This is a genomic window from Achromobacter sp. KK8 (assembly GCF_054188005.1).
In genome coordinates this window covers 4,883,608-5,108,427 of record NZ_CM135178.1, presented here as the reverse complement: position 1 = coordinate 5,108,427, position 224,820 = coordinate 4,883,608, and the positions used below count along the sequence as shown (strand labels likewise).

General features: G+C 67.9%; 197 protein-coding genes and 3 pseudogenes (2 of these 200 cut by a window edge). 95 read left to right on the top strand and 105 right to left on the bottom strand.

Translation table 11 applies throughout. The features are described from left to right. Together ACVN9Z_RS23615 and ACVN9Z_RS23610 are read left to right on the top strand one after the other, a co-directional pair. Positions 1-1,949, top strand: the 3' portion of a protein-coding gene (locus ACVN9Z_RS23615; protein ID WP_458212710.1) for a c-type cytochrome. The gene continues 991 nt to the left of window position 1, outside the view; the window shows 1,949 of its 2,940 coding nt (coding positions 992-2,940); its start codon lies off the left edge, out of view; it ends in the stop codon at positions 1,947-1,949. A 212-nt stretch (positions 1,950-2,161) separates the two neighbouring features. Continuing rightward, a complete protein-coding gene (locus ACVN9Z_RS23610) occupies positions 2,162-3,478 on the top strand; it encodes an MFS transporter (protein ID WP_006385090.1) in 1,317 nt (438 codons plus the stop codon). A gap of 96 nt (positions 3,479-3,574) precedes the next feature. Here ACVN9Z_RS23610 and ACVN9Z_RS23605 read toward each other — a convergent pair whose 3' ends face one another. Both ACVN9Z_RS23605 and ACVN9Z_RS23600 read right to left on the bottom strand, forming a co-directional pair. Then, positions 3,575-4,042: a MarR family winged helix-turn-helix transcriptional regulator gene (locus ACVN9Z_RS23605; RefSeq protein WP_026384857.1), complete on the bottom strand. Its 468-nt coding sequence runs from the start codon at positions 4,040-4,042 to the stop codon at positions 3,575-3,577. A 130-nt stretch (positions 4,043-4,172) separates the two neighbouring features. Further along, a complete protein-coding gene (locus ACVN9Z_RS23600; protein WP_458212709.1) occupies positions 4,173-5,702 on the bottom strand; it encodes an MFS transporter in 1,530 nt (509 codons plus the stop codon). Positions 5,703-5,856: 154 nt separating this feature from the next. Here ACVN9Z_RS23600 and ACVN9Z_RS23595 point away from each other — a divergent pair, with 154 nt between their 5' ends. Next, a complete protein-coding gene (locus ACVN9Z_RS23595) occupies positions 5,857-6,732 on the top strand; it encodes a LysR family transcriptional regulator (protein ID WP_006385087.1) in 876 nt (291 codons plus the stop codon). Between the two features lie 77 nt (positions 6,733-6,809). Here the strand turns inward: ACVN9Z_RS23595 and ACVN9Z_RS23590 are convergent, their stop codons facing one another. After that, the gene (locus ACVN9Z_RS23590; RefSeq protein ID WP_006385086.1) at positions 6,810-7,256 is read right to left on the bottom strand and encodes a universal stress protein; all 447 of its coding nucleotides are present in this window, start codon (positions 7,254-7,256) and stop codon (positions 6,810-6,812) included. 133 nt (positions 7,257-7,389) lie between these two features. After that, on the bottom strand, positions 7,390-8,076 hold the full coding sequence (locus ACVN9Z_RS23585) for a GntR family transcriptional regulator (protein ID WP_458212708.1): 687 nt from the start codon (positions 8,074-8,076) through the stop codon (positions 7,390-7,392). A gap of 277 nt (positions 8,077-8,353) precedes the next feature. Here ACVN9Z_RS23585 and ACVN9Z_RS23580 point away from each other — a divergent pair, with 277 nt between their 5' ends. After that, the gene (locus ACVN9Z_RS23580; protein WP_458212707.1) at positions 8,354-9,415 is read left to right on the top strand and encodes a D-cysteine desulfhydrase family protein; all 1,062 of its coding nucleotides are present in this window, start codon (positions 8,354-8,356) and stop codon (positions 9,413-9,415) included. Between the two features lie 55 nt (positions 9,416-9,470). Here the strand turns inward: ACVN9Z_RS23580 and ACVN9Z_RS23575 are convergent, their stop codons facing one another. The 6 genes from ACVN9Z_RS23575 to ACVN9Z_RS23550 all read right to left on the bottom strand — a co-directional run bounded on the left by ACVN9Z_RS23575 (position 9,471) and on the right by ACVN9Z_RS23550 (position 18,172). Next, positions 9,471-10,457 carry a tripartite tricarboxylate transporter substrate binding protein gene (locus tag ACVN9Z_RS23575; protein ID WP_006385083.1) on the bottom strand — a complete coding sequence of 329 codons (987 nt, stop codon included), beginning with the start codon at positions 10,455-10,457 and terminating at the stop codon, positions 9,471-9,473. Positions 10,458-10,544: 87 nt separating this feature from the next. Then, positions 10,545-12,476, bottom strand: a complete 1,932-nt coding sequence (locus ACVN9Z_RS23570; RefSeq protein WP_458212706.1) for an acyl-CoA synthetase — start codon at positions 12,474-12,476, stop codon at positions 10,545-10,547. A gap of 17 nt (positions 12,477-12,493) precedes the next feature. Further along, positions 12,494-13,627, bottom strand: coding sequence for an acyl-CoA dehydrogenase family protein (locus tag ACVN9Z_RS23565; protein WP_054473537.1), 1,134 nt, complete (start codon positions 13,625-13,627; stop codon positions 12,494-12,496). A 9-nt stretch (positions 13,628-13,636) separates the two neighbouring features. Beyond that, entirely contained in the window at positions 13,637-14,833 is a 1,197-nt protein-coding gene (locus ACVN9Z_RS23560) for an acyl-CoA dehydrogenase family protein (RefSeq protein WP_006385144.1), read from the bottom strand. Between the two features lie 11 nt (positions 14,834-14,844). Next, entirely contained in the window at positions 14,845-16,026 is a 1,182-nt protein-coding gene (locus ACVN9Z_RS23555) for an acetyl-CoA C-acyltransferase (RefSeq protein ID WP_458212705.1), read from the bottom strand. Between the two features lie 25 nt (positions 16,027-16,051). Next, the gene (locus ACVN9Z_RS23550; protein WP_458212704.1) at positions 16,052-18,172 is read right to left on the bottom strand and encodes a 3-hydroxyacyl-CoA dehydrogenase NAD-binding domain-containing protein; all 2,121 of its coding nucleotides are present in this window, start codon (positions 18,170-18,172) and stop codon (positions 16,052-16,054) included. A 283-nt stretch (positions 18,173-18,455) separates the two neighbouring features. Here ACVN9Z_RS23550 and ACVN9Z_RS23545 point away from each other — a divergent pair, with 283 nt between their 5' ends. From ACVN9Z_RS23545 to ACVN9Z_RS23530, 4 genes are all read left to right on the top strand, one after another. Continuing rightward, the gene (locus ACVN9Z_RS23545; RefSeq protein WP_049055425.1) at positions 18,456-19,382 is read left to right on the top strand and encodes a LysR family transcriptional regulator; all 927 of its coding nucleotides are present in this window, start codon (positions 18,456-18,458) and stop codon (positions 19,380-19,382) included. Between the two features lie 278 nt (positions 19,383-19,660). Then, positions 19,661-20,959 (top strand): hypothetical protein, encoded by a 1,299-nt coding sequence (locus ACVN9Z_RS23540; protein WP_020928058.1) that lies wholly within the window; start codon positions 19,661-19,663, stop codon positions 20,957-20,959. Positions 20,960-20,985: 26 nt separating this feature from the next. After that, on the top strand, positions 20,986-21,549 hold the full coding sequence (locus tag ACVN9Z_RS23535) for a hypothetical protein (RefSeq protein WP_054447873.1): 564 nt from the start codon (positions 20,986-20,988) through the stop codon (positions 21,547-21,549). Between the two features lie 85 nt (positions 21,550-21,634). Beyond that, the gene (locus ACVN9Z_RS23530; protein WP_006385154.1) at positions 21,635-22,387 is read left to right on the top strand and encodes a hypothetical protein; all 753 of its coding nucleotides are present in this window, start codon (positions 21,635-21,637) and stop codon (positions 22,385-22,387) included. Positions 22,388-22,415: 28 nt separating this feature from the next. On the opposite strand, the gene ACVN9Z_RS23525 is transcribed toward ACVN9Z_RS23530, so the two are convergent. Both ACVN9Z_RS23525 and eno read right to left on the bottom strand, forming a co-directional pair. After that, positions 22,416-22,862 carry a DUF2000 family protein gene (locus tag ACVN9Z_RS23525; protein ID WP_054481673.1) on the bottom strand — a complete coding sequence of 149 codons (447 nt, stop codon included), beginning with the start codon at positions 22,860-22,862 and terminating at the stop codon, positions 22,416-22,418. An 85-nt stretch (positions 22,863-22,947) separates the two neighbouring features. Further along, positions 22,948-24,228, bottom strand: a complete 1,281-nt coding sequence (gene eno / locus ACVN9Z_RS23520; RefSeq protein WP_437263116.1) for a phosphopyruvate hydratase — start codon at positions 24,226-24,228, stop codon at positions 22,948-22,950. 219 nt (positions 24,229-24,447) lie between these two features. On the opposite strand from eno, the gene ACVN9Z_RS23515 reads away from it, so the two are divergent. The 3 genes from ACVN9Z_RS23515 to sodC all read left to right on the top strand — a co-directional run bounded on the left by ACVN9Z_RS23515 (position 24,448) and on the right by sodC (position 27,431). Continuing rightward, positions 24,448-25,317, top strand: coding sequence for a LysR substrate-binding domain-containing protein (locus ACVN9Z_RS23515; protein WP_047991631.1), 870 nt, complete (start codon positions 24,448-24,450; stop codon positions 25,315-25,317). A 150-nt stretch (positions 25,318-25,467) separates the two neighbouring features. After that, positions 25,468-26,712, top strand: coding sequence for a DUF445 domain-containing protein (locus ACVN9Z_RS23510; RefSeq protein ID WP_448685528.1), 1,245 nt, complete (start codon positions 25,468-25,470; stop codon positions 26,710-26,712). Between the two features lie 191 nt (positions 26,713-26,903). Then, the gene (sodC, locus tag ACVN9Z_RS23505) at positions 26,904-27,431 is read left to right on the top strand and encodes a superoxide dismutase family protein (protein ID WP_006385159.1); all 528 of its coding nucleotides are present in this window, start codon (positions 26,904-26,906) and stop codon (positions 27,429-27,431) included. A gap of 50 nt (positions 27,432-27,481) precedes the next feature. Here the strand turns inward: sodC and ACVN9Z_RS23500 are convergent, their stop codons facing one another. From ACVN9Z_RS23500 to ACVN9Z_RS23475, 6 genes are all read right to left on the bottom strand, one after another. Next, the gene (locus tag ACVN9Z_RS23500; protein WP_020928051.1) at positions 27,482-28,123 is read right to left on the bottom strand and encodes a glutathione S-transferase family protein; all 642 of its coding nucleotides are present in this window, start codon (positions 28,121-28,123) and stop codon (positions 27,482-27,484) included. A gap of 173 nt (positions 28,124-28,296) precedes the next feature. Beyond that, on the bottom strand, positions 28,297-29,517 hold the full coding sequence (locus ACVN9Z_RS23495) for an MFS transporter (RefSeq protein ID WP_054473543.1): 1,221 nt from the start codon (positions 29,515-29,517) through the stop codon (positions 28,297-28,299). 100 nt (positions 29,518-29,617) lie between these two features. Further along, positions 29,618-30,409 (bottom strand): type I methionyl aminopeptidase, encoded by a 792-nt coding sequence (map, locus tag ACVN9Z_RS23490; protein WP_020928049.1) that lies wholly within the window; start codon positions 30,407-30,409, stop codon positions 29,618-29,620. Then, positions 30,410-30,655, bottom strand: coding sequence for a ParD-like family protein (locus tag ACVN9Z_RS23485; protein WP_006385163.1), 246 nt, complete (start codon positions 30,653-30,655; stop codon positions 30,410-30,412). 87 nt (positions 30,656-30,742) lie between these two features. Further along, positions 30,743-31,903 (bottom strand): PAAR domain-containing protein, encoded by a 1,161-nt coding sequence (locus ACVN9Z_RS23480; RefSeq protein WP_235442300.1) that lies wholly within the window; start codon positions 31,901-31,903, stop codon positions 30,743-30,745. Positions 31,904-31,939: 36 nt separating this feature from the next. Next, the gene (locus ACVN9Z_RS23475) at positions 31,940-32,191 is read right to left on the bottom strand and encodes a hypothetical protein (protein WP_020928047.1); all 252 of its coding nucleotides are present in this window, start codon (positions 32,189-32,191) and stop codon (positions 31,940-31,942) included. A gap of 175 nt (positions 32,192-32,366) precedes the next feature. Between ACVN9Z_RS23475 and tssA the strand changes: the two genes are divergently transcribed. Then, the gene (gene tssA, locus ACVN9Z_RS23470; protein WP_054438234.1) at positions 32,367-33,479 is read left to right on the top strand and encodes a type VI secretion system protein TssA; all 1,113 of its coding nucleotides are present in this window, start codon (positions 32,367-32,369) and stop codon (positions 33,477-33,479) included. A 77-nt stretch (positions 33,480-33,556) separates the two neighbouring features. On the opposite strand, the gene ACVN9Z_RS23465 is transcribed toward tssA, so the two are convergent. From ACVN9Z_RS23465 to ACVN9Z_RS23445, 5 genes are all read right to left on the bottom strand, one after another. Beyond that, on the bottom strand, positions 33,557-34,351 hold the full coding sequence (locus tag ACVN9Z_RS23465; RefSeq protein WP_020928045.1) for an OmpA family protein: 795 nt from the start codon (positions 34,349-34,351) through the stop codon (positions 33,557-33,559). A gap of 2 nt (positions 34,352-34,353) precedes the next feature. Next, positions 34,354-35,337: a type VI secretion system-associated protein TagF gene (tagF, locus tag ACVN9Z_RS23460; RefSeq protein ID WP_006385166.1), complete on the bottom strand. Its 984-nt coding sequence runs from the start codon at positions 35,335-35,337 to the stop codon at positions 34,354-34,356. After that, positions 35,334-39,044: a type VI secretion system membrane subunit TssM gene (gene tssM, locus ACVN9Z_RS23455; protein WP_045953190.1), complete on the bottom strand. Its 3,711-nt coding sequence runs from the start codon at positions 39,042-39,044 to the stop codon at positions 35,334-35,336. Before tssM ends, tagF begins: the two co-directional genes overlap by 4 nt. 119 nt (positions 39,045-39,163) lie before the next feature. Beyond that, complete coding sequence (locus ACVN9Z_RS23450) at positions 39,164-40,561, bottom strand: hypothetical protein (RefSeq protein WP_458212703.1); 1,398 nt, start codon at positions 40,559-40,561, stop codon at positions 39,164-39,166. Positions 40,562-40,631: 70 nt separating this feature from the next. Beyond that, on the bottom strand, positions 40,632-41,483 hold the full coding sequence (locus tag ACVN9Z_RS23445) for a M15 family metallopeptidase (RefSeq protein ID WP_026382340.1): 852 nt from the start codon (positions 41,481-41,483) through the stop codon (positions 40,632-40,634). A gap of 191 nt (positions 41,484-41,674) precedes the next feature. Between ACVN9Z_RS23445 and ACVN9Z_RS23440 the strand changes: the two genes are divergently transcribed. The 5 genes from ACVN9Z_RS23440 to ACVN9Z_RS23420 are packed head-to-tail and all read left to right on the top strand — an operon-like array spanning position 41,675 to position 49,551. Next, complete coding sequence (locus ACVN9Z_RS23440; protein ID WP_070781454.1) at positions 41,675-42,601, top strand: hypothetical protein; 927 nt, start codon at positions 41,675-41,677, stop codon at positions 42,599-42,601. A gap of 26 nt (positions 42,602-42,627) precedes the next feature. Continuing rightward, entirely contained in the window at positions 42,628-45,498 is a 2,871-nt protein-coding gene (locus ACVN9Z_RS23435) for a type VI secretion system Vgr family protein (RefSeq protein ID WP_458212702.1), read from the top strand. A 10-nt stretch (positions 45,499-45,508) separates the two neighbouring features. Next, positions 45,509-46,486 (top strand): DUF4123 domain-containing protein, encoded by a 978-nt coding sequence (locus ACVN9Z_RS23430; RefSeq protein ID WP_026382004.1) that lies wholly within the window; start codon positions 45,509-45,511, stop codon positions 46,484-46,486. Next, on the top strand, positions 46,479-47,258 hold the full coding sequence (locus ACVN9Z_RS23425; protein ID WP_006384062.1) for a DUF3304 domain-containing protein: 780 nt from the start codon (positions 46,479-46,481) through the stop codon (positions 47,256-47,258). The genes ACVN9Z_RS23430 and ACVN9Z_RS23425 overlap by 8 nt, the downstream gene beginning before the upstream one ends. Then, positions 47,251-49,551 (top strand): DUF2235 domain-containing protein, encoded by a 2,301-nt coding sequence (locus tag ACVN9Z_RS23420; RefSeq protein WP_006384063.1) that lies wholly within the window; start codon positions 47,251-47,253, stop codon positions 49,549-49,551. The genes ACVN9Z_RS23425 and ACVN9Z_RS23420 overlap by 8 nt, the downstream gene beginning before the upstream one ends. Positions 49,552-49,592: 41 nt before the next feature. Here ACVN9Z_RS23420 and ACVN9Z_RS23415 read toward each other — a convergent pair whose 3' ends face one another. From ACVN9Z_RS23415 to tssJ, 5 genes are all read right to left on the bottom strand, one after another. Further along, positions 49,593-50,234 (bottom strand): hypothetical protein, encoded by a 642-nt coding sequence (locus ACVN9Z_RS23415; protein WP_241059339.1) that lies wholly within the window; start codon positions 50,232-50,234, stop codon positions 49,593-49,595. Further along, a complete protein-coding gene (locus ACVN9Z_RS23410) occupies positions 50,215-55,410 on the bottom strand; it encodes a type VI secretion system Vgr family protein (protein ID WP_448685096.1) in 5,196 nt (1,731 codons plus the stop codon). The genes ACVN9Z_RS23415 and ACVN9Z_RS23410 overlap by 20 nt, the downstream gene beginning before the upstream one ends. Positions 55,411-55,435: 25 nt before the next feature. Further along, positions 55,436-56,215 (bottom strand): type IVB secretion system protein IcmH/DotU, encoded by a 780-nt coding sequence (gene icmH, locus ACVN9Z_RS23405; RefSeq protein ID WP_024069116.1) that lies wholly within the window; start codon positions 56,213-56,215, stop codon positions 55,436-55,438. Between the two features lie 58 nt (positions 56,216-56,273). Further along, on the bottom strand, positions 56,274-57,620 hold the full coding sequence (gene tssK / locus ACVN9Z_RS23400) for a type VI secretion system baseplate subunit TssK (protein WP_047991000.1): 1,347 nt from the start codon (positions 57,618-57,620) through the stop codon (positions 56,274-56,276). A 77-nt stretch (positions 57,621-57,697) separates the two neighbouring features. Continuing rightward, positions 57,698-58,315 carry a type VI secretion system lipoprotein TssJ gene (gene tssJ, locus ACVN9Z_RS23395; protein ID WP_223308493.1) on the bottom strand — a complete coding sequence of 206 codons (618 nt, stop codon included), beginning with the start codon at positions 58,313-58,315 and terminating at the stop codon, positions 57,698-57,700. A gap of 156 nt (positions 58,316-58,471) precedes the next feature. Here tssJ and ACVN9Z_RS23390 point away from each other — a divergent pair, with 156 nt between their 5' ends. From ACVN9Z_RS23390 to ACVN9Z_RS23310, 17 genes are all read left to right on the top strand, one after another. Beyond that, positions 58,472-59,188, top strand: coding sequence for an outer membrane protein assembly factor BamD (locus ACVN9Z_RS23390; RefSeq protein WP_232254223.1), 717 nt, complete (start codon positions 58,472-58,474; stop codon positions 59,186-59,188). 67 nt (positions 59,189-59,255) lie between these two features. Next, positions 59,256-59,780, top strand: coding sequence for a type VI secretion system contractile sheath small subunit (gene tssB, locus ACVN9Z_RS23385; protein WP_006384072.1), 525 nt, complete (start codon positions 59,256-59,258; stop codon positions 59,778-59,780). Then, a complete protein-coding gene (gene tssC / locus ACVN9Z_RS23380) occupies positions 59,773-61,263 on the top strand; it encodes a type VI secretion system contractile sheath large subunit (protein ID WP_006384073.1) in 1,491 nt (496 codons plus the stop codon). The genes tssB and tssC overlap by 8 nt, the downstream gene beginning before the upstream one ends. Positions 61,264-61,303: 40 nt before the next feature. Next, positions 61,304-61,807, top strand: a complete 504-nt coding sequence (locus tag ACVN9Z_RS23375) for an Hcp family type VI secretion system effector (RefSeq protein WP_006384074.1) — start codon at positions 61,304-61,306, stop codon at positions 61,805-61,807. Positions 61,808-61,877: 70 nt separating this feature from the next. After that, positions 61,878-62,363 (top strand): type VI secretion system baseplate subunit TssE, encoded by a 486-nt coding sequence (gene tssE / locus ACVN9Z_RS23370; RefSeq protein ID WP_006384075.1) that lies wholly within the window; start codon positions 61,878-61,880, stop codon positions 62,361-62,363. Positions 62,364-62,416: 53 nt separating this feature from the next. Beyond that, entirely contained in the window at positions 62,417-64,255 is a 1,839-nt protein-coding gene (gene tssF, locus ACVN9Z_RS23365) for a type VI secretion system baseplate subunit TssF (RefSeq protein ID WP_024069111.1), read from the top strand. After that, the gene (gene tssG, locus ACVN9Z_RS23360; RefSeq protein ID WP_427200358.1) at positions 64,219-65,319 is read left to right on the top strand and encodes a type VI secretion system baseplate subunit TssG; all 1,101 of its coding nucleotides are present in this window, start codon (positions 64,219-64,221) and stop codon (positions 65,317-65,319) included. The genes tssF and tssG overlap by 37 nt, the downstream gene beginning before the upstream one ends. Before the next feature lie 19 nt (positions 65,320-65,338). After that, positions 65,339-68,023, top strand: a complete 2,685-nt coding sequence (gene tssH, locus ACVN9Z_RS23355) for a type VI secretion system ATPase TssH (RefSeq protein WP_458212701.1) — start codon at positions 65,339-65,341, stop codon at positions 68,021-68,023. Between the two features lie 16 nt (positions 68,024-68,039). Further along, positions 68,040-70,733, top strand: coding sequence for a type VI secretion system Vgr family protein (locus tag ACVN9Z_RS23350; RefSeq protein ID WP_458212700.1), 2,694 nt, complete (start codon positions 68,040-68,042; stop codon positions 70,731-70,733). Continuing rightward, the gene (locus tag ACVN9Z_RS23345; RefSeq protein ID WP_458212699.1) at positions 70,726-71,712 is read left to right on the top strand and encodes a DUF4123 domain-containing protein; all 987 of its coding nucleotides are present in this window, start codon (positions 70,726-70,728) and stop codon (positions 71,710-71,712) included. The genes ACVN9Z_RS23350 and ACVN9Z_RS23345 overlap by 8 nt, the downstream gene beginning before the upstream one ends. Continuing rightward, entirely contained in the window at positions 71,696-74,869 is a 3,174-nt protein-coding gene (locus tag ACVN9Z_RS23340) for a toxin VasX (protein WP_458212698.1), read from the top strand. The genes ACVN9Z_RS23345 and ACVN9Z_RS23340 overlap by 17 nt, the downstream gene beginning before the upstream one ends. Continuing rightward, the gene (locus ACVN9Z_RS23335) at positions 74,869-75,936 is read left to right on the top strand and encodes a hypothetical protein (protein WP_223308491.1); all 1,068 of its coding nucleotides are present in this window, start codon (positions 74,869-74,871) and stop codon (positions 75,934-75,936) included. Before ACVN9Z_RS23340 ends, ACVN9Z_RS23335 begins: the two co-directional genes overlap by 1 nt. 7 nt (positions 75,937-75,943) lie before the next feature. Beyond that, the gene (locus tag ACVN9Z_RS23330) at positions 75,944-76,981 is read left to right on the top strand and encodes a hypothetical protein (RefSeq protein ID WP_458212697.1); all 1,038 of its coding nucleotides are present in this window, start codon (positions 75,944-75,946) and stop codon (positions 76,979-76,981) included. A 32-nt stretch (positions 76,982-77,013) separates the two neighbouring features. Continuing rightward, entirely contained in the window at positions 77,014-78,084 is a 1,071-nt protein-coding gene (locus ACVN9Z_RS23325) for a hypothetical protein (RefSeq protein WP_233436927.1), read from the top strand. Positions 78,085-78,106: 22 nt separating this feature from the next. After that, positions 78,107-79,273 carry a hypothetical protein gene (locus ACVN9Z_RS23320; RefSeq protein WP_232066890.1) on the top strand — a complete coding sequence of 389 codons (1,167 nt, stop codon included), beginning with the start codon at positions 78,107-78,109 and terminating at the stop codon, positions 79,271-79,273. 123 nt (positions 79,274-79,396) lie between these two features. Continuing rightward, on the top strand, positions 79,397-80,308 hold the full coding sequence (locus ACVN9Z_RS23315; RefSeq protein WP_458212696.1) for a DUF6708 domain-containing protein: 912 nt from the start codon (positions 79,397-79,399) through the stop codon (positions 80,306-80,308). A gap of 77 nt (positions 80,309-80,385) precedes the next feature. After that, complete coding sequence (locus ACVN9Z_RS23310) at positions 80,386-81,720, top strand: carotenoid oxygenase family protein (RefSeq protein ID WP_458212695.1); 1,335 nt, start codon at positions 80,386-80,388, stop codon at positions 81,718-81,720. Positions 81,721-81,836: 116 nt separating this feature from the next. Here the strand turns inward: ACVN9Z_RS23310 and ACVN9Z_RS23305 are convergent, their stop codons facing one another. Genes ACVN9Z_RS23305 through ACVN9Z_RS23290 form a run of 4 tightly spaced genes read right to left on the bottom strand, consistent with a single transcriptional unit; the run spans position 81,837 to position 87,438 of the window. Beyond that, a complete protein-coding gene (locus ACVN9Z_RS23305; protein WP_411469439.1) occupies positions 81,837-82,583 on the bottom strand; it encodes a DUF2894 domain-containing protein in 747 nt (248 codons plus the stop codon). Continuing rightward, on the bottom strand, positions 82,573-83,229 hold the full coding sequence (locus ACVN9Z_RS23300; RefSeq protein ID WP_024069100.1) for an OmpA family protein: 657 nt from the start codon (positions 83,227-83,229) through the stop codon (positions 82,573-82,575). Before ACVN9Z_RS23300 ends, ACVN9Z_RS23305 begins: the two co-directional genes overlap by 11 nt. Then, a complete protein-coding gene (locus ACVN9Z_RS23295; protein ID WP_110135115.1) occupies positions 83,226-86,525 on the bottom strand; it encodes a DUF802 domain-containing protein in 3,300 nt (1,099 codons plus the stop codon). Before ACVN9Z_RS23295 ends, ACVN9Z_RS23300 begins: the two co-directional genes overlap by 4 nt. A 10-nt stretch (positions 86,526-86,535) precedes the next feature. After that, positions 86,536-87,438, bottom strand: coding sequence for a DUF3348 domain-containing protein (locus ACVN9Z_RS23290; RefSeq protein ID WP_054508307.1), 903 nt, complete (start codon positions 87,436-87,438; stop codon positions 86,536-86,538). A gap of 289 nt (positions 87,439-87,727) precedes the next feature. Here ACVN9Z_RS23290 and ACVN9Z_RS23285 point away from each other — a divergent pair, with 289 nt between their 5' ends. Beyond that, positions 87,728-89,059: a PDDEXK-like family protein gene (locus ACVN9Z_RS23285; RefSeq protein ID WP_241071560.1), complete on the top strand. Its 1,332-nt coding sequence runs from the start codon at positions 87,728-87,730 to the stop codon at positions 89,057-89,059. 23 nt (positions 89,060-89,082) lie between these two features. On the opposite strand, the gene ACVN9Z_RS23280 is transcribed toward ACVN9Z_RS23285, so the two are convergent. Both ACVN9Z_RS23280 and ACVN9Z_RS23275 read right to left on the bottom strand, forming a co-directional pair. Further along, complete coding sequence (locus ACVN9Z_RS23280) at positions 89,083-89,772, bottom strand: Vgb family protein (RefSeq protein ID WP_241071559.1); 690 nt, start codon at positions 89,770-89,772, stop codon at positions 89,083-89,085. 37 nt (positions 89,773-89,809) lie between these two features. Further along, positions 89,810-91,027 (bottom strand): hypothetical protein, encoded by a 1,218-nt coding sequence (locus ACVN9Z_RS23275; protein ID WP_054499067.1) that lies wholly within the window; start codon positions 91,025-91,027, stop codon positions 89,810-89,812. Between the two features lie 302 nt (positions 91,028-91,329). Between ACVN9Z_RS23275 and ACVN9Z_RS23270 the strand changes: the two genes are divergently transcribed. Together ACVN9Z_RS23270 and ACVN9Z_RS23265 are read left to right on the top strand one after the other, a co-directional pair. Further along, on the top strand, positions 91,330-91,551 hold the full coding sequence (locus ACVN9Z_RS23270) for a hypothetical protein (protein WP_053498435.1): 222 nt from the start codon (positions 91,330-91,332) through the stop codon (positions 91,549-91,551). A 100-nt stretch (positions 91,552-91,651) separates the two neighbouring features. Then, positions 91,652-92,878 carry an SMI1/KNR4 family protein gene (locus ACVN9Z_RS23265; RefSeq protein ID WP_458212694.1) on the top strand — a complete coding sequence of 409 codons (1,227 nt, stop codon included), beginning with the start codon at positions 91,652-91,654 and terminating at the stop codon, positions 92,876-92,878. A 63-nt stretch (positions 92,879-92,941) separates the two neighbouring features. Here ACVN9Z_RS23265 and ACVN9Z_RS23260 read toward each other — a convergent pair whose 3' ends face one another. Then, a complete protein-coding gene (locus tag ACVN9Z_RS23260; RefSeq protein ID WP_458212693.1) occupies positions 92,942-94,381 on the bottom strand; it encodes a CoA transferase in 1,440 nt (479 codons plus the stop codon). 185 nt (positions 94,382-94,566) lie between these two features. Here ACVN9Z_RS23260 and ACVN9Z_RS23255 point away from each other — a divergent pair, with 185 nt between their 5' ends. Further along, positions 94,567-95,778, top strand: a complete 1,212-nt coding sequence (locus ACVN9Z_RS23255; RefSeq protein ID WP_054438191.1) for a citrate synthase family protein — start codon at positions 94,567-94,569, stop codon at positions 95,776-95,778. A 72-nt stretch (positions 95,779-95,850) separates the two neighbouring features. Here ACVN9Z_RS23255 and ACVN9Z_RS23250 read toward each other — a convergent pair whose 3' ends face one another. The 7 genes from ACVN9Z_RS23250 to ACVN9Z_RS23220 form a co-directional block, all read right to left on the bottom strand. Next, positions 95,851-96,330 (bottom strand): DUF6882 domain-containing protein, encoded by a 480-nt coding sequence (locus tag ACVN9Z_RS23250; RefSeq protein ID WP_020928004.1) that lies wholly within the window; start codon positions 96,328-96,330, stop codon positions 95,851-95,853. A gap of 144 nt (positions 96,331-96,474) precedes the next feature. Then, positions 96,475-97,251: an aldolase/citrate lyase family protein gene (locus ACVN9Z_RS23245; RefSeq protein WP_047990984.1), complete on the bottom strand. Its 777-nt coding sequence runs from the start codon at positions 97,249-97,251 to the stop codon at positions 96,475-96,477. Between the two features lie 11 nt (positions 97,252-97,262). Beyond that, positions 97,263-98,045 carry a 2-oxo-hept-4-ene-1,7-dioate hydratase gene (gene hpaH, locus ACVN9Z_RS23240; RefSeq protein WP_047990983.1) on the bottom strand — a complete coding sequence of 261 codons (783 nt, stop codon included), beginning with the start codon at positions 98,043-98,045 and terminating at the stop codon, positions 97,263-97,265. A gap of 9 nt (positions 98,046-98,054) precedes the next feature. After that, a complete protein-coding gene (locus ACVN9Z_RS23235; protein WP_054438185.1) occupies positions 98,055-98,918 on the bottom strand; it encodes a fumarylacetoacetate hydrolase family protein in 864 nt (287 codons plus the stop codon). Beyond that, positions 98,915-99,787, bottom strand: a complete 873-nt coding sequence (locus ACVN9Z_RS23230; RefSeq protein ID WP_054438182.1) for an amidohydrolase family protein — start codon at positions 99,785-99,787, stop codon at positions 98,915-98,917. Before ACVN9Z_RS23230 ends, ACVN9Z_RS23235 begins: the two co-directional genes overlap by 4 nt. A 9-nt stretch (positions 99,788-99,796) precedes the next feature. Further along, positions 99,797-100,201 (bottom strand): RidA family protein, encoded by a 405-nt coding sequence (locus ACVN9Z_RS23225; RefSeq protein ID WP_054449358.1) that lies wholly within the window; start codon positions 100,199-100,201, stop codon positions 99,797-99,799. Positions 100,202-100,209: 8 nt separating this feature from the next. Continuing rightward, positions 100,210-101,172 (bottom strand): Bug family tripartite tricarboxylate transporter substrate binding protein, encoded by a 963-nt coding sequence (locus tag ACVN9Z_RS23220; RefSeq protein WP_054438178.1) that lies wholly within the window; start codon positions 101,170-101,172, stop codon positions 100,210-100,212. A 230-nt stretch (positions 101,173-101,402) separates the two neighbouring features. On the opposite strand from ACVN9Z_RS23220, the gene ACVN9Z_RS23215 reads away from it, so the two are divergent. After that, positions 101,403-102,035: a flavin reductase family protein gene (locus ACVN9Z_RS23215; RefSeq protein ID WP_053498443.1), complete on the top strand. Its 633-nt coding sequence runs from the start codon at positions 101,403-101,405 to the stop codon at positions 102,033-102,035. Then, positions 102,032-102,832: an IclR family transcriptional regulator gene (locus tag ACVN9Z_RS23210; RefSeq protein ID WP_458212692.1), complete on the top strand. Its 801-nt coding sequence runs from the start codon at positions 102,032-102,034 to the stop codon at positions 102,830-102,832. Before ACVN9Z_RS23215 ends, ACVN9Z_RS23210 begins: the two co-directional genes overlap by 4 nt. A 51-nt stretch (positions 102,833-102,883) precedes the next feature. Here the strand turns inward: ACVN9Z_RS23210 and ACVN9Z_RS23205 are convergent, their stop codons facing one another. Both ACVN9Z_RS23205 and ACVN9Z_RS23200 read right to left on the bottom strand, forming a co-directional pair. Beyond that, positions 102,884-103,378, bottom strand: coding sequence for a GNAT family N-acetyltransferase (locus ACVN9Z_RS23205; protein WP_053498418.1), 495 nt, complete (start codon positions 103,376-103,378; stop codon positions 102,884-102,886). An 11-nt stretch (positions 103,379-103,389) separates the two neighbouring features. Beyond that, positions 103,390-104,199, bottom strand: a complete 810-nt coding sequence (locus tag ACVN9Z_RS23200) for a nucleotidyltransferase domain-containing protein (RefSeq protein ID WP_006384534.1) — start codon at positions 104,197-104,199, stop codon at positions 103,390-103,392. A gap of 135 nt (positions 104,200-104,334) precedes the next feature. Between ACVN9Z_RS23200 and ACVN9Z_RS23195 the strand changes: the two genes are divergently transcribed. Both ACVN9Z_RS23195 and ACVN9Z_RS23190 read left to right on the top strand, forming a co-directional pair. Beyond that, the gene (locus ACVN9Z_RS23195) at positions 104,335-104,868 is read left to right on the top strand and encodes a MarR family winged helix-turn-helix transcriptional regulator (protein WP_082391092.1); all 534 of its coding nucleotides are present in this window, start codon (positions 104,335-104,337) and stop codon (positions 104,866-104,868) included. Then, on the top strand, positions 104,865-105,635 hold the full coding sequence (locus ACVN9Z_RS23190) for a hypothetical protein (protein WP_020928001.1): 771 nt from the start codon (positions 104,865-104,867) through the stop codon (positions 105,633-105,635). Before ACVN9Z_RS23195 ends, ACVN9Z_RS23190 begins: the two co-directional genes overlap by 4 nt. A 63-nt stretch (positions 105,636-105,698) precedes the next feature. On the opposite strand, the gene gstA is transcribed toward ACVN9Z_RS23190, so the two are convergent. Further along, a complete protein-coding gene (gene gstA / locus ACVN9Z_RS23185) occupies positions 105,699-106,304 on the bottom strand; it encodes a glutathione transferase GstA (protein WP_024069089.1) in 606 nt (201 codons plus the stop codon). 96 nt (positions 106,305-106,400) lie between these two features. Here gstA and ACVN9Z_RS23180 point away from each other — a divergent pair, with 96 nt between their 5' ends. The 3 genes from ACVN9Z_RS23180 to ACVN9Z_RS23170 all read left to right on the top strand — a co-directional run bounded on the left by ACVN9Z_RS23180 (position 106,401) and on the right by ACVN9Z_RS23170 (position 108,689). Beyond that, complete coding sequence (locus ACVN9Z_RS23180) at positions 106,401-107,276, top strand: LysR family transcriptional regulator (protein WP_024069088.1); 876 nt, start codon at positions 106,401-106,403, stop codon at positions 107,274-107,276. Positions 107,277-107,356: 80 nt separating this feature from the next. Then, positions 107,357-107,785: a GNAT family N-acetyltransferase gene (locus ACVN9Z_RS23175; protein ID WP_047990972.1), complete on the top strand. Its 429-nt coding sequence runs from the start codon at positions 107,357-107,359 to the stop codon at positions 107,783-107,785. An 85-nt stretch (positions 107,786-107,870) separates the two neighbouring features. Beyond that, the gene (locus ACVN9Z_RS23170) at positions 107,871-108,689 is read left to right on the top strand and encodes a DUF169 domain-containing protein (protein WP_020927997.1); all 819 of its coding nucleotides are present in this window, start codon (positions 107,871-107,873) and stop codon (positions 108,687-108,689) included. A gap of 70 nt (positions 108,690-108,759) precedes the next feature. Here the strand turns inward: ACVN9Z_RS23170 and ACVN9Z_RS23165 are convergent, their stop codons facing one another. Next, positions 108,760-109,662: a LysR family transcriptional regulator gene (locus tag ACVN9Z_RS23165; RefSeq protein ID WP_458212691.1), complete on the bottom strand. Its 903-nt coding sequence runs from the start codon at positions 109,660-109,662 to the stop codon at positions 108,760-108,762. A 107-nt stretch (positions 109,663-109,769) separates the two neighbouring features. On the opposite strand from ACVN9Z_RS23165, the gene ACVN9Z_RS23160 reads away from it, so the two are divergent. After that, positions 109,770-110,978: an MFS transporter gene (locus ACVN9Z_RS23160; protein WP_076469640.1), complete on the top strand. Its 1,209-nt coding sequence runs from the start codon at positions 109,770-109,772 to the stop codon at positions 110,976-110,978. Between the two features lie 73 nt (positions 110,979-111,051). Further along, positions 111,052-111,720 (top strand): HAD family hydrolase, encoded by a 669-nt coding sequence (locus ACVN9Z_RS23155; protein ID WP_024069085.1) that lies wholly within the window; start codon positions 111,052-111,054, stop codon positions 111,718-111,720. A gap of 51 nt (positions 111,721-111,771) precedes the next feature. Here the strand turns inward: ACVN9Z_RS23155 and ACVN9Z_RS23150 are convergent, their stop codons facing one another. The 12 genes from ACVN9Z_RS23150 to ACVN9Z_RS23095 form a co-directional block, all read right to left on the bottom strand. Next, the gene (locus tag ACVN9Z_RS23150) at positions 111,772-112,155 is read right to left on the bottom strand and encodes a c-type cytochrome (protein ID WP_458212690.1); all 384 of its coding nucleotides are present in this window, start codon (positions 112,153-112,155) and stop codon (positions 111,772-111,774) included. Positions 112,156-112,237: 82 nt separating this feature from the next. Next, a complete protein-coding gene (locus ACVN9Z_RS23145) occupies positions 112,238-113,191 on the bottom strand; it encodes a DMT family transporter (protein WP_269863381.1) in 954 nt (317 codons plus the stop codon). A gap of 110 nt (positions 113,192-113,301) precedes the next feature. Next, a complete protein-coding gene (locus ACVN9Z_RS23140) occupies positions 113,302-114,192 on the bottom strand; it encodes an AraC family transcriptional regulator (protein ID WP_080684540.1) in 891 nt (296 codons plus the stop codon). A 93-nt stretch (positions 114,193-114,285) separates the two neighbouring features. Further along, complete coding sequence (locus ACVN9Z_RS23135; RefSeq protein WP_458212689.1) at positions 114,286-115,575, bottom strand: RNA polymerase sigma factor; 1,290 nt, start codon at positions 115,573-115,575, stop codon at positions 114,286-114,288. After that, positions 115,572-115,979 (bottom strand): VOC family protein, encoded by a 408-nt coding sequence (locus tag ACVN9Z_RS23130; protein ID WP_006384318.1) that lies wholly within the window; start codon positions 115,977-115,979, stop codon positions 115,572-115,574. Before ACVN9Z_RS23130 ends, ACVN9Z_RS23135 begins: the two co-directional genes overlap by 4 nt. 41 nt (positions 115,980-116,020) lie before the next feature. Beyond that, positions 116,021-116,434, bottom strand: a complete 414-nt coding sequence (locus tag ACVN9Z_RS23125) for a YciI family protein (RefSeq protein ID WP_020927989.1) — start codon at positions 116,432-116,434, stop codon at positions 116,021-116,023. 157 nt (positions 116,435-116,591) lie between these two features. Beyond that, on the bottom strand, positions 116,592-116,945 hold the full coding sequence (locus ACVN9Z_RS23120; RefSeq protein ID WP_006384316.1) for a YciI family protein: 354 nt from the start codon (positions 116,943-116,945) through the stop codon (positions 116,592-116,594). A gap of 109 nt (positions 116,946-117,054) precedes the next feature. Next, positions 117,055-117,246, bottom strand: coding sequence for a helix-turn-helix transcriptional regulator (locus ACVN9Z_RS23115; RefSeq protein WP_006384315.1), 192 nt, complete (start codon positions 117,244-117,246; stop codon positions 117,055-117,057). Beyond that, positions 117,243-117,629 carry a hypothetical protein gene (locus ACVN9Z_RS23110; RefSeq protein WP_006384314.1) on the bottom strand — a complete coding sequence of 129 codons (387 nt, stop codon included), beginning with the start codon at positions 117,627-117,629 and terminating at the stop codon, positions 117,243-117,245. The genes ACVN9Z_RS23115 and ACVN9Z_RS23110 overlap by 4 nt, the downstream gene beginning before the upstream one ends. Positions 117,630-117,758: 129 nt before the next feature. Continuing rightward, positions 117,759-118,757 carry an OmpA family protein gene (locus ACVN9Z_RS23105; RefSeq protein WP_054449365.1) on the bottom strand — a complete coding sequence of 333 codons (999 nt, stop codon included), beginning with the start codon at positions 118,755-118,757 and terminating at the stop codon, positions 117,759-117,761. Continuing rightward, on the bottom strand, positions 118,754-119,620 hold the full coding sequence (locus ACVN9Z_RS23100; protein ID WP_006384312.1) for a motility protein A: 867 nt from the start codon (positions 119,618-119,620) through the stop codon (positions 118,754-118,756). The genes ACVN9Z_RS23105 and ACVN9Z_RS23100 overlap by 4 nt, the downstream gene beginning before the upstream one ends. 176 nt (positions 119,621-119,796) lie before the next feature. Continuing rightward, positions 119,797-120,366, bottom strand: coding sequence for a GNAT family N-acetyltransferase (locus ACVN9Z_RS23095; protein ID WP_054449366.1), 570 nt, complete (start codon positions 120,364-120,366; stop codon positions 119,797-119,799). Between the two features lie 123 nt (positions 120,367-120,489). Here ACVN9Z_RS23095 and ACVN9Z_RS23090 point away from each other — a divergent pair, with 123 nt between their 5' ends. Next, a complete protein-coding gene (locus ACVN9Z_RS23090; protein ID WP_458212688.1) occupies positions 120,490-122,028 on the top strand; it encodes an NYN domain-containing protein in 1,539 nt (512 codons plus the stop codon). A 144-nt stretch (positions 122,029-122,172) separates the two neighbouring features. On the opposite strand, the gene ACVN9Z_RS23085 is transcribed toward ACVN9Z_RS23090, so the two are convergent. Continuing rightward, positions 122,173-122,979: an AraC family transcriptional regulator gene (locus ACVN9Z_RS23085; RefSeq protein ID WP_458212687.1), complete on the bottom strand. Its 807-nt coding sequence runs from the start codon at positions 122,977-122,979 to the stop codon at positions 122,173-122,175. 130 nt (positions 122,980-123,109) lie between these two features. Between ACVN9Z_RS23085 and ACVN9Z_RS23080 the strand changes: the two genes are divergently transcribed. The 3 genes from ACVN9Z_RS23080 to ACVN9Z_RS23070 all read left to right on the top strand — a co-directional run bounded on the left by ACVN9Z_RS23080 (position 123,110) and on the right by ACVN9Z_RS23070 (position 124,310). Next, complete coding sequence (locus tag ACVN9Z_RS23080) at positions 123,110-123,367, top strand: hypothetical protein (RefSeq protein ID WP_006384621.1); 258 nt, start codon at positions 123,110-123,112, stop codon at positions 123,365-123,367. A 120-nt stretch (positions 123,368-123,487) separates the two neighbouring features. Further along, positions 123,488-123,994 (top strand): 2-thiouracil desulfurase family protein, encoded by a 507-nt coding sequence (locus ACVN9Z_RS23075; RefSeq protein ID WP_026385208.1) that lies wholly within the window; start codon positions 123,488-123,490, stop codon positions 123,992-123,994. Then, on the top strand, positions 123,984-124,310 hold the full coding sequence (locus ACVN9Z_RS23070; RefSeq protein ID WP_020927981.1) for a hypothetical protein: 327 nt from the start codon (positions 123,984-123,986) through the stop codon (positions 124,308-124,310). The genes ACVN9Z_RS23075 and ACVN9Z_RS23070 overlap by 11 nt, the downstream gene beginning before the upstream one ends. Before the next feature lie 110 nt (positions 124,311-124,420). On the opposite strand, the gene ACVN9Z_RS23065 is transcribed toward ACVN9Z_RS23070, so the two are convergent. Both ACVN9Z_RS23065 and ACVN9Z_RS23060 read right to left on the bottom strand, forming a co-directional pair. Beyond that, positions 124,421-124,954 (bottom strand): hypothetical protein, encoded by a 534-nt coding sequence (locus tag ACVN9Z_RS23065; RefSeq protein ID WP_049055420.1) that lies wholly within the window; start codon positions 124,952-124,954, stop codon positions 124,421-124,423. Between the two features lie 114 nt (positions 124,955-125,068). Beyond that, positions 125,069-125,605: a carboxypeptidase-like regulatory domain-containing protein gene (locus tag ACVN9Z_RS23060; protein WP_006384564.1), complete on the bottom strand. Its 537-nt coding sequence runs from the start codon at positions 125,603-125,605 to the stop codon at positions 125,069-125,071. Positions 125,606-125,709: 104 nt separating this feature from the next. Between ACVN9Z_RS23060 and ACVN9Z_RS23055 the strand changes: the two genes are divergently transcribed. After that, on the top strand, positions 125,710-126,273 hold the full coding sequence (locus ACVN9Z_RS23055; protein ID WP_232254224.1) for a TetR/AcrR family transcriptional regulator: 564 nt from the start codon (positions 125,710-125,712) through the stop codon (positions 126,271-126,273). A gap of 84 nt (positions 126,274-126,357) precedes the next feature. Here the strand turns inward: ACVN9Z_RS23055 and ACVN9Z_RS23050 are convergent, their stop codons facing one another. Continuing rightward, a complete protein-coding gene (locus ACVN9Z_RS23050) occupies positions 126,358-127,332 on the bottom strand; it encodes a tripartite tricarboxylate transporter substrate-binding protein (RefSeq protein WP_110134689.1) in 975 nt (324 codons plus the stop codon). A gap of 166 nt (positions 127,333-127,498) precedes the next feature. Between ACVN9Z_RS23050 and ACVN9Z_RS23045 the strand changes: the two genes are divergently transcribed. Both ACVN9Z_RS23045 and ACVN9Z_RS23040 read left to right on the top strand, forming a co-directional pair. Beyond that, positions 127,499-128,557 (top strand): serine hydrolase domain-containing protein, encoded by a 1,059-nt coding sequence (locus ACVN9Z_RS23045; protein WP_026385205.1) that lies wholly within the window; start codon positions 127,499-127,501, stop codon positions 128,555-128,557. A 145-nt stretch (positions 128,558-128,702) separates the two neighbouring features. Further along, entirely contained in the window at positions 128,703-129,713 is a 1,011-nt protein-coding gene (locus tag ACVN9Z_RS23040) for an aldo/keto reductase (protein WP_006385067.1), read from the top strand. 41 nt (positions 129,714-129,754) lie between these two features. Here the strand turns inward: ACVN9Z_RS23040 and ACVN9Z_RS23035 are convergent, their stop codons facing one another. Continuing rightward, entirely contained in the window at positions 129,755-131,089 is a 1,335-nt protein-coding gene (locus ACVN9Z_RS23035) for an MFS transporter (protein WP_020927975.1), read from the bottom strand. Between the two features lie 67 nt (positions 131,090-131,156). Further along, positions 131,157-132,809 (bottom strand): GMC family oxidoreductase, encoded by a 1,653-nt coding sequence (locus ACVN9Z_RS23030; RefSeq protein WP_024069067.1) that lies wholly within the window; start codon positions 132,807-132,809, stop codon positions 131,157-131,159. Between the two features lie 205 nt (positions 132,810-133,014). Between ACVN9Z_RS23030 and ACVN9Z_RS23025 the strand changes: the two genes are divergently transcribed. Then, the gene (locus ACVN9Z_RS23025) at positions 133,015-133,854 is read left to right on the top strand and encodes an IclR family transcriptional regulator (RefSeq protein WP_024069066.1); all 840 of its coding nucleotides are present in this window, start codon (positions 133,015-133,017) and stop codon (positions 133,852-133,854) included. A gap of 20 nt (positions 133,855-133,874) precedes the next feature. Here ACVN9Z_RS23025 and ACVN9Z_RS23020 read toward each other — a convergent pair whose 3' ends face one another. Genes ACVN9Z_RS23020 through ACVN9Z_RS23010 form a run of 3 tightly spaced genes read right to left on the bottom strand, consistent with a single transcriptional unit; the run spans position 133,875 to position 138,320 of the window. Further along, on the bottom strand, positions 133,875-135,176 hold the full coding sequence (locus ACVN9Z_RS23020) for an MFS transporter (protein ID WP_458212686.1): 1,302 nt from the start codon (positions 135,174-135,176) through the stop codon (positions 133,875-133,877). Then, entirely contained in the window at positions 135,173-136,207 is a 1,035-nt protein-coding gene (locus tag ACVN9Z_RS23015; protein WP_458212685.1) for a class I SAM-dependent methyltransferase, read from the bottom strand. Before ACVN9Z_RS23015 ends, ACVN9Z_RS23020 begins: the two co-directional genes overlap by 4 nt. A 22-nt stretch (positions 136,208-136,229) precedes the next feature. Continuing rightward, complete coding sequence (locus tag ACVN9Z_RS23010) at positions 136,230-138,320, bottom strand: TonB-dependent receptor (protein ID WP_458212684.1); 2,091 nt, start codon at positions 138,318-138,320, stop codon at positions 136,230-136,232. A 211-nt stretch (positions 138,321-138,531) separates the two neighbouring features. Here ACVN9Z_RS23010 and ACVN9Z_RS23005 point away from each other — a divergent pair, with 211 nt between their 5' ends. Further along, complete coding sequence (locus ACVN9Z_RS23005; RefSeq protein WP_458212683.1) at positions 138,532-139,452, top strand: helix-turn-helix transcriptional regulator; 921 nt, start codon at positions 138,532-138,534, stop codon at positions 139,450-139,452. 36 nt (positions 139,453-139,488) lie between these two features. Here ACVN9Z_RS23005 and ACVN9Z_RS23000 read toward each other — a convergent pair whose 3' ends face one another. The 3 genes from ACVN9Z_RS23000 to ACVN9Z_RS22990 all read right to left on the bottom strand — a co-directional run bounded on the left by ACVN9Z_RS23000 (position 139,489) and on the right by ACVN9Z_RS22990 (position 142,687). Next, on the bottom strand, positions 139,489-140,664 hold the full coding sequence (locus ACVN9Z_RS23000; RefSeq protein WP_458212682.1) for a low temperature requirement protein A: 1,176 nt from the start codon (positions 140,662-140,664) through the stop codon (positions 139,489-139,491). A 98-nt stretch (positions 140,665-140,762) separates the two neighbouring features. Then, entirely contained in the window at positions 140,763-142,208 is a 1,446-nt protein-coding gene (locus ACVN9Z_RS22995; protein WP_458212681.1) for an MFS transporter, read from the bottom strand. Positions 142,209-142,258: 50 nt separating this feature from the next. After that, on the bottom strand, positions 142,259-142,687 hold the full coding sequence (locus tag ACVN9Z_RS22990; RefSeq protein ID WP_006386255.1) for a VOC family protein: 429 nt from the start codon (positions 142,685-142,687) through the stop codon (positions 142,259-142,261). A 262-nt stretch (positions 142,688-142,949) separates the two neighbouring features. On the opposite strand from ACVN9Z_RS22990, the gene ACVN9Z_RS22985 reads away from it, so the two are divergent. The 11 genes from ACVN9Z_RS22985 to ACVN9Z_RS22935 all read left to right on the top strand — a co-directional run bounded on the left by ACVN9Z_RS22985 (position 142,950) and on the right by ACVN9Z_RS22935 (position 154,038). Beyond that, entirely contained in the window at positions 142,950-143,840 is an 891-nt protein-coding gene (locus ACVN9Z_RS22985) for a nitrilase family protein (RefSeq protein ID WP_024069059.1), read from the top strand. A gap of 39 nt (positions 143,841-143,879) precedes the next feature. After that, positions 143,880-145,046, top strand: coding sequence for a substrate-binding protein (locus ACVN9Z_RS22980; protein ID WP_006386257.1), 1,167 nt, complete (start codon positions 143,880-143,882; stop codon positions 145,044-145,046). Between the two features lie 55 nt (positions 145,047-145,101). Further along, positions 145,102-145,935 (top strand): branched-chain amino acid ABC transporter permease, encoded by an 834-nt coding sequence (locus ACVN9Z_RS22975; protein ID WP_006386258.1) that lies wholly within the window; start codon positions 145,102-145,104, stop codon positions 145,933-145,935. Further along, complete coding sequence (locus ACVN9Z_RS22970) at positions 145,928-147,877, top strand: branched-chain amino acid ABC transporter ATP-binding protein/permease (RefSeq protein ID WP_458212680.1); 1,950 nt, start codon at positions 145,928-145,930, stop codon at positions 147,875-147,877. The genes ACVN9Z_RS22975 and ACVN9Z_RS22970 overlap by 8 nt, the downstream gene beginning before the upstream one ends. Next, a complete protein-coding gene (locus tag ACVN9Z_RS22965) occupies positions 147,874-148,584 on the top strand; it encodes an ABC transporter ATP-binding protein (protein WP_020927963.1) in 711 nt (236 codons plus the stop codon). The genes ACVN9Z_RS22970 and ACVN9Z_RS22965 overlap by 4 nt, the downstream gene beginning before the upstream one ends. A 26-nt stretch (positions 148,585-148,610) precedes the next feature. Continuing rightward, positions 148,611-149,771: a transporter substrate-binding domain-containing protein gene (locus ACVN9Z_RS22960; RefSeq protein ID WP_458212679.1), complete on the top strand. Its 1,161-nt coding sequence runs from the start codon at positions 148,611-148,613 to the stop codon at positions 149,769-149,771. A 2-nt stretch (positions 149,772-149,773) separates the two neighbouring features. Further along, positions 149,774-150,427, top strand: a complete 654-nt coding sequence (locus tag ACVN9Z_RS22955; RefSeq protein WP_006386262.1) for an ANTAR domain-containing response regulator — start codon at positions 149,774-149,776, stop codon at positions 150,425-150,427. Further along, on the top strand, positions 150,424-151,917 hold the full coding sequence (locus ACVN9Z_RS22950) for a M81 family metallopeptidase (RefSeq protein WP_458212678.1): 1,494 nt from the start codon (positions 150,424-150,426) through the stop codon (positions 151,915-151,917). Before ACVN9Z_RS22955 ends, ACVN9Z_RS22950 begins: the two co-directional genes overlap by 4 nt. 201 nt (positions 151,918-152,118) lie before the next feature. Further along, on the top strand, positions 152,119-152,526 hold the full coding sequence (locus tag ACVN9Z_RS22945) for a carboxymuconolactone decarboxylase family protein (RefSeq protein ID WP_054438142.1): 408 nt from the start codon (positions 152,119-152,121) through the stop codon (positions 152,524-152,526). A gap of 9 nt (positions 152,527-152,535) precedes the next feature. Further along, the gene (locus ACVN9Z_RS22940; protein WP_047990950.1) at positions 152,536-153,144 is read left to right on the top strand and encodes an LON peptidase substrate-binding domain-containing protein; all 609 of its coding nucleotides are present in this window, start codon (positions 152,536-152,538) and stop codon (positions 153,142-153,144) included. 69 nt (positions 153,145-153,213) lie between these two features. After that, the gene (locus tag ACVN9Z_RS22935) at positions 153,214-154,038 is read left to right on the top strand and encodes a ParB N-terminal domain-containing protein (protein WP_054472387.1); all 825 of its coding nucleotides are present in this window, start codon (positions 153,214-153,216) and stop codon (positions 154,036-154,038) included. Between the two features lie 107 nt (positions 154,039-154,145). Here the strand turns inward: ACVN9Z_RS22935 and ACVN9Z_RS22930 are convergent, their stop codons facing one another. Next, positions 154,146-154,436 carry a hypothetical protein gene (locus ACVN9Z_RS22930; RefSeq protein ID WP_020927956.1) on the bottom strand — a complete coding sequence of 97 codons (291 nt, stop codon included), beginning with the start codon at positions 154,434-154,436 and terminating at the stop codon, positions 154,146-154,148. A gap of 298 nt (positions 154,437-154,734) precedes the next feature. On the opposite strand from ACVN9Z_RS22930, the gene ACVN9Z_RS22925 reads away from it, so the two are divergent. Continuing rightward, positions 154,735-156,369 (top strand): methyl-accepting chemotaxis protein, encoded by a 1,635-nt coding sequence (locus ACVN9Z_RS22925; protein WP_458212677.1) that lies wholly within the window; start codon positions 154,735-154,737, stop codon positions 156,367-156,369. A gap of 140 nt (positions 156,370-156,509) precedes the next feature. Then, positions 156,510-156,791 (top strand): annotated as a pseudogene (locus ACVN9Z_RS22920) (cation diffusion facilitator family transporter); the annotation flags it as partial. A 29-nt stretch (positions 156,792-156,820) separates the two neighbouring features. Here ACVN9Z_RS22920 and ACVN9Z_RS22915 read toward each other — a convergent pair. Further along, positions 156,821-157,585 carry a hypothetical protein gene (locus ACVN9Z_RS22915; protein WP_458212676.1) on the bottom strand — a complete coding sequence of 255 codons (765 nt, stop codon included), beginning with the start codon at positions 157,583-157,585 and terminating at the stop codon, positions 156,821-156,823. Between the two features lie 222 nt (positions 157,586-157,807). Between ACVN9Z_RS22915 and ACVN9Z_RS22910 the strand changes: the two genes are divergently transcribed. From ACVN9Z_RS22910 to ACVN9Z_RS22890, 5 genes are all read left to right on the top strand, one after another. Further along, the gene (locus tag ACVN9Z_RS22910; RefSeq protein ID WP_232066885.1) at positions 157,808-158,470 is read left to right on the top strand and encodes a hypothetical protein; all 663 of its coding nucleotides are present in this window, start codon (positions 157,808-157,810) and stop codon (positions 158,468-158,470) included. Positions 158,471-158,607: 137 nt separating this feature from the next. Continuing rightward, a complete protein-coding gene (locus ACVN9Z_RS22905) occupies positions 158,608-158,973 on the top strand; it encodes a hypothetical protein (RefSeq protein WP_026384357.1) in 366 nt (121 codons plus the stop codon). Positions 158,974-159,286: 313 nt separating this feature from the next. Further along, on the top strand, positions 159,287-159,856 hold the full coding sequence (locus tag ACVN9Z_RS22900) for a cysteine hydrolase family protein (protein ID WP_458212675.1): 570 nt from the start codon (positions 159,287-159,289) through the stop codon (positions 159,854-159,856). 256 nt (positions 159,857-160,112) lie between these two features. Further along, positions 160,113-161,090 (top strand): cation diffusion facilitator family transporter, encoded by a 978-nt coding sequence (locus ACVN9Z_RS22895; RefSeq protein ID WP_112957641.1) that lies wholly within the window; start codon positions 160,113-160,115, stop codon positions 161,088-161,090. A gap of 25 nt (positions 161,091-161,115) precedes the next feature. Continuing rightward, positions 161,116-161,667, top strand: a complete 552-nt coding sequence (locus ACVN9Z_RS22890) for a cytochrome b (protein WP_458212674.1) — start codon at positions 161,116-161,118, stop codon at positions 161,665-161,667. A 156-nt stretch (positions 161,668-161,823) separates the two neighbouring features. On the opposite strand, the gene ACVN9Z_RS22885 is transcribed toward ACVN9Z_RS22890, so the two are convergent. The 3 genes from ACVN9Z_RS22885 to ACVN9Z_RS22875 are packed head-to-tail and all read right to left on the bottom strand — an operon-like array spanning position 161,824 to position 167,200. Next, complete coding sequence (locus ACVN9Z_RS22885; protein WP_458212673.1) at positions 161,824-165,861, bottom strand: hypothetical protein; 4,038 nt, start codon at positions 165,859-165,861, stop codon at positions 161,824-161,826. A 14-nt stretch (positions 165,862-165,875) separates the two neighbouring features. Next, entirely contained in the window at positions 165,876-166,286 is a 411-nt protein-coding gene (locus ACVN9Z_RS22880) for a DUF6375 family protein (RefSeq protein WP_053500923.1), read from the bottom strand. Beyond that, positions 166,283-167,200, bottom strand: a complete 918-nt coding sequence (locus ACVN9Z_RS22875) for a radical SAM protein (RefSeq protein ID WP_054484057.1) — start codon at positions 167,198-167,200, stop codon at positions 166,283-166,285. Before ACVN9Z_RS22875 ends, ACVN9Z_RS22880 begins: the two co-directional genes overlap by 4 nt. Before the next feature lie 681 nt (positions 167,201-167,881). Between ACVN9Z_RS22875 and ACVN9Z_RS22870 the strand changes: the two genes are divergently transcribed. The 3 genes from ACVN9Z_RS22870 to ACVN9Z_RS22860 all read left to right on the top strand — a co-directional run bounded on the left by ACVN9Z_RS22870 (position 167,882) and on the right by ACVN9Z_RS22860 (position 170,426). Further along, positions 167,882-168,706: a hypothetical protein gene (locus tag ACVN9Z_RS22870; protein ID WP_053501346.1), complete on the top strand. Its 825-nt coding sequence runs from the start codon at positions 167,882-167,884 to the stop codon at positions 168,704-168,706. A 55-nt stretch (positions 168,707-168,761) separates the two neighbouring features. Then, positions 168,762-169,175: a hypothetical protein gene (locus ACVN9Z_RS22865; RefSeq protein WP_053514831.1), complete on the top strand. Its 414-nt coding sequence runs from the start codon at positions 168,762-168,764 to the stop codon at positions 169,173-169,175. 240 nt (positions 169,176-169,415) lie between these two features. Beyond that, positions 169,416-170,426, top strand: a complete 1,011-nt coding sequence (locus ACVN9Z_RS22860) for a hypothetical protein (protein WP_053501347.1) — start codon at positions 169,416-169,418, stop codon at positions 170,424-170,426. Positions 170,427-170,573: 147 nt separating this feature from the next. Here the strand turns inward: ACVN9Z_RS22860 and ACVN9Z_RS22855 are convergent. Next, positions 170,574-171,844, bottom strand: a pseudogene (locus ACVN9Z_RS22855) (IS256 family transposase). A gap of 192 nt (positions 171,845-172,036) precedes the next feature. Between ACVN9Z_RS22855 and ACVN9Z_RS22850 the strand changes: the two are divergent. After that, positions 172,037-172,780, top strand: coding sequence for a DUF6602 domain-containing protein (locus tag ACVN9Z_RS22850; RefSeq protein ID WP_131726997.1), 744 nt, complete (start codon positions 172,037-172,039; stop codon positions 172,778-172,780). Positions 172,781-173,229: 449 nt separating this feature from the next. Here ACVN9Z_RS22850 and ACVN9Z_RS22845 read toward each other — a convergent pair whose 3' ends face one another. From ACVN9Z_RS22845 to ACVN9Z_RS22835, 3 genes are all read right to left on the bottom strand, one after another. Beyond that, complete coding sequence (locus tag ACVN9Z_RS22845) at positions 173,230-174,966, bottom strand: hypothetical protein (protein WP_081005757.1); 1,737 nt, start codon at positions 174,964-174,966, stop codon at positions 173,230-173,232. Continuing rightward, positions 174,963-176,657: a hypothetical protein gene (locus ACVN9Z_RS22840; protein WP_199234250.1), complete on the bottom strand. Its 1,695-nt coding sequence runs from the start codon at positions 176,655-176,657 to the stop codon at positions 174,963-174,965. Before ACVN9Z_RS22840 ends, ACVN9Z_RS22845 begins: the two co-directional genes overlap by 4 nt. A gap of 421 nt (positions 176,658-177,078) precedes the next feature. Next, positions 177,079-178,824, bottom strand: a complete 1,746-nt coding sequence (locus tag ACVN9Z_RS22835) for a hypothetical protein (protein WP_053500809.1) — start codon at positions 178,822-178,824, stop codon at positions 177,079-177,081. A gap of 585 nt (positions 178,825-179,409) precedes the next feature. Between ACVN9Z_RS22835 and ACVN9Z_RS22830 the strand changes: the two genes are divergently transcribed. The 8 genes and pseudogenes from ACVN9Z_RS22830 to ACVN9Z_RS22795 all read left to right on the top strand — a co-directional run bounded on the left by ACVN9Z_RS22830 (position 179,410) and on the right by ACVN9Z_RS22795 (position 185,918). Then, the gene (locus ACVN9Z_RS22830) at positions 179,410-179,739 is read left to right on the top strand and encodes a hypothetical protein (protein WP_053501426.1); all 330 of its coding nucleotides are present in this window, start codon (positions 179,410-179,412) and stop codon (positions 179,737-179,739) included. A gap of 118 nt (positions 179,740-179,857) precedes the next feature. Beyond that, entirely contained in the window at positions 179,858-180,538 is a 681-nt protein-coding gene (locus ACVN9Z_RS22825; protein ID WP_053501427.1) for an RraA family protein, read from the top strand. 119 nt (positions 180,539-180,657) lie between these two features. Beyond that, positions 180,658-181,854 carry an aminotransferase class I/II-fold pyridoxal phosphate-dependent enzyme gene (locus ACVN9Z_RS22820; protein WP_053501136.1) on the top strand — a complete coding sequence of 399 codons (1,197 nt, stop codon included), beginning with the start codon at positions 180,658-180,660 and terminating at the stop codon, positions 181,852-181,854. A 73-nt stretch (positions 181,855-181,927) separates the two neighbouring features. Further along, a complete protein-coding gene (locus ACVN9Z_RS22815) occupies positions 181,928-182,749 on the top strand; it encodes an ABC transporter substrate-binding protein (protein WP_053501133.1) in 822 nt (273 codons plus the stop codon). A 16-nt stretch (positions 182,750-182,765) separates the two neighbouring features. Next, the gene (locus ACVN9Z_RS22810; RefSeq protein ID WP_006386293.1) at positions 182,766-183,455 is read left to right on the top strand and encodes an amino acid ABC transporter permease; all 690 of its coding nucleotides are present in this window, start codon (positions 182,766-182,768) and stop codon (positions 183,453-183,455) included. Continuing rightward, positions 183,448-184,139 (top strand): annotated as a pseudogene (locus ACVN9Z_RS22805) (amino acid ABC transporter permease). Before ACVN9Z_RS22810 ends, ACVN9Z_RS22805 begins: the two are co-directional and overlap by 8 nt. A gap of 25 nt (positions 184,140-184,164) precedes the next feature. Continuing rightward, positions 184,165-184,899, top strand: coding sequence for an amino acid ABC transporter ATP-binding protein (locus ACVN9Z_RS22800; RefSeq protein ID WP_054479247.1), 735 nt, complete (start codon positions 184,165-184,167; stop codon positions 184,897-184,899). Positions 184,900-184,952: 53 nt separating this feature from the next. Continuing rightward, positions 184,953-185,918 (top strand): LysR family transcriptional regulator, encoded by a 966-nt coding sequence (locus ACVN9Z_RS22795; RefSeq protein ID WP_428980804.1) that lies wholly within the window; start codon positions 184,953-184,955, stop codon positions 185,916-185,918. Between the two features lie 109 nt (positions 185,919-186,027). Here the strand turns inward: ACVN9Z_RS22795 and ACVN9Z_RS22790 are convergent, their stop codons facing one another. From ACVN9Z_RS22790 to ACVN9Z_RS22760, 7 genes are all read right to left on the bottom strand, one after another. Further along, positions 186,028-186,753, bottom strand: a complete 726-nt coding sequence (locus tag ACVN9Z_RS22790; protein ID WP_054502759.1) for an RES family NAD+ phosphorylase — start codon at positions 186,751-186,753, stop codon at positions 186,028-186,030. Between the two features lie 13 nt (positions 186,754-186,766). Then, complete coding sequence (locus ACVN9Z_RS22785; protein WP_065423317.1) at positions 186,767-187,423, bottom strand: hypothetical protein; 657 nt, start codon at positions 187,421-187,423, stop codon at positions 186,767-186,769. A 10-nt stretch (positions 187,424-187,433) separates the two neighbouring features. Then, positions 187,434-187,844, bottom strand: a complete 411-nt coding sequence (locus ACVN9Z_RS22780) for a hypothetical protein (RefSeq protein ID WP_162876711.1) — start codon at positions 187,842-187,844, stop codon at positions 187,434-187,436. 265 nt (positions 187,845-188,109) lie between these two features. Continuing rightward, entirely contained in the window at positions 188,110-189,801 is a 1,692-nt protein-coding gene (locus tag ACVN9Z_RS22775; RefSeq protein WP_458212672.1) for a nicotinate phosphoribosyltransferase, read from the bottom strand. A gap of 20 nt (positions 189,802-189,821) precedes the next feature. Then, the gene (gene prs / locus ACVN9Z_RS22770; RefSeq protein ID WP_458212671.1) at positions 189,822-190,664 is read right to left on the bottom strand and encodes a ribose-phosphate diphosphokinase; all 843 of its coding nucleotides are present in this window, start codon (positions 190,662-190,664) and stop codon (positions 189,822-189,824) included. 91 nt (positions 190,665-190,755) lie between these two features. Further along, a complete protein-coding gene (locus tag ACVN9Z_RS22765) occupies positions 190,756-191,406 on the bottom strand; it encodes an NUDIX hydrolase (protein ID WP_054438118.1) in 651 nt (216 codons plus the stop codon). A 73-nt stretch (positions 191,407-191,479) separates the two neighbouring features. Beyond that, entirely contained in the window at positions 191,480-192,352 is an 873-nt protein-coding gene (locus ACVN9Z_RS22760; protein ID WP_458212670.1) for an aldo/keto reductase family oxidoreductase, read from the bottom strand. A 110-nt stretch (positions 192,353-192,462) separates the two neighbouring features. Between ACVN9Z_RS22760 and ACVN9Z_RS22755 the strand changes: the two genes are divergently transcribed. Then, a complete protein-coding gene (locus tag ACVN9Z_RS22755) occupies positions 192,463-193,362 on the top strand; it encodes a LysR family transcriptional regulator (protein WP_054481551.1) in 900 nt (299 codons plus the stop codon). A gap of 78 nt (positions 193,363-193,440) precedes the next feature. Here ACVN9Z_RS22755 and ACVN9Z_RS22750 read toward each other — a convergent pair whose 3' ends face one another. The 5 genes from ACVN9Z_RS22750 to imuA form a co-directional block, all read right to left on the bottom strand. After that, entirely contained in the window at positions 193,441-194,469 is a 1,029-nt protein-coding gene (locus tag ACVN9Z_RS22750) for a MerR family transcriptional regulator (protein WP_458212669.1), read from the bottom strand. A gap of 302 nt (positions 194,470-194,771) precedes the next feature. Beyond that, positions 194,772-195,152, bottom strand: a complete 381-nt coding sequence (locus ACVN9Z_RS22745; RefSeq protein ID WP_458212668.1) for an I78 family peptidase inhibitor — start codon at positions 195,150-195,152, stop codon at positions 194,772-194,774. Between the two features lie 154 nt (positions 195,153-195,306). Further along, positions 195,307-198,534, bottom strand: coding sequence for an error-prone DNA polymerase (locus ACVN9Z_RS22740; RefSeq protein WP_346507754.1), 3,228 nt, complete (start codon positions 198,532-198,534; stop codon positions 195,307-195,309). A 7-nt stretch (positions 198,535-198,541) separates the two neighbouring features. After that, entirely contained in the window at positions 198,542-200,011 is a 1,470-nt protein-coding gene (locus ACVN9Z_RS22735; RefSeq protein WP_458212667.1) for a Y-family DNA polymerase, read from the bottom strand. Continuing rightward, on the bottom strand, positions 199,941-200,639 hold the full coding sequence (gene imuA / locus ACVN9Z_RS22730) for a translesion DNA synthesis-associated protein ImuA (protein WP_047990928.1): 699 nt from the start codon (positions 200,637-200,639) through the stop codon (positions 199,941-199,943). The genes ACVN9Z_RS22735 and imuA overlap by 71 nt, the downstream gene beginning before the upstream one ends. Before the next feature lie 324 nt (positions 200,640-200,963). On the opposite strand from imuA, the gene ACVN9Z_RS22725 reads away from it, so the two are divergent. After that, a complete protein-coding gene (locus ACVN9Z_RS22725) occupies positions 200,964-202,016 on the top strand; it encodes a methyl-accepting chemotaxis protein (RefSeq protein ID WP_054496951.1) in 1,053 nt (350 codons plus the stop codon). A gap of 65 nt (positions 202,017-202,081) precedes the next feature. Here the strand turns inward: ACVN9Z_RS22725 and ACVN9Z_RS22720 are convergent, their stop codons facing one another. Further along, positions 202,082-203,623 carry an amino acid permease gene (locus ACVN9Z_RS22720; RefSeq protein ID WP_054472303.1) on the bottom strand — a complete coding sequence of 514 codons (1,542 nt, stop codon included), beginning with the start codon at positions 203,621-203,623 and terminating at the stop codon, positions 202,082-202,084. A 161-nt stretch (positions 203,624-203,784) separates the two neighbouring features. Between ACVN9Z_RS22720 and ypfH the strand changes: the two genes are divergently transcribed. Next, positions 203,785-204,504, top strand: coding sequence for an esterase (gene ypfH, locus ACVN9Z_RS22715; RefSeq protein WP_006385000.1), 720 nt, complete (start codon positions 203,785-203,787; stop codon positions 204,502-204,504). 10 nt (positions 204,505-204,514) lie between these two features. Continuing rightward, on the top strand, positions 204,515-205,321 hold the full coding sequence (locus tag ACVN9Z_RS22710; protein ID WP_020927921.1) for an IclR family transcriptional regulator: 807 nt from the start codon (positions 204,515-204,517) through the stop codon (positions 205,319-205,321). Between the two features lie 30 nt (positions 205,322-205,351). On the opposite strand, the gene ACVN9Z_RS22705 is transcribed toward ACVN9Z_RS22710, so the two are convergent. The 13 genes from ACVN9Z_RS22705 to ACVN9Z_RS22645 form a co-directional block, all read right to left on the bottom strand. Further along, positions 205,352-206,146, bottom strand: coding sequence for an SDR family NAD(P)-dependent oxidoreductase (locus tag ACVN9Z_RS22705; protein WP_458212666.1), 795 nt, complete (start codon positions 206,144-206,146; stop codon positions 205,352-205,354). Position 206,147: 1 nt separating this feature from the next. After that, on the bottom strand, positions 206,148-207,125 hold the full coding sequence (locus ACVN9Z_RS22700) for a Bug family tripartite tricarboxylate transporter substrate binding protein (RefSeq protein ID WP_458212665.1): 978 nt from the start codon (positions 207,123-207,125) through the stop codon (positions 206,148-206,150). 43 nt (positions 207,126-207,168) lie between these two features. Further along, positions 207,169-208,902 (bottom strand): thiamine pyrophosphate-binding protein, encoded by a 1,734-nt coding sequence (locus ACVN9Z_RS22695; RefSeq protein ID WP_458212664.1) that lies wholly within the window; start codon positions 208,900-208,902, stop codon positions 207,169-207,171. Continuing rightward, positions 208,886-209,749, bottom strand: a complete 864-nt coding sequence (locus tag ACVN9Z_RS22690; RefSeq protein WP_458212663.1) for a hypothetical protein — start codon at positions 209,747-209,749, stop codon at positions 208,886-208,888. The genes ACVN9Z_RS22695 and ACVN9Z_RS22690 overlap by 17 nt, the downstream gene beginning before the upstream one ends. 389 nt (positions 209,750-210,138) lie before the next feature. Next, positions 210,139-211,560, bottom strand: a complete 1,422-nt coding sequence (locus ACVN9Z_RS22685; RefSeq protein ID WP_458212662.1) for an efflux transporter outer membrane subunit — start codon at positions 211,558-211,560, stop codon at positions 210,139-210,141. Positions 211,561-211,615: 55 nt separating this feature from the next. Further along, complete coding sequence (locus tag ACVN9Z_RS22680) at positions 211,616-212,536, bottom strand: efflux RND transporter periplasmic adaptor subunit (RefSeq protein ID WP_024069026.1); 921 nt, start codon at positions 212,534-212,536, stop codon at positions 211,616-211,618. A 2-nt stretch (positions 212,537-212,538) separates the two neighbouring features. Next, entirely contained in the window at positions 212,539-212,751 is a 213-nt protein-coding gene (locus ACVN9Z_RS22675; protein WP_020927916.1) for a DUF1656 domain-containing protein, read from the bottom strand. Continuing rightward, a complete protein-coding gene (locus ACVN9Z_RS22670; RefSeq protein ID WP_458212661.1) occupies positions 212,748-214,799 on the bottom strand; it encodes an FUSC family protein in 2,052 nt (683 codons plus the stop codon). The genes ACVN9Z_RS22675 and ACVN9Z_RS22670 overlap by 4 nt, the downstream gene beginning before the upstream one ends. Beyond that, positions 214,796-215,269, bottom strand: a complete 474-nt coding sequence (locus tag ACVN9Z_RS22665; protein WP_006387237.1) for a MarR family winged helix-turn-helix transcriptional regulator — start codon at positions 215,267-215,269, stop codon at positions 214,796-214,798. Before ACVN9Z_RS22665 ends, ACVN9Z_RS22670 begins: the two co-directional genes overlap by 4 nt. A gap of 315 nt (positions 215,270-215,584) precedes the next feature. Beyond that, positions 215,585-216,028 (bottom strand): 6-carboxytetrahydropterin synthase QueD, encoded by a 444-nt coding sequence (gene queD, locus ACVN9Z_RS22660; RefSeq protein WP_006387236.1) that lies wholly within the window; start codon positions 216,026-216,028, stop codon positions 215,585-215,587. Beyond that, positions 216,025-216,657, bottom strand: coding sequence for a 7-carboxy-7-deazaguanine synthase (queE, locus tag ACVN9Z_RS22655; protein WP_026383779.1), 633 nt, complete (start codon positions 216,655-216,657; stop codon positions 216,025-216,027). The genes queD and queE overlap by 4 nt, the downstream gene beginning before the upstream one ends. Positions 216,658-216,715: 58 nt before the next feature. Then, positions 216,716-218,104 carry an ATP-dependent RNA helicase DbpA gene (gene dbpA, locus ACVN9Z_RS22650; RefSeq protein WP_006387234.1) on the bottom strand — a complete coding sequence of 463 codons (1,389 nt, stop codon included), beginning with the start codon at positions 218,102-218,104 and terminating at the stop codon, positions 216,716-216,718. A 119-nt stretch (positions 218,105-218,223) separates the two neighbouring features. Then, the gene (locus tag ACVN9Z_RS22645) at positions 218,224-218,982 is read right to left on the bottom strand and encodes an IclR family transcriptional regulator (RefSeq protein WP_024069024.1); all 759 of its coding nucleotides are present in this window, start codon (positions 218,980-218,982) and stop codon (positions 218,224-218,226) included. Between the two features lie 160 nt (positions 218,983-219,142). Here ACVN9Z_RS22645 and xsc point away from each other — a divergent pair, with 160 nt between their 5' ends. From xsc to ACVN9Z_RS22620, 5 genes are all read left to right on the top strand, one after another. Next, the gene (gene xsc, locus ACVN9Z_RS22640; RefSeq protein WP_035182904.1) at positions 219,143-220,954 is read left to right on the top strand and encodes a sulfoacetaldehyde acetyltransferase; all 1,812 of its coding nucleotides are present in this window, start codon (positions 219,143-219,145) and stop codon (positions 220,952-220,954) included. Positions 220,955-220,958: 4 nt separating this feature from the next. Beyond that, a complete protein-coding gene (locus tag ACVN9Z_RS22635; protein ID WP_458212660.1) occupies positions 220,959-221,888 on the top strand; it encodes a bifunctional enoyl-CoA hydratase/phosphate acetyltransferase in 930 nt (309 codons plus the stop codon). Positions 221,889-221,986: 98 nt separating this feature from the next. Next, complete coding sequence (locus ACVN9Z_RS22630) at positions 221,987-223,606, top strand: ABC transporter substrate-binding protein (RefSeq protein ID WP_416232626.1); 1,620 nt, start codon at positions 221,987-221,989, stop codon at positions 223,604-223,606. Positions 223,607-223,618: 12 nt separating this feature from the next. Then, positions 223,619-224,587, top strand: coding sequence for an ABC transporter permease (locus ACVN9Z_RS22625; RefSeq protein ID WP_054438092.1), 969 nt, complete (start codon positions 223,619-223,621; stop codon positions 224,585-224,587). Continuing rightward, positions 224,584-224,820, top strand: the 5' portion of a protein-coding gene (locus ACVN9Z_RS22620) for an ABC transporter permease (protein ID WP_458212659.1). It continues 666 nt past the right edge of the window; only the first 237 of its 903 coding nucleotides appear in the window; its start codon is at positions 224,584-224,586; its stop codon lies beyond the right edge, outside the window. The genes ACVN9Z_RS22625 and ACVN9Z_RS22620 overlap by 4 nt, the downstream gene beginning before the upstream one ends.

Here is a 224,820-nt window from a genome sequence, read left to right as displayed (position 1 = left end):
ATGACGCCGCCGCGCCGCGCGACGGCCTGCTGCGCGGCAGCGGCTTTGCCACGGCCCAGGTGCGTTGCGAGGCCGAGGATGGTTCGGAACGCATGGTCTGGAGCGCCTGGGTTGCCGAGGTGGCGATCCAGCCCGCCACCGGCGCGATCGAGGTGACGCGGGTAGTCGCCGGCCATGACAGCCAGGACCTGCGGCCGGCGCAGGGCGCGACGACACGCCTGGCCATTACCCGCCAGCAACCCGAACGGCTGGCCGAGGCCCGCCGCCTGATCGGCGCGCCGGCGGCGTTCGACGATTGGCGCGCCGCCACGCCGGCGGCCGCGAACGGGGCGACGGATGCGCTGGCCATGGCGGCGCCGACGCCGCCCGACGTGGTGCGCGCCGGCCGCCTCGACCTGGACGGCGTGGCGACGCTGCCGGCCGCCGCCGCCATCGCCAACGCCATCGCGGACGCCACCGGGGTGCGGCTGCGGCAGGCGCCGTTCGATGCCGGCCAATTGCGCCTGGCCCTGGCGGACCGGCGCGCGGCGCGGCGCGGCGCGCTGCGCCGAGGCTGGGGCTGGCTGGCGGCGGGCGCGGCCAGCGTGGCCACGCTGGCCACCGCGCTGTGGCCGCTCAAGCCGGCGCTGCCGCTGACCGCCGGTCCCGACCCGTCCTTGTATTCGGCCCAGGCAATCGAGCGCGGCCGGCTGGTGGCCGCGGCCGGCGATTGCGTCGCCTGCCACACGGCGCCGGGCGGCGCCCGCAACGCCGGCGGCCTGGCCCTGGAGACGCCGTTCGGCACGATCTATTCCACCAACATCACGCCCGATCCGCAGACCGGCATCGGCCGCTGGTCCTTCGCGGCCTTCGAACGCGCCATGCGCCAGGGCGTGCACCAGGATGGCCGCCAGCTGTATCCCGCTTTTCCGTACACCGCCTATGCCAAGCTCAGCGACGCGGACATGCAGGCCTTGTATGGCTACCTCATGTCGCAGCCGGCGGTCGCCGCCACGCCGCCGCGCACCGAGCTGGGTTTTCCGTTCAACCTGCGGCCGCTGCTGGCCGGCTGGAATCTGCTGTTCCATGATCCCAAGCCCTTCACGCCGGATCCCTCGCAGGACGCCGAATGGAATCGCGGCGCGTATCTGGTGGAAGGCGTGGGCCATTGCGCCGCCTGCCATTCGCCGCGCAACGCGCTGGGCGCGGAGAAGGGCGGCCTGGCCTACCTGGCCGGCGGCCAGGCCGAGGGCTGGAACGCGCCGGCGCTGAACCAGCTCGCCACGGGCGAGCGGGCTTGGTCGGACGAGGAACTGTTCCAGTACCTGCGCACCGGCTATTCGCCGCGCCATGGCGTGGCCGCGGGCCCCATGGCGCCCGTGATCCATGGGCTGGCCGAACTGCCGGCCAGCGACCTGAAGGCCATCGTCACCTACCTGATGGCGGTGCCGGGGCGGACGCCGTCGGCGGCGCGCGCGACGGCCACGGCTACTGCCACGGCCACGACCACGGCAAGCGCCGCCGCGTCGGCCAGCGTCGTGTCCGCCCCGGCGGCCACGACCGCTACCGCCGCCGCCGCCACCATCACCGCGGTCCCCGCGCCCGCGGCCGTCAGCGAGGCCATCACGCTGCGCCGCGCCAGCGGCGAACGCATCTACCAGAACGCCTGCGCCGTCTGTCATGAAGCCGGCAGCGGGCCGACCCTGTTCGGGGTCAAGCCCCTGCTGGGCCAGAACACCAATCTGCACGCCGCATCGCCGGACAACCTGATCCAGGTGATCCTCCATGGCATCCAGGCCCCGGCCGACGATGCCCTGGGCTACATGCCGGCGTTCGGCAACAGCCTGGACGACAGGCAGATCGGCGATTTGATCGACTATTTGCGCGCGCGATTCGCGCCGGAGGAAGAGGCTTGGCCAGTTGACACGACGACCATAGGCAAGCTGCGCCAGCACGCGCAGCCGCAGTAAGGGGAAGACGGGGCGGCGGTTCTCGATCCATGGCGGATCCGGCCGCGCCTCGCGACACAACATCGCGCGCATCGGTTGTCCATCGACGCCTGCCCGGCGCCGAGGGGCGTTGCTGCATCCCGCATCCGTGGGGGGCGGCCACATACCGGACCGGGGCCGACGCCCGTATCGGGCACGGACCCCGCGCGCGACACACAAAGGGAATCACGCATATGTCAGCTTCATTCATCACGGTGGAACAAGGCATCAAGACCGCCGGTGTCGGCAAGTTCCAGTACCGGCTGTTCATGATCTTCGGCCTGGTCTGGCTCGCCGACGCGATGCAGGTGCTGTCGATCGGCTTCAGCGCGCCGTCCATCGCCCGCACCTTCGGCATCCCGGTGCCCGAAGCCCTGCAGACCGGCACCGCGTTCTTCGTCGGCATGCTGATCGGCGCCTTCGCCTTCGGCCGGCTGGCCGACCGCATCGGCCGCCGGCCGGTGCTGATGATGGCGGTGGTCATCGACGCCTGCGCCGGCGTGGCCTCGGCCTTCGCGCCGGACTTCGCGTGGTTGTTGCTGCTGCGCTTCGTCACCGGCATCGGTGTCGGCGGCACGCTGCCGGTGGACTACACCATGATGGCCGAGTTCCTGCCCAGCGAGCGCCGCGGCCGCTGGCTGGTGCTGCTGGAATCGTTCTGGGCCCTGGGCACCATCTGCCTGGCGCTGCTGGCCCTGGCCGCGCTGTCGTGGGGCGACGATGCCTGGCGCGTGATCTTCTTCGTCACCGGCCTGCCGGCGCTGATCGGCGTGGTGCTGCGCTTCTACATCCCCGAGTCGCCGATGTACCTGAACCGCAACGGCAAGTCGGGGCAGGCGCGCAAGGTGCTCGAACGCGTGGCCCGCGTCAATGGCCGTCCGACCGACATCCCCGAGCTTAAGCCGGAACTGCATGAGCGCAAGCCGCTGTCGGCGCTGTTCTCGAACGCGCTGCGCCGCCGCAGCATCGCGCTGTGCCTGGCCTGGGCACTGATCTCCATTGCCTACTACGGCGTGTTCGTCTACCTGCCGATCAAGCTCAGCAGCCAGGGCTTCGCCTTCATGCGCGGCCAGGAATTCCTGGTGCTGCTGGCGCTGGTGCAGTTGCCCGGCTTCGCGCTGTCGGCCTACGGGGTGGAACGCTGGGGCCGCAAGCCCACGCTGGTCGGCTTCCTGATCCTGAGCGCGGTGGGTTGCATGCTGTACAGCCTGGGCACCTCCAGCTTCCTGGTGGTCGGCTCGACGCTGCTCATGAGCTTCGCGCTGCTGGGCACCTGGGGCGCGCTGTATGCGTTCACGCCCGAGGTCTATCCGACCGACCTGCGCGCCAGCGGCATGGGGCTGGCGGGCGCGGTGGCGCGTTTCGGCGGGCTGTTCGCGCCGGCCATCATCGCACCCATCATGGCCACCCACTTCACATTGGCGCTGGCGGTGCTGGCGGCCATGCTGCTGGCCGCGGCGCTGTCGATCCGGGCGGTCGACGTCGAGTCGCGCAACCGCGCGCTGGACTGATCCGTCAGAAGGGCGGCGCGCATCCGGGAGGACGCGTGCCGCTCGCACGCCTGAAGCCCGGACGCCGGAAGCCCGGACGCCGGACGCCCGGACGCCTCATTCCCCGGCGTCGCCCTCGATCATCTTGCGCAGCAGGAATTCCAGCGCCACGCGCTCGGCGGGATTGAGCGTGCCATAGGTGCTTTCGGTGATCTGCAGGGCGAAGGGTTCCATTTTTCGCACCAGCTCCTGGCCCACCGGGGTCAGGTTGATCACCACCTTGCGGCGGTCGTGCGGGTCGTGGTCGACCCGCACCAGCTCGCGCTGCTTGAGCCGGTCCACCACGCCGCGCACCGTGGCTTGGTCGATGACCGTGGCCTTGACGATATCCGCCAGCGAACTGCCCTGGTTGTCACGCACCGAGCACAGCACGACGAACTGCGCCGCGGTCAACTGCGAGTCGGGGATGTACTGCTGGAACAGGGCGGTATGCCGTTGGTACACCCGCCGCAGCAGGTGTCCAATCTGGTCGGAGAACAAATAGCTGTCCTTGTCGGGGGCGGACTTGTTTTTCACATTTCGCATAAGCCTATCCGAAGCCATACCCTGGGTACGATGATCTATCTCAATGGGAATGTCCGGAAGTTTACGGGGCTTGCCGCCTTTGTGCCGACAGGGGGCAGGTTTTTCGCGGCGCCGCGAAGCCGGCGCCCGATCAACGGGGCGTGGCCTCGCCCGCGCCGCCACGTAGCCGGTTCACCAGCACCAGCGCCGCGGTGCCCAGCAGCATCAGGGCGGCCGTGGCGATGACCGCCGCGTAGCCCGCGTCGAAGGCGCCGCGCGCCAGGCGCGCCAGCGACGCGCCCAATTCGCCGGACAGGCCCTCGGCCAGCGCCAGCGCCTCGTCCAGGCTGTCGCGGGCGACGGCCGCGGAGACGCCCGCCGGCACTTCCAGCGTGTGCGCGTACACGCCCGACAGGATCGAGCCCATCAGCGTCACGCCCAGCGCGCCGCCCAGTTCGTACGACACTTCCTCGATCGAGGCGGCCATGCCGGCGCGTTCCGGCGTGGCGCTCTGCATGATGGTGCTGGACGCGGCTGTCATGGTGGCGCCGATGCCCACGCCCAGCACGCACAGGCTGGCCATCTGCGCCGCCAGCGCGCCGTCGTAGCTGAACAGGTAGCCGCCCATGCCCAGGCCGGACGTCAGCAGCGCCACGAACAGCAGGCGCGCGCTGCCCACCTTCGGCAGCAGCCAGCCGGCCAGCGGCCCGGCGATGAACGCGGCCAGCGGCAAAGGCAGGATGTAGAGCGCCGCCTCGATCGGCGACATGCCCAGCACCAGCTGCAGGCGCTGGCTGAACACCAGCTCCATGCCCAGCAGCGCCGCCGCCGCGAACAGCGCCGCGGCCACGGCCGAGCTGAAGCTGCGGTTGCGGAAGATGGCGAAATCGATCAGCGGATGCGGCCGCGCGCGTTGGCGCCGGGCGAAGGCGAACAGCATGGCCGCGCCGCCGGCGCAGGCCAGCGCGGCGTCCAGCCACGACGGCTGGGCGCGGCCCAGCTCCTTGAGCGCATAGGCGGTCAGGATCAGGCCGACCATCACCTGCAGCGAACCGATCAGGTCCCAGGGGCGCTGGCGATCCGGCTGGCCGGCGGGGATGTAGCGGCGCGCCAGCGGCAGCGCCAGCAGCACGATCGGCAGGTTGATCAGGAACACCGAGCCCCACCAGAAGTGCTCCAGCAGGATGCCGCCGATGACCGGTCCGAGCGCCGCGCCGCCCGAGGCCACCGAGGCCCAGACGCCGATGGCGATGGCGCGCTCGCGCTCGTCGGCGAAGGTCAGGCGCAGGATCGACAGGGTCGCCGGCATCATCATGGCCGCGCCCACGGCCAGCACCGCGCGCGCCGCGATCAGCGCCGCGGGGTTGGGCGAATAGGCCGCCGCCAGCGAGGCCGCGCCGAACACGGCCAGGCCCATCATGAACAGGCGCTTGTGGCCCAGTCGGTCGCCCAGCGTGCCCATGCCCAGCAGCAGGCCGGACACCACCAGCGCGTAGATGTTGACGATCCAGAGCTTGGACGAGGCCGTCACGCCCAGCTCGTGCGTGAGCCGGGGCAGGGCGGTGTACAGCACGGTCATGTCGACCACGATCAGCAACAGGGCGCTGGAAACGATGGCCAGCACCAGCCAGCGACCCGGCGCGGGCGCGGCGACAGCGGGGAAGGGATTGCGCTGCGTCATGCATTTACTCCTGTAACGCCGGACATTTTCAATCTATGAAGCATGGATAAGAAGTTGGAATCCATCTATAAAATAGATGTATCGGTGGCGGCTCCGTCGCCCCGCGCGGGCGACGGCCTTTTGAAGGCTTGCTTGGCCACGACTGGAGGCAACCATGCACTGGACCCTGGAACAACTGCGGCATTTCGTGGCGGCGGCGGACGCCGGCTCGTTTTCGGCGGCGGCGCGCCAGGTGGGCCGGGCGCAATCGGCCGTCAGCACCTCGCTGGGATTGCTGGAAGCGGACCTGGGGGTGGAATTGTTCGACCGCTCGCGCCGCAATGCCACGCTGACGCGGGCCGGTGAAGTGCTGTTGCAGGAGGCGCGCGAACTGTTGCGCCAGGCCGCGGGACTGGAGCAGCGGGCGCTGTCATTCGCGGCCGGGCAGGACGCGCACCTCAGCCTGGCGCTGGACGAGGCCTTGCCCGATCGGGTGCTGGGCGCGTTGGTGAAGGAGGTCTCGGCGCGCTTTCCCGCGCTGGAGCTGACCCAGTTGAACGGCACGGCCACCGAAGTGGCGGACTATGTCTCGCAGGGGCGCGCCAGCGTGGCGTTCCACTACGATCGCGGCGATCCGGGCGCGGCCTTCGCCCATCGCTACCTGGGCGACGTGGGGCAGGGCATCTTCGTGGCGCGCGACCATCCGCTGGCCGCGTTGCCCGAAGTCACGCGCAACGACCTGGCGCGCCATCGTCAACTGGTGATGCGGATGGAGGGGGTGGAGGATGTGGTGATGAGTCCGTCGGCCTGGCGTTCAGACAGTTTCTACAGTATCGCCGCCATGGCCGTGGATGGCTTGGGCTGGGCCATTCTGCCGCTGAACATCGCCGAGTACGAGGGCTACCGCGAGGACCTGGCCAATGTGCCGTGCGTCGGCCTGTCGCTGCCGCCGTTGTCGGTGCGCACGCTCTGGCTGCAAGGCCGGACGCCGACGGCCACCGAGCGCTGGATCCAGGATCGCATGGAGCAACTGCTGCATCCGGCGGCCTGAGCAGGGCGGGGCGGCCGGGCGGCCGGCGCCGGCCGCTTCCGGAAGGCGACCGCGGCGGCTGCCCGAGTCCGGGCGCGTCAGGCCTTCTTGCGGTACACCAGCACCGGCGTGGTGGAATGCGCCAGCACCTTCTGCGTCTGGCTGCCCAGCACCACGGCGGCCATGCCGCGGCGGCCGTGCGAAGCCATGGCGATCAGGTCGCAGTGGCGCTCGCGGGCCGCGTCGATGATGGCCTGGTACGGATCTTCGTGGGTGGCGCGCAGCGTTTCGCAAGGCACGCCGGCTTCGCGCGCCTGGGTGGCGGCCGCGCTCAAGAGGCGTTCGGCCTGGGCGCGGATCTGGTCCTGGTACTCGCCCAGGCTGTGGGCCACCTGCGCCGCGCCCATGGCGAAGACGTGGAAGGGTTCCTCGACCGTGAGGATGGTGGCCTTGGCGCCCAGCGACCTGGCCAGCTCGAGGCTTTCGACCAGGGCTTCCGAGGACAATTGCGAGCCGTCCGTGGGAATGAGAATGTGCTTGTACATGGTGTCTCCCGTGTTTGTGCGGCGGCCGCCGCGACTTGCGGCGGCTACGTAACACTGTATCGGGCGGGAGACGGACGCCGTTTGCGCGTAATCAAGGGTTGCGCGCGGTCAAACCGCCACGCGTGGCGCCGCGTCAGCTCAACAGCGCCGCGACCAGGTCGCCGCCGGCGCGGTCGCCCTCGCTGAAGTCGAGCGCGGTTTGCACGTGTTCCAGGTGCTCGTCCATCAGCGCGCAGGCGCGGTCGACGTCGCCGGCGCGAGCGGCTTCGATGAAGGCGTGGTGCTCGCGCGAGGAACAACTGGCGTCGTGCGAGCTCTGGTACAGCACGGTGATCACGGCGCTGCGCGCCGACAGCTCGCGCAGCATGCCGGTCAGCACCGAGTTGCCGACGGCCTCGGCCAGCAGGATGTGGAAGTCGCCCAGAAGGCGGTTGCGCACCTGCACGTCGCCGCTTTCCACGGCCGCGCGTTCCTCGGCCAGGTGGGCGTCGATGCGGCGGTAGTCGGCCGCCGTGGCGCGGGTGACGAACTCCCGCGCCAGCGCGGCTTCGAGGATGCGGCGCACCGCGTAGACCTCGCGCGCCTCGTTGGCGTCGGGCTTGCTGACGAAGGCGCCCTTGTCGGGCACGATGTTGATCAGCTTGTCCTTGGACAGCATCAGCAGGGCGGCGCGGATCTTGGTCCGGCTGACCTTGTAGACGCGCGCCAGGGCCTCTTCGCGCAAGCGGGTGCCGGGCGGCAGGCGGTGCGCCACGATGGCGGCGGCGACTTCCTTGGCGATGTCGTCGGCGCTGGGGTCGGGAGGTACTGCCTGGGTCATGAAGCGCGGGAGCGGGAAGACGGTATGGGCAGCCAGTCTATCAAAAACCCGCGCACGCAACATTTATTGCATACGAAAATTGTTGGCGAACCGGCCTTCTGCGCGCCCGGTGGAGCCGGTCTGGGTCGATTCATGCCGGATTCCGCACAATCGCCCCGCCAAGCGTGATCAATCCCCCGGGGGACCTGGCGTATCCTGCTGGCCATCCCCGTTTCGCGCCCGGACCGGCGCGGCATCCGGTTGCCGGCCGGCTGTCAACGTATCCAGGAATCCGCCCATGTCCATAGATTTGTCGTCCGCCCTGCAACGCTTTCCCCGTTACGCCCTGCTCGATGGCCCGACGCCGATCCAGCACCTGGCCCGGCTGGAGGCGGCGCTGGGCGCGGCGGCCAACGGCGTGCGCCTGTACGCCAAGCGTGATGACCACATGGCGCTGGGCGGGGGCGGCAACAAGCTGCGCAAGCTGGAGTTCCTGCTGGGCGAGGCGCGCGGGCAGGGGGCCGACACGGTGGTGACCGTGGGCGGCCTGCAATCGAACCATGCGCGCCTGACCGCCGCGGCCGCGGCCCGCGCCGGCATGGCCTGCGAGCTGGTGCTGGGGCGGGTGGTGCCGCGCGCCGACGCCGATTACGAAGAAAACGGCAACATGCTGCTCAACCGGCTGCTCGGCGCCACCGTGCACGCATTGCCGGTCGGTGCCGACGCCATGGCGGCGGCCCTGGAACGGGTGCGCGCGCTGGAGCTGGCGGGACGCCGCGTCTACCTGGCGCCGCTGGGCGGCTCCACGGCGGTCGGCGCGCTGGGCTATGCGGCCTGCGCGCAGGAGATCCTGGAGCAGGAGCGCGCCCTGGGCGTGACGTTCGCGCGGGTGGTGGTGGCCAATGGCAGCGCCGGCACCCACGCCGGGCTGGCCGCCGGCATGGTTGCGGCGGGCCTGCCGGCAACCCGCGTGCAGTCGTTCACCACCCTGGCCGACACCGAGGTTGCGCACGCGAAGACGCGCGACCTGACGGCCGCCACCCTGGCGCTGCTGGGCCGGGCGGATGGCGAACACGGCGCCGCCACGGGCGAGGCGGCCGCGCCGGCGCCCAACGACATCCTGGTGGACGGCAGCCAGCGTGGTCCGGCCTACGGCGTGCCCACGCCCGCCATGCTCGAGGCCGTCGGCCTGCTGGCGCACAGCGAAGGGCTGCTGCTCGACCCGGTGTATTCGGGCAAGGCCTTCGCCGGCCTGCTGGCCGACGTGCGCGCCGGCCGCCATGCACCCGGCAGCGACGTGCTGTTCGTGATGACGGGCGGCGCGCCGGGGCTGTACGCCTACAAGCCGGCGTTCCAATGAAAAGCGGGCCGGTCGCCGCAAGGCGTCCGGCCCGCCCGGGGCGAGGCAGGGGGCGTCAATCCTTGGCCATCAGCCCCAGGTATTCGATCAGCCCCTTTTCCTTGACGTAGGTGGCCTGGGCCCAGGCCTTGTAGTCGGCGCTGTCGCGGTAGGCCGGCTCCTGGTTCAGCTGCTTCATGACCTCCATGCTGGCCGGGTCGAACAAGGCTTTCTTGAAGGCGTCGTGCAGCGTCTTGACCACCGCCGGGTCCATGCCCTTGGGGCCGGCCAGGCCATAGGGCGAGGTCGATACGACCTTGTAGCCCAGCTCCTGCGCGGTCGGCACGTCGGGCCAGCGGGTGGTGCGCTTTTCGCCGAACGTCACCAGCAGCCGCATCTTGCCCGAGTCCACGAACTGGTCCCAGCCCGTGGCGTCGCTCTGCGCCATGACGTGGCCGCCGAGCAGCGCCTGCTGCATGTCGGCGTTGCCCTTGTAGGGCACGTGGTTCAGCTTGACCTTGGCGTTGATGGCGATTTCCTCGATCAGCAGGTGCGGCGACGAGCCCACGCCGGTCGAGCCGTAGTCGACGCTGCCGGGGTTCTTGCGCGCCGCTTCGATGTACTCGTTGAAGGTCTTGTAGGGCGAGTCGGCGCGTACCGTGAAGCCGAAGGTGTAGCCCGACAGGCCGATGATGAAGGTGAAATCGTTGATCGGATCCCACGAGGTCTTCTGCATGTACGGCATGCGCAGCATGGCCAGCGTGTACAGCGCGACGGTGTAGCCGTCGGGCTTGGCGGTGCGCGACATGGTCGCGGTGCCGAGGGTGCCGCCGGCGCCCGGACGGTTCTCGACGATGACGGGCTGGCCCAGGTACTTGGATGCGTCCTGCGCCACGATGCGCATGTGACGATCGGTGGAGCCCCCGGCCGGGAACGGCACGATCAGGGTGATGGGTTTGTTGGGAAAGGCGTTTTGCGCCGACGCCGCGGGCGCCAGCGCGCCGCCGGCCAGCGCCAGCAGCAGGGCGCCCAGGCAGGCGCGGCGCAGGGGTTGGTGGGCCATGGGGCTTGTCTCCAATGTGATTATGGTTTTGTGGTCTTGTCGCTTCGGGGGCTGCTTTACGGCTGTGTTGCTTTGCAATGGCGCCGGTCAGTCGCGTAGCGCGACCTTGACCGGCAATCGTTGCAACGCCTCGCGCAGCTGCTCCTTCAGCGGCGCGGGGGCGGTGGCGTCGACCTCGATGGCGACGTCGGGCTGCGCGTCGGACAGCACGCGCAGCAGGGAACTGTCAGGCGGCAGGCCGGCCTGTGCGAGCACGCGCTCCACCACGGCGCGCGCGGACACCGCCGTGGCCAGGCGCCGCAGATCGGGCTTGTAGATCTTGCCGACATTGGTCATGGGCATCTGCTCGAGCACGATCACGCGCTTGGGCCGAGCCGGCGCTTCATCGACGCGGGCAGCCGCATACGCGACCAGCTCGGCCTCGGAGACCTCGGCATCGTCGGCCAGGGTCACGAAGGCGATCGGCAGTTCGCCCGCGTACGGATCGGGCGCGCCGACCGCGGCGCAGATGCGCACCGCCGGGTGCGAGGCCAGCGCATCCTCGATGGTCTTGGGATCGATGTTGTGGCCGCCGCGGATGATCAAATCCTTGGCGCGGCCTTGCAGATGCAGGCGGCCCTCGGCGTCCAGGAAGCCGACGTCGCCGCTGATGAGCCAGCCGTCCGCGGTGAAGGCACGGGCCGTATCCTCGGGGTCGAGAAAGCCGGGGATGACGTTGGGCGACTTGAACAGCAGCATGCCGGCCTGGCCGGGCGGCAGGTCGCGCGCCGGCTGGCCGGCGGGCGCGTCCAGGCCGACCACGCGCACCTGCACGTAGGGCAGCGGAAAGCCCACGCAGTTGACCGGAAAGCGCGAGCCGGGCGGCGTGATCGAGGTGATGCCGGCCATCTCCGTCATGCCCAGGCTTTCGTTCACGTGCAGGCCGAACAGGCGTTCGAAGCGCGCCGCCAGCTCCGCCGGCAACGGCGCGGCGCCGGTGCGGCAGTAGCGCAGCGACGAGATGTCGGCGCCGTCCAGCGGTATCTCGGCCAGCGCCGCCAGGATGGTCGGCACGCCCTGTAGCGAGGTGGCGCGGTGGCGCTCCACCAGCCGCCAATAATTGCGCAGCACCTCGCGGTTGCGCAGCAGCTGCGTGGTCGGGATCACAGTCTGCACGCCGGCCGACAGCGCCGCCAGCGAGGCCGGCAGCACGCCGGCCACGTGGAACAGCGGATAGCCGTTGATGACCACGTCGCCGGGCCCGGCGCCCTGCAACTGCACCGCCGCCCAGGCCGTGAAGACCTGGTTGGCGTGGGTATGGATGGCCAGCTTGGGCGCGCCGGTGGTGCCGCCGGTATGGAAGTAGGCGGCCACGTCGTCGGCGCGGATCACGCGGCCGCTGACCAGCCGGTCCGAGGGCTGGGCGGCGCGCGCGCTGTTGAAGTCGAGCGCGAAGCCGGGCAGCGCCGGGCGTTGCGACAGCGGCTCGTCATGCGGCGCGACGCGCAGCAGCGTGCGCAGCGTCGGCACCCGCTCGCGCAGGCGCAGGGCCTTGGACCAGGATTCGCATTCGGTGTCCGAGCCGTAGGCGATCAGCACCTTGGCGCCAGCGGTGGTCAGCAGCGAGGCCAGCTTGTCCTCGGTCAGCAGCGGATTGAGCGGCTGCACGATGCCGGCCGCCTCGCCGCCCCACAGCGCCAGGTGGTATTCGAGGCAGCCCGGCAGCAGCACGCCGACCGCGTCCGAAGGGCCGAGCCCCAGGCTGTGCAGCAGGTTGGCGGTCTGGTGGATGCCGGCCAGCAGCTCGTCGTAGCGCCAGCTGATGGCCGGCTCGTCGGGATCGGCGCTGCGCAGGAAGGTCAGCGCGGTGCGGTCGCCGAAGGCGGCGGCCGAGTTGCGGAAGATCTCGTAGGTGCTTTGCACCGTCAGCGTCTCGGCCAGCGGCCGGGCCGCCAGTCGGCGCACGTCGTCGATGGAACGCACCGGGAATGGCGCGGCGAAGGGCGGGGCGGTGGGGGAGGCTATGGGGGCCTGCGTCATGATGCCGTCCTCGCCGCTCACGCCCGCCCCAGCGCGATGTAGCGCCGCAGGTGGTGGTCCTCGTCGCCGAGCTGGTGGTCGATCATGACCAGCCGCTTGGCGTAGTGCGCCAGGGGCAGTTCCCAGGTCATGCCGATGCCGCCGTGCAGCTGGATGCTTTCTTCGGCCACCAGCGTGCCGATGCGGCCGATGGTGTACTTGGCGGCCGACAGCGCCCGCTCGCGCGTGGCGCGGTCGGGATGGTCGAGCGCGGCGGCGGCGTTGATGACCGCCGAGCGCGCCTGCTCGATCTCCAGCAACACGTCGGCCATGCGGTGCTGCAGCGCCTGGAAGCTGCCGATCGGCACGCCGAACTGGCGCCGGGTGCGCAGGTATTCCAGCGTGGCGTCGCGGGCGCAGTCCATCGCGCCCACGGCCTCGGCGCACAGCGCCAGGATGCCGCGGCCGGTGGCGTGTTCCAGCAGCGCATGGCCGGCGCCGGCCTCGCCCAGCAGGCTGTCGGCGCCCAGCGCCACGTTCTCGAACGCGAGTTCCGCGGCGCGGCCGCCGTCGATCAGGTCGTAGCCGCGCGCCGTCACGCCCGGCGTGCCGGCGCTGACCAGGAACAGGCTGATGCCGGACTCGTCGTCGTCGGCGCCGGCGGTGCGCGCCGACACCAGGAACAGGTCGGCGTGCTCGCCGCCCGTCACGACCGCCTTGGCGCCGTTCAGCACCCAGCCGTCGCCGCTGCGCTCGGCGCGGGTGCGCACGTCGTTCAGGGCATAGCCGGAGGTGGGCTCGGCCGCGGCCAGCGCGGCGGTGATGCCGCCCGCGATCAGGCCGTCCAGCGCCTCGCGTTGCGCCGGGCTGCCGGCGCGCGCGATGGCGCTCCCGACCATCAGCGCGTCCAAAAAGGGTTCCAGCACCAGGCCGCGGCCCAGCGCCTCGAACACCACGCTGATGTCGAAGCCCGCGCCGCCCAGCCCGCCGTGTTCCTCGGCGAACAGCGCGCCGATGGCGCCCAGTTCGGCATAGCGGCGCCAGAACTCGGGGTTGTAGCCCTGCGCCATCCTGGCGTGGCGTTCGCGCGTGGCGAAGTCGTATTGTTCGGCGACAAAGCGGCGCAGCATGTCGGACAGCATGCGCCGGTCTTCGGTGTGTTCAAAGTTCATGGCCGGCCTTTACAGTCCCAGGATCATCTTGGAGATGATGTTCTTCTGGATTTCGTTGGAGCCGCCGAAGATCGACAGCTTGCGGTTGTTGAAGTACTGCGCCGCGGCGCTGTCGGCGCCTTCCGGGCCGATGGGCGCGGCGTCGTAGCCGTCGTGCAGGGCCTCGGCCACGAACGGGCGGGCGTAGGGCCCCATGGCGCGGCGGTTCAGCGCGGTGATCTCCTGGCGAATCTGGGTGCCGCGGATCTTCAGCATCGAGCTTTCGGCGCCGGGCGCGCCGCCGCCGGCCACCGCCGCCACCACGCGCAGGTTGGTGGTGCGCATGTTGGCCAGCTCGATTTCGACCCGCGCCAGGCGCGCGGCGAAGTCGGGATCCTCGGCCAGCGGGCGGCCGTTCTTCTTCTGGCTGGCGGCCACCGCCTTCAGGCGTTCCAGTGCCGCGGTCGACTGGCCGACGCCCGCGATGTTGGTGCGCTCATAGGTCAGCAGGTACTTGGCGCAGGTCCAGCCGCGGTTTTCCTCGCCCACCAGGTTCTCGACCGGCACCCGCACGTCCGAGAAGAACACTTCGTTGACTTCGTGCTCGCCGTCCAGCGTGATGATGGGGCGCACCTGCACGCCCGGGCTGGCCATGTCGATCAGCAGGAAGCTGATGCCTTCCTGGCGCCGACCCTCGTTCGAGGTGCGCACCAGGCAGAAGATCATGTTGGCGTACTGGCCCAGCGTGGTCCAGGTCTTCTGGCCGTTGACGACGTAGTGGTCGCCGTCGCGCACCGCGGTGGTCTTGACCGAGGCCAGGTCCGAGCCGGCGCCGGGCTCGGAATAGCCCTGGCACCACCAGTCCGAACCATCCAGGATGCGCGGCAGCCAGTGGCGCTTCTGCGCCTCGTTGCCGTACTTGATCAGCACCGGGCCCAGCATGCTCAGGCCGAACGGCACGATGCGCGGCGCGCCGGCCAGCGCGCACTCGTTGTCGAAGATGTACTTCTGCGTAGTGCTCCAACCGGTGCCGCCGTACTCCACCGGCCAGTGGCTGGCCAGCCAGCCCTGGCGGTTGAGGATGGCGTGCCACTCGACCATGTCGGCACGCGCCAGCAGCTTGCCCTGCGTGACCTTGGCCGACAGCCGCGCCGGCAGGTTGGCGGCCAGGAAGGCGCGGACCTCGTCGCGGAAGGCGTTTTCTTCGGGGGTGAATTCCAGATCCATCGGGCGATTCCTCAGTAGATTTCGAACAGGCCGGCCGCGCCCATGCCGCCGCCCACGCACATGGTGACGACGGCGTAGCGCGCGCCGCGGCGGCGGCCTTCCAGCAGCACGTGGCCGGCCAGGCGGGCGCCGGTGACGCCGAACGGGTGGCCCAGCGCGATCGAACCGCCGTTCACGTTCAGCCGCTCCATCGGGATGCCCAGGCGTTCCTGGCAGTACAGCGCCTGCGAGGCGAAGGCTTCGTTCAGTTCCCACAGGTCGATGTCCGCGACCTTCAGGCCGTGGCGCGCCAACAGCTTGGGCACGGCGTAGACCGGGCCGATGCCCATTTCGTCGGGCTCGCAGCCGGCGATCGCCAGGCCGCGGAACGCGCCCAGCGGGCGGATGCCGGCGCGCTGCGCCTCGGCCGCTTCCATCAGTACGCAGGCGGCGGCGCCGTCGGACAGCTGCGAGGCGTTGCCGGCGGTCACGAACTGGTCCGGGCCGCGCACCGGCGCCAGCTTGGCCAGCGCCTCGTAGGTGGTGCCGGGCCGGTTGCAGGTGTCCTTGTCGACCGTGACCTCGCGTTCCGACACGGCGCCGGTGGCGCGGTCGGTGACGGCCATGGTGGTGGTGACGGCGATGATCTCTTCGCGGTAGCGGCCGGCGGCCTGGGCGGCCTCGGTGCGCGCCTGGCTCTGCGCGGCGAAGCGGTCCTGCGCCTCGCGGCTGATGCCGTAGCGCGCGGCGACGATGTCGGCGGTCTCGATCATGGGCAGGTACAGCTCGGGCTTGTTGGCCACGATCCACGGGTCCATGCCGCTGACGCCGTCGTCGCGGGTGCGGATCTGCGACACTAGCTCGACGCCGCCGGCGATGACGGCGGGCGCGCCGTCCATGACGATGCGCGCCGCGGCCGAGGCGATGGCCTGCAGGCCCGAGGCGCAATAGCGGTTGACGGTGGCGCCGCCGACGCTGACTGGCAGGCCGGCGCGGATCACCGCCTGGCGGCCGATGTTGCGGCCGGTGGCGCCTTCGGGGTAGCCGCAGCCGATGAAGGCGTCCTCGATCAGGGCGGGGTCGATGCCGCTGCGCTCGACCGCGGCGCGCACCGCGTGGGCGGCCAGGGTCGGCCCGGCGATCAGGTTGAATTCGCCGCGCTGCGCCTTGGTGATGGGCGTGCGGGCGGTGGAGACGATGACGGCTTCTCGCATGTCGGTTTCCGTTGGGTGAATGGGGTCAGGCGGCCTGGTTCAGGCTGGCGAAATCGCGGCCGGATTCGGCCAGTTCCACCAGCAGTGGCGACGGCTTCCAGAACGCGGGGTCTTCCTTGGCAAAGGCGCGGATGTCGGCCAGCACGTTGGCCAGCCCGACGCGGTCGGCGTAATGCATCGGCCCGCCGCGATAACGCGGAAAGCCGTAGCCCGACAGGAACACCATGTCGATGTCCGACGGCCGTAGCGCGATGCCCTGGTGCAGCACGTTGGCGGCCTCGTTGATCATGGCCGCCAGGTAGCGGCGCTGAATGTCCTCGGCGCTGAACGGACGGGGCGTCACGCCGGCGCGCTGGCGCTCGGCGTCGATGATCGCCAGCACTTCCGGGTCGGGCGTGCCGTGGCGCGCGCCATCCGGATACAGGTAGAAGCCGCGGCCGGTCTTCTGGCCGAACCAGCCGCGCTCGCACAGACGGTCGGGAATCTGCACGTAGCGCAGCGCCGGGTCGCGGGTGGCGGCGCGGCGCTTGCGCGTGGCCCAGCCGATGTCGCCGCCGGCCAGGTCGGCCATCTGGTACGGCCCCATCGGGTAACCGAAGTCGCGCACCGCCGCGTCGATCTCGTAGGGCGAGGCGCCGTCCTCCATCATCATGTCGGCCGCCTGGCGGTGCACCGCCAGGATGCGGTTGCCGATGAAGCCGTCGCAGACGCCGGCGCGCACCGGGATCTTGCGCAGGCGGCGCGCCAGCTCGAAGCCGGTGGCGACGGTGTCGGCGGCGGTCTGGCGGCCCACCACCACCTCCAGCAGCTTCATGATGTTGGCCGGCGAGAAGAAGTGCAGCCCCAGCACGTCGGCGGGGCCGCGCGTGGCCTGGGCGATGCGGTCCACGTCCAGGTACGAGGTGTTGGTGGCCAGCACCGCGCCCGGCTTGGCGACGCGGTCAAGCTGCGCGAACACCGCCAGCTTGACGTCCATGTCCTCGAACACGGCCTCGATGATCAGGTCGGCCTCGCCCAGCGCGGCATAGTCGGTGGCGCCGGTGAAGCGCGCCAGTCGGGCGGCGCGTTCGTCGGCCGTCATGCGGCCCTTGCCGACCAGCAGGTCGTAGACGTGTTCGACCCGCTGGCGGCCACGCGCCAGCGCGGCGTCGTCCTGTTCCACCATGACCACCGGCAGGCCAGCGTCCAGCACCGCCACGGCAATGCCCGCGCCCATGGTACCGCCGCCGATCACGCCGACGCTGTCGAGCCGGCGCGGCTTGGCCTGCTTCAATTCAGGGATCTTGGCGGTCTCGCGTTCGGCGAAAAAGGCGTGGATCAGGCCGGCGCGCTGCGGGCTGTCCAGGCATTGCAGGAACAGCGCGCGCTCGGTGCGCAGGCCCTCGTCGAAAGGCTGTTCGACCGCGGCGCGCACCGCCTCCAGGATTTTCGCGGGCGAGAACAGGCCGCGCGTGCTGGCGGCGATGCGCTGGCCGGCGGCATCGATCGCGGCCCGGGACGCGGCCTTGTCCGCCAGCGCCTGGCCGTCGCGGCTGCGGCGCGGCGCGGCATTTTGCGCCAGCAGGCGGCGAGCGTAGTCCAGGCCGGCGGCCAGCGGATCCGTGCCGGCCGCCAGTTCATCGGCCAGCCCGGCCGCGACGGCGGCCTGCGCCGTCATCGGCTTGCCCGACAGCATCAGGTCCAGTGCCGCGGCGGCGCCGATCAGGCGCGGCGTGCGCTGCGTGCCGCCGGCGCCGGGCAGCAGGCCCAGCGTCACTTCGGGCAGGCCCAGCTTGGCGCCGGGCAGCGCCACGCGGTAATGCGCCGCCAGCGCCACTTCCAGGCCGCCGCCCAGCGCGGCGCCATGCAGCGCGGCCACCACCGGCTTGGCGCAGGCTTCGATCTGGTTGCAGACGTCGGGCAGGGCGGGCGGACGCGGCGGCTTGCCGAATTCGCGGATGTCGGCGCCGGCGATGAAGTTGTTGCCGGCGCCGGTCAGCAGCACGGCGCGCACCTGCGGGTCGCCCTGGGCCTGGTCGATGGCGCGGGCCAGGCCGGCGCGCACATCGGCGCTCAGGGCATTGACGGGGGGATGATCGATGGTGACGACGAGTACGTCGCCGTCGCGGCGCGCGTGGACGGCGCTGGCGGGTGCGCTGGCTGTCATGGGACAGTGTCTCCGGTAGGGTCGCCGCCCGCGCCGGCCAGGCCGGCACGGCGGCATCGCAGAGCGGGGCTCTGGCGAGGCCGGCGCGTCCCGGGGCGGACGCGGCGCAGTCGCGGCGCCTGGCGGGCCAGGAACGGCCCGTCTTGTAGCCGTCTATTCTTTCCCAGCAAAGAAGTCTTGACAATGCCATCAAGAATTGACATTGACGATAAAAAAAATTGACAATCGCCTGCGGGGCGCCGGGTTGCAATGAAGGAATGCCGGCCGTCCCTGGAGACTCGACATGGACACGAAAGCGCTGACCCTGCTGGTGGAGATCCTGGACGCCGGCAACCTGAGCGAAGCCGCGCGCCGCCTGAAGATGACGCGGGCCAACGTCAGCTATCACCTGACCCAGCTGGAGCGCGCCGTCGGCATGCAACTGCTGCGGCGCACCACGCGCCACGTCGAGCCCACCGAAATCGGACTCAAGCTGTACCAGCATGGCCGCAGCATCCAGGACGAGCTGGCGGCCGCGCGCGAAGCGGTCGAGACCCTGGGCAAGACGCCGCAGGGCAAGGTGCGGCTCAGCGTGCCCAGCGGCTATGGCCAGTTCGTGATGACGCCGTGGCTGCTGGAATTCAAGCGCGCCTATCCCGACATCGTGCTGGACGTGCTGTTCGAGAACAGCGTCGACGACCTGCTGCGCGACGAGGTCGACATCGCCGTGCGCATCATGTCCGAGCCGCCGCACAATCTGGTGGCGCGCGAACTGGGCCAGGTGCGTTACGTGGCCTGCGCCTCGCCCGCCTTCGTGCGCGACCGCGGCCTGCCGGACAAGCCGGCCGAGCTGGCGCGGCTGCCCGTCATCAGCGCCGCCGTCATCGGCCGGCCGCTGCGGTTGTCGGCGTACTACGGCGGCCAGCCGCGCCAGCACGTGGTGCTGGAACCCACCATCATCTCGCGCAACTACGCCTTCCTGCGCGACGCCATGCTGGCCGGGCTGGGCATCGGCGTGGTGCCGGACTACGTGGTGCACGACGACGTCGCGCGCGGCGATTTGATCGCCGCCTTGCCGCAATGGCGGCTCAGCATCTTCGGCCGTGCGATGTACATGCTGTATATGCCCAACCGCCACCATCCGCGCGCCATCGCGATGATGATCGAGTTCATCCAGCAGCGTGCCCAGGCCGCGCATGAAGGGCGGCCCGGACTGCTGGGCGCGGCATAGGTCCGGCCCGCCGGCTATCATCGGCGTCCCCGTTTGTGGATGCCGCCATGTCGAACGCCGATTGGAGTTTTCTCGCGCCCGCCCGGCGCCACGGGGTATCACCCTCCGCGCGAAAGTTTGACAGAAAGAAACATAATGATAAAAATGCCGACCATTCCCGCGCGCCGTCCTGGCGGGAAGCCTCGGACCAGGGACGGGCGGCGTTGACCGTCGCCTGATCGCCACGCCGGGGCAGGCGTTGTTCCGATCCATTGCGGGCCTTTTCTTGCGGAGCAAGTATGGCTTTCGTGTTCATGCGCCGGCGTGGGGCCGGCCTGCGGCGGCGGCAACGCGCCGCCTTGCGGTGGGGCATGTTGGGACTGGCGGGCCTGTTGGCGGGATGCGCCGGCGGCGAGCCGCGCATCGGCGATGCCTACACCGTGCATACCCCGATCTACGCGGACAACCGCATCTTCTATCTCAAGCCCGGCAGCAACGAGCGCGCCCGCGTGCTGGAGCAGACCGGCGCGCCGGCCACCACGCAGGACGAGCGCCAGCTGGCGGTGCCGGCCAACGCGCCGCTGTCGATCATGATGCGCTCGGTCGAGATTCCGGCGCTCAAGGACGCCGCAGGCAGGAAAACCGCCGGCATCGACGGCCCGGCCGACTACGTGGTGATCCTGGACGTCGCGGCCCGCGACGACGGCAGCAACCAGTCCATCGTGGTCTGGTACCAGCGCGGCGTGCAGCCGGACCAGTCCCTGAACTTCTCGAACCTGCTGGTCTACTACGTGCAGCGCTGGGACGAGCGCGTGGCGCCGTCGTTCCGCCTGCGCGTGATGGACGTCACCACCGAGCGCAACGCCGAGACGCTGCGCGCCCTGCAACGCGCGCAGGGCGTGGCCAACGGCGCCGCCAGCCTGGCCAACAATCCGCTGGTATCGCCGTTGGTGGGCGTGGCCTTCACCGCCGCCGAACTGGTGCTGGCGAACCAGCGCAACCGCATGGTGCTGGACTACAGCGTGCAGCTCTATTCGCAGTCGGCGGTGAGCCAGGCGGCCGGATCCAACCTGGGGCTGCTCAAGCAGGGCACCTACGTGGTGGTGGGACGGCCCGAGGGCGACTCCCGCGCATTCTGGGACAAATCGCTGGTCTACAACACGCGCACCAACCAGGTGTTCGATGGGGCGACGCCGCTGAACGTGCCGACGGCGCTGGTGTCGGTCGGCACCTTCGAAAGCATCGTGCCCAAGTCGGTGCTGGAAAAGTCGGTGGCCCTGACCTCGCTACTGGGCAAGGTCGGCACCAGCGCTTCGATCGAGCAGGTCAGCGACGCGCAAGAGCGGCTGCAGGCGGCGTTGACGGCGTACACGCTGGGCGAGCGGCTGGCGCGCTATCGGGATGAACAGACGCTGACCGAGATTTCCGAGAAACTGAATGACGAGGAGTTTCCCAAGGCGCTTGGCAGCGAGGAAGCGTTTCTGTTGCTGCGCGGCCTGAATGCCTGCTACCGGCTGCAACCGCCGCTGGCGGACCTGGATGCGTTCCTGACCCACTACGCCACCCCGGGGGGCAAGAAATGCGCCGCGCGATCCTAGCATTGCGACACACGGAGGGCGGCGGCATGCTGCGCTTGCTGCCTCGCTGGCTGTTGCCGGCGCTGGCCGCGGTGCTGTTCGGGGGCTGTGCGTCCTCTCCCGGTCCGGCCCGCAACCCGGCGGCGGCGCCCGCCGGCGGCAATGATGTCATGTCGATGCCGGCCCCGCCCCCCGCCGATCTGGCGGCGCCGTGGTCCTTTCCCGTCGCGTCCCTGCCGCGGCTGTTTTCGCACCGCGTGATGGTGCCGCCGCTGCAATTGACGCAGATCGACCTGGGCGCGAAGACGCCGACACTGCAGGCGGCCATGCGCCGTTTCGCCGAAGCCGCGCCGGCCGCGCTGGCGCAACGCGGCCTGTTCGATGCGCACAGCTACCTGGAACCGAACGAAGGCTGGCTGACCTTGATCGCCAGTTCGCAGGGCGTCGACTGGGTGTTCGGGGTGCAGTTCACGGTGGACGGCGGCGGCCGCACCCTGACGCTGCGCCTGCGCACCGCGGGCGCCGCCAATATCGGCAATCCGCAGGCGAAGAAAATGGACCAACACATCGGCACACTGGTGACCCTGGTGCCAGCCCTGTTCGCCGATTGACAGGCGCCACGCCGGGGCCTCTGGTATAAGGTCGAGGGTCCCGCCATCATGGCGGGACCCTCGACCCATCGAAAGGGAATCGCCCGTGCCGCATCCGCTGACCGCCCGACGCCTGCTTGCCCTGGCCGCGACGCAATTCACCCGGCAGGTTCCCGGCCTGCTCGCCGCCGCGCCGCTGGCTTTCGTGCTGTTCGCGCTGTCGCTGCCGGGGGCGCTGCTGCTGGGCCAGCTCGACGGCCGTCTCGATGGCTGGTTCATGCTGGCCGGCGCCATCAACCTGCTGGCGCTGGCCCGCCTGGCGCTGGCCTGGCAGCGCCGGCTGGCCCGGGCCTCCGACATCAAGCCGGCCGCCGCGTTGGGGCGCATCGATGGCGCGTATGTGCGGGTGCTGGCGCTGCTGGTGCTGGCCTGCTGCGCCATCGCGGCCCTGAAAGCGGTGAGCCTGACACTGGGGCTGGCCCTTTACTTCAAGCTGCCGGGTGTCTCCAGCACCGTGTTCCTTGCCATCGCGCTGCTGGCATGGCTGGCGCTGTGGCTGCCGGTGATGTATTGGCTGGGGGCGTGGTCCCTGAGCCTGCCGCGGGCCGCGCTGACCGATCGGTATGGCCTGGCCCGCTCGCGCCAGGCGCTGCGTGGCCGGGTCTGGCCGTTCGCGGGGCTCCTGCTGTTGCTGACCGGCATCACCGAGGTGACGGGCGTGGCGCTGCGCAAATCGGTGCTGCTGCGTTGGCCGCAGGCGATTGCGACGGCGGGCGGCGGCCTGGTGATCACGCTGGTTCTGGTCCTGTTCTTCGCCATCCTGTGCGGCACGGCATATCGCGAGCGCGCCGAGGCCTGAGCGGGCGCCAGGGCGCCGCCCGACAGGATCAACGCAACATCGGCAGGCTGCCCGTCAGGGCATTGATCCAGCGCCGCGGGCCGGCCAGGCCCACGCCCAGCAGGGGCTGGTCGCGATGCGAAGTCTGACGATGCCGGGCCCAGTATTCGGCGGCCTCGTGGATCTCGCGCGCATAGGCCGGAAACAGCGTCATGCCGGCGTCGCCCGGCATGGGCAGGGACAGCCGCTCGCGCAGTTGCGCCATGCGCGCTTCGTCGGCCGTCAGCACGATGATGGGCAGGTGCGAGATCGCCGACGACAGCATGCCATCGGCATCGCGCAGGGCTTGGCCGGCCCAGTTGGGCTGCCGCGCCACCAGTCCGGCCGCCAGGCAGGCCGAGGCGTTGGCGGCCTGGCCGGCGCCCAGGCCCGCCGCCAGCACGATCACGACTTTTTCCGGCACGGCGGCGGCAAGGGGGGCGGACGGTTCGGGCATGGCGGACTCCTGGACAAAAGGCGTCATCGTCCGCCGTGCCGCGGACGCCGTCTTGAACGCCTGTGAACGCGGGCGAGGACCCGCGCTACCGTTGCCGCGCCAGGGCGCTGGCGCCGGCGTACACCGCCGCCGCGCCCAGTTCGCGCTCGATGCGCAGCAGGCGGTTGTACTTGGCGGTGCGGTCGGCGCGCGACAGCGAGCCGGTCTTGATCATGCCGCAATTGGCCGCCACCGCCAGGTCGGCGATGCTGGTGTCCTCGGTTTCGCCGGAACGGTGCGACATGACCACGCCGTAGCCGGCGCGCCGCGCCAGCGCCAGCACTCGCCAGGTTTCGCTGAGCGTGCCGATCTGGTTGATCTTGACCAGGATGGCATTGCCGATGCCCTGTTCGATGCCGGCCTGGAACAACTGCGGATTGGTGCAGAACACGTCGTCGCCCACCAGCTGGCAGACGCCGCCCAGCGTTACGCCCAGCACCTTCCAGCCGACCGCGTCGTCTTCGGCCATGCCGTCCTCGATCGACACGATGGGGTAGTCGCGCGCCAGGCCGGCCAGGTATTGCACCTGCTGCTCGGCCGTGCGCAGCAGGTTCTCGCCCTGATAGCGGTAGCCGTCGGCGCCGTGGAATTCGCTGGCGGCCGGATCCAGCGCCAGCGCGACGTCGACGCCCGGACGCAGCCCGGCGCGTTCGATCGCCGCCATGATGAAGTCCAGCGCCTCGGGCGCGTTGCGCAGCGTCGGCGCGAAGCCGCCTTCGTCGCCGACGTTGACGCTGTGGCCCGCGGCCTTGAGCGCGTGGCGCAGCGTGTGGAACACCTCCGCGCCCATGCGCAGCGCTTCGCGGAAGCTGTCCGCGCCCACCGGCAGGATCATGAACTCCTGGAAGTCGAGCGGATTGTCGGCATGCGCGCCGCCGTTGATGATGTTGATCATCGGCACCGGCAGTGTCTGGGCCTGCACCCCGCCCACGTGGCGCCATAGCGGCAGGCCCTGGCTGGCGGCCGCGGCGTGCGCCACCGCGAGCGATACGCCGAGCAGCGCGTTGGCGCCCAGCCGGCTTTTGTCGGGCGTGCCGTCCAGCTCGATCATGGCCTGGTCGATGCGGGCCTGCTGGTCGGCCGGCAGGCCCAGCAGCGCCGCGCGCAGTTCGCCGTTGACCGCGCCGACGGCGCCGAGCACGCCCTTGCCGAGGTAGCGGGCGCCGTCGCCGTCGCGCCGTTCCAGCGCCTCGCGCTTGCCGGTGGAGGCGCCCGAGGGCACCAGCGCCAGGCCGTGGGCGCCATCGTCCAGGCGGACCTCGACTTCGACGGTGGGATTGCCGCGGCTGTCCAGCGCTTCGTGGGCGGCGAGATGGGTGATGTGCATGGGAGGCTCCGGAATGTCAGGAAAATGGTCAGATAATTCAAGCAAGGGCCCGGCTCGGGAGAGGCGCTGGGTCGTCCGTCCGCCGTCTCATCGCGCACGACCAGGCCCGGAAAACTACGGTGAATGTTCGATGACGACGCCGCCATGCTAAAAACGGAGTCACGATCCGACAATGCAGTTTTTCTGCGGATATGTCAGTTTTCCTGACGAATGAACCTGATGCGCCAATTGCCACCCTTGTCCGCCGTCCGCGCCTTCGAAGCCGTCGCCCGCAGCGGCTCGGTCACGCGCGCCGCCGAGGAACTCTGCCGCAGCCACGGCGCCGTCAGCCGCCACTTGCGCCTGTTGCAGGAACACGCCGGCGCGGCATTGTTCGAGAAGGACGGCACCGGCCTGCGCCTGACGCCCGCCGGCGCCACCTTCTACACGTCGGTGCGCGCCGCCTTCGACCAGCTGGAAAACGCCTACGAGCGGCTGGCGCGCGAAGCGCAGGCGCCGGGGCTGCACGTGGCCTGCAGCGCCACCTTCGCCATGCGCTGGCTGGTGCCGCAACTGGCCGTGTTCTACCGCAGGCATCCCGAGATCCGCATCCGCCTGTCGATGACCTCGGCGCGCGAGATGCGCAACGAGGGCGCCGACCTGATCCTGGCCTGGGACCTGTCCGGCTATGCCGAGGCCGACCGGGCCCGGGCGCTGGCGTTGGCGCCAGTGCATTTCGGCGCGGTCTGCACGCCGGCCTATGCGCGCCGCAAGCCCGCCACGCGCGCCCGCATCGCGCATGAATACACCGCCAGCGCCTGGAACCAATGGGAGGCCATCACCGGGCAACCGGCGGCGCGGGGCGACACGCTGGCGTTCCCGCACACCCACCTGTGCATCGAGGCGGCCTTGTCGGGCCTGGGCGTGGCGCTGGTCGAGCGGCGCCTGATCGCGCGTGAACTGCACGACGGCCTGCTGGTGGCGCCCCATGGCTTCGTGCCTTTCGAAGGCGGCCTGCGCGCGGTGCCGGCCGCCGGCCGCGCGCGCACCGCCCACGCCGACGCCTTCATCGCCTGGCTGCGCGGCGCGCTGGCCGAGGCCGGCGACTGAGGCAGCGACGCAACGGGCTTGGTATGCTGGACGCGCATTCCCGCCGGAGACCCCATGACCGATACGCCGCAGTCCGCCAGTCCGTCCGCCAAGGCGTTCGTCACGCGCTCGGCGCTGGCCTCGCAGGCGCGCCGCGCGCAGCTGCGGCGCATGAAGATCGCCGCGCTGGCCCTGCTGGTGGCCATGATCAGCGGTTTCATCACCAGCCATCTGATGGGCGGGCAGGGCGCCTGGGCCTGGGTACGGGCTTTCTGCGAGGCCGCCACGGTTGGGGCGCTGGCGGACTGGTTCGCGGTGGTGGCGCTGTTTCGCCGGCCGATGGGGCTGCCCATTCCGCATACCGCCATCATCCCCAGCAACAAGGATCGCATCGGCGACAACCTGGCGGTGTTCGTGCGCGACCACTTCCTCGATCCGGACACCTTGATGGACAAGCTGCGCGGCTTCGACCCGGCCGCGCGCCTGTCGCGCTGGCTGGCGCGGCCGAAGCAGGCGCATGCGCTCAGCGACGGCGCGCGGCGGGTGGCGTTGCAGACACTGGACCTGCTGGACGACCACGCCGTGCGCGGGGTGATCCAGGAATTCGTGGTGAAGAACCTGCGGCGCTGGGACGCGGCCGGCACCGCTGGCGAGGTGCTGGGCCTGCTGACCCGCGACGGCCGCCACCAGGAATTGCTGGACGCCGCCATGGAGCGGCTGGGCGGCTACCTGGGCGACGAGGACGTCAAGGAGCGCGCTTCGGCGCTGCTGGTCAAGTTCGCGCGCAAGGAATGGCCGCGCATCATCAAGGCGGTGGACGTCATCGCCTCGGTCGAGGGCATCGCCGACAACCTGGCCGACCGGCTGGCGCGCGCGCTGGTGCAGGAACTGCGCGACGTGCTGTCGGAGCCCGACCATCCGGTGCGGCGCGACTACGAGGCCTGGGTGCTGGACTACATCGCGCGCCTGCGCACCGACCCGGCGCTGGCGGCCCAGGTGGAAGCCATGAAGCAGCGCGCCATCGACCACCCCAAGGTGCAGGAATACGTGCAGGGCCTGTGGGACGACATCCACGCCGCGCTGCGGCGCGACCTGAGCGACGAGCATTCGGCGCTGGCCGCGCACCTGGAAAGCGCCTTGCTGGCGCTGGCGCGCAAGCTGGGCGAAGACCCGGACCTGCGCGAAGCCGTCAACAACCATGTGCTGGGTGCGGCGCGGCGCCTGACCGGACGGCTGCGCATCGGCGTCACCGAGCACATCTCGCGCACCGTCAAGCTGTGGGATGAGCGCCATCTGGTCGACGAACTGGAGCTGAGCGTGGGGCGCGACCTGCAATACATCCGCTTCAACGGCACGCTGGTGGGCGGCCTGATCGGCGTGCTGCTGCACGCGGCGGTGCTGCTGGCGGCGGGCTAGTCATGCCGAGGCGGTCAAGCATCGCGGATTTGCGGACGTATCCGATGTATCAGGAACCAAGATTGCTGGCGAAGCGCCGTGGCGCGATGCTATTGTCTTTGGCAGTCTCCGGCCTGCCCTCGGGTTCCGGGGACGCCCGCCGCCCTTTCGGGCGGCCCGTATCACGCGCATCACTCCCAGGAGGCAAGTCCATGAAGAAATTCTCGATTCTCGTTGCAACGCTGGCGCTGGCCGGCGGCTCGGCTGTTGCCCAGGCCGAGAGCGTCACGATGTCATTCCTGAACGACGACGGCTCCGTGGGCAAGAGCGCCGGTACCGTCGCGCTGGAGCAGACCAAGGAAGGCCTGAAGTTCACGCCCGACCTCAAAGGGCTGCCGCCCGGCGAGCACGGCTTCCACGTGCATGAAAAAGGTTCGTGCGAATCGACCACCGTCGACGGCAAGGTGATGCCCGGCGGCGCCGCGGGCGGCCACCTCGATCCGTTCAACACCAAGGCGCACAAGGGTCCGCTGGCCACCGATGGCCATCTGGGCGACCTGCCGTTCATCACCGTGGCGGCCGACGGCTCCGCCAAGACCGCCGTGGTGGCGCCGCGCCTGAAGCTGGCCGACGTCAAGCAGCGCGCCCTGATGATCCACGTGGGCGCCGACAACTACAGCGATACCCCCAAGCCGCTGGGCGGCGGAGGCGGCCGCATGATCTGCGGCGTGATCAAGTAAGCGGCACGCCCCGGGCAAGGCGCGCGGCGGGCCGGGCAGGCCAGACCGCGCTACACCGTGCCGTTGCGGCCGTGCTCGCGGTAGCCCGGCCGCTGGGCCAACCGGTCGTAATAGGCGGCCACCGCCGGCAGGTCGGGTCGCAGCGCATCGTCCAGCGGCGTCTGGAACCACCGGTTCACCGACAGGCCGACGGCGACGTCGGCCAGCGTGAACGCCTCGCCGGCCACATAGGCGCCGGTTTCGCGCAGGCGCCGTTCCAGTATTCCCATGAAACGCCCCCACTCGCGGCTGGATGCCGCGATGGCGGCCGCGTCCTGGTGCGCGGGCGACTGCCGCGCCAGCGCCATGAAGGCATAGCTCCACGAACGGTTCAGGTCGCTCGCCTGCCAGTCCAGCCATTGGTCGACTCCGGCGCGGCGGCGCGCTTCGGCCGGATACAAGTCCGGATTGCGCGCGCCACCGTACTGGTTGGCCAGGTAGCGGATGATGCTGTTGGACTCCCACAGCACGAAATCGCCGTCTTGCAGCACCGGCACTATGGCGTTCGGATTCAACGCCAGGAAGGCGGGTTCGCTGGTGGCGCGAAAGCCCGAGCCCCAGTCCTCGCGCGCGAATGGCAGATCCAGTTCGACGCAGGTCCACAGCACTTTGCGGACGTTGATGGAAGTAGCTTTTCCGAGGATGTTCAGCATGGCGGAGGCGACGCGGACGTGGGCGTGGGGAAGCCGGGGCGGGCCCTCAGGCCCGCGCTTGGCGGCCCCCCAGTCTATCGGCCATCGCAGGCCGGCAACAGATACAGATCGGTCCTTGCGCGTGCGCAACAGATTGGGCCGGACCGTCACGCGAGCCGCGGCCATCCGCCGCGTCAGCCCATCCCAGGCTCCGGCTGGCTTCGCAGCCGCGGCACCGGCGAGGCCGCCAGCACCGCGAACTGCGCCGCGAAGCCGGCGCTCGACACCCACAGGCAGGCCTCCAGCCCCAGGCGCGAAGCCAATGCCGCGCCGATCAGCGCGCCCAGCGGCCGCGCGCCGAAGGTGGCGGTGAGGATCACGGCGGACACCCGCCCCAGCAGCGCATTGGGCGTGATGGCCTGGCGCAGCGTGGTGGTGGCGATGGTCCACAATATCGGCCCGGCACCGAACAGGAAGAAGCCCACCGCGGCCCACAGGCCAGACGGCAGGGCCAGCGTCGACAGCAGGATCAGGCTGGCCGCCAGCGCGCACAGCGGGCCGGCCGCGATCAGGGCGCCGAACGACAGCCGCCCGGCCAGCCAGGGCGCCGCCAGCGCGCCGGCCAGCATGCCCGCGCCGTACACCCCCAGCGTGACGCCGACCCCGGCCGCGCCCAGTCCCAGCCGTTCCACCGCGTACACCACATAGACCGCCTGCAGCACGAACCAGGCGAGGTTGAAGAACACCGCCGTGACCAGCACCGGCCGCAGCAGCGGGTGGCCTGTCACGAAGGCCGCGCCATCGCGCAATTCATGCCACAGGTGGCGCCGCGCGGCGGCGCGCGGCGCTTGCGGCGGCAGGCCGGCCAGCAGGCCCGCGGCCAGCAGCGACAGCAGCGTCGCCAGGCCGTAGGCCGCGGCCGCGCCGATGCCGCCGACCAGCGCGCCGCCCAGCGCCGGCCCGGCGGAAAAGGCCGCGCTGCGCGCCAGTTCCAGCCAGCGGTTGGCCTGGCCCAGGGCGGGGGCGGGCACCAGCGTCGGCACCAGCGCCGGCGCGGCGACGTTGTAGGCCACGGTGCCCACCGCGCCCAGGAAGCCCAGCGCCGCCAGCCAGCCCAGGTTCAGGCCGCCCAGCGCCAGCAACGCCAGCAGGGCCAGCAGGCTGGCGGCGCGCACGCATTCGGCGCTGGTCATCAGGGTGCGGCGCGGCAGGCGGTCGGCCAGCACGCCGGCGGGCAGCGACAGCAGCAGGAACGGCAGGGTCTGCGCCGTCTGCAGGTAGCCGGTCTGGGCGGCCGTGGCGCCCAGCGCCAGCACGGCCACCAGCGGCGCGGCGGCCAGGGCGATCTGTTCGGAGAATTGGGCGGCCAGGTTGGAACTGGCGAGCCGGCGGAAGGCCGGGGGCAGGGCGGACATGGGGCGACGGGCGGCGGGGCCGCAAGAACGGCAAGGGCCCGATCATGACCGGGCCCCGCGCGTGTCGCACTCCGTTAATTGCCGTCGCCGGCCTGGTGCGTCAGGGGATCGGCGGATAGTCGCCGAAGCCGTCCGGCCAGGACGTCAGGACCTCGTAGCCGGTGTCGGTGACGACCACCATGTGCTCCCACTGCGCCGACAGCGAACGGTCCTTGGTGACCACGGTCCAGCCATCGGGCAACTGCTTGGTCTGCGGCTTGCCGGCGTTGATCATGGGTTCGATGGTGAACATCATGCCCGGCTGCAGCACCAGGCCTTCGCCGGGACGGCCATAGTGCAGCACCTGCGGTTCATCGTGGTAGATCTGGCCAATGCCGTGGCCACAGTATTCGCGCACGATGCTGAAGTGCTCGCGGTGCGCCACCGTCTGGATGGCATGGCCGATGTCGCCCAGCGTGGCGCCGGGCTTGACCGCCATGATGCCGGCGCGCATCGCCTCGTAGGTGGTGTTCACCAGGCGCCGCGCCAGCGGGCTGGGCTGGCCGACGTAGTACATGCGGCTGGTGTCGCCGTACCAGCCGTCCTTGATGACGGCCACGTCGATGTTGAGGATGTCGCCGTTCTTGAGCACCTTGGCCGACGGGATGCCGTGGCAAATCACATGATTGACCGAGGCGCAGACGGTCTTGGGAAAACCGTGGTAGCCGACGTTGGCCGGAATCGCCTTCTGCACATTGACGATGTAGTCGTGGCAGATGCGATCCAGTTCGTCGGTGGTGACGCCGGGGCGCACGTGCTCGGCGATCATGTGCAGCACCTGCGCCGCCAGGGCGCCGGCCTGGCGGGCCATGGCGATGTCGGCGGCGGACTTGATGGAGACCTTGCGCGCCATTTACGCGGCCTCCTGCTGGCCGGTGGACGCCTGTCCCTGGGACAGGGCGGCGATGCTGAACCCTTCCGCCTGCTCGATGCGGATCAGCAGCTGGCAGATGTCGGCGTGGCGCAGTTCGGGGTAGAGCTCGGACAGCATGCCGATGCGCATCCAGTGTTCGGCCTGCGAGTTGATCGAGCGGCTCAGCGCGCTGCTGGCCACGCGCAGGTTCTCGTGCATCTGCTCGGAAATTTTGACGATACCCATAGGGAACGTTCCATATATGGTTTGTATATGGAACGTATGGTATCGCACCCGCGGGGACGGGTGCAACCCGTCACCCGCGCGGCAGGGTCATGCGGCCTGGGCGGCGGGGCTTTTCTCCAGCAGGTCCATCGCGTCCAGCTGCCGGTAACGGGCCGGGTAGATCGAGCGGGCGTAGTTCTCGCAAGGCGTGCCCTGGGTGGCGATGGCCATCACCACGAATTCGGCGAAATCCTCGGGCGGGCCGGCCTTGGCGTAGTCCGACGGGAAATTGCCGTCCGATTTGGCCGCGGCGCCCCAGGCCTTCATGTCGACACGGGCGTTGTTGGCATAGCTGTGGGCCAGCTCGTGCAGCACGGCGTGGTCGATCACGGCCTGCTCGCCCGGCATGCTATAGAGCGTGATGCGCGAGAACATCGTCTCGCCCACGGTGTGGACCTCGCGGGTGGGATCGGTCCAGGGCGGGCCTTTCACCCATTGCGCGTCGAGCCGCTTGACGCTGTCGTCCACCGACATGCCCTTGGCGATGGTGATCTGCAGGTCGCGCCCCTGCAGCAGCGCCTTGGGAGCCACGCCCAGGCTCTTGGCGACCTGCTCGGGCTGCGGCTGCGGTTCCTCGGTCAGGCGTTCGCTGATCTCGTGGGGCGAGCGCTGCAGCAGGTCGCCGGTCCACAGCGGCTTGCGCGGTTCCAGCACCACGGGCACGCGCTGGCCGGCCGGCCAGGCTTCATACATGACCAGCTTGTCGTCGCCCGCGCGCGCCAGCGCGGCCGGCGGCTTGTAGGCCGACGGCCCGGTCAGCCTGACCGGGGCGCGCTTGGCGTCGAACATGGCTTCGGTGAGCTTGAGGGTGTCCTGGACCTGGGCGCATTGCTGCGGCGCCTCGTCGGCCGCCACCGGCACCACCGCGGCCATTGCCGCCGGCGCGCCGGCCTGCAGCGCCTGCGGCGCATCGTTCACGCCGCCACCGGCGCCAGCGCCGCCGCCGTGCTCCAGCTGGTAGAACTGCTGGCTGGCGATGAGGGTGGCGCCGCAGGAGGTCTTCATGCCTTCCAGCGCGGTGCGGCGATCGGAACTGACGCTTTGCACGCCTTCGACGATGGTGTGCTGGCCGGCGCACTTGGGGCAGGTGACGCGGTCGCCGACGCGCGCCATGGGCTGGCCGAAGATCTGCACGGATTCGTCTCCGGTGACCACCACGCCGCCATGCGAGGTGCGGTCACCCTTGCGTATTACGGATCGCTGCGCCATGGCCGTCCGTTGCTCCCAAACGATGGTTATTTATGCTTACAGATAGGTGCCGTCCGGCGCCATGCGGGGCGTGCCCACGACGAAGCTGCCGTCGGGCGCCATACGCACCGGCCCGCCGCCGCCCAGGTAGCGGCCATCCGGCGCGCGCTGCGGGGTGCCCGCGACGTAGGTGCCGTCGGGCGCGCGGGTGATGGGCCCGCCGTCGCCGACATAGGTGCCGTCCGGGCAGCGCCGGGGCGCGCCATTGATGAAGCGGCCATTGGGCATCATGTGAAAGGACTTGTTCATCGCGACTCCCTGTTTTTGGAGAGCTTGCATGATAGCGATGGTCCCTGATGCGTTTTGTAATAGGGCGTGTCATGTTCCAACGTAACGCGGTTACAGATATGGGATCATCGCTGCTTTGCCGTCGGGCCGCGCGCCGCTTGCGCAAGGCCCGCCACCCGCAACGACCCAAGAAACTATGAGCGATATCGACGCACTGTTGCAGCCCATTGCGGGCGAGGCGCCTTGTGGCGCCGACATGGTCTTTTCGGCCGAATTCGACGCCATCCGCGAGGCCCGCCGCCAGGATGACCCGCACCTGGACCAGGGCGACTGGGTCATCGACATCAAGGAGGCCGACTGGCCGCAGGTGATCCGCATCTGCACCGAGGTGCTGACCGAGCGCAGCAAGGACGTGCGCGTGGCCGCCTGGCTGGCCGAAGCCTGGGCCAAGACGCGCGGCTTCGCCGGCCTGCGCGACGGCTTCCTGCTGGTGGACGGTCTGTGCCAACGCTATTGGGACGGCCTGCACCCGGTGCCGGACGAGGGCGACGTGCAGCAGCGCGTGGGCAACCTGGCGTGGCTGCTGTCGCGGTCGCAGCAGCTGGTGCGGGAACTGCCCTTGACGCAGTCCGAGGGCGGGCGTTTCGGCGCGGTGCTGTGGGACAGCGCCACGCAATTGGCCAATGCCATCAAGCGGGCGCCGCAGAACGCCGCCGACCTGACCCGCGGCAAGGTTACGCTCGACCAGTTCGACGCCGCGCGCCGCGATACGCCGCCGGCGTTCTATTCCGAACTCGAAAGCCAGTTGCAGGGCTGCTTTGGCGCGGTCGACGTGCTCGAGCGGACCTTGACCGAACGCCTGGGCGAGGAAGGCCCGGCTTTCACGCCGCTGCGCACCGCCCTGAAGGACGTGACCGAGCTGGCGCACCGCTTTGCCCGCGAGGCCGGCCTGCTGGTGCGGGCCGACCTGGCGCCGCCGGCCGCCCAGGCCACGCCGCCCGCCGGCGCGGCCGTCACCCGCATGGAGCCTACCTTGACCGCCGTCGACCTGCCTTCCACCGCGCCGCTGGCGGCCACGCGTGGCCCGCTGCAAACGCGCGACCAGGCCCTGGCGCAGTTGCGCGAAGTGGCCGAGTTCTTCCGCCGCACCGAGCCGCACAGCCCGGTGGCCTACCTGGCCGACAAGGCGGCCAGCTGGGGCGAGATGTCGCTGCACCTGTGGCTGCGCACGGTGCTCAAGAACAACGACGCCCTGTCCGGGCTGGAAGAGCTGCTGGGCGTTCCCAAGGCGCCCGAGAACAACGGCTGAAAGCGGGGCCGGGCGATGGCCGCAAGGGCCATCGCGGCCCGCGGCATTGGGCGCGCCCCGCAGCAGCCGCGCGCCGGCTAGCGGCTGGCGCGGAATTCGATGCGGCGGTTCTTGGCGCGGCCCTCGGCGGTGGCGTTGGTGGCCACCGGCTGGTCCGGGCCCGCGCCCAGCGTCTCGAAACGCCCGGGCGGCAGGCCTTTGTCCACCAGATAGGCGCGGACCGCGTCGGCGCGCGCCTGGCTCAGCGCCAGGTTGGTGCTGCGGCTGCCGGAGCTGTCGGTGTGGCCGATGATCTGCACCTTGTCGCTGTGCAGCTTCGGGATGACGTCGGCCACCTGGTCGAGCAGTTCGCGTCCGCGCGCCGTCAGCGTGGCGCTGCCGGTCTCGAATTCCACCACGCGGTTGGTCAGCACCTTGTCGAGCAGGCCTTGTTCGTCCTTGCCGGCGGCCACGCGCAGGCCGTTGACGATCTTGTAGGTCGGGTTGAGCGAGGTGGCGAAGGTGCTGGCGATCTGCTGGCGCGAGGCTTCGTTCTGCACTTCGCCGAGCAGGCGGATCTGGGTGCCGTCGACTTCCAGCTGGCCGCGATTGATCTGCTTGAGCGGCTGGCCGATCAGCTTGCCCACGTGTTCGGACCAGTTGGGCGGCGCCACCACGCCGCCGACCTCGATCTGGTCGATGACGTTGCCCACCCCGTAGACCTGTTGCAGCCGGGCCAGCACGTCGGCCTTGGTGGCCTCGTCTGGCACGGCGCCGCTGGCCACGACCTGGCCGGGCTGCGGAATGACGTTGGCGGGGACGACGGTGGCCGCGTCCTGCGCCGCCGCGGCGCACGAGAACAGCGCCGCCATGATCAGGAGAGAGACGCGCATGGTCAGGCTCCGGTGAAGACTTCGAGATAGGTGTCGAGCGCCATGCGCAGGGACAGCCGGGGTTGGTCCAGGTAGCTGGAAAGCTTGGCCAGGCCGTGGCTGGCCGACACGTGGTCGCGCACCCAGGGCGCGTCTTCCAGCACGATGTGCTGCTCGGCGAAGGCCTGCGGCGTGGACAGCAGGCTGGCCAGCGTCTGCGGCGAGGCGCCGCGAAAGCCCGCCACCAGGCGATGCTTGCCGCCGATGCGGCCGATGAACACGGTGATCTCGAAATCCGCGCGCGCCAGGAACGGCGCGATCAGCGTCATCCAGTACGAGGCCACCAGGTTGATATAGAGCGGATCGTCCGGCAGCGGCAGCGCCAGCCCGCGATCGAGCTGCGACGAGCCGCTGGACATGACCGGTTCGAGCAGGATGCCCAGCGCCAGGATGATGTCGTGGACGTTGGCCGCGTGGCCATTGCCGCGCAGCATGGTTTGCAGCCGCTCGACGCTTTGCAGGTCGACGAAGGCATCGAAACCGTCGTCGGCCTCGGTGCGGATCTCGCCTTCGAGTTCGTTCAGCGTCTGCAGCGCCGGGCCGGGGTCGGCGTCGGTCATCAGCAGCGCGGCGGCGCCGCTCATGCGGTTCCACAGCCGGCTGAAGGCCATCGGGCTGCGCGCGATGAAGGCCAGCGGCCGCTGCACTTCGACCGAGGTCGCCGACAGGAACGGAAAGCGCCGGCCCGACTGGTCGCGGCTGGGTTGCAGGTGGCCGGCGATGGCCAGCTTGCCGCGCGAGCCGAGAATGGCGAACGGCATCGGCTCGGCCTCGTCGTACAGCGTTTTCCAGTGCGGGTCCTGGGCTAGCAGCTCCATGGTGCTGGCGACCCAGCCGTCCAGCGTGCTCATCAGCTGCGGATGCGAGGTGTTCTTGACGAAGTCGCCGCGGGCCGGGATCTTGCCGAAGTAGGCCGTGCGGAACAGGGGGGACTGCAAGTTGCTCATTGCGGCGCTCCGGGTCGCGTCTGGGCGGAGGAGGATTCGGGGGAGGCGCCCACCACGGAGGAGGGCAGGCGCAGGTTGCGCAGGCCCTGGCTGCCGCCGGGCTCGCTGCCGCCGGCGCCGGGCGCCTGGGCGTTGCTGATGATGCGCAGCTTGACCGGCACCGTCACGTTGGACTTGCCCCAGCTCATGTTGAAGCTGCCGTCGGCGTTGGCGGTGCGCTGGGCGGTCGCGATCAGGCGCTCCAGGCCGAAGCGTCCCGGTTCGTTGACGATCTCGACCACGCTGCCGTCGAAGGTGGTGGCGGTAATGCGCGCGCCGGGCGCGCCCTGGGCGTTGGGCCAGACGAAGTTGACCCACTGCGGCGGCGTGTTGCGGTAGCGCAGCTGCTGGCCGTCGATCTCGATGGTGTACTCGGTCACGCCCGAGGCCGGCTTGGGCTGGATCTGGAACAGCGTCTGCGGCTGGCTGGCCGAGCCTGCGCCCGCGCCGCCGGACAGCGGCGCCACCCACTGCGCGAAGTTGGCGGTGAAGGTCGGCTGCAGGCTGATGCCCATGTCGCCCCAGGTGCGCGCCGTCAGGATGTCGCCGCGGCGCACGGTCAGCGGGCCGAGGGTGTCGTTGACGTACTTGGCGATGCTGCCCTGCGGGCCGAACACCTGGCCGATCTCGTCGCTGCTGGCCTCGACGCTGGCGCGCGCGGCGAACGGATACTTTTCGGCCAGGGTCTGGTTGAAGGGCTGGTAGATCTGCGCGTTCCAGACCTTGTTCAACTCGCGTTCGGCCGGTTGCATGGCCACGGCGTAGGCCTGGATCAGCGGCCGCACCAGCAGCGGGCGCAGCGTCTCGCGTTGCGTCGCCGACAGGCCGGCCAGCATCTGCTCGTCGACCAGCTTGAGCGCGTCGGCCAGCTCCGAATCCTTGCCCTCCAGCGTCTGGCGCAGCAGCACCAGCGAGCCGGGGCCGGGGTCGCCCTGGTTGTTGAGCAGGTTGAAGCGGGTGCGGATCTTGGACAGCGCGCCCATGTAGTTGCCCAGCAGCGACTGGTTCTCGCGCGTCACCACCAGGCGCGCCACGTCCGAGAACTCGCGGCCCACCGGACCCATCGGAATGGCTTCGCCGTTGGCGGTGGTGGCGGGCGTGGGCGCGGGCGGCGTCTGCCGCAGGATCACGCGCTTGAACCAGCCGACCACGCCGCTCTGCGCCTGTTGCAGGCCAGCGTTGACCAGCGACGGGTTGTCCCACGAGGTCTGTTCATAGGCGGTGTTGATGAGCTTGGCGATGGGCGAGGTCTGCGGGTCGCCCAGGCGGTTCATCGCGCCCACCGACTGCTCGAAGCTGGTGAAGGGCTTGATGGTCACGCCGCGCAGGAACTTCTGCCATTCCTGCGCGTACTCCGTCTTGTACATCGTCGCCAGGCTCTTCTGGATCTGTTCGGGGCTGCCGTCCAGGGTCAGGTCGTCGCGCGCGTTCACGCCCAGCACCCAGTCGCTGGTCTGCACTTCCTTCTTGGCGGCCTCGTTGATGGCGGGCTGGATGTACTGCTCCCAGGCCTCGCGGGTGAAGGTGCCGGGGATGGCGTAGCTGCCGGCCACCACGCCGGCGTCGTTCTCGCCGACGATGCGCGCCACCGTCATGGTCTGGAAGCGCGTGGCGGCGCGCGCCTTGAGCGTGGCGTAGGCGCGTTCGCGCGCCGGCATGCCCTGCATCACGGCGCGCAGGCTGGCGCGGGTCTTTTCCACCAGCGCCAGGTTGGTGTCGATCTGCGGCCAGCCGGCGTCGGGCGCGCGGCTGACGTAGAACGAGATCAGGCGTTCGGCGCTGCGGATCAGCTGGTCGCGCGGCATGGCGCCGCGGTTGGTCTCCAGCCAGCCGCGCCAGAAGCGCGTGATCTGGTCGGACAGGTGGGTGGGGTCGACGTGCTGGCGATTGGCCATCATCAGGTACGTCTTGAGCGCGTTGTAGGCGTCGTCGGCATTGGTCGGCGAGGCATCCTGGAACAGCGTGTCGCCGCCCGGGACGTGCGAGGCGCGCACCGCCTGCGGCGCCGGCTGCTGCGCGCCGCCGGCCGCCGCCGCGGCGCCGGACATGTCGACCTTGGCCAGGAAGTCCTCCAGGCTGGCCTTGACCGGGCTCAGCATGAACTGGCGCGCGCCGTTGTAGTACTCGGCCAGCAGGCGCTCCTTGAGCACGTCGCCCTGGTACAGGCCCAGGCCCAGCGACCACGGGCGGCTGGACGAATAGCGGTCCAGCTGCTCGATGCGGTCCTGCAGGATCTCCATGGCCTCCAGGCGGCTCTGCAGGTCGGTGCGCTCGCTTTGCAGGCGCACCACCTTGTCCAGGTCGGCCTGCACGTTCTGCGCCAGCTGGCGGTTGCCCAGGTATGACCAGCTCCAGCCGCCCAGCACCAGGCCCAGCGCCAGCACCAGGCCGAAGAAGGTCAGGTAGCGCATGCGGGTCTTGGCCGGGCTGGCGTGCTGGCGCACCAGTTTCTTGTCGGCGAAGATCACGCTGGAGAACAGGTCGCGCAGGAAGAAGCCGTTGTGCGAGGACACGTTGCGCGCCTGGCCGCGGGCGGCCGGGCGCAGGTCGAAGCGTTCGGCCAGCCGTTCGGTCGAGGTGCTTTGCGACACGCCTTCCTGCAGCGCGCTGGTGAAGTAGAAGCCGCGGAACACGGGCTTGTACTGGAACGGGTTGGTCTCGAACAGCGTCGACAGGAAGGTGCGCAGCGCCGGCTTGATGCCGGCGAATTCCAGCGGGAAGGTCAGCAGTCCCGGCGGCAGTTCGCGGTTGTTGCGCAGCGAGATCTGCGCCGTGCCCATTTCCTTGAGGCCTTCGTACAGTTCGTCGAAGCGTTCGTCGAACAGGGCCAGCACGTCGCGGTTTTCTTCCGCGCCGTAGGGCAGGGTGGCGCCCCAGACGCGGTCGCGCTCGCGCTGGTCGCTGTCGGAGAAGAATTCGCTGAAGCCCGAGATCAGGTCGGCCTTGGTGAAGATGATGTAGACCGGCGCGAACACTTCCAGCCGGTCGGTCAGTTCCTGCACGCGCTGGCGCAGGTTCTTGGCCAGGTTGATGGCGAATTCCGGCCCGGCGCCGGTCAGCTCGTCGATGCTGGCGGCCACGATGATGCCGTTGATCGGCGCCTTGGGGCGATGACGCTTGAGCAGGTCGAGAAAACCCATCCATTCGTTGCGGTCTTCCTCGTGCACCGAGTAGCGGCCGGCCGTGTCCAGCAGGATGCCTTCGGTGGTGAAGAACCAGTCGCAGTTGCGGGTGCCGCCCACGCCGCGCACCGCCGCGCCGTTCTTGTCGGCGAAGGGGAATTGCAGGCCGGAATTGATTACCGCGCTGCTCTTGCCCGCGGCGGGGTTGCCGATCACGATGTACCAGGGAAGTTCGTACAGCGCTTCGTTGCCCGACACCTGGCCGATCTTGGACGTCTTGATGGTGCGCACCGCCTGCACCAGGCGCGTGCGCAGCGCGTCCACGTCCCCGCGATTGGCGGCCGCGCTGCCGGTCTGCACCTGCTGCTCCAGCATGTCCCCCAGGTTCTTGTTGGCGCGGCGCGCGCGGCGGCGGCGCCACAGATAGGCGCACAGCCAGAGCAACAGGAATATTCCCAGCGCGATGCCGGCCCAGGCCAGGCCGATCTCGACGGTGTCGGCAAACAGGAACAGGAACACGACCAGGGCGATCAGGCCGATCGCCATGAACAGGCGCGGATTGCCGAGGGCGCGGGAGGTCCAATGGCGACCTTCGCTCAGGGCGCTGGAGATACCGGAAAAGAAACCTGAAGGGCTACGCATGATTCTGGCTTTTCTTATGGGGGTCAGGCGGAGGGGGAAGGGGACAGCAGCGCGAGCGTACGCAACATGGGGTCCTGGGTCATCACGGCGAGCACCGGCGCCTCGGCCTGGGCGCAGGCTTCAGCGGCGACCGACAACGTCAGCAGGTGCGCGGCGGCGCCGGTATAGCCGCAGGCGCCGCCGACCGCCAGGCAATCCTGGTTCGGGTCGAGGGTGGTGAACAGCGTGCTGGCCAGCCCCGCGGCTTCCAGCGGACGGCTGCCGCGATGGTCGGCGTCGCTGACCAGCGCGCGGATGTCCTGCGCGCGGCGTTCATGTTGCTCCAGGAAGCGGGTCGTCAGCTCGGCCAGCATCGGTTCGTTGGCGGCGCCGCGGTCATCGGCGCCGGTGGCGCGATGCGCCATGGGTGACAGCGTCAGCGCGAAGGTGCCCGCCGGCGGCGCGGCGGGCGCGCCATTGCCGGGCGTCGCGGGCGCGGCCAGGTTCAGGTCCAGCAGCAGGCCGGCGGCCGCTTCGCCGGGCACGCGCCCTTGCGGATTGCCGTTGCCGACCAGCAGGCCGCCGGCGTCCCATTCCCCCACCACGTGGCTGTCGATGAACGAATCGGCCGCGGCCACGATGCGCAGCGGCGCGCGGGCGGCCGACGCTGGCTCCAGCGCCAGTTCGCGCAGCAGGCCGTCGCTGGCCAAGGCGTCGCGCGCCTCGTGCGGCCGCAGGCCCAGGCGCGCCGCGGGCCAGGCCGCGGCCTGCCGCGCCCGCGCCTGGGCGTGTTCGCGCGCGGCCGACGGCCATTGCGCCGGCAGCAGCAGTTCCAGCTGCAACAGGGGCCAGTCGTCGTCGCGCTCCGGCGTGCCGTGCTCCAGCACATGGGCGCGGGCATCGCGTGACAGAGTCTCGATCACTTCGCACAACAGGGCGGTGGCGCGCAGGCAGTCCTCGGTGCGCGCCGCCGCCGGCGTGTCGTCGGTTTCGGCGATCTCGCGCAGGGCATCGCTGTCCAGGTGCGCGGCACGGGCGCTGAAGACGGGATAGCCGCGCGCATTCTTGAGCGTTTCGTCCAGGTCCGGGCGCTGCTGTTTGGCCAGCGCGGCGTGGATGGCGGCGGGGTCGCTGCCGGGCGCGGCGCGCGCGGCGCCGGCCAGGGCCACCAGCCGGGTAATGGCGGGCGCCGCGGCGGACGTCGTGGCCGGTGCGTCGGCGGGGGCCGCGGCGGCGGCGGCACGGGCTTCGCGGCGCGCGCGCGCGATGCGCAGGCCGGCCCAGCCGGCCGCGATCAGCGCCAGCGGCAGCGCGAACAGGTACAGGCCGATGTCGAGCCCCGTGGGCAGCGTGCGCGATTCCTGCCACCAGATGATGACGGCCAGCCAGACCACACCGAAGACCAGGGCCAGCAGCAGGCCGGTTTTGAGAAAGCGGGTCATGTGGGTTCGTAGCGGTAGTCGGTTGTTCTAGTAAGCGTGAGGGGCAGGGTAGCGGCGCAACATGATCGGATCATTGCGCGGCCCCCGTATCGCGGCGCATGACGCCCGGGCGGCGCAGCTCGGTGTGGCCGAAGTCCATCAGCTTCCAGCGTCCGCCCCAGGTCAGGCCGACGCGTTCGGCGGTTTCGCCGAACAGCTCGTAGCCGCGCATGGCCCACGGGTCCTTCTCGGAGACCACCACCTTGCCGTCGCGCAGGAACGCGCTGTCGGCGGCCAGCCCGTACTGGTGATAGCTCTGGTAGGCGCCGGCGTTGGTCACGTGCGAGCCTTTGCTCGCCAATTCCTCCTGGCGCTCGGGGCTGCGGTAGCCCTCGATCAACACCATTTCATAGCCATGTTCTTCGCGCATCACGCGGTAGGCCGCCAGCAGGCGCTGACGGTAGTCGGCGTCCAGCAGATTCCAGTCGCGGCTGGCGCCGCCCAGGTTGGGACGCACCAGTTCCACCTCGCGCGTGGTGAACACTTCGGGCGGCAGCGGTGGCGGCGGGACCAGCCGTTCGCCCGTCAACAGCGCCTGGATGCGCGGGTCCGGACCGGCCATCCGATCCTCGTAAATAAATGTGTGATTGTGTCGCATGACGAAAGCGAAAAGGGACGGAAGCAGCACCACCGCGAGCCCCGCGGCGATCTGCCAGCGGTACGCCGAAAACGTGTTGCCGGCCTTGCCGACGCCGGCGCGCACCACTTGCGCCGAGCCGCCCACCACGCCGCCCGCCTGCCCCGCGCCGCGCGCCACGCGGCGGCGTATTCCCTGTGCGAACGCGCGCGCGCCCCGCGCGGTCCCGGCCCTGAAAGACGGGAACACCAGCAGCGCGGAGACGCCGATCGCGAGCAGAAAATATAGGGGCAGTAGAAGTAGCAACGGTATCCCTCAATCACGAAGGCGTAATCTTTTGTTCTATTCGTGATTGAGGCAAGCGCCAGGGCGTTGCAGACAGCGTCGATGCTTTAGGAATCGTAACAAGATGCCGTGATCTAAAAGATGTCATCGGGTATTCTCGATCACCTTGGTTAATAGGGGCCGACCAAGCCCCTGCCGACACGGAACCTCGCATGGCAGAAGACGAAAAAAAATCGCGACCTCCGCCCGCCATTCCCAGCTTGCTGGCGGGGCGTTCATCCGCCGTGGATGAGCCGCAGTCGTCGCGCATTCTTGCCTCGCTCGAAGGCCGCGTGCCCGATGCCGAGGTCAAGCACCTGCCTGTCCGGCAACGTTCCAGGACGCCGCTGCTGGTGTTGCTGCTGCTGTTCCTGGGCGCCGCCGGCGCGGGACTGTGGGCGGTGTATGACACGGCGCAATTGCCGGTGGTGGTGGCGCGCGTGGATGGCGACGCGCCGCGCCCATCCCAGCCTCAGACCCAGACTCAGACCCAGGCGCCCGCCGCCAACGCGGGCGCTGCCGGTATGCCGGCCGCGCCGCGCGCGAGCATGCCCGCGAATGCCGATGCCGCGCCCTCGAATGCCGCGGCCATCATCGACGATCATCCGTTGGCGCAACTGACCCGCCCGTCCGAGGCGGATGTGCCCAACCCGCTGGCCGCGCTGGCGGTGACGGCGGCCCCGCCCAAGCCTGCCTCCGCCCCGCCGCGCGCGGCCACCGCCAAGGCCCCCGGCCCGGCCGCGGCGCCGCGCGGCGAGCGCGCGCGAGACGGCGCGCTGATCGCGGCGGCCACGCCGGCCGCCACTTCGAAGACCGCGCCGGCGCGCGGCAAGGCGGCGCCCCGCAACGACAGCGACGCCGCACTGCTGGCGACCCTGATGTCGTATGGCCTGCCGCCCGCATCGCCGCCGGGCACGAAGGTCTACAAGACCGACGGTATCTTCATCCGCGAGCTGCCGGGGTCGCCGCTGTCGGCGCGCCTGGCGGAATGCCGCAAGCTTGGCTTTCTTGAAAGCGAACAATGCCGCCTGCGCGTTTGCGCGGGCCACTGGGGCACTGCTCCGGAATGTCCCAATGCGCAAGCTCACATCGAGCCGTGAGCGCGCCTGACCTAGGTTTTCCCGCAATGGATCCGACCGCGAACACCGGCCTGTTCAATTCCGATGCCCGCCTTTACGGCCTGCAGGGCGAGGGCGCGCTCGCGTCGTTGCAGGTGGAAGGCTGGGTCGCGCGCGAAGCGCTCTCGGGCGTGGGGCAATGGCGCGTGGTGGCGCTGTCCGACAACGCCGGCCTGTCATTGCAGGACATGATCTCGCGGCCCGTCACGCTGTGGACCACCCGCGCCGACGGCAGCCGCGCCGGGCGCAGCGGCGTCGTCCGCGAAGCGGAATTGCTGTCCGGCGACGCCGGCCTGGCGCGCTACCGGCTGACGGTGGTGCCATGGCTGTGGCTGGCCACGCAACGGCGCGCCAGCCGCGTGTTCGAGGCCAAGCCCGTGCTGGACATCGTGCGCCATGTGCTGGACGGCTACGAAGGGTATGTCTACCGCGTCGCCGGCGACGTGGAGGCGGCGCTGGCCGACCTGGCGCCGCGTCCCTACACCACGCAGTACCGCGAGGCCGACTACGACTTCATCGCCCGCCTGCTGGCCGAGGCCGGCCTGGGCTGGACCGTGCTGGAAGACGCCGGCGTGCCAGCGCGCCATGTGGTGCAGTTGTTCGCCGACAGCCGCGGCCTGGCCGAAGACGCCGAGTCCGCCGGCGGCGGCATCCGCTTCCAGCGGGCCGCCGCGACCGAGTCGCGCGACACCGTGCAGATGCTGGCGCGCCAGCGCCGCCGCGTGCCCGACAGCATCACCGTGCTGGGCTGGCACGACAGCGGCAAGCGCGCGGTGGCGGCGCAGGCGCTGGTCAATCCGGCCAGCGGCCAGGACGACGCCGCCGGGCTGGATTGGTACGAGGTCGCCGGCCACGGCGGTTTCGCCGATGAAGCGCAGGCGCGGCGCCAGGCCAATCTGGCGACCGAAGCCCTGCGCGCCCGCGCCGAGACCTTCGTCGGCCTGGGGGTGGTGCGCACCTTCCGTTCCGGCACGCGTTTTACGCTGTGGGATCTGTCGCCGCTGGGGCCGGCCGGGGAAGGCGGCTTCGAACCGGAGTTCGCGCTCGATCGCGTCGAACACGCGGGCATCAACAACCTGCCGCCCGAGACGCGGGCCTCGCTGGCCCAGCGCCTGGGAGGGCTGGATGCGCACCTGGTGCTGGACGGCGACGCGCTGGCCGCGCCGGGCGCCGAACCGCATGAAGCCGTGTCGCTGCGCGTGGACCCGGCGGTGCTGGCCAAGGCGCGCGAGGTCGGCTATGCCAACCGCTTCGAGGCCGTGCGCTGCGACCGCCCCTGGCGACCGCCGTTGCCAAGCGCCCGCGGCGCGCGGCTGGCGGGCGCGCCTTCGGTGCACGGCGTACATACCGCCGTCGTGACGGATGCCGAAGGCGGCACCCAACCGAAGGAGCAGGACGAGATCCTGCGCAACAAGCGCGGCGACGTGCGCATCCGCTTCCATTGGCAGGGGGGCGGCGCCGATGGTGAAGCCCGCAGCCGCTGGGTACGGGTGGCGCAGCGCCAGTCGGGCGCCGGCATGGGCATCAGTTTCGTGCCGCGCATCGGCCAGGAGGTGCTGGTGCGCTTCCTGGATGACGACATCGACCAGCCCATCGTCGTGGGCGCGTTGTACAACGGCCGCGGCGAAGGCGGCACGCCGGCCACGCCTGGCGGCCGTCAGGGCGCCAAGGCTGACACGCAGGTCTACGCCGCGGCCCGCGATAACGCGCCCAGCGCCCAGGCCAACCTGGCGTCCGGCAATGCCCCGGCCTGGCATGGCGCTGCCGGCGGCGACGAGAACCACCGCAACGCGGCCGCGTTGAGCGGCTTCAAGAGCAAGGAATTCGGCGGCTCCGGCTACAACCAGATCGTGTTCGACGATACCGACGGCCAGCTGCGCATGCAGATCAAGAGCAGCGAGCAGGCCAGCGAACTGAACCTGGGCCACCTGATCCACCAGGCCGGCAACTATCGCGGCGGCCTGCGCGGCCTGGGCGCGGAATTGCGCACCGACGGCTATGGCGCGGTGCGCGGCGGCGCCGGCGTGCTGCTGAGCACCTATAGCGCCGCCGGCGCGAACGCCATCGGCGACGCGGCCGGGGTGCAGGCGCTGGCCGGCCAGACCGACCAGATGGCGCGTTCGCTCGATGGCGTGGTGGGCGCGCACCAGGGCCTGCGGCTGGCGACGGTGCAGGGCACGCGCGGCCCCGGCGCCAGCGTGCTCGATGGCGACAAGGCGCCGTTGGCGGCGATGCACCGCGCGGTCTCCGGCACCGTGGCGGGCGAGAGCCTGGGCGGGGCGCGCGGCGATGCATCGGCCAAGCACACCGCCGCGGCGCAGGGCAAGGTGCCGCATGCCACCGACCCGGTGGTGCTGATGGCGGCGCGCGCCGGCCTGGCGCAGGTCGCCGGCCAGCATTTGCAGTACACCGCCGGGGAGGCGGTGCACTGGTCCGCGGGCAAGGACCAGAACCTGGCGGTGATGGGCGCGCTGCGTCTGCATACCGGCCAGGGCCTGGGCATCGTGGCCGGCCTGCAGCAGGGCGGCGCGGAATCGGGCCTGGACCTGATCTCGGCCAAGGGCAACGTCGACATCCAGGCGCAGCACGACATCCTGCGCGTGCAGGCGCAGCAGGACCTGAAGATCGGCAGCGCCCAGAGCGCGGTGGAGTACGCCGCGCCCAAGCGCATCCGCATTGCCACGGCGGCGGGCGCCAGCATCGTGCTCGAAGGCGGCAACATCACCGTCACCGCGCCGGGCCGCATCGACGTCAAGACCGGCAACAAGCAGTTCGCCGGACCGGACCGGCTGCCTTACGCCTTCCCGCAATTCACCGTCTGCAAGCAGTGCGTGCTGGACGCGCAGGATGGCGTGCAGTCCATCACCGACAAGGCGTGAGGGGCGCGGCATGATGGATTGGGAATCCCGTCTCAACGACACGCTGGCGCAGGCCGGCGAACTAGCCGCCGGCGGCGGCGCCAGCTTGAACACCTACCTGCTGGTGGACTTGCGCGGCCACGCCGAACTGGCCGGCCCGATCCGGGCCAGCGCGGACCTCAGCTTTGGGTCGATCTGGGTCGGCACCGAGCTGGCGATCTACGAAGATATCGCGCCGTTGCTGATCGAGGTCGACGACCTGAGCCGCTTCGAATTGTGGCGCGGCCCGTCGCAGCCGCGGACCTCGGAACTGCTGCGGCTGCTCAAGCGGCTGCACCAGGCCGAGGGTGGCGCGTACGCGCTGACGCATCTCGTGTCGCCCTTGCCGCTGGCCGAACTGATGGCGCATTTCGCCTATCACGGCGAATACGGCTTGCCTGACGGCCGCGAGTATTACCTGCACCTGTACGACAGCCGCATCCTCGACCGCGCCTTCCAGGTCTGGACACCGTCCGAGCGCGCGCGCTTCCTGGCGCCGTTCAATCTGCTGCGCTACCCGCGCCGCGACGGCACCATGGCGCAGTGGACCGGCCCGGGCCAGCGACCGGCCGCCGATGCGCCGCGGCAGCAGCCGTTCACGCTGGCGCAGCACCAGGCGCTGCTGGACCTGGACTATCCGGACAAGCTGGCCGTGCAGATCCGCCGCATCTACCTGGGCGTGCTGGGCGGCGAACTGCGGCAGGACGAACTGGTGGCGCGCGTGGCCGAACAGATGGCGCGGGCGCGGGCCTACGGTATCGAGAGCGAGCGCGACATGCTGGACTACGTGGCGTGGGGCATCACCATTTCCCCGCGCTTTGACGAACACGAGGCGATCGCGCCGGCGCTGCGGGACTTCCAGGGCGAGGGGTTGTCGCAGGCGCTGGCACATGTGCCCGACGCGGTGTGGGATGCGCTGCTGCGGGCGGAACAGGAACGGGAAGCGGAACAGGGAGTGTTGCATGCGTAAGGGCTTGGTCGTCCTGCTGCTGTGGCTGGGGATGTTGGCGGGATGCAATGGCGAGCCCAGTTATCAGGGGCTGTCGTTCGTGGCGTACAACTACACGCCCTGGGACCTGGACCGCGTCCAGATCACCGATACCCACGGAAGCTCGGCCGCCACCGGTTCCATCGGCGCGGGAGGCGGCGAGGGCTCGGTGACCTGCTGCTACAGCCTCAAGGGCACCGATTTCAAGGTGGCCTGGCGCGGCGCGGACGGCGAGGAAGTCCGCCAGCACATGTTCGACGGCAAGCTGGAACAGGTGATCTTCAACAAAGAGACGCCAGTGCATTTCCCGGCGGCCGAGATCCCGCCGGGCGACGGCCCGCTGTACCTGGAATTGCATATCTATCCCGACGAGCACATGGAGTTGGCGCTGAGCCGCAAGTTGCTGGGGCAGGTGCGCATCCCCATCGTGGAGGTCACGCGCTGGCTGTACGCCCAGCATCGCGACGCCCTGGGCGATTACCGCAGCAGCGCCGAAGTGCGTCGGGTGGTGGCCAAAGTGGCCAGGACGGCCTGGACCAAATACCGAATCGAAGACAGGCAGGACATGCAGCAATACATGTTCCTCTACTTCACGGTGGCATCGAATTTCGACGCCGATCCCGACATCGCGGCGCTGCTGGCCAGATCCGGCCGGCAAGCCGGGGACTTCGCCAAGGCCGTGCAGGCCCTGCCGGCCGAAAAGATCGCGCACCTGAAAGCCACGGGAACCGCGCCAGGAGACAAGAATGGCTGACAGCCTGCCGCCGGTGGATCGCACCCCCGCCAGCGTTCTGAAGAAAATGGCCGAAAGCGAGGCCGCCTATCCCAGGCAGGATTGCCAGGAGTGCGGCGCCGTGATCCGCATCGGGTTCTTTTTCGACGGCTTCGGCCGCAGCCGGGATGTGGACAGCCAGCACCCCACGTTCTATTCGAACGTCTGCCGGCTCTGGGAAGCGCACTATGCCCACGACGATGAAGACCGTCCCGTGAACCAGTATTGGTTCCGGTTCTACTATTCCGGCCTGGGCACCGAGCTCAACGAGGACGCCAAGAACGATGATCTCATCTACGGCGCGACCGTCGCCGGCCGGAAGATCCTCAGCGAAGCGGCCAGCAATGCCAAGAGCGCGGTCAAGAACATTACCCGTACCGACGAGATCCCCGAGACGGATGCCTTGAAGCGCCTGCGCAGCGCCACGCAGAAGATGATCAAGGAGGGGTCATTCCAGCCCATGGTCAAGGCGTACAAGGACGTGGTGAAAGACGTCAAGACCTTGCCCGACAAGGTCGTGCGAATCTGGAATGCCTGGGATCCGGAACGCCTGGCCAACCGTGCCAAGGGCACCGTGCGTGGGTTCTGGGCCGGCTTCAAGAAGAACCCGCTGAAGGTGGGCTGGACGGCGGCCAAGGAAGTGGCCAAGAGCACCGCGCTGGAAGGCGTGCCCGTCATCCGCGACAACGAGACCGTGGCCTACCTGATGGGCACCGGGGTCGACGTGCGGGTGGACGCCGCGCTGCGCCAACTGCGCGCAACGCATGAAGCCGTCAGCGCCGAGATGAACAACGTGCGGCGGATCGAGATTTCGGTGTTCGGCGGCGACCGCGGCGGGGTCATGGCGCGCCAGTTCATCAACGACGTGGTCAAGAAGTACCGCCGGCGCCACGACAAGGACCTGGTGTTTCCGGGCAAGAACGGCGCGCGCGAGGCCGAGATCCGCATCCGCTTCCTGGGGCTGCTGGATTCGGTGTCCTCGATCATGGACGAGAACACGTTCCTGGGCTTTCTGCCTTTCACCGATCTGCTCAAGCAGACGCACAAGGATCGTACCCTGACGGTGCCGGGCGCGGTCGACAAATGCGTGCATTTCGCCGCCGCCCAGGAGTTGCGCGCCAACCAGCGCCTGGACAGCCTGGAGAAGACCCGGGGCGAACAGTATCTCTATCCGGGATCCAGCGGCGACGTCACCGGGGTCAGCCCCGAGGGGTCGCTGGGCTCGCGCGCGGAACTGTCGCGGGTGCCGCTGCGCGACATGCTGAACCTCGGCCTGTGCCACGGCGTGGGTTTCTACAGCATGGAGCAATTGTTCGACAAGCGCCCGCTGACGTACGCCAAGTTCAGCATGGGCATGTCCATCCAGGACGGTGGCCAGAGCTACCGCATCACCGAGCTGGTCGAGGCGTATCGCGGCGTGGTCAAGTACGAGCCGGGCGTGGACTTCATGCCGCACATGGAAGTGTTCCTGCGCTGGCTGGCCGTGCGCTACCAGGATCCGGTATTCAAGAGCGAGCTGTCCGATCCCGCCGAGAAGTGGATCCAGGACCGCGACTTCTATACGCCCGAGAAGGCCTATATCGAGGAGTACCGCCGCGTGCTGGGGCTGTCCAAGGAAGAGCAGGCCAAGCCGGAGAACACGGCCCGCCTGAAGGAACTGGAGGCGCTCAAGAACGAACGCTGGGATCGAGCCGTGGCCAGCCGTGGCGAGCTGCCGCCGCAGCGCTTCAAGCCGCTGTGGCAGCGCCTGGAGGAAGAGTACCGGGCGCTGGAGGACGCGGAGCGCCAGGACGCCGCCATGGAGCGCCACAAGGAAGAATTCCGCCGCAACAATCCGAATACGGTGCGGGCCATCGAGCGGATGGAGCAGGACCAGCTCGACATGCAGAACATGCGCAACGAGCTCATCACCCGCGGTGGCGGCACGCTCACCGAGGCAGACAAGCCCAAGGATCCGTTCGCCGACATGAAGGCCAGGCGCGCCACCGAGCAGCGGCTGCTGAACGTGTGGCGCGAGGCCAGCGCCGGCAAGAATCCGCTGCCGCCCAAAGTGATGGCGCTGTTCGACTTCCTGGTGCACGACGCCATGTTGAGCAGCTGGCCCGATCACCTGCTGGCCAGCACCACGCTGTACTTCCGCACGCGCGACAAGGACATCTTCGGCAAGACCGATTTCAAGGCCGAGGAGGCCAAGATGAAGACCGACACCGCCTCGGCGGCGCGCGTGGAGCAGATGCGGGCGAACCTGGACGGGTTGGCGCCGGCCCGGCCGTAAGGTCGAGGGCGACCTCTAGCCGTAGCGTCTGGCGGGCGCGGTCATGGCGCCGCCTGCACCTCGATCGTCACGGTGTTCGACCGCACGCCGTTGGACTCGATATACACCTCGTACTTCGCCGGCTCCTTCGGCAGCCCCACCTGCGCCGCCAGGTCGGTGCTGAACTGCGTGCCCACGCTGATGCCCGGGCTGATCGGGATGCCCTTGGGCGGGCGCGAGCTGGCGATCTCGTCGACCTCGACGCCCGGCGGCGGGCTGCGGCGCTTGTACTCGTAGGCCACGCCTTCGTAGGTCTTGCCGGTCAGCGTGTCGACCGCCACGAAGCGCGGCAGCTTCTGGTCTTGCGAAACCGGGATGATGCCTTGGGCGCAGACGGGAATCACCAAGGCGCCCGATGCCTGCGGCCGCACGCGGGCGGGCGCGGCGATGTTCAGTTGGTCGTCGCTGCCCTGGTTGGGCGGGATGCAGGCATGGTCGCGCACGGTGCCGATGGGCGCGGTGGCGAAGGCGGGCGGGTCGATCCAGTCGGTATTCATGGAAGCGGTCTGGGTAGCGGATTGGGAGGGAGCGCGCGGACCGCCGACGGTCCGCGCCGACACGGGCGCGGCGGCCAGCGCGGCCGCGAGCAGCAGGGCCAGGGCCGGCGCCAGTCGGCGCCGGCCGTCAGAACGACGGCCAGCCATTGGACATGTCCACTTTACGCACGGCCTTGGCGCAATGGACGCAATAGCGGATGCTCTGGCAGTCGCCGCCGAACATGACGCAGGCGCCAGTGTGGCTGGGATCGGCCTGGCTGGCGGGCAGGCCGAAGTGGCAATGGTTGCCGAACTGGGAATAGAAGAACGGGCCCTTGTCGAGCTTGGACGAATCCATGTCGGCTTCGTCCGGATGGGCCTGGGCCCATTCCGGGCCGCTGGGAACCATGCCGATCAAGTGGCCGATCTCGTGCACCAGCGTTTCCTGCTGGTAGTTCATGGTGACCGGCTCGAAGGGCGACAGGGCCGCGACGCACAGCAGGTTGGTGTCGTAGAAGGCCGCGCCGGCGGCGGCGCTTTCCATGAGCCGCACGCGCAGGATCAACCTGCCGGTGGCCGGTATCGGCAGCAGCCCGGCCAGGCGGATATTGACGGCATGGCAGGCCTTGGGCTCGGCCGGATCGTAGGGCAGCGGCGTCAAGCGGTCGCGCGCGACAGGCACGCGCCGCACCCCCGCGGCCGGGTCGGTGTATTCGAACAGGCATTCCAGGAACCAGTCGACATTCGGCTCGATGTTGTGCCAGAGGAAGCTGACGTTGCCGTCGGCGCTGACGAACTGGACTTCCTTGTCGGGCGCGCCGGGGCCGGCGCTGGCCTGCACGTAGATCGGCTGCACGGGCAGCATCGACGCCAGCCGGTCGACGTGGCAGACCACGATGGTGTAGGGCGCGTGCGAGGGGCCCTGCGAACGGGGATAGACCGAGCCGGCCAGTTGGCGCAGGCGCGCCTCGCCGTCTTCGGTGAAGACGTCGGAATTGGCATCGCCGGGAGTGCTCACTGGCGGCAATTGCAGCACGTCGACGCCATGGCGGGCGTACTCGGTGGCGGTCGGCTGGAAGCCGTGCGGACGCGGCAGCGCTTCCGGGCCGGGCAGCATGATTTCCTGCAGATACAGGCGCCGGACGGTTTCAACCACCTCGGTCGAGATGATCTGGTTCTTGTCGTTGATCACTTCGAACAGGTAGGTGTTCAGGCCGGCGGCCGGCAGCGCGATGTCGTCGACGGTCTTGGTGCCATCGGCGTCCGTGACGTAGTTGTACGTGCGCTGGGTGGGTTCGCGGTACAGGGGCTGGCGGCTCTGTTCGCGCGCCGAATACACGGCGTTGCCGGGGCGCGGGCTGACCTTTACGGTGAAGCGGTGCTGGCCGGCCTTGTTGAATTTCACATGGATCTTGGGCTTGTTGGTCTGGCGATCCAGGCTGTTGAGCGCCTGGCCGTCGTTCCAGCGTTCGGAAGGCTCCGTCAGGTTGACGTATTGCAGTTTGGCGCCGTTGCGGGCCCGGTAGGCCGACGGCGTGGCCGAGGACGGGGCCGGGTCCGGCGCCGCGCCCGCGTCCTGGCCGGCCGGCCGCGCGGCGGTTCCCGGCAGGCTGATGCCCGCCGCTTCCATCACCCGCTTGGCCAGGCCCGGATAGGGCGAGTTGGCCACCGCCGGGATGTTCATGATGGTCTCGGCCACCTTGGGCAAGGTGACGCTGGAAATGCTGGGCGATTGCAGGATGGCGCCCACCACCGTGGGCACCGCCGAATCGGTCAGGCCGGGCGTGCCGAGGATGGCGCCGGCCACCGCCGGCAGGTTGCCCTGGTTGACGTCGGGCATCGACAGCAGGGTGTTCACCGCGGAACCCAGCGCGGCGCCGCGGTCGCCCAGGGCGCCCATGGCCTGCGTCATCACCGGCCCGATGGCCGCGCCGACACCGCCGCCGCCCGCGGCCGTCAGGCCCGAGGCCGCCGACAGCGCCGAGGCGGCCGAAGCATTGCCCATGGCGCCGGCGGCCTGCGCGGCCACGCCGGTGGCCGACGACGCCATGCCGGCCGCCTGCGCCGCCACGCCCGGCGACGATGCCGCCGCGCCGGAGGCTGCGCCGGCCGTGCTCGCCGCGGCGCAAGCGCCCGCCGATGCGCTCGCGCCGGAAGCGCCGGACAGCATGCCGGCGGCCTTGCCGCTCAATGCGGCGGCTTGCGAGGCCATCGCGGTGGCCTGGTCCGCCATCGCGCCGGCCTGCGATACCGCGCCGGCCGCATCGGCCAAGCCGGCGGGCATCGGCGCCGCGCTGGCAAGCGCGCCGCCCATCAACGAAGGCGTGGCGCCGCCCATCAATGAGGGCGTTGCCGAACCCAGCGCCGATTGCGCCATGCCGCCGGCCCTGGCGGCGGCGCCGGACACCAGGCCCGAGCCGGCCTCGGTCACCGAGCCCATGGCCTTGCCCGCCATCGCGCCCAGGTCCTGGACCGGCTTGAGCGCGGCGTTGGCCATGGATCTGGCCTTGTCCACCATGCCGGACGCGGTCTGCGTCGCGCTCTGCAATCCGCTGGAGACGGCCGTTGCGCCGCTGGCCAGGGTGGCGCCCAGGCCGCCCAGCAGGGAGCCGCCGCCCGTCGCGGTGCCCGCCGCCGGCAGCGCGGCGCCCGCTGCCGCGGCATCGGCCGCGCCCGCGGCGTTGAGCGCCTGGCCGGAGCCATTCAGGGCTTGCAGCAGCGCGTTCGGCCGGTGCACCAGTTCCGCCGTCACCAGCATCGGATCGCCCACCTGGCTCGAGGGCAGGGCCGGCAGGGCGGCCGCGTCGCTGGCCGGGCCGATCAGGTTGTGCGAGGCGCCTTTGACCGAGAACATGCCCGGCCCCTTGAAGACAATGTCGCCGCCGTCCATCACGATGGCGCCGCCGGCCGCCTGCAGGGTGATGCGCTGGTTGGCCAGGATTTCGATGCTGTCGGTGGTGGAGGTGATGGTGATGTCCTGCCCGGCCAGCATTTCGAGCATGTCGGTATGGGCCTGCAGCGACACCGGCGCGTTGGCGGCGATGGCGCGCAGGCCGCCATCCTGCACGAACAGGCTGGTCGAGCGGCCGGAAGCGCTGGCGAAGGTCTGGCGCGCGGCGATGTGGCCGTCGGCCTGGGCGGTGACGTGCAGGTTTTCGCTGGCGTGCAGCACGGCCGAGGCCGGTGTCGCCAGGTTCATCGACGAAGGCGCGTCGATCAGCATGCGGGCCCCGTCGATGCGCTCGACCGGATCGCTGCCGCCGCGTTCGCCGCCGGCGGCCTTGACCGCCTGCTGGCCGCCGACGCTGCCGGGATAGCGGCCGTCGGCCTTGGGATCGACCGCCTTGATCAGGGCATCGTATTGCTCGTTGGCCGCCAGCGGCCGCGCCTGGCGCTGGGTGGCGGCGTCGTTGATGCGGCTCGCCGCGTTGCGCGCGCCCCGCAGCAGCGCCAGGGCCTCCTGTGCATCGGCCTGGGTCGAGCGCGCGCCCTCGCGGGCGTTGGCCGACAGCAGCATGCCCTGGCCCGAGCGCACGACGGTCCAGGCGTCCGAGCGCAGCTCGAAACCGCTGCCGCGCCATTCGCCGCGCGATGCGTCATCGGCGGCCTGCTTGACCAGATAGCCCAATCCCAGCTGCGAGGCGGCGATGGAGCTCGACAGGCGCGTGCGCACCTGGCCGGCGGTGTCGTCGAACAGCCACTGGCTGTGGCCCTGGCCGTCCAGGCCCTGGCTATGCCAGCCGCTGAGCGTGCCGGGATGATTGGCCTGGCCATCCACGCCCGCGCTCCACGGCGGCAGATCGCTGTCGTTGTAGAGCTGCGCCACCACCACGGGCTGGTCGATGTCGCCATCCAGGAATTCCACCACGACTTCGGTGCCCTGGCGCGGCAGATGATGCGCGCCCCAGTTGGGGCCGGCCTGGGCGCCGGCCACGCGCAGCCAGGTGCCGGAGCGATCGTCGCCCGGCGCGTTGCCGGCGTCGTCGCCGTGGCTGCGGTGGCGCAGGCCGCCCGGCAGCGGCCGCTCGCCGCGCTGCCACGGGAATTGCACCTTGACGCGCAGGTCGCGCCCGGTCGTGATGCTGGCATCCTGCGCCGTCACCACCAGGGCGGTCACGCCTTCGGGCGCCGTCGGCCGGGCTCGCCAAGCGGGCAGCAGCGCCGCGGCGGCCGGCTGGGCAGTGAAGTCGTTGCGGTAGGCGCCATGCTCCAGATCGGGGGCGGCCAGCGCCTGGGCGGCCTGGCTGCCCAGGTTGTTGGCGGCCTCGTGCTCGACCCACAGCAGCGTGTAGCGGTTGCCGCCCAGCTCGTCGCCCGCCGCGCCCGCACCTTGCGCGTAGCGGTCGTGCTGGGTCAGCGCGAAGACGTGGCCCGGCATCATCTGGCGGGCGCTGCCGCCGCCCTCGAAGCGCAGCGCGCGCGCCTCGTGCGCCTGCAGCCCGCGGTTGGCGAGCTGTTCGGCCGCGGCGTCGTCCGGGTGGCGGCCGTGTCCGTCGTAGTCGTAGTCTTCCAGCGGCGGCAGCGCGCCGGCGTCCAGCGCCGATTCGGCATGGGCGCCGTGCGCCAGCAGCGTCCGGTCGTTCCAGGCGACGCGGGTGACGGCGTTGGCGCGGACCTCGCGCGCCGCGCCGAAGCGCGTGACGCTGTCTTCGGATTCGGTGGCATCGCTGCGATGAAAACGCAGCGAAGCGGCGGGGTTGGCCGGCTGCGCGGCGCGGGCATCGAACACCACCAGGCGGTGGCGCGCGCCGCCGCCGTCGGCCTTGCTGTCACCCTGCTGGTGGTCGAAGCGGAAGCTCAGGCCGGCCTCGGCCATCAGCCGCAGCACGAAGTCCAGGTCGGTTTCCCGGTACTGGGTGCGCACCGGGCGCGGCGCCAGCGGTTCGGCGATGTCGAAGGCGAACGCGGCCAGCGGGTAGTCCGCGAACACGTCGGTCAGGATATCGGTGACCGACTTGTCCTGGAACACGAAGCTGTCGCGCCGCAGCCGCAGCGTGGCCAGCCAGGGCGCGGCGTGCAGGCGGTAACGCGCCAGCCCGCCGTCGGCGCCGAGCGCGTCCACGCCTTCCACCACCGCATGCCAGCGCCGCCGTCCGCCGTCGGCCAGCAGCAGGCTGACGCTGATCTCCTTGCCCAGCAGCGGTTCGACGTCCAGCTCGGCCGACGCGGACAGGCAGTCCAGGGTCAGCGCGAACAGTTCCGAAACGCCTTCGCGCAGGCGCAGGCGTTCGACGACGAGCGCTTCGCCCAAAGGCGTTTCGACTTGCAGCAGGCGGGCGTTCTGGGACAGCGCGGCGACATCCAGGCTGCTGTAGCCCGCGGGCGGGGAGGAACGATCGATCATGGTGCGTGGCGGTGTGCGTGTGCCGTCAGGGCAGCGAGATGGTCAGGTGGGCGGCGCGCGGGCCGAGCTTGACGATGTCGTGATACGGCGCCATGGCGGTCTGCATGTCGCCGTTCAGGAAATGCGCCATGCCCAGGTAGGCCAGCAGGCCCAGCAACGCGAACAGCGCGCCGATGCTCCACAGCGGCACGTCGCGCTTGAGCGTGTGGGCGATCTTGTCGGGCAGCGGCCAGTGCGGCGCGAAGCCGGCGCGCTTGCCGCGCAGCAGCGCGATCTCGTCGCCCAGGCGCGCGGTCAGGTAGCCCAGCTTTTCCTGGCCCTCGATCATGTACTTGCCCTGGAAGCCCAGCAGCAGGCACATGTAGAACACCTCCAGCGATTGCAGCCGCGGCGCGCCCTGGGCGCGCAGGTCCTCCAGCCGCGAGAAAAAGTTCTCGCCGGCCAGTTGCTCGCCGAACAGCGTCAGCTGCAGCGGTTGCAGCATCCAGGCGTCGCGGATCGAGAAGCCCGAATTCAGCACGGTCTCGTCGACCGCCGCGCAGAACGCATACTTGGTGGCGTAGACGTCCTCGGCCGGTATGTCGAGCTTCTTGGCGCTGCGCTCGAAGTCCGCCAGGAACTGCTGCACCCGCGCCGAGAACGACGCGGCGCTCGCCGGTTCCTGCCCGCTCTTGAGCAGGAACAGCATCAGGAAGCCGTCGTACAGCAGGTCCAGCAGTGACTTGGCGGGGCGCGATCCGTAGAAATCGGCGGCGCGCGGCGGGAGCGAGGCGGCGGGCATCAGAGAGGGCGCGGCGGTGTTCATGGCGGGCTCTGTCAGTGGATGTCGGGGTGGCGTCGGGAAGGGGCGGACAGGGCGCGCGTCAGCGGGTGACGGCGATCAGGTCCAGTTTCAGCTCGGGTATGCCGGACGGCGCGTAGATGGCAATGCTGCGGGCCTGCAGCATGCGGTCGTACAGCGAGCCGCGCGTCTGCAGGGTGAAATAGCAGGCGCCCGGCTTGACCGGCACGGCCGGCGGCACCTGTGGCGTGTAGGCCAGTTGCACGCCCGGCATGGCCGACAGCACCAGCTTCTCGACGTCGTCCGGCGCCCCGACCTTGAAGCGCAGCGGCACCGTTTCGGCCAGCTCGCTGGCTGGCGTCGCCGCGGACACCGACAGGTACAGCGCGGTGGTCTCGTCGAGCTTGTCGGAATCGAGGCGTCCGACGTGGAACGAGGGGCGCAGCTCTTCCAGCACGATGGAGAAGTAGCGCGTCGAGATCACGGTGTCGAGCAGGTCGCGCAGGATCGTGTCGAGCTGCGCGAAGGCCGCGCCGGGTTGCTCGTGGCGATACACCGGCAGGTCGGCCAGCGTGTGCACCTTCGAGAACGTCATCAGCGCGCCGGCCAGCCGCAGCATCTCCTGGAACAGGCGTTCCGGATGCAGCTGCGGGTTGTGGAACAGGTGCGAAAGCGCCGAATAGGCTTCGTTGGCGGTGTGCAGCAGCCAGAACGAGGCCACGTCGCCCGAGCGGAACTCGATGATGTTCTTGTTCGGCTCGCGATGGAAACCGTACAGCGCGTTGACCTTGGCCTGCAGCGCGTCCAGCAGGCGGCGCAACTGCTCGAACAGCGCGCCGCAGGCCTGCACCGTGAGGCTGGGCGCGATGAAGCCGGTGTCCAGCTCGTAACCGGCGCTGGCCGTGCGGCGCACGCGCGCCACCGGGATCGTCAGCAGCGCATCGCGCGGCTCGTGTTCGGACAGCAGCCGCACGTTCTTGCGCAGAAACGCCAGCTCGGCGGTGCTGGCATTGGTGTAGAGGTCGGGGGCGGGGCTGTCCTGGTGCGCGTAGCGGGCATCGAATCCCTGCGCCTGCTGCGCGTCGCGGTAGTTGCCGCCGATGTCCTTCATCGGATGCAGGGCCAGGTAGAACACGGCCTCGCTGGCGCCGTCCAGCCCGTCCAGCGCCACGGCGGGCGGCACGTCGTCGTTGTGCGGCGCGTTGTAGATTTCGCCGTCGGGGAAGATCGCCGACAGTTCGGTGGCGCGCAACATGCCATTGGCGAGCGCGGCGGCGTCGAAACGCGCGGCGCGCAGGCCCCACGAATACGGATGCAGCGCGCGGCTCATTTCCGCCAGGCGGGCCTCATGGTAGGCGTCCTGGCGCTGAAAATGCTGGGGCCGCAGGAACAGGCCCTCTCCCCACAGGATCTTCGCTGAATAACTCACGTTGGCGGGCTCTCGTTATTGACTATCTATATATATGAAGAGGACGTTGCGGTGAACGCGCGCGGCTCGCGCCGGAATCAGTTCGGGCATTGCAGGGAACCGAGCCGGGACGGATCGAACGCGGGCATGCCCGGCGGCAGCACGATCTTGCCGGTGGCGACCGTCATGGCGCAGGCATGCGCGCCCAGGACGATGCCGGTGTCTTCGACTTCCTTGACCTCGAACACGTATTTCCAGCGCTGCGGCGCGGGCGCGTAAAACAAGGCGGCAACGGCGATGTACGCGGCGCCTTTCGGCACCTTTTCGACGTTCTCGAAACGCTGGCCTGGCGTCAGGGTGATTTCGCGCGACGCGATGAGACTGTCGCCCAATGCCGCCTTTTCCTGCGCAGTATCAACCAATTGAGTGAGCGGCGCGCGCTGAAATGCCTCGGCATTCTTCAAATAGTATGCTTTCGTAACGACGGCGGTTGGCTGGCCGCTGCTCGCATTCAAATTTTCTCCGGCGTGTATCGCCAATTTCACATCGGTGGGCGCATTCGGGTCCTTTTTCAGGCCCGCCGCATCGAGCGCCGTGCCGGTGATTCCGGCGACCGCGCCAAGGGCGGAAACCGCCGCACAACCATTAATGACGGGCACTGCCGCGATGAGCATCGTGGCCGCCAAGCATCGCGATAAATTGAGATGTTTTGACATGGCTCTTTATACCGGATGATTGCGACAACATACAGATGACGGCACGTTGCACGACATTTCGACGCAAGTTACATGACGTAATCCTCTGTAGTGGTGTACTAACAAAAAGTTGTTGAAATACGCGGCCCTTGGTTACATCAGACACGTGCCCAAAAAATGCAACTTTCCCGGTATTTCCTCATAGGTGGCATGGTGGCGTTAATGGCCGGTTGTGCCACCACCAACAAGCCCCAGACGGACGCTGAATACAAGCAGTCGATCACCCAGGCCACCGAGACGCTGGCCAACAAGGGGGGCGACGAGGCCGTGGCCCAATTCCAGGAGATCGCGCAGCGCAACCCGTCGCGCGGCGAACCCTGGTCGTACATCGCCAAGATCCGCTTCGATGAGCAGAAATACGGGGAAGCGATCGTTGCCGCCGATGAGGCGCTGAATCGCGACTCGAACGACTTCACCGCCAAGACCGTGCGCGCCGTGGGCGGCCTGCGAGTCGCCATGCAATCGCTGGCCGACCTGCGCGCCGACGCGCTGCTGGCCGGCAACGCCCGCAGCGACGCGGTGGCGCTGGCCGCCGCCATGCGTGAAACGCTGGGCCAGGACGTGCTGTTCCCCGAGGGCCGCAAGCCGCCGCGCGGCGGCGGCACGCGCCCGCCGCCCAAGCCACGCAACGACAGCGCGGCCGCCACGGGCACGCCCGCCGCGGGCACCCCCGCCACCGGTACGGCGGTGACCCCTTCGGCCGGCACGCCGGCCGCCAACGCCGGCGCCGCGGCCAAGCCGGCTCAATCCGGCGGCGCCACGCCGCCGGCCCAGACCTCTGCCCCTCCCGCGGGCCGCGCGCCGGATCCGTTCGGCAATCTCCTCAAACCCTGATCGGCCCGCCGGACCCGGCTGGCCGGGGCCGCTTGCCTTCGTCAATACGCATCCGCTTGGAGCCCCCATGGCTAAGAAAGAAAGCGTTCAGAAAAGACTCCAGAAAGTACGCCCGCCGCGCGTCCAGTTGACCTATGACGTCGAGAAGGGCGACGCGATCGAGCAGAAGGAACTGCCCTTCGTCGTGGGTGTGGTGGGCGACTTCAGCGCGCAGTCGGAAGCCGAGCTGCCGCGCCTGAAGGACCGCAAGTTCGTCAATATCGACGTCGACAACTTCGACGACGTGATGCGCGGCCTCGAGCCGCGCGCCGCGTACCGCGTGAAGAACCGCCTGACCGACGAGGGCGGCACCTTCGGCGTCGACCTGAAGTTCCGCTCGATCGAGGACTTCCGCCCCGAGGCCGTGGTGCAGCAGATCGAACCGCTCAAGGAATTGCTGGAGATCCGCACCAAGCTGGCCGACCTGCGCAACAAGCTGGCCGGCAACGACAAGCTGGAGGATCTGCTGGGCGAAGTGCTCAGCAGCACGGAAAAACTGCAGCAACTGACCAGCGAAGCCGGCAAGGACGGCAAGGGAGGCAGCAATGAGTAATTCCGCCGCCGCGCAAAACGCATCCGCCCCGGCCGCCGCCGACTCGGGCCTGCTCGACCAGATCGTCGAGCAGAGCCGGGTGGCCAAATCCACCGCCGAGCACGATCGCGCCAAGGACCTGATCGGCGAACTGGCGCGCGAAGTCATGAAGGGCACCGTGGTGGTGTCGGACAACCTGTCCGCCATGCTCGACGCCCGCGTGGCCGAGCTGGACCGCCTGATCTCGGCCCAGCTCAGCGAAGTCATGCACGGCGCCGAGTTCCAGAAGCTCGAAAGCACCTGGCGCGGCCTGCATTACCTGTGCCAGGAAAGCAATACCGGGCCGATGCTCAAGATCAAGGTGCTCAACGTCACCAAGCGCGACCTGGTGCGCGACTTCCAGACCGCCATCGACTTCGACCAGAGCCTGATGTTCAAGAAGGTCTACGAGGAAGAATTCGGCACCTTCGGCGGCTCGCCCTTTGGCGCGCTGCTGGGCAACTTCGAGATCACCCGCCAGCCCGAGGACATGTACTTCATCGAGCAGATGTCGCACGTGGCCGCGGCCTCGCACGCGCCGTTCATCGCCTCGGCCTCGCCCGAGCTGCTGGGCCTGGACAGCTTCGCCGACCTGGGCCGCCCGCGCGACCTGGCCAAGGTGTTCGACACGGTCGAATACACCAAGTGGCGCAGCTTCCGCGACTCCGAGGACTCGCGCTACGTCGGCCTGACCATGCCGCGCTTCCTGGGCCGCCTGCCGTACGACCCGAAAGAGGGCACCTCGGTGGAAGGCTTCAATTTCGTCGAGGACGTCGACGGCACCGACCATGCCAAGTACCTGTGGTGCAACGCCGCCTGGGCCTTCGGCGCGCGCCTGACCGCGGCCTTTGCCGACTTCGGCTGGTGCGCGGCGATCCGCGGCGTCGAAGGCGGCGGCCTGGTCGAGAACCTGCCGACCCACACCTTCAAGACCGACGATGGCGAGATCGCGCTCAAGTGTCCCACCGAAATCGCCATCACCGACCGGCGCGAGAAGGAACTGAGCGACCTGGGCCTGATCCCGCTGGTGCACTGCAAGAACTCCGACTACGCGGCGTTCTTCGGCGCGCAATCGGTGCAGAAGGCCAAGAAGTACAACACCGACAGCGCCAATGCCAACGCGGTGCTGTCGGCGCAGTTGCAGTACATCTTTTCGGTGTCGCGCGTGGCCCATTACCTGAAGGCCATGATGCGCGACAAGATCGGCAGTTTTGCGTCCGCGCAATCGGTCGAGAGTTTCCTGAACCGCTGGGTCTCGCAGTACGTGCTGCTGGACGACAACGCGAACCAGGAGCAGAAAGCGCAATTCCCCCTGCGGGAAGCATCGGTGCAAGTAGCCGAAGTGCCGGGTCGTCCTGGCGTGTTCCGGGCCGTGGCGTTCCTGCGGCCGCATTTCCAACTCGACGAGCTGTCGATTTCCCTGCGTCTGGTGGCGGAACTGCCCGCCCAGGCCCAGAAATCGTGATGACCGTCTGATCCAAAGCTATTAACCGGAGAGTACTTTAATGAAGGACATCTACGTCAAATTCGGCAATCCCGCGCTCAAGGGCGAGTCCCAGGACAAGGATCACCCGGACTGGATCGAAGTGGGCTCGTGGCGCCACGAGATCATCCAGCCGCGGTCGGCCACCGCCTCGACCTCGGGCGGCCACACCGCCGAGCGCACCGAGCATGGCGAAATGGTCTTCACCAAGGACCTGGACGTGGTCAGCCCGCTGCTCTACCAGCACGCTTCGGGCGGCACGACCTTTGACGAAGTGACCATCGACTTCCTGCGCGCCGACGGCGAAGGCAACCGCGTCAAGTACCTGGAAATCAAGCTCAAGTACGTGATCATCTCGCGCGTCGCGCCGGAAGTGGTCAGCGAAGGCCTGCCGCACGAATCGTTCTCGCTGAAGTACGCCGCGGTCCAGTGGAAGTACACGCAGCAGAAGGTCGGCGGCAACCAGGGCGGCAATTCCCAGGGCGCCTGGAGCCTGACCAAGAACGACAAGACCTACTCGGTCTGATCCCGACCGCGCGGCAAGGCGAAGGCCGCGGCTCGTCACCGGGCCGCGGTTTTCCTGAAAGAGGTCCGTGATGAAGGGATTCGAACCCAGCCTGTTCGACAAGCTGTTCGACGGGGACGGCCCGGCGCCGCACGCGCTGCGGCGCCTGTCCGTCGAGGAAATCAAGGAAACCGTCGCGCGCGACATCGAGGCCCTGCTCAATACCCGCATGGTCTTCACCGAGGAGTCGCTCAAGCGCTATCCGAACTGCCAGCGGTCGATCCTGACCTACGGGCTGTCGGATTTCTCCGGGCTCAGCCTGGCCAGCCACTACGACCGGGAATTCATCTGCCGGTCGCTGGAGCAGGCCATCGCCCGCCACGAGCCGCGCTTGACGCACGTGCGCGTGGTGCTCCAGGTCGACAGCCGCGCCACCTCGGTGCTGTATTTCGCGATCACCGCGATGCTGGACGTCGGCCCGGCCCATGAGCCGGTGACGTTCGACGCGACCTTGCAGCCGTCGACGCTGCAGTATTCGGTCAGCAAGGGCTGGGCCAAGGCCGCGGCGGCCGCCTGACAACATAAACGCACGCGGGCGCCGGCGGCCAGCCGCCGGCGAGGAAGGGAAAGATGGAAGAACTGCTGCCGTATTACGAACGCGAGCTGGGGTTCCTGCGCGGCTCGTCGCGGGATTTCGCCCAGCGCTATCCGAAGATCGCCGCGCGCCTGGGGCTGTCGGGAGAGACCTGCGAGGATCCGCACGTCGAGCGGATGATCGAATCATTCGCCCTGCTGGGCGCGCGCATCAACAAGAAGCTGGACGACGACTATCCGGAATTCACGGAAGCGTTGTTCGAAGTGATGTATCCGCATTACCTGCGGCCGTTTCCGGCGTGTTCGATCGCGCAGTTCGACATGGGCGGGGTGGCGGCCCAACTGACCGCGCCGGTGCGCGTGGCGCGGGGCACCGAATTGAAATCGCACGCCGTGCGCGGCGTGGCCTGCCGCTTCCGCACGGCCTACGACGTGACGCTGGCGCCGGTGGCCATCCGCCAGGCCACGTTCGCCTCGACCGCCAACGCGCCATCGGCCACGCAACTGCCGCCGGGCGTGACCGGCCGCCTGTCGCTGACGCTGGCCTGCCTGGCCGAAACGCAGAGCTTCGCCACCTTGGCCGTGGACCGCCTGCGGGTCTATCTGCATGGCGAGCCGTCGTTCGTGGCAGCGCTGCGCGACTGCCTGTTCCTGCGCACCGCGGCGGCCTACATCGAGACCCAACCCGGCCGCTGGAACCGGCTGCCGGACGTGCCGCTGGCCCAGGTGGGACTGGCCGAGGACGACGCGCTGATCGATTTTCCGGCCAGCTCGCATCCGGCCTACCGGCTGCTGGCCGAGTACTTCGTCTTTTCCGAAAAATTCAACTTCGTCGACATCGACCTGGCGGCGCTGCGGCGCGCGGTCGGGCCGCTGCGCGAATTCACGCTGCACCTGCCGGTCAAGGGGCTGCGCGCCGATTCGAATACCGCGCGCCTGCTGGAATCGGCCTCGGCCGACAACTTCCGGCTGGGCTGCACGCCGGTGATCAACCTGTTCGAGCAGCGCGCCGATCCCATTCGCGTCACGCATGCGGCGGCCTCCTATCCGGTGGTGGCCGATGCGCGCCGGGCCTACGGCTACGAGGTCTATTCCATCGACCGCGTGCGGCTGGTGCGGCAGAACGCGCAGGGCGATTCGGTGGTGGAGTTCCGGCCGTTCTATTCGCTGCACCACGGCGAGACGCCCGAGGGCGCCAGCCATTACTGGACCGCGCGGCGCGATTCGATGGTGGCCGAGCGCAGCCCGGGCTACGAAATGGAGATGTCCATCGTCGACATCGACTTCAATCCGGCCCTGCCGCAGACCGAAACGCTGAGCCTGGAGCTGACCTGCACCAATCGCGACCTGCCGTCGCACCTGGCGGTGGGCCAGCCGGGCGGCGACCTGTTCCTGGAAGGCGGCTCGGTGGCGCGCGAGATCCGCATGCTGCGCCGCCCGACCCATACGCACCGCTTCCAGCAGGGCCGCGCGGCGCACTGGCGCCTGATCTCGCACCTGGCGCTGAACCACCTGTCACTGGTGCACAGCGGCCTGCCGGCGCTGAAGGAGACGCTGCGCCTGTACGACCTGTCGCACGCGGCGGTGGCCGCGCGCCAGATCGAAGGGCTGGTGGGGCTGGACTACAAGCCCGCCACCCACTGGATGCCGGGCGAGCCGTTCGCGACCTTCGTGCGCGGCATCGAGATCCGGCTGACGATCAATGAAGAAAACTTCGTGGGCACCAGCCTGCATGCCTTCGTGGCGGTGCTCAACCGCTTCTTCGGCCTTTACGTGCACGCCAACAGCTTCGTGCAGTTGGTGGTGCTGTCGCGCCGCGGCGCGGAAGAAATCCTACGGTGTCCCCCATGCAACGGCGACGCGATCCTAGCGTAATCGAATCGCTGCTGGCCGAGCCGCAGCGCTTCAAGTTCTTCCAGGCCGTGCGGGTGCTGGAACTGTGGTTCGCGCGCCAGGAAGGCACGCGCGCCAGGAATGCCGTGCCGGCGCACCTGCGCTTCGTCAACTCGTCGTCGCTGGGCTTTCCGGCCAGCGAGATCGCGGGGCTGACCGCCTTCGACAAGAACGGCCAGGCCCTGCACGACGCCGACGCGCGACTGGCGGCGCTGGCCGCCGGCACGCTGGGACGGGTGGAGATCGAGCCGGCCTTCTTCGGCCTGCTGGGCGGGCAGGGCGCCTTGCCGCTGCATTACTCCGAGATCCTGAGCCACCGCGAAAGCGCCACGCGCGACCGTGGCGCCCGCGCCTTCTTCGACATCTTCTCGAACCGGGCCGCGGCGCTGTTCTACGCGGCCTGGAAGAAGTACCGCATGCCGCTGCGGCACGAGACCGAACAGGACCATCACTACCTGCCGCTGCTGCTGGCGCTGGGCGGGGTAGGGCATCCGGCGCTGCGCGACCGCCTGCATGCTGGCGAGGGCCGCGTGTTCGACGAATCGCTGGCGCACTACGCGGCGGCGGCGCGGCAGCGGCCGGTGTCGGCCGCGTACCTGCAACGGGTGCTGGCCGATTACTTCCAGGTGGCCTTGCGGGTCGAACAGTTCGTCGGCCGCTGGTATCACGTGCCGCCCGAAAACCGCACTCAGTTGGGCCGTCCCGGCGCGGTGCTGGGCGTGTCCGCCATGGCGGGCGAGCGCATCTGGCAGCGCGACCTGCGCATCCGGCTGTGGATCGGCCCGCTGTCCAGGTCGGCGTTCGCCGATTTCCTGCCCGGCGGCGCCCGCGCCCAGGCGCTGGAGAAACTGCTGACGATGTTCGGCGGGCTCAGCTTCGAATACGAGGTGCGGCTGGTGATGGCCAAGGAGGACGTCGCCGGCAGCGCGCTGGGCGGCGACGCCGAGGGCGGCGGCGCGCGCCTGGGCTGGAATTCCTTTCTCTGCACCGAACCGTCGGCGTCGGATCGCGACGACGCCAGCTACGAACTGCACACCATCCACTGAGAACAAGACAACCCAGAACATGGCCACTCCCCTGAAAACCCTGATCGGGAAACTGAACCAGACCTGCCGCCAGGCCGCCGAGCGCGCCGCCAGCCTGTGCATGGCGCAAGGCCACTACGAGGTGGACCTGGAACACCTGTTCCTGGCGCTGCTGGAAAAGCCCGCCAGCGATTTCAGCATCGTGGCGCGCCGCAGCGGCATAGAGGCCTCGGTGCTGGAGGCCGACCTGAACGCCGAGATCCGCGGCTTCAAGAACGGCAATACCCGCACCCCGGTGTTTTCGCCGCACCTGCCGCGCCTGTTCGAGCATGCCTGGCTGATCGCCTCGTTGGACACGCAGACGACCCGCATCCGTTCCGGCCACCTGCTGTTGGCGCTGTTGACCGAGCCGGATCTGGCGGCGCTGGCGCGGCGCGGCTCGCGCCTGTTCGAGTCGTTCCGCCTGGAAGAGCTGAAGCACGATTTCGCGGCCCTGACGGCCGGCTCGGAAGAGGCCGGCCAATCGGTGGCGCTGGGCGACGACGCCGTTCAGGGCGAGGCCGCAACGCCCGCGGCCGCGCTGTCCAAGACGCCGGCGCTGGACCAGTACACCACCAACCTGACCGAGCGCGCCCGCGAAGGCAAGATCGATCCGGTGATCGGCCGCGATGCCGAGATCCGGCAGATGATCGACATCCTGACGCGGCGGCGCCAGAACAACCCCATCCTGACCGGCGAGGCCGGCGTCGGCAAGACCGCGGTGGTCGAAGGCCTGGCGCTGCGCATCGTGGCCGGCGACGTGCCGCCGGCGCTGGCCGGCGTGGCGCTGCGCACGCTGGACATGGGCCTGCTGCAGGCCGGCGCCAGCGTCAAGGGCGAGTTCGAGAACCGCCTGAAAAGCGTGATCGACGAGGTCAAGCAAAGCCCCACGCCCATCATCCTGTTCATCGACGAAGCCCACACCATGATCGGCGCGGGCGGGCAGGCCGGCCAGAACGATGCCGCCAACCTGCTCAAGCCGGCGCTGGCGCGCGGCGAACTGCGCACCATCGCCGCCACCACCTGGAGCGAATACAAGAAGTACTTCGAAAAGGACGCCGCGCTGGCGCGGCGCTTCCAGGTGGTCAAGGTGGAAGAGCCCAGCGAGACCCTGGCCGCCAGCATGCTGCGCGGCATGGCGCCGCTGATGGAACAGCATTTCGGCGTGCGCATCCTGGACGAGGCGATAGTTGCCGCCGCCCGCCTGTCGCACCGCTACATCAGCGGCCGCCAACTGCCGGACAAGGCTGTCGGCGTGCTGGACACCGCCTGCGCCCGGGTGGCGCTGGGCCGCAGCGCCACGCCGGCCCTGATCGACGACGCCCGCCACCGCCTAGCGCGCCAGGAAACCGAGCGCGCCGCCCTGCGCCGCGAGGCCGCCGCCGGGGCCGCGCAATCGGCCCGCCTGCGCGAGCTGGACGAGGAAATGGACGCCATCCGCCAGCAACTGGCCGACGCCGAAGCGCGCCTGGCCCAGGAAAGCGAGCTGGTGCGGCAGATCCACGCGCTGCGCGAAGAGCTGGAAGCCGCGGGCCAGGAACCCGAGCCCGAAACCACCGGCAAGCGCCGCGCCGGCAAGGCCGCCGAGCCAACGCCCGCCCAGGCGCAACTGGCCGAGCTTCAGCAGCAACTGCGCGCCCTGCAGGGCGAAGCGCCGCTGGTGCCGGCCTACGTGGATGCGCAGGTGATCGCCGAGATCGTCTCGGCCTGGACCGGCATCCCGCTGGGCCGCATGGTCAACGACGAGATCCGCACCGTGCTGGAACTGCAGCCGCTGCTGGCCGAACGCGTGATCGGCCAGGACCACGCGCTGCACGCCATCGCCCAGCGCGTGCGCACCGCGCGCGCCGGCCTGGAAGACCCCAACAAGCCGAAGGGCGTGTTCCTGTTCGTCGGCCCCTCGGGCGTGGGCAAGACCGAAACCGCGCTGGCGGTGGCCGACATCCTGTACGGCGGCGAGCGCAAGCTGGTCACGATCAACATGAGCGAATACCAGGAGGCCCACAGCGTCTCGGGCCTGAAAGGCTCGCCGCCCGGCTACGTCGGCTACGGCGAAGGCGGCGTGCTGACCGAAGCCGTGCGGCGCCAGCCCTACAGCGTGGTGCTGCTGGACGAGATCGAGAAGGCCCATCCCGACGTGCTGGAGCTGTTCTTCCAGGTGTTCGACAAGGGCGTCATGGACGATGCCGAAGGGCGCGAGATCGACTTCCGCAACACGCTGATCATCCTGACCTCCAACGTCGGCTCGTCGACCATCATGCAGGCCTGCCTGAACAAGACCGCCGAGGAACGGCCGGATCCGGACGCCTTGCAGGAACTGCTGGCGCCGCAGCTGTACAAGGCCTTCAAGCCGGCCTTCCTGGGCCGCATGAAGACCATTGCCTACTACCCGGTGGATGACGACGCCCTGGCGCGCATCATCGGCCTGAAGCTGGCCCGCATCGCCGAGCGGGTGCAGGCCAACCACCGCGCCGTGTTCGATTGGGACGACGCGCTGGTCGAGGCCGTGCTGGCGCGCTGCACCGAGGTCGACACCGGCGCGCGCAACGTCGACCACATCCTGAACGGCACGCTGTTGCCGCAGATCGCCGAACAGGTGCTGGGCCGCATGGCGCAGGGCGAGGCGATCGCGCGCATCCGCGTCACGGCCGGCAAGAACGGCGACTTCCGCTACCGCCTGACCTGAGCCAGGAGCCGCGATCATGCCCCAGGATTCTTCCGGACTGTCCCGCCTGTCGACCGCCGGCATCGCGCAGGCCAACCGCCTGCTGGACCTGCGCACGCCGCTGGGCGATAACCGCCTGGTGGCCGAGACCCTGTCGGCCACCGAACAATTGAGCGGCGGCGCCTATCGCCTGGAGATCACCGCGCTGTCCGACGACGCGCATATCCCGCTGAAGGCCCTGATGGGCCAGCCCGTCACCCTGCGCCTGCAGACCGCGCTGGACCGCGAGCAGCCGCGCCTGTGGCACGGCCACGCCACGGCGGTGCGTTTCCTGGGCGCCAATGGCGGCCTGGCACGCTATGGGCTGACCGTGGAGCCGTGGCTGGCGTTCCTGCGGGCGCGGCGCGACAGCTTCGCCTACCAGGACAAGACGGTGATCGACATCGTCGACAGCATCTTCGGCGACTACAAGGGCCAGGGGGCGCTGGCGCCGCAATGGCGCTGGGAAGTGAAGGATCGCGCCGCCTACGCCAAGCGCAGCCTGGCCATCCAGTACCGCGAAACCGACTACGCCTTCGTCGAGCGCCTGCTGGCCGAAGAGGGCCTGTTCTACTGGGCCGAGCACGCCGACGACGGCCATACCCTGGTCATCGCCGACCACAACGGCGCCTTCAAGCCCGGCCCGCAGGCCAGCGTGCGTTTCGCGCGCGCCGACGTCACCGAAACCGAAGACAGCATCCAGCGCTGGAGTCCGCGCCAGCGCTGGCAGACCAACGCCGTGCGCATGGCAAGCTGGGACTACCGCAGCGCCCAGGCGCGGCCGGTCTCGGCGCAGGCGGACGCCGGCAAGCTGGCCAACGCGATCGAGCTGGTCAGCGACGACTATCCCGGCCAGTACGCCTACGAGGACAGCGCCCAGGGCGAGCGGCTGGCGCACAACGCGCTGGCCGCGTTGCGCGTGCGCCAGCAGAGCATCGAAGGCGCGGGCACCGTGCGCACGCTGGCGCCGGGGCAGCGTTTCGAGCTGACCGGCCACTACCAGCAGGGCGGCGCGTCCGCCTTCGTGGTGATCGCCATCACGCACCAGGCCCGCAACAACTTCGACGCCGACCTCGGCCGCGCCGTGAGCGAGGCGTTGGGGGGCGGCGACAGCGACGACGCCGATTTCTATCGCAACGCCTTCACCTGCATCGGCAGCGACACCGAATTCCGTCCCGCGACGCAGGATGGCCATGGCGTGCGCCTGCACCCCCGTCCCACCGTGTTCGGCGCGCAGACCGCCCTGGTGATCGGCGCCGAGGAACCGGTGCACACCGACCGCGACCACCGCATCAAGGTGCAGTTCCATTGGCAGCGCGGCAAGGCCTCCAGCAGCCGGATGGCGCATCCTTCGGGGGACGAGAACGCGCCCGCCAAGGATGAACTGGGCGCCTGGGTGCGCGTGGCCGAGCCCGTCGCCGGTGGCGACTGGGGCGGCCATTTCGTGCCGCGCGTGGGCCAGGAGGTGCTGGTGGAATTCCTGCATGGCGACATCGACCGGCCGGTGGTGGTGGGCGCGCTCTACAACGGCGAAGGCGCCGAGGATGCCTCGCACAACAAGGTGCAGGCGGGCGGCGCCAACGCCACCGGCAACGCGCCGGCCTGGTTCGCCGGCGCCAACGAGGGCCACGCCCACAACGCGGTGATGTCCGGCTTCAAGACCCAGGCCCTGGCCAGCAGCGGCGCCGGCACCGGCGGCTACAACCAGCTGGTGCAGGACGACACGCCGGGCCAGTCGCGCCTGACCGCCTCGACCACCCAGGCCGATGCGCGCCTGAACCTGGGCCACGTCAAGCAGCAGCGCGACAACGAGCGGCTGCAGGACCTGGGCCATGGCGCCGAGCTGTCGACCAAGGAGGCCGTGGCGCTGCGCGGCGGCTCGGGACTGCTGCTGAGCGCCGACCTGCGCGAGAACGCCGAAGGGCCGCTGCTCGACAGCGCCGAGGCCTCCAAGCAGATCGAGGCCGCGCTGGAAGCGGCCAGGGAACTGGCCGACGTCGCGGTCAGGCAGAAGGCCATCCTGGATGGCGACCCGCAAGCGCTGCCGGCGCAAGAGGGCCTGCAACACATCCTGGAAGTGGTCGAGGCCACCCAGGACGATCCCAATCCCCAGGGCGCCGCCGTCAAGGTGGCGGCCTACAGCGAACCGCACATCCAGGTCAGCGCGCCCAGCGGCATCGGCCAGTACACGCCGGCCAATGCTTTCCTGGTGGCCGGCGCCACCTTCGCGCAGATCGCGCCGGACGTGAACTGGGCCAGCAGCGCGCACCTGGCGGTGGGCGTGGCGGGCGGCGCCTTGCTGTTCACGGCCGGCCACGCCGCCGGCGGCGGCCGGCCGGTCAAGGACGCGGGCCTGCGCCTGCATGCGGCCGGGGGCAAGCTGCGCCTGCACAGCCAGGACGCCAGGATGACCCTGAGCGCCGAAAAAGCCGTGACCTTCGCCTCCGCCGGCGCCAACGTGCTGGTCGAGGGCAAGCAGCGCGTGCTGGCCACGGCCGCCGGCGCCTATCTGCGGCTGGAGGGCGGCGGCATCCAGCTGCATGCGCCGGGCAAGGTCGAGTTGAAGGCCGGCGCGCACAGCTGGGTCGGGCCGCAGACGGCCAGCGGCAACCTGGCCCCGCCCTCGGGTGAATTCAAGGATTGCCCGAGCAAGGTCAACAGCGCCGCGGCGGGAGGGTCGGCCTTTGTTTGACGGCGACTTTCCGCGCGACGCGGACCGGGCCGCCGTCTCGCGGCTCTACCAACAACTGCTGGCCGCCGCCTCGGGCCTGCCGCAAGACCGGCTGTACGTTCTGGTCGACCCCACCATCGAGGATCCGCTGGCCCATGCCAGGCGCCGGGGGCAGGCCGTCGCGTTGCCCCTGGATCGCAGCCGCTTCCTGGCCGACCATTGCCCCTACCTGCTCGAACTGGGCGAGTTCGGCCGCGACGACGCGATCGAACTGGCCGTCGAAGCGGCGTGCGCGGCCGCCGGCTCGGGCCGGACCCATCGGCCGATCTGCGGCTGGATCGCCAGCCCGGTGGCGCCCGCCGCGCTGGCCCGGCATCTGGCGCGCATGGCGCGCTGCCTGGTGCCGGACCGCGCCGACCCCGTGACGCTGCGTCATTGGGACCCGCGCGTGGCCGAGGTATTGGCCGAAGTGCTGTCCGAAGACCAGATGGCCCAATGGCTGGCGCCGGTCCGGGCCTGCTGGCGGCCGGGCCGCGCCGCCGGCGAGCTGGCGCTCCAGTATGAACGGTCGGCGGCCGCTGGCGCGCCGCAGGCCGGTCCGGCGGCGCCGCTGGTGCTCGACCGCGCGCAATGCGCCGTGCTCGAACGCGCCGGCTGGGTCAACCAGGCGCTCGACGCCCTGGCCGAGGCTGGCCACGACATGGGCGAGTCCCGCCTGCGCGCGCGCGCCGACCGGCTGGTGGCGCGCGCCCAGGCGCGCTGGGGGCTGGAGACGGACACCGACATCGTCGACTACGCCTTGCACGGCCTGCTGGTGCACCCGCATTTCGACCAGCACCCCGACATCCGCCACGCCATGGCGACCATGCAGGCCAATGGCATCGCGGCGGTGGCGGCCTTGAACGACATCACGCAAGAACAATGGAACCGCGTGCGGCAATGGACCGGCGCGGCATCCGAATCGGAGCAGACAGAGGTGAGGGATGGCCGAGCTTTCTAACGCGCGCTGCGCCGCCGCGGCGAATACCTGCGGCGAAACCAAGGGCAAGTGCATCAACTGCGACAAGCAGGGCGGCGTGGCGATCATGCCGCTGGTGCCGGCGCCGTTGCCGCGCCCCATGGTGCGCGAAGCCTGGGCCAATAGCGAGCATGGCGGCGCCAGCAATACGCAATGGGAGATTCCTGCCCATCGCATGTACAGCACCTGGCTGGAAAAAAAGCTGAACGCGCACGCCAAGGTGCGGCTGTTCGATCCGCGCTTCGACCCCGCCGGGCTGCCGGTGGAAACCTATTTCGTGCGCGTGCCCGCCGCCGGCTACCTGTACGTGCTCAAGCAGGACAAGACCTGGGACGGCTACCTGCTCGACAAGAAAGGCTACTACCGCAAGATCCCCGTCGCCAAGATGCCGGAAGACGCCGAAACCACCAAACCGTTGTCCGAGGCCTGCTCGTCGGAGGGGCACAACAACACCGCCACGCAGTTCATCACCATCGATCACGTGCGCAGCCCCAAGGTCTGGATCGCCTACAGCCGCTACGTCTGGGACAAGGAGACCCGCAAGGATTACGAAGACGACAAGGACGGCTGCCGCACGGCGCGGATGACCGAGCTGAACCTCAAGGACATTGCCGACGGCAAGGTGGGGCCGGGCAGCACCGCGCCCAACACCTGCAAGCTGACCATGCCCGACATCACGGAGATCGTCGCCGACTACGCGCCGGCGGACGTGCAGCGCTGCCTGAACGCGGGGCTGCACAACCCGCTGCAGCTGCGCGCCGAGCCGGAACCGCAGTTGTTGACGTCGTTCATGTGGGCGGTGAATTCGAAACTACCGGCGTTGCAGTGGGGAGTGGGGCTGGTGCTGCCGGATCCGGTGGGGATCGTGCAGGAGTTGAATCTGCGGCGCAATATCGCGGCGGCGCGGGGAGCCATGCTTGAGGGCGCCACTGATCCCGACCTCAAGCGCAAGCGAGTGGTGGCGGAGCTCATTCAGGGGTTGTTCCTCAGTGCGAAAGCCAATCCGGGACCATTCTGGGCGGCGAATTATGGCCCGGATCGGTATGAGCGGAATATTGATACCGCGGCGTGGAAAGCGGCGCTTGCGAACAGCGAGGGAATGAAATCGCTGGCCAATCAGATCGAAAGCAACAGCGCATTGTTCTGCACTTGGAGCGCTTGCAAGGGCTGGAAGGCGCAGCAGAGGTATGACTTCTGCGACCGCGATGAGCTCGCTGGAGTGCGGCGCGAGCGTATGGTTGCTTCGTGCGTCGCGGGTTCTGGTCAGACCCGACGCGAACGAGAGGGGCTTTGGGCTGAAGTATGGAAGATGCCGATCGATAATCCGGACAACTGGTTCTATCGAAGCATCGCTGCGGGGAATTTCGATCTTTGGAAATTGCTGTCGGATACGGCATCTGTCGACGAGTCCATCTCCATGGTCAGTGCGGCCAGAGTGGTAGCCGAAAGCTATCTTGGCAAAGGCGCCGAAAAAATCGACAAGTTGCGCGAAGTCCTTAGGGCGAAACGACGATATAACGAGGCCACGGCCGCGCTGGTCGATACCGTGACGGGCCAATTGTCCAGGTTGATGACGGATGACCCGAAAACCTTCAACCGGCTCATGCGAGGCATTGCCTTGACCTTGGTGACGCGTGAGGACCTTCTGGTGCGGCCTGCGATGGTGACTGGACCATTTGCGGCCATCAAGAATATGTTCGAAGAGGCTGCGACCAAACCCGTAAAGGGTTTCGCGCCCATTTCGATGTCTGGCGGTTTGCCCGCCGGTCGCGGTTACCTGGCCCAGCCAGGCAACCTCGGGCAGAAGGGCCTGGCCCTGTCCGAAAGCGTTGGCCGAGGCGTTTATCTGGACTTGCCCAATGATCGCGGCGCAGTGGCCGGAGTGGTCGCATTTACGTTCCAAAAAATGGAGGAGGGACAAACCCTGAGCAAGCTGCTCGCGGGCGGAACGCCATTTCAGCATATCGAGTTGCCGGTACAAGGCGCCGCCCGAGTGAATCCATTTCTCGAGGGACGGGTGGCGATGATGGGGTCGTATGCGGGCACAGGTCTGGCCGCAGGCATCATGTTTTTCCAAGTTCAGGGCGCCATGAGCTCGTTGAGCGCGATGCTCAAAGACGACGCATCTGGCTATGACCGTGTTGCAAGTGGAGCGGGGGCTACCGCCAATGCCATGGCCGTCGTTAGCGTGGGCTACGACATGACAGGTACTATCGTTGCGCTTGCATCCAAGGAAGCCGGCGAAGCCCTTGTGCGTCGCGGCGCTGTCCTGGGACTATTTGCCGGACTGCTAGAGGGGGTGGCCACGGTTTTCAGTGCTTCAGTGAAACTGGCGCAACGCACCAACGAGCGATCCGCGTATTGGTCAATGGCGTCAGGCTTTGCCACGATGGTCTCCGGTGTCGCGTCGTATGGCGTAACCATGGCTGCCGGCTCTGCGGCAGTGGGCGGGGCGGGCTTCACTTTGCTCGGCGTTACGATGGGGCCAGTCGGATGGGCGCTGCTTTTGGTGGCCGCGTTGGGGGTAGCGATTTGGACTGCCGTCAATGCTGCCGGGACCGATGAGTCCAACCTCGTTCCGGTGGAGTATTGGTTGGATAACGGGATATTTGGTAAACGGGCTCAGGCCGCCAGTATCCAAAACAACCCGTTTGCCACTAAAGGGGCGCAGGGCAAGCCTGGCAGCCCGGCGCAGCCGTTTGCGACGCTCAGCGACGAAGTGCAGGCGTTGGAGCGCATCGTTCTTGTTGCCAGCGGCCGCTTTTTTGTGGGAGCCGAGCCGCCCGGCTATGTTGATATTCAATACAGCATCAACGTACCGATATACTCGCATGGGAGCAAAATCTTGGTGGAATTCTATCGAAATGAGCGAGCTGGAGAGCGAGTTTTCCGGACGATGATCTTGGAAAAGGGTGCGGCAGCTCCGACCTCAACGGATTATCCGGTGTTTTTTCCAACTCCTCGATTCAGGAACTTGCAGATGCAGTTGGACCCGGCGGGAAAGAGCGCTCGTTTGAGCGGTGTGTTTCTGGCGTTGCGAGGCGTTGGCGGCTCTTATTGCATGAGAGTCAGGTATTGGCCTGATCAACAACAGCGCCCGGATATGGAAACCGGTTTCTTGTCCGGGGTCTATATCTGATGAGCGCGAGCAAGGACAAAGGTCGGGCGGGCATTACGGCCGTCCCGGAAAAAAGCGGAGGATGGGGATGGTTGCTTCCTGCCCCTTCCGATAGGAGTCGGTCATCGATTGACGCTTTCCCCTACCGCAGCGTGGTGGAGATTACCCCGGCTTGTTTGCGGCTGACGAGTTCGGTCGAGAACATGCGTGGCATCGCGGCTTCGGCCGCGATCGTGTTTGGCCTGGCCATGGCGTTCATCGCCTTGAATTTCGCGATGATCTACGACGTGGCCGATCGAGGCTATGGAGGGCCATATCTCCTGGTGGTCGGGGGCGGAGCGGCGCTGGCCCTGCTGGGACTGTGGATCGGTTATCGCATCATCACCCGCCCGCTCCAGGACACAACCATCATCAGCCGGCGCCTGCGCCGCATCTATGCGTGGAATCAGAGGACCGGGTGGGTCGGCGTTGATTATGATCGCGCGGTCGCCTTCGTTTCCAATTTCAAGGCGGTAACGCCCACTGGCGCTTCCTCCTCATATCCGTTGGGAGTGGTGGAACTGGTGCCAGGATCCCGCCGGATCGCTCGATTTGTCGCGCCCACGCGCGCGTATGCGGCGCCGCAGACCGGTGCGGCGGTTTGGGAATTCATCCGCCGCTACATGGACGACACGCCGGCTGAAGTGCCTCCCGTTGTGCTGACCCCGGATCACAGCACGAACGCCTTTGCATGGATGGACCGTGAACTCTATCCCGACATGATCGATCGGCAACACCATCTGACCAATGCCTACACCGCATTCGGCTTCTGGTTCTTCAGCGGCGTGTACTACCTGCCGAACTGGATGGAGTACTGGATCCGTCGCTATGCCCGGAGACCGGCGCTGCCATCGGAACTGGCCGCGGCGCTGAAGTGGGAGGGCGAGAACCCTTATCGCATATTGCCGCCGACGCCCGAGGAGACGCTGGCGATGCAGGGGAAATTGCCGCATATGAAGAAGCGGTGGCTGCGGGTCAGTGTTTGGGGGATATTGCTTTGGAGCTTCCTGCCGCTGGCGTTCGTCGGCGTCTCGGTAGCGCAGTGGTAGCTCTCCGTTGACAACTACTAGAAAAAATAGCGATCTGGAAGAACTGCCGGAACGCACCGGCACCTGGGGCTGGCTGCTGTCGGGACGATCTGGCGTGCAGCCGGCCGCCGAGGGCATGGTTGCCGAATTGACGCCGGCCTGCTTGCGTCTGACGGGGCCTTTCGAGGCGTCTCGCGGTTACGTGGCCTGCGTCTCGTTGGCGGCGGCGGTTGGGTTGACATTGCTGTTTCTCACCGCGCTGATCGATCTCCGTATGGGTAGGACCACCCTGGATACGGGCCTTGCGGTCATGATGGCAGGTTATCTCGTCTGTGCGTTGATCGGCTGGGTCTGCGCTTATCGATCGGTTTTTTCACCCATCCAGGAGACCACTATCGTCAGTCGCGCACTGCGGCGCTTGTATGCGTGGGAAAAACGGACCGGCTGGACGTCGGTCGACTTTGACCGCGCGCTGGCCTACGTGGGCAATTATCACGTGGTCACCACGACCGGGGCGGGCGCGGCCTATCCATTGCGTGTCGTCGAGATCGCGCCCGATTCGCGCCGCATCCTCAAGGGCGTGGCGCTGACCGCGCCCTTTGATCGTCCGGAAGCCGCGGCGCAACTCTGGGAGTTCATCCGCTTGTACATGGACGCCGAACCCGCGGCATTGCCGCCGGTCGCGTTGGTGCCGGATCATCGCGTCAACGCCTACGCGTGGATGGACAGAGAACTGTTTCCCTACGCGATCGATCGTCACCACAGATTGGTGCGGCCGTTCGCGTTCTGGTTCTTCAGCGGCGCCTATTACTTGCCGAATTGGATGGAGTGCTGGATTCGCCGATTCGGACGCCGCCCCGCGCTGCCGGCGGAATTGGCGGCGGTGGCGGGCTGGCAAGGCGACAACCCGTATCGAATCGTCCCGCCGACGCAGGAAGAACTGCTGGCGCGGGCCGGGAATCTGCCGTCCATGAAAAGGCGATGGCGGCTGGCGAGTATTTTCGGTTTGGCGCTGTGGGTTGCCTTGCCGCTGTCTTTCCTCGGCGTTGTCGTGTCGAACTGGTAGGGACGGACTTGGAGGCGGGGGAAGTAGACGGCATGCATCTGACGAGCAAAGCGGGATCGATGAGGTATTCGGGAAAGACCGTCCCTGAAAAAAGCGGGGCTTGGGGATGGTTGCTGCCCGTTGGCGGTGCACCGAGGAAGGAGACGCCGGCCGCGCATGGCACGGTGGTGGAAATCTCGCCGGCCTGCCTACGTCTGCAAACCCCGTCGGATGCCTTGCGTGGATTCGCGGCGGTGGGCGCCTACGCGTTGGGCGTATGGATGGCCTTTGGCGCGGTGTTCTTCATGGTCAAGTTCGACGCTTCCACGCGTGGATACGATTCGGTCGATTTCATTCTGGTTTCGGCGCTGAGCATTGTGCTTGCCCTGGTTGGCCTGATCTCGGGATCCAAACTGACTTTCTCCAAGGTATTTGACTCGGTCATCTTCAGCCGGCGCTTGCGCCGTATCTACTATTGGGAAAAAAAGGGGGGGTGGAAATCGGTCGACTACGATCGCGCGACCCCGTTTGTGCCCAAGCTGAGGATGACGACCACGACCGGGTCCAATGTCCTCTATCCGTTGCGGGTGGTGGAGTTCCTGCCCGGAACGCGGCGCGTGAATACCGGGGTGTCGCCCACGGTTCCGTTCGCGCAGCCGCAGTCGGCCGCCCAGCTTTGGGAGTTCATCCGATGCTATATGGACGAGGATCCCGCGACGCTGCCGCCAGTCGCGCTGTTGCCGGATCATCGGGCCAACGCCTATGCCTGGATGGACCGTGAGTTGTTCTCCCAGTCCGTGGACCGGCAACATCGCCTGAAAGGTACATTCGGGGCTTTGTCATTCTGGTTCTTCGCGTGCGTCTACTACGCGCCGAACTGGCTGGAATATCGGATTCGACGGCGTGGCAACCAGCCGGCGTTGCCGCCGGAGCTGGCCGATACCTTGGCGTGGGAAGGCGAGAATCCCTATCGCATCATCCCTCCCTCGCAGGTGGAGCAATTGGCGATCGAGGGCAGGCTGCCTCACATGATGAAGCGTTGGCGCGCGGTCAGTGCCGTGGGACTGTTCATCTGGGCGGTGGTGCCGGTGTTGTCCATGGTGGCGTTCGTGCTGTTTACGTAACCGATTGGAGCGGGGATCGCCAATGGGGGAAAGCAAGGGCCGGCCGGGCATCACCATGGCCGCGGAAGCAAGCCCCAGGAGTATCCCAGGAAACAGCAAGAAGGGATGTGATGCAAGGATAGCGATGGCGACTGAACGGCATGGCAAGGGTTGGGCCGGAATCACCTCCGTTCCGGAAAAAAGTGGAGCGTGGGGCTGGCTGCTGCCCGTGGGAAAAGAGCGTGGAACGTCGACGCCTTCTGGCCATGATCATGTCGTCGAAATATCCCCGGCATGCCTGCGGCTCGTACCGCCCAGGGATTCCATGCGTGGGTATGGGGCGGCGGTAGCCTATCTGTTCGGATTGCTGATGAGTTTCACCGCGATCAATTTCATCGTGAAATTCGATCCCGCCGGCCGAGGCTACGGCCAGGATTTCTTCATATTTGCAACGTTGTACTTTGTCCTTGCCTTGGTCGGCCTGATTACCGCATTGAAGCTGACGTTCGCGCTCGTGCCGGATACGGTGATCATCAGTCGCCGTCTGCGCCGCATGTACGCGTGGGAAAAGAAGGCGGGCTGGATCGCGGTCGACTATGACCAGGCTGTTCCCTATGTTGCCAACCGCATGGTTGTCACCACGACCGGCGCGGGTGCGCTGTATCCCTTGCGTGTGGCGCAGCTGTGGCCGGGGAGCCGTCGTGTCAAGACGGGCGTGACGCCCACCAGTCCGTTCGCCAGTCCGCAGTTGGCGGGGGAGGTCTGGGAATTCATTCGGTGCTACATGGACGGGGAACCGGCACAGGCGCCGCCGGTGGCGCTGATTCCCGATCATCGCGCCAATGCGTATGCGTGGATGGACCGTGAATTGTTCTCGGACTCGGTCGATCGGCGGCATCGCTTGAAGGGAGGACTGCAGTCGGTGGCGTTCTGGTTCTTCGGCAGCATGTATTACGTGCCCAATTGGCTGGAATACTGGATCCGTTGCCACGGCCGCCGTCCGGCGCTGCCGGCGGAGTTGGCCGAGTCGATGAAGTGGGAGGGCGAGAATCCTTATCCCATTATCCCGCCCACGCCTGAAGAGCGCTTGGCGATTGAAGGCAAGCTGCCGCATATGCTGAGTCGATGGCGCTTGGTAAGCGTTTTCGGGCTATTGACCTGGGTGGTGTTGCCGGTCGGGTTTGTATCGGTATTCGCGTTTTTCCTGTAGTTGGCGCGTTGACGCCTACTCGCTTGCGCCTGACGCGAGAGTATTCCCCGCTCGGTGCCGGGGGGCGTCTTGCCGCCGTTTTTCCTTGACCCAGGGAGGGTCCCGATGGATTTCAACGGACTCATGTCCAAGTTTCCCAACGACCGTCCACTGACGGAATTCGACCGTGAGCACCGACTGCTGCAGAAAAAGCGGCTGGATGTCCCGCTGCTGGCGCAACTGTGCGTGGTGAGGATGAATTCCAACAGCCTGCTGTCGGTCGACCGTTGGTATGCCTGGCGTGGCTTCGTGGCGCTGCTGGGGGCGATCGGCCTGGCCTTTGGCATCGGCGGCGTCCTGATGCTGGCCTGGATCCTGGTGGTGGACCGGCTGCCCAATGAAAACGGCCTGTGGGAAGCCGTCTTCTTCGGCATTGCCATGTGCGCGGCGCTGAGCGCGGCGAGCGCCTGGGTCGCCCAAAAGGAAATGTTCCGCTGGACCTACTATCCCATCGCGCTGGATCGCAAGCGCCGCCTGGTGCACGTGTTCCGGCTGGACGGCACCGTGCTGACCGCAGCGTGGGACAAGATCCATTTCACGCTGGGACGGGGCAGGGGCAGCTTCGGTTTGCTCAACTGGGATATCCGCGGACTGATCCTCGATCAGGACGGGGCCACGGTCAGGGAGACCTTTGCGTTCTGCATCGCCACCAGCCGTATCGAAAACGCATACTCGCATTGGGAGTTCCTGCGACGTTACATGGAAGAGGGCCCGCAAGCGGTGCTGGACGCGGTGCTGTTCTGCATGCCGGTCGACGGCAGGCGCGAGAGTTTCGCCTTCAGCAAGGAGCGCATCTTCGCCAACGATGCGCAACAGCCGGGCCTGGCCTACCTGATCTTGGCGCCCGTCAACTACCTGCAAGCGATCATGCGTTGGGCTGTCATGCGCACCAGCAGGATCCCGGCGTTTTCGCCCGAGATCGAGGCGACGCTGCGGCCTGAGCCGGGCGATCCGTATGTTCGCGACGCCTCGATGAACCCGGAAGACCTGCGTTAATTAAATCCGGGTAATATTGACGAATAATTTAATCCGGGTAAAAATTGCATCCTTCTCCAACCCGAAGGATGCAAGGCATGACCCGATTCGACCTGAACACCGGCGCCACCGCGCCGCTTGCCGATGAAATCGACCTGACCGACCTGCCGGTGACGGGCATGTTGCCGCCCGAGCTGGACGGCGCGCTGGTGCGCAACGGTCCCAACCCCCTGCGCGGCCGTTTCGAGGGCAACGACGTGCTGTCCTGGTGGCCCCAGCCGGCGATGCTGCACGCCATCACCTTGCGCGACGGCCGCGCCACGGGCTACCGCAACCGCTGGGCCCGCACCCGCCTGTGGGCGCGCGAATACGCGCCCGCGCTGGGCGCCGACCTGCCCGACACCAATCCCAACGTCAACGTGCTGCGCCATGCCGGCGAAACCCTGGCGCTGGCCGAAGGCGGCGCGCCGCTGGCGATGACGGCGGGGCTGGACTTCCTGGGCGCCAGCGGCCGCCATCCCGGCCTGGCGGGCGGCATGACCGCGCACCCCAAGATCGATCCCGCGACCGGCGAGTTGATGAGCTTTCGCGCCCACTGGGAGCGGCCCTGGCTGCGCTATGGCGTGGCGGATGCCCACGGTCGGCCGCTGCTGGACCAGCTGATCGAGGTGCCCGGGCCGTCGATGATGCACGACATGGCCATCACCGCCCGCCACAGCATCCTGCTGGACCTGAACGTGGCCTATGACTTCTCGATGCTGTCGCGCGGCTACCGCATGCCGCTGCGCTGGCACGACGAGCGGCAATCGCGCCTGTGCGTGATTCCGCGCCACGGCGGCGCGGCGCGCTGGTTCGAGGTGGCGCCGTGTTTCATCCAGCACGTGGTCAATGCCTACGAGGCCGACGACACCACGCTGGTGCTGGACGTGGTGCGCTATCCGGAATACCTGCGGCTGTCGCGTGACGGCGCGGGCTTCGAGGACAGCCCGTTGGGGGTGCTGTGGCGCTACGTGATCGACCTGGCCGGCGGCGGCGTCAGCGAGCGCCAGCTGGACGACGCCGGCATCGAACTGCCGCGCATCAACGATGGCCGCACCGGCCACGCCTACCGCTATGCCTACGCCGTGCATCAACCCAACAATCGCGAGATGCGCGGGGTGGTGCGCTACGACCTGGAGACCGGCGCGCGGCAGCGGTACGAGGTGCCGCCGGGCGACCAGAACAGCGAACCCGTGTTCGTGCCGCGCCCCGGCGCGCAGTCGGAGGGCGACGGCTGGGTGCTGGTGTGCGTCTATCGACAGGAGGGCGACCGTAGCGACGTGGTGGTGCTCGATGCCCGTGACCTGACGGCCGGGCCGCTGGCCACGGTGCGCCTGCCGCGGCGGATACCGGCGGGTTTCCATGGCGCCTGGCTGCCACGCGAGGCGGGCTGAAGGCGAGGGCGGCGCGGGGGCGGTCCGCGCCGGGAGGCCGCTTGAGGGCGTGCGCCGGCGGGGCAGTGGGCCGGCATGGCCAGCGTTGCCTGTCGCGGTTGCGGGCGGGAGGTGTCCTAGCGGCCCTTGGCGCGCGCGCCTTTCCTGGCGGGCGCGCGCGACGTCTCCTTGGCCGGCGGCGCGGCGGCCGCCGTTACCTGTTCCATCCAGGCCAGCGCCTCGGTGTAGGTCACGAACTGCTGTAGATAGCCCGGCGACAGCTCGCGCATCAGCGACAGGGCGCGGTGCACCAGTTGGTTGGAATTGAGCGGGCCGGCGTTCTTGTGCACCTGCTCCTGCGACTGGCGCACCTGGCGGTCGGCGCTCAGGCCGGACCAGATCTCGCGCAGCCCGTCCAGCACCGGCATGTCCGGATAAGCGTCGCGGCGCGCCTGCGCGGCGATGGCGTCGGGATCTTCGCCGGGGGCGCCAGGGTAGGCGAGATACGCCGCCAGCTCGGCCAGCGGTCCGCGCGCGGGCTTGGGAACCGCCATGGCCGGCGCGGGGCTGGCGTCGGGCGCAGCGGCATCGTCCAGCCCTTCGACGGCGGCGTTGGCCGCGCTGGCCGCGGCGATGCGCGCCGCATACGCCTGCAGCAACTGCGCCAGTCGCTCGTCCAGCCGGGCGCGGGCGGCGCCGGCGTGGGCGGCCGCGCGCCGGGCCAGCGCCTCGATGAATTGGAAGCCGACCGGATCGAGCCGGTCGTCGCCGCGCTCGCGCCAGGCCTGCAAGATGGCGGACGTGGCCTCGGCGGACGTGGCGTCGGGGGGCGCGGCATCCGCGCCGGCCGTCAGCGCCAGGCCCAGGCCGCCATCACTGGCCACGCGCGGCCTCCGTGCCGTTGGACGGCTTGGGAAGGGGCATGATCTCGACCCGGCGATTCTTCGCGCGGCCTTCCTCGTCGGCGTTCGAGGCCACCGGCTGCTCGGCGCCGAAGGCGGCGGCGAACACCAGGGACGACGGCACGCCTTCGTCGATCAGGGCGCGGGTCACCGTCAGCGCGCGCTGCGCCGACAGGTCCCAGTTGTCGGCAAAGCGCCGGTTGCCTTCGCGCACCTGCTGGTCGTCGGTGAAACCGCTGACCATCAGGATCTCGTCATTGGCCTTCAGGTAGGCCGACAGCGGTTCGATCAGGCTTTTCAGCACCTCGCGGCCTTCCGGCTGCAATTGGTCGGAATTGAGCGCGAACAGCACGCTGCCGCTGATGCCGATGCGGCCGTTGATGAGCGTCACGCGGCCGGCCGCCAGCGGCGCGGCCAGGGCCTGCTCCAGCGTCTGGCGGCGCTGGGTCTCTTCCTGGCGCTGCTTGACCTCCTGTTCCAGCTGGGTCGACAGCTCGAGCTGCACGGCCACCACGCTCACCAGGATCAGCACGAAGGCGCCCAGCAGCACCGACATCAGGTCGCCGAAGACGGCCCAGGCCGGCACCGCGGGTTCCACGCCGCCGTCGATGTCCTCGCCCGCGCTCATGCCGCCTGCGCTCCGGCGGTGGCGGCGCGCTGGCTGGCCAGCTCGCGCAGGTTCTCGACGATCTGCTTCTGCGACATGGTGCTCAGGTCGACCACTTCACGCGCCTGCGCCACGTAGTAGGCCAGCTGTTCGTCGCCACGGGCGATGGACTTGTCCAGCGCCGCCTCGATGCGTTCCAGGTGCGCCACCAGCTTGTCGTTGGACTCGCCGAACAGGCGCACCGCGGCGCCGAAGGCTTCGCCCAGGCTGGCCACTTCGGCCGCGCCGCTGGTCACTTGCGCGGCCACGTCGTCCAGGCGGGCGGTCTCGGATTCGACCTGCTCGGTGAACTGCGCGCCGACCCGGTCCAGCAGGTCCGACGACGACGACACCAGCGCATCGACCGCGCTGCGCTGTTCGCTGGAGGCGTGGTTGACCGCGTCCAGCAGCGTCGCCAGCGTGTCCAGCAGGCGGTTGCGTTCTTCCAGCATGGCGTTGTCGTAGGCCAGGCTGTCAGACAGTTTCTGGCGCAATTCGCCAATGACTTCGGCGGCCGCGCGCGGCGCTTCGGAGGCGGCCTGCACCAGCTGGCCGATCTCGGCGATGGTGCCGCTGGCGTGGGCTTCGGTCTGGGTGGCGATGTCCTGCGCGGTGCGGGCCAGGGTGGCGCAGATCTCCTGCTGCAGGGCGGCGCTGCGGGCGCCGGCCTGTTCCCATTCCTGGCGCAGCGCCTCGGCCATGCGGCCCAGCTCGCCGGTCCAGGCGGCCAGGCGTTCCTGGTCGCGCGCGGCCAGCTCGGCCTGCAGGCCGGCCTGCGACTGGCCCAGGGTCTGCAGCAGCGATGCCGAATGCTGCTCGAAGGCGGACGCCGCCGTGGTCAGGGCCTGCTGGTTGTCGCTGGCCAGTTTCTCGTTGGCCAGTTCCTGGCGCACCTGCGCCTCGGTCCAGGCCTGGGTCACGCCGCCGGCCGCGGTTTCCAGGCGGGTCGACAGGTTCTCCAGCAACGCGGCCTGCGCCTGGGTCTGGGCGGTCAGGTCGTGCGCGGTGCGGGCCAGCAACTGTTCCAGTTCCTGGTGGCGGGCGGCGGTCTGCTCGCCGGCCTGGCGCCATTGGCGGCCCAGTTCGGCGGCCATGTCGCCCAGCGAGGCGTGCCAGGCGGCCAGGCGCGCTTCGTCGCGCGAGGCCAGGGCGGCCTGCAGGTCGGCATGCGACTGGTCCAGCGTGCGCAGCAGCGACGCGGAATGCTGTTCGAAGGCGGCGGCGGCGGTGGCCAGGGCCTGTTGCGTGTCGCCGGCCAGCTTCTCGCTGGTCAGCTCCTGGCGCACCTGCGCCTCGGTCCAGGCCTGGGTCACGCCGGTGGCGGCGGATTCGATGCGGGCGGCCACGGTGTCCAGCAGCGCGGCCTGCGCTTCAGAGCGGCTCGCCAGGTCCTGCGCGGTCCGCGCCAGCGTCTGGCTGACTTCCTGCTGGCGGGCGGCGGCTTGCGCGCCGGCCTGTTCCCACTCGCGGCCGAGCTTGTCGGTCAGGGCGCCGAGCGTGCCGGCCCAGGCGGCCAGGCGCTGCTCGTCGCGCGAGGCCAGGGCGGCCTGCAGGTCGGCGTGCGACTGGTCCAGCGTGCGCAGCAGCGTCGAGGCGTGCTGCTCGAAGGTGGCGGCGGCGGCGGCCAGGGCCTCGCGGTTGTCGCCGGCCAGCTTGTCGCTGACCTGCGACTGGCGCTCCAGCGCCTCGTGCCATTGCGCCGAGACGTTGCCGGCGGCGCTTTCCAGGCGCGCCGAGACGTTCTCCAGCAGGCCGGCCTGGGTCTGCGCGTGTTCGGTCAGCTCCTGCGCGCTGCGGGCCAGGGCCTGGTTGATTTCGAGCTGGCGCTCGGCGGCCTGCGCGCCGGCCTGCTGCCATTCCTGGCGCAGGGTGGCCGACAGGGCGCCCAGGGTTTCGGTCCACGCGGCCAGGCGTTGCTGGTCGCGCGAGGCCAGTTCGGATTGCAGGGCGGTGTGCGACTGGTTCAGGGTGCGCAGCAGCGACGCCGAATGCTGCTCGAAGCTGGCGGCGGCGGCCGTCAGCGCCTGCAGGTTGTCGCCGGCCAGTTTCTCGCTGGCGCGCTCCTGGCGGCTCAGCGCCACGTTCCAGGCCTCGGACATGCTGCCCGAGGACGCCTCCAGGCGTTCGGACACGCTGTCCAGCAGGGCGGCCGAGCGCTGTTCGAAGGTCTGGGCGAAGCGGTCCAGCGAATCGCGCAGGTCCTGCGCCAGGGTTTCGCTGGCGCGCTGCTGCCCGGCCAGCGCCTGGTTCCAGATGCCGGCCACGTTGCTGGTGGCGGCCTGCAGGCCGGCGGTCATGCCGTCCAGCTGGCGTTGCACCGCCTGGGTCACGCTTTCGTGCAGCGAGGCGGTTTCGCGCGACAGGCCGGCCATGGTGGCCTCGACCGCGGGCTGCAGCGCCGCGCCGGCCGAGCGGGCGCTTTCGGCCACGCTTTCCTTCATCGATTGTTCCATCACGGCGGCCAGGCGGGCGTAGGCCGCCTCGGCCTTGCCCTGGAACGCGTCCTGGCTGGCGAGCTGGCGCTCGTTCAGCGTGTGGTTCTGCTGTTCCAGGTTGCGCATCATGGCGTCCAGGCGGTCGACCAGCGCCGGCATGGCCTCGGCCTGCCGTTGCAGCACTTCGGCCTGGCGTTGCAGCAGCTTGAAGCTTTCTTCGCGCTGGTGGCCCTGGGTGTACAGACGCAGCGTGGTCGCGGCCTTGGCGTCGAGCAGTTGCGCCGCCTGGATGCGGTCGCGCCGGCACAGCGCGGCCAGCAGGCCCAGCATGGCGGACGTGGCGACGCCGGCGATCGAGGTGCCGAAGGCGAAGCCCAGGCCCTTGACCGGCGCGGCCAGCGAGGCGCGGATGGCGGCCAGGTCGGTGGCGCTTTCCAGGGCGGTGCCGGTGCCGCGCAGCGTCACTACCATGCCCAGGAAGGTGCCCAGCATGCCCAGCAGCACCAGCAGGCCGACCAGGTAGGGCGCCAGCGCCGGGCCGGGCAGGCCCACGCGCTCGCCCTCGACGCGCAGCCGCACCGCGTTGCGCAGCCCGGCCGGCAGTTGCTCGAGCCAGCCGCCCAGGCTGGCGGGGGCTTCCGACAGGTTGCCGATCGCGCGTCTCAAGGACGAGGTGGCCTGTTGGTAGCGCAGCAATTCAAGCGCCCCGGCCAGGTAGCAGGCGCAGATCAGCAGAGTGACGGCCAGCGCCAGCGGGTTGGTGCCCGCATAGCCCGCGCCGATCCAGCCGGCCACGGCCAGGCCGCTGAGGAAAACAACGATATTGATCAGATACTTGGACATAGTGTCCCGGTTAGCTGGCGCGAAGGGCGGCAAGCAGCCCCTCCACCGGTTGTAAACGAATATCCAGTTCGGCCAGCAGCACGCTACGCATATCCTTGCGGAACGTCTCCAGCCACGCGCCCGGCGTGGGCGCGGGTAAAGCGGGTTGCGGCGCCGCCACCGCGGCCTGCGCGGGCGCGGCGGCGCCGGCGGGGGCGTCATCAGGCGCGCTGTCCCCCGGCGCGGCTTGCGCCTGGGCATCGGCCCGCGGCTCGTCCCCGCTTCCGGCGTGGGCCTCGGCGTGCGCCTGGGCTTCGGCTTGCGCTTGCGCCGCCGCCTCCAGCGCGGCCTGTTCGGCCAGCCGCAGCCGGTCGAAATGTCCTTGCAACAGCTTCGGAATCGCGCCCAGCAGCGTCCGCTCGCGCGGCAGCAGGGCGCGGTCCATGATGGCGTCCACCACCGCCAGCCGCGTCATCTCGGGCGTCTTGGCCGCGACCATGCCGCGCAGGCGGCTGCGCAGGTTGCCGATGCTGGTCTCCATCGTGTGCTGCAACGACAGATAGCGCTGACGAAAATTCGAGTAATCGGCGTCGTCGGCCTGCAGCGCCGCCACCTTGGCGGGCACCTGCCCCGGCAGCAGCCGCTTGGCGGCCGTGGCCGCGGTGTCGCTGGCGATGGCATCGGCCAGCGTAGTGCGCACGCGCTCGCACTCGCGCTCCTCGGCGCTGCCGAACGCGCGCGCGCCGGGCGCGATCGCCGGCGGGCGGTTGTTCAGGGCGGCGGACAGGGCAATCGCGTCCGTCCAGCCGAGCCATTGGCTCAGATGATCCGACAACGGTTGCCGCGATTGCGGCACGTCGACATCCGTCAGGCGAGTCAGCAAGCGAATGAGCGTCGGGCCGCTTAAACCTGTGCGCTGTGGGGCTTGCAACATACCACCAGAGTCAAAAAGGGGGGAGTTTACACGCTGGCGGGGGCTCGCTGGGTCGGAAAGCGGCCGCCGCGCTAGCGCCTGCAACAATTTGTTGGATGTCGGAGAGGAAAGGTGCCAAACCCGAATCTTAGGATAGTCAAATTCTCGCGAATATTTAAGTCTCAGCCATATCTGTCGTTCTTAAACGTAGTCCGCCGCGGTGAAAGGGCGCAGTAAGCAACTTCGACGATTGGGAGCATCTTCTTGGTGACTCCTATTGCCGCCGTTCGATAATTATTGAGGCATTGAAATGACAGATTTTGAACTCGACCAATTCATGTCGGATCCCGACTTGGCACATATTCTTGAGCAGGCCAAGGTATCGGACGATGTTTTTGATGTCGTCGACCTGCGCGAGACTCAGCATTCGGACATGCTGGCATGGTGCCTCAACCCAAATGAAGGGCACGCTCAAGGTGACTCCGTCATCAAAGACTTTCTACTGGCAGCGTGGGATGCTAGTGCGGACGCGAAGTATGCTAATAAGACTTTTTTTGAAGCTTGGAGGCCCGCTACTATTCGAACAACTAGTTTTGGGGCCGCATTCTTGACGCGTGAGCTGGGATTCGATTTGGGGCATGATTCTAAGAAATCTAGGTTGGACCTCTTTTTGGTGGATCCTGTCAACAAGATCGTAGTTACTATTGAAAATAAGGCGGGTCGTAAGCTATCGGCCTCGCAGCTTACAGAGTATTGGGACGCGGTGCGATCGCAAGTGGCCAGTCGGCGTGCGTTTCAAGATTATAAGTTTGCGTTTGTTGTGGTTGATCGGGAGGCCAATGAAAATACCGATTTGGGTGTGGTTGGAAATAAATGGATTTTGATGGATTATTCTTGGTTGAAGATTTCAGCGACACGGGCTCAATACCATATTGATCGATCGAATCATGCGGCACGCCTACTTATGGCATATTGCCAACGCCAAACGGATGATTGGCAATCTGAAAATGAGCGGCGTCTTATTGATCGAGCTGGTACGCTGGCCGTAAGGCACGTAAATGTTATAGACCGACTGCGTGAATTACGTCGGGAAAGAATCACGTCATGGACCCCGTCTTTGGTCAACAGCGCTGACGGGGATCTATTGCGCTTCTACCACCAGCACCGCTTGGTTTGTCAGGCCTTGCTGCAAGGAAGCGGTATTGCTGCAGTTGCTTCAAGTCTGAAGAAACTGCGCCCTGATCTCCCCGGAAATATGATCGATATGTATCGTAAGAGACTGGCGCTGGGGTCAGAGATGGCAGAACTCTGTATGGATGAGGATGTTGATGAGCCAGAGTGGCCCGTATACGTTGCGGTACGGCGCTTTACTTCAGAAGAGAGTGAGGAGGCGCGGTTCCAAGTTCGACTTATTTGGATTTCGTCGGCTTTTGCTTCGCAAATAGATGTTGAAAAATTGCGTTCTCAGTTTGAAAGGGCTTTCCCTCCGTTAAAGACACACAAAATGCGGAATATTCGCAGGATCACGCTTATTTCTAATGCAACGGCTGAGGTTGCAGCGAAGCAGGCGTGTCTGTTTAGTGAAAAAGTAGAGAAATTGCTTAAAGAATACTTGGATGTGGTAAAGGCGGAAGGAGTCTGAAGTTCCCCTAAAAAAGGGGCCACTTAGGTTCTTTGGGTAGCGGTTGTTTTTTTAAGGGCGGTGATTGACTGTTTGGCTGCGCGCGGCCGGCGCACCGCGCGGACCCGGCTGCTGTTGGAGCCGCCGCCGCAATAGAGCACATCGCCGCCGTCCGATTCCAGGCCGGACACGTAGGCGCCGGGCGGCATCGCCAAGCGTTCCAGCACCTCGCCGTTGGCGGGGTCCAGCCGCCGCAGCTCGCTGGCGTCATCCTCCCAGGTGCCGTGCCACAGGCTGCCATCGACCCAGGTGACGCCGGTGACGTAGCGGTCGGACTCGATGGTGCGCAGGATGGCGCCGGTGGCGGGATCGACCTGGTGGATCTTGCGGTCCTTGTAGCGGGCGATCCAGAGCATGCCTTCGGCCCAGGTCATGCCCGAATTGCCGCCGCCTTCCGGGGCCGGCACGGTGGCCAGCACGCGCCCCGATGCCGGGTCGATTTTCTGGATGATGCTGTCGGCCAACTGGTAGAGGTGCTTGCCATCGAAGGCGGTCCCGGCGCGGGCGATGACGTCGATCGTGCGAACCACGTCGCCGCTGGCCGGGTCCAGGGCGTGCAGCTTGTCGCCGACCGCGATCCAGATGCGGCTGCCGTCGTACGAGACGCCGTGCACGTCGGTGACGCCGGGGAACGGGCCGTATTCACGGAGGATTTCTGCGGGCTTGGTTTTCATGACGGTGTCCTTGTTCGGGGGGAATGACACTTCCATGCTAGGCATTCGGCAGCGGAGCCGGGAGTAACAATGTCGTCGCGAAACCGGGCAGGGGCGGCGTGATCCAGCGCCGCGCCCGGCCGCGGCCGAGCGAATGCGCCTGGCCGGAGGCCGCCAGCGCATCCAGGGCGCGCTGCACCTGGCGTTGGCTGGCACCGCTGGCCAGCGCCAGCGCCGAACTGGACCACGCCTGGCCGTCGGCCAGCAGCGCCAGCACCGCGGCGTGGCGGTCCTGCACCGGGGGCGTCAGCACGGCGACGGCGCCCGCCGCGGGCATCAATGCGAAGCCTTGCCGTGTAGCCCGGATCTCGGCCAAGGGCGCCAGGACCGCCCGCAAACGGCCGATTTCCACCCTCAGTCGCGCGCGGTGCGAGTCGTCCGGATGGCGGGTGCGGAAAGCCAACGCAATCAATGCGTCGCGCGGCGCGTCGCCCGGCCACGCCCGGCCCAGCGCCTGCGCCAGGGTGAAGAGCACGGGCCGGCTGGCCAGGGCCAGGGTGCGGCCCGCGCCATGCACCGCATAGCGGCAGGCGTCGATCACCAGCGTGTCGGACGCGAGCAGCGCTTGCACCTGCTCCAGGCGCAGCACCTGCGTGTCGCCGGCGCGGTGCAGGTGGGCGGCCGGCGCCTTCAGCACGAGCGACGCCTGGCGCACCTCGGCCCGCAGGGCCGGGATGCCGGCCGCGCGCGCGGCCCGCGCGGCCCGGGCCAGCGCGGCGCGCGCCGCCGTGGCTTGCACGCGCCGCAGCGCGATGCCTGCCAGGGCCAGCTCGTGCACCGCCCGCAAGGCGGGCGGAAAGGGGGCAGGATCCAGTTCCGACAGCACCTGTTCGGCCTGCTCCAGGCGTCCCATCAGGATCAGGCGGCGGCCGGCCAGGTAGCCGGCATAGGCCGCATTGCGCAGGTCGCCATGGCGCTCGAGCGTGGCGCGGGCGGCATCGAGCGCCGCCGCGGGCCAGCCCAGGTCGCGCGAGGCCAGCGCGATCTCGGCCTCGGCCACCACGCAGCGGGCCCGCGCCACCGGTTCCCGGGTGCCGAACGCGCGGGCGGCGCGTCGCACCAGGACGCGGGCGCGGTCGAAGTCGCCCAACTGCGCCAGCGCGATGCCGCGCAGCGCCAGGCCCGGCGCGTCGTCGCGCAACGCCACCCGGGCCAGCGCGCCCAGCGGGTCGCCGCTGGCCAGCGCCCGCGCCGCGGCCATGATCAGCCCGTCCATGACGATCCCGCCATCGTTGCCGCCCCCCTTGCCACGTCCATTCGTGGATGCCGCCAATCTACCACCGCGCTGCGGGCGCAGGGAGTTGGTCCGCTATTGCGGCCGGCGGCCGGATAGCGAGGTCTATCGCGCGGCTTCTCGGACCCGTTCCTATCGTCGGCCGCGGGGGCGTTCGATAAGTTGGGCGGGCAATCACTTATTGCGAAACGCGCATGCCCGCGCGTCGTTCCGCCAATCGCGCATCGCCGCGGCGCAGTCCGGTGACGGGGAAAACCAGGAAATATCGAAGGTGTCTCAAATCCATGCATGTCTTGAAAGTCTTTTGCTGGAAAACCCCCCAGGCGTGCCTCCGGTTCCGCCAGTTGCAGCCCGCCGATGGCAAGACGCCCGCCTCGAAAGGCAAGGGCAAGCCGGATGCGTTGAGCGCCGACCAAGCGTGCGACGCGGCCGAGGCAGCCGACTACGCCTGGCCGGCACAGATCATTCTGGATTGCCCGGGAACGACCCACCGCGGCGACGGCTAGCCGAATGGTGCTGGTCTGGCGCGGAGTCCGTCAGCCGCGGCGGTATCCCCGCGGCAGCCACGGGTAGAATCCGATACGCCATATCCATGAAGCATCCAAGATGAGCGAGCATTTTTCCGACGACGAAATCCAGTCGCTTCGACAACACGGCATCGCCCTGTTCGCCGACCGTGTCCTGATCGCGGTCCAACCGCCCATGAGCGAGGCGCGCATCGATGAGATCGAAGTGATGTGCGCTGGCCCCTTGCCCGATGCGCTGCGCGAATTGTGGCGCCTGACCGCCGGCGGTGAATTGGCCTATGACCTGCATGCGCGGATGGACGGCAACGAAGAAGCGCTTAGTTGGTCCGAACTGTTCTATGACGGCAGCGGCCACTACCGCGACCTGGCGGGCTGGATCGAGCACGAGCAGGAATGCGCCGAAGAGGCCGCCGGGGAACGCGGCGAGGCCTGGGACGGCAAGCTGCGTTATCTGCCCATCGGCGGTTTCGAATATTGCGACCGCATTTATGTGTGCCTGGAGCCGGGCGCGCAGGCCGGCGGCATCGTGGCCTGGAAGCAGGGGCTGCCGGGCTGGACGCACGCGCTGCAACAGGATGGCGTTGCGACGATCGCGGCCGATCTGCGTGGCGCGTTTGCCGAGCTGTGCCTGGAGGAAGACCCCGAGGACCCCGACAGCACGGGGATACGCCTGCTGGAGTATCTGGACGAGCGCGTGGCGGATCACGGCATGCCGCAGGCCTTGGCGGACAAGCTGACGGCGTTCTACCGGCGCGCCTTGGTGGACTGGCGCGGACCGTTGGCGGCCGGGACGCTGGGGCGGTCGCCGCGGCTGGCCAATCTGGCATTGAGGCACGCGCTGGCCAACGATGACGGCGCGCTGGTCGGCCAGTTGGCGGCGCAGGGCATGCGCCTGGATCAGCCGTTGCGTGGCAGCGCGACGGCGCTGGATGTGGCATTGATGCAGCATGCCCACGCGGCGGCGCAGGCGCTGTTGCGGGCCGACGCGCCGGTCAGCGCGGATGTGTTGCATCGCTTCGATCGCCAGCCGCCCGCCGAGTTGGTGGCGCAGTTGCTGGCGCGCGGGGCGCGGGCCGACGGCCTGGGCGCCGCGCGTTGCGTGGCATGCGGCGCGCCCGATGCCGCGCGCCTCATCGTTGCCGCCGGTGGCGAGGGGATGGCCGCCGCGTATGCCGAGGCGCGCGACGCCATGCTGACACGCTACGAGGAAGACCTGCGCCGCGTGCGCGCCGGCAAGCTGGGGCACTACCTGGGCGCGGACGGCCTGGCCGAGCGCATCGCGAACCTGCGGGCGTTTTCGATCTGAGGCTGTGCGCGGACGCCGCGCATCTTGCGCGCATCCCGCGCATCCCGCGTATCCCACGTATCCCTATCGCGCCGCGTCCCGCCAGGCCGCTTCGGATGAGCCCAACGCGCTCGCCGGGTAATCCCACGACTCGGGCGTGCCTTCGATCCGCATGGGCGGCTTGACGCGCCGGGCCGGGCCCCATGACGTTTCCTCGATCGCCGCGGACCAGTCCGCTTCGCTTTCCGGGGCCAGCGCCGGCCCGCCTTCCAGCATGCCGCCATGCGTGATCAGCAACTGCGCGCTGCGGGCCAACGACGCGCGCGCGCTGCCGCCGGCGCCCGTCGCAAGCCGTTCGGTCAGCCCGCGGATCGCCGCGGCCGCCATCAGATAGCCGGTGGCGTGGTCGAGCGCCTGGCACGGCAGCGGCACCGGACGGTCGGCGCCTTTGGCGCGCATGCTGGCCTCGGCGATGCCGGTGCTCATCTGCACCAGGCTGTCGAAGCCGCGGCGCGTCTGCCAGGGGCCGCTCCAGCCATAGGCGTCGAGCGACACGTCCACCAGTGTCGGGTTCAGCTGGCGGCGGCGCTCGGCGTCCAGGCCCAGGCGCGCCAGGGCGTCGGCGCGGTAGCCGTGGATCAGCACGTCGGCGCCGCCCAGCAGGCGTTCCAGCGTGGCCAGGCCCTCGGCGGACTTGAGGTCCAGGCGCGCGCAACGCTTGCCCAGCACGACTTCGGGCACGGTGCCGGGCTCTTCCCAGCCGGGCGGATCGATGCGCAGCACGTCGGCGCCATAGCCGGCGAGGAAGCGGGTGGCGACGGGGCCGGCCAGGATGCGGGTCAGGTCCAGCACGCGCAGGCCTTGCAGGGGCCGTTGCCGGCGGACGCGCCATTGCGGCCTGGCCGCGGCGGGACCGGCGTCGCGGTGCAGGAGCGGCTCCTCGGCCACGCCGCGGCCTTGCGGGTGCTGGCGCCAGGCGTCGATGCCGCGCATGGCCGCGGCGCAGCCGTTGCGGGCGACCACGGCCGCTTCCAGTTCGTCGGCGCGCCAGCGCGACACGGCCTGGGCCACGGCGTCGCGGTCGGCGGCCACGCCCAGCACCGCCAGGGCGGCGTCGCGGTGATGAGGCGCGTTGGTATGCAGCCGGATCCAGCCGTCCGCGGCGCGGTAGTCGCCCGCCACGGCGTCCCACAGCGGCGGCGCGCTCCAGCCGACCGGACGCAAGGTGGTGCCGAACCAGATCGAGGCCAGGCGGCGGTCGACCGTGACCTGGCCGATGGCGCCAGGACCGGTCGAATCCGGACCGGCCGCGCCGGCGCCGGCCGCCGCGAATTCAGCCATGGCCAGCCCGGCCGCGCCAATGGCGGCGGTGGCGAATTCGGTGACGGCGAAGACGGATGGCAAGGCGCCTTCGCCGGTGATGGCCACGCGCGCCAGGTGCGCGGGGGCGCCGCCGGCCGCCAGCCAGAACTGGCGCAGATAGTCGGCAATGGCGGGCGAGGGCGGGAGGGCGTTGGCGGACATGAGGCTTCCTGGTCGTCTGAGAATGCCGTCAGGATTATTCTTCTCGTATTAATTGTCAATATTGATTAATCTAATCAACTTATTGGTCCAGCCTCACGGCATGGCGGTCGCCATGCCGTGTCCGGGCCTCGTTTCCCCTTCGTTTCCCCTTCGTAGCTGAACGCTGTCTGCCACCGTCCGCCCTCATGCCCGATTACCTGACTTCCGCCGCCGCGGCCGCCCGTCTGGGCGTGTCGCGCCAGACCCTGTATGCCTATGTGAGCCGCGGGCTGCTGCACGCCGAGTCCGGCGCCACCCCGCGTGAAAGCCGCTACCTGGCCGAGGATGTGGACCGACTGGCGGCGCAGCGCACGCGCGGGCGCAAGCCCAGGGAGGTGGCCAAGGCCACGCTGAATTGGGGGCTGCCGGTGTTGGAGTCCGCCATCACGCTGATCGATGACGGGCAGCTGTTCTATCGCGGGGAAAGCGCCGTGGCGTTGGCCGGTTCGCGTTCGGTGGAGGCGGTGGCGGCGCATCTTTGGCAGTGCGACCAAGCCATGGCGTTCGGCGCGCCCGCGCCGGTGTTGCCGGGCGACCTGGCGGCGTTGTTCGCGCGGCATCGCGGCCAGCGCGCCGAGGCCGCGTTGTTGCCGTTATTCACGGCGGCCAGCGATGACGACGCCACCGCGTTGTGGCAGCGCTCGCCCGAGCGCCAGGCGCAGGGCTGCGGCGCGCTGGTGCGCACGCTGGCGGCCTGCCTGTTGCAGATCGCCCCGGACGACGCGCCGATCCACGCGCAATGCGCCCGCGCCTGGGGCGTGGACGAGGCGGGCGCGGACCTGATCCGCATGGCCCTGGTGCTGTGCGCCGACCACGAATTGAACGCCTCCAGTTTCACCGCGCGCTGCATCGCGTCCACCGGCGCCAGCCTGCGCGCCGGCATCGTGGGCGGGCTGGCGGCGCTGACGGGCGGCCGCCACGGCGGCACCACGGCGCGCGCCGAGGCGATGTGGGATGAACTGGAACGCGGCGATGCCGGCGCGGACGCCGGCCAGCGGCTGGCGCGTGGCTTGCGCGAACGGTTGGCGCGGGGCGAGGATCTGCCGGGTTTCGGGCATCACCTGTATCCGGCCGGCGATCCGCGCGCCAGCGCCTTGCTGGCGCGGATACTGCCGCGGCGTCCCGACTGGCAGGCGCTGATCGAACAGGCGTTCCAGCTGGCCGGGCAGCGGCCGTCGGTGGACTTCGCGCTGGTGGCGGTGCGGCGCCACCTGGGGCTGCCGCTGGGCGCGGCCTTCGGCTTGTTCGCGCTGGGGCGCTCCATCGGCTGGCTGGCGCACGGGCTGGAGCAGCGCGGCAGCCAGGATGTGATCCGGCCGCGCGCGGCCTATACCGGCGCGCATCCCGACGCGGCTTGAACGCGGCGTCCGGCGCTGACACGGCATGCCGTGTCGGCGCCGTGGGGCGCGGTACGGCGCGCGCCGCGGGCGTCAGGCCTTGGACAGCGTGACCTGGCCGAACGTCATCCAGACGTGCGCGGTGTCCGAGGCCTGCGCGCGGTAGGAACCGCTGGCCTCGCCCAGCCGCATGGCGACGGCGGTGAATTCCCAGGCCAGGGCGTCGTCGCAGGGCACCTTGCGGTGGGTGTACGCCTCCAGGCCATGGGCCTTGCCGAAGGCCAGCGCCAGCTGGGCGTGTTCGGCCAGTTCGGCGGGCACGGAGGGATGATCCCAGCCCCACAGGAAGCTGCCGTCCTCGCTGTTGGAGGTGCCGACGATCTGCACCGGCGCTTGCGCGGTGATGCCGCCGGGCAGCTGGAACACGATCAGGCCGCTGTCCATGTCCACGGACCATTGCCCGGCTTCGTCCAGGTGCCAGGTGGCGCAGTGCGCCGAGGTGGCGGCGCGCATGCCTTCCAGGCTCTGGGCGATGTAGGCGGAAACGTCGAAGGGCTGCGTGGTGTCGGACATGCGGGGCTTTGCGGGTGATGGAAAACCGATAGGGTACCCGTAAAGGTCTGGCGCCGCCGCTTGGCACTGATGGCGAGCGGGGCAATTGGCGCGGGCAGGCGGCGCGGCAGCCCGCCGGTTCGATCGTCCGCGCCTTGGCCCGCGTTAACCGGCGTTTGGCGAGGCGAAGCGCTGCGCCAATTGATCGCAGTGCCGCGCCAGCAGGGCGGCGTCCACGCCGACCGCCGTGAACAGGCTGCCGGCCGCCATGTAGCGCCGCGCCAGCGTTTCGTCCACGGTCAGCACGCCGGGCGCCTTGCCGGCCTTGCGGATGCGGGCGATGGCGGCTTCGACCGCGGCCACGACTTGCGGGTGGCCGGGCTCGCCTGGATAGCCCAGGCTGGCGGCCAGGTCGGCCGGGCCGATGAAGATGCCGTCCACGCCGTCGACCGCGGCCATGGCGTCCAGTTGCTCCAGCGCTTCGCCGGTCTCGGCCTGGATCAGCAGGCACAGTTCGTTTTCGCAATGCCGCATGTAGTCGGCGACGCGGCCATAGCGGGTGGCGCGCACCGTGCCGCCGACGCCGCGCACGCCACGCGGCGCGTAGCGCGTGCCGGCCACGGCCTGGCGCGCCTCGTCGGCGTTCTGCACATAAGGCAGCAGCAGCGTCTGCGCGCCGATGTCCAGATAGCGCTTGATCTGCAGGTTGTCGTTCCAGGTCGGGCGTACCACCGCGTGGGTGGGATAGGGCGCGACCGCCTGCAGTTGCGCCATGACGGTGGGCAGCAGCGCGGGCGTGTGCTCGGTGTCCAGCAGCAGCCAGTCGAAACCGGAGCCGGCCACCAGTTCGGCGCTGTTGGGGTTGGCCAGCGTGACCCACAGGCCGGTCTGGTGGCGCCGTTCGCGCAGCGCGCGCTTGAAGGGATTGGCGGGAAGTTGCATCGGCGGCCTCTTCAGGAAAAATGCACCGAGATGCTGCCCAGCGGGCCGTAGTCGGCATGGATGGTGTCGCCCTTGGCCACCGCCACGGTGCGGGTGAACGAACCGGCCAGCACGATCTGGCCGGCTTCCAGCCCGGTGTCGTGCGCCGCCAGCTTGTTGGCCAGCCAGACGATGCCCATGGCCGGGTGGCCGAGCACCGCGGCCGACACGCCCGATTCCTCGATCACGCCGTTCTTGAGCAGCAGCGCCGCGACCCAGCGCAGATCGACATCGAGCGGCTTGACCGGGCGGCCGCCCAGGATGATGCCGGCGCAGGCGGCGTTGTCGGCGATGTTGTCGACGATGCGGCGCGGGTACTTGCTGCGGCCGTCGATCAGTTCCAGCGCCGGCACCACGTAGTCGGTGGCGTCGAGCACGTCGAACAGCGTCACGTCCGGACCGCGCAACGGCTTGCCCAGCACGAAGGCCAGCTCGACCTCGACGCGTGGCACGATCAGTTTTTCGGTGGCGATGGTGTCGCCGTCCTGGAAGAACATGGTGTCCAGCAGATGGCCGTAGTCGGGTTCGTCGATGCCGACGGTGCTTTGCATGGCCTTGGAGGTCAGCCCGATCTTGTGGCCGCGCAGGCGCGCGCCGGCGGCCAGCTTGCTGGCGATGATGCGCTGCTGGATGGCGTAGGCGTCGGCGATCTCGATGCCGGGAAAGGCCTGGTCCAGTTGCGTGGTGGGCACGCCGGTGCGTTCGGCCTCGATCAGCAGCGTGGCCGCCTGCTGGCGTTGTGCGTCGTTCAACATGGGGTGTCCTCAGGGGCGCGCGGCCGTTTCGTCGGCCACGGGGTTGGAGAGCGTGCCGATACCGGAAACTTCCACTTCGACCACGTCGCCAGGTTTGAGAAAGCGCGGCGGATCGAAGCGCACGCCGGCGCCGATGGGCGTGCCGGTCGAGATGACGTCGCCCGGCTTGAGCGTGGTCCAGATCGAGATGTAGCGGATCAGTTCGGCGAACGGGAACATCAGGTTGGCGGTGCTGTCGTGCTGGCGCACCTCGCCGTTCACGCGGGTGGTGACCGTCAGCGGCGCCTGCGGATCGAAGGCGTCGGCACTGACCAGCCATGGCCCCATGGAGCCGCTGGCATCCCAGTTCTTGCCCTGCGTCACGTTGAACTTGCCGTGGCGCAGCCAGTCGCGCACCGTGCCTTCGTTCAGGCAGGTCAGGCCGGCGATGTGCGACCAGGCATCCTCGGCGGCGATACGGCGGCCGGCCTTGCCGATGACGATGGCGATCTCGCCTTCGTAGTCGAGCTGCTCGGATTCGGGCGGGCGCAGCAGCGGCTGGCCATGGCCCACGAACGATTCGGGAAAGCGCGGGAACACGCTGGGGTATTGCGGCGGCGCGCTGCCGTCCTTGTATTCCTCGTTGCGGTGGCCGTAGTTGACGCCTACGCAGATGATCTTGCCGGGGTTGGCGATGGGGGGCAGCAGGGTCAGCGCGGACAGCGGCAGCGTGGCGTCCAGGCGTTCGGCGGCCGCAGCCAGGCGCGGCAGGGCACCCGCGGCCACCGCCGCCTGCAGGTCAGCGTGGCCTTGACCACCCAGGTCGACCACGGCGTCGCCGCGCAGCAGGCCGAAGCCGGCGCGGCCCTGGTGTTCAAAGGACAGGAATTTCATGCGTCGAATCCAAAGAGGCGGGCCGGGTTGTCGACCAGGATTTTCTTGAGGATGGCGTCGTCGCCGGCGTAGCGCGCCAACTGGTCCATCAGGCGGCCTTCGTCGGGCGGCTGCTTGACCGACACCGGGTGCGGCCAGTCGCTGCCCCAGACCACGCGGTCGGGGTTGGCGGCGATCAGCGCCTGCGCCAGCGGCACCACGTCGTCCCAGGGCGGGCCGCTGCGCGACAGCTTTTCGGTCAGCGACAGCATCACCCAGAAGTTGCCGCGCGCCAGCAGGTCCAGCAGCGCGCGGCGGGTGGGATCGGCGGCGCCGGCGGTGGGGTCGGCGCGGCCCATGTGGTCGATCAGCACAGGGATGTCCAGGCGCTCGAACTGCGCCACCTGGGCCATCATGCCGTCGGGTTCGGGCTGGAACTTGGCGTACCAGCCCAGCTCGCGGATGCGGGCGATGGCGCGCTCGAACACGGCCGGTTCCATGCTGATGCCCAGGCCCTGCCGGGTGAAGCGCGCGCCGCGCACGCCGGCGTCGTGCAGCCGGGCGATGTAGGCGTCGTCGCGCTCGGCCAGCACCAGCGCGTTGGCGCAGCCGCGATAGTTGGGGCCGGCGGCGGCCAGGCCGTCCAGCACCACCTGGTGGTCGGCGCCGTAGGTGGTGGCCTGGACGATGACGCCGCGCTCGATGCCGAGCAGGCGGTGCAGGCGCAGCGCCGTTTCGATGGTGGCGCTGGGCATTTCGTAGGCGGCGCCGGGGCGCACCGGGTAGCGCTCGGCGGGGCCGAACACGTGGAACTGGCTGTCGCAGGCGCCGGGCGGCAGGCGCCGCGCCGGCGCGGTGGGATGCGGATTGAAGGGCAGGTATTGCGGCATGTCGTTCCCTCAGTCCAGCACGGCGACGAAGTCGCATTCGATCAGCTTGTCGCCGTCCAGGTCGGCCTGCATGGTGTGGCGCGCGGGCCGGTCGGCGGGATCGGGGAAGGCGCGCAGCCAGACGGCGTTGAGCGCCGCGCGCTGCGATCGGTCGCGCATCCACACGGTCATCTTGGCGATGTTGGCGAGCGAGCCGCCGCCGGCTTCGACGATGCGGCGCACGTGGCCGAACATCAGTTCGCACTGCCGTTCCAGCGTGTCGCCATAGGCGCCGGTGGCGGGGTCGGTGCCCTGGATGCTGCCCGAATACAGCATGCCGCCGACGCGGCAGGCGGCGGGAATGGGGTTCTTGTGGCTGAAGCCTTCGGCGTAGATGCTCTGTCGTGTGCTTTGTCGTGCGCTTTGTCGTGTCATGGCGGACCTTAGTTGGCGGTGATGCCCGCGCGCTCGATGATGGGCGTCCAGCGCGCATCCTCGGCGGCCAGGTAGCGGGTGAAGTCGGCGGGCGAGCTGGCCTGGGCGTCGGCGCCCAGCTCCTGGAAACGCTGGATGATCTCGGGCTGGCTCAGTATCTTTTCCAGCGCCTGGCTCAGGCGCGCCAGCACCTCGGGCGGCGTGCCCTTGGGCGCCAGCAGGCCGGTGAAAGTGGCCGCTTCCATGCCCGGCACGCCGGCCTCGGCGAAGGTTGGGATGTCGGGCAGCGACGGCACGCGCCTGGCGGTGGTGACGGCCAGGCCGCGGGTGCGGCCTTCCTTGATGTAGGGCAGCGACACCGAGATCTGGTCGAAGTTGAAGTCCACCTGGCCGCCCAGCAGGTCGGTGGTGGCGGGCGCGTTGCCCTTGTATTGCGCGGTGGTCCAGCGCGCGCCGGTCAGCGATTGCAGCAGTTCGCTCACCAGGTGGTTGGTGGTGCCGGCGCCGGGCGAGGCCATGTTGAGCTTGCCGGGTTCCTTCCTGGCCAGCGCCAGCAGTTCGCCCAGGGTCTTCACGGGCAGGCCGGGCCGCACTTGCAGCACCAGCGGCGTGTAGGACACCGAGCTGATGGGCTCGAAGTCCTTGTCCCACTTGTAGGCCTGCCGCTTGAAGATCAGCGGGCTGAACAGCAGAGGGCCGTTGGCGGCCATGAACAGCGTGTAGCCGTCGGGCTCGGCGCGCGCCACCTGCTCGCCGGCGATCATGCCGCCGGCGCCGGGCTTGTTCTCGACGATGAAGGGCTGGCCGAAGGCGGCCTGCAGGCCGGGGCTGATCAGGCGCGCGGCCACGTCGACGTTGCCGCCGGGCGGGTAGGGCACCACGATCTTCACGGGTTTGTCGGGCCAGGCGTGGGCCAGCGTGGTCGCGGCCATCAGCGCCAGGGCGGCGCCAGCTTTTGCAAGCAGGGTCATGGTTTTGTCTCCAGTGCGTGGGTGTGTTGTTGTTTTGGGAGACTCTAGAAACTTGGCCGCGCGGCGACAACGCCAAAAATCCGAAAAAGTCCGGATGTTGGACTTATTGCGGCAATCGCGGTTTGCCCCGATTCACTGGCCAGCCGAAAACCCGGGAAAATGCCGTGAAAGCCTGGGCCGGCGGCAATGCCGCGCCGCCCAGCCAGGTTCAACATATGGACGTCTCTTTGATGCGTATCGCCGCCCCGGAACTCAATCCCGAACAGACCTACAAGCTCATGAGCGGCATCGTGGTGCCGCGCCCGATCGCCTGGATCACCACGCTCGGGCCGGCGGGCAAGGTCAACCTGGCGCCGTTCAGCTGCTTCACGTTCGTGTCGAACACGCCGCCGATGCTGGGCATCAACATCGGCCGCAAGGCCGGCCGGCGCAAGGACACCGCCAACAACATCCTGGAACACGGCCACTTCGTGGTGAACATCGGCAACGCCAGCCTGCTCGATGCCATCCATGCCAGCGCCGAGGAACACCCGCCCGAGGTCAGCGAGGCCGAGGTGCTGCAACTGGCGGTGCTGCCCGGCGAGAGCGTGGCCACGCCGCGGCTGGCCGCGGCGCCGGTCAGCCTGGAATGCACCTTGCACAGCGTGATCCCGTTCGGCGAGACGGGGGCGGAGTTCTTCGTCGGCGAGGTGAAGCTGTTCCATATCCGCGACGGCCTGGCGCGCGACGGCAAGATCGACACGCTGGCCCTCGATCCGGTATGCCGCATCGCCGGGCCGAACTACGCGCTGCTGGGCCCCCTGGTGACCAAGCAGGCGCTGCGCCAGACGCCGAAATCCGTCATGGGCAAGGATCCGGCATGAGCGTCGACGCCGCGGCCGACGAGGCGCAGCCGGGCGCGCAGACCGTGCGCCGCGCCATGGCCATCCTGCGGTTGGTGGCCTGTGGCCAGGAACGCGGCGTGCGCCTGATCGACCTGCAGCGCATGTCGGGGCTGAACCGGCCGACGGTGCATCGCCTGCTCAAGACGCTGATCCAGGAAGGCGCGGTGGAGCAGGATGCGGCCACGCGCCGCTACCTGATCGGTCCGGAAATCAGCCTGCTGGGCCTGGCGCGCACGCGCCGTTTTCCCTTGCTGACGCTGGCCGATCCCTATCTGGCGGAACTGGCCGACCAGGTCGGCGACACGGTGTTCCTGAGCGTGCGGCATGGGCACGATTCGATCTGCATCGGCCGCGAGACCGGCCATCATCCGATCCAGGTGCTGTCGATCGAAGTGGGCGTGCGCCGGCCGTTGGGGTTGGGCGTGTCCGGCGTGGCGCTGTTGTCGTGCCTGCCCGAGGCCGAGAGCGCCGCCATCGTGCAGGCCAATGCCGCGCGGCTGGCGGTGGCCGGGGAGCGGGCCGAGGACATTCTGGCGCGGGTCGCGCAGGCGCGCGCCAGCGGCATCGCCCACGCGCCCGCCGGCTTGATGCCGGGCACCAGCGCGGTGGCGCTGCCGATCCGCGCCGAAGGCGGCGAGCCGCTGGGCGCGGTGACGGTGACGGCGATGGCCGAGCGCCTGGCAGGCGGGCGGCTGGCGCAGGTGGTCGAACGCATGCGCGACCGCGCCCAGGCGATCGCGCGGCGCCATGCGGAGGTCAGCGAGCGGCGGCGGTGAGCGGGGCGGAGCCTCAGGCGCGCACCGCCCTGGCGTAAGCGGCGGTCGCGGTCAGCCTGGGGGACGCGCCAGCGCGTAGACGCGGGTAGCGCGTCCGTAATGCGTTTCGACGGCGCGGAAGGTGAAGCCCAGTTTCTGCAGCACGCGCTGCGATCCCAGGTTGTCGGGCCAGGTGACGGCCAGCAGCTCCGCGCAGTCGAGCGCGCGCCAGGCGTAATCGCACAGCTGGCGCGCCGCCCCGGTGGCATAGCCGCGTCCCCAGGCCGACCGTTGCAGGCGGTAGGCCAGCTGCAACGCGCCAGTGTCTTCCAGCCGTGTCAGGCTGATCCAGCCCACCGCCACGCCGTCAGGATCGACGACCGCCCAGTGGCCGATCGCGTCGGGCGGCGTCTTCAGCCAATCCAGCAGTTCCTGGCGGCGCGCCTGGGTGGCGGGCTTGACGCCGGTGCTGTGGCGCATGACCTCGGGGTCGGATTCCAGGGCCAGGATCATGGGCACGTCGTTTTCGCGCAGGCGGCGCAGCGTGACGGTCGGGGCGGGCGGCATTGTGGCGGCGCTCAATACGTCAGCGGCGCGCCGGTCACGACTTCGTACAGGAACCGGTCCAGCCGCTCGGTCTGGCCATCGGGCCGGTCGAAGAAGGGGGCTTTTTCCAAAGCCGGCAGCGTGGTTTCCAGGTAGGCGTGGATCAACGGGAAGCGCGGGCCGTGTTCGGCTTCGCCGGCCTGCATCTTGATGGCCAGCAGCGCGTTGATCTCGTCGCGCAGCGCGGGGTCGGTGACCATGGCATCGGCCAGGTCGGCAAAGCGCATCGGCGGGATGCCGCGGCCGCTGTCGATCCATTGCGCGGCCAGCACCGGACGCAGCACGTACAGGTATTTCTTGAGCCGCACCGTGTCGCCCTGCAGCGATTCGCGGAAATTGCGGCCGGCCATGGACACGTAATGCCAGCGGCCCTTCATGTGCGAGAAATACCCGCTGCGAAAGTGCCGCAGCCAGGCGCTGGTGGCCTCGTCCTGGCGGTACAGCACGGGCGAATCCAGCCACTCGAACAGGGTGGGGTTGGAGCCGCGCAGCAGTTGCAGCGCCTTGCGCAATTCCCAGCCGGACACGTCCAGCTCGTCGTCGATGGGCAGTTCGATCACGTCGCGCTGGGGCGCCACGCGCAGGTACCAGTCCAGCTTGTGCACGTACAGGAAGCGCACGTCGTAGTCGCTGTCGGGCGAGGCGAAGCCCCAGCCGCGGCTGCCGGATTCGCAGGCGAGCAGGACGCGCACGTCGTGACGCTGTTCGATGTGTTCCAGCGTGGCCATGACGCGTTCGCGGACGGCCGGATCGATGGGATGGGCATGCAGGATCGAGGTCATGCGTCCAATGCTAGCACTTCGTCCCGCGGGCGCGATGCGCGTGGCGAGCGGCGGCGCGTTGCGGTCCCGCGCGCGTTTGCCATTCAATGATTAGGCGGCTTATCATATGCCTCCATATCAATTTTCCGAAAGCACATGCCAGCCGTTCATCCCGCCATGTTGGAACCCAAGCACCATGCCTTGCTCGACGAGGCCGCCCGTCGCGGGCTGCCTTCGTCCGACGGTATCCGGCTGTGCTTCCAGGTGCTGGCCCTGGCCGGCGCCATCGACCGCGACTGCGCCGCGCGCCTGGCGCCACGGCAGTTGTCCGAAGGCAAGTTCGTGCTGTTGTTCCTGCTGCATGCCCAGGCCGGCGGCCTGTCGCCGCACGAGCTGGCGGCGCGCGCGGGCGTGACCCGCGCCACCGTCACGGGCCTGCTCGACGGCTTGGAACGCGATGGCTTCGTGTTGCGCCAGCCGGGCCTGGACGACCGGCGCCGCGTCACCGTGACGCTGACGCCCAAGGGCAGGGCGGCGGCGGCACGCCTGTTCAAGGAGCACGCGCAATGGATCGGCTCGCTGTTCGACGGCCTGTCGCAAGCCGAGCGGCGCCAGCTTGGCGACCTGTTGGCCAAGGTCTGGCGCGGCACCGACAGCGGGCGCGCGGCGCCGGCCGGAGCCGCGCCATGAGCGCCGCGAAACCCGCCGGCCGCGGCGTCAAGGACATCGGCGCCGATCGCCTCGCGCAACTGAACGCCGGCGCGCCGGCCACGCACCTGACCGAATGCCTGGCGGTGGACTTCGCCCGCCTGATGCAGGCGCTGGCGCCCGAGGTCGGCGCCGCAGGCATCGCGCGCATGCGGGCCGCGGCGGCGCTGGGAATTTCCCGGCGCATGGCGCTGGCGGCGCGGATCCTGGGGGAAAGCCTGGGCGAACCCGGCATGGCGCGCATGGCGGCGCAGGCGTCGGATACCGCGCGCGGCTGGGCCTGCTTCATGGTGGGCGCCGCGCCGGGCCTGTCGCTGGCGCAGCGCCTGGCGCGGATCCGGCCGCTGGCCGACGACGCGCATTTCGGCGTGCGCGAATGGGCCTGGCTGGCGGTGCGGCCGGCGCTGGCGGCGGACCTGGACGCGGCCATCGCGCAACTGCAGGCGTGGACGGCATTGCCGTCCGAGCGCCTGCGCCGCTTTGCCAGCGAAGCGTTGCGGCCGCGCGGCGTCTGGTGCGCGCACATCGCCGCGCTCAAGGCGGATCCGGGGCAGGCGCTGCCGCTGCTGGAGCCGCTGCGCGCCGATCCGGCGGTCTATGTGCAGGATTCGGTGGCGAACTGGCTGAACGATGCCAGCAAGGACCAGCCGGACTGGGTCCGGCGGGTGTGCGCGCGCTGGCTGACGCACAGCCCGGTCGCGGCGACGCAACGCATCTGCCAGCGGGCGCTGCGCACCATCGGGGCGTAGCGCGCCGCGGGCCGCGCAGGCCACGCGGCTATCGATCGCCATTGCGGACCGGCCGCGAGCTGTTCAAGCGTGCGCTTCGGCCGCCAGCGCGGCCTGCACGGCGGGGCGCGATTCGATGCGGCGCTGGAAATGCACCAGCTCCGGCCAGCGCGCCAGGTCCACGCCGAGTTGGGGCGCCCAACGCAGCACCGCGTACAGGTAGATGTCGGCCACGCCGTAGCGGTCCTGCACCAGGGCCTGCCGCGCGTGCAGCGCGGCGGCGACGTAGTCCAGGCGCTTTTCCAGGCGACCCTGCCACCACGCGCGCGCCGCCTCGGGCAGATCGCGGTTGAACAGCGGGCCGAAGCCGCCGTGGATTTCCGCCGAGATGAAATTCAACCATTCCTGCAACTGGCTGCGGCCCCAGCTGCCCGCGGGCGGCGCCAGGCCGGCTTCGGGCCGCAGGTCGGCCAGGTATTGGCTGATGGCCGGGCCTTCGGTCAGCACCCGGCCGTCGTCCAGCCGCAGCGCGGCCACATAGCCCTTGGGATTGATGGCCAGGAAATCGCCGCCGTCGGCGGTGCGCTTGCTGCGGTTGTCGACCCGCACCAGGGTGAAGGGCAGGTCGAGTTCGCGCAACAGGATGTGGGGCGAGAGCGAGCAGGTGCCGGGAGCGTAATAGAGTTTCATGCGGGCAATCCGGAAGAAGGGAACGCCAGGATGCCGCGCCGCCAAACATCCGTAAAATTACTTCTTCATAAACATGCAATAAGCTGGGCTGATGCCATGATGAACCTGATTCACTGGCGGCTGCTGCTGGCGGTGGTGGACGCCGGCAACATCACGCACGCGGCAAGGCAGGTGGGCATGACGCAATCGGGCGCCAGCCAGGCCATCGCGCAACTCGAACACCACCTGGGCGCGCCGCTGTTCACCCGCGAACGGCGCCAGAGCGTGCCGACCGCGTTGGGGCTGCGGGTCGCGCACGAGGCTCGCGCCATGCTCGCCGCGCTCGGCCGCATCCAGGCGCTGGCGCGCGAGGCGGCCGGCGCGCCGGGCGGGGTGTTGCGGCTGGCCAGTTTCCCGATGGTGTTCTCGACCATCCTGCCGCCGGTGCTGCGGCGTTTCCGGCAATTGCATCCGGCCATCGACGTGGTGCCGCTGGAGGCCAGCGACAGCGAGATCGAAGACCTGCTGGCGGCGGACACCGTGGACGTGGGCGTGGTGTTGAATCCGCCTGCCGGCCGCGCCACCTGTCCGCTGGGCGAGGACCACTGGGTGGCGGTGCTGCCGGCGGCGCATCCGCTGGCGCGCGGCGCGTCGGTGGCGCTGGCGCAATTGGTGGCGCAGCCTTTCGTGCTGGCCACCGGCGGCTGCAGCGTGCATGCCGGCAGCGTGGCGGCGGACGCCGGCCTGGCGCTGGCCGACGTGCGCGCCACCGTGATGGAGTGGTCCAGCGCGCATGCGCTGGTGCGCGACAATGTCGGCGTGGCGTTGGTGCCGGAACTGACCCTGCCGGAGAACCGGCGCGGCTTGCGGGTGTTGCCGCTGGCCGAGCCGGTGCGGCGCCGTTTCGCGCTGGCCGCGTCGCCGGCCGCCGCCGGCTCGGCCGCCGTGCAGGCCCTGTTCGCAATGTTGCGCCAGGATGACCGCCGCGCCTGACGCGGCGGGGCGCGGCGCCGCGCGCGGTCATCGCGGCGACATCGTGGCCGCCTACCATCAGCGCTTTTGCCCGAGGCCCTATGATCATCCGCAATGCGCAAGCCGGCGACAGCGCCGACATCGTTGAACTGCTGGCCCAGCTGGGCTATCCCGGCACCGCGGGTTTCGTGCCGGAGAAGATCGAGCGCCTGCTGGGGCACCGCGACGCCGAACTGCTGGTGGCCGAGGACGGCGGCCGGCTGCTGGGGTTCATCGGCCTGCATTTCATGGTGCAGCTGGCGCTGCCGGGGGACTTCTGCCGCATCACCTATTTCTGCGTCAGCGACGCGGCCCGCGGCAGCGGCGTGGGGCGGGCCCTGGAAGAGGCGGCCGAAGCGCTGGCGCGCGCCCGCGGCTGCGACCGCATCGAGGTGCATTGCCACGAGCGCCGCGTCGATGCGCACCGCTTCTACTATCGCCAGGGCTACGCGGAATCGCCCAAGTACCTGATGAAGTCCTGCCGCGGCTGAGCGGCGGCGGGGGCGGACAGGTTGGCCTGCCGGCCTTGCTCTCGTGTAGTCTTGCCCGTACCAACGACAAGTCCAAAGGACGGGCATGGAAGAGACAACCCAACAGACAAATCAAGAGGCCATCCCAGGCCAGCCGCTCGACTGGGCGGCGCTGGTCGACGACCTGAACCGCCTGCTGCGGCTCAAGACCACGGTCATCGGCATGAAGCTCTACCAGGACGAAGCGGCGCTGGCCGGCGTGAAGGGACTGCGGCGGCCCAAGGCCACCCACACCACCGACCAGATCGTCGGCATGGCGGCGCGGCTGGGCTGGACCGTCGGCATCACCGGCGATGACCTCGTCGGGGCGCAGTGCCGCGCGGTGATCGGCCTGGGGCCGCAGGACGAGGCCTGGCGCAGCGGCAAGGAATACGTCGGCGTCTGGCACGCCACCGAGGCCGACGCGCGCGCCCGCCAGGAAGCCCTGTCTTGTGTGCCGGCGGGCAGGTATCGGGCCATGGTGGTGTCGCCGCTGGCCTCGGGCCGGCTCGATCCGCCCGACATCTGCCTGGTGTACGCCACGCCCGGGCAGATGATCATCCTGATCAACGGCCTGCAATGGAAGAACTACCGGCGCTTCGACTGGAGCGTGGTGGGCGAGACCGCCTGCGCCGATTCCTGGGGGCGGGCGCTGGCCACCGGCGAGCCCAGCCTGTCCTTGCCCTGTTATGCCGAGCGCCGCTACGGCGGCGTGCCGGACGAGGAAATGCTGATGGCGCTGCCGCCGCGCTACCTGCCCATGGCGATCGAGGGAATGAAGGCCTTGTCGGCCAATGGCCTGCGCTATCCGATTCCGCCGTATGGCATCCAGAACGACGTGCGCGCCGGCATGGGCGTGAGCTACGCGCAGCCGCCGCGCGCCTGAGGCGAAGCCGCCAGCCACGGGCGCCGCGCCTGGCCTGAATTGGCCCCGGACCGGGCCGTGGCCCTGGCCGTCAGGCGCCCGCCAGCGCCGCCGCCAGCGTGCGCGCGGCCGGCCCCAGCGGCTGGTCGATGCGGTGCGCCAGGTAGACCTCGGTGGCCACCTGGCTGCCGCGCCCCAGGCTGCCGGTGGGCAGGCGCAGCAGCCGGCCCTCGGCCAGGTCGCGTTCGACCAGCCACAGCGGCAGCCGGCCCCAGCCGACGCCGGCCAGGATCAGCGCATGCTTGGTGTCCTGCCCGCTGACCCGGCAGGTCTGCGGCGACAGCACCGCGAAGTCGCGGCCGGCGCTGAGGGTGGATGGGTCGATCTGCACCACCTGCAGGTGGTCGGCCAGTTCGGGCGTGGCCAGCGGCGCGCCGTCGGCCACGCGCGCCGCCAGGGGATGGCTGGCGCCGACCACGGCGACCATCTGCACCGAGGACAAGGCCTGCATGGCGATGCGCGGATGGCGGAAATGCTCGCCGGCGATGATGCCCAGTTGATGGCTGCCGTCCAGCAGCGCGGCGATGGGGCCGCCCAGCGGCAGCACCGCGACGCGCGTGGCCACGGACGGATAGGCGGCGCGCAGGCGGTTCAGCGCGGCGCCAACCTGGGCAATGGGGTACAGGGTGTCCACCACGAGCGACAGTTCCAGCTCCACCCCTTCGCCCAGCCCCTGGGCGCGGGCGCGCATGGCGTCCACCCGCAGCAGGATGTCGCGCGCGTTGGCCAGCAGCGCCTGGCCTTCCGGTGTCATGACGGGCCGGTGGCCGCCGCGGTCGAACAGCTTCACGCCCAGCTGCGTTTCCATGTTGGCGATGGCGTGGCTGAGGGCCGACTGCACTCGCGCCAGCTGCTTGGCCGCGGCGCGGAAACTGCCGGTGTCGGCCACGGCGGCGAACACGCGTAGCTGATCCAGGGTGAGGGCGTCTATCATCGTGCGTCCTGATCTATTTTCAAGATCGGTTCCATCAAAAGATTATCACTTATCAGAATCGGTTCCGGCCGGCATGCTGGCGGCATTGCAAGCGAGGAGAGGCAAGGATGGACAAGGTGGAAGGCGCGGCGCGGGCCGGCCAGCCGGCGGCGACCCGTTGGGGGGCGGTGCTGGCGATCGTGGGCGCCGGGGTGGTGGCGTCGTTGCAGGTGGGCAAGGTGATCATCGCGGCGCCGCTGCTGCGCCGCGACCTGGGACTGGACCTGGCGTCGATCGGCACGCTGACGGCGGTGTTCTCCATCCTGGGGATGGTCGGCGGCATCGCCGCCGGCGGCGTCATTGCGCGCTTTGGCGCGCGCCGCATGCTGCTGTGGGGCCTGGCCACGGTCGCGGCGGGCACGGCGGCGGGCGCGCTGGCGCCGGGTTATGGCGTGCTGCTGGCCTCGCGCGTGGTCGAGGGCCTGGGCTTCCTGCTGATCACGGTGGCCGGGCCGGCGGCCTTGCAGCGCCTGGTGCTGCCGTCCAGCCGCGACCTGGCGTTCGCGCTCTGGAGCTGCTACATGCCGGCGGGCATGGCGATCGCCATGCTGGCCTCGCAGGCGTTTGGCGACTGGCACGCCTATTGGTGGTGCGCCGGCGCCGCCGCGGTGCTCGCGCTGGGCTGTATCGCCGCGCTGGCGCCGCCGGTGCCGGGCGGCGCGGCCCTGTCCTGGAACGGTTTGCGCCGCGACACCACGGACACCCTGGGCGCGGCCGGGCCGATGCTGCTGGCGGCCTCGTTCACGCTCTACAGCCTGATGTTCTTCGCGCTGTTCACCTTCCTGCCGGTGTTGCTGATGGACAAGCTGGGCCTGCCGCTGGCCACCGCCGGCCTCTACAGCGCGGTCGCCAGCGCCGCCAACATCATCGGCAACCTGGGCGCCGGCGTGCTGCTGTCGCGCGGCTGGCGCCGTTCGACCCTGATCGCCTGCGCCAGCGTGGCGATGGGCGTGGTGGCGCTGCTGATCTTCCGATCGGTGTTCGCGGCGATGCCGACGTTCCTGCTGTGCGTGCTGTTCTCGGCCGTGGGCGGCCTGATCCCGGCGACGCTGCTGGGCACGGCGCCACTGGTGGCGCCGCGGCCGGCGCTCACGGCGGCCACGGTGGGCCTGGTGATGATGGGCAGCAACCTGGGGCAGGTGATCGGCCCGGTGACGGTGGGCGGCGTGATCGATCGCTACGGCTGGGCGCAGGCATCGCTGATCGTGGCGGCCGCGGCGCTGGGCGGCGTGGCCATCGCCTGGCGCCTGCGGCGGCTGAACGGCGCGCGCCTGTAGGCGCCGTCGCCACCCCCGCATCGATTGTCATGCGGGCGGCCTATCATGGAGGCTCGCATCCCGTGGAGTCCCCATGTCTACGCCTGCCCCGCGCCTGGTCATTTTCGATTGTGACGGCGTCCTGATCGACAGCGAAATCATCGCCGCGCGTGCCCAGTCGCGCGCGCTGGCCGAACACGGCATCGCCATCACACCGCAAGAAGCTGCCCGGCGCTTCGCCGGCATCCCCGATGCCGACATGTGGCAGACCCTGCAGGAAGAGAACGCACGGCCGCTGCCGCCGGAATTCCCGCGCCAGTACGCCGACCGCCTGCAGGACACCTTCCGCCAGGAATTGCGCGCGTTGCCCGGCGTGCACGAGACCCTGGCGGCGTTGCGCCAGCGCGGCATCGAGTATTGCGTGGCCTCCAGCAGCACGCCGCCCAAGCTGGAAGCGGCGCTCAAGCTGGTGGGGCTGTGGGAGGCGTTCGCGCCCAATGTATTCAGCACCGCGCAGGTGGCGCATGGCAAGCCGGCGCCGGATGTGTTCCTGTTCGCCGCGCGCCAGATGCGCACCGCGATCCTGGAATGCGTGGTGGTCGAGGACAGCGTGCCCGGCGTGCGCGCCGCCCGCGCCGCGCGCATGCGGGCGGTGGGCTACATCGGCGCCTCGCACAACGGGCCGGATCAGCGCAAGCGCCTGCTGGACGAAGGCGCGTTCGAGGTCATCAGCGACTTGCAACGCCTGTCGGAGATCATCTAGGGCCGCCACGCGCCCGGGCCGCTTGGCATGGGCGCGGTGGCGACGCGCCCATCAACGGCTCTTGGCGATCACGCCCGTCATGTATTCGTTCAGGTCACGGAAATCCTTGACCGTCCACGCATGCGGCGGCACCTTCACGCCGTTTTCGCGCAATGTCCTGGGGATGAGGTCGCCGTTGGGACGGAGGATGACCGAGGACACGATGACGCCTGGATAGTCGATCAGCCGCTTCTTGAACGCCGCGGTGGTGAGGTCCGGGGTGGGCGGATTGCTTTTCCTGGCCAATGGCCCGGTGCCCTTGATGTCCGCGCCGTGGCACATGGCGCATCGCTGCTGGAAGAGATTCCTGCCGTTGATGTTCTCGGCCAGGGCCGGCGGCGTTTGAATGAGCGCGGAGAATCCCAGCGCGGCGATGCATGCTGTTTTTGTTTTCATGTCGTCGTGTCGTATCGATCGGGCCCCAGGACGGGCGCCCGGCATTCTAGACCGTGGCCGCCGGCCTCGCCACGCGCCGATGCTAGGCGGGCAGCGGCTCGGGCTTGACCCGCACCGCGCGCAGTACGCCGATCATCAGCAGCACGATGCCGGCCAGCGTCAACGGCTGCGGCAGGCTGCCTCGCAGGATGAAGGCATAGGCCAGCGCGGCCAGCGTCTCGAACACGATCAGTTGCCCGGCCAGCGCGGTCGGCAGGCGCTGGCTGGCTTCGTTCCAGCACAGCGTGCCCAGCCACGAGGCGAACAGGCCGATGATGATCATGAGCCCCAGGAACACCTCGGGACGCGGCCCCAGCGGCATGTCGAAGCCGCTGCCGGTGGCGGCCATGCCGCCCCACAACAGGCCATAGCCGGCCAGCGCCAGCGGCAGGGTGGCCACGCCCTGGGCCGTGGCCCAAGTGCGCGGACTGCGGCCGGGATGGTCGCGCAGCCAGTCGGCGTTGCGCAGCGGATACCAGGTCCAGCACGCCACCGCGCCCAGCGCCAGCACGGCGCCGATCGCGTAGCGCGACAGGTCGGCATCGGCCTCCTGGCGCAGGGCTTGCAGTTCCACCTGGTTGACGCAGGCGATGCCCAGCGCGATCAGCGCCAGCGAGGGCGCCAGCCGCTTCCAGGGCAGCCTGCCGTCGCGGCGCGCGTTGCGCAGGTTGGCGCAGATGGATATCACCACTGGCAGCGTGCCGATGATCATGGTCGGCACCGGGCCGCCGGCGCGCTGGATGGCACTGGCCAGGCACAGGTAATACAGCAGGTTGCCGATGGCGGCCAGCTTCAGGGCTTCGATCCAGTCAGCGCGACTGAGCTGGCGCAGCGCCTTGCGGTCCAGCCAGGCCAGCGGCAGGGCGATCAGGCCGAAGGCCAGGTAGCGCGCCACCGATTGCAGGGCGGCGGGGTATTCCGGCAGCAGCAGCGGGCCGACGAAAACCAGCCCCCACATCAATCCGGCCGCCAGGGCGTACAAGGTTCCTGCCCACATGAAGATTCCCTACGTGTATGCGATAGACGGGGCAGTCTAGCGGCGGCTGGCGCGGCCGGTCTTGTACCAGATTGCTGCGCGCCGCGACCGTGGCGCGGCATCCGGACGGCTCAGGCCCGCACCTGCTTCTGGTAGCGGGCGGGCGTGACGCCGTAGCGGCGGGTGAAGGCGCGGGTCAGGTGGGCCTGGTCGGTCAGGCCGGCGGCCAGGGCGGTCTGGGCCGGCGTTTCGCCGGCGGCCAGCAGGCGCTTGGCCTCGAACAGGCGCAGCGCCATCAGCGTCTGCTGCGGCGTGGCGTGGTAGTGCGCCTGGAAGCTGCGCAGGAAGTGGAACGGACTGAGGCCGGCGACGGCGGCCAGTTCCTCCAGCGTCAGGCGGCGCGCCAGGTTGGCGCGCAGGTAGTCGATGACCGGCGCGAAACGCGGCGCGCCTTGCGCGCGCGGCGGTCGCGGCACGCGGGCGTGGCGGCGGAATTCGGCCAGCAACGCGAACAAGGCGCTATCGAACGCCAGCGGCTCGCGCGCGCGCCACAGGGTGTCCAGCAGGGCGGTGACGCGTTGGGCGCCGGCGGGGTCGTGGCCCACCGCGCAATCGAACCACCAGGCGGCCTCGCCCGTCACCTGCTCGACCACGTCGGGGTCGATGTACGCCATGCGGTAGCGCCAGCCGCCCGCGGTCTCGGCGCGGCCGGTGTGCAGTTCGTCGGGATTCATCAGCACCACCGAGCCCGAGGGCGCCAGGTGCTCGGCGCCGCGGTAGCGGAAACGCTCCACGCCGGCTTCGATGGCGCCCAGGCCGAAGGCCTCGTGGGTATGCGGCTCGAAGGCGTGGCGGATGATGTGGGCGCGGTACAGCTCGATGCCGGGCCGCTGCGCCAGGCGCCGGAATTCGGCGCGGTCATCGGCATGGTCGAAGGCCTGCGGCACGCCCGCGAGCGGCGGTTCGGCGTGCGTGTCAGGCGCGGCGCGGAGGCCGCCGGCGGCGGGATGGGATGAGGCCATGGCGGGATTTAAGCACGTCCGCCCGGCATCGGCATGCGCCATCGCGGGCGCCGACCGGCGGCCGGGCCGCGGCGATCCGGCGCGGCGGGGGCATCAAGGCGCGCGCATGGCCCGCGCCCGCGCCAGCAGCATTTCACGCTCGCGGACGTTGCGCGTCATGCCGGCGGCGCGCTCGAATTCGGCCAGCGCTTCGGCATGGCGCCCGAGCTTGGCCAGCAGGTCGCCGCGCACGCTCGGCAGCCAGTGGTAGTTGGCCAGCGCCGGGTCGCGCGCCAGCTCATCCGCCAGGTCCAGCCCGGCCTGCGGGCCGAAGGCCATGCCCACGGCAACGGCGCGGTTCAGTTCCACTACGGGCGACGGCATGGCCTGCGCCAGCGCGTCGTACAGCGCCACGATGCGCGCCCAGTCGGTGTCCTGCGGCTGGCGCGCGCGGGCGTGGCAGGCCGCCAGGCCGGCCTGCAGCGCGTACGGGCCGCTGGCGCCGCCCAGGCTTTCGGCGCGCTCCAGCGCGGCCAGGCCGCGCCGGATCAGCAGCGTGTCCCAGCGGCCGCGATCCTGTTCCAGCAGCAGCACCGGCCGGCCTTCGGCGTCGCTGCGCGCATGCAGGCGCGAGGCCTGCAGTTCCATCAGCGCCACCAGCCCGTGTACCTCGCTTTCGTCGGGCGTCAGCTGGGCCAGGATGCGGCCCAGCCGCAGCGCTTCGTCGCACAGCGCCGGGCGCATCCAGTCTTCGCCGGCGGTGGCCGCATAGCCTTCGTTGAAGATCAGGTAGATCACTTCCAGCACCGAGGCCAGCCGCGCCGCGCGTTCCTGCGGCCCGGGCACCTCGAACGGCACGCGCGCCGCCGTCAGGCTGCGCTTGGCCCGCACGATGCGCTGGGCGATGGTCGACTCCGAGGCCAGGAAAGCGCGCGCGATCTCGGCGGTGGACAGCCCGCCCAGCAGCCGCAGCGTCAGCGCCACGCGCGCCTCGGTCGACAGCAGCGGATGGCAGGCGGTGAACACCAGGCGCAGCAGGTCGTCGCCGATGTCGTCCTGGCGCGCGGCGTCCAGCGCCTCGACGAAATCGGGTTCGACGTCGGCCCGCAGCGCCTCCAGTTCGTGGCCGATCTGCTCGTGCTTGCGGCGATGGATGGCGTCCAGCCGCAAGCGGTCGCGGGCGCGGTTCTTCGCGGTGGTCATGAGCCAGGCTCCCGGGTTGTCCGGCACGCCGGTCGCCGGCCAGCGCTCCAGCGCGGCCACCAGCGCGTCCTGGGCCAGTTCCTCGGCCAGGCCGACATCGCGCACCAGGCGCGCGACGCCGGCGATGACGCTGGCGGCCTCGATGCGCCAGACGGCTTCGATGGCGCGATGGGTTGCCGCCGATCCGGCCGTCGTGGTCATGCCTGCGGCGTCGCGCCGGGTTCCATGTAGAACACTTCCCAGATGTGGCCGTCCAGGTCGTCGAAGCCGTGTCCGTACATGAAGCCATGGTCCTGCGGCGGGCGCGGCGCCGTGCCGCCGGCCGCCTTGGCGCGCGCGACCAGGTCGTCGACCTCGGCGCGGCTTTCGCACGAAAGCGCGATCAGGGATTCGGTGGCGCCCTTGGCATCGACGACCGGTTTGTTGGTGAAACCCTGGAAGAAATCCTTCACCAGCAGCATGACGTAGATGTTGTCGCTGACGACCATGCAGGCGCCCTGGTCATTGGTGAACTGCGGATTGAAGCTGAAGCCCAGGCTCTTGAAGAAGGCCTGCGATTTCGCCATGTCGGCGATGGGGAGATTGACGAAGATCTGCTTGTGCATGATGGGTCTCGTGGCGTGGGGCGTTGAAGGGGCGGCGCGGCTCACTGGCCGTTACCGGGCAGTTCGCGGAAGCGGTCGATTTCCTTGCCGGGGCCGAAATCGTCCAGTTCATACAGCTGGCGCACCTCGATTTCGCAGGGCTGGCCGGGGAAGGGGTCGGGAAAGCGCAGCGTCCATTGCAGGGCTTCCTCGCGCGAACGCACCTGGATCATGGTGTAGCCGGCCACCAGCTCCTTGGTGTCGGCGAACGGCCCGTCGATGACCTGGCGCTGGCCGCGCTCGTCGTAGCGCACCCGCCAGCCCTTGGACGAAGGCTGCAGGCCGCTGGCGTCGAGCAGCACGCCGGCCTTGGCCAGGCCTTCGTGGTAGGTCGCCATGGCGTCGAGCAGGCTGGCCTCGGGCAGCTTGCCGGCCTCGCTGTCGGCGTTGGCGCGGACGATGATCATGAATCGCATCGGGGATCTCCTGGTATCGATGGGCCCGGCCACAAGGCGCGGCAGGGTCGGTACTGGCACGACGCATGAGGCGGGCGCGAATCGACAGGGAGACGTACGGATCAGGGTAAACACCTAGTCCGGCCGCCACGCCAGCCCGCGCGGCAGCGACCCGGCGCTACATGAAACAGGGCCCCAGCTCGCGCACCTCCACCGTGGCCCAGCGCGCCGCCGGGCATTCGGCGGCCAGCGCCAGCGCCTGTTCGCGATCCTCGCAGTTGAGCAGGAAGAAGCCGCCGATCATCTCCTTGGCCTCGGCGAAGGGGCCGTCGACCAGCGTACGCTGGCCGTCGCGCACGCGCAGCCGCACGCCGTCGGCGTCGGACTTGAGGGATTCGGCGCGCGCCAGCAGGCCGCGCGCCTGCAATCCTTCGGCGTAGCGCACCATCTGGGCGTAGACGTCGCGCCCTTGCTCGGGGGTGCGCTCGGCGCGCTGGCCGGCGGGCTCGACGATGAGAAGCATGTACGGCATGGACGGTTCCTGGTGGCAAGGTCGGCGTAAGCGCCGGGCGCGAGCGCGCGTCGCGCCCGGCCGGCAGCCGCCAGATTACGCTGTTTGCGGCGCGCCGGACAGGTTCGCGTCAGCCTTCCTGGAAGATGGCCTCGATGGGCTGGCCGAACACGCGCGCGATGGCAAAGGCCAGTGGCAGGCTGGGATCGTAGCGGCCGGTCTCGATGGCGTTGACCGTCTGGCGCGAGACATTCAATTGCTCGGCCAGCGCCGCCTGGCTCCAGCCGCGTTCGGCGCGCAGGTCGCGGATCCGGTTCTTCATCGATGGCGCAGGTAGTCGATGATAGTGGTGGCGAGCCAGGCGACGGCCATCAGCGGCCAGACGAAGAACATGCTCAGGCGCGGAAAGCCGGCCAGCTCCAGGAAGCCGTAGGCGAAGGTGATGGCGGCGGTCACGGCGGCGGCGATGGCCAGGTGTTCGGCGGTGATCTTGCGCACGAACTCATCCGCCCGGCGGACCTGGCGCGCCACCGCGCGGATGACCAGCAGGATCGCCAGCACCGGGCTGGCCAGCAGGGCGGTGCGCGGCGCGCCCGGCTCCAGCAGCGTGGCGGCATACACCGACAGCGCCACCAGGGCCACGTAGAGCGCGATGGCGGCGCCGAATTCCTTCAGGTAGCGGCGCCTGGCCTGGGTTTGATTCATGGGGGACATCTCCGGGTGTGTAAAGCGTGCTTGACATTGTGGCGGGGCCAGAACGGGATGTCAAGTTTGCTTTACATCCGCGGTCAAAACAAAACCGGCCGCGGCCGGTTCGGGGTAGACGCTGGCGCGTCAGGACTTGCCGGCGGCCGGCGCGGGGGCGCCGGCCTTGCCGTTGGCGGCGCTGGCCGGCTTGCCCGCGTCCCCCTTGGCCTCGGCCTGCGCCGGCTTGGCCGGCGCGGTGATGTCCATGATCAGTTCCACGCGCCGGTTGGCGGCGCGGCCGGCCGGGGTGTCGTTGGACTCGATCGGGCGGGTCTCGGCGTAGCCCACCGCGCGCAGGCGGCTGCCGGCCACGCCGTCGCGCACCAGTTCGCGCAGCACGCTGGTGGCGCGGCTGCTGGACAGTTCCCAGTTGGAGGCGAACTGCCGCGTCTGGATCGGCACCGGATCGCTGTGGCCCTCGACCGAGACCTGGTAGTCGTTCTTGTTGAGGATGGCGGCCAGCCGCTTGATCACGTCCAGGCCCGACGGGCTGAGCGTGGCCTGGCCCGAGGGGAACAGCAGCTCGTTGCTGATGCGGAAGCTGACCGATTGTTCGTTGATGATGACGTCGACCGAATTGCCCAGGTCGGCCAGCCCCAGCGATTCCTTGGACGGCGCCTTCAAGGGCGGGGCGGCTTGCGCCACCACCTCGCCATCGCTGTCCGCGGCATCGGCGGCGGCGCTGGCCGCCGCAGCTGGCGCCGTGGGTTCGGCCCAGCTGGCGGGGATGGCCGGCATGTCGAATTCGGCGTATTCGCCGTCGTAGGCGGGCAGGCCCTTGGCCGCCAGGCTGCCGACGATGTCGACCTGCGTTTCGCCGGGCTCGGGGAAGCCGCCGTGCAGGCGCGCCACGGCCAGCATCACCACCAGCATGGCCAGCAGCAGGGTGATCAGGTCCAGGTAGCTGAGCAGCCAGTTCTCGGCATCGCTTTCGACGGTTTCATCGACGTGCCAGCGGGCGTAGCGATCCTTGCGGTCGCTCTTGCTGGGGCGCCAGCCGCTGTTGGCGGCCGCCTTCTGCGCGCGCAACTGGGCCTGGCGGGCCTGCTCGATCCGCTGCGCCAGGGAGGGGGAAATCAGGCTCATTGGCGCGCGGCGGCGGGGCGGGTGATGGACACGGGCTTGTTGGCGGCGGCGGACACCTGGCCCTCGGCCTTGGCGCGCGGCGCGGCGGCGCCGCCGTCGTAGATTTCGTCCTCGACGTGCATGACGAACGAGTTCAGGGTTTCGCGCACCACGGCCGGGCCGCGCTTCTCGCACATCATGGAGATGCCCTGCAGCACCATGTTCATGGACTCGACGCGGCGCGCGGTGCGGCGTTCGAGCTTGACGGCGATGGGCTTGCACACCAGGTTGGCCAGCAGGATGCCGTAGAAGGTGGTCATCAGGCCGATGGCCAGCTGCTGGCCGATGGTGGTCATGCTGCCGTCGCCCAGCACCGACATCAGGTTGATCAGGCCGACCAGCGTGCCCAGCATGCCGAAGGCCGGCGCGAAGGTGGCCATCACGCGGAACATCTGCGCTTCGGCCATTTCGCGGGCCTTGAGCCGCGCCACGCGCCATTGCAGCAGTTCGATGATCTGGTCTTCGGGGGTGTTGTCGATGATCAGCTGCACGCCGGTGCGCAGGAACGGATTGCTGACCTTCTTGAGTTCCTGTTCGACCTTGTGGACGTCGGTGTTCATCCACAGCTGCGCCATGTTGACCAGCTCCTCGATGTCGCGCTGCTGGTCGTGCTGGTCGCTGCGGAACACCGTGACCACCAGCTTGAACACCCGCATCACTTCGGACAGCGGGTAGGCGATGAACAGCGCGGCGCAGGTGCCGCCCAGCACGATGGCCAGGCCCGGCAGGTTGAAGTACATGCCGGGGTTGGTGGCGGCCAGCGCGATGACGATGACCAGGGTGAGCAGGCCGACAACGGCGCCGATGACGGTAGACGGATTCATGGATCTTGCCCGATAGCTAGCGCATCCGGTTCACGGAATGCGGGATGGTGGCAAATTCTAGCCACGGGCGGGTCGCGCCAATCCGTCGGAAAACGGGGCGAAAGGGGCGGTAAGCGCCGGCTTGAACCGGCGTCCGGGCGCGGGCCCCAGGGGAATAATCGGGGCCGGATTTGGTTTCAGACGGCCGGCGGATGCCGGGCGCGCCATTCGTCGCGCGTGATCTCCCAGATCTCGGCCAACTGGCGGCCCGAGACGAAACCGCGTTCCTCGGTCGCCACCAGCCGCATCCCGGTCCGCTCCGACAGCCGGCGCGAGCCTTCGTTGGCCGCCGCCTTGGGCGCCCGCAGCACCAGTTGGTCCAGCACCTCGAACCAATAGGCGGTGACCGCCTCGCTGGCCTCGGTCATGTAGCCCTGGCCGCGGTATTCCGGGTCGAGCCAGAAACCGCGGTTGTTGCCCGGTTCGTCGCGCATCAGGCTGATGATGCCGATCAGGCGTTGCGGCTCGGTGCGCGGGCGCAGCGACCAATGCCACTGCATGCCACGCCGCATCGCCGGCAGCGCCACCTGTTCCACGTAGGTACGGGCGCCGTCCTCGGGATAGGGCCAGGGCACCTGGTCCGCCAGGTAGCGCACCACTTCCCATTGCGGAAAGATGTGCTGGATGGCGGGCGCATCGTCCAGGCTCAAGGGGCGCAGCAGCAGGCGTCGGGTGTCCAGGGCGGGCAGGTCGGGCACGGCGGGCATGGCGGTCCGGGTGGGGGGGAGGGACGGGAATGTATATCATGGTCGGCCTGGACACAGCCAATCGGCGGCCAATCGTCCCCCGGGCTACCGGCTCGGGGCGGCCGCGGCAACGGAGAAAAACACATGAATGCAGCCAACGAAAACGTCAGCATGGCGCTTTTTTGCGACTTCGAGAACGTGGCGCTTGGCGTGCGCGACACCAAGTACCAGAAGTTCGACATCCGGCCGGTGCTGGAACGCCTGCTGCTCAAGGGCAGCATCGTGGTCAAGAAGGCCTATTGCGACTGGGAGCGCTACAAGGAATTCAAGGCGCCGATGCACGAGGCCAATTTCGAGCTGATCGAAATCCCGCACGTGCGCCAGTCGGGCAAGAATTCCGCCGACATCCGGCTGGTGGTGGATGCGCTGGACTTCTGCTACACCAAGTCGCACGTCAACACCTTCGTCATCATCAGCGGCGATTCCGACTTCTCGCCGCTGGTGTCCAAGCTGCGCGAGAACGACAAGAAGGTGATCGGGGTGGGCGTCAAGCAGTCCACCTCCGACCTCTTGATCGCCAACTGCGACGAATTCATTTTCTATGACGACCTGGCCCGCGAAGGCCAGCGCGCCGCCGACGCGCGCCGCGACAATCGCGGCGGCGGCAACGCCGGCCAGCGCCGCTCGCCCGACGAGGAGCGCCGCCGCAAGGAAGAACTGGAGGCCCGCAAGACCCAGGCGGTCGACATGGTGGTCGAGACCTTCGAGGCGCTGATGGCCGAGCGCGGCGACAGCGGCAAGATCTGGGCCTCGGCCCTGAAGGACGCGCTCAAGCGCCGCCGGCCGGACTTCAACGAGTCGTACTACGGCTTTCGCGCCTTCGGCAACCTGCTGGACGAGGCGCAGTCGCGCGGCTTCCTGGAGGTCGGGCGCGAGGAAAAATCCGGCACCTACGTGTATCGCGACAGCGCCGGCGGCGCGGCCGCGCGCGCGGGCGGCAGGCCCGCCGCGCGGGTCCAGGCGGTCGAGGCGCATGACGCCGCCGACGCGCAGCCGGCCGGTTCCATGGCCGATACCACCGAGGCCCGGCCGGCGCGCGGCACGCGCGGCGGCCGCAAGAACGCGGGCGCCAACAGCCGGGGCGGCCGCCAGGAGGGTGCGCGGCCGGATGGCCAGCGCGGCGCGTCCGTGGATGAGTCGCAATCCCACGATGCCGGCCAGGCATGGCAGGGCGGACCGGGGCGGCCGGAGGTGGCAACGGCGCAGGCGCCGCTGTTCGACGTTTCGCCGGCGGCCCCCGCGTTGCCCGACGCGCCGCCGCTGGAAGCGGTGGTCGACGCGATAGGCGCGCCGGAGCGGGCCGACGTGCAGGTGCCAGACGAACCGGTCGAGCCGACCGACGCGGCCCCGGCCAAGGGCCGTCGCGGCGCCCGTGGCGGCCGCGGCGCGACGCGCTCGGCACGCGCGAAGGGCGCGGAGGCCGACAGCGCGGTCCAAGCCGGGGCGGCGGAAGATCGCGTCGCCGCGCCAGCCGCCCCGGCCGAAGCAGGCGCCGAGGCCGTCGAGGCCGCGCCCGCCAAACCCGCTCGCAAAACCGCCCGCAAGACGGCCACCGGCGCCCGCCGGCCCCGCAAGACCGCCGCAAGCAAGAGCGCCGCAAGCAAGAGCGCCGATCCCGAATAAGCCGCCCGCGCGGCAGGCGTGGCCGGCATGGCGATGTGTCCTCGCCGGCCACGCCTGCCCCCGGGGCGGGTCAGCGGCCGGGACGCCGCTGCCGCCAAGCCCGGTATCCGGGTTCGCGGCAATCGCCGCGATCGGGCGCCGCGTTCATTCGGACTGCGGCGCTTGCTCCGCATAACGACCCGGCGTGACGCCATGTTCGCGCTTGAACATGGCGATGAAGGCGCTGACGTTGTCGTAGCCCGCTTCCAGCGCGGCCGCCGTCACGCCGCGGCCGGCCGCCAGCATCTGCTGCGCCCGCATCAAGCGGGCGCGCTGGCGCCAGGCGCCCGGCGTCAGGCCGGTCTCGGCCTGGAAGCGCCGCGCCAGCGTGCGCGGCGCCATGCCGATCCAGTCCGCCCATGCCGCCAGCGGGCGCGTGTCGGCAGGCGCGTCCGACAGCGCCCGCGCCAGCCGCTGCAGCCGCGGATCGCGTGGCAGCGTCAGGCCGTCGCCGGCGCGCGGCAGGGTGCGGATCTCGTCGCGGATCAGCTCGACGATGCGCAGGCGCGCCGCATCCCACGCTTCGTCGCGCCAAGCGGCGGCGCGCTCGACCGCCGCCAGCAGCAGCGCGGAGGCCTGCAAGGCACACGGCGCATCGGGCAGGCCCGCGCACGCCGCCGCGCTCAGGTAGACGCTGTAGCCGGCATAGGGGCCATGCGAGCGCAACCCATGCGGGCAATCGGGCGGCACCCACAGCGCGTGCGCGGCCGGCGCGACCCATTCGCGGTCGCCGGCCTGCACCGTCAGCAAGCCCTGGTAGGCGCCGAACAATTGCCCGCGCGCATGCCGGTGCAAGGCGGTCTGGCGTACCGCCTTGTCCTGGCGGCGCACCGCCAGCAGGCGCGGCCCGCCGCCAGCGGCGGCCAGCCCGGGGGCGACCAGGGGCGAGGTGGGATCGTCGGGACGTGTCATGCGAAAGGGCGGCGGGGCAGGGACGGCATGGATGAATGGCAAAAAAACGGTATGGATTGACCAAAATACCGCAGATTTGCCGGCCGTGCGCGACTAAGCTGGTTTCCGTACCCACCCACTGGAGAAAACCATGAAAGCTCAGGATGTGTTGCCCGACGACCGCGACAGCGCGGAGTTCCAGGGCGTGACCGTGCGCAAGGGCACGGTGGGCGCATTCCTGGCGAACGCGCGCCTGTGGTGCGACGCCGCCACCGCGCCGCCGGCCCGTGAACGCGCTGCCGCCGACCTGCGCGAGGCGTTGCCGGCCTTGCGCGCGCTGGGATTGTTCGAGGTGCTGCAGGTGCGCGACCCGGCCCTGCGGCAATGGCTGGAGACGGCCCGGGAGTGAGCCCGCGCGGGCCGACATCCGGCGATCAGCCGTGCCGGGCACGGCGCCGGGCTGTTCTATGATGACGCCTGCCCTGGGCGCATATCCGAATGCGCCCGCCTCGTCAGCCCGGAAATCCCCATGCAATACGTTCTTGTCAGTGCCTGCCTGCTCGGCCATCCCGTGCGTTACGACGGCCGCTCGGTGCCCGGCGGCCACGACGTGCTGGCCCGCTGGCTCGATGCCGGCCGGGTGGTGTCGGTCTGTCCCGAGGTGGCCGGCGGCCTGCCGATCCCGCGTCCGCCGGCCGAGATCGAACCCGGCGCCGACGCGACCGCGGTTCTGTCCGGGCGCGCTCGGGTGATGACGGTGTCCGGCGAGGACGCGACCCGGCCCTTCGTCGACGGCGCGCAACAGGCGCTGGAGGCGGCGCGGCGACGCGGCATCCGCATCGCCGTGCTCAAGGAGGGCAGCCCTTCCTGTGGCAGCGGTTACGTCTACGACGGCAGCTTCTCCGGCCAGCGGCAGGCGGGCGTCGGCGTCACCGCGCGGCTGTTGGCGGACGCGGGCCTGCGGGTATTCAGCGAACACCAATGGGCCGAGGCCGACGCCTGTCTGGCACGGCTGGAGGCCGCCGATGGGCTTTAACGTCGGCGACTGGCTGGTGCTGGTGGCGGTGGCGGCCGGTGTGCTGTCGGCCTGGCGGCTGCTCGCGGGGCTTGGCCGCGGGCGCCTGCTGGCGCGGGTCGGCGCGGTGGTGTCGCTGTCGTGCGCGGCCTTTTTCGGCTGGCTCTGGTATCAGCAATACCTGAAATGGGACTTCAACGAACTGGGCCGCTATTACGACCCGGTCGACCAGGTGGTCTACACCGACAGCGGTTTCGTCTGGATTCTGCCGGCCGCGCTGGCCCTGGCGGCCGGCCTGTTCTTCGCCTGGCGCGGCTGGGGCGGCCGGCGGGCCTGAGGCCCGTGGCCGTTCGCCGTGCCGCCCGCGGCCGTTCGCGGTGCCGCGGCGTCGGCGCCAATTGCCACGAGCGCCCCGCGGGGCGCTCGTCGTGTCCGGGCAAGCCAGCCTCAGTTGGCGCGGTAGCCGCGGCTGTTCATGCAGGAATCCATGGCGTGGTTGTAGCTGTCCACCATGACCTGGGTGGTCCATTGCGAGATGGTCGCCGGGTCGTAGCCGCTCTGGTTCATGGCCCAGCGCTGGCAATCGGTCGAGGCGCTGGCCTGCGCCGTGTTGGCGGGCGGCGCCGCCTCGTATTGCACCGGCGCGTATTGCGCCGGCTCCTGGTAGACCGGGGGCGCGCTGTACACCGGCGGCGTCTCATAGACGGGCGCCGCGTACACCGGCGGACTGGTGTAGGACACGCCCGGCGCATAGACGCCGGTCTGCGCGTAAGAGGGGCCGGAATTGGCCGCCAGGATCAGCCCGGTGGCCGCCAGCGCGAAGGCGCCGCCGATCCACCAGCCGCTGCCGCCGCCACCGCCGCCGTGATGATGGTGGTAGCCCCCATGGTGGCCACCGCGATACCCGCCCGCCAGGGCGGGGGAACTTGCCAAGGCCAGGGCCAGCGCAACGCCGACCATGCGACCCGTGAACCGCTTCATGATCTTGCTCCTGAGCCGCCAGGCGTGCGCGTGCTGCGCAGGCTGGCGATACCGTAATGTACCGCCGCCGCCACGCGGCAGGTGTGTCAAGATTTATGAAGATTTCAAGTGATTTCAGGGGCTTGGCGACGGGCCGGCGCTGCCGCCTGCCGTTTCCCGCGCGGGCGCGGCCTGGGCCGGCCTGGGCGCCGCCGGTTGGTCGCGCATGAAGGGCGATCCCCGCGGATTGTCGCAAGTCGTCGATTCGCCGGCCCGCAGGCGGACCACCGGGCGCGGGTCGAAGGCCTCGGCGTTGCGGTCATGGGTGGCGTGGGTGACGTAACCCGGCTTCTCGACGCACCAGTTCCAGAAGAACACCTCCGCGCCATGGATCGCCAGCATTTCGACACGCCACTCATGGCGGGCCTCGAAGCTGGCGCGGCCCTCGGCGTCGGTGCGCTGCTCGTTGCGGAACCGGTCATAGCCATAGGGATAGGCGGCGGCGATCAGCACCACCCGCGCGTCGGCCACCGGCCGTCCGGCTTCGTCCTGGACGGTGATGGCGGACTGCGGCTGCAGAGTCTTGTGGGCCGGGTAGGGTATGCAGCCAGACAGGGCCAGCGTGAACGCGGCGGCGCAACCAAGGCGAAGCAGGCGCGGCAATCGGATCATCAGGGTTTCTATGTATGCAGGAATGTATGGCTAAAAGGGCGGAAGGATAGTATTTTCACGCGATGACGACGGCACTACCCCCCTCTGTACCGCAAGAAAAGCGTTTGACGAAAGGTGAGCGCACCCGGTTGCAACTTCTGGAAGTCGCGGCGGCGGAGTTCGCCGAGCGCGGGTTCCAGCACACCCGGATCAGCGACATTGTCGCCCGGGCGGGCGTGACGCAACCGGTGTTTTATCAGTATTTCGCCGGCAAGCAGGCGGCCTACGATGAACTCGTGGGCATGTTCGCCCAGCGCCTGCGGCAGGAAGTCTGCCAGGCGCGCCTCTATGAGGATCAGCAGAATCTGCCCGTCGAGGAACGCGTGCGCCGGGGCGTGACCAACTGGCTGAACATCCTGGGCGAGGACCCCAACCTGACGCGCATCGGTTTTTTCCAGGTCGATGCGGCCGAGTCGCTCAAGGACGAGCTGGTCGAGATGATTGCCGAGAACATCCGCATCGACCAGCGCGCCGGCGTGTTTCGCAAGGACATCCCGCCGGCATGGCTGTCGCACGCCTTCATGGGCGTGATAGAGCGCTTTGCGCGCCGCGGTCCCGACGCCGAGGAGCGCGAGGCGCTGGCCGAATTCATCACCAACATGTTCCTGGAAGGCGTGCGCCAGCGCTGACAGGCGGGCCCGGCCGCCGCCCGGGTCCAGGCCGCCTGTGCCGGCCGCGTCGCTTGACGCCGTGGCCGGCCCGTGGCCCGGCGCCTATTCCACCCGCGCGCCCGAGGCCACCACCAGCTTGCCGGCCGCGTCCCAATCCGCTTTCAGCAATTCCTGGAACTGCGCCGGGGACCTGGCTTCGGCCTCCACGCCCAGCGCCGCCAGCCGCGCCTGCACCTTGGGATCGGCCAGCACGCTGTTGACGGCGGCGTTGAGCTTGTCGCGCTCGGCCGGCGCGATGCCGGCGGGGGCCAGCAGGCCCAGCCACGAATCGAAGGCGTAGCCGGGCAGGCCGCTCTCGGCCACCGTTGGCAGGTCGGGCGCGAAGCGCGAGCGCTGCTTGCCGGTGTAGGCCAGGAACGTCACGCGCGGATCGTTGCGGTAGCCGGTCACGCCGATGGTGGCGGCGGTCACGGCCTGCACGCGGCCGGCCAGCAGCTCGGTCACGGCGTCGCCGGTGGACTTCATGGGGATGTGCTGCATCTGCGCGCCGGCGGCGCTCAGGAACGACGCCATGCCCAGGTGCGAGGCACTGCCGTTGCCGGCGGAGGCGTAATCGTAGGCGCCCGGTTTTGCCTTGACCGCCTGGATGAACTCGGCCGTGTTGGCCACCTTCAGCCCGGCCGACGCGAGGATGACGTAGCCGGTGTTGCCCAGGTAGGCCACGCCGGTGAAATCCTTGTAGGGGTCATAGCTCAGGTTCTTGTACAGATAACCGGCGATGTGGTGGCTGGCCGCGGCCAGCACCAGCGTATTGCCGTCGGGCGCGGCGCGCGCCACCTGGGCGGTGCCCACGGTGCCGCCGGCGCCCGCGCGGTTCTCGATCACGATCGACGCGTCCAGGGCCCGGCCCAGCTCGTCGCCGATGGCGCGGGCGATGGTGTCCTGCACCGCGCCCGTGCCATACGGCACCACGATGCGGATGACGCGTTGTTCGGCATGGGCGGCGCCGGCACAGGCGGCGGCGATGGCCAGGAGCAGGGCGGAAAGACGGGAAGGCACGCGGGCGGCAAGGGACATGGAATTGGCAATGGGTTCGATGATGCGGGGCGTTGGACTCTACCGGCCGCGCGCCGCCGCGCCAACGATTGATTCACGCCTTGCTTATTGCCGCAGGCGATATCGCGCGGCGGGCGGATGGATATACTCCCAGGGCCACTGGCCTACGACAAGACAAGGGAAATCAATGAACGCGCTCATGCAGCAGGCGATCGAGTTCGCCAACGACCACGAAACCGCCTGGGACCGCAGCGTCGATGGCGTCTTCGGCGTGCACCAGAACGATCCGCCGCCCTGGAACCGCCTGCTGGGGCCGATCCACGACCGTGGCCCGGTCTCGGGCGTGGTGCTGCGCGAGGGCCGCGAGATCGCATCGTGGGGCGAGCCCGACCGCGCCGACCTGACCTTCAGCGTGGCCAAGCTGTACCTGGCGATCCTGGCCGGATTGGCGCACGACCGCGGCCTGTTGCCGGATGTCGATGAACCGGTCGGCAAGCGCGTGCCCGGCATCGGCTTCGACCACGGCCGCAATGCGCGGATCACCTGGCGCCATCTGCTGCAGCAGACCAGCGAATGGGAAGGCGAGCGCTTCGGCGTCTCCGACCAGGCCGACCGCTACCGCGCCGTCACCTTCGGCGCGCCGCCCGACGGCAAGAAGGGCGAGGCGCGTCCGCTGCAAGCGCCCGGCACGTACTGGGAATACAACGACGTGCGCATCAACCAGCTGTCGTACGCGCTGCTGCACCTGTTCCGCAAGCCCTTGCCCGAGGTGTTCCGCGAGGCCGTCACGCGGCCGCTGGGTGCCAGCGAAAACTGGCAATGGGTGGGCTACGACAATGCCTGGGTCGAGATCGACGGCCAGCGCATGCCGTCGGTGCCGGGCGGCTCGCACTGGGGCGGCGGCATGTCTATCAGCGCCCGCGACCAGGCATTGATCGGCCAGATGCTGCTGGACCAGGGCCGCGCCGCCGATGGCCGCCAGGTGCTGTCGAGCGACTGGATCGCGCAGATGCGCCAGCCGTGCGCGATCGCGCCGTACTACGGCTACCTGATCTGGCTCAACCACGAAGGCCGCGTGTTCCCCAGCGTGCCGGCATCCAGCTTCTTCGGCGTGGGCGCGGGCAGTTCGTTCACCTGGGTCGAGCCCGAGCGCAGGCTGGTGGCGATCGTGCGCTGGCTCGATTCGGCGCACGCCGACGCGCTGTTCGGTCGAATTCTGGCGGCGGTGGACGCGCAGCCGGCCTGAGCGGCCGCCGCGCATGGCGGTCGGTGTCCCTGCCCGGCGCAGGGATTTTCAGCGGCCTGCCGGCATTCTTCTGGCAACATGCCCCTTTGCCCGCCGGGCCGCCGGCGGGCGCGCCATCGTTTTTCGCCGACCAAGGATTCCCGCCATGAACTACCGCCGTCTCGGATCCAGCAACCTTCGCGTCTCGCCCCTGTGCCTGGGCACCATGATGTTCGGCGAGCAGACGCCGGACGACGAGGCCGCGCGCATCGTCGCCTCCGCGCGCGACCACGGCCTGAACTTCATCGACACCGCCGACGTCTACAACGACGGCCGTTCCGAGCAAGTGGTGGGCAAGTTGCTGCAAGGGCAGCGCCACGACTGGGTGCTGGCCAGCAAGATCGGCAACGTGGTGGGCAAGGGCCCGAACCAGTCGCACTATTCGCGCCAGTGGCTGATCCGCGGCGTCGAGCAGAGCCTGGCGCGCCTGGGCACGGATTTCCTCGACATCCTCTACCTGCACCGCGACTACCACGAGGAAAACCTGGAAGAGGCGCTGTGGGCGCTGGGCGACCTGATCCGCGCCGGCAAGCTGCGCAGCTTCGGGCTGTCGAACTTCCGCGGCTGGCGCATCGCCGAAACCCTGCGCCTGTGCGAAAAGCTGGGCGTGCCGCAGCCGGTGGTGTGCCAGCCGTACTACAACATGCTCAATCGCGGCCCCGAGGTCGAGATCCTGCCGGCCTGCCAGCACTACGGCCTGGGCGTGGTGCCGTACAGCCCGATCGCGCGCGGCGTGCTCACCGGCAAATACCAGCCGGGCCAGGCGCCCGCCGCCGACACCCGCGCCGGGCGCGGCGACCGCCGCATCCTGGCCACCGAGTTCCGCGAGGAATCGTTGCGCATCGCGCAGCAGCTGGTACAGCACAGCGCCGCCCGTGGCGTGCAGCCGGGCCATTTCGCCACCGCCTGGGTGCTGGCCAATCCGATCGTCACCGGCGTCATCGCCGGCCCGCGCACGCTGGCGCAGATGGACGACTACTACGCCGCGCTGGACGTGACCATCACGCCCGAGGACGAGGCCCTGGTGGACAGCTGGGTCACGCCCGGCCACGCCTCGACCCACGGCTACAACGATCCCAACTATCCGTTCCACGGCCGCCCGGTGACGGTGGCCTGACGGCAGGCAGCGGGCGGCGCGCGGCGCCGCCCGCGCGCCGGCTAGGCCTTGCGCAGGGTCGCGCTGGCCGGCGGGGCCAGCCCATCCTGCGCCGCGGTGCGCCCGCCGCGCCCGATCAGCCAGGCGCACAGCGCCGACACTACGCCCGAGAACAGCACGTACAGGCAGATCAGCCAGGGCTGGCCGTTGCCGGTCTTGAGTAGCGCGGTGGCGATGATCGGCGTGATGCCCGAGGCGAAGATACCCGAGAACTGGTAGACGAACGAGATGCCGGTGTAGCGCACCTTGGCGTCGAACAGCTCGCAGAACAGGGCAGCCTCCGGTCCGTAGACGGCGGCGTAGAAGATGCCGAACGGAATGATGATGGCCAGCCACACCAGCATCACGCTGCCCTGGCTGTTGAGCATCAGCCAGAAGCCGGGAAAGGCCGCCACCGCCGTGATCAGCGAGCCCCAGAAATACACGCGCGTGCGCCCGATGCGGTCGGACAGCCGCCCGAAGTAGGGGATGGTGAAGCACATCACCAGCGCGGCCGCCATCACCCCGGTCAGCGCCTCGGTGCGCGTGATCTGCAGCGTCTGGGTCAGGTAGGAGATCGAGAACACGCCGAAGACGTTGAAGAACACGCCGTCGATGTAGCGCGCGCCCATGCCCTTGGCGACGTTGCCCGGGTAGCGGCGGATCATGTCCATGAACGGGATGCGGCTTTCGGCGTTGTCGCGCTTGACCGCGGCGAACTCGGGCGTTTCCTTGATGTTCAGGCGGATGTACATGCCGACCCCGACCATCGCCGCCGACGCCAGGAACGCCAGGCGCCAGCCCCAGGCCATGAACTGCGCGTCGGTCAGCAGCGTCGACAGCAGCGCCACCGTGCCGGACGCCAGGCACAGGCCGATGGCCAGCCCGATCTGCGGCAGCGAGGCGTAGTAACCCTTTTTGCCCGGCGGCGCGTACTCATACGCCATCAGCACCGCGCCGCCCCATTCGCCGCCCAGGCCGATGCCCTGGAACACGCGCAACAGCAGCAGCAGGATCGGCGCCCACAGGCCGATGCTGTCGTAGGTGGGCACCAGGCCGATCAGGAAGGTGGACACGCCCATGATCATCAGCGTCATCACCAGCATGCTCTTTCTGCCGATGCGGTCGCCGAAGTGGCCGAACACCAGCCCGCCCAGCGGCCGCGTGATGAAGCCCACCGCGAAGGTGGTGTAGGCCAGCATGGTCGAGATGAGCGGGTCGCCCGTGGGAAAGTACAGCTTGTTGAACACGATGCCGGCGACCACGCCGTACAGGAAGAAGTCGTACCACTCGATGGTGGCGCCGATCAGCGACGCGGCGACGACTTTGCGCACCGCGGTTTCGTTCTGCTTGGCCATGCCTGTCTCCTTTGGTGGGGCGGGCGGCGCTCTGCGGCGCCGCGCCGCGGGTTGCGGTCAGTTCATGTCATGCCGCCTGCTGCAATACCGGTTGCGCCTGCGCGCGCGGCCGCGCCGCGTGCAGGTCCTGCAGGATGAAATCGGCCGCGCGTTCGGCCAGCATCACCACCGGCACGTTGGTGTTGCCCGACACCAGCGTTGGCATGATGGAGCAATCCACCACCCGCAGCCCGCTCACGCCGTGCACCCGCAGGCGCTCGTCGACCACGGCCATGGGGTCCTCGCGCGGGCCCATTTTCGCGGTGCCCGAAGGGTGGAAGATGGTGGCGCCATGCTCGCGGCAGAAATGCAGGATCTCGTCGTCGCTCTGCACCTCGGCGCCGGGCCGGAACTCGCGCTTCATCAATCCGGCCAGCGGTTCGGTGGCGGCCAGCCGGCGCGCGTACTTGACCGCCGCCACCGTCATGCGCCGGTCCAGCTCGGTGGACAGGTAGTTGGGCTGCATGGCCGGGGCTTCGAAGGGGTCGGCGCTGCGCAACCGCACCGTGCCGCGCGACGAGGGCCGCAGCTGGCACACCGAATAGGTGCAGCCCGAGAATGGATGCACCTTGCCGCCGGCCATGTCGGCCGACAGCGTGGCGAAATGGAACTGGGTGTCGGGCGTGGCGCTGGCCGGATCGACGCGGCAGAACAGGCCGCCCTGGTTGATGCCCACCGCCAGGGGCCCGCCGCGGAACAGCAGCCATTGCAGCCCCATCGCCGCGCGTCCGTGCAGCGTGCGCAGCTGGTCGTTGGTGGTGATGGGCTGGCGGGTCTCGTAGATGAGGCGGATCTGCAGGTGGTCCTGCAGGTTCTCGCCCACGCCGGGCAGGTCGCGCACCACGCCGATGCCGAAGCGCCGCAGCAGCGCGGCCGGGCCCACGCCCGACAGTTGCAGCAGTTGCGGCGATTGCAGCGCGCCGGCGCACAGGATCACCTCGCGGCGGACCCGCAGTGTGCGCACCTGGTCGTCCTGCCGATAGCGCACGCCGCAGGCGCGGCTGCCCTCGAACAGCACCGCCATCGTGTGCGCGCCGGTCTCGACACGCAGGTTGGCGCGGCCGCGCGCCGGCCGCAGATAGGCCACCGCGGTGGAGCAGCGGCGGCCATTGCGGGTGGTGAGCTGGTAGTAGCCCACCCCTTCCTGGTCGCCGCTGTTGAAGTCGGTCACGTGTGGCAGGCCGAGCGCGCGCGCCGCGCCGATCAGGCCTTCGACCAGCGGATGCGGCGTCTTGATCGAGGTGGCGTTCAGGGGGCCTTCGGTGCCGCGCGTGGCGCCCGGGCCGAGGTCGTTGTTCTCGAGCTTGCGGAAGTAGGGCAGGCATTCCTCCCAGCTCCAGCCCGGGTTGCCGGCGGCGACCCAGGCATCGTAGTCCTGGCGCTGGCCGCGGATGTAGATCAGGCCGTTGATGGCGCTGGAGCCGCCCAGCGTGCGGCCGCGCGGCCAGTAGATGCGGCGGTCCAGCATGTTGGGGTCGGGTTCGGTGTAGTAGCCCCAGTTCAGCACCTTGTGGAACATGGTCTTGCCGTAGCCGATGGGGATGTGGATCCAGGGCGAGCGGTCCGGCGGCCCCGCCTCCAGCAGGCACACGCTGTGCTGGCCGTTGGCGCTCAGGCGGTTCGCCAGCACGCAGCCGGCGGAACCGGCCCCCACCACGATGTAGTCCACGGCATCGGACATGTCTGTTTCCTCCTTGGCCTGGCCGTGCCGTGACGCGGGGAGTCCCTCGCCCGGACGGCGCGTTTACCCTGCTTGCCGCGCCGCCGCGCACTTATATACTGGCCTGATGCGAGGGGGGCGCGGCGACGCGCAAAGGTTCCGTATCTGTGGCGATTCTAGGAAGCCGCCACGGGAAAGAAAGCGCGACAAGCGCGGGAACGGCGAAATGGCACAGAACATGGATCTTCGGTTTCAAAATCGCAGTGCAGCATCGGCGCGTGCGCCCGACGCCGACGAGCCGCGGGATGGCTCGCGTTCGCTGCGCGCGCTGCTGGTGCTGGACTACCTGGCCCGCGCCCAGCACCCGCCCACGCTGGCGCAACTGGCGCAGCGCCTGGACATGCCCAAGTCCACCCTGATGCGCCTGCTGGCGTCGATGCAGCGCGCCGGCTTCGTCGCCGCCACGCCCACCGAGAACGGCTACGTGCCGGGGCCGCAGGCCACCGCGCTGGCGCTGGCCACGCTGCGCGCCTCGGCCTTCACCCGCGCCTGCCGCGCGGTGCTGGCGCAACTGGTCGGCAAGCTCGGCGAGACCTGCAATCTCACCGCGCCCGACGGCGACCAGGTGATCTACATGGAGCGGGTCGAGACCGCCGAACCGCTACGCCTGTTCTTCGCGGTCGGCAGCCACGTGCCGATGCACTGCACCGCCAGCGGCAAGCTGTTCCTGGCGTCGATGAACCGGCTCGAACGCGGCCGGGTGCTGGCGCGCCTGCCGCTCACGCGCAACACGCCGCGCACGCTGACCGATCCGGCGCGGCTGGAAGACGAACTGGAACGCCTGGCCGCGCGCGGCATCGGCATCGACAACGAGGAGTTCGTGCGCGGCATGAGCGCGGTGGCGGTGCCTGTGCGCGACGCGCAGGACCGCGTGGTGGCGGCGGTGGCGTGCCATGCGCCGACCGCGCGGCTGATGCTCGATGACCTGTTGCGCGCGGTGCCGGTGCTGCAGGGCGCGGCGCAGTCGATGAGCGCGGTGCTGGCCGAGCACCGGCCGGGCGGTTGAGGGCGTCGGGCCGCGAACCCCTAGCCCGGCAGCGCGGCCGCCCGGCGCCAAGCCAGCGCCAGCACGGCCGCCGCGCCCGCCGTCAACGTCGCCAGCATCGCGACCGGACCGGCCGCGTCGAGCAGAATCCCGGCCGCCAGCGGCGCGGCGATGCGCGTCAGCGCGAAAACGCTGGACTGGATGCCGTAGTCCAGCGCCTGCAGGCCCGGCCGGGCATGCGACATCATCAGGCCGAACGCCAGGGCGGCGGTGGCGCCCATGGCCGCCGCCACCATCATGGCGCAGGCCGCCAGCACGGCCGGGGCCGCGTCCAGGCCGACCGCCAGCGTCAATGCCAGCAACGCGGCGGCTCCGGCGCCGGCATGCAGCCGCACCGCGCGGCCCGCGCCCAGGCGCTTGAGCAGCCGCGCGCCCGCGATGCTGGCCACGGCGCCGACCGCGCCGCCCGCGACACCGACCAGCCACGCCACGCGTTGCGGCGCCAGGCCCTGGTCCAGCAGCACAGGTTTCAGGTAGAACCAGCCTGCGCCGATGAAGGGGAACAGCAGCGCCAGCAGCGGCAGCCAGCGGCGGCTGGCGGGCAGGCGCAGGTACGCGATGGCCTGGCGGGTGGTCGAGGTGGTGTCTGTGGTTTGCAGGGGCGCGCCGGGTTGCCCCTTTGTGTCATCCAGTGTCGCCGCGTCGTTCGTGTCGAGGTGTCCATCGCGCGAGGTAATCGCGCCGTCGTCGGCTCGTCCGGCATCCATGCTCTCCCGCAGCAGCAAGGTCAGCGCCGCGCCCAGCGCCAGCGCGGCGGCCATGATCAGGAAGGGCGCCTGCCAGCCCCAGCGCGCCTGCGCCAGCAGCATCAGGCCGCCGCCGGCGATCGCGCCCAGGCACAGCGCCATCGAGCGGATGCCGCCCGCCGAGGCGCGGCCGGCCACAGGCAGCACGCGGATCGCCAGCGCGTTGACGGGCACGTCGGCCCAGGTGCCGGCCAGCGCGGCGGCGGCCGCCAGCGCGAACAGCGTAACGCCATCATTCAGCAGATCGCGCCAGCCCAGCGCCAGCAGCACGGCGGCGTAGGCCAGCAGCAGCGCCACGGTCCAGCGCCGGTAGCCGCCACGGCGCGCGCCGCGCCGGTCCAGCGGCATCGCCAGCAGGAACTTGAACACGGTCGGCAGGCTGGCCAGCTGGAACAGGCCCAGGGCGGTGCCGGACCAGCCGTGCTGGCGCAGCACCAGCGGCAGCCCCAGCCACAGATAGACGCCCGGCGCGGTCAGCGCCAGGTTGAGCCAGCCGAACAGGGCCTGGGCCAGGCCGTGGCGCAGGCGCGGCGTCATGGCGCGGTCCGCCGCGCCGACAGCACATGCAGCGGCGCCAGCGGAAAGCGGTCGGAATCGAAGCCGCGCACTGCGGCGAAGCCGGCGGCGCGCAGCGCTTGCGCCAACTGGCCCTGGCGCGTCACGCGCCGCCCCAGCAGCAGCATCGGCAGGTAATAGCGCAGCACGCGCGCGGCGGCGTCGGCGTCGTCCGGGACCTCGGCATGCGCCATCACCAGCAACCCGCCCGGTGCAAGGGCGTCGTGCATCTTGCGGATCGCGGCGGCGGCGTCGGGCACGAAATGCAGCACCGACGAGCACCAGATGAGGTCGTAGCCGGCGCCGATATCCGCCGTGGCCAGGTCGCCGCCCACCGCCACCATGCGCTCGGCCAGCCCGGCGGCGGCGATGTTCTCGCGCGCCACGGCGGCGGTCTCGGGCCAGTCGAACACCACGCCGCTGGCCTGCGGGCGGTCCTGCACCAGCGCGATGCCGATGAGGCCGGGGCCGCCGCCCAGGTCGAGGATGCGGCGGGCCGCGTCGGCGCCGGGCACGCAGGCGACCGCCTCGCGCGCCGCCGCCACGGCCAGGGCGCGTTGCTCCTGGCCGATCTGCACGCGCGCCGCGTTGGCCCAGCCGCTGGCTTCGGAAGCCGCGCCCGGCGCAGTGGCGAGCGCGGCGGCCGGATCCTGGCGCAGCCGTTGCATCAACTGCTCGCCGGACTGCGCCAGCGAGCGGCGCCGGTAGCGCCAGGCGTCGCCGCAGTAGCCAGGCCGGCCCGCCACGAAATGGGCGCGCGCCGTGGCGCCGCAGCGGTACAGCGCGGGTTCGCCGGCGATGCGATGCAGCAGGCGCAGGCTCCACAGCAGGTCCAGCAGATGCTCGGCGGCGGCGGGGCGCAGCGCCAGCGCCTGCGCGACGTGCGCGGCGCTGGCCGGCGCGACCAGGCGCGCGAACAGGTCCAGTTCCAGGGCGGCGTCGAGCGCGGCGGTTTCGACCGGCGCGGCGGCCAGGTCCCAATAGCGTTGCAGGGGCAGGGGGGAAGTCGGCATGAGGGATTCCTTGGAAAGCGGTTCAAAGGCGCCAGGTCAGGCGCAGGCCCACTTCGCGCGGCGGGCTGTAGACGGTGACGATGCCGTTCTGGTAGCCCACCGCGTCGTAGCGGCGGTTGGCGAGGTTGTTGACGTAGGCGGCGATCTCGACCTGCCGCACCGTGACGCCGGCGGCCAGGTTGACCAGCGCGTAGCCGTTGCGGCGGTAGCGGTTGGCGGCGTCCAGGTAGACCGGGCCGGTGCCGCTGAGCGAGGCCTGCGCGTACCAGCCGGCCGGCGCGTCGTAGCGCGCGGTCAGGTGGCCGTTCAGGCGCGGCGCGAACGGGTTCTGGTTGCCGCTGTAGTCGTTGGCGCCATCGCGGAAGTGGCTGAAGCGGGTGCGGTTCAAGCCCAATCCGGTCTGCAACGACCAGCCCTGGCCCAGCAGGTATTCGAGTTCGAATTCCGCCCCGATCGAACGCGCCGACGCGGCGTTGGTGACGTACACCAGGCCCGGCAGCGGCATCTGCTGCACCTGCATGTTGTCGACCGTCATCACGTAGAACGCGGCGGCGTAGCGCAGGCGGTTGCCGGGCAGCCAGCCCTTGGCGCCGATCTCGTACGCGCGCAGCGTTTCCGGTTGGTAGGCGGCGTAGTCGGCGGCCGGCGAAAACACGTTGTAGCCGCCGGCGCGAAAGCCATCCGCGACCGAGGCGTAGACCTGCTGGCGTGGCGCGAAGGCGTATTGCAGCGCCAGCTTGGGCGTGACGCGGGTCCAGTCGGCGCGGCGCGTGCGGTCGCCTTGCGGCGTGAAGCGCACGGCGTCGCGCTCGACGCGGGCGCCGGCCTCCAGGGTCCAGCGTTCGGCCAGCGGCACGGTCCAGTGGGTGAAGGCGGCGCCGGACTGGCCACGCAGCCGCACCACGCTTTCGGTCAGGCCGCGCGGCATTTTCTGCGTGTTGCGCAGGTCGTGGTCGTCGCCGTCGGCGTACAGCCCCGCCAGCCAGTGGGCGCGGCCCAGCGCGCCCTCCAGCCGCAGCTCCTGCGACAGATTGCGGAAATGATGATCGCGGGCAATGTGCAGCAGGTCGGCCGGCTGGAAATCGGTGTCCTGCTGCACGCGGTCGCGCAGGTCGTTCCAGGCCGTCACCGAAGTCAGGCGCAGGCCGGCGTCCAGGTCGTGGCGCAGCGACAGCGACGCGCTGCGGCCGATGGACCGGTTCCAGCCCGGCGTGCCGGACGCCACGGTGGCGCGCGAGGCCGTGGGCGAGCCCCACAACGCGGCGCCGTCGCGGTAGTTGATCTGCGCATAGCGCAAGGTGGCGTCGGTGCGCGCCGAGGGCGTCCAGCGCAGCGCCAGCTTGCCGTTGCGCAGTTCGCGGTCGTCCTCGCGCCGGCCCGTGTAGGTGTTGTCGATGAAGCCGTCCTGGCCGCGCCAGGCGCCGGCCACGCTGGCGTAGAGCGTGTCGTCGACGATCGGCCCGCTCAGGTCGAAGCGCAGCATGCGCAGGTCGCGGCTGCCCACGGTGGTGGAGACGCTGCCGCGCAGGCTGTCGCCCGGCTGGCGGGTATGGACGTTGATGACGCCGGCCTCGGCGTTGCGGCCATAGAGCGCCGATTGCGGGCCGCGCAGCACTTCGACGCGGTCGATGTCCAGTAGCTGATCGTCGAAGCCCTGCGCCATCAGCGTGGGCACGCCGTCCACCACCAGCAGGGTCGAGGTCGAGAACGAAAAGAAGTTGGCCGACAGGCCGCGCATCACGGCCGCATTGACGCCGGCCTGGCCGAACGGCTGGAACGACAGGCCGGGCGTGATGCGCTGCAGGCCCTCCAGGTCGACGACGCCCTGGCTGTCGAGCATGTCGCCGTCGAACACTGACAGGCTGCCGGGCAAGGATTCGAGGGCGCGTTCCTGCTTGTCGGCGGTGACGGTGATGGCGGGCAGTTGCGCGGCGGCGGGGGAACCCGGCGTCGGCGCTGCGGAAGTCGTGGGTGGGGACGCGGAAGAAAGCGGTGCGGCAGGCGCGGTCGGACCGTCGGCCGGCTGCGCGGCGGGCTGCGCCAGCGCGGCGGGCGTGGCGCAAAGCCACAGCACAACCCAGGCGGCGCGAGGGTGGGGAAGAGGGCGATTCATCGGGATTCCTGTGCAAGCAGTCACGGCGGCCGGACGCGCGGCCCCGTCCCGAAGATGGTATTTCCTTATGCGAACGCCTATCATTAGCATTCATATGCGAACCGGATGGATTCGTATGCATGCCGGCGCAGCCGCGCCTGAGCCGATTTCAGGCACCCGTCCCGGCGCCATCCCGGTTCCGTCCCGCCACCCGTCACCCGCCGTCGAAACCATGTCCCTGCGCATCTCCGCCACGCTCGCCCAACCCGGTCCGGCCGCCCGTCCCGGCTGGTCGCGGCTGGCGCTGCCGGCGGACCTGGGCGAGTGCGTGGCCGACCGCCTGGACCTGGGCGAGGGCCTGGCCCTGGTGCATTCGCAATACACCCCCGTGCGCGACCTGATCGAGGAGAACGCCGCCGCGCATGGCGGGCGCACGCTGGTCATCACGCTGGCCCTGGGCGGCGTCTCGGCCTATCGCGGCGCGGACGGCGCCGAGCTGGATTTCCGCGGCGGCCAGACCACGGTGACCGCCTTCCGCCGTCACCTGGGCGAGCGCCGCTACCTGGGCGGCAGCACCGTCTCGCAACTGCGCCTGCTGGTGGGCGAGGCGGCGCTGTGCCGCTATGCCGGCCAGGCCCAGGCCGAGGCGCTGTTCGGCGCCGGCGGCCTGCGGCGGCTGGCGCAGGGCCGCACCAGCGCCGACCTGGCCGCCGTCGCGGGCGAGTTGGCGCGGTCCAGCGATCCGCTGGATACCCACATCAAGGCGTTGACGCTGCTGTCACGCCAGTTGCGCGCGCTGGCGCCGGCGCCAGCGGCGGGCCGGTTCAGCCAGGCCGACATTGCCCGGCTGGAGCGGGCCCATGCGCTGATGCGCGAACAGATGGATCGCGAACTGACGGTGCAGTACCTGTGCCTGGCGACCGGGTTGAACGAATTCAAGCTCAAGCAGGGCTTTCGCGCGCTATACGGCAACAGCCCGATGCGGCTGCTGACCGAGATGCGCATGCGCCGCGCTTGGGAGTTGCTGGAGACCGGCTGCCAGGTGGCGCAGGCGGCGTACCGAGTGGGCTATCGCCATCCGGCCAATTTCAGCGCCGCCTTCACCCGCTTCCATGGCCGCGCGCCCAAGTCGGTGTTTGGCAAGCGGCGTTGATGCGGCGCGCGACGATGCCGTTGGCCCCTGAGCGCCCTAGTGCGCCGGCCGCATCCGCCGCCGCGACACGCTTTCCCACCCGGCCACCAGCATCATGATCAGCGTCGTCAGCCCGCCCACCATCAGGTTGTCGGTGACGAACGCGATCGGCGCCAGGATGGCCAGCAGCGCGAGGCCCGCCACGTGCGACAGCGGGAAGCGGCCATACACCACCGTCTTGTAGACGCCGTTGCCCAGCAGGTACAACGCCGGGCCGCCGAGCAGCGCGGCGGCGGCGGCCGTGACGATGCGGCCGTCCGGGTGCAGGATGACCAGTTCGTTGGCCACGGCCGAGACGATCACGCCCGCGATCAGGATCACGTGCACGTAATGGAAGTAGGCCCCGACCCGGCCCGGATCGGCGTGGTGCGCGATGGCTTCGCTGCCGTCCTTGCTGCTGGTGTCGAAATACACCCACCACATCGCCGCCGTGCCCAGGAACGCGGCCAGCAGCGCGATCAGGGTGGGAATGTCCCAGTGCGGATGCTCGCCCAGCGTGGCGCCGGTGATCAGCAGTGTCTCGCCCAGCGCTACGATCACGAACAGCTGGCAGCGCTCGGCCAGGTGGCCGCCCTCGATGGTCCATTCGCGGGTGGTGGAACGGCCCAGGCCCGGCAGCCAGAAACCGGCCATGGGCGAAAAATACTCGCAGGCCACCGCCACGATCCACAACGCCAGCCGCGTATCGCCCGAGGACAGGCCGCCGGCGATCCAGAACACCGCCGAGATGCACAGCCAGCCCAGCATGCGGCGGAAATTCGGCGCCAGCGGATGCGACGGCCCCAGGTGCAGCACCACGAACAGGGTGCGGCCCACCTGGATCAGCACGTAGCAGACCGCGAAGATCAGCCCGTTCTCGCCGAAGGCGCCGGGCAGCACGGCGGCCGCCACCAGCCCCACCAGCATCACGCCGAACAGCATCAGCCGCATCGGCAGCGCGTCGGGATCGAACCAGTTGGTGACCCAGCAGGTGTACTGCCAACCCAGCCATACGGCGAACCACAGTACCAGCGTGTGCACCGCGCCCATCAGGGTCAGGTCGTGCAGCAGGCTGTGGGACAGCTGCGTGACCGCGAAGACGTAGACCAGGTCGAAGAACAGCTCGACGAAGGTGACGCGGGCCTCATGGCCGTCGCGGTGGCGCAGCAGATTGGCGCTGGCAAGGAATGTCATGGCGGCGCTTCCTATCCGGTAGGGGGCGTCGCCAGATTACTCCCGGCCTTGCCGGCCAATCGTAAAGAATTCAAAAGACGTGGCGCGGCCGCGACGCCTCAATGGCCGGCCGGCGTTTCGCCGTGGCCGCCCAGCTCGCGGTTGCGCGAGCGCACCAGCGCCGCCGCCAGCGCCGCCGCCACGGCCGCGATCACGGCGCCGGCCAGGAAGGTCGCGCGGTAGCCGCCGGCCAGCGCCGCGACCGGCGCCGCGCCGGCCGCCGCCAGGGCCGCGGTACGGGCGGCGGCCAGGCTGGCCAGCACCGCCAGCCCCAGCGCGCCGCCCATCATGAAGGCGGTGTTGACCACGCCGGACGCCAGGCCGGACTGGCTCGGCTCGACGTCGCTCATGGCGGCCAGCAGCATGGGGTTGAAGGCGATGCCCGCGCCCAGGCCCAGCAGCAGCATGCCGGGCAGCACGTCCGCCGCGAAGTGGCCGTCGACCGGGGCGCGCGCGAACAGCGCCAGCCCCAGCGTCGCCATCAGCAGCCCGGTGGCCAGCGGCCCGCGGATGCCGAAGCGCATCACCAGCTTGGCCGACAGCCCCAGCGAGAACGCCGCCATGATCAGGTTGGCCGGCAGGAACGCCAGCCCCACCTGCATGGCGTCATAGCCCAGCACCAACTGCATGTACAGGGCCGAGACGAAGAACCAGGCGAACATGCCCGCGGCCCACAGCACGCCGACCACGTTGGCGGTGGCGACGTTGCGCAGGCGGAAAAGCGCCAGCGGCATCAGCGGTTCGGCCACGCGCGCCTCGATCGCCAGGAACAGCGCCATCAGCAGCGCGGCGGCGCCCAGCAGGCCGAGCGACTGCGCCGAGGTCCAGCCGGCCTCGTTGCCGTTGACCACGGCGTACACCGCCAGCATCAGCGACGCGGTGACGGTCAGCGCGCCGGCCACGTCCAGCCTGCCGCCACCGGCCGCGCCGCGCGCCGCCGGCAACAGCCGCAGGCACAGCGCGTAGACGGCCACGCCGATCGGAATGTTGACCAGGAAGATCCAGTGCCACGACAGCTTGCTGGTCAGCAGCCCGCCCAGCAGCACACCCAGGCTGCCGCCGCCCGCACAGACGAAGCCGTACACGCCCATGGCGCGGGCGCGCTCGCCGGCCTCGGTGAACAGGTTCATGATGAGCGACAGCGACACCGCCGACACCACCGCGCCGCCCAGTCCTTGCGCGGCGCGCGCGGCAATCAGCAGCCCCTGGCCCCGCGCCAGTCCACAGGCCAGCGAGGCCCCCGTGAATAGCACCAGGCCGGCCAGGAACATGCGCCGGTGCCCGAGCAGGTCGCCCAGCCGTCCGCCCAGCAGCAGGAAGCCGCCGAAGGTCAGCATGTAGGCGTTCACCACCCAGACCAGCGAGGTCTCGGTGAAGTTCAGGTCTTCGCGTATCGAGGGCAGGGCGACGTTGACGATGGTGGTGTCCAGCACGATCATCAACACGCCCAGGCACAGCACCATCAGTGCCCACCAGCGTTGCTTGCCCTGTATGCCATGCGTCATGGATGTCTCGCTCCATCCGCTTGTGGCGGATTCGGTTGTCAGTGGGGTTGTCAGTGGCTGAGCCGCCCGCCGCTGATCATCCACCGCGTGTCGTAGCGGTCGATCAGCGCGCCGTAGGCTTCGGCCCAGAAGGTTTTCTGGAGCGGCATGGTAACGCTGCCGCCGTCGGCCAGCATATCGAACACGCGTTGCGCGTCCGAGACAGTGGGGTAGGCCAGCGACAGCGCCATGCCCTGCTTGCCGGGATAGGGATGGCCGGCGGTGGCGTCGCTGGCCATCAGCACCTGTTCGTCCAGCGCCAGGCGGGCGTACATGATGCGTTCGGATTCTTCGGTCGACAGCGCCGGCATGGCGGCATCGGCGGGCGCGTCCGCGTAGCGCAACATGGCCTCGACGCGGCCGCCCAGCACGCGTTCGTAGAAACGCATGGCCTCGGCGCAGTTGCCGTCGAAACTGAGGTAGGCGGAAAGTTGGGGCATGAGGGTTCCTCCTTGTGGCCGATCCCGATTCTCGCATCCGCGGCGCTGTCCGGGAAACCTCTTATTGCCGCCGGTCCGCGCGCCTCCCTATGATTCGCCACAGGATCAGGACTGATCCGCACGCGCCGGCACGGCTTGGCGCGGCAGTGCCCCGCAGCAATGATTGCTGCCCGAACCTTCGTCTGGCTATAGAAGCCCCCGACTCACACGCAATGCGTGGTCGGGGGCTTTTTTGTTTTCCAAAACGTTGCAGGGAGATCGCATGCAAGTATCACCGCCGCCGGACGCTGCCGCGTCCGCGATCCACGTGGCCAGTGTGCAGACGGCCCCCGTCATGGGCGAGGTCGCCGCCAACGTGGCCCGTTCCATCGAGCTGGTCGAGCAGGCCGCCGCGCAGGGCGCGCGACTGGTGGTGCTGCCCGAGCTGGCCAACACCGGCTACGTGTTCGCCAGCCGTCAGGAGGCCCACGCCCTGGCCGAAAGCGTGCCCGACGGCCCCAGCTCGCAGGCCTGGATCGCGCTGGCGCGACGCCTGGGCATCTACCTGGTGGCCGGCATCGCCGAGCGCAGCGGCGGCAGGCTGTACAACGCCGCCATCATCGCCGGTCCCGACGGCTACCTGGGCACCTACCGCAAGCTGCACCTGTGGGGCGACGAAAACCTGTTCTTCGAGCCGGGCGACCTGGGACTGCCGGTGTTCGATACCGAGTTCGGCCGGCTGGGCGTGGCGATCTGCTACGACGGCTGGTTCCCCGAGGTCTACCGGCTGCTGGCGCTGCGCGGCGCCGACATCGTGGCGGTGCCGACCAACTGGGTGCCGATGCCGGGGCAGACGCCCGACGGCCCCGCCATGGCGCACGCGCTGGCGGCGGCCGGGGCCCACAGCAACGGCCTGACGCTGGTGTGCGCCGACCGGGTCGGCGTCGAGCGCGGCCAGCCCTTCGTCGGCCGCAGCCTCATCGTCGGCTCTCAGGGCTGGACCGTGGCCGGCCCCGCCAGCCACGACCGCGAAGAAGTGCTGCTGGCGCCGGTGGACCTGGCCGCCTCGCGCCGCGCGCGGCAACTGAACGACTTCAACCACGTGCTGCGCGATCGGCGCCGCGACCTTTACGACGAACTGCTGGGCGCCGCCGACGCGCCGCGGCAGCGTTGAATACAACGGCGGACAGCCGGCCCCCAAGGAGAAATCCCCATGAAAAAACCCACTTGCAGCTTCCTCATCCGACTTTCCTTCATCGCCGCGCTGACCGGCGCGGCGGGCGCGCACGCGGCCGACCCTTTGCGCATCGGCGTGCCGGTCGGCCTGTCGGGCGCCAACAGCGTGGTCGCGCCCGGCGTGGTGCAGGCCTCGCAGCTGGCCGCCGATGAAATCAACGCCGCCGGCGGCATCCTCGGCCGCCAGGTGGTGCTGGAGATCGCCGACGACGCCTCGGGCGCGGTCGGAGCGCAGAAGGCCTACGACACGCTGGTGTTCCAGAAGAAGGTGGACGCCATCATCGCCATGGAAACCAGCGCGGCGCGCAACGCGGCGCTGCCCATCGTCTCGCGCGGCAAGGTGCCGTACATCTACACCTCGTTCTACGAAGGCCGCTCGTGCAATCGCTGGATGCACGTCAACGGCTGGGTGCCCGAGCAGCAGGTGGCGCCGGTGGTGGACCACTTCATGAAGGAACGCGGCGCCAAGACCTTCTTCCTGGTCGGCAGCGACTATGCCTTCGGCCGGGGCATGCTCAAGTTCACCCGCGAATACATCGAGAAGCAGGGCGGGCGCGTGGTGGGCGAGGAATACCTGCCCATCGACGGCTCCGACTGGACCCCGGTGGTGTCGAAGATCCGCTCGGCCAACCCGGACGCGCTGATCAGCTCCACCGCCGGCGGCGGCCCCAACGTCAGCCTGGCCAAGCAGGTCAAGGCGGCCGGGCTGACGATGCCCTACGGCAACCTGGCGATCGACGAAGCCACCGCCAAGACCATGGGCGACACGGCGGTCGGCATGTACCTGTCGGCCTCGTACCTGACCAGCATCGATACGCCGCAGAACCGCAAGTTCCTCGACGGCCTGAAGGCCAAGTTCGGCGCCGACGCCAAGACCGCCAACGAGTTTTCGGGCCCGCAGTACGAAGCCTTCTTCCTCTACAAGGCGGCGGTCGAGAAAGCTGGCAGCACCGATTCGCAGAAGGTGGTCAAGGCGCTGAGCGAAGTGTCGTTCGACGGCCCGCGCGGCCCGGTCAAGATGGACCGCCAGCGCCACGCCGCGCTGACCATGCGGCTGGGCCAGGTGCAGCCGGACGGCTCCATCAAGATCCTGCAGACCTTCGACCAGGTCGATCCGGGCGCGCAATGCCCCGACCTGAAGTGACGCGGTAAGCCGCACCCTGCGCGCCGCCGGTCCGCCGGCGGCGCTGGAGAACACAATGGGTTTGATGCTGGACATCCTGAGCACGGCCGCCATGCTGTTCATCGTGACGGCCGGGCTGATGATCATCTTTGGCGTGATGAAGATCGTCAATTTCGCCCACGGCGCCATCATCACGCTGGGCAGCTACGCCGCCCTGGTGGTGACGCGCCTGGGGCTGGACCCGTGGCTGGCGCTGCCGTGCGCGCTGGTGGCGGGGGTGCTGGTGGGCATGCTGGTCGAACGCCTGATCGTGCAGCCGCTGTACAAGCGGCCGCTGGACGCCATCCTGGCCACCTGGGGCCTGGGCATCGTCATCGGCCAGCTCATCACCATGGCCTTCGGCCGCGAGGTGCAGTTCGCCGACGCGCCGATCCAGGGCGCGGTCGCGTTCCTGGGCACCGAGTATTCGGCCTACCGGCTGTTCCTGGTGCCCGGCGCGCTGCTGCTGTACGTGGCGCTGACGCTGCTGCTGAACGGCACGCGTTTCGGCGTGCGCACCCGCGCCGTCATCATGAACGAGGACCTGGCGCGCGGCCTGGGCATCAACGCCGAACGAATCCGCTTTACGACCTTCGCGCTGGGCGCCGGGCTGGGCGCGCTGGCCGGCGCGCTGATCACGCCGCTGTCCAGCGTCGACCCGAACATGGGGCTGCCGTGGCTGGTCAGCGCCTTCATGCTGGTGATGGTGTCGGGCAACTCGATCACCGCGCTGCTCCTGACCTGCCTGGTCTATGGCGCCTGCCAGGTGCTGGTGGGGGTGTACATCAGCCCGATCCTGGGCGGCGTCACCATCGCGGTGCTGGCGGCCCTGACCCTGCGCCTGCGTCCCAAAGGATTCGCCCATGACTGATTCCTCCCTCGCGCAACCGGCGCTGGCGACCCGCGCCGACCCGCGCCGCGCCGCCCGCGGCCGAGACCTGCTGTGGCTGGCCATCGCCTGCCTGGCGTTGACCGTGGCCGGTCCCTGGCTGTTCGACACCTACCTGCTGAACGTGCTGATCAAGGCGCTGTTCTTCGCCGTGGCGGCGGTCACGGTGGACATCCTGTGGGGCTACACCGGCTACCTGACCTTCGGCCAATCGGCCTTCTTCGGCGTCGGCGCCTACGCGGCCGGGCTGGCCTTCACCCATTACGGCTTCTCGCCCGGCATCGCGCTCGCGGCCGCGCTGGTGGCGGTGGGCGCGGCGGCGCTGCTGGCGCTGGCCACCGGCTGGCTGTCGTTCTATCGCGGCGCCTCGCCGTTCTTCGCCACCGTGATCTCGCTGGTATTGCCCATCGTGCTGACCCAGGTGGCGCTGTCCGGAGGCACCTACACCGGTTCGTCGTCCGGCCTGACCGGCTACGACACCTTCGACCTGTCGCTGGAGGCCTGGTACGTCATCGCCGCCGGCGGCCTGTCGATCGTGGCGCTGCTGGCCTGGGTCGCGGTGCGCAGCGACGGCGGCCGCATCCTGGCCGCGCTGCGCGACAACGAGGGCCGTTGCAGCTACCTGGGGCTGAACACCGCGCACTGGCGCATCGCGCTGCTGGTGGTGTGCGGCGCGGTCGCCAGCCTGGCGGGCTTCGGCTACGGCGCCTTCAGCGGCGTGGTGGCGCCGGAACTGACCGGCTTCGTGTTCGGCACCGAACTCATCATCTGGGTGGCGCTGGGCGGACGCGGCACGGTCTGGGGGCCGGTGCTGGGCGCCGTGCTGATCAACGTGGCCGGCTCGTACCTCAGCGGCAACATGCCGTTCCTGTACCAGTTGGTGCTGGGCGTCACCTTCATCCTGGTGATCCTGCTGTTGCCGCGCGGGCTGCTGCCCCTGGTGCTGGCGCCATGGCGCCGGCGGCGTCCGGCGCCGGTGCCGGAACTGGCGGTGCGCGCGCCGGCCAGCGCATCGGGGCAGGGCGGCGCAGCGGGACAAGGCGGCACGCCAGGGCAGGGCGCCGCCGAAGGCGGCCTGGTCTTGGCCGGCGTGGCCAAGCGCTTCGGCAGCCTCAAGGTGCTGGAAGGCATAGACCTGCGCGCGCGCGGCGGCGAACTGCTGGGCCTGATCGGCCCCAACGGCGCCGGCAAGACCACGCTGATGCGCTGCATCGCCGACGGCGCCGAGCGCAGCGACGGCACGGTCGAACTGTGCGGCCACGCCGTCAAGCGCGACGGGCCGGAGCAGTGCGTGCGTTACGGCCTGGGCCGCAAGTTCCAGAATGCCAACATCTTCGACACGCTGACCGTGGCCGAAAGCCTGCGCATCGCCACCACCCTGCGCGAGCGGCCGTCGTGGCGCCGCCGGTCGCCCCGACTGGCGCTGCCGGCCTATGCGCTGGAGGTGCTGCGCATGACCGGCCTGGACCAGCAACTGGACCGCGTGGCGCGCGACCTGTCGCATGGCCAGCAGCAGGCGCTGGAACTGGCCATGGTGCTGGCGCTGGAGCCGCGCGTGGTGCTGCTGGACGAACCCACCGCGGGCCTCAGCAAGGACGAACGCGCCCGCATCGGCCAGGTGCTGTCGGCCCTGGCCCATACCCACGGCCTGTGCTGCCTGCTGGTCGAGCACGACCTGGACTTCGTGGCCGAGGTGGCCACGCGCATCATCGTGCTGCACCAGGGCCGCATCGTCATGGACGGCAGCTTCCGCGAAGTGGCCGAATCGGAACTGGTGCGCACCATCTACGCCGGCAACGCGCCGGCCGCGAACAAGACCACGCAAGCCACCCAGCAAGCGAGTCAGCAAGCCACTGAGCAAGCCGCGCAGCAAGACGCCCAACCCGCAACCCCGTCCATCCCGCCCGAAGGAGCCCAACCATGAACGCCGCCCCGGCCTTGCGCCTGGAAAACGTCGCCAGCGGCTACAAGGGCGCCGTGGTGCTCAACGACATCTCGCTGTCGGTGGCCGGCGGCGCCTGCGTGGCGCTGCTGGGCAAGAACGGCATGGGCAAGAGCACGCTGCTCAAGACCGTCATGGGCTACCTGCCCAAGCTGCGCGGCACCGTCAGCCTGGGCGGCGTCGACGCCACTCGCCTGCGGCCGCACGAGGTCGCCCGCCGCGGCGTCGCCTACGCCGCCCAGGACCAGCCGCTGTTTCCCGACCTGAACATCCGCGACAACCTGCGCCTGGGCCTGGCCAACGACCGCCTGTTCGACGAACGCTTCGGCGAAATCGCCGACCTGTTCCCGGTGTTCGCCAGCCGCCTGCGGCAGTACGCCGGCACCCTGTCCGGCGGCGAGCAGAAGATGCTGTTGGTGGCGCGCGGCCTGATGCAGCGGCCGACCCTGCTGTTGCTGGACGAGATCACCGAAGGCCTGCAGCCCTCGGTGATCGAGCGGCTGGGCCGGGCGCTCAACTGGGAACGCGAGCGGCGCGGCACGTCCATGTTCATCGTCGAACAGAACGTGGCCTTTGCGCTGGACGTGGCCGACCGCTACCTGGTGCTCAAGCAGGGCGCCATCGTCGACCAGGGCGAGGCTGGCGCGCCGGGGGCCGCCGGCCATATCATGGACCACCTCAAGGTATGAGTCTTGTTTCGTAGAAGGATGCGCTTATGACTGCCCGCACTGACAGGGACGCCGCCACGCCGGGATGGCGCATCGGCGTGCTGTACTCCCGCAGCGGCGTGACCGGCACCACCGAATCGCAGCATTTCTTCGGCACCGTGCTGGCGGTCGAGGAAATCAACGCGCTCGGCGGCGTGCTGGGCCGGCCGCTGGAACCGGTGGTCTACGACCCGCGCAGCGACGCCGAGGAATACCGCCGCCTGGCCGCGCGCCTGTTGCTGGACGACGAGGTCAACGTGATCTTCGGCGGCTGCACCTCGCACTGCCGCAAGGCCATGCTGCCGGTGATCGAGCGCAACAACGCGCTGCTCTGGTATGCCTCGGTCTACGAAGGCTTCGAGTATTCGCCCAACATCATCTACACCGGCGCCGCGCCCAACCAGGGCAGCATGCAGCTGGCCGCCTACCTGATCCAGCACTGCGGCAAGCGCATCTTCCTGGTCGGCGCCGACTACATCTACCCGCGCGAAACCAACCGCATCATGCGCGACACCGTCGAGGAACACGGCGGCGAAATCCTGGACGAAACCTACCTGCCGCTGGGCTGCGACGAAAGCGATATCATCGACGTGGTGCGCGACATCCGCCGCATCAAGCCCGACGTGGTGTTCTCGACCCTGATCGGCGACGACGCCCAGCGCTTCTACCGCCGCTACCACGCCGCCTGCGAGGCCGACCCGGGCGCGCCGCACATCCCCATCGCCAGCCTCACCATGGCCGAATCCGAGGTGGCCGAAATCGGCCCCGGCCTCTGCGCGGGCCACATCACCGCCGCCACCTACTTCAACACCGTCGACTCGGCCGCCAACGCCCACTTCCTGGAACGCTGGCGCGCCCGCTTCGGCGAGCGGCCCACCAGCGTCTACGCCGAGGCCTGCTACAGCCAGGTGCACCTGTTCGCGCGCGCCCTGCAGCGCGCCGGCAGCCTGGACACGCGCAAGCTGGCGCAGGCGGTGCACCAGGTGGGTTTCGACGCGCCCGGCGGCCGCCTGACCATTCTGGCCGAGAACAACCACAGCGTCCTGACCCCGCGCATCGGCGTCTGCCGCGCCGACGGCCGCTTCGACATCGTCTGGGCCAGCGGCGAACCGGTAAAGCCGGACCCCTACCTGACGGCCTTCGGCCTGGACGAATTCTGGCTGGTGTGAGCATGGACCATAGCCTCCGCCGCCTTTACGAAGACCTGCGCAGCGTGGCCGTCGCCGTGGCCTATCCGCCCGGCGAAGACCGCGACCTGCTGGTCGAGCAGCTCAAGCGCATCGGCTGCCGCATCCACCTGGTGTGGCCGTTCCCTGACAAGCCGCCCGCCGGCGCCGACGTGGTGTTCTTCCAGGTCTCGCAATGCGGCCAGAACCCGTTCGCCTGGTCCGCCAGCGAGGTCGACGCCACCCTTATCGCGCTGTCCGAATACGAAACCCCGACCACCTTGAAGCAACTGCTCAAGACCAACGCCCACGGCGTGCTGACGCGGCCCTTCCGCTCGGCCGGCATCCTCAGCACCCTGGTGCTGGCGCGCTCGGCCAAGCAGTTCCAGAACCGCCAGCAGAACAAGATCGACAAGCTGGAAAGCACCATCAAGGCGCGCCGCGTGATCGAAAAGGCGATCCGCGTGCTGATGGACCACCAGCGCCTGGACGAACGCGCCGCCTACGAACATATGCGAACCCGCGCCACCGGCCTGCGGGTCAGCGTGGCCGAGGTCGCCGCCATGATCGTCGAGGCCAGCGAAGCCATGGAAAAACTGGGCCTGGGCGGCGCGCGCCCCGACCCGCAGAACAACAGCAACAACGGAGGCAAGGCATGAAAGTCATGATCGCCCGCATGAACCACGAGACCAACACCTTTTCGCCGGTGCCCACGCCACTGTCCGCCTTCGGCAACGACGGCCCCACCTACGACCGCGCCGCCTACGACGAGAACCACGGCAAGCGCACCGCCATGTCGGCATTCATCGACCTGGCCGAGGCGCGGGGCGCCACGCTGGTCACGCCCGTGTCCGCCACCGCGTACCCCAGCGGCCGCGTCGACGGCCAGGCCTATCGTGAACTGTGCGACCGCATCGTCGCCGCCGCCGCCGGCTGCGACGCGCTGCTGCTGGACCTGCACGGCGCCATGGCCGTCGAAACCACCGACGACGGCGAGGGCGACCTGCTCGAACGCCTGCGCCAGCAAGCCCCCGGCGTGCCGATCGCCGTCGCCCTGGACCTGCACGGCAACGTCACGCAAAAGATGATCGACAACGCCGACGTCATCATCAGCTTCAAGACCTACCCGCACATCGACATGTACGAAACCGGCGAGCACGCCGGCCGCATCCTGTTCGACTGGCTGGCCGGCGGCCCGCGCCCGCGCATGGCCTGGCGCCGCCTGCCGCTCATGACCCACACCCTGCGCAGCAACACCGCCGAAGGCGCCATGCGCCGCGCCGTCCAGGCCGCGCGCGGCGCCGAAGCCGGCGGCATGCTGGGCGTGTCGGTGCTGGCCGGCTTCGCCCTGGCCGACATCCCCGACCCGTGCCTGAGCGTCATCGTGGTCGCCGCCGGCGACGCCGAGGCCGCCGACCGCGTCGCGGCCGGCCTGGCCGCCGCCATCTGGGACGACCGCGACGGCTTCGTCTACGAAGCCGAACCTCTGGCCGCCTCGCTCGACCGCGCCGTCGCCCTGGCGCGCGGCGCCGACCGTCCCGTGCTGCTGCTGGACCACGGCGACAACTGCATGTCCGGCGGCACCTGCGACACCATGGACGTGCTGGTGGCCGCCGTCGGCGCCGGCCTGACCGGCATCGTCGCCGGCCTGTACTGCGACCCCGAAGCCGTTGCCGCCATGATCGCGGCCGGGCAGGGCGCCCAGGTGGAACTCCCCGTGGGCAACAAACGGCCCATCCCCGCCATCGGCCGCCCCGCCGCGCCGGTCACGCTGACGGGCACCGTGCGCGCCATCACCGACGGCAGCTACGTCATCACCGGCCCCACCTACACCGGCCAGACCGCCTGCATGGGCCGCAGCGCCGTGCTCGACATCGGCGCCGCGCAACTGGTCATCACCGAACGCACCCACGAACCCTGGGACCTGGGCGTCTTCGAAAGCCTGGGCATCGACCCGCGCGAGGCCCGCTTCATCCTGGTCAAATCGCGCATGTACTGCCGCCCGGTGTTCGTGCCGATCTCGTGCGCCCTGGTCGAATGCGACAGCCCGGGCGTCACCAGTTCGGACTTTTCGCTGTTCCCGTACCAGCGGCGCAACCGGCCGCGCTATCCGCTGGAACCGTTCAAGCCGGCGCATATGTCGCCGTGAGGGCCGGGCCGATGTCGCGGCAAGGGCGGGCATGGATGTCGCCGGAAGATCGGCGCAGGCGATGCCATGAGGTAGACGCGGGGACATTCCAGGCGCGTTGCGGCGATCCGCCCGCGCCTTGAACCGCGCCGGGCTTTCCAGTTCAATGGGACATGGCGCGGGCGGCACGCCGCCGCCCGGCCTTACCTGTTGGAGCGGCATATGGCTACGGTGCATCTGTTGTCGGATGAAGAAGCGCGCAAGATCCCCGAGGCGTGGGCGGTGTTCGAAGACATCCGCGCCACCCGCAAATCCGATTTCGTCAATAACTTCTGGCGCGCCCTGGCCAACGACCCGGCCCAGCTCAAGCGCGTCTGGGAACAGCTCAAGCAGGTCATGATGGCCGACGGCGAAATCCCGCCCCTGGTGCGCGAGATGATCTACATCGCGGTGTCCACCGCCAACGGTTGCAGCTACTGCATCCATTCCCACACCGCCGCCGCCCGCGCCAAGGGCATGACCGACGGCCAGCACGCCGAACTGCTCGCCGTCATCGGCATGGCCGCCCAGACCAACGCGCTGGTCACCGCCATGCAGGTGCCGGTCGACGACGCCTTCGCCGTGAAGTAGGGCGCCGCCATGGCGACCATTCCGCTGTTCCCGCTGTCCAACGCGCTGTTCCCCGCCGGCGTGCTGCACCTGCGCATCTTCGAAGTGCGCTACCTGGACATGATCCGCCGCTGCATCGCCGACGGCACCGAGTTCGGCGTGGTCGCGCTGCTGGCCGGCAACGAGGTCCGGTCGCCCGAAGGCCAGGAGGTCCTGGCCGACGTCGGCACGCTGGCCCGCATCGACGCCTGGGACGCGCCCATGCCCGCCTTGCTGCAATTGCGCTGCGTGGGAACGAGCCGCTTCCGGCTGGTTTCCAGCCAACTGGCAAAATACGGTCTTTGGATGGGCGAAATCGACCCCATCCCCGACGACCCGCCGCTGCCCGTGCCGGCGCCGCTGCAACCCTGCGCCGACGCGTTGGGGAGGTTGGTGGCGCAATGGCAGCAGGAAGGCGTGCCCGCCGACCGCATGCCGGTGGCGCCGCCGTACCGCCTGGATGAATGCGCCTGGGTGGCCGACCGCTGGTGCGAACTGCTGCCGCTGCCGGCGGCCGACAAGGTCCGGTTGCTGGCGCTGACGGACCCGCGCGCTCGTCTGGAAGCCGTGCGCATTGCGCTGGAAGGGCCGCAGGCCTAGCCAGCCACAGGCGGCGCTGCTTTGGCGGAGCAGGGCAACGCGAGTCGGGCTTGAATTTTTTTGGACACCATGGATATCAGGATTGACGAAGGCCTGCGTGCCTATATTGACCCCTTGACCGACGACGAGCGCGAGGCGCTCGAACGCAGCCTGCTGGCCGAAGGCTGCCGCGACGCGCTGGTGCTGTGGGGCGACCTGCTGATCGACGGCCACAACCGCTACGCGCTGTGCATGAAGCACGGCATTCCGTTCGAAACGCGCCAGAACACCTCGTTCAAGTCGATGGACGACGTGCACCTGTGGATGATCGAGAACCACCTGGGCCGGCGCAGCGTGTCGGATTTCCAGCGCGGGGTGCTGGCGCTGCGCAAGAAAGAGATCCTGCAATCGCGCAGCGTACCGCCATGGGAAGACGACGGCACCACGCCGCCGCCCGAACCGCCGCCCATCCCGCCCGCGGCTGCATTGAGCCGCCAGGCGCTGGCGCGCGAGGCACGCATCAGCAGCAACACGCTGGGGCAGATCGAGAAAATCCAGAAAGCCGCCGCGCCGGAGCTGGTGCGGGCGGTGAAGGACGGCGCGATCTCCATCAACGCCGCGGCGGCGGTCGCGACCTTGCCGCCGGAGCGGCAGGCCGCGGCGGTGGCTGGCGGCAGGAAGGAACTGCAGCAGGCGGCGCGCGAAGTGCGCCAGGCCAAGGCGCCGCCGCCGAAAGAGGCGGTGCCGGATATTCCGATCGAGAATATCGCGGATTTGCCGGCGGAGGTGGCGCGGCTACGGGAGTTGCTGGCGCGGCTGACGGATGAAAGGGATCAGTTGAAGAAGAAGGTGATGCATCTGACGGTGGCGCTGGCCGAGGCCAGGAATGCATCGGCGGGGGCAGGGGACGACTGACGGGATTTGCTGGTTCCCTGCAACTCGCAGCGCTGGTTGCAAAGGCTGGCGATTTTGCGGGATGGCATCAAGATCGACTCGTAAACCGATCCCCCCGGCGAGGGCGTTCAGGCGGTCAGGAAGCGGATGACTTCGGCCCAATCGTTGGTCGACAGGGCGACGTCCTCGTAGTCGCCGGCTTCCTCGTCGTAGCGCGAGACACAGAAGCGCTGGCTTCTGCCGGATTCGCGATCGGCATACTCGGCGTAGTCGACATACACCTTCAAGCCGCGTTCCTCGTTCTCGAATGAAGGAGCGGCATCGATGTAGCTCGACGCATCGACATACCCTTCGGGCAGCGTCGGCAGGGTGGCGATGTCGTAGTCGGGAAATTCGCGGCGCAGTCGGTCAAGGTTCATAAGGAAAGCAAGTGGGGAAGCAAGTGGAGACAGGAGGCCTGGCATTTTACGTTGCTCCGTGTCAGTCGCCACGATCAGCTTAAGAACGTCGCCCCGCCAGGGCAGGTGCGGGCGGTGCGGGACGGAGCGTTGGAAAAAAAAACGGCAAGTCGCTTGACTTCGTCAAGGTATCGAGGCCGCTGCCAGCCACAAAAAATTTCCCCCTGCCATGCGAAATCGCAAACTTCAATTACAAGATCGTTGCAATATATGTCATGGTTTTTACACTAGGGTTTTCCCTTTGTCGTAATACAAATCCATGCGCTCGCGTTTCACTCTTGGCAACCTGTTTGGCAACCTCTCCATTGGCACCCGGCTGACCCTGGGCTTCGGCACCGTACTCGCGCTATTACTGGCGCTTACCGGCCTGTCGCAATACGAACTGACCCACATCGGCGGCATCAACCGAGCGATCACCGAACAGACCTGGGCCAAAGCGAATGCCATCAACATTATCGACGTGACGACGCGCGCCAATGCGCGCGCCAATCTCGAACTGATCGTCAACACCGATCCCCGCACCGCCGAAACGCTGTTCGCTCGCATCGACACCAATCGGAAAACGATCGACCAGGCGCTGGAGACCCTGCGGCCGTTGTTCCGCACCGAAGACGAACGTCAGAAGCTGCGGCTGTTGGAAGACGTGCGCGGCCGCTACGTGAAGTCATTCCAGGGCGTGGGCGCACTCCTCAAGCGTGGTGAGCGCGACGCCGCTCGCCAGCGCTTGCTGGACGAGACCCTTCCGCTTCTGGATGGCCTGCAAGACCGCGTCATCGAGATCTCCCGGATTCAATCCGCAGAGATGGTGGACGCCGGCGCCGACAGCCAGCGGGTGATCGACAACGCGGGCATGTTGAACCTGATCCTGTCGGCCATGGCCGTCGTGCTGGGCGGCCTGTTCGCGTGGCGGGTGTCCAAGTCGATCACGGCGCCGCTTGCCCAGGCTGTGTCGGTGGCCGAGACCGTGGCGCGTGGCGACCTGGGGCAGCCCATCCTAGCGGTCACCCGCGATGAAACCGGCCGGCTGCTGCGCGCGCTGCACGATATGCAGGACAAGCTGGCCGGCGCCGTCCGCACCATTCGCGCCGGGTCCGAAACCATCTCCAGCGCAGCGGGGCAGATCGCGGCCGGCAACACCGACTTGTCCAGCCGGACCGAGGAGCAGGCCGCGTCGCTGGAAGAAACCGCCGCATCGATGGAAGAACTGGCGTCCACCGTCAAGCAGAATGCCGATAACGCGCGCCAGGCCAATCAACTGGCGGCAAGCGCCTCCGAAGTCGCCCAGCGCGGCGGCGCCGTCGTGTCGGCGGTGGTCAGCACGATGGGCGATATTTCCGCGAGCTCGCGCAAGATTTCCGAGATTGTCTCGGTCATCGACGGGATCGCGTTCCAGACCAACATCCTGGCGCTGAACGCCGCCGTTGAAGCGGCCAGGGCGGGCGAGCAGGGCAAGGGCTTCGCGGTGGTCGCGGGCGAGGTGCGGTCGTTGGCGCAACGCAGCGCGCAGGCCGCGCGCGAGGTCAAGACGCTGATCGAAGCGTCCGTCAGCAAGGTGGCCGAGGGCGCGGGCCAGGCGGAAAACGCAGGCACCACCATGCAAGAAGTGGTCGCCTCGGTCAAGCGCGTGACGGACATCATGGGCGAGATCGCCGCGGCATCGCAGGAACAGGCCTCCGGCATCGAGCAGGTCAACCGCGCCGTGTCGCAAATGGACGAAGTGACCCAGCAGAACGCCGCGCTGGTCGAAGAAGCCGCGGCCGCGGCGGGCTCGATGCAGGACCAGGCGCATGCGTTGGTGAGAGCGGTCGGGGTATTCCGCTTGCGCGAGGATGCCGCGCGACGCGAGGCCGTGGTCGCCCAGCCAGGCGAACGCGGCGTGCTGAGGTTGACCTGATCAGTACGTCTCATTACGGGCCGGGCCATGAGCGGGGCGCAATGCCCCGCCAATCCACGTTCATCATCCGTTCAGGATTCGGTGCTTCTGCTCCAGCCCGAACGCCGCAAGGCTAAATTGCAAGAACGGGAGCCCGAACCATGACCGCCTTTCCGCCTCCGCTGGAAGACCCGGAGGACGATGGACACAGCCCGGCCGAACGCGCGGTCGCCGCCGCCCGCAGCACCTGGGTGAGCGTGGGCGTGAACGTGGTGCTCGCCACCGCCCAGATCGTCATCGGCATTTTCTCGAAGTCGCAGGGCCTGATCGCGGACGGTATTCATTCTTCTTCCGATCTGATCGCCGACTTCATCGTGCTGCTGGCCAACCGGCATGGCCAGAAAGCAGCCGACGCGGACCACTACTACGGCCATTGCCATTATCCGGAATTACTTTCGGGCCAACAAAGACGCTACCGCCGGACCCGGCGCCGATACCACCACGTCAGCCCCGCCCACACCAGTGCCCAAATACCCAGGATCGCGGCGATGAAGGGCCAAAAAATGAAGGTGGAGACATCGCTCCAGCCGGGCGCGGTACGCTTGAGGCCGATAGGTGCGCTGATTTCCAGTTCGATCTGCTCGCCCTGAAGCGTCGGCCCGACCTCTTCCACCGTGAAGGTAAGCGGCGAAGTCCCCTTTGCCAGCTTCGGAAAGGGCGGGGTGGTCTCCGGCAGCGTGCCATCTATATGACTTTCCGGCCAGAGCTTGCGGTAGAAATGCGTCGCGCTGGCGCTGCTGCGCGGAGCCGCAACCATCACTACGTCCAGGTCCCCGCCATCGCGCACACGAATCCGCACCGGCTCTCCTGGTTCGGCGACTGCGCCCGGCGCCCCCAAACGCGTGGTGTGTTCTCCCAATTCGGGCCGCTTTCTGCCCATCGGGCCGCCGAAACGCGCCTCCATCCATAGTGGCGCTTCGCGGATGCGGTAGACCTCGGCGCGCGCCGTCTGCCCCGGCGTAAGGGTGATCGGCGTCAGCGTCGCGTCCGCGGACGGCACATACCGCAGCATGCCCACCGTGAACCACACCATGGCAGCCAACCAAAGCGCCCAGCCCACCGCCAGCGACATCTTGCAGAACTTTTGCCACATATCGTGCAGCCCAGAATTTTCCAGCATCGAAGCGTACCCGATTTCGAGTGGGCGATTGGAAGCAATGCAGGTTTTTCCACGCATCGCTGTTTTCAGAGCGCCATGCCTCGGCAAGGAGAATGGCCGTACAAGCCAAGAACGCTACGCCTTCATCTCGCCGATGCGATAATTCCGTCCTCGGCGCAGCGATAATGGACGAATCGTTCGCTCGTCTTTGAATAATCCAACAGCTAGACAGGAAACATCGACTTGCCGCACTCTTTTCGATTTCCCTCGGCGCCGGCCTTGCGCCTCGCATTATCCGCCTTGACGCTGCTGGCCGCTGGCTGCGGCGGGCCAGGCCACGCCGATACCCCGTCCAAGGTTGCCGCCACCTCCACGGCGCCCAAGCCAGCGCTGCGCAAGCTGAACCCCGCCCCGGCGCAGGCGTATGAAATACGGCTGACCCTTGCCAATGTATCGGATCTCGCAAGCGCCGCAGACGGCAAATCGGCGTTTACCGTGGTGGAGGGTACCGTGCAGTTCGACGCCAGCAACGCCGCCCGCTGCGGGAAATCCAACGCCCTGTCCGGTCACGTGCCGACGATGTCCAGCCACGAATCGTTCCGCCTTTCCCGTATATCGGCCACCGAGTACGTGGGTATCGTATATGCCGACATGCTGCTCGACGAAGACTATTATGGACGCGGGGTATGCCATTGGACATTGACCGAAGCACGGGTCGCAATGCGCGCGCGGGAGGATGCCGCCGACACGCGCTTCGTGGCCGAACTGTCGGCTCAAAAAGTGTTCGATGGCGGCACACAGGCGCGCTATTTCTGGAAAGGGTATTACCCCCGCTTCGAGCGGGGGCAACATACCGATTTTGGAAGTGACCGATTGGACCGTGTGTCGGACGATAAGCGTGGCGAGTTCTTTACCGTGACAATGACGGCCAGGAAGACCGCGAGCGATGCGCCAGGCAGGTGAATGGCGGGCCAACAGCAAGCGTGGCCGCCGTCAGCCATGAAAATGTGTCCTGTCGGGCGGCTAGGTTTCTGATACATTGACGCCTTGAAAATCAAGCCTTCAACCCTGAATACTCGACCTTTGTGGTATTGCTCACAATGAAAAAACTGGCTCTGCTTATTGTCCTGCCATCGTTGCTCGCGGGATGCACGTCGGCACAGATGAACATGCTGACCGGCAAGCGGAATAAAACCTACAACGACGTCAATGCGCCGTGGGTCGGCAGCACAGAAGAGCAATTGATCTCCAAGTGGGGACCGCCCAAAAAGAGCTATACGCTTGAAAGCGGGGCAAAGATCATTTCGTACGAAGATATGTGGGGTCCCATTTCCGCCTATCACGTGTGCGTGGAGAAGTTCATGATCGAAAAGGGTATCGTGACCAAGTGGGGGATCTCGAATTGCCCGGCGCGCATTAAGGGCTCATTGCCGAAAGACACGCCGATTCCGCAGCCAACCCTGTAGAGGTAAAGGCGCGCGGCGCGGGCGCAGAATTCAGCGTGGCCTGCTCCACGCGCAGTCGACATATTGGCCAGGGTGGCGGGACGGGGCGCGTCAAAGCACACCGCCCACTTCCAACCAACGCGACTTGGGATAGTGCTGCCCCGCAGGCGCTGGTGCAGCCGATGCAGACTTTGGGCTTTTTCCACAAAGCCGCTGGGTTTGTTCGACAACGTCGCGCCGCGGCCGCGGTAGTCGTGCTGTATCGTCTGTTTCGCCCGGCTTTTCGGCCCCGTCTCGACCATCCAATCGATTCGCAAATCTCCGGCCTGTCCACATGCGTTCCCCACTTTCCCCACGCGGTGCCGTACTTCTGCTGATCGACTTGCAGTGCGCGATTGATCATCCCAGTTGGGGCGAGCGAAATAACCCCGATGCGGAGCGCCAGGTCGGTCGGCTCCTCGCCTATTGGCGCGCCCAGGGGTGGCCGGTCTGGCACGTCCGGCATGATTCCACAGATCCCACGTCTTACTACCGCCCAGGCCAGCCCCGGCATGAATTCAAGCCAGAGACCGCGCCCATAGGGGGAGAACCGGTCATTCCGAAGCAGACGAACAGTGCGTTTATCGGCACCGATCTGGAACAGAAGCTTCGCAACAATGGCCTCGACGCATTGGTCGTGGCGGGAGTCATAACGAACAATTCAGTCGAGGCAACTGTCCGCATGGCCGGCAACCTTGGCTTTCAGGTGTGGCTCGCGGCTGACGGTTGCTTCACATTCGCTCGGACAGACTGGAATGGGTCAGCGCGAAGCGCCGAAGATGTTCACGCCATGTCGCTCGCCAACCTGGACGGCGAATACTGCACAGTCGTCACCGCAGATGCGCTGTTAAGCGCGCTTGGCTGAAGCGAACTTGCATTTGCAAGGTTGATCGGCTGATCTGCACTTGCCCCGTGAGCGGGCGCAACGCTCCTCTCACGGATTTTCTTCCGCTCTCCATCAGGTATCGGTAGCCGCCAAGCCACGTGGCCAGGTGCGGTCACCGCATCACGCTTGGCTTCTCGAGTTCAGCATTTCCACGTTCATCATTCGTTCAGGTTTCGGTGCTTATGCTCCTGCCCGAACGCCGCAAGGCTAGATTGCAAGAACGGGAGCACGCACCATGACAGCCTTTCCGCCTCCGCTGGAAGACCCGGAGGACGATGAACACAGCCCGGCCGAACGCGCCGGCGCCGCCGCCCGCAGCACCTGGGTAAGCGTGGGCGTGAACGTGGTGCTCGCCACCGCGCAGATCGTCATCGGCATTTTCTCGAAGTCGCAGGGCCTGATCGCGGACGGTATTCATTCTTCTTCCGATCTGATCGCCGACTTCATCGTGCTGCTGGCCAACCGGCATGGCCAGAAAGCAGCCGACGCGGACCACCACTACGGCCATTATCGCTACGAGACCGCGGCGTCCCTGGCGCTGGGCGTCTTGCTGCTGCTGGTCGGCGGCGGCATGCTGTGGTCCGCCGTGACCAAGCTGGAGCAGCCCGACGCGATCCCGCAGGTCCACCTCGTCGCGCTCTGGGTGGCCTGTGCCGCCCTTGTCATCAAAGAGGCCTTGTTCCGCTACATGCTTGCCGTGGCCAAGCGCGTGAAATCCAGCATGCTGGTGGCCAACGCCTGGCATGCGCGCTCCGACGCGGCGTCGTCGCTGGTGGTGGGCCTGGGCATCGTCGGCAACCTGCTGGGCTACCCGATACTGGACCCCATCGCCGCAGCCATCGTGGGCTTCATGGTGGCCCGAATGGGCTGGAGCTTCGGCTGGGACGCCTTGCACGACCTGCTGGACCGCGCCATCGACGAAGGCGAAGCCGCCGCGATCCAGCGCACCCTGATGGACACCCCGGGTATTCAAGGCGTGCACGATCTACGCACCCGAAAAATGGGGGATATGATCGTCGTTGACGCTCACCTGGAAATCGACGCCGGGCTGACTGTCGACGAAGGCCACAAGATAGCCGTGCAAGCGCGCCAGCGCGTCATGCAGCGGCATCGTGTATTGAACGTGATGACCCATGTTGATCCCTGGAGACCTCCCTACGCGCCCACGCAGGGCGCCGAGGGCAGGGCGATTATTGAACCAGGCTGTCCGTAGCGCGCTTTGACGACAAGGAAGAAACATGAAAATCAAGAACTCCGATACTCAGTACGCAGGCCTGGTGATCACCATGCACTGGCTCATGCTCGTGGTCCTGGCATTGGTCTACGCCTGTATGGAATTGCGCGGGCTGGCCACCAAGGGCACCGATCTGTACGACAACGTCAAGGCGCTGCATTTCTCGCTCGGGTTGTGTGTGATCGGGTTGGTGGTGCTGCGGGTGGTTATCCGGGTGGCTTCGGGCCCGGCGCCTGGCGTGCGGCCGCCGATGCCGAGGTGGCAGGATGTGCTTTCACGGGTGATGCATTACGCGTTGTATGCGTTCATGATCGTCACGCCGATTTGGGGGTGGCTGACGCTCAGCGCGGGAGGGAAGGTGATTCCGTTGTTTGGGTTGGAGGTTCCGGCGCTGGTGGGGCCGGATAAGGCTCTGGCGGATCAGGTCAAGGAGCTGCATGAGACCTTGGCTACGGTGGGGTATTTCCTGGTGGGGCTGCATGCCGCTGCGGCGTTGTTGCATCATTATGTGTTTCGGGATAACACGTTGGTGCGGATGTTGCCGGGGCGGCGCTAGTGCGTCGTCTGGCGCGATCGTGAGACAGCCGGGATTCGCCTCGGTGACAGGACGATCCAAATCGTTCACGAAAAGAGGTAGCTATCGAGCCGTTCGCATACTGCGCGTTTGTGCTACCAAGCTGTTATGACGCATTGGCTCCTTATCTAATTTGACCTACGATTGAATGTTCGAAGCAGTCCGATAGACATGAAAACGCTTGTGAATATCTTGGTGGTCGACGTAATAATCGTGCAGGTGGCGGCTTTCTGCTATAGACGAACGATAGTGAATGCCACGCTCGCCCCACATGAGCCACACAAGCGTCTTGCCAGACTGCGCCAAGTAGTTATCAAGAAGATCACGGCGCAGGTAGCTGAACCAGCCGCTGATTTGCGAATCATCCTCGCCGACCTCACGATACAGGGACGCCACGCCTGAAGCATCATATAAGTCCCATGTTCTCGCACGATATCGGAGATTCAGAGCCTCACAGATCTGCTTGGAGGGCAGGACCGCGCTACCGTTTTGGTTCACCACGCTGTGGTAACTTTCCCAGTTGTAATTCTGCACCGGAATATCGACAGGGACGCCACTGTCTGACCAATGATCAGTAGATACCTTCTCCTCGTAGCCGTCATCTTCGTGCTCACCGGTGGCAGGTAGACCAGGTATTGAGGAGAAGGGCATTTCACCTGCATAGGTATAGTACTGCCCAGGTGCGTCGGGGATGGCTTGATTACCAGGGTACTCTAGGCCTGAGAACAGCGCGCACAGGCGATCAGTTTCTCCGTTCTCCACAAGTACGCCTCGGAGAAAAGTAAAGACCTGGCGATCGTCAGCTGCTGTTTGTTCGAGAAATCCATCAAGTACAACCCACGGCCCGCTCAGGCCATCTACCTCAGCAACCTCGAGGATGCTGCGGTAGTCTGGCTGCGGCCCCCTCACGATCCAGTCACCAATCTCGGTAGGCTGACCGCTAAACAAGTCCGGGAGGGTCAGCTCAACTACCTGGGCCTCGAGTGGAAACGTCGGGTCAATGTCTGCATCTGAGGGCCGCGCACCACGCCGCTTTTCGAGTAGACCCAGCGCGTGCCGGGAGCCCCACATTTCGAAGTAGGCGATCCAGCCGTATTTCTTCCCGTAGCGATCGACTTTGTGCTTGTCACTGCCCATGCGAGAGCCGGAATTCATCTGCCGGTCCACGATTTCGAACTGTTGTGGGTCATAACCAAGCACCAGCATTCGCGAAACGATTGCCGACAGCACTTGTTGGTACTCCGGGTTGTCCTCGTCGTAGTTCGACCGACCGGGGATCAGTTTCCCCACCGTATAGTTTCCGAAGTCCATTCGAATCGCCCCGTGCCTCGCCCGTTCGATCACACCCGCATCAAAATGTGGCATGTTCAAAAAGGGGGTGGGAAGATGGTTGAATGGTGGAAGGAGATGGGCCTTCTCGTCTTTTGACAAGCACGTCGAATCAATCATCTGTGCAATGGCGATGATCCCCAGGCAGTACTGTCTATAAAGAGCGTGCCAAGTCGGATGGGGCGCACCAGGCGCGAACATCGCTTGATAGATTTCGCGCGCAACTCTAGGCAGGGTCTCGCGCATCTCCACGGCGTTGACATCAGACCAGGTGGCCAGCGCTGCCCCATAGGCCGCGGCGAACATCCGCTCGGGCACATAGGGGTCAGAAATGGCAACAGCTTCGAGTACCAAGTCAAAAAACTCTGCAGTCCGCCTGACAGCGAAGTCGTACAAGGTCTTCGTCGCCAGATCACGCAGGCCTCTAGAGGTGGACGTGAGCGTCCACATGACCCAGCGAGCCCGACGAATCTCTCGCTCGTCCAGCGCTCCTGATCTCCATCTGGCAGACAGGGACCTGAAATCGCTTTCTGCTTCCTCTGAGTTTTTGCGAATCCATTCTGTCCAGAGCAGATCTCGTTGTGTGTTGGACATCGCAAGCAGCACGCCGTGAAGGAAGTCCATGTCAAACGGATGCGCTCGCGCCGCCCGTGTGCTCCGGAGCCTCTTGAAGGCGAGCTGGGCGAACCGCGTCGATTCCTGTATTGCACGCGCGAATCGCTCCACCGTTTCTCGACCGATCTGCCCAGGATCGGATTGCACTGTCAATAGAAGGGCGTTCATGACTAGGGTCTTGTCTGATAGGTCTTGCCAAAGTTGGCGTCTGCCCGGCCGGTGTGGGTACAGACCAACCAAAGCCTGGAACACGTCATAGGCGAAGGTGTGCGATCCAGTCTGATTGAATCTAAGCTGAGCATTTCCTTCGTCGCTTTGCAGCCATTGCGCCAACGACGGTTGGGAGAGCAGGTGGCACGCCATCATGTGACCCGCCATCAGGTCGTACGAGAATGCGATGCCTTGGCTTCCTTCGCCAAAAGTCGTCCGAATGAGAACGCCTTCGGACTCCAGCGCGCGCACGACGCTGGCGTTCCAACTGCCCACGTCTCCCATGGCGGTCCGCGCAGTTCGAAACTCAACGCTTCTTGCATTGCCCTCCCAGAGCAGGCGTGCGAGCGTCAGCAGCGCCTCCTGAACTTCCTGCTGATAGATGCGATGCGTAGTCGATGAGAGTTCGGCAATTCGCGCGCCAACCTTCTTGAAGTGTTCTTCGAACAGGCTTGCGAGCGAGGTGGGCAACGCCTCTACCCCGACGATATGACGGCGATGAGCGTTCGCTACCTCGCAAAAGATCCTCAGAGTCAACGGATGCTGCAGTAGCTCGATGGGCAGGTCAGCGTCGGTGGCGTCGATCTTGTAGTAGCTGAAGTACTTGTCAATAGCAGCCTGCGGATCTTCCTGGAACCCGTTGTGCTCAAGCCTGGGAAAATCATCGGGCAGGCACATCGGCGCGAACTCATTCCGCAGCGTCACAACTAGCAAGACGTAGGGAAACTCCTTTAGCAGCTCATCCGCCCGAGCGAGCTCATCTGCCCAGTTTCTTGGGTCTTCTGCTTCATTCAGGCCGTCAATAACGATGGGGATGCGCTTGCCTGCTCGCTGCCCTGCTGCATCGACAGCTTCAACCAGTCGGTCGAAGCTCTCCGCAGGCCTGCCGGAAATCTTGAAGGCAGACACTAAATCGTCAAGCGTCTGCCCTGTATGAAGATTCTTTCCTAGCAGCAAGACACCACCAGGGTAATCACCATCGGCTTGCGTCACTTTGACGGCTAACTCAGATTTTCCTTCGCCGGCAGCTGCAAGCACGGCGACAACTCGCACGCTGATCGATCGTTCGAGTCCGAGCAACGCGTAGGACACTGCATGGATGTCGGCGACCAGATTCGCTGCCAACGGAGCTCCCTCGAAACGCGTTCCACGTAGCTTCGAGAGCAGCCTCTCAAAGCGCACCGCCTGTGGCGGATTCGAGGCGAGTGATTGCCTTACGGCGTCAAAGTCCCCCTGTTCGAGCGCCGCATGCAATTCATCGAGCAGGTTAGCTAGTCCAGTGGCCCTGGCCAAGAGCTCTTCGATTTCCACCTTTATCTCTGTTTTGACCTGCTCCGTCAGCGAAAAAATTTCCGCGCAAGTCTTCCTGAGGGTACGGGAGAGCGTCTTCAGTGATTCCCACGCGCTCAGACGGCCCAGGCGTTTGAACACCTTTGTTTCGGCGCCAACGGGAACATGGACGTCTGGCTGGTATCGACGCTTGAACGGAGCTGCGGCGAGCCTGTATTGTTCAGCGATTTTCTCAGGAGTCAGGACAAGCTCGCCGAAGTAGGTTTCCCGAAGTAGCGCCGCCGGACCAACCAGAAGTTCCTCGATATCGGCTGCGGTCAGCAGGTCCAACTTGTATTCAGGGAAACGGTCCTGTTCTAGAGCAAAGAACCACTGTTGGTCGTCCGCCGTCAACGTGTGTCGTGTCCAGAGTTTCCAGTCAGTAACTCCTTTGACATGCTTTTGCGTTTTCTCGAGTCCTCCAATGATCGTTTTACGACGTGAGGCTCCCAAGCCTTCTCCGTTTTCAAGTTCGTACCACTTGCATTGCCAACCGACCCAGTGTGGCGGCGCTCCAAGCTCGCAAGATTCTGTCAGTTCGAGGTGGAACTCCACCCCAGGCTGGTTCGCGCGTTGTTTGAAACGACCGAAGCGGCCGTAATGACGACGCACCAGAGCGCGGCAAAGCTTTTCGAAGTTCTCGGTTGCAGCGCCAGGCAGACTGAGGAATACGTTCCAATTGACTTCAGGCATCGGTATGTTCTCCGTCAGCTCGCATTGGCTGAATCGGCCGGGTAGTCGTGCGCCGAGAATACTTCGACTTTAGCCCCGGCTTCGATGAACAACTTTAAGAACGCGGATATGTCAGCTTCGTCTGTCTTGACGGTAATTCGATTTTCCTCGCGCTCTAGTCGATGGTCCGATGCCAGCTGGCCGAGCTCAACGGGTCCCAAGGTGTGCAGTCTCAGGCTTCGCAGCAACGAGAGCATGTCCTCCGAAAATCTCAGATCTTCCGGGGCGGGGTCAAAGGCAAGGGTGTGACTCTCATCTTTTAGAGCCTGCTCGCTCAGTTTCTTAATGTCTTTCTCGACTTTCTCTGCATCTTGCGCTTTCTTGAACTTTCCAATAAGAACCAAATTCATAGAGTGCTCGGACCCGTACCCGTTCCAGATCTTCATGGTTGCATCTCCTGTTTGATATTGAAGGTAGTTCTAAGTTGCGTGAGCGCCGAAATGACGCCCGCAGCTCCAATCTTCGAGCCAACCGTCGCGTAAGAACTTGCTCGCAGCATGCCGGACGCGTCGATGTGTGCGTAGCCTTGAGTACCTCGTTCATCTGGAAACGGGTCGCATGTCGGAAGCCCCGATGCACCAGCTTCACTAACCGCCAAACGAACGGTGCCTCTGTATTTTGAGACCCAGTCTTGGAGCGCTAAATTGACTGCCCGGCCCATGCCTGCGACCGCATTGGTTTGTTGCTGAGGCAGCAGCAGCAATTCGCTAGCCCCAACTGTCTGCGCGAGCTCTGCCACCGCATCAAGTTCTGCGATCGTCCGCTCGTTGACTACTACGTTGATTCCAAAGGGCGAGAGCTTCGCGATCAACTCCATGGCGCTGAGTAGGCTGGAAAACGGCTTCCCGCGTTGCTCTTCATAGGTACGATCTGTGCCGTCGACGCTGATGCGTACGAAATGGACTGAGCCTCTTAGCTGCCCGATCATCTGTGGAGTCAGGCGATGGCCATGCGTCGTGAAGGTGACGGCCAGCTGAGTTTCTTGCGCCGTTCGGGTGCATATATCGACGAAGTTGGGATGCAGCGTCGGTTCTCCGCCGCCGAAACCGACACCGAGGCATCCTTCAGTGTCCAACTCCGTCAACCAGCCGAGCAACTGCTCTGTACGCAGCGACGCCTTATGCTTCGGGGCATAACAGTACGCGCAATGAAGATCGCAGACATTTGTGAGTGCGATGGATATCTGGCGAGGTGCTATTGACCAAACCGCCTCTTTCGGGAGCAACTCGTCCAGCAGAACATTTAAACCTGACATTCGATCGAAGAGATGCACCCCGTTTGGTCCAATCCTGGCTTTCATACGCTATTTCACCAATACAGTTTGCTTTTGAGAGCAAGAGTGGGACGGTGGGCTCTCTTTTCTTGGGGAGATGTCCTGCGATAAAGCCCGGCCCCAGCAACAACAATCGCATCTTTCAAGCTCATGGGCATCGAATCCGATAAAACTGGCAACAGCCAAATCCTATGCGTGGTGGGAAAAATAAATCAACATAACTATATTTTTTAGATCGATTTCGCTGGGGACGGAGGCGATCTTTGCAAACGTTCGCTTTCGCTCCCGAGCCGCCATGCAGCTACAAGCTCGAAAGCCGACAACTTAGCAAGACTGTAGGTGCATGGGCACCCGCCGTGCAGTGGTCAGGATGGCCAGAAAAGCGTCGATTTCCTGCCGGCCCATGTCCGGCGAATGCCGCGCATCGTGCAATTTCACCCTCAGGCGTACCGGGGAGTGTGTAGAATATACCTATTGTAACTAATTGGCGCGTGCCCCATCCGGCAATCATGTAGCCAGCAACACAGAGGGGCGGCGGGTTTCATGGCTAAATGTGGTGCCGTAATAGCACCCGGCAGACGTGCCGTAGCGCCCAGCTATAAGCCCCTGGCGGTATTTTTTTCGTGCCAATTTTGACCGTTAGTGCTGGATATGGCCTTTGGGTGGCGCAGTATATTTTACGTGACGCAACATGGAGATATAGTAGCTATGTCTGAGGCCAAGGATTGCTTCATCATCATGCCCATTGCCGATGCAGATGGATATCCGCAAGGGCATTTCAAGCATGTCTACGACAACATTGTGGCGCCGTCCTGTGTCAATGCGGGCTATCGCGCAGTTCGAGCCGATGAGATCAAAGCAACCAATCTGATCCACCTCGACATTCTTAAAAGACTGATAGAGGCGCCTATCGCAATCTGTGATCTCAGTAGCAGAAATCCAAACGTCCTATTCGAGCTTGGTATACGCCAAGCGTTCGACAGGCCAGTGGTCCTAATTCAAGAAAGTGGTACTCCGAAGATCTTCGACATCGCGCCCCTTCGCTATCTAGAGTACTCGAAGGACATGAAGTACCACGATGTCCTTCGTAGTCAAGGGGAGCTTAAGGACGCCATAGAAGCAACGGTTGCTGCTGATGCGGACACTGGCAACGTCAATTCGATCGTGAAACTATTGGCTCTGAATCAACCAGCGAAGATTCCTGAACTCAAGGGGGGGAAAGGAGAGCTCGCGCTTAGTGTGCTTCAAGCGGAGATTCAGGAACTACGTAAATTGATGGAGTACTCCCTTCATGATCGAGGGCGTGTGTCTCGCCGGGGCTCCATCACGGCGATCGAGTTTGAACGCATCTCCACCAGTTTGGAGAAAATTCAAAGTGCGAAACGGGTTCCCATGCCTGAGCGGGTGGAGCAACTTCATATGTTGATGAGAGAAACAGAGGAGTTGCTGGTTCGATGCGAGGAGAAATCGGATCACATGCACTTTCGGCATCTGATGGAACGAATTCATCGTGCAATCCAAGAAATCGCGTAACACTTCATTCCAACGGATCGCCTACAACGACCGCTAAATTCAATCGTTAGGGCCCATGTCACAGCTCCAGATGCAATTCACGGAAGTCCCGAGCGAGGTCAACACGTCGCGGGCACTCATCTATCTCTGGGAGATTTTTGATTCGGAAGGCATGGTTTGTTGCAGGTATGTCGGCAAAGCGTCGCGCGGCGCGGATAGGCCTCGCACCCAGTACCGCCGTAACGTGAATAACCTTCTGGCCGGCCGGCCATACCGCAAAGGCAAGCCTACCGAATTCCGTGCTATCCACCGACGCATGGCGCAGGCTGTTCAAGCGGGGGAGGTCATGCGGCTGTCTTTCATCTGCAATGTCGACCTAGACGAAAACATCAATGAGATTGAGCGGTTCTGGCAAAACCACTTCGGTACGACAAACGCTACGCGAGCCAGCAATTCGTTCAAGCCGGCACCGCTTCCCGGCGCGGCTTAAGACATTGAGTGTCCGATTTGGATTGCTGTCACTGGTAACTCTTGGCCGAAAGACGTGATTTGCGGGGCGCGCTGCCCTGCCATCTACAATACTGCGTTAAAGCCGTCACTCAACAAGCTGCCGCCGCCACTGCTTATACGTATGCTTGGTGATGCAGGCTGTAGTGCTCGTAACGCCAATACGTTCGGCCATGCGTGTCGACCCACCATCTTCCGTGGACTACGTGGAATCTTACTTGATATGCGAGTTGAAGAAAGGCGTATCGCCAATGATCATCAAATACAGCTCTACTTTACCTATTACGACCGCTTTTGGCGCCTTCACAAGTTGCTTGCTCTGAGGGAGACTTTACGAGAACGCGAACGGCTCAAAGGTGTTCTCCAAGACTCTTACGGCGAAGGCTACTTTGACTACGACACTGTGACATACAAGAATTTGACGAACGGAATTTTGGCGGATGCGATGTCCGAGGTTGTCATGTATTGCGAAGACTATCTCGGTCTCCTGAAGTTCATTCGAGAAAAGCTCTACTTTGTCAAACACACGGTCTCCTATTCAGCAGGCTCTATCGTGAATATCGCGAGTCGTCTTCGACAACTCTCTCGCGAGCAGACTGAGCGCCTCTTCTTCCTGCCACCCATTTCGACTGTAGCAGTTAGCTTAGCTCGCCAAGACGTGGACGCTATGCATTCATCGCTCCAACAGTATTCGGAAGGCGTGAAAAGGCTCATTTCCAAGCACGAGTCCGCCGTTCGATTTTACGAACGGTACCGGGATGCTCACTCCCAATACAAGCACGGTTTGAAGCTTTGCCTGAATGGCTTGGGTGGGAAGCTCAGTGAAGAAGAGCTTCGGCGGCGACGGAGCGAGACTTCTGGTTCAGTTTTTATACTGCAAAACAAAACGTCCATGGGAGCTGCACATGCGGGGAGCGTAATGCTGCCTGACATCTCTGTGGATGTGATTCGACGAAACATTCAAACACTGTTTGACGATCGCAACCTCCTGCATTTAGAGACGCTTTATTCTATCGACATTGATGAACTGATCTCGATCGGAAAAGACATTTGCCAACTTCTAAGCACCCTCGTCAGAAACAGGGTGGCGTTGATCGAAAACAAGGATAGAGATTGGATAGAGGTTTTATTGCCTACCGCCAATTCGGAGCGTATGACGAGTATGCGATACATACTGCCGTTGTGCCCAGGTGACGCTCGCCTAGATATTGAAGAATACCAGATGAAGCTATAGCGGGTGGGTGTTCAACGCATGAATTTATACCTTGCAAAAACGTGTTGGAACGGACTGTGCAGCTTAATTGGACAATCGATGATACGGACGTCCTCTCAGTCAGTCGGGCCTGTCCGTATTTTTGTGGGCGAGGCGTTTTAAAAGTCGTTATCCCCGCGCCGCCGTAAACCGTTCGCCGAACAGGGTAGCAAACTGGTTCATGGCGACTTTCCAGTCGAAGGTCGCTCTGACGGACTTGGCCAGCACGTTGCGTAGCGCCAGCCATAGGAGCTTGATGGCGGCCTCATCCGTTGGGAAGTGGCCTCGCGTTTTGATGATCTTGCGCAGCTGCATGTTCAAGCTCTCGATGGCGTTGGTCGTGTAGATCACGCGCCTGATGTCTGGCGGAAACACGAAGAATGGCGTGACGTTCTCCCAGGCCCGTTGCCAGGCAGCGACGATCGTGGGGTACCTGGTTCCCCAAGGTCCATCGGCGAACGCCTGCAGCGCCTGCTCGGCCGCTTGTGTGCTGGCGGCCGCGTAGATCGGGCGCAGGGCGGCGCCACGGCCTTGCGAACCTTCCAGCCCGCGTAATCCAGGCTGTTGCGGATCAGATGCACGATGCAGGTCTGCACGTTCGTGCGCGGGAAGGCCATGGCGATGGCGTCGGCCAGGCCCTTCAGGCCGTCGACCACGGCGATCAGGATGTCCTGGCACCCTCGGGTCTTGAGTTCATTGAAGACCTTGAGCCAGAACTTGGCCCCCTCGGTCTGCTCGACCCACAAGCCCAGCACGTCGCGCTGGCCGTCGGCCTGCACACCCAGCGCCAGGTACACCGCCTTGTTGCTGACCCCGCCGTCGTCACGGATCTTGACCCGCAGCGCGTCGAAGAATACCACCGGGTACATCGCCTCCAGCGGCCGGTTCTGCCAGGCAATCGTCTCGGCCATGACCTCGTCGGTGATCGAGCTGATGAAGTCCGGCGAGACCTCGGTGCCGTAGCTCTCGGCCAGGAACGCCTGGATCTCGCGCACGCTCATGCCCCGGGCGTACATGGCGATGATCCGGTCATCGAACCCGGTGACGCGTCGTTCGTGCTTGGGGATCAGGATCGGGGCGAAGGAGCCGTCCCGGTCGCGCGGAAGCTCCACGCGCACCGCGCCATGCTCGGTCAGCACCGTCTTGCCGCTGGCGCCGTTGCGCTCGTTGGCCTGGCCTTCGGGCTTGTCCTCGCCTGGCCGATAGTCCAGAGGCAGGTTCATCTCGGCGGCCATCGTGCGCTCGATCACCGCCTTCTGGAACGACAGGAACAGGTCTTGAACCTCGCTGGGCGTCATCGGTCCCTTGACCAGATGATCCAGCAGTTCGATTGGGACTTCAGGCAGCGGCCCACGGGCCGCCGCCTGAGCGGCCGCTGTGCGTCTCTTCTTTATCGGCATATCCATGATCTTTAGTCCTCATGATATGCGTCGCACATAAAATTACGGATAGGCCCGTTTAACGCGTCCGGGTCAGTACATCACGGGAGATCTCGTTATTAATTCTCGTGAAGGTGTCTGCTGACAGAGCGCGTTTTACATGCCGTTGCCACATTGCGGTTTGATCCGGTTCACTGAAAAAAAGCAGTATCCTTGACCGACTTTGGTATGCAATGGGACTCACAAGAAGCCATGAAGCCGTTAGTGAAATATTGTCGGGGAGCAGTTGACGCGCTCAATGCTCAATACAAAATGACCGAGGTCTTGGGTCACGCGGCAACCGCTGGCGCAGCTAGAGAACGCCTAATTCAGGATTTTCTGACTAGTCATCTTCCTGAGATGACTAGTGTGGTGAGCGGCGTCATCGTTGATTCAACCGGCCAGCGCTCGAAACAGCAAGACATTGTGTTGATGTTGAAATCAATGCCAAGACTGGCCTTTGCAAGCGGCCACGATTTAATATTCCAAGAAGGGACCGTCGCGACTTTCGAGATCAAGACTCAAATCACGCCATCTGTATTAGAGGGCATCGCTGATAATATTGAGAGCGTAAAACGTTTGATGCCGTCGACGCACGCGGGCACACAACTGGGGGATCTTGACTGGCCGTACGGCAGGGTTCTTCACGTCGTGTTGACATACGGGGGATCGGGTTTGGATGCCATCGGCGAAAAGCTCAACACTCTGCCCGAGGTGAGCAAGCCAGATGTCTACCTAGATTTGACGAGCGGCATTCTGATAAAGAATGAAGGCTTGCTCTTTTTACAGAGCGGGTCTGAACAGTATCTTCGCTATGAGGATCCCGCTGTAGGCCTTGCGCGCTTTCTTGCGTTACTGTCGAAAGTAACCGGGCGAATGGTAATGAGGGCTATCGACTGGGAGGCGTATATTTCATAGTGAGGCCTTGGCGATCTGGAATTCTAGTTTACGAAGATCTAATCGAGGACAAGCGTCATGAACCAAGTGCGCAGCCGTTAATGGCGCCGCATGAAAGAACCGCGGTAGCTGAGATCATGCACGTCCAGAACATCCGTCAACAAATCGCTTGAGGGGAAGAGGAAATACTAACGGCGTTGCTCCCTCTTCAATTTTCCCACTTTGGCGGCAGAGTCTTGGGGTGGTATCGAGATCGACCAAGCAGACGGCTAGGAAGGTCTGCAGTCGGCCACAAGGAGACATTGTCCTGCGCGTCGCAGGGCCGACCAAAACACACTAATCAGGAATGCCATGAAAAAAACCGTGATCTGGTGCCACAATTGGGCGCTTCTGAAACTTTCACGGTCTCTTTGATCTTTTCGTATCTGTCTTGCAGCAGGCCGTGCAAGCATCAAACGCCATCCTCTTCGCTACTGCGGTATCCCGGGATCCGATGCTGCTTCATCTGAAGCGGTACTGTCCGGCGCAGAACCATTCCGACCTCGCCAAACGTGCGGTGGCACCGGCATGCGATAGTGGCGGCAGGCCATAAGGAGAATTGGGATCAGGTGACTTCGGACGGCGCTTACGCGCTCATCCAGCGGATGCTCTTTAATCACGCGATTCAATAAGTTAAGAACGGCCTCTAGCGAATCGCTAAATGGCAGACTCGGTACCGCTATGCCGTGATCCCGATCACCATCCCAGAAAATCTCATCCGTTCGTGCGTCAGGAATCCAGATTTGGTGAGTCATGTGCGGAGCATACTCTAACAACGTCCTGCGCAAACGGTCTGCTCGCTCCTGATCTCCTATCATCGCAAGCCAAGCGAGCACGAAGGTATAGAGAATCCCCGCACGCGTATGCTCTTCGAAGTATGCGTCGCTGCTGTCTCTTGGATGGGCGAGGACATCTCGATAATCTGTAGTCGGCGTCGGATAGTGTCGCCGAACTTTTAGTCCGTAGCACAGGCGGTCGGACATGCTACGGATGTAATCAGCGATGTTGGATAAGCGGCCACGCACGTCTGCGAAACGCATTAATAGAGCCAGTTCGATCATGAAATCGTCACGCACGGGGGATGCAAGCACCGGGTTCGCGTTCAGCATCCCAATCGCTATGTTGAGCACCTTGTCCGCTCCTTCACTCATGGCATGCGCAAATGACTCGTCCTCCTCGGCACTCATGGCATCCAACCATAATCCGTGGAGAGATAATCTCCCCAGCGTCTCGAACAGCGCGATATTAACGTCTACCGCATTGCGTGAATTCACAGCCATTGAAAGCGCATAGCGCTTTTCAGCGAACGGCCCAATTTTTTCGACGAGTAGAAGATGCGCGATGATTAAGTGCAGTTTTAACACCTGATCCAAATGAGCGAGTCGCTCCTTTTGAATCACTCCCTTGCGCAGACGGGTAATATCGCAGTGAGGCCAACTTCGTAGCAGCACCAACTCGGATGCTCGATACGCAGCCTCAAGGTTATCGGCATCGCGAGCCCATACAAAGAGTATCCATAGGCATACGTAGGCCTTGCGTAGCTGGCGTGTACGCTCTGACTCGTTGTTCGGTTCAGCGAAAATGACATTTATTAAGCGGCCGAAATGCCTATATGCGACCTCGGGCTGATCAAGCATCGCGAGCGCCTTCTGAAACAGCCCTCGATTTTCACTCTCAATTAGTTCAGCACGCAACATGCCGCTGAGGATCAGATCCGAAATACGATCCCCGTTCCATTCGGCAAAGTGAACGTTGGTTTTCTCGTTCGCCCGACAGTAGCCACTCCACTGGGCACGAATATCCTCGCGCATCTCGCCGCCCATGCAGACACATATAACGATGGGCAGATCTGAGAAATGAGGCGGGATGCGGTTCGGGATGTAGTCATCCAGAATCTCATTCAGCGACGGGCGCACGGCTTGCTGACCGGCATCCCAATGCTCGCGCGTTAAATCGCCAGATTTAATTGTGAATAGAAATAGACTCCGCGCACCATCGCGATCGGGATCAGGGCCGACGGCGGCGACGTCAACACCGGCTTGTCGTGTTCCACGGCGGGGACGGGTTAGTATTTCAAATCCACTCTCAGCCAGAAGATCGGGAAAAATCGCGTCGAGTTCGCCGCGTTCGCGCAGCGACCGCAGATAGTGCATCACGACAAGTTTCATCGCTGTACTCTCCGCTCAAGCCTGAAATGGAGAAGCATATGGTCGAGACCAACCGGGTCAACAACACTGAGTAGAGGTAGCTCGGACGAAACGGAGAACGATTGCATCTCGGTCTGAGTGAGTTGCGTAGTTCCTTCGCCGGTATGAATCGGCGTCAACGAAGATCGGCCATATAGGATGTACTGCTTAGTGATGAGATCATCAAAGATCGATTTCCGCCTCGCCTGCTCCGCGCTCTGTTCCATCTGCTCGTGCCACTGAGCACGCTCCGTCTCGCGCTGCATTTCGCTGGGATGCAGTTCGACCAATCGTTCAATGCCTTCCATCCCATCCTGAAGTGCTGTCTTTCGTGCAAGCAGTTCAGCAATGTCCGGGGTGGTCTCGCCGCCGGCTGCAACGTAGCGCTCAAGGTACTCCTTCAACTTGCCTCCATAACTCACGAGCAAGGGGTCGTACATCAAATCCAGGACTGCATTTTTGATATCTGGAAACCCATAGCGAACTACAGCTAACGGTATGGCAACGGCGGCCAGTGGATCGATGAAGAGCCATCCGATAGCCTTGCGACAGAGAAATAGTTGGTCCGATGGATTCAATGGAAGCGATGATGTGGGGATGGAGAAGGGAGGATTATCGTTGCAGGGGCCGCAAACTTCGCTAGCCAGGCATTGATGGGTATGTGCACTTCCGTTCAGCAGCCAGTACACAACTGCGCCACCCAGCACGTCAGAGCCGGCATTTTGCAGCGCGTGGTAAGTGCTCTGGAACGCGTCGAGCGTGATCCGACCTTTTGAGCGATCGAATAGTTCACTGAGGAGGCAAATCGCTTTTTCAGCATACCCAGCGCTCACGAGCTGGTATCCGGCATGATCCATATGCGATATCGTGCCCGCGCTATCTGGGTCGACATCTGCAGCGGCATCGAGGCACAGGTCCAGGGCATTTTCTGTGAGACCATCTAGGTGCATCCACAACAGGTTCGTTGCCAAGTGGATTGCGAAGGAACTCCTTGTCTTTAGGGCCCTTTCAAGTTGCTCGTCAAAACTGACCGGAGCATGTGCTTTCCGTTGTGCAGCAGCGCGATAACCTGCTTCGAGGGACCGCAGTGCGATATCTTCATCAATGCTAGTCGCTCCTTGAAGCAGGGTGTCGAGCACTTCACTGTAGCGTTCACCTAGCTCCATGGCCCCCAAAGCCGAAAGGGCTGCGAGCTTCGCCTCCCGCTCGTGAGCCTGCGCGAAAATGAGGCCTTCCTCGATATCAGCGTTCATTACAAGAACCGTAAATAGATGGCGCAGAGCCAGGTTATCGCCACTACGCGCTGCTTGGTAGACCTTGGGAGCTCTGACTGGGTTCTTCTTCGTCCATTCCCCAAAAGCGGTACTAGGAGCCCCGGCAGCTAGGTCGTTGCCGCCGATGTCGAGCAGGCGTCCGATGAAAGCAAGGAGGACGTCTTGATCTACGTTCAGATGGGGTATCAGATCACATAAAACATGCTGAACGAGGAAGAAGCGCGGCCCTTCCAACTCCGCCAGCGCCTCGTCGAGATGAAGATCAATCGGTGGTGCGCCAGTAGCGTTCAATATGATCGCCAGCGTCTCGAGCCATGCAGCATAGCCATCATCCCGACGCCGACGCCCATGGTCCGCAACAGTACGAACCAGGCCGCGTGTGCGGAGTTGCGTAGTCAATTCCGTTTCGTCTGGCGATCTGTCCTCTGCTGTCATCGCGTTACCCATTGGATACATAGAGTGAATTGATTGCCTTGCCGGCACTTGTGTTCCTGACCCGCGATTTCTCCCGGCTGCAATGCCACCAGTACGTCGCGGTCACACCGCTCAGGCAAGGGGCGGCGGCTCGAATTTATAGCTACTGGCGATTATTTCAGCCCCGACTATCTTGGTGGGGAAAAACGGTTCGCGTGTATTGTCCGGCTTCATGCGCCGCGGCTCGGATAGTATGCGACCTCGTTCGTACTTCCACTTAATGGTTCACTGGTGTTTCTTTGCCAGTTCTTTATCCCCGCAATCAAATCTGCCTGTCTGAAAAAGGAATACTCCCCGTCAACCGTTTATGCGGACCGGTAGGCGCCTGGACGCAACTTGCGGGAAGCTACATTCTGCGTTCAGGTTTAGAAGCGACTGGGGGCACAGTATCCGTTTCTGATGACGCAGGATCGAGGTCAAAGTAGTCGTAACTCGGCTCCCGTCTCAGCCCTGCTGCAGGAGAGGTGCGGACCAACCGAAGGTTCTCCGCATCATAGGTCATGCCGTCCACCAAGCATGCCTCGGCAATGCGCGGGTTGTAGTCATTCAGCCAAGTGAAGTTTTTCTTCGTCCAAGCAAGTAAGGCCTTTTGAAGCGCCCGGCTGTCCCTGTCGTAATCGCCCTCGCTGACAGTGAGTCCCATTACGTTCAGACAGAAACCGAGAATCTTTGCTCCCTTGAAGTTCGGGAAGCGCCGCATATCTACGATTTCGTCGTAAAGAAGGCGGCGCACTTTGAACTTCACTACTTTGCCCGCAGAACCATCGAGGTGATTGAAGTTGAACAGCTCCCCCCACACCGAGTTGTGCTGAATCGTCCAGCATTCCCACTGTGGCGATTTGACTGCCGAAGCGTGAAAGATCACCTCGAAGATCAAGCTAGCGATGTGATCGTAAAAGGTCTCGCGCGGATGGCCGTGCTTCTCTCTCACACGGATGCGGACATGGTTGGCCCCCCCCTTTTCGTCGAGAATGTTGACGGCGTCTTTGACGAATTCGATGACGACACGAAGACGGCGGAATGAATCGGTATCCCAAACCCTGGTGAGTTCGTTCAAAGTGTAGAGATCAAAGACAGAATTTTCGATGTAGCTCTTAGCGCGATACAGCACGAACGAATGGCCTCCATATCCTTCGTTGACGTAGGTGCGTAACGTCATCAAAGCAACCCTGCAGTAGGCCTCCCACTGCGCGGCGTCCCATTCCCTCTGACCGGATGGATCGGGATCAAGGAGACTCCCGATTGTCTCGACCATCTTATAGTTGGCGAACATCGCGTGACTGAGCGGCTTGTGGTAGCCAATCAGACCAGATTCGTAGCCCTCAGCCTCGTGATAGAGGAAGGAGTCCTTGTTTGCCAGCGCCTCATTGATGATGTTTTTGGCGAAGGTCTCAACCTGGATGCCGTACTTCTTCGTCTCTGCTATTGCTTGGAACACTGCCAGTGCGGTGCCTGGCGACGACTCGACGATTGCGCGACATAATCGCTTGTCAGCGATGAGCAGGAGCAGGTCGTTGGCATATCCCTCCACCTTCGGGGGGCTTTTCTTCTTTTCATCTTCGCTCTCCTGCCGATAGTTCTTCAGTCTGCCCCTGTCCGTGGCGTGGCGGACAAGCGCCCCGGCTGAGGATGCGAGTTCGTCTGCGATGACGGCGAGCTCTGCCGGCGAGCCCTTGAGGATGAATCGATATAGGGTCTGCGCAAAGCGCTCGGCGTTCTGCCTCCCATAAATGGGAGGTCGGATGAATGCGAACCAAGTCCAGATGAGATACGTCAGCAGGAACAGCCCGCCCAAGAGTGCCTGCCATGACGCCGGTGTCAGTAGATTGCCCTTGGGTACGAGCCACTGCTCAGCGCGCCAGAGGTCAGTCAGTAGCGCCAGCACGCCGATGGCAGCAACCACCGAGAATGTGACGCCCAGCAGAGGAATGGGGGCAGTCTGGACTCGAAAACGGTAGCGGACGTCAGCAATAGTCCACGCCAATACCATTAGCGCAAGGCCAGCGAGGAACTCCGAAAACCCGAAGAATTTCTGCCCGCTGCCATCGAGCGGGATGAAGCAAACGCCAACGAAGCACTGCTCAACTGCCACCGGGACCTCCTCCTTGCATTAACGGCCTTGTGCGCTTGGAAATGGCACGCCTAAAGCAAAAGGGCAGCCCAGCGGACTGCCCATATAACCATTCTTTTTAGTGGTGATCGCTAATTTTAACCAGCGGTCAAGTCTCTCTCTCTCGCCATTAGGCCAATGCGAAAACCTTTTATTCTTTGGCGTTAAGTGACGATGAGAGTTAGCCCGGAATATTAACAGCCTTACCCTCAGACGGGCACATTCACCCTAGTGAGCCATCGAGCGCCGCGAGCGGGGATGAGCGCCGACGGTCTACAGGCGACATAGCACTAACAGAAGTGGGTATGGCAGCCATTCAACAGCTTCCCATCCTTGAGCCGTCATAGCGAACCAACATGCCCATTGACCGCTTTGGGTCGAAAGTGCCCATCCAGTGTGACGCCAAGTACCAGTGTCGAAATTGTCCCTCCTGCATCCAACATGCCTCCATGCCCCCATACACTCATGACTATCACCTCGCCGGTGCCGGTTTGGAAGCCGGAAAGCTATAGGCGTAGACAGCCGCAACGCATCGCGGCCTGACTCACCCTACAGGAGGCAGTCCCCATGCTGCACCCCCTAACCCAAAACCCCTGGCAAATCGACTCCGACCGCGAATCCGGCCCCGTCTCCCTTTCCCACCTCCACCAACTAGACCGCACCCGCTACGCCATCCAGACCATCGCCCGCATGGTCGGCAACAGCGCGTCCGAACCCGACGCCACCGGCTCCCCACCGCTGGACCCCTGGGCAATCACCGCCCTGATGGGCGGCGTCGAAAGCCTCTGCGAGCACCTCGGCACCCTGACCGAAGCCATGCTCGACCAGGCCCTGCGACCCGACGACGAAAGGGAAGCCCCCAGCCCCACCCACAACGCTCCCCCGTCGATCCAATAGATCCACGAAAATAATTCCTACATAACCGGGAATTTATATCGTTTTGAGGATCGCCCCGCGAGGCCTTGTAATGCGTGTTCGCTTATTGCCGTTCACGCCTTCAAGAAAATTCCTCGCTATGAATTCCATCGGATACCGCATTCTTCCCCGGCCCGCGCTGGCCGTCGCTGCTGACGTGCTGGCCGGTTTTGCCACTATCGGCTCGGCCCAGATCAGCGATTGCATGAACCGCCTGTACGGCGTCAGCGGGCTGCGTCCGCTGCACGCCGGCAACCAGCGTACGGTCGGCCTGGCGCTGACCGTGAAGACGCGGCCGGGCGATAACCTGATGATCCACAAGGCGATTTCGCTGGGTGGCGCGGGCGATGTGATCGTGGTCGATGGCGCCGGCGACACCAGCAATGCGCTGGTGGGCGAGCTGATGATGATGGACGCGCAGGGGCGCGGCATCGCCGGGTTCGTGATCGACGGCGCGGTGCGTGACCTGGATGTGTTCGCGCAGGGGCAGTTCGGCTGCTTTGCGCGCGCGGTGTCGCACAAGGGGCCGTACAAGGACGGCCCGGGCGAGATCAATGTGCCGGTGTCGGTGGGCGGCCAGGTGGTCAACCCGGGTGATGTGGTGGTCGGCGATGCCGACGGCGTGGTGGTGATTCCCGCCGAGCATGCGGCAGCGGTGTTGGCGCTGGCGACCAAGAAGGAAGCCGACGAGGCGGTGGCCAAGGAGAAGCTGCGCGCCGGCACCTACACCAAGCCCTGGCTGGAGAAGACCCTGGCCGAGAAGACGGGAGCCGCGAAGTGAATCAAACCCCGACGCAAACCCCGACGCAAACCCCGACCCAAACCCCGACCCAAACCCCGACCCAAACCCCGACGCAAACCCCGGCCCAGACGCAACCCCAGCCCTCGCAAGCCGCCAGCATCGTCGCCGACCGCATCAAGCGCATCAAGCTGTCGCCCAGCGTGGCGGCGCGCGCGATCATTGCCGAGCTGCGCGAGCAGGGCCGGCGCATTATCGACCTGACGATCGGCGAGCCGGATTTTTCGACGCCGGAGCATATCCGCCAGGCGGCCACGGCCGCGATGAACCGGGGCGAGACCAAGTATCCGCCGGCCCAGGGCACGGTGGCGCTGCGCAAGGCGGCGCGGACGCATCTGCTGGAAGCCACCGGCGTCGATTACCCGGCGGCGCGCATCATTGTCAGCACGGGCGCCAAGCAGGTGATCTTCAACGGGCTGGCGGCGACGCTGAACGAGGGCGACGAGGTGCTGATTCCGGCGCCGTTCTGGGTGTCGTATCCGGACATGGTGCTGGTCAACGGCGGGGTGCCGGTGACGGTGCCGACCACGCCGGCCACGGATTACAAGCTGACGCCGGAGGCGCTGGAGCGCGCGATCACGCCGCGCACCAAGTGGCTGATGATGAACGCGCCCAGCAATCCGACGGGCTCGGTCTACACTGCCGACGAGCTGCGCGGGCTGACCGCGGTGCTCGAGCGTCATCCGCATGTCTGGCTGATGACGGACGATATTTATGCGCGGCTGAACTTCACTGACGCGCCGACGGTGCATCCGTTGCAGGTGGCGCCGGCGCTGGCGGCGCGCACGCTGGTGGTCAATGGCGTGTCCAAGGCCTATGCGATGACGGGCTGGCGTATCGGTTACGGCGCCGGGCCGGACGAGCTGATCAAGGCGATGGCGATTCTGCAGTCGCAGAGCACGTCGGGCGCGTCGTCGGTGAGCCAGGCGGCGGCGCTGGAGGCGCTGTCGGGGCCGCAGGACTGCGTGACGGAGTTCGCCCGCGTTTTCCGCGAGCGCCGCGATCTGGCGGTGGCGGAGCTGTCCGGCACGCCGGGGCTGGCGATCGTGATGCCGCAGGGCGCGTTCTACGTGTTTCCGGATTGCTCGGGGCTGCTGGGCAAGCGCACGCCGGCAGGCGTCGAGATCCGCAGCGATACCGACCTGACGCATTACCTGCTGCGCGAGGCTGGCGTGGCGGTGATCGACGGTCATGCCTATGGCGCGCCGGGCACGTTCCGGCTGTCGTTCGCGGCGTCGCTGGACGATATCCGGCAGGGCTGCGCGGGCATCCGCGAGGCCTGCGCCAAGCTCGTCTAGTTGTTCCCGGGCCCGCCAACGAGCGGGCCGGTTCCGTTTTTCTGTTCAAACCACAAACACAAGGGGAATCACCATGAAACGCCATTCACTTATCGCCGCCTGCCTGGGCCTGGCCGCGTTGTCGCTGGGCGCTGGCGCGCGCGCCGACCAGGTCGCGGACATCAAGGCCCGCGGCGAATTGATCTGCGGCACGCTGGGCACGTCGCAGCCGTTCAGTTTCCAGGACGCGACGACGCGCCAACTGGTAGGCTATGACGTGGACGTGTGCAAGCTGGTGGCCGACAAGCTGGGCGTGAAGATCAGCTACAAGCTGCTGTCGGTGGCGGCGCGCGTGCCGGAGCTGAACGAGGGCCGCGTCGATATCCTGGCGGCGAACCTGGGCTATTCGCCGGACCGCGCCCAGCAGATCGCTTTCAGCCACGCGTACTACGTCAGCCCGCAGAAGCTGCTGGTGCGCAAGGATTCGGGGCTGGACACGATCGAGTCGCTGAACGGCCGCCGCGTTGGCGCGACCAAGGGTTCCAGTTCGGAGCGCGAGATCAAGCGCATTCTCGACAAGTCGCAGGTGATCGGCTACGGCGACAGCTCGGCCACGTACCTGGCCCTGCAACAGAAGAAGGTGGACGCGCAGTTCGCGTCCGAACTGGTGCTGGTGCGCCTGGTGCTGCAAAGCCCGCCGACGGCGCCGGTCAGCGTGATCGCCAAGTCGGTGTTTGACGAACCCTGGGGCCTGGGCGTGCGCAAGTCGGAGCCGGGCATGCTGAATGTGGTGAACCAGGCGCTGGACGAGGCGGAAAGCTCGGGCGTGGCCGCACAGTTGTTCGACAAGTGGTTCGGCGCGCAGACGCCGTACAAGCTCGAGCGCGGTTTCAAGATCGGCCCCATCGCGGGCTGAACGCCGGTACCGCGCAATGAGCCTACTTGACGCTTCGCAATACCAGTTGCTGGCCAGCGGCATGGTGGTGACGCTGCAGTTGTTCCTGGTGTCCTGGGTGATGGCGTTCACGATCGCGGTGACGCTGGTCGTGGTGCGCGCCACCAACCTGGCGCCGTGCCGCTGGCTGGTCGACGCCTATGTGGAATACCACCGCAACGTGCCGCTGCTGGTGCAGGTGCTGTTCTGGTACTTCGGCATGCCCGAGCTGCTGCCGGAGGGTTTCCGGATGTGGCTGTACCAGCACAACGCCGAGATGTCGCTGGCGGCGATCGCGCTGGCGCTGGGGTCGGCCGCCTATATCGCCGAGGATATCCGCAGCGGGCTGCGCGCCATTCCTGGCACGCAGTTCGAGGCGGCCCGGGCGCTGGGCGCCAGCTACCTGCAATGCATGCGCTTCGTGATCGTGCCGCAGGCGGTGCGGATTTCCATCCCGCCGCTGGTGGGCCGCGCCTTGCTGCTGTTCAAGAACACCAGCGTGGCCATGGCCATCGGCGTGATGGAGCTGACCTACCAGGCGCGCGAGATCGAGAACGAGACCTACCGCACCTTCGCCACGTTTGGCGCGGCGACCCTCATGTATCTGCTGGGATCCTTCCTCATCATGCTGATCGGCTCGCGCATCTATGCGCGCTACCGCTTGAACCGGGGAGGCCACGGTGCTTGATCTCCTGTCGCAATACTGTGGCCGACGCTGCTGGTCGGCCAATACCCCAATGGGCCGCTGGGCGGCCTGGCGCTGACGCTGATCCTGGCGTTGTGCGGCCTGGCGCTGTCGCTGCCGCTGGCGCTGGCCATCGCGCTGGCGCGGGTCAGTCCGTTTGGCTGGCTGCGCGTGGCCAGCAAGACGCTGGTCAATGTGGTGCGCGGCATGCCGCTGCTGATGCTGATCTTCTGGGCGTACTTCGTCATTCCGAAGCTGACGGGGCAGGTGATCAGCGGCTTCTGGACGCTGATCGCGGCGCTGGTGGTGTACGAGAGCGCCTATCTGTCGGAGGTGATCCGCTCGGGCATCGAGGCGGTGCCGCGCGGCCAGATCGAGGCCTCGCGCTCGCTGGGCGTGGGCTACTGGACGACGATGCGCCGGGTGGTGCTGCCGCAGGCGCTGTTCAACGTGCTGCCCAGCATGACCAGCCAGTTCGTCTCCACCATCAAGGAGACCTCGCTGGGGTATGTGATCAGCGTGAACGAACTGACTTTCGCCGCCAACCAGGTCAACAACCTGGTGCTGACCAAGCCGCTGCAGGTGTTCGGCATCCTGGCCATCATCTATTTCCTGGTGTGCTTCAGCCTGAGCCGCGGCCTGTCCTGGCTGGACCTGCGCATCCGCCGCCAGCGCGCCATGGCCTAGGGCCAGGCGCTTATCGGAATTCATCATGATCAAGCTTGAGAAAGTCAACAAATGGTATGGCGCGCATCACGTCCTGAAGGACGTGGACCTGTCGGTCGCGCGCGGCGAGGTGCTGGTGGTGTGCGGGCCGTCGGGCTCGGGCAAGTCCACCATGATCCGTACCATCAACCGCCTGGAACCGATCGAGAAGGGCCGCATCCTGATCGACGACGCCGACATCTACGGCAAGGGCGTCAACCTGAACGCGCTGCGCCAGAAGATCGGTTTCGTGTTCCAGCAGTTCAACCTGTTTCCGCACATGAGCGTGCTGGACAACGTGGTGTTCGCGCCGGTCAACATCCGCAAGCAGCCGCGCAAGCAGGCCACCGAACTGGCGCGCCAGCTATTGGCGCGGGTCGGGCTGGAGCACAAGATCGACGCCTATCCCGGCTCGCTGTCGGGCGGCCAGCAGCAGCGCGTGGCGATCGCCCGCGCGCTGGCGCTGCAACCGCCGGTGATGCTGTTCGACGAACCCACCAGCGCGCTCGACCCGGAGATGGTGGGCGAGGTGCTGCAGGTGATGAAGGGCCTGGCCAAGGACGGCATGACCATGGTCTGCGTGACGCACGAGATGGGGTTCGCGCGGGATGTGTGCGACCGGGTGGTGTTCATGGATGCGGGCGAGATCCTGGAAGTGGATACGCCGGAACGCTTCTTCAGCGCGCCCCAGCATCCGCGGGCGCAGCGGTTCCTGGCGGATATCCTGCATCCGCGGGGGTAGGGCGGGGCGGGCGCGCAGCCGCGCTCGCGTCGACGATAATGCGAGGGTTCTTCATGCATTTCACATCCACCGCCGCGATGTACACCCTCAAACAGCTGGAGGCGTTCTACTGGAGCTCGCAACTGGGCAGCTTCAGCGCGTCCTCGCGCAAGCTGCACACCACCCAGTCGGCGGTCGCCAAGCGGGTAGGGGAACTCGAAGCCTTCGCCGGCGCGCCGCTGTTCGAGCGCCGCGCCAAGAAGCTGGTGCTGACGGCCCAGGGCCGCAAGCTGTTCGAGCTGGCGCGCGAGATGCTGGACCTGAACAGCCGCATCGTGCAGAACATGGCCGATCCGGCCAGCTTCGAGGGCGTGGTGCGGCTGGGCGTGACCGAGCTGGTCGGCATGACCTGGCTGGCGCGGCTGGTCAACCAGATCAGCCTGCGCTATCCCAAGGTGCAGTTGATGCCCGAGATCGATGGCGGCATCACGCTGTATGAGCGGCTGGAGCAAGATCAGTTGGACCTGGCCATCATGCCGGGACCGTTCTGGAGCTATCAATACGACTGCGTCCACCTGGGCGCGGTGACCAACGTCTGGATGGCCAGCCCGTCGCTGGACATCGATTTCTCGGCAAGGCTGGCGCCGCAGGACCTGGCGCCGTACCCGGTGATCTCACAGCCGACCAATTCGGCGCTGTCGCATCTATACGATGCCTGGTTCGCCGAGCAGGGCCTGTCGGTCAAGCGAGTGCTGACCTGCAACAGCCTGGGCATGATGGCGCAGCTGACGATGTTGGGGCTGGGCATCAGTTACTTGCCGGGGGCGTATTTCGCGCCGCTGGTCGAGCGCGGGGCGCTGTGCCAGCTGGATGTGCAGCCGGATCTGCCGACGATCAATTACTACGCGGTGCACAAGAAGAGCATCGTCAATCCGGTGGTGTCGCGGGTGATCGATATTGCGCGGGAGGAATGCGGGTTCGAGGTGGCGGGGGCGTTTCTGCCGCATATGCCGCCGGCGGTGGGGGCGGGTGGGGAGTAGGGCGGGGCGTTGCTCGCGGCCTGTGGCCGTCGGGGCGGTTCCGTCCAGGCAGGCCTCATGCCCACCAGAACGGAACGCTTCCCAAAGAGCGGGTTTACTTTCGCGCCCTTCAGCGCTGACGGAGCATGGGCCGCGTTGCGCTCGGGGCAGGTTTGCAGAGCGCATCGGCGCACAGGGCTTCGTAGGCAGCGCTTTTCCCGAATGATTCGTGCGTGACCATGGCGCCTGCCTTGAGGTCGGGCAGAATGTCGCTGCGGATGGCGATCGCCTGATGCCCTCGCACCCGCCTGGAGGGATAGCAGAAGCCATCGGGCCTCGCATCCGGTTCACGGCTCATCATGGCTTCGCGAAGGCGATGGCCGATCCAATGGCACGCCTCGTAGTCGCTCGATGAGATCGTGTCGTGGATGCCAAGCTTTGCACACGCTTCCCCCGACAGGTTCCAAAGGCGGAGATCGCGGGCGAAGGCCAGGGTGCCGATGACGCCGGTTTCCACTGCCGATGGAGGTATATAGAAATTCCCCGCGCGCGTGGCGTCGTTTCGGACGAGTTGGCCTTCCCAAATAGCAGTGGAGAGGTCTCGGGCGAGATAGAGCCAAGCGTAAGGCAGCGGTTCTTCCTCCTGACGCAACGCCATCGGTGGACCGAACCGATAAGCGTTGATCAGGACTTCCGGCAACAGGTATCGTGCGTCGCCGGCCGTGCGGTATAGAACGGTGCCCGCCGCCAACTGCTCGACGGAATGGGTCAGCGCGGCCAGCAGGGCGGCGGTACTGGGAACTAGTGCCTGTAGGTGAGACGGCGGCTCGTAACGCGCTTGTTCATTGAATGGCATACCAGGACCGATTTCAATCAGTCATGCCCCTTCCTGCATACCTTGCAAGCGTCAGAACCCGCTGCAACCGTTCTGCCGTCGACAGCGAAAGCAGCCGCTCCTGTGCGGGCGATACGGCTTGTCGATTTTCAAACGGCAGCCCCGCCAACATTTCCGCGGGTGATAGTTCATTGAGGTCGTCTTGCTGGGTAACGAAAAAAGCATGAAGCTCGAACTGCAACACTCCACGCAACTCGGTGATGACATGCGGCAAAAGGCTGGGAACCGGATCAACGAACTGCCAGGCCGGGAACATGCGCCCGTTCTGCTTCGCTGACGGCTTCACGCAATAGAGCTTGCCGGCCTTGTCGTATCGATACAGGGTCGTCAACGCGCTCAGCTTTTGCTTGGCCACCACCTCGGCGGGAGACCACATGGTAACTGGCAGCGCGGTCGCCTTTTCTTCAGGCAGCGCCAGATTTGCGTCACATACCAACCAGTCTTCGAGCTGTCGCACAAGGATGTTCAGCAGGTCATCGGCGCGGCCGGGTTTCTGGAGCGGGGAGAGCTCCTTGGCCAGCGTGGACGCCATGCTTCTGATCACTGTGTGGGGATCGCCTGGATAGCTTCCATTGACAATCGCCCGGACATCTTTGGGAGTTGCTTGGTACTTGTGTGAGACCAGTCCCATGGTTACCTCCTCAGGCGAATAGCGGCGGTGCTGCGACCGGGGCCATTTGCCGTCGAGTGGTGGCGCCACTGCGCGTCGTGTTGTTTCTGGACGTAGGGGGAGCGCTCGTCGCGATCCGGGCAAGAAGACGAATGCGCCGGTCGCCCGACAAGCGTCGGACGACCCAGATCAATCTTTCCCTGAGCCGTCCAAGCTCAAGTTTGTGGATGCCGTAGCGTTCTTCCTCTTGTGGGGCGAGGCCACGAAGCACATCCAGCGCATATTCAATATAGTTCCGACCATTTTGCGTCGGATGGGTCTGTTCATAGCGTTCGACCGCCTCTTGGTACGCCTGGCTTGTAGCCTCGTCCAGGCCGAGCGCCATGACTTCCCTGCAAGTAAGCAGGTTGCTTTCTGAGCGAGAGGATACGGTGGCGGTCATGCGACCCTCATGGGTGAACATCCAAGTTGGTTGATAGTTTAGCCTAGTTTTTCCAGTTTTTCCAGTTTTCCCATATTTACCAATTTGGCAACGTAGCTTCTCTTGGCGCGACCGCCAAGGGCAGGAAGGCGCGCAAGCGCCAAGCGGTTGCAGGTCGAGTGGCAAGGGCAAGATTTAGCAGGAAATCCGAAGAGGAAGCGAAGCGGCGCCAGGCGCACGTTGCCAAAGCAGGGATGGCCTGACGTCCACGCCGCAACTCGCCCACTTAGCGGCCACCCCAATCAATGCTCCCCGGCTCCGGACAAACCCAGGACGCCTGCAACCGTTCCCGGATCTGCGCCAGATCCTGCTCCACCAGCAGAACCCCATCCCGGAACACCGGCACCAGCGCGCCGCCAGCCGCCTGCTCCGGCGTCTGCTGGTCGTGCAACACATACCCCGTCGCTGTCTCATCGACCCGCAGCAAGCCCTTGGCCGACCGCTTCACGCCGGAGTCGGTGACCGGGTCCTTGACCAGTTCCTGCGGTTCGCCATTGACCTCGGCATACGTTGCCTTCAATGCCCAGCCGAAGCTGTCGCGGGTCAGATATTGATAGGTGTATGAGCCGATGCCCAGGACCACGTTGCCCGACGCGAAACCCTTTCTCTCCAGCCGCGCCAGGATGTCGCGGCCGCGCGCCAGGGTGATGGAGTCGCCGTAGATCAGGCCGACGTGCGGATCCAGCAGCTTGTAGCCGCGGTCGGTGACGACGCCGCCGAAGATGTCCCACAGGCACTGCACCGCGCCTTTGGCTTCGGCCTCGCGCAGCGCCTGGGCGGGGCGGGCGTCGTCGTCCAGGCGCCAGTAGCGGCCAGTCGCGATATCTCGCACGGCTTCGAAGCCGTCGCGGCGGGCGGCGGCCATGGCGGCCGTGTCTTCGATGCTGGACACGTCGGCGCAGAAGTAGCCGGTCAGGATCTTCACGGGATCGCCCGAGTCCGGGCGAAACACCACCTTGGCGTTGCCGAAGGGATCGGGCTGGCGCGCCAGGATCTCCGGCTTCAGCGCGGCGGCGAAGTCGGTGACCACTTGCCAGAAGTCCCAGGTGTCGGACACCACCGACACGATGCCGGCCGGATAGACCTGCGTGACCAGGCGGCGGATGGTTTCGATTTCGCCTTCCTTGCTGCCCAGGCACATGACCGAGTGTTCGGTGGCGGGCACCGAGCCGCCGACCAGTTCGCGGTCGGAATCGGCGCCGTACAGGTCTTCCAGGTAGTCGATGGCCGGGATGGTGTCGGTGCCGGTGAACGACAGCAGGTGGCCGGCGCCGCTCTTGCGGGCGTCGTACAGGCCGGCCATGCCGCGCATCGAGAAGTCGTGGCCTTGCCAGTTGACGAAGTCCATCGGGCTGCCGGTCACGCGGGCGAAGTAGGTCAGGAGCTTGCGGTACTCGAAGGCGATGGTGGCCACGGTGGACGGCTTCCACGATTCGCAGCTGAACAGCGTTTCGATGTAGGTGACCAGCCAGGCGAATTCGGGCCTGGTGTTGACGAAGGTGACGGGCGGCACGCGGATGTCGACGCGGGCGCCTTCGGGCAGGGAACGGATCTCCAGCGGCAGGTAGCCCAGGTCATACAGCGCCTGCAGGTGATCGACGGTGACCGCGCCCTTGCCGAGCGCATTGTCGACGCGGCGCTGGTACTGGCGCACAGCCGCGCCGGCGGGCTTGCCGAAGAATTCGCGGTTGAACAGGTCGATCAGGATTTCCTTGATGAAGCCTTGCAGGCCGAACCAGACGATCTTGTTGTCGAACAATTCGGGCAGCACCGGCGCCAGCCGGGCCGAGCGCGGGGTGAAGTTGGCGAGGATCTTGTTGGTGCCCCTGGGGTACTGGAAGGGGTGGCCGGTCTTGTAGAAGTCGGCTTGCAGCAAGGGGTTGATGCCGTTCTTGGTGGTGGGGACGGGGGCATTCATGATGGAGTCCTTCTTCGTGCTCAGTTGTTGGGGTTGACGACCACGGGCGCGCCGGCGCCTTCGCTGGCGGTCCAGTCATAGGCGGTGTAGATCCCGGCGTAGCGGGCGTTCAGCTCGGCCAGGCCTTTGCTGAAAATGCCGTGGGTGACATACAGGTAGAGCGGCTGGTCGGTCTTGTCGCGCAAGGCGGCGGCCAGTTCCAGGAAGGTGCGGCCGCCGTCGCAGATGTCGTCGACCACCAGCACGGGTTGCGCGGGGATGTCGTCGGGCACGCGGGTTTCGGTGATGCGGCCGGTCTGCGGGTCGCGGACTTTTTCGGCGTAGCGCACGTCGGCCACGCCCAGCTTTTTGGCCAGGGCCTGCACGCGCTTGCGGGCGCCGGCGTCGGGCGCCATCAGGGTCACGCCGTTGGCAAAGGCGGGGTTGGCCAGCGCGTTCTTCAGGAAGACGGCGGCGTCGACCACGCGCACGCGTTGCAGCAGGGCGGGGGTGACGTCGCTGTGCGGTTCGACCACGCTGACGGTGGCGTATTGCTGGTCGTTGATGAGCTTGCAGAACACCGCCGCGCCGAGCGCCTCGCCGGGATTGCAGACGCGGTCCTGGCGGGCGTAGGGCACGTAGGGCATGTCCAGGTGCACCGGCGCGGCCGGGTTCAGGCGGCGCAGGGCGTCGGTCAGCAGCAGCAACTGCATGACGTCGTCGGCCGATTTCAGCAGGGCGTGGATGCGGAATTCACTGGCCGCGTCGGCGTGGGCCTGCAGGGCGGCGGGGACCGTGACCTGGCTTTCGCCGCCGGGAAACACGAACGCGCGGGGCGTGTCGGTGTGGCGTTGTCCTTCTACTACCGCTGTGATGGTGAACATGATGCAGCCTTAGTGGCAAAATAAAACTAAGTGAGGCGAGTATAAGCCTACTTATTGTTTGTTTGCAACTAAGGCGGGATCGGGCGCGGGGTTAGCCGACGCTGCGGTCGAACAGGGCGAAGTCTTTCAGGCGGTACAGGCGGGCGGGACGCTGGGCGCCGAGCGCGTAGTCGTCGGTGGCTTCGAGCACGTCCCAGGCTTCCATCTTGCGGCGGAAGTTCGATTTCTCGAGGGTGGTTTGCAGGATGGCTTCGTAGGTGCGCTGCAGCTCGGTCAGCGTGAAGCGTTCGGGCAGCAGGAAGAACGGCAGGGTGGAGTAGCTCGACTTGCCGCGCAGGCGGGTCACGGCGGCGGCGACGATATCGGCGTGGTCGAAGGCCAGCGGCGGCAGCGCGTCCACGCTGACGAAGCGAAAGGCGGCGGGGGCGGCTTCCAGCTCGGCGGCCGGCACCAGCGCCACGTAGGAAACGGACAGCGACCACTTGCGCGGGTCGCGGCCGGGGCCGGAGAAGACCTGCAATTGCTCCAGGTAGCGCGGCTCGAAGCCGGTCTTTTCGCGCAGCACGCGGCGGATGCTGCCCTCGGTGCTGGCGTCTTCGTCCACGTGAACCACGCCGCCCGGCAAGGCCATGGCGCCCTTGAACGGCGCGCGGTCGCGCGGGTGCAGGGCGATTTCCAGGCCGGTCTCGCGCAGGGTGAGCAGGACGGCGTCGACGGTGACGAGGGGTTGTGGGTGGTCCAAGTGGGGGTTCCGGGCGTGGCACTTCGGGGTAAGGTGCCACTATGCGGCGGATTGGTCAACCGCGCCCGTCGAACTAGCCCGCGGCGCCGATCCCGTCCAGCTCGGCCACGGCCCGCGGCGGCAGCGCCAGGCTGGCCGCGGCGGCGTTCTGCCGCAGGTGCTCGATCGACGAGGTGCCCGGGATCAGCAGGATGTTGGGCGAGCGTTGCAGCAGCCAGGCCAGCGCGGTCTGCATCGGCGTGGCCTGGCAGTCAGCGGCCACGCGCTCCAGCGTGGCCGATTGCAGCGGCGAGAAGCCGCCCAGCGGGAAGAACGGCACATAGGCGATGCCGTCTTGCGCCAGTTGCCCGATCAGCGCGTCGTCGGCGCGGTGCGCGATGTTGTACTGGTTCTGCACGCAGACGATGTCGGCGATGCCGCGCGCCTGCGCCACCTGGCGCGCGGTGGCGTTGCTCAGGCCCAGGTGGCGTATCAGGCCCTTGCGCTGCAATTCCGCGAGGGTGGTGAAGGACGGTTCGATGTCGCCTTCGGCGGGGCCGGCCACGTCGAACATGAGGCGCAGGTTGACCACGTCCAGCACGTCCAGGCCCAGGTTGCGCAGGTTGTCGTGCACGGCCGATTCGAGTTCGGCGGGGGAATTGGCCAGCAGCCACGAGGCATCGTCGCCCCGGCGCGCGCCGACCTTGGTGACGATGACCAGATCGTCGCGGTAGGGGTGCAGCGCTTCGCGGATCAGCTGGTTGGTGATGTGCGGGCCGTAGAAATCGCTGGTGTCGATGTGGTTGATGCCGAGTTCGAGCGCTTCGCGCAGCACCGCCAGGGCCTGCGCCTTGTCCTTGGGCGGGCCGAACACGTGCGGGCCGGCCAGTTGCATGGCGCCGTAGCCCAGGCGGTTGACGGTCAGGTCGCCCAGCGGGTAGGCGCCGGCTTGTTGAATCGAGGTCATGACTTGCTCCGAGGCAGGGGAATGAGAGCGAGTCTAGGGCGGCGCGGGGCGTGCGACAATCCCTGGTAATCGCACAGCTTGTGCAAAATAGCGAACAATCGGGACCCGCCATGTCCAACCTTCAAGACATCAGCGCCTTTGTGGCGGTGGCCACGCATGGGGGCTTTCGCGGCGCGGCGCGCCAGACGGGGACCAGCGCGTCGCAGTTGAGCGAAGCCGTGCGCCGGCTGGAAGCCCGGCTGGGCCTGCGGCTGCTGAACCGCACCACGCGCAGCGTGGCGACCACGGCGGCCGGGCAGCGCCTGCTGGAGCAACTGGCGCCCGCGCTGGACGCGGTCGAGTCGGCGCTGGACGTGGCCAACAGTTTCCGTGACCGGCCGGCGGGCCGGCTGCGGTTGAATGTGCCGCTGGCGGCGTCCCGGCTGGTGCTGCCGCGCATTGTGCCGCCGTTCCTGGCGCAGTATCCGGAGATCCGGCTGGAGGTCATCGTCGATGATCGTTTTGTCGAGCTGCTGCAGTCGGGCTGCGATGCCGGCATCCGCTACGAGGAAAGCATGGACCAGGACATGGTGGCCATCCCGATCGGGCCGCGGCGCCAGCGGATGGCGGCGGCCGCCGCGCCGGGGTATCTGGCCCGGCATGGACAGCCGCGGCATCCGCAAGACCTGCGCCAGCACCTGTGCCTGCGCGGCCGTTTCACCAGCGGCGCGATGCCGGCGTGGGCGTTTGAACGCGACGGCGAGTCCGTCACGGTGGAGGTGGATGGTCCGCTGATCGTCAGCCTGGGGGCGGCGGTGGACCTGGCGGTCGATGCGGCGGTGGCGGGCGCCGGGGTGGTCTACCTGTTCGAGGACTGGCTGCGGCCGTACCTGGATCGGGGCGAACTGGAGCCGGTGCTGGCGGATTGGTGGCCCAGTTTCACCGGCCCCTTGCTGTATTTTCCGGGCCGGCATTATCTGCCGGCGCCGCTGCGCGCCTTCGTGGATTTCGTCCAGGCGGCGCGCTGGTAGCGCGGTCGCGGCCGCGACTGTCGCCGCGACCTCGACCGTAACCGCGTCGGCGTCCGTGTCCGCGGACGCCGACGCCGCTTAGCGCGCCGCCGTCAATGCGCCTATCGCCTGGCGCATGAAAGCCAGCGTGGCGTCATCGGCCCAGGTGCCGGCGGTCAGTTCGGGCTCGGTCATCAGGGCGTGGCGGAATTTCGCGTGGGTCGCGGGGTCGTTGCCGGCGTAGCTGCAAAACAGTTCCAGCCATTGCCGCGCGAGTTCGCGGCCGGCGGCCGAGTCGGGGGCCTGCCCGGCATCGATCGCGTCGCGCACCCGCGCCATCAGGGCCGGCCATTCGCCGGCGCGGTCGTGATAATGCGCCCGCATGAACCGGGCCTCGTCCGGCGTCAGGTGTTTTTCGTAGAGCCGCAGCTTGCTTTCGGAGAACGCCCGCACGATGTAGTCGCGCATGGCCGGCGAGATACCGATGTGTTCCTGCATGGCCGGTTCCCGTTCGTGCATCTGGTTCAGCTTCACGAGCAGGCGCGGATCGCCGTTGGTATCGCGCAGCAGCAGCGTCATCCAGCGCAGGGCCAGCGCCTGCGAACGCGGGTCCTCGGGCGGGGCGCCGTCGTCCATCTGCCGGCGCACGTCGGCGATCAGCGCAAGCCAGCCGGCGTCGTCGTTCGGGCCTCGGCGGTACATGGGCAGACGCGCCAGTTCTTCCTGGGAGAAATATTTGTCGTACATGTTCATCAGTTCCAGAGTGGTCAGCCAATCGGCCAGTTCCGGCTCCGTTCCCATCGCCAACTGGCCTTGCAACTGCGCGAGGCGTTCGCGCAGCCGGGTGGCGTGTTGGATCTGGCTGTCGAGCATCGCGATCTGTCTGGCGATGATCTCGTCCAGCGGCGTGCCGGGCTGGTCCAGGTAGGCGCCGATCTCGGCCAGCGGCAATCCGAAGCGACGCAATGCCTGGATCTGGTGCAGTCGGGCGATGTCGTCGCGGCCGTAGAGCCGGTAGCCGTTGTCGGCGCGCGCCGAAGGCGTCAGCAGGCCGATCGCGTGATAGTGGTGCAGCGTGCGGACGGTCAGTCCGCTGCGCTTGGCCAGTTCTCCTACTTTCAGTCGCATGGGGTTCCTTCGTTGATGGCGCAGGCCGAACTTTTGGGCATGACGTTACGTAAGGGTCAAGCGTTGGTGGAACGATTTGTGGATCGGGCGTCGAGGGAGGCGGTCGCGGCAGGGAGATTGTTGCGCGCCAGCGCTGGCCGTCGGGCCGGCCGATCGTTCTCTGGGGGATGGATGTCCGCGGGCGGGGGGGGGGCGGCCGCGGGGAGGATTCCATGGACGACGCGGGCCGCCGCGCCGTCTGGAAAAAGCGGGCGCGGGGCGGGTGTGCCCGTTGCGCCCGTCGTGTCGTGAATGCCGGGATTTCAGCCGCAGCGGATCGCCGTCATCACGTCCTTGTCGTCGACGATCAGGTTCAGGCGGGTGTCGTCGTATTCCATGGTGACCAACTGGCCCGGACGCAGGATGCGGGCGGTGGCGGCGCCGCTGCGGGTGCGCAGGTCTTCCAGGACGGACTGGGTGGCTTTCTGGCCGATCTGGGATTGCAGCGGGGCGGCGTCGCAGGTCTTGCGGGCGCCGGCCTGGGTGGAGGGCGATCCGTACGACGCGCCGGAGGAGCTGTCGGACGTGGCGGGCGAGCTGGCGGAACTGGAGGCGGCGGATGAGGATGAGGAACGCGGGGCTCCGGTGTTGGCGCAGGCGCTCAGCGTGGCTACCAGCAGAACGGGAATCAGCTTGCGGATCATGATCACTCCTGAAAAAGAAAACGTTTCCACGGCGCGGCCGGCGCGGGGGCGGGCGGGCGGCGCGGAAAATCCATCATAGACCAGCCGCCCGCGCGGCGCTTGGCCGTGGCGTCCGGTCGATTCCCGGAGCGTCGCCGGCCGCCGCGCACTGCCGTCAGTGGAAATTGCGGCTGGGCATGCTCAAACCGCCCAGCAATTCGGACAGGTCCACCAGCCGCTGCGCGATCAGGTGACGCACGCCATCCACGCTCTGCCAGGTGCCGTAGACGCCCAGCAGGGTGGAACCGAGCAGTTCGCGGCGCTGGCGCTCGATCAGTTCGGGGCGCACCACCACGTTGACCGGGCCGGTTTCGTCTTCGAGGGTGACGAAGATCACGCCCTTGGAGGTCTGCGGCCGCTGGCGCACGGTGACGATGCCGCAGGCGCGGGCCACGCGCTTGTCGGGGTAGCCGTTGAGCGCGCTGGCGGGCTGGAAATTGCGCGCCGCCAGCTGCGGCCGCAAGAGTTCGACGGGGTGGCGCCGCAGGGTCAGGCCGACGCTGCGGTAGTCGGCCGCCACGGTCTGGCTCTCGGTGGGCGCGGCCAGTTGCGGCATCTCGGTTTCGTGGATGGCGGCGTCGCGCAGCAGGTCGCGGCTGTGGACGCTGGCGGCGGCCTCCCAACTGGCCTGGCGGCGGTGGCCGGCCAGGGTGCGCAGGGCGTCGCCGGCAGCCAGCGCGTTCAGGTCGTGGCGGGTCAGGGCGGCGCGGCGGGCCAGGTCGCCGGTGCTGGTGAAGGGCGCGTCGGCGCGGGCCGCCTCGATGCGGCGGGCGCTGTCTTGGTGCAGGCCCTGGATCAGGCTCAGGCCCAGGCGCACGGCGGGGCGGATTTCGTCCGGCGGGGGGGCGTGGGGGTGGGATCGGCGCGGCGGGGCGCCGGCGGGGGCGGTTTCCAGCGCCGCGTCCCAGCCGCTGACGGTCACGTCCACCGGCAGCACCCGCACGCCGTGGCGGCGCGCGTCCTGCACCAGTTGCGCCGGGGCGTAGAAGCCCATGGGCTGGGAATTGAGCAGCGCGGCCAGGAAGGCCTCGGGCTCGTGGCGCTTGAGCCAGGAGCTGGCGTAGGCCAGCAGCGCGAAGCTGGCGGCGTGGCTTTCGGGGAAGCCGTATTCGCCGAAGCCTTCGATCTGGCGGAACAGCGCCTCGGCGAATTCCAGCGTGTAGTTGTGGGCCAGCAGGCCGCCGACCAGCTTGGCGCGGTATTTGTCGACGCCGCCCTTGCGCTTCCAGGCGGCCATGGAGCGCCGCAACTGGTCGGCCTCGCCCGGAGAGAAGCCGGCCGCGACCACCGCGATCTGCATCACCTGTTCCTGGAAGATGGGCACGCCCATGGTGCGGCTGAGCACGCCTTTCACCTTGTCGCTGGGATAGTCGATGTCTTCCTTGCCCTGGCGGCGGCGCAGGTAGGGATGCACCATGCCGCCCTGGATCGGGCCGGGCCGCACGATGGCCACCTGCACCACCAGGTCGTAGTACTTGCGCGGCCGCAGGCGCGGCAGCATGGTCATCTGGGCGCGCGATTCGATCTGGAACACGCCGATGGTGTCGGCATCGCAGATCATGTCGTAGGTGGGGTCGTCGCCTTCGGGAATGTCCTGCAGCCGCAGCGGCTGGCCGCGGCGCTGGCCGGCCAGTTCCAGGGTGCGGCGCAGCGCCGACAGCATGCCCAGGGCCAGCACGTCGACCTTGAGCAGATTGAGCGCGTCCAGGTCGTCCTTGTCCCACTGCACCACGCTGCGGTCGGCCATGGCGGCGTTTTCGATCGGCACCAGCCGCGACAGCTTGCCGCGCGAGATGACGAAGCCGCCCGGGTGCTGCGACAGGTGGCGCGGAAAGCCCATCAGGGTCTGGGCCAGCGCGGCCCATTGCCGCGCCACCTGCGATTCCGGATCGAGCCCGCAGGCGCCCAGCGTGCGCAGCATTTCCTTCTTGCCGTCCCACCACTGGTGGGCGCGCGCCACGGCGTCGATCACGCCCGGGTCCACGCCCAGCGCGCGGCCGGTGTCGCGCAGCACGCTGCGCGGCCGGTACGAGATCACCACGGCGGTCAGGGCGGCGCGCTGGCGGCCGTACTTGTCGTAGATGTACTGGATCACGTCCTCGCGCCGCTGGTGTTCGAAGTCGACGTCGATGTCGGGCGGCTCGTTGCGTTCCTTGCTGATGAAGCGTTCGAACAGGTTGTTGCCGCGGCGCGGATCGACCTCGGTGATGCCCAGGCAGTAGCACACGACCGAGTTGGCGGCCGAACCGCGGCCCTGGCACAGGATGCCGTGGCGGCGGGCGTACTGCACGATGTCGTAGACCGTGAGGAAGTAGGCCTCGTAGTGCAGGTCGGCGATCAGCGCCAGTTCCTTTTCGATCTGTTCGCTGACGTAGTCCGGCGTCCCGTCCGGAAAGCGCCGCGCGGCGCCGGCCAGGGTTTCCTGGCGCAGGTAGGTGGCGGGGGTGTGGCCGCGCGGGATGATCTCGTCGGGGTATTCGTAGCGCAGCTCGTCCAGCGAGAAGGCGCAGCGCCGCGCCACCACCAGGGTCTGCGCCAGCGCTTCGGGCGGATACAGGTTGGCCAGCCGCATGCGGGTGCGCAGGTGCTGTTCGGCGTTGCCCGACAGCGCGTAGCCGCATTGCGACACGCACTGGTGGGTGCGGATGCCGGTCAGGGTGTCGTGCAGCGGCTTGCGCGAGCGCACGTGCATCTGCACCTGGCCCAGGGCCACCACCGGCAGCTCGGCGGCGCGGGCGGCGTGGTCGACGGCGGCGCGGTGCAGGTCGTCGCGCGAGCGGTACAGCAGGGTCAGGCCGACCCAGGCGCGGCGCGGGAAGGTGGCGGCCAGCCAGCGCGCCTGCTGCGCCATGCGGTCGGGGTCGTCGCCGTAGGTGGGCGACAGGATCGCCAGGCATTCGGGCAGGTGACGCAGGTGTTCGTAGCCCGGCGGCGGGGCGGTGAAGTCCTCGGGCGCCAGCCGGTATTCGCCCTTGGGGGCGCGGGTGCGGGCCAGGGTGATGAGCTCGGACAGGTTGCCGTAGCCCTCGCGGGTCTGCGCCAGCAAGGTCAGGTCCAGTGGCGCGGCCTCGGGGCCGGCGCGCAGCCGGAAGGTGGCGCCGATGATGAGCGGCAGCTTCTGGGTCTTGGCTTCCATGTGGGCGCGCACCACGCCGGCCAGGCTGCATTCGTCGGTGATGGCCAGGGCGGCGTAGCCCAGTTCGGCGGCGCGGGCGGCCAGTTCCTCGGGGTGCGAGGCGCCCTGCAGGAACGAGAAGTTCGACTGGCATTGCAGTTCGGCGTAGCCGGGCAGTCCGACAGGCGGACCGGGGGCGTCGTCATGCGGATCGTCGGGCGCTTGCATGGCGGAGTCAGGCGTACAGCCCGTGCAGGCGCCAGCGCGCGTGCTCGTCGTCGCGCTCGCGGTAGATCCAGTAGCGCGCGCCGGCGGCGTCCTCGGCCACGAAGTAGTCGCGCACGGTCAGGGCCGGGTCCCACCAGCCGCTTTCGATGCGTTCGGGGCCGCGCATCAGCCGCAGCGCCTGGCCGGCGTATTGCGGCCGGTGGCCGGCGAGTTTGAGCGGCAGCGGCGGGTCCAGCAGCCAGAAGGGGCGGTCCAGGGGTTCGGGGAGCGGTTCGGGGCGCGGTGGCGGTTCCAGCGCGTCGCCCCAGGCATTGGCGGCTTCGGGCCGGTGGTCGGGGATGGGGCAGGCGTGGCGCACCTGGTCGCGGCCCAGCCGCGCGGTCAGCAGGTCCAGCAGGCGGGCGTGGTCGGCGGCGGTGCCGCCGGGTTCGGGGAACAGCGTGGTGCTGGCGGCGGGCTGTTCGGTGGTGTCGGGCGCCAGCAGCGTCACCGCGATCACCGGCGCTTCGAGCGTCAGGCGGCCGAGCTTTTCGCGCAGCAGGTTGAGGATCTGCGGCGCCTGCCACACGGGCTGCGCCAGCGCCAGTTCCAGGTCGGTGGGCGGGCGCGCATGGCGGCCGCGTTCGTGGTCCAGGCGCAGCAGCACGCGCCGCACCGCCAGTTGCCGCGCCGCCAGCCAGCCGCCCAGTTGCTCGGCCAGGCGCCGCGCCACGGCCAGCACCGCGTCGGTGTGCTCGAGGTATTCCATCAGTTCGATGCGGCGCTCGAAGCGCGGCGGCGGCTCGATCCAGCGATGCAGTTCGGGCGACTGGCCATAGGCCGCGTCCAGCGCTTGCAGCAGGTCGGGCGCGCTGCGCCGTTGCAGGCCGGCGCGCGGCAGGGCGCGCAGGTCGGCCAGGGTGTGGCAGCCGATGTCGTTGAGCCAGTCCAGGCGCGGTCGGGCCTGGGGCAGCAGGGCCACGGGCAGGGCGTCGAGCCGGCGCGCCAGGGTGCGCGGGGTGAGCACCCGGCGCGACGGCCGGCGTCCGCCGCGGTGCGCCAGCAGCCAGGCGCCGGCGGCGGTGGGCGCCATGCCCAGCGACACGCGCAGGTCCAGCGCGGCCAGCGTGGCGGCCACGCGCCGGTGCAGCGCGCGCGGCCCGCGAAAGAACAGCAGGCTGGCGCCGACGTTGAGCAGCACGGTGTCGTCGCCCGCCAGCGCGACCTCGGGGGTGTATTGCAGCAGCGCCAGCGCCGCGCCTTGCAGGGCGTCGGCCTCGGCCAGCGGGTCGCGCGCCAGCAGTTCGACCTCGGGCGCGATGGCGGCCGCGCCGCCGCGGCGCATGCCCGGGCGCACCCCGGCCTGGCGCGCGGCGGGCGTGAGGGCGGCGACGCGTTCCTGGTCGAGGACCGCGTAGGCCTGCGCCTCAAGCGGCCAGTGCGGGCGCAGGGCGTCCAGCGGCAGGCAGCGCAGGCAGGCGGCGATCCAGAGGCGCATGGCGGGTGGGCGCCAGGACGCCGGGCTCCAGGCCCACGTACAGCGGGGCCTCGCAGACCGGTCCGCGGCGCTTGAGGATATGGACGGACAACCCGCCCGGCGCGGGCGCGAGCGCCAGGCGCAAGGGGGCGGGGGTGGCGTGCTGCGCGGCGCTGGCCGGGCGCAGGGCGACGAACAGCAGGTCGCTGGCCTGGGCCGCCAGGTGCAGCCGGCGCAGCGATTCGGGGCGCACGTGCGGCAGCCAGCAAAGCAGGGCGCCGCAGCTGCCGTTTTTCAGGATCTGCTCGGCGGCCCAGAGGGCGTCCAGGGGTTTTTCGGGGGCGACCCAGAGCAACTGGCGCGGATCGAGCCGCCAGCTCATCCAGCTGGCGATGTGCGGCGCGTGGGGCGGCTGCACCAGGGCGATGGGGCGGCGCGTTTCCAGTTGCGCCAGGGCCGGGCGCAGCAGGCGGATTTCGCCGATGCCGGGTTGCGGGGCCAGCAGCTCGATCAGCGAGCCCAGCGGCCAGCCGCCGTCCGGCAGCTCGGCCGACAGGGTGGGGTGGCCGGTGGGCAGGCTGCGGGCGGCGCCGCGCGCCAACTGGGTGGCGCGCCACAACGCGGGATGGATCTGTTCTGGCGACGGCATGGCGGGCGGGCGACCCGGTTTTCCTGGGTGAAGACTCGGTGGGCGGCGGACGGCCGGGCGGAGGACGCCTGGCCGGAATCGCTTATTGCTGTATGAATATACAGTATTTTACCTGACCCGGAAGGCACCGGATGTATCAGTCGCTTGCACCGTATTGGTGCGCGCCGCAAGGCCCGCTTCGAGGCGCGATGCGCCGTCGTCACCCCCGCCCCGCCCATGGAAGGGGCTGGTCATTAACCCATGCACGACTTGGCACGCTTCCTGCTTGTGTCCCCATGTCACCGTCTCCTCACGCAACAACGTCCAACAAAAGGAGTGCTGAACATGGCCCATCAACCGGAAAGAATCGTCGAACTGTCGCGCCGCGTCGAGCGCATTTCGAACGAGAAGATCGAGAGCATCGTCGATATCAACCAGCAGGCCAAATACCTGTCGCTGAACGCGCGCATCGAGGCCGCGCGCTCGGGCGAGGCGGGGCGCGGGTTCGCGGTGGTGGCCAACCAGGTGCAGTACGTGTCCGAGCAGATCACCGGCATCGCCGACGCGCTCAAGGAGGAGCTGGCCGGTTCCATCGCCGACCTGATCCGCATCGGCGAAAACACCCTGCACGAGATCCGCGGCTACGAGGGCCGCCGCCTGGGCGACCTGGCGCTGAACATGATCGAGACCATGGACCGCAACCTGTACGAGCGTTCCTGCGACGTGCGCTGGTGGGCGACCGATTCGTCGGTGGTGCGGGCCTTGCAGGAACCCGGCGCCGACAGCGCGCGCCACGCCAGCGGGCGGCTGGGCGTGATCCTGGACAGCTACACGGTCTACCTGGACCTGTGGGTGGCCGACGCGCAGGGCCGGGTGGTGGCCAATGGCCGCCCGGACCGCTATCCGCAGGCGCGCGGCGCCAATGTCAGCCATGCCGAGTGGTTCCGGCGCGGGATGGCCGCGGCCGACGGCGGCGAGTACGTGGCCATGGATATCGACAGCGAGCGCCTGCTGGACGGCGCCCACGTCGCCACCTACGCCACCGCGATCCGGCGCGACGCCGACAAGCACGGCGAGCCGCTGGGCGTGCTGGGGGTGTTCTTCGACTGGAGCCAGCAGGCCGCCAGCATTGTCAAGTCGGTGGGGCTGTCGGAAGAGGAATGGGCGCGCACCCGCTGCCTGCTGGTCGACAGCCGCCAGCGCGTCATCGCGGCCTCGGACGGCGCGGTGTCGCTGAAAGAGCGCTACGTGCTGCGCCACGACGAGCGGCCGCGCGGCTACTACGAAAACGCCGATCGCGGCCTGGTGGGGTTCGCGCTGACGCCGGGCTATGAAACCTATGCCGGCCTGGGCTGGTACGGCGTCATCACGCAGCGTCCGCGCGACAGCTTCCAATAGGCGGCGGCGCGGGCCGGGCGGCGTCCGGGCGCGTGGCCCAGGATGCCTCCCGGCCCGCACGCGGCTCAGGTCCGCGCGGCCCGGCCGGCGGCTACCGGTTCGTCCTGCGGCACGCCCGCCGCGCGGTCGGCCTCGAAGCCGTAGAACTGCATGTCCTGGTAGCGGATCCAGCGCGACTTCTTCACCAGCCGGTGGCCGATCCAGAACGCCAGGAACAAAGGGATCGCCAGGTAGGTCGAGACCACGCCGATCCAGTCGATGCGCTCGTCCAGGAAGGCCTGGTAGTTCTGGCCCAGCGTGACCAGCAGGCACAGCACGAAGGCCAGCAGCGGGCCGAACGGGAACAGGCCGGCCTTGTAGGGCAGGTTGGCGGTGTCGTAGCCGTGCTTCACGTAGCCCTGGCGGAAGCGGTAGTGGCTGACCGCGATGCTGAGCCAGACGATGAACTCGGTCATGCCGGCGAAGTTCAGCAGCCAGATATAGACCGCCTTGGGGCTGTAGACCACGCTGAACATGCACAGGCAGGCCAGCGCGGTGGTGGCCAGCAGCGCGTACAGCGGCACGCCGTTGCCGGTCAGGCGCTTGAACACGGCCGGGGCCTGGCCCTCGACCGCCATGTTGAACAGCATCCGCGTGGCCGCGTACATGCCCGAATTGCCGGCCGACAGCACCGAGGTCAGGATCACCGCGTTCATGATGGTGGCCGCCGACAGCAGCCCGGCGTGCTGGAACACCAGCGTGAAGGGGCTGACGGCGATGTCCTCGACCTCGTTGCGCAACAGCTGCGGGTCGGTATAGGGAATCAGCAGGCCGATGATCAGGATCGCCAGCACGTAGAACAGCAGGATGCGCCAGAACACATGGTTGATGGCGCGCGGCACGTTGCGGCGCGGGTTCTCGGATTCGCCGGCGGCCACGCCCACCAGTTCGGTGCCCTGGAACGAATAGGCCACCACCATGGCCACCCCGACCCAGGTGGCGACGTTGCCGACGAACGGCGCCTCGCCCACGGTCCAGTTGCGCAGGCCGACCGGCGCGTCGCTGTGGATGATGCCCACCAGCATGGCCAGGCCCAGCACGATGAAGCACAGCACCGCCACCACCTTGATGATGGCGAACCAGTATTCGGCCTCGCCGAAGCTGCGCGCCGAGAAGGCGTTCAGGCCGAAGGTCAGCGCCAGGAAGGCGACGCTCCAGATCCAGCCGGGGGTATCGGGGAACCAGTACGCCATCACCAGTTGGGCGGCCACCACGTCCACCGCCACCACCGTGGCCCAGCTGAGCCAGAAGTTCCAGCCTAGCGCGAAGCCGAAGCCGCCGTCCACGTAGCGCGAGGCGTAGGTGCAGAACGAACCCGACACAGGCATGAAGGTGGCCAGTTCGCCCAGGCTGGTCATGATGAAATAGACCATCAGGCCGATCAGCAGGTAGACCGTGAGCGCGCCGCCCGGGCCGGCCTGGGCGATGGCCGCGCCCGAGGCGATGAACAGGCCCGTGCCGATGGCGCCGCCCAGGGCGATCATGGTCAGGTGGCGCGCCTTGAGCACGCGGTGCAACTGGTTCTTGCCGGCCGGCGGGGTTCCCGAGTCTGTCGTCGGTGTTTTCATGGAATGCACAGGTTGATGCAAAGCCCCGCGCCGACCGCGAACGCCCCTGAGCGCCTTGTGGACACCGGGGGCAGGAGCCGGCCCGGGGGGCGCTTTGCCTAGGATTGCGTATGACGGGCATTTTACAATGGCGCTATCCAGTGCCTGTCCGGAGCCGTAGCATGGCCACTTCTTCCCCCGCGTCCCCCCACGAAATCGAATTCCTGCCCGAACCCGGCACCGAGGTGCGGCAGCTGTTCATCCTGCTGCATGGCGTGGGCGGCACGCCCGCCAACCTGGTGCCGCTGGCCGAGGCGGTGCGCGCCGCCTTTCCCGCGTCGGCGGTGCTGATTCCCGAGGGCTTCGAGCCCTTTGACGGCGGCGGCGCGGGCCGCCAGTGGTTCTCGGTGCGCGGCGTGTCCGAGGACAACCGGCCCGAGCGCGTGGCCCAGGCCCTGCCGCCGCTGGAGGCCTACGTGAAGGCGGCCCAGGCCCGCTTCGGCCTGTTGCAGTCCGACACCGCGCTGGCCGGTTTTTCGCAGGGCGCCATCATGGCGCTGGAACTGGTGCAGGCGCACGACGGCATGGCCGGCCGCGTGATCGCCTTTTCGGGCCGCTATGCGCAGCTGCCCAAGGCCGCGCCGCAGTACACCACGCTGCACCTGCTGCATGGCGCCGACGACCCGGTCATGCCGGTGGCCTTGATCCAGGCGGCGCAGGCGCGGCTGGACGAGCTGCACGGGGATTCCACCATCGACGTGGCCACGCACGTCGGCCACGAACTGCATCCGGCCCTGATCCAGCGCGCCATCGTGCGCCTGCAGACTTGCGTGCCGCTGCGCAGCTGGGAGGCGGCGCTGGGCCTGAACCAGTCGCCGCCCGATGGCACCACGCTGCATTGAAGGCGCGCCGGTGAGCCCCGCCAAATCCTCCGCCGCCGCGCGCGACGCCGATCCGGTCGGCGGCGCGCAGAGCATCTTCCGCGTGCTGCGCATCCTCAAGTACGTGGGGGCCGCGCCCGCGCGCGGCGTCGGCCTGACCGACGTGGCGCGCGACCTGGGCCTGACGCCGCCGACCGCGCACCGCATGCTGTCGGCCCTGCTGCAGGAGGGCTTCCTGGCGCTCAATCCCAAGCTCAAGACCTACAGCCTGGGGCGCGAGTCGTACATCCTGGGGCTGGCGGCCGAAAGCCGCCATGGCATCAAGGCGATCGCCGAATCGGCGGTGCTGCGGCTGGCGCAATCGACCGGCGACACCAGCTTCCTGTCGGTGCGTTCGGGCCACGAGGCGGTCTGCGTCGACCGCAAGACGGGCGATTTCCCCATCAAGATCCTGACGCTGGAGGTCGGCCACCGCCGCCCGCTGGGCGTGGGGGCGGGCAGCCTGGCGCTGCTGGCGTTCCTGCCCAATGACGATATCGAGCGGGTGCTGGCGCGCTACGACGCCTCGGCCGCGCCCGACCTGCCGTCCACCGCGATGCTGCGCGAGGACATCGCCGCGGCCCGCAAGAATGGCTATGCGCTGAACCCGGGGCGCATCATCCCGGACATGCTGGGGGTGGGCGTGCCGGTGTACGACCGCGAGCAGCATGTGGTGGCCGCGCTCAGCGTGGCCGCGATCCGCTCGCGGCTGTCGGGGGCGCGGTTGCAGGAAGTGGTCGCGGCGCTGCAACGCGCCGCCACGGAACTGGGCGCCGAACTGGCGCCGCGGCCGGCCTGACGCGCGGCGCCGGCCGGCCCGCTATGCCGGCTATCGCCCCGCGCAGGACTTGCCGCCGTCCACCGGCAGGCACACGCCGGTGATGTACTTCGCTTCGTCGCTCGCCAGGAACAGCGCCGCGTGCGCCACGTCCCAGGCGTCGCCCATGCGGCCCATCGGACTGGCGGCGTTGCGGCGCCGGCGCATTTCCTCCACGTCCTCGAACTGGCCGGCGATCTGGGTGTAGATCAGCGGCGTGTCCATCACGCCCGGCAGCACCGCGTTGACGCGGATGTTGTTGGGCGCATAGCGCACCGCCAGGGCGCGGGTCAGGTGATTCAAGCCGGCCTTGGCGGCGTAGTACGAGGTATACGGGTAGGTGTTGACCTGGATCGAGGCCAGCGACGAGATGTTGACGATGCTGCCGCCGCCCTGGGCCAGCATCACCGGCAGCACGTGCTTGCAGGTCAGGAACACGCCGGTCAGGTTGGTGTCCATGACGCGGTGCCAGCTCTCCTCGCTGGCTTCGATCGGGTCGCCCATCTCGGTGATGCCGACGTTGTTGTGCAGCACGTCGATGCGGCCGGCCTCGGCCAGGGTGGCCCGCACCGACGTCAGGATCTGCGCGCTGTCGGTCACGTCGGCCGCCAGCGCGGTGCAGCGGCCGCCTTCGTCCAGGATGATGCGGCGGGTTTCCTCGGCCGATTCCGCCCGCAGGTCCACCGCGAACACGTGGGCGCCTTCGCGGGCATAGAGCGCGGCGGCGGCGCGGCCGTTGCTCCAGCCCGGTCCGGACGAGCCCGCGCCGAACACCAGCGCGGTCTTGCCTTGCATGCGCTGGCCCATGTCAGTCCACCGAGATGTGCGCGAACTCGGCCACCTTCTTCCACTTGGCCACGTCTTCCTTGATCATCGCGGCGAAGGCTTCCGGCTTGTCGGCCACCACGTAGGCGCCCACGCCGGCGTACTTGGCCTGCACCTCGGGGTCGGCCAGCGCGCGGCGCGAGGCCTCGCCCAGCTTGGCCAGGATCGGCGCGGGCAGCCCGGCCGGCGCCAGCAGGCCGTTCCACATCTCCGCGTCGTAATCAGGCAGCCCGACTTCGGCGAAGGTGGGCACATTGGGCAGTTGCGGCAGGCGCTTGCGCGCGGCCACCACGATGGCGCGCAGGCTGCCGGACTGGATGTGCGCCATCGACGAGGCCGCCGTGTCCCACAGGATCGGCACCTGGCCGGCGATGACGTCATTGAGCGCCGGGCCGGTGCCGCGATACGGCACGTGCATCATGTCCAGCCCCGACAGCGATTTGTAGTATTCCATCGCCATGTGGGTGGCGCCGCCGTTGCCCGACGAGGCATACGAGTACTTGCCCGGCGCGCCCTTGATCAGCGCCACGAACGAGGCGTAGTCCTTGGCCGGGAAGTCCTTGTTGACCACGATCACGCCCGGCACGCGGATGATCTGCGTGACCGGGGTGAAGTCCTTGACCGCGTCATACGGCAGGTTCTTGTAGACCGCCGAGTTGGTGCCGTTGGTGCTGGAGGTGCCCAGCAGCAGCGTGTAGCCGTCGGCCGGCGCGCTGGCCACCGCGCGCGAGCCGACCGTGCCGCCGGCGCCGCCGCGGTTTTCCACCACCACGGGCTGGCCGATCTGCTTGCCCAGCGCCTCGGCGAAGATGCGGCCGACCACGTCGGAGGTGCCGCCGGGCGGGAAGGGCACGATCAGGCGGATCGGGCGGTCGGGGTAGTTGCTCTGGGCGCCGGCCGACGGCGCCAGCACGGTGGCCAGGGCGGCGGCCGCCACGGTCAGCCAGGTACGGATCTTCATGGGGTTGTCTCCTCGCTTGGAATGTCTGTGTTGTTATTCAGGCTCAGGCGATGCGGTCGCCCGGCTTGATCTTGGCGGCGCGGCTATCCACGCCGGGCAGCATGTGCGCGGGGTCGCGCGTGACCACCACGTCGAGCACGGTGGGGCGGTCCTTGCAGGCGTAGGCGGCGGCCAGCGCGGCGGGGATCTCGGCCGGGTCCTCCACCCGGATGCCGTTGCAGCCCAGCGCGCGCGCCACGTTGGCGTAGTTGGTCTCGGCCAGGTCGGACGACTGGTAGCTGCCGCTGCCGTACATCAGGTGCTGCAAGGCCTTGATATAGCCCGAGGCGGCATTGTTGACCACCACCAGGGTGAAGGCCAGGCCCATGCGCACGGCGGTCTCCAGCTCGCCCAGCGACATGTTGCAGCCGCCGTCGCCGGTCAGGCTGACCACCTGCCGGCCGGGGGCGGCGGCGGCCGCGCCGATGGCGCCGGGGATGCCGTAGCCGATCGACGCGAAGCCCCGGTCCGGCACGAAGCCGCGCCCGGCGCGCTTGGTGTCGAACAGCAGGCCGCCCCAGTGCGCGGCGAAGCCGCCGTCGGCCACCAGCACGCCGTCTGCGGGCAGGCTGGCGTTGATCTCGTGCATCAGGCGCGCCATGCCGATGGGCCGGTCGGCCGAGGTCAGCTTGGCGCGCACCGATTCGCGCCAGGTATGCATGGCCTGGCCGACTTCGGCGGCGTAGCCTTGCCGGCGGGCGCCGCCGTTATCGGGCAGGGCGGCCAGGGTCTGGTCCAGCTCGGCCAGCGTGGCGCGGGCGTCGCCCCACAGCCGCAGCGCCGGCGTGGTGGTGCGGTCGAATTCCTCGGCCACGATGTCCAGGTGGATGATGGGCGCGCCGGTGGCCAGCAGGTCGTAGCGGCGCGTGGCCACTTCGCCCAGCTTGCAGCCCACCACGAACAGGCAGTCGGACTTGGCGATCAGGTCGTTGGCGATGCGGCTGTAGCGGCCGAACAGGCCCGCGTTCAGCGGATCGTCGCAGGCGATGGCGCCCTTGCCGCTCATGGTGTGGGCCACCGGGATGTTGTAGCGCCGCGCGAAATCCTGCACCGCTTCGGCGGCCTCGCTGATGTGCACGCCGCCGCCGCACAGCATCAGCGGGCGGTCGGCGCCGGCCAGCATGGCGGCGGCCTGCGCCAGCGCGTCGGCATCCGGACGGCAGCGCAGCGCGGGCGCGCGGCGGTAGGTCTCGCTGGCGTGGAAGGCATCGGCGTCGAAGGCGTGGACTTCATGCGCGATGTCCTCGGGCACGTCCAGCACCACCGGCCCGGGCCGGCCGCTGGTGGCGACCGCGAAGGCGCGCCGCACCAGTTCGGGAATGCGCTCGATCTTCTCGACCCGCAGCACGTCCTTGACCACCGGGCGCAGCACTTCCAGCTGGCGCGCCTCCTGCGTCATGTTCTTCCACGAATGCATGCGGTGCGAGTCGCCCACCAGCGCCACCATGGCGGTGCCGGCGTTGTAGGCTTCGGCCAGGCCGGTGACCAGGTTGGTGGCGCCGGGGCCGAGCGTGGCGTCGCACACGGCGGGGCGGCCGCTGACCTTGGTGTAGGCGTCGGCGGCGAACACCGCGCAGCGTTCGTCGTTGATCAGGTTGTGGTTCAGCTTCAGGCGCCGCACCGCGTCGTAGAACGGCAGCAGCTGGAAGCCGCCCATGCCGAACATCAGGCCGACGTCATGCGCGGCGAACATGCGGGCGATGGCTTCGCCGCCGGTGATTTCAAGGGTTTCCGACATGCGGAGAATGCTCCAGGTGGGTTGCGCGCCCCGCCAGCAGGGCGTCGATGAAGGATTTCAGGGGAGAGCCGACGCGGCAGCCGAGTTCGCGGGCCTGGGTGTTGGCGCACGACACCACGCCGTCCTCGTAGCAGGAGCGGGCATCGCCGATGCGGGCGCTGTGGGCCGACACCGTCAGCGCCGCGATGCCGCGCTGCTGCAACAGGGGCAGGCGGCCGATGCCGGCGCTGTCCTTGCCGATGCCGGCGTCGTTGAAGGTCACCAGCCAGGGGCGGGGGCGCACGCCGTCGGTGGCCAGGCCGGCCAGCCGTTCGCCGTGCGAGGCGGTGACGGCGATCAGGCCGTCGTCGGCCGCTTCCAGCAGCGACACCGAATCGGCGCCGATCACCCGCGGCGCGCCGTCGGCGCCTGCGGCCAGGACCGTGCGCGTTTCGTGGCGCGGCGCCGGCCAGGTCGGCGCCATGTCGGCCCCGGCCAGCCGCTGCGCGGCCTGCGCCACGGCCATGCCGGGGCGGCAGCCAAGCGCGTAGGCCAGATCGTTGACGTGGCTGATGATGCCGTGGCGCGCCATGTCGGCGCCGTCGCCGATGCGGCAGCTGCGGTAGTCGGCGGTGGCGGCGGCCACGCCCCATTGCTGCAGTTCGTCCAGCCCGGCGATGCCGGCCCGCTGCCAACCGACGCCCGCGTCGTTCAGCACCACCGCGCGCACCCGGCCGCGGGCGGCGCAATAGGCCGCGTAGCTGCCGCCATGGGAGCCGGCGATCACCACGCGGCCGGCGTCTTCGGCGCGCAGCTTGGTGATGCTGTCCATGACGCGGGCAGGTTCGGTGTTGGTTTGTTCTTCCATATTATGGATATGTGCCTTGATTCCTGGAGGCGTCCCGGAATGCCTCGGGCGAATCGATCTGTCTTAGCTTGGATTGGAATAATGGTGTGAGACTGATTCTAAGAGGCCATGCGCGACGCCAACAATGCTATCTCCATATTGTGGAAACTATTTGGAGATGAGGTGGCCGGCATCACCCGGGACGCTGGCGCGCCGATGCGGGCTGGCACAAGGAGCGCGGCACGATCGCGCGTACCGGGCGCGGCGCGATCCATGCGAAAGAGGGAGGGGAAGGACGCGAGGTCCGCTGAAGCGGGCGCGTTTGGCCCGTTCGGGGTGGTCGGCGCCACGCGCCGGAGGGAAACACAAGGCGGGCGGCGACCTGGCCGCCCGGGTATGGCCCGCCGCGCCTACTTTTCCCAGCCGCCGCCCAGCGCCAGGAACACGGCGATCTGGTCGTTGCTGAGTTCGGCCTGGCCGGCGGCCAGCGCGCTTTCATTGCTGGCCAGCGTGCGCTCGGCGTCCAGCACCGTCAGGTAATCGGTCTTGCCGTACTGGAACAACTGGCGCGCCTGCGAGGCGGCCTGCGCCGCCTGGTCGCGCGCCGCTTGCAGCGCGGCCTGGCGATCGAGCTGGCGCGCATACACCACCAGCGCGCTCTCGGTTTCCCGCAGCGCGTTCAGCACCGAGGCGTCAAAGCGCGCCACGGCGGCCTTGGTGTTGGCCTCGGCCTCGGCGATGCGCGCCTGCACCGCGCCGGTGTTGGGCAGCGTCCACGAGATCAGCGGACCGACGCTCCAGCTGAAGGTGCCGCGGTCGCCGAACATGGCGGCCGGGCCGCCCGAGGCGCCCGACAGGCCCAGCGTGATCTTCGGATACAGGTCAGCCGTGGCCACGCCGATGCGCGCGGTGGCGGCGGCCAGCGCGCGTTCGGCCTGGCGGATGTCGGGACGGCGGCGCAGCAGCGCGGCGCCGTCGCCCACCGGAATGGTTTCGCTCAATTGCGGCGCGGCGGCGCATTGCAGCAGCGTGGTCGGAATCTCGGCGGGGGTCTGGCCGGTGAGCGCCGCCAGCCGGTACAGCGCGGTGCGCTGCTGCGCCTGGAACGGCGGCAGGCTGGCGCGCAATTGTTCCAACTGGCTGCGCGCGCGGGTTACGTCCAGCGCGGTGCCGCGGCCGGCGCGTTGCAGGCGGCTGACGGCGTCCAGCGATTCCTGCTGCACTTTCACCGAATGCTCGGCCGAGGCCAGTTGCATGCCGGCCGAACACAGGTTGGCGTAGGCGCGGGCGGTTTCGGCGGCCACCGTGACGCGGGTGGCGTCGTAGGCGGCCTGCGCCGCCTGCGCGTCGGCGCCGGCCGCTTCCACGGCGCGCCGGATCTGGCCGAACAGGTCCACCTGGTACGACATGCTGGCGCCGGCCGAGTATGACCAGCGGTTGGGCGGATCGATGCCGGGCGCCAGTTCCTGGATGCCGGAGACGTGGCCGAAGGTGGGCGAGGCGTTCACGCCCAGGCTGGGCTGCTGCTGCGCCTCGGTCTCGCGCACGGCGGCCTGGGCGCGTTCGAGGTTGGCGCTGGCCACGCGCAGGTCGGTGTTGGCCGCGAGGGCTTTCTCCACCAGGCCGTCCAGCACCGGATCGTTGTACAGCCGCCACCAGTGGCCGGGCACCTGGTCGCGCTGGAACACGCCCTCCCGCGCCTCGGCGAATGGCGCCTGCGCGCCTGGCCGGGCGGCGGCCGCGTCGGCGGGCACCTGGTAGTCAGGGCCCACGGCGGCGCAGCCGGCCAGCACGGCGGACAGCATCAGCGGCAGGAAGAATCTGGTGTTCATGGCGGTTACGGCTTGGCGTTGTCTAAGAGGTTGGCGGGTGGGTGAAAGTGCGCGCTCAAGAGGGCTGGCGCGCGTCGGTCCGCGTCTGCGCAGGCGCGGCGGCGGCGCCGACCGCGACGGTGGCGGTCTGGCCGGCCACCAGGCGCACGCCGGCGGGCACCTCGTCGATCTTCACGCGCACCGGGATGCGTTGCGCCAGGCGCACCCAGTTGAAGGTCGGGTTGACGTTGGGCAACAGGTTGGCGCCGGTGCTGCGGTCGCGGTCGGCGATGCCCAGCGCGATGCTCTCGACATGGCCGCGGATCTGGCGGTTGTCGCCCATCAGCGTGACGGTGGCCGGGTCGCCCTCGTGGATGCCGGGCAGCTTGGTTTCCTCGAAGTAGCCTTCGACGTAGAACGAGCTGGCATCGACCAGCGCCATCACGCCGCGGCCGGCGCTGGCGTACGAGCCGGCGCGCAGGTCGAGGTTGGTGACGCGGCCGTCGGTCACGGCCAGCACGCGGCTGCGTTCCAGGTTCAGGCGGGCGGTGTTCAATTGCACCTCGGCCTGGGCCAGCGCGGCCTCGGTCTGTTGCAACTTGGTCTGGCTCTGTTCCAGCGCCTCGGCGGCCACCAGCTGGCCCAGCGAGCGGTTGCGCTTGGCGTCGCGCAGCGCCTGTTCGCGCGCCACCTGTTGCGAACGGACGGAGGCCTGGGCCTGGTCGTAGGCCAGCTGGAAGCGGGCGCGGTCGATCTCGAACAGCACGTCGCCGGCCTTCACGTCCTGGTTGTCGTGCACCGGCACGGCGGTGACCAGTCCGGACACGTCGGGCGCCACCTGCACCACGTAGGCCTTGACGCGGCCATCGCGGGTCCAGGGTTCGACTTCATAGTGCACCCACAGTTGCCAGCCGGCGTAGACGGCGGCCGCGACCACGGCGGCGGTCAGCGCGAATTTGCCGATGGCGGCGGGGCGCAGGGCATTGGGAAGTTTCATACCTATCTCTGCAGAAAATAAGGGGAAATCAGGGAGACGCCATACAGCAGCACGATGAACAGCGCCAGGTCGAACAGCGCCGGGTGCCACACCAGGCGATACAGCCCGGCGCGCGCCAGCACGCGGCGCACGGCCCAGGCCACGCCCAGGGTGACCACGCCCAGCACCAGCAGCCAGGGGAAGTAGATGCCATAGAGGTTGAATTCGCCGATCATGGTGTTTCCAGCGTGGGATGGGCGGGTTGGTAATCGGCCGCCTCGGGGAAGAAGGCGCGGCGCAGGCCGACCAGGGCCACCACGGCGCGATCGCGCGCGGCGACGGTGCCGGGCGTGGCGCTGACGCTTGCCAGGGCGCGATCGATCTGCGCCAGCATCTCCGGCGCCTTGTCGCCGCCGCGCCAGTTCGAGCGCTCGCGGAAGAAGCGCGCCAGGCTGTCGAGCACGGGCACGATGGTGGCGTCGGCCATGGGCAGGTGGCGGCGGGCGCGTTGCAGTTCGGTGATGTCGCGGCCCACGCGCAGGTCCTTGAGCGCATCGGCGGCGACCAGGTCGTCGGGGCGCTTGGCCAGCGCCAGGCGCGGTTGCAGCAGGCCGATGCGGTCGAGCATGCGGGCGGCGTAGGTGTGGCGGGCCGGGGCGCGCGGCGAGCTGGCCAGCGTGGCCAGTTCGTTCCAGTTGGCGGCCTGGATGCGGCGCGCGCTCCAGTCGGCGCTGACGGTGCGGAAAATGGCGGCGATGATGGCGGCGGTGGCCACGCCCATGCATTGCGCCACCTGCGTGTCGATGAACGACACCAGGTCGGCGGTATGGGTGTCCTGCAGCGCCATGGTGCCCAGGAAGCCGAACAGCACCGCCATGGCCTTGCCGGTGGACGCCGGCCGCGCGATGAAGATGCCGAGCACGAAGGCGGTGGGCAGCATCGCCAGCGCCAGCATCTCGAACGAATGGATGGCCGGCATGATGCCCAGCAGGTACAGCGCCGACAGCGGGATCGAATACACCGTGTAGGTCAGGAACTGCATGATGCCCGGCACCGGGTTGTCCTGCGAGGCGAAGAAGCAGCTGAAGATGGCGGCCATCAGGGCGGCGGTGGCGCCGTTGCTCCAGGCCGTGCCGATCCAGAACAGGCAGACGACCGAGATGGCGACGCCGGCGGCGGCGGCCGACAGCAGCGCCATGCCGCGGTCGCGGTGCAGGGCGCGGTTGGGCGCGGTGCGGGCGGGAGCGCGCGTGGTGCGCAGCGGCGCGCCGGCCAGGCCGGCGCGGATCTCGCGGCGCAGCGCCAGGCATTCGTCATAGGTGTCGATCAGTTCGCGCAGCCGCGTCATCAGGCTGGCAAGCAGCGCGTCGCGCCAGCCGGAATGGCTGTCGATGGCGGGCGTCAGGCGGGAAACGGCGGCGCGCAGGTGCACGGCGGTTTCATGGGTGGCCTGGGCGCCCGCGTTGATCCATTCGGAGATGTCGGCCAGCACCTGCGAGACAGGCTCGGGCAGCGTCTGGCCGTCGGCCTGCAATGCGCGCATGCGGTCTTCGACGGCGGACACGGCGGGCGTGAGCGCGGCGATCTGGTCCTGCATGGCGCGCACCGCGCCGGCGGTCCAGCGCAGGTTGCCGGTATCGAACGGCACGTGGGTCGACAGCAGGCGCAGCTGGGTGATGTCGTTGGCCAGTTCGCGGCGGTCGCGGTCTTTCTGTTCGGCGGTCTTGCCGCTCAGGGTGTCGTGGATCCAGAGCTTGGCGTCGCGCACCGCCTTGTCCAGCTGCAGCGTCAGCGCCGGCGCCAGGCCGCGCGGCAGCACGATGCTGTGGACCAGCGTGGCGCAGACGATACCCAGGCTGATTTCCTCGACCCGCGCCAGCGCGGTGTCGAACACCTGCGACGGGTCGGTGACGCTGGGAAATCCGATCATGGCGGCGGTGTAGCCGGCCAGCATGAACAGGTACGAGCGCGGCGTGCGGTCCAGCACCGACAGGTACAGGCAGAAGCCGACCCAGGCCACCATGGCGGCGGTCATGACGACGGGCGAATTGGACAGGCGCGGCACCATGTAGACGGTCATGGCCGAGCCGCAGAAGGTGCCGGCCAGGCGGTATAGCGCCTTGGAGCGCACCGCGCCCGACCAGGGCTGGGCCACGATGTAGGCGGTGGTCATGGCCCAGAACGGGCGCGGCAGGCCGATGCTGTACGAAAGATAGAGCGCCATGATGGCGCTCAGGTAGCTCTTGAGGGAGAAGATCGTCTCGCGGACGTTGGGCAGTTTCATGGCCGCGGGTCCTCTTGCGCGCCGGCGGCGCTGCGGCCCAGCGCGGCCTTGAGCGCATCGAACACCCGCAGGCAGGCTTGCAGGTCGGCTTCGCTGACGCCGTCGAACAGGCGCCGGCGCAGTTCCACCAGCACGTCCTCGACCTGCTTGCGCAGGGCGTGGCCGGCGTCGGTCAGGTGCAGGGTCTTGGCGCGGCGGTCGTGCGGGTCTTCGCGCCGTTCCATCAGGCCGGCAGCGACCAACTGGTCCAGCACGCGCACCAGCGACGGACCTTCGACCCCCAGGGCCTCGGCCAGCGCGCCCTGGCGCACGCCGTCGCCCAGCCGGCCGGCCAGGATCACGGGCCAGGCGGTGGCTTGCGACAGGCCGTAGTCGGCCAGGGCCTTGTCGGCGGCGCCGCGATAGGCGCGCGACAGCACCATCAGGTTGGCGGTGGTGGCCATGAGTTGGGAGTCAGTGGGGGTGTCCATGGAAATCGATTGTATCCTATCTATTAGCTTACTATTAATTGAAAATGGCGAAGATCTCCATTGATTTTTTCAATCGGGAAAATCAGGGGCGGGTTTTCCGTGAGTGGAAAGGTGAGGGGCGAACGGGCGGTTTTGGCGCGGCGGGGCGCGTGATGCAGGGCGGCCGGGCTGCCGCGAGCCTGGCGTCAGCCAACGCCGGCAATCATCCGTGCCTGCCATGGGCAACGAGCGCCCGGCAAGCGTTGCCGCGCCAGGCGGCAGGCGCATGCTGTCACGTCGATTTGCGGGTGGCCATGCCGGCCGCCCATAGGGGCATCAGCCGTTGCAATCGGCCCAGCAATTGGGCGTTTCGTACAGGCGCACGCGGGTCAGGCGCAGGTCGGCGCCGTAGTGGCCGTGGTAGTGCGGGGCCAGGATCTCGAAGATGATGGCGGCCAGGTTCTCGGCGGTGGGGATGCGGTCCAGCACCACGGTCTTGTGGCCGGGCATCGAGTCCAGGAAGCCGCGCACGGCGGTGTCGCCTTCGTAGACCAGGAAGGCGTGGTCCCAGACGTCGACGATGTGGGCCTTGGCGATGCGCTTGATGTCGGCGAAGTCCATCAGCATGCCGTTGTCGGACTCGCCCGGGGCCTGGACGATGTCGCCGGTCAGGGTGATTTCGAGCACATAGCGGTGGCCGTGCAGGTTGCGGCACTGGCTGCGGTGGTCGGGAATGCGGTGGCCGGCGTCGAATTCAAGCCTGCGGGTCACGGAAATCATGGAATGCCTATGTATTTATGGGTCTGCAGGCTCAGGCGCCATTGCGGGTGCTGCATGCAGTATTGGACGGCCTGTTCGGTGTTGGCCAGGCGGGCGGGGCCGTCCATGGGTTGCAGGAAGAAGTGGTCGAAGTCCAGGTGTTCGAAGCGCGGGGGCAGGGCGTTGGCCTGGGGGTAGACCAGCTTGAGTTCGTTGCCGCGTTCGACGACGACGGGGGCGGTGCCCTTGGGGCTGACGCAGATCCAGTCGATGCCGGGGGGCGGCTGGACGGTGCCGTTGGTTTCGATGGCGACGGTGAAGCCGCGCGCGTGGACGACGGCCAGCAGCGCTTCGTCCAGTTGCAGCAGCGGTTCGCCGCCGGTGAAGACGATGTAGCGGTTGGCGGTGTCGGGACCCCAGGCGGCCTCGATGGCATCGGCGAGCAGTTCGGGGCTGGCGAATTTGCCGCCGCCGTCGCCGTCGGTGCCGATGAAGTCGGTGTCGCAGAAGGTGCAGGCGGCGCTGGCGCGGTCGCTCTCGCGGCCGGTCCAGAGATTACAGCCCGCGAACCGGCAGAAGACCGCCGCGCGGCCCGCGTGGGCGCCTTCGCCTTGCAGGGTCTTGAAGATTTCTTTGGCGGTGTAGGTCATGACGGGGGGCGCCGGGCAGGCGGCGCCGGGAATGAGCAAAAACGTACTATTTTAGTCGTTACAGTTCCTCGAGGTAGCGCATGCGGAAGCGCCGGCCCTTGATGTTGCTGTTGGACAGGCGCGAGAAGGCCTGCTTGGCGATCTTGCGGTCCAGCGCCACGTAGGCGTTGAACTCGGTGATGTTGATCTTGCCGACCTGCTCGAAGGCCAGGCCGCCGTCGCCGGTCAGGGCGCCCAGCAGGTCGCCGGGGCGCAGCTTGTCCTTCTTGCCGCCCTGGATGCACAGCGTCACCATGGGCGCGCGCAGCGGCCGGTCGGCCTTGGGGCGCAGCGACTTGAGGTCGCCCCAGGTCAGGGGCGCGCCCTGGTATTGCTCGATCAGGTTGGCCCAGCGCATTTCGTCGGGCGAGCACAGGCTCAGGGCCAGGCCTTTCTGGTCGCCGCGGCCGCTGCGGCCGATGCGGTGCACGTGGACTTCGGTGTCCTTGGTGACGTCGACGTTGATGACCGCGCCCAGGTTCTGGATGTCCAGGCCGCGCGCGGCCACGTCGGTGGCCACCAGCACGGCGCAGCTCTGGTTGGCGAACTGGATCAGGATCTCGTCGCGTTCGCGCTGTTCCAGGTCGCCGTTCAGCGCCAGGGCGCTGATGCCGGCGGCCTGGAGCCGTTCGACCAGGTCGTGGCTGCGGATCTTGGTGTTGCAGAAAGCCAGCGTGGACACCGGGCGGAAGTGCGCCAGCAGCGTGGCCACCGCATCCAGGCGCTCGGCGGGGTCGATCTCGTAGAAGATCTGTTCGATGCGGCTGGCGTCGTGCTGGGCCTCGACCTTGACTTCGGCCGGGTTGCGCAAAAAGCGCGCGCTCAGCTTGCGGATGTTGTCGGGGTAGGTGGCCGAGAACAGCAACGTCTGGCGCTTGGCGGGGCAATGCGAGGCGATCGCCACGATATCGTCGTAGAAGCCCATGTCGACCATGCGGTCGGCTTCGTCCAGCACCAGCGTGGTCAGGCCGGACAGGTCCAGGCTGCCGCGCTCCAGGTGGTCCTGGATGCGGCCGGGCGTGCCGACCACGATGTGGGCGCCGCGCGCCAGCGATTCGGCCTGCGGGCGCGCCGCGGCGCCGCCGCATAGCGTCAGGATCTTGACGTTGGCGATCTGGCGCGCCAGCCGGCGCAGCTCCTGCGCCACCTGGTCGGCCAGCTCGCGGGTCGGGCAGAGCAGCAGCGCCTGCGGCGCCAGGCGGGCGGGATCGAGCTTTTGCAACACGCCCAGGCCGAAGGCCGCGGTCTTGCCGCTGCCGGTCTTGGCCTGCGCGATCAGGTCGCGGCCTTCCAGGATCAGCGGCAGGCTCTGCGCCTGGATCGGCGTCATCTGCTCGAACCCCAGGCTTTGCAGGTTGTCGAGCAGGGCGGGCAAAAGGGGCAGGGTGGTGAAGGGCGTCTGGGTCACGGTCAGGCTCTCGCAGGAACTGCGATGAATACGGATACGGCCGACAGTGTAAGGCCTGGCGCTTCCGGAGCGGCCCGGCGCGATGGCCAGGCGCGCGCGGGCGCCGGCCGCCGCCGCGCTCAGGCCGACGGTTCGTAGGTGCCCGCCAGCGCCCGCGCCGCTTCCTGCATGCGCGGCAGCCAGGCGCGCGCGCCGTCGATCGACAGCCGCGCCACCGGCGCGTGCAGCGCCACCGCGGCGATGGCGCGGCGTCCGCGCATGATGGGCACCGCCATGCAGACGATGCCCAGCAGGAATTCCTCGCGGTCGAAGCTGGCGCCTTCCTTGCGGATCGCCAACAGTTCGCGCTCCAGCGCGGCCGTGTCGCATAGCGTGTTGGGCGTGTAGCGCGGCAGCGGCGCCGCCGCCAGCAGCCGGGCGCGGGCCTCGCGCCGCATGTGCGCCAGGAACAGCTTGCCGCTGGCGCTGCAGTGCAGCGGCACGCGCGAGCCGGGCTGCAGGTTGACGCGCAGCGGCCAGGCGGTCTCGACCCGGTCCAGGTAGATGACCTCGTCGCCGTCCAGCATGGTGCAGTTGCAGGTTTCGCCGATCTCGTCGACCAGGCTGTCGAGGATGCGATGGCGCTCGGCCCGCAGCGGCGAATTGAGCAGGGTGTCGCGCGCCAGCAGCGCCAGGCGCGGGCCGGTGATGTAGCGCTTGCCTGCCGGTTCGCGCAGCAGCATGCCGGCGTCCACCAGCCGCGACAGGATGCGCAGCACCGAGGGCTTGGGCAGGCCGGTGGCGTCGGTCAGCGCCGCCAGCGATACCGGCGCCTCGGAACCGGCGACCTGTTCCAGCAGGGTCAGCGCGCGCAGCGCCGCGGAGGATTCGTCTTTCATCTTTCAATATTTGAAGATTTGGCGAAAGGCCGCCAGGTTGGTGCGGATTCTGCAGAAAATGGAACGCTGCAGGGTGGGAAATGCGGGAGTTCTGCTGCAGTATCGGTTCACCCCGGCCAAGATGCAATCCAAGCCGCGCCGGTCCGCCAGGAGAGAGACCATGAGCAGCAAACAACACATGACCCCCAGCGAAGCGTTCGTCGAGACGCTGGTGGCGCAGGGCGTCAAGGACGTTTTCGGCATCGTCGGTTCGGCCTTCATGGACGCGCTGGACCTGTTCCCCGCCGCCGGCATCCGCTTCGTGCCGACGGTGCACGAGCAGGGCGCCGCCCACATGGCCGACGGCTATTCGCGCGTCACCGGCCGCCACGGCGTCTGCATCGCGCAGAACGGCCCCGGCATCACCAACTTCGTCACCGGCGTGGCCGCGGCCTACTGGGCCCACAGCCCGGTGGTGGCCATCACGCCCGAGACCGGCACCTCCGGCATGGGCCTGGGCGGCTTCCAGGAAACCGAGCAGCTGCCGATCTTCTCGCGCATCACCAAGTACCAGGCGCACGTCAACCGGCCCGACCGCATGGCCGAATTCACCGCCAAGGCCTTCGACAACGCGCTGGCCGAGCGCGGCCCGACCCAGCTGAACATCCCGCGCGACTATTTCTACGGCGAGATCGACGTGGCGATTCCGGAGCCACGCCGCATCCGCCGCGGCCCCGGTTCGGAAGAAGACCTGGAAGCGGCCGCCCGCCTGCTGGCCGGGGCGAAGTTCCCGGTGATCGTCGCCGGCGGCGGCGTGCTGTTCTCGGCCGGCCAGGCCGAATGCGTGGCGCTGGCCGAACTGCTGGGCGCGCCGGTGGTCACCAGCTATCTGCACAACGACGCCTTTCCGGCCAGCCATCCGCTGTGGTGCGGGCCGCTGGGCTACCAGGGCTCCAAGGCCGGCATGAAGCTGCTGTCGCAGGCCGACGTGGTGCTGGCGCTGGGCACGCGCCTGGGGCCTTTTGGCACCTTGCCGCAGCACGGGCTGGACTACTGGCCGCAGAACGCGCGCATCATCCAGGTCGATGCCGACCACCGCATGCTGGGCCTGGTGCGGCCGGTGTCGGTGGGCATCTGCGGCGATGCCAAGCCGGCGGCGGCGGCGCTGGCCGCGAAGCTGCGCGATCGCGAGGTCGCCTGCGTGGCCACCAAGGCGGCGCGCGGCGAAGAGATCGCGGCGCAGAAAAGCGCCTGGGAAAAGGAACTGGACGGCTGGTCGCACGAGCGCGACGACTGGAGCCTGGACATCATCGAGCACGGCGGCGGCCGCATGCATCCGCGCCGCATGCTGCGCGAACTGGAGCGTGCCATGCCCAAGCATGTGATGGTGTCCACCGACATCGGCAACATCTGCTCGGTGTCCAACAGCTACCTGCGCTTCGACGAACCGGATTCGATGCTGGCCGCCATGAGCTTCGGCAACTGCGGCTACGCGTTGCCCGCGCTGATCGGCGCCAAGCTTGGGCGCCCGGACCGGCCGGCGGTGGCCTACGTTGGCGATGGCGCCTGGTGCATGAGCTTCCAGGAACTGCTGACCTGCGTGCGCGAGCGCATTCCGGTCACGGCGGTGGTGTTCCACAACGGCCAGTGGGGCGCGGAAAAGAAGAACCAGGTGGATTTCTACGGCCGCCGCTTCGTCGGCAGCAACCTGCAGAACCCCAACTTCGCGGAACTGGCGCGGGCCATGGGCGCCGAGGGCATCCGGGTCGAGCATGCCGACCAGGTCGGCGCGGCGCTGCAGGCCGCGTGCAAGGCGCAGTCCGAGGGCAAGACCACGGTGCTGGAGATGATGGTGAGCCAGGAGCTGGGCGATCCGTTCCGCCGCGACGCGCTCAAGCAGCCGCTGCGCCTGCTGGACAAGTACAAGCGCTACGTCAACCAGCCGTTCCAGCCGGGCGAGGTGCCGCTGCCGATCGACCCGGTGCGCGGCTGACGCCATGGCCAGCGACCGCTTGTTCGAGCCGCTGCGGGCCGCGGCGCTGTCGGCCGGGCGGGTGCGCACGGCGGTGGCCTATCCGCTGTGCGCGTCCAGCCTGGGCGCCGCGGTGCAGGCGCGCGAAGCCGGCTACATCGAGCCGCTGCTGGTCGGGCCGGCGGCCCGGCTGGGCGGCTTGATGGCCGAGCTGGGGCTGCGCGCCGGCTCGCTGGAGATCGTCGACACGCCCGACGACGAGGCGCTGGCCGCGCGCGCCGCGGCCGGCCTGGCGCGCGACGGCGCGGTCGGCATGCTGATGAAGGGCAGCCTGCACACCGACCATTTCATGTCGGCGGTGGTGGCGCGCGAATCGGGCCTGCGCACCGGCCGTCGCATCAGCCATGCCTTCGTGATGGCGGCGGCCGCGTATCCCAAGCTGTTCATCCTGACCGACGCCGCCGTCAACATCGCCCCGACCTTGCAGGAGAAGGCCGACATCGCCCAGAACGCCATCGACCTGGCGCGCGCGCTGGGCGTGGCGCGGCCCAAGGTGGCGGTGCTGTGCGCCACCGAATCGGTCAACCCGGCGATGCCGGCCACGCTGGATGCGGCGGCCCTGTCGAAGATGGCCGACCGCCAGCAGATCCGCGGCGGCCAGATCGACGGTCCGCTGGCGTTCGACAACGCCATCTCGCGCCAGGCGGCCGAGCAGAAGGGCATCGTCTCGCCGGTGGCGGGCGATGCCGACATCCTGCTGGTGCCCGATATCGAGGCCGGCAACATGCTCTACAAGGAACTGACCTGGCTGGCTGGCGCGGCCACCGCCGGGCTGGTGCTGGGCACGCGCGTGCCGGTGCTGCTGACCAGCCGTTCGGACGCGGTGCAGGCGCGGGTCGACAGTTGCGCGGTGGCGGCGCTGTATGCGCGGGCGCTGGCGGCCGGCGCGCGTTGAAGCGGGTCGCCCGCCGGCCTGGCACCATCAAGTCCGGCGGTTTGGTACTAAGCCGGGACCCCCGGGTTGACTAGGCTAGCGCCATAGCCATCGTTTGAATGGCTCATGCCAACAATGCCAAGGGGTGGATGATGCGCAGCGCGACACGCGGCTTTGCCGCAATACTGACAGCATGGGCCTTGATGGCCGGCACGCACGCGGCGCGGGCCGCCGATACGCCCAAGCCGGGCGGCACGCTGGTCATCGGTTCGACCCAGGTGCCGCGACACCTGAATGGCGCGGTGCAATCGGGCATCGCCACGGCGCTGCCCAGCGCCCAGCTGTTCGCCAGTCCGCTGCGCTACGACGCCAACTGGAAGCCGCAACCCTACCTGGCGCAGTCGTGGGAGCTGGCGCCGGACGCCAAATCGCTGACCCTGCACCTGCGCCACGACGCGCTGTTCCACGACGGCAAGCCGGTGACGTCCGAGGACGTGGCGTTCTCGGTGATGGCGGTCAAGCAGAATCATCCGTTCCAGAGCATGCTGGCGCCCGTCGAAAGCGTCGACACGCCCGATCCCTATACCGCCGTGCTGCGCATGAGCAAGCCGCATCCGGCGATCCTGCTGGCGCTGTCGCCGGCGCTGATGCCGGTGCTGCCCAAGCACATCTACGGCGACGGCCAGGACCTGAAGAACCATCCGCGCAACTCGGCCAACGTGGTCGGCTCGGGCCCGTTCACGCTCAAGGATTTCAAGCCGGGCCAGGAGATCGTGCTGGAGCGCTTCGACAAGTTCTTCGAAAAGGGCAAGCCCTACCTGGACCGGGTGGTGGTCAAGATCAACCCCGACGCCACCAACCTGCTGATCGGGCTGGAGCGTGGCGACATCGGCGCGCTGCCGTACATGACCGAGCCGACCATCCTGCGCCGCGCCAAGGACAATCCGCAGATCGTCATGACCGATCGCGGCTACGAAGGCATTGGCGCGCTCAGCTGGCTGGCGTTCAACACCACCCGCAAGCCGCTGGACGACGCGCGGGTGCGGCAGGCCATCGCCTACGCCATCGACAAGGGTTTCATCACCAAGGCGCTGAACGCCGGCTTCGCCAAGCCGGCGGACGGGCCCATCGTCGCGTCCAGCCCCTATGCGACCCAGGACCTGAAGAAGTACCCGCTGGACCTGAAGAAAGCCGAACAGCTGCTGGACGAGGCCGGCTTCAGGAAGGACGGCAAGGGCGTGCGCATGACCCTGACGGTCGACTACATGCCCGGCAGCGACGTGCAGGGCAAGAACGTGGCGGAATACCTGCGCAGCCAGTTGAAGAAGGTCGGCATCGCGGTGCAGGTGCGCGCCTCGCCCGATTTTCCGACCTGGGCCAAGCGCATCGCCAGCCATGATTTCGACATGACCACCGATATCGTCTTCAACTGGGGCGATCCGGTGATCGGCGTGCACCGCACCTATCTGTCGAGCAATATCCGCGACATCATCTGGACCAACACGCAGTCGTACCGCAACCCCAAGGTCGATGAATTGCTGGCGCAGGCCGGCACCGAGACCGACGAGACCAAACGGCGCGCGCTGTATGCGCAGTTCCAGCAGATCGTCACCGAGGACCTGCCCATCGATTTCCTGACGGTCATTCCGTACCACACGCTGTCGTCCAAGAAGGTGCACGGCCTGCCCGATGGGATCTGGGGCCTGCTGTCGCCGCTGGACGACACGTATCTGCAATAGCGGGAGGGTGCCATGTTGCGCTATCTCGCGCGTCGGACCGGCTATGCCGCGGTGCTGCTGCTGGCCGTGGTGACGCTGAACTTCCTGTTGATCCACATCTCGCCCGGCGATCCGGTCGAGACCATCGCCGGCTCCATGGGCGGCATCAGCGAGGAACTGCGGGCCCAGTTGCGCACCCAGTACGGGCTGGACCGGCCGTTCCTGGTGCAGCTGGGGCTGTACCTGTCGCAGGTGCTGCGCGGCGACCTGGGTTATTCGTACTTCTTCAACCTGCCGGTGGCGCAGTTGATCTGGGAGCGGGTGCCGGCCACGCTGCTGCTGGTGCTGACGGCGGTGTCCAGCGCCTTCCTGGCGGGCACCGCGCTGGGCACGCTGGCGGCGCGCAAGCCCAACGGGCCGTTGTCGCAGGGCATCACGCTGCTGTCTATCGTGGGATATTCCGCGCCGGTGTTCTGGACCGGCATCATCCTGATCATCCTGTTCGCGTCGCTGCTGCCGTGGTTCCCGGTGTCGGACATGCGTTCGGCGGGCGGGCCCGAGGACGGCTGGGCCGGCGCGCTGGACGTGCTGCACCACCTGGTGCTGCCGGCCTTCACGCTGGCGTTCGTGTACCTGGCGCAGTACAGCCGGCTGGCGCGCGCCAGCGTCATGGATGCGCTGGCGGCCGACTACATCCGCACCGCCCGCGCCAAGGGCCTGCCCGAGCGCACCGTGCTGTACCGGCACGCGCTGCGCAACGGCGTGCTGCCGGTGGTGACCATGCTGGGGCTGCAATTCGGCAACGTGCTGGCGGGCGCCATCCTGGTGGAAACGGTCTTCAACTGGCCGGGCCTGGGCCGGCTGGCGTTCGATTCCGTGCTGCGACGCGACTATCCGACCCTGCTCGGCATTCTGCTTTTCGCCTCGTTGCTGGTGGTGGTGATGAACCAGCTGACGGACCTGGCCTACCGGCTGATCGACCCCAGGATAAAGACCTCATGAGCCAAGTTCCTCCCGTCCTGTCCGCCGGCGCCGCGGCGCCGGCCGCCCGGCCGTCGCGGCCGTCGTACGAAGCGCTGCGCGCGTTCGCCCGCAATCCGGGCGCGCTCATCGGCCTGCTGTTGCTGGCCGCCATCCTGGCGGTGGTGCTGTTCGGCCCCCTGGTGATGCAGGCCGATCCGTTCGAGATCGCCAGCGCGCCCATGGAGCCGCCCGGCGGCGAACTGTTGCTGGGC

Bases quoted from the DNA above. Each gene is read 5' to 3' on its own strand.
- ACVN9Z_RS23610 (WP_006385090.1), top strand. From the start codon at position 2,162: ATGTCAGCTTCATTCATCACGGTGGAACAAGGCATCAAGACCGCCGGT.
- ACVN9Z_RS23605 (WP_026384857.1), bottom strand. From the start codon at position 4,042: ATGCGAAATGTGAAAAACAAGTCCGCCCCCGACAAGGACAGCTATTTG.
- ACVN9Z_RS23600 (WP_458212709.1), bottom strand. From the start codon at position 5,702: ATGACGCAGCGCAATCCCTTCCCCGCTGTCGCCGCGCCCGCGCCGGGT.
- ACVN9Z_RS23595 (WP_006385087.1), top strand. From the start codon at position 5,857: ATGCACTGGACCCTGGAACAACTGCGGCATTTCGTGGCGGCGGCGGAC.
- ACVN9Z_RS23590 (WP_006385086.1), bottom strand. From the start codon at position 7,256: ATGTACAAGCACATTCTCATTCCCACGGACGGCTCGCAATTGTCCTCG.
- ACVN9Z_RS23585 (WP_458212708.1), bottom strand. From the start codon at position 8,076: ATGACCCAGGCAGTACCTCCCGACCCCAGCGCCGACGACATCGCCAAG.
- ACVN9Z_RS23580 (WP_458212707.1), top strand. From the start codon at position 8,354: ATGTCCATAGATTTGTCGTCCGCCCTGCAACGCTTTCCCCGTTACGCC.
- ACVN9Z_RS23575 (WP_006385083.1), bottom strand. From the start codon at position 10,457: ATGGCCCACCAACCCCTGCGCCGCGCCTGCCTGGGCGCCCTGCTGCTG.
- ACVN9Z_RS23570 (WP_458212706.1), bottom strand. From the start codon at position 12,476: ATGACGCAGGCCCCCATAGCCTCCCCCACCGCCCCGCCCTTCGCCGCG.
- ACVN9Z_RS23565 (WP_054473537.1), bottom strand. From the start codon at position 13,627: ATGAACTTTGAACACACCGAAGACCGGCGCATGCTGTCCGACATGCTG.
- ACVN9Z_RS23560 (WP_006385144.1), bottom strand. From the start codon at position 14,833: ATGGATCTGGAATTCACCCCCGAAGAAAACGCCTTCCGCGACGAGGTC.
- ACVN9Z_RS23555 (WP_458212705.1), bottom strand. From the start codon at position 16,026: ATGCGAGAAGCCGTCATCGTCTCCACCGCCCGCACGCCCATCACCAAG.
- ACVN9Z_RS23550 (WP_458212704.1), bottom strand. From the start codon at position 18,172: ATGACAGCCAGCGCACCCGCCAGCGCCGTCCACGCGCGCCGCGACGGC.
- ACVN9Z_RS23545 (WP_049055425.1), top strand. From the start codon at position 18,456: ATGGACACGAAAGCGCTGACCCTGCTGGTGGAGATCCTGGACGCCGGC.
- ACVN9Z_RS23540 (WP_020928058.1), top strand. From the start codon at position 19,661: ATGGCTTTCGTGTTCATGCGCCGGCGTGGGGCCGGCCTGCGGCGGCGG.
- ACVN9Z_RS23535 (WP_054447873.1), top strand. From the start codon at position 20,986: ATGCTGCGCTTGCTGCCTCGCTGGCTGTTGCCGGCGCTGGCCGCGGTG.
- ACVN9Z_RS23525 (WP_054481673.1), bottom strand. From the start codon at position 22,862: ATGCCCGAACCGTCCGCCCCCCTTGCCGCCGCCGTGCCGGAAAAAGTC.
- eno (WP_437263116.1), bottom strand. From the start codon at position 24,228: ATGCACATCACCCATCTCGCCGCCCACGAAGCGCTGGACAGCCGCGGC.
- ACVN9Z_RS23515 (WP_047991631.1), top strand. From the start codon at position 24,448: ATGCGCCAATTGCCACCCTTGTCCGCCGTCCGCGCCTTCGAAGCCGTC.
- ACVN9Z_RS23510 (WP_448685528.1), top strand. From the start codon at position 25,468: ATGAAGATCGCCGCGCTGGCCCTGCTGGTGGCCATGATCAGCGGTTTC.
- sodC (WP_006385159.1), top strand. From the start codon at position 26,904: ATGAAGAAATTCTCGATTCTCGTTGCAACGCTGGCGCTGGCCGGCGGC.
- ACVN9Z_RS23500 (WP_020928051.1), bottom strand. From the start codon at position 28,123: ATGCTGAACATCCTCGGAAAAGCTACTTCCATCAACGTCCGCAAAGTG.
- ACVN9Z_RS23495 (WP_054473543.1), bottom strand. From the start codon at position 29,517: ATGTCCGCCCTGCCCCCGGCCTTCCGCCGGCTCGCCAGTTCCAACCTG.
- map (WP_020928049.1), bottom strand. From the start codon at position 30,409: ATGGCGCGCAAGGTCTCCATCAAGTCCGCCGCCGACATCGCCATGGCC.
- ACVN9Z_RS23485 (WP_006385163.1), bottom strand. From the start codon at position 30,655: ATGGGTATCGTCAAAATTTCCGAGCAGATGCACGAGAACCTGCGCGTG.
- ACVN9Z_RS23480 (WP_235442300.1), bottom strand. From the start codon at position 31,903: ATGGCGCAGCGATCCGTAATACGCAAGGGTGACCGCACCTCGCATGGC.
- ACVN9Z_RS23475 (WP_020928047.1), bottom strand. From the start codon at position 32,191: ATGAACAAGTCCTTTCACATGATGCCCAATGGCCGCTTCATCAATGGC.
- tssA (WP_054438234.1), top strand. From the start codon at position 32,367: ATGAGCGATATCGACGCACTGTTGCAGCCCATTGCGGGCGAGGCGCCT.
- ACVN9Z_RS23465 (WP_020928045.1), bottom strand. From the start codon at position 34,351: ATGCGCGTCTCTCTCCTGATCATGGCGGCGCTGTTCTCGTGCGCCGCG.
- tagF (WP_006385166.1), bottom strand. From the start codon at position 35,337: ATGAGCAACTTGCAGTCCCCCCTGTTCCGCACGGCCTACTTCGGCAAG.
- tssM (WP_045953190.1), bottom strand. From the start codon at position 39,044: ATGGCGATCGGCCTGATCGCCCTGGTCGTGTTCCTGTTCCTGTTTGCC.
- ACVN9Z_RS23450 (WP_458212703.1), bottom strand. From the start codon at position 40,561: ATGACCCGCTTTCTCAAAACCGGCCTGCTGCTGGCCCTGGTCTTCGGT.
- ACVN9Z_RS23440 (WP_070781454.1), top strand. From the start codon at position 41,675: ATGGCAGAAGACGAAAAAAAATCGCGACCTCCGCCCGCCATTCCCAGC.
- ACVN9Z_RS23435 (WP_458212702.1), top strand. From the start codon at position 42,628: ATGGATCCGACCGCGAACACCGGCCTGTTCAATTCCGATGCCCGCCTT.
- ACVN9Z_RS23430 (WP_026382004.1), top strand. From the start codon at position 45,509: ATGATGGATTGGGAATCCCGTCTCAACGACACGCTGGCGCAGGCCGGC.
- ACVN9Z_RS23425 (WP_006384062.1), top strand. From the start codon at position 46,479: ATGCGTAAGGGCTTGGTCGTCCTGCTGCTGTGGCTGGGGATGTTGGCG.
- ACVN9Z_RS23420 (WP_006384063.1), top strand. From the start codon at position 47,251: ATGGCTGACAGCCTGCCGCCGGTGGATCGCACCCCCGCCAGCGTTCTG.
- ACVN9Z_RS23415 (WP_241059339.1), bottom strand. From the start codon at position 50,234: ATGGCTGGCCGTCGTTCTGACGGCCGGCGCCGACTGGCGCCGGCCCTG.
- ACVN9Z_RS23410 (WP_448685096.1), bottom strand. From the start codon at position 55,410: ATGATCGATCGTTCCTCCCCGCCCGCGGGCTACAGCAGCCTGGATGTC.
- icmH (WP_024069116.1), bottom strand. From the start codon at position 56,215: ATGAACACCGCCGCGCCCTCTCTGATGCCCGCCGCCTCGCTCCCGCCG.
- tssJ (WP_223308493.1), bottom strand. From the start codon at position 58,315: ATGTCAAAACATCTCAATTTATCGCGATGCTTGGCGGCCACGATGCTC.
- ACVN9Z_RS23390 (WP_232254223.1), top strand. From the start codon at position 58,472: ATGCAACTTTCCCGGTATTTCCTCATAGGTGGCATGGTGGCGTTAATG.
- tssB (WP_006384072.1), top strand. From the start codon at position 59,256: ATGGCTAAGAAAGAAAGCGTTCAGAAAAGACTCCAGAAAGTACGCCCG.
- tssC (WP_006384073.1), top strand. From the start codon at position 59,773: ATGAGTAATTCCGCCGCCGCGCAAAACGCATCCGCCCCGGCCGCCGCC.
- ACVN9Z_RS23375 (WP_006384074.1), top strand. From the start codon at position 61,304: ATGAAGGACATCTACGTCAAATTCGGCAATCCCGCGCTCAAGGGCGAG.
- tssE (WP_006384075.1), top strand. From the start codon at position 61,878: ATGAAGGGATTCGAACCCAGCCTGTTCGACAAGCTGTTCGACGGGGAC.
- tssF (WP_024069111.1), top strand. From the start codon at position 62,417: ATGGAAGAACTGCTGCCGTATTACGAACGCGAGCTGGGGTTCCTGCGC.
- tssH (WP_458212701.1), top strand. From the start codon at position 65,339: ATGGCCACTCCCCTGAAAACCCTGATCGGGAAACTGAACCAGACCTGC.
- ACVN9Z_RS23350 (WP_458212700.1), top strand. From the start codon at position 68,040: ATGCCCCAGGATTCTTCCGGACTGTCCCGCCTGTCGACCGCCGGCATC.
- ACVN9Z_RS23340 (WP_458212698.1), top strand. From the start codon at position 71,696: ATGGCCGAGCTTTCTAACGCGCGCTGCGCCGCCGCGGCGAATACCTGC.
- ACVN9Z_RS23335 (WP_223308491.1), top strand. From the start codon at position 74,869: ATGAGCGCGAGCAAGGACAAAGGTCGGGCGGGCATTACGGCCGTCCCG.
- ACVN9Z_RS23325 (WP_233436927.1), top strand. From the start codon at position 77,014: ATGCATCTGACGAGCAAAGCGGGATCGATGAGGTATTCGGGAAAGACC.
- ACVN9Z_RS23320 (WP_232066890.1), top strand. From the start codon at position 78,107: ATGGGGGAAAGCAAGGGCCGGCCGGGCATCACCATGGCCGCGGAAGCA.
- ACVN9Z_RS23315 (WP_458212696.1), top strand. From the start codon at position 79,397: ATGTCCAAGTTTCCCAACGACCGTCCACTGACGGAATTCGACCGTGAG.
- ACVN9Z_RS23310 (WP_458212695.1), top strand. From the start codon at position 80,386: ATGACCCGATTCGACCTGAACACCGGCGCCACCGCGCCGCTTGCCGAT.
- ACVN9Z_RS23300 (WP_024069100.1), bottom strand. From the start codon at position 83,229: ATGAGCGCGGGCGAGGACATCGACGGCGGCGTGGAACCCGCGGTGCCG.
- ACVN9Z_RS23295 (WP_110135115.1), bottom strand. From the start codon at position 86,525: ATGTCCAAGTATCTGATCAATATCGTTGTTTTCCTCAGCGGCCTGGCC.
- ACVN9Z_RS23290 (WP_054508307.1), bottom strand. From the start codon at position 87,438: ATGTTGCAAGCCCCACAGCGCACAGGTTTAAGCGGCCCGACGCTCATT.
- ACVN9Z_RS23285 (WP_241071560.1), top strand. From the start codon at position 87,728: ATGACAGATTTTGAACTCGACCAATTCATGTCGGATCCCGACTTGGCA.
- ACVN9Z_RS23280 (WP_241071559.1), bottom strand. From the start codon at position 89,772: ATGAAAACCAAGCCCGCAGAAATCCTCCGTGAATACGGCCCGTTCCCC.
- ACVN9Z_RS23275 (WP_054499067.1), bottom strand. From the start codon at position 91,027: ATGGACGGGCTGATCATGGCCGCGGCGCGGGCGCTGGCCAGCGGCGAC.
- ACVN9Z_RS23270 (WP_053498435.1), top strand. From the start codon at position 91,330: ATGCATGTCTTGAAAGTCTTTTGCTGGAAAACCCCCCAGGCGTGCCTC.
- ACVN9Z_RS23265 (WP_458212694.1), top strand. From the start codon at position 91,652: ATGAGCGAGCATTTTTCCGACGACGAAATCCAGTCGCTTCGACAACAC.
- ACVN9Z_RS23260 (WP_458212693.1), bottom strand. From the start codon at position 94,381: ATGTCCGCCAACGCCCTCCCGCCCTCGCCCGCCATTGCCGACTATCTG.
- ACVN9Z_RS23255 (WP_054438191.1), top strand. From the start codon at position 94,567: ATGCCCGATTACCTGACTTCCGCCGCCGCGGCCGCCCGTCTGGGCGTG.
- ACVN9Z_RS23250 (WP_020928004.1), bottom strand. From the start codon at position 96,330: ATGTCCGACACCACGCAGCCCTTCGACGTTTCCGCCTACATCGCCCAG.
- ACVN9Z_RS23245 (WP_047990984.1), bottom strand. From the start codon at position 97,251: ATGCAACTTCCCGCCAATCCCTTCAAGCGCGCGCTGCGCGAACGGCGC.
- hpaH (WP_047990983.1), bottom strand. From the start codon at position 98,045: ATGTTGAACGACGCACAACGCCAGCAGGCGGCCACGCTGCTGATCGAG.
- ACVN9Z_RS23235 (WP_054438185.1), bottom strand. From the start codon at position 98,918: ATGAAATTCCTGTCCTTTGAACACCAGGGCCGCGCCGGCTTCGGCCTG.
- ACVN9Z_RS23230 (WP_054438182.1), bottom strand. From the start codon at position 99,787: ATGCCGCAATACCTGCCCTTCAATCCGCATCCCACCGCGCCGGCGCGG.
- ACVN9Z_RS23225 (WP_054449358.1), bottom strand. From the start codon at position 100,201: ATGACACGACAAAGCGCACGACAAAGCACACGACAGAGCATCTACGCC.
- ACVN9Z_RS23220 (WP_054438178.1), bottom strand. From the start codon at position 101,172: ATGACCCTGCTTGCAAAAGCTGGCGCCGCCCTGGCGCTGATGGCCGCG.
- ACVN9Z_RS23215 (WP_053498443.1), top strand. From the start codon at position 101,403: ATGCGTATCGCCGCCCCGGAACTCAATCCCGAACAGACCTACAAGCTC.
- ACVN9Z_RS23210 (WP_458212692.1), top strand. From the start codon at position 102,032: ATGAGCGTCGACGCCGCGGCCGACGAGGCGCAGCCGGGCGCGCAGACC.
- ACVN9Z_RS23205 (WP_053498418.1), bottom strand. From the start codon at position 103,378: ATGCCGCCCGCCCCGACCGTCACGCTGCGCCGCCTGCGCGAAAACGAC.
- ACVN9Z_RS23200 (WP_006384534.1), bottom strand. From the start codon at position 104,199: ATGACCTCGATCCTGCATGCCCATCCCATCGATCCGGCCGTCCGCGAA.
- ACVN9Z_RS23195 (WP_082391092.1), top strand. From the start codon at position 104,335: ATGCCAGCCGTTCATCCCGCCATGTTGGAACCCAAGCACCATGCCTTG.
- ACVN9Z_RS23190 (WP_020928001.1), top strand. From the start codon at position 104,865: ATGAGCGCCGCGAAACCCGCCGGCCGCGGCGTCAAGGACATCGGCGCC.
- gstA (WP_024069089.1), bottom strand. From the start codon at position 106,304: ATGAAACTCTATTACGCTCCCGGCACCTGCTCGCTCTCGCCCCACATC.
- ACVN9Z_RS23180 (WP_024069088.1), top strand. From the start codon at position 106,401: ATGATGAACCTGATTCACTGGCGGCTGCTGCTGGCGGTGGTGGACGCC.
- ACVN9Z_RS23175 (WP_047990972.1), top strand. From the start codon at position 107,357: ATGATCATCCGCAATGCGCAAGCCGGCGACAGCGCCGACATCGTTGAA.
- ACVN9Z_RS23170 (WP_020927997.1), top strand. From the start codon at position 107,871: ATGGAAGAGACAACCCAACAGACAAATCAAGAGGCCATCCCAGGCCAG.
- ACVN9Z_RS23165 (WP_458212691.1), bottom strand. From the start codon at position 109,662: ATGATAGACGCCCTCACCCTGGATCAGCTACGCGTGTTCGCCGCCGTG.
- ACVN9Z_RS23160 (WP_076469640.1), top strand. From the start codon at position 109,770: ATGGACAAGGTGGAAGGCGCGGCGCGGGCCGGCCAGCCGGCGGCGACC.
- ACVN9Z_RS23155 (WP_024069085.1), top strand. From the start codon at position 111,052: ATGTCTACGCCTGCCCCGCGCCTGGTCATTTTCGATTGTGACGGCGTC.
- ACVN9Z_RS23150 (WP_458212690.1), bottom strand. From the start codon at position 112,155: ATGAAAACAAAAACAGCATGCATCGCCGCGCTGGGATTCTCCGCGCTC.
- ACVN9Z_RS23145 (WP_269863381.1), bottom strand. From the start codon at position 113,191: ATGTGGGCAGGAACCTTGTACGCCCTGGCGGCCGGATTGATGTGGGGG.
- ACVN9Z_RS23140 (WP_080684540.1), bottom strand. From the start codon at position 114,192: ATGGCCTCATCCCATCCCGCCGCCGGCGGCCTCCGCGCCGCGCCTGAC.
- ACVN9Z_RS23135 (WP_458212689.1), bottom strand. From the start codon at position 115,575: ATGACCACGACGGCCGGATCGGCGGCAACCCATCGCGCCATCGAAGCC.
- ACVN9Z_RS23130 (WP_006384318.1), bottom strand. From the start codon at position 115,979: ATGCACAAGCAGATCTTCGTCAATCTCCCCATCGCCGACATGGCGAAA.
- ACVN9Z_RS23125 (WP_020927989.1), bottom strand. From the start codon at position 116,434: ATGCGATTCATGATCATCGTCCGCGCCAACGCCGACAGCGAGGCCGGC.
- ACVN9Z_RS23120 (WP_006384316.1), bottom strand. From the start codon at position 116,945: ATGCCGTACATGCTTCTCATCGTCGAGCCCGCCGGCCAGCGCGCCGAG.
- ACVN9Z_RS23115 (WP_006384315.1), bottom strand. From the start codon at position 117,246: ATGAAGAACCGGATCCGCGACCTGCGCGCCGAACGCGGCTGGAGCCAG.
- ACVN9Z_RS23110 (WP_006384314.1), bottom strand. From the start codon at position 117,629: ATGAATCAAACCCAGGCCAGGCGCCGCTACCTGAAGGAATTCGGCGCC.
- ACVN9Z_RS23105 (WP_054449365.1), bottom strand. From the start codon at position 118,757: ATGAGCCTGATTTCCCCCTCCCTGGCGCAGCGGATCGAGCAGGCCCGC.
- ACVN9Z_RS23100 (WP_006384312.1), bottom strand. From the start codon at position 119,620: ATGAATCCGTCTACCGTCATCGGCGCCGTTGTCGGCCTGCTCACCCTG.
- ACVN9Z_RS23095 (WP_054449366.1), bottom strand. From the start codon at position 120,366: ATGCCCGCCGTGCCCGACCTGCCCGCCCTGGACACCCGACGCCTGCTG.
- ACVN9Z_RS23090 (WP_458212688.1), top strand. From the start codon at position 120,490: ATGAATGCAGCCAACGAAAACGTCAGCATGGCGCTTTTTTGCGACTTC.
- ACVN9Z_RS23085 (WP_458212687.1), bottom strand. From the start codon at position 122,979: ATGACACGTCCCGACGATCCCACCTCGCCCCTGGTCGCCCCCGGGCTG.
- ACVN9Z_RS23080 (WP_006384621.1), top strand. From the start codon at position 123,110: ATGAAAGCTCAGGATGTGTTGCCCGACGACCGCGACAGCGCGGAGTTC.
- ACVN9Z_RS23075 (WP_026385208.1), top strand. From the start codon at position 123,488: ATGCAATACGTTCTTGTCAGTGCCTGCCTGCTCGGCCATCCCGTGCGT.
- ACVN9Z_RS23070 (WP_020927981.1), top strand. From the start codon at position 123,984: ATGGGCTTTAACGTCGGCGACTGGCTGGTGCTGGTGGCGGTGGCGGCC.
- ACVN9Z_RS23065 (WP_049055420.1), bottom strand. From the start codon at position 124,954: ATGAAGCGGTTCACGGGTCGCATGGTCGGCGTTGCGCTGGCCCTGGCC.
- ACVN9Z_RS23060 (WP_006384564.1), bottom strand. From the start codon at position 125,605: ATGATCCGATTGCCGCGCCTGCTTCGCCTTGGTTGCGCCGCCGCGTTC.
- ACVN9Z_RS23050 (WP_110134689.1), bottom strand. From the start codon at position 127,332: ATGTCCCTTGCCGCCCGCGTGCCTTCCCGTCTTTCCGCCCTGCTCCTG.
- ACVN9Z_RS23045 (WP_026385205.1), top strand. From the start codon at position 127,499: ATGAACGCGCTCATGCAGCAGGCGATCGAGTTCGCCAACGACCACGAA.
- ACVN9Z_RS23040 (WP_006385067.1), top strand. From the start codon at position 128,703: ATGAACTACCGCCGTCTCGGATCCAGCAACCTTCGCGTCTCGCCCCTG.
- ACVN9Z_RS23035 (WP_020927975.1), bottom strand. From the start codon at position 131,089: ATGGCCAAGCAGAACGAAACCGCGGTGCGCAAAGTCGTCGCCGCGTCG.
- ACVN9Z_RS23030 (WP_024069067.1), bottom strand. From the start codon at position 132,809: ATGTCCGATGCCGTGGACTACATCGTGGTGGGGGCCGGTTCCGCCGGC.
- ACVN9Z_RS23025 (WP_024069066.1), top strand. From the start codon at position 133,015: ATGGCACAGAACATGGATCTTCGGTTTCAAAATCGCAGTGCAGCATCG.
- ACVN9Z_RS23020 (WP_458212686.1), bottom strand. From the start codon at position 135,176: ATGACGCCGCGCCTGCGCCACGGCCTGGCCCAGGCCCTGTTCGGCTGG.
- ACVN9Z_RS23015 (WP_458212685.1), bottom strand. From the start codon at position 136,207: ATGCCGACTTCCCCCCTGCCCCTGCAACGCTATTGGGACCTGGCCGCC.
- ACVN9Z_RS23010 (WP_458212684.1), bottom strand. From the start codon at position 138,320: ATGAATCGCCCTCTTCCCCACCCTCGCGCCGCCTGGGTTGTGCTGTGG.
- ACVN9Z_RS23005 (WP_458212683.1), top strand. From the start codon at position 138,532: ATGTCCCTGCGCATCTCCGCCACGCTCGCCCAACCCGGTCCGGCCGCC.
- ACVN9Z_RS23000 (WP_458212682.1), bottom strand. From the start codon at position 140,664: ATGACATTCCTTGCCAGCGCCAATCTGCTGCGCCACCGCGACGGCCAT.
- ACVN9Z_RS22995 (WP_458212681.1), bottom strand. From the start codon at position 142,208: ATGACGCATGGCATACAGGGCAAGCAACGCTGGTGGGCACTGATGGTG.
- ACVN9Z_RS22990 (WP_006386255.1), bottom strand. From the start codon at position 142,687: ATGCCCCAACTTTCCGCCTACCTCAGTTTCGACGGCAACTGCGCCGAG.
- ACVN9Z_RS22985 (WP_024069059.1), top strand. From the start codon at position 142,950: ATGCAAGTATCACCGCCGCCGGACGCTGCCGCGTCCGCGATCCACGTG.
- ACVN9Z_RS22980 (WP_006386257.1), top strand. From the start codon at position 143,880: ATGAAAAAACCCACTTGCAGCTTCCTCATCCGACTTTCCTTCATCGCC.
- ACVN9Z_RS22975 (WP_006386258.1), top strand. From the start codon at position 145,102: ATGGGTTTGATGCTGGACATCCTGAGCACGGCCGCCATGCTGTTCATC.
- ACVN9Z_RS22970 (WP_458212680.1), top strand. From the start codon at position 145,928: ATGACTGATTCCTCCCTCGCGCAACCGGCGCTGGCGACCCGCGCCGAC.
- ACVN9Z_RS22965 (WP_020927963.1), top strand. From the start codon at position 147,874: ATGAACGCCGCCCCGGCCTTGCGCCTGGAAAACGTCGCCAGCGGCTAC.
- ACVN9Z_RS22960 (WP_458212679.1), top strand. From the start codon at position 148,611: ATGACTGCCCGCACTGACAGGGACGCCGCCACGCCGGGATGGCGCATC.
- ACVN9Z_RS22955 (WP_006386262.1), top strand. From the start codon at position 149,774: ATGGACCATAGCCTCCGCCGCCTTTACGAAGACCTGCGCAGCGTGGCC.
- ACVN9Z_RS22950 (WP_458212678.1), top strand. From the start codon at position 150,424: ATGAAAGTCATGATCGCCCGCATGAACCACGAGACCAACACCTTTTCG.
- ACVN9Z_RS22945 (WP_054438142.1), top strand. From the start codon at position 152,119: ATGGCTACGGTGCATCTGTTGTCGGATGAAGAAGCGCGCAAGATCCCC.
- ACVN9Z_RS22940 (WP_047990950.1), top strand. From the start codon at position 152,536: ATGGCGACCATTCCGCTGTTCCCGCTGTCCAACGCGCTGTTCCCCGCC.
- ACVN9Z_RS22935 (WP_054472387.1), top strand. From the start codon at position 153,214: ATGGATATCAGGATTGACGAAGGCCTGCGTGCCTATATTGACCCCTTG.
- ACVN9Z_RS22930 (WP_020927956.1), bottom strand. From the start codon at position 154,436: ATGAACCTTGACCGACTGCGCCGCGAATTTCCCGACTACGACATCGCC.
- ACVN9Z_RS22925 (WP_458212677.1), top strand. From the start codon at position 154,735: ATGCGCTCGCGTTTCACTCTTGGCAACCTGTTTGGCAACCTCTCCATT.
- ACVN9Z_RS22915 (WP_458212676.1), bottom strand. From the start codon at position 157,585: ATGCGTGGAAAAACCTGCATTGCTTCCAATCGCCCACTCGAAATCGGG.
- ACVN9Z_RS22905 (WP_026384357.1), top strand. From the start codon at position 158,608: ATGAAAAAACTGGCTCTGCTTATTGTCCTGCCATCGTTGCTCGCGGGA.
- ACVN9Z_RS22900 (WP_458212675.1), top strand. From the start codon at position 159,287: ATGCGTTCCCCACTTTCCCCACGCGGTGCCGTACTTCTGCTGATCGAC.
- ACVN9Z_RS22895 (WP_112957641.1), top strand. From the start codon at position 160,113: ATGACAGCCTTTCCGCCTCCGCTGGAAGACCCGGAGGACGATGAACAC.
- ACVN9Z_RS22890 (WP_458212674.1), top strand. From the start codon at position 161,116: ATGAAAATCAAGAACTCCGATACTCAGTACGCAGGCCTGGTGATCACC.
- ACVN9Z_RS22885 (WP_458212673.1), bottom strand. From the start codon at position 165,861: ATGCCTGAAGTCAATTGGAACGTATTCCTCAGTCTGCCTGGCGCTGCA.
- ACVN9Z_RS22880 (WP_053500923.1), bottom strand. From the start codon at position 166,286: ATGAAGATCTGGAACGGGTACGGGTCCGAGCACTCTATGAATTTGGTT.
- ACVN9Z_RS22875 (WP_054484057.1), bottom strand. From the start codon at position 167,200: ATGAAAGCCAGGATTGGACCAAACGGGGTGCATCTCTTCGATCGAATG.
- ACVN9Z_RS22870 (WP_053501346.1), top strand. From the start codon at position 167,882: ATGTCTGAGGCCAAGGATTGCTTCATCATCATGCCCATTGCCGATGCA.
- ACVN9Z_RS22865 (WP_053514831.1), top strand. From the start codon at position 168,762: ATGTCACAGCTCCAGATGCAATTCACGGAAGTCCCGAGCGAGGTCAAC.
- ACVN9Z_RS22860 (WP_053501347.1), top strand. From the start codon at position 169,416: ATGCGAGTTGAAGAAAGGCGTATCGCCAATGATCATCAAATACAGCTC.
- ACVN9Z_RS22845 (WP_081005757.1), bottom strand. From the start codon at position 174,966: ATGAAACTTGTCGTGATGCACTATCTGCGGTCGCTGCGCGAACGCGGC.
- ACVN9Z_RS22830 (WP_053501426.1), top strand. From the start codon at position 179,410: ATGCTGCACCCCCTAACCCAAAACCCCTGGCAAATCGACTCCGACCGC.
- ACVN9Z_RS22825 (WP_053501427.1), top strand. From the start codon at position 179,858: ATGAATTCCATCGGATACCGCATTCTTCCCCGGCCCGCGCTGGCCGTC.
- ACVN9Z_RS22815 (WP_053501133.1), top strand. From the start codon at position 181,928: ATGAAACGCCATTCACTTATCGCCGCCTGCCTGGGCCTGGCCGCGTTG.
- ACVN9Z_RS22810 (WP_006386293.1), top strand. From the start codon at position 182,766: ATGAGCCTACTTGACGCTTCGCAATACCAGTTGCTGGCCAGCGGCATG.
- ACVN9Z_RS22800 (WP_054479247.1), top strand. From the start codon at position 184,165: ATGATCAAGCTTGAGAAAGTCAACAAATGGTATGGCGCGCATCACGTC.
- ACVN9Z_RS22795 (WP_428980804.1), top strand. From the start codon at position 184,953: ATGCATTTCACATCCACCGCCGCGATGTACACCCTCAAACAGCTGGAG.
- ACVN9Z_RS22790 (WP_054502759.1), bottom strand. From the start codon at position 186,753: ATGCCATTCAATGAACAAGCGCGTTACGAGCCGCCGTCTCACCTACAG.
- ACVN9Z_RS22785 (WP_065423317.1), bottom strand. From the start codon at position 187,423: ATGGGACTGGTCTCACACAAGTACCAAGCAACTCCCAAAGATGTCCGG.
- ACVN9Z_RS22780 (WP_162876711.1), bottom strand. From the start codon at position 187,844: ATGACCGCCACCGTATCCTCTCGCTCAGAAAGCAACCTGCTTACTTGC.
- ACVN9Z_RS22775 (WP_458212672.1), bottom strand. From the start codon at position 189,801: ATGAATGCCCCCGTCCCCACCACCAAGAACGGCATCAACCCCTTGCTG.
- prs (WP_458212671.1), bottom strand. From the start codon at position 190,664: ATGTTCACCATCACAGCGGTAGTAGAAGGACAACGCCACACCGACACG.
- ACVN9Z_RS22760 (WP_458212670.1), bottom strand. From the start codon at position 192,352: ATGACCTCGATTCAACAAGCCGGCGCCTACCCGCTGGGCGACCTGACC.
- ACVN9Z_RS22755 (WP_054481551.1), top strand. From the start codon at position 192,463: ATGTCCAACCTTCAAGACATCAGCGCCTTTGTGGCGGTGGCCACGCAT.
- ACVN9Z_RS22750 (WP_458212669.1), bottom strand. From the start codon at position 194,469: ATGCGACTGAAAGTAGGAGAACTGGCCAAGCGCAGCGGACTGACCGTC.
- ACVN9Z_RS22745 (WP_458212668.1), bottom strand. From the start codon at position 195,152: ATGATCCGCAAGCTGATTCCCGTTCTGCTGGTAGCCACGCTGAGCGCC.
- ACVN9Z_RS22740 (WP_346507754.1), bottom strand. From the start codon at position 198,534: ATGCAAGCGCCCGACGATCCGCATGACGACGCCCCCGGTCCGCCTGTC.
- ACVN9Z_RS22735 (WP_458212667.1), bottom strand. From the start codon at position 200,011: ATGCGCCTCTGGATCGCCGCCTGCCTGCGCTGCCTGCCGCTGGACGCC.
- imuA (WP_047990928.1), bottom strand. From the start codon at position 200,639: ATGCCGTCGCCAGAACAGATCCATCCCGCGTTGTGGCGCGCCACCCAG.
- ACVN9Z_RS22725 (WP_054496951.1), top strand. From the start codon at position 200,964: ATGGCCCATCAACCGGAAAGAATCGTCGAACTGTCGCGCCGCGTCGAG.
- ACVN9Z_RS22720 (WP_054472303.1), bottom strand. From the start codon at position 203,623: ATGAAAACACCGACGACAGACTCGGGAACCCCGCCGGCCGGCAAGAAC.
- ypfH (WP_006385000.1), top strand. From the start codon at position 203,785: ATGGCCACTTCTTCCCCCGCGTCCCCCCACGAAATCGAATTCCTGCCC.
- ACVN9Z_RS22705 (WP_458212666.1), bottom strand. From the start codon at position 206,146: ATGGGCCAGCGCATGCAAGGCAAGACCGCGCTGGTGTTCGGCGCGGGC.
- ACVN9Z_RS22700 (WP_458212665.1), bottom strand. From the start codon at position 207,125: ATGAAGATCCGTACCTGGCTGACCGTGGCGGCCGCCGCCCTGGCCACC.
- ACVN9Z_RS22695 (WP_458212664.1), bottom strand. From the start codon at position 208,902: ATGTCGGAAACCCTTGAAATCACCGGCGGCGAAGCCATCGCCCGCATG.
- ACVN9Z_RS22690 (WP_458212663.1), bottom strand. From the start codon at position 209,749: ATGGAAGAACAAACCAACACCGAACCTGCCCGCGTCATGGACAGCATC.
- ACVN9Z_RS22685 (WP_458212662.1), bottom strand. From the start codon at position 211,560: ATGAACACCAGATTCTTCCTGCCGCTGATGCTGTCCGCCGTGCTGGCC.
- ACVN9Z_RS22680 (WP_024069026.1), bottom strand. From the start codon at position 212,536: ATGAAACTTCCCAATGCCCTGCGCCCCGCCGCCATCGGCAAATTCGCG.
- ACVN9Z_RS22675 (WP_020927916.1), bottom strand. From the start codon at position 212,751: ATGATCGGCGAATTCAACCTCTATGGCATCTACTTCCCCTGGCTGCTG.
- ACVN9Z_RS22670 (WP_458212661.1), bottom strand. From the start codon at position 214,799: ATGAAACTGCCCAACGTCCGCGAGACGATCTTCTCCCTCAAGAGCTAC.
- ACVN9Z_RS22665 (WP_006387237.1), bottom strand. From the start codon at position 215,269: ATGGACACCCCCACTGACTCCCAACTCATGGCCACCACCGCCAACCTG.
- queD (WP_006387236.1), bottom strand. From the start codon at position 216,028: ATGATTTCCGTGACCCGCAGGCTTGAATTCGACGCCGGCCACCGCATT.
- queE (WP_026383779.1), bottom strand. From the start codon at position 216,657: ATGACCTACACCGCCAAAGAAATCTTCAAGACCCTGCAAGGCGAAGGC.
- ACVN9Z_RS22645 (WP_024069024.1), bottom strand. From the start codon at position 218,982: ATGAAAGACGAATCCTCCGCGGCGCTGCGCGCGCTGACCCTGCTGGAA.
- xsc (WP_035182904.1), top strand. From the start codon at position 219,143: ATGAGCAGCAAACAACACATGACCCCCAGCGAAGCGTTCGTCGAGACG.
- ACVN9Z_RS22635 (WP_458212660.1), top strand. From the start codon at position 220,959: ATGGCCAGCGACCGCTTGTTCGAGCCGCTGCGGGCCGCGGCGCTGTCG.
- ACVN9Z_RS22630 (WP_416232626.1), top strand. From the start codon at position 221,987: ATGGCTCATGCCAACAATGCCAAGGGGTGGATGATGCGCAGCGCGACA.
- ACVN9Z_RS22625 (WP_054438092.1), top strand. From the start codon at position 223,619: ATGTTGCGCTATCTCGCGCGTCGGACCGGCTATGCCGCGGTGCTGCTG.